Source organism: Shewanella sp. ISTPL2 (genome assembly GCF_013283205.1).
Classification (GTDB): domain Bacteria; phylum Pseudomonadota; class Gammaproteobacteria; order Enterobacterales; family Shewanellaceae; genus Shewanella; species Shewanella oncorhynchi.
The window spans coordinates 749,731-980,416 of record NZ_JAAPAV010000001.1; the positions used below are offsets into that span (position 1 = coordinate 749,731).

Here is a 230,686-nt window from a genome sequence, read left to right on the forward strand (position 1 = left end):
ACTTCGGGTTCTGCTGGTTTATCGAAATCGGCTAACAGGGCATCAATGTCGTCGGTATCTTCTACGCCCAGTTCATTAAGCTCAGCGTCTAGCTCTGCGGCAATTTCAGCGCCGAGATCAGGTTCAACTTCAGGTTCTGCAGGTTTATCGAAATCGGCTAACAGGGCATCGATGTCATCGGTGTCTTCTACGCCCAGTTCATTAAGCTCCGCATCTAGTTCAGCAGCAATTTCAGCGCCAAGATCAGGTTCGACTTCAGGTTCAGCGGCTGGCGTTGGTTTATCGAAATCAGCCAATAAGGCATCGATATCATCAACGTCTTCTCCGCTAAGTTCATCATCTAGCTCATCACCGAGGTCTGCGGCTATGGCAGCACTGAGATCTTCATCATCAGACGCAACAACTTCTGGCGCTTGTGCAGTCTCAATATCTTCAGCAGGAACGCTAAACTCGGCAAGTAATGCATCAAGATCATCGTCATCCGCGATGGCTTCATCGGCAGGTTTAGTGTCTGCGACTTCAACATCATTCAGCTTAGAAGTAATATCATTACTGTCATCTTCTTGAGCTAAATCGCTCGCAAAGTTACGCTCTAATTCACTTAAATCCTCTTCGGCTTCGGTGCTGTCTTCAGAAGTGCTGTCGTCAGAACCTAGGCCAGCTAATAGTGCATCAAGATCGGCTTCCTCAAGAATATTGCCAGATTTGGGTTTCTCCTCAACAATATCCTCTTCCTGATCGCCCATAGCTTCTGCCCACAGGTCATCAAGAGATTGCCCTTCGTCTTCAACCTCAGGTTCGGCAGAGATCCCCGGATCGACAAACATTTCAGAAGCCATATCCATCTGATCGTGGGAGTCAGTCAAATCTTGCTCAGGTTGTAAATCGACACTGCCCATATCAAGAAGACTATCGATGGAGTCCGCATGGTCAGAATCTAAATGTACCGCCATATCGTCTAAATCGTCATCATCCATATCCATGATGGCGGTACCCGCAATCCCAGCGGCACCGGCGGCCATAACCGCTTCTTGTGTCTGCATTTCACGACGTTCTTTATTGCGTTTACGGCGCAGGAACCAGAACACAGCAAGCAGTAAGAACAAGGCAGGGATCACAGCCGCGGCAATCAATAACACAGGACTGTTAAGGATATTGCGCCACAAGTCATCGGGCTCAATAGGTGCCTCTGCCTCTACTTCAGCTTCAACAGCTGTCGTCTCTGGCACTTGCGCAGCTTCAACTTCGGCTTTCAAGGCTTGGTTTTGTAGTTTGCTGGCTTGAAGTGTTTCTTCCAGCACCGCAATCCGTTGATTTAATTCTTCAACTTTAACTTTTAGCGCTTCAACATCTGAAGTGCGCACTGAGAGTTGATCTTGCGTGCGGGCTAATTCATCGGTTAATGACAGATTTTTGCTTTCTGCCGCTTCTAACCGCGCCGTCACATCTGAACTCAGCATCTTGGGCTTTTCTGGAACAGGTGTTTCAGCAACCGCTTTAGGTGGTGTCACTTTCGTTTCAACAATCACCGCAGGAGCCGTGACTGGCGCTTTAGCTGTCGTCACCTTAGCTGGCGGTTTAGATGTTGCTTTCGCCGGAGCCCTAGATTGTCTATCACTTTGCTCTGCTCTGGCTATCGCCATACGATTGGGGATCGACAGCATGACTTCTTTAGACGGAATGAGCAGGATCATACCGCGTTCTAAACTGTTATAACTGGCAGAGTTAAACGCATGAGGGTTAGCATCGTATAAGGCGGCCATCACCTGATAGACGCTAACACTGGCATCAGGACGGACTTTTTGCGCTATGCTCCAAAAAGTGTCTTTCGATGTCGTTGGACCATATTGATGGTTAACTTGACGGATCTGTCCGTCTGGCCCCATGATTTTTAAGGGTTTTAATCTTGGTGTATCTGCAGCAACGGCGGGATCAATAAAATAAGCGGTAGAAGAAACAGCTAAAACAGTGGCCATTAGACCCACAAGATACGAAGTGCGAAATTTCATCAATCCTTCCCTTTGAAGCGCTATAAAGTTATCTCACTGATAACAGGCTTTAGGCAATTGTATTTATTGAGATTACTATAAACCAGAAATCCCCGCCCTGCTACTGTTCACAATTGTAAAACAAAAAAAGCCTGCTGACAGCAGGCTTTTCAATGGGCATCAAATGCAATCTAATGCTTAGTAATAATCTCTCACTAAGATCTCGGCAATTTGCACACTGTTCAAGGCTGCGCCTTTACGAATATTGTCTGACACAACCCACAAGTTAATCCCGTGAGAATGAGAAATATCCTTACGAATGCGACCCACATAAACCGGATCGGTTCCTGCGGCATCGGTCACTGCTGTTGGATAATCCTCATCGGATTCAAACAATACCACTCCTTCGGCATTACGCAGTAAAGCTTTAACGTCTTCGGCATCAACAGGCTGACGAGTTTCGATATTAATGGCTTCTGAGTGACCATAAAATACAGGGACACGTACGGCAGTCGCATTCACTAAAATCTCATCGTCACCGAAAATCTTCTGGGTTTCCCAGACCATTTTCATTTCTTCTTTGGTATAGCCGTTATCCATAAATTTATCGATTTGTGGCAATACGTTAAAAGCAATTTGTTTTGGATAGACTTCAGCATCAGCAGGTAAACCTTGCAGTAATTTAGTGCACTGATGCGCTAATTCTTCAATGGCTTTTTTACCTGTGCCCGATACTGACTGGTACGTTGCCACATTAATGCGGCTGATACCATAGGCATCATAAATAGGCTTAAGTGCCACCAGCATTTGAATCGTTGAGCAATTTGGGTTAGCAATGATATTGCGATTGCGGAAATCAGCGATAGCATGCGGATTCACTTCAGGTACAACCAAAGGAATATCGATGTCGTATCTAAAGTGAGAGGTGTTATCAATCACAACACAGCCTGCTTCAGCGGCAATCGGTGCCCATTTGGCGGAAACATCACCACCTGCAGAGAAGAAACCAATTTGAGCTTGGGTCCAATCGAAGGTTTCTACGTCGAGAATGGTAATTTGTTTGCCATGAAAGCTGACCGTTTCACCGGCGCTGCGGCTACTGGCTAAAGGGTACAAATTGGCAACCGGGAAATTACGCTCTTCGAGGATCTCTATCATAGTTTGACCCACTGCGCCCGATGCACCTAAAACGACAACATTAAATTCCTGTGACATAGCTACTGACCGACTCCTGAAAAACCTAAATTGGACAACCAATCTACCTCAGATTGACCGTCATAAGCCAGCGCCAATGCACTAAATTCGCGTCTATGTTGGTGATTTTTTCTCATAGTGTCGAAGCCATTCTCATTTAAGAATGTATTTCTGAACATCTTGTCATCATCGCGCAAATCATAGACAAAACGCGCGAGCTGTAATAACGCTTTTTCATTCGGCGCAGTCGCAAGTTCGACCGCCTTAATGTTAAAGCTTGGCAAGAGATCCAGCAGACTTTTATCGGCAGTAATATTAAGTAACTGACACAGCTTTTGATAGAGCATAAAAGTGCCGCGCGCCTTACCTTCTAAGCTGTAACCTGCAATATGCGGGGTGGCAAATTCAGCCAGTGGCACCAGTTCAGGCATCGGTGTTGGCTCGCCTTCCCACACATCGAGCACTAATTTAAGATCATCACGCTGGCGTTTAACTCTGACAAGTGCTTTATTATCTATCACATCACCACGACAGCAATTCACTAACCAAGTATTGGGTTTGAGCGCCTTTAAGCGCGCCTCATCGAATAAATGTTTGGTTTTATGCTCGCCCGTTCGCGTGATGGGCACATGTAAACTGATGATATCGGCCTGCGCCATGATGGTCTCTAAACTCACAAAACTGCGTGGATCGCCCTCTGCAGCTTTAATGGGATCGTTAAGCAACACGTTAATACCGTAGGCTTGCAAGCATTTAGCTGTTGCAGTACCGGTATTGCCCGCGCCCACTATGCCGACGACCTTACCCTTAAGCGGCGAATCAAACCGCTGTGCTAACTCCAGCATAGCGATAAAAGCAAACTCCCCAACCGCAGTCGCATTGCAACCTGGTGCATTAGAGAAGGGGATATTACGCTCGGCAAGGTAGGCTAAATCCACATGATCTGTGCCTATAGTGGCACTGCCGACAAACTTCAGTTGATGATTGCCCGAGAGCAACTCGGCATTCACTTTGGTGACTGAGCGCACTAATAACACATCGGCACCGCGCACTTGCGCTGCGGTTAACGTGCGGCCATTAACAGGAATAATTTCCCCGAGATCGCCAAATAACGGTTCAACAAAGGGCATATTTTCATCGACTAAAATCTTCATGGGCACCTGATCTAAAAAAGTGGGAATGGAAGGCATCAAGATGCTCGGTATTCTAACAAGACTAATGGGATAAATCCTTGTCGATGCAACAGGTTTACAAAAAACGCCCATAAAAAAGGGAAGCCTAAGCTTCCCTTCTATCGTGTTTGATAAACAAACTTATTTGAATTTGCGCATCACTAGCGTGGCGTTTGTACCGCCAAAACCAAAGCTGTTACTCATGACTGTAGTCAGCTCAGCATCACGATACTCACGCACGATAGGCATATCTTTCGCCGCTTCGTCCAGATTTTCGATATTGATGCTTGGGGCAATAAAGCTGTTTTCCATCATGATTAAGCTGTAAATCGCTTCATGTACGCCTGCGGCGCCTAATGCATGACCTGTCATAGACTTAGTCGATGCAATCGGTGGGCACTTGTCTTTGAAAACTTCACGTAGCGCTTCTAATTCACGCACGTCGCCTACTGGCGTTGAAGTGCCGTGAGTATTGATGTAATCGATTGGGGTATCGACATCCATCATCGCCATTTGCATACAACGCACAGCGCCTTCACCCGATGGCGCCACCATGTCATAACCGTCTGAAGACGCGCCATAACCAATCACTTCAGCGTAAATTTTTGCGCCGCGAGCCAGAGCATGCTCTAACTCTTCAACCACTAAAATACCGCCGCCGCCAGAGATAACAAAACCATCACGGTCTGCATCATAGGTACGAGAGGCTTTTTCGGGTGTGGCATTGTACTTGGTTGACAGTGCGCCCATAGCGTCGAAGCCCATGGTCAGTGTCCAATCCACTTCTTCAGCACCACCGGCAAACACCATGTCTTGCTTACCCATTTGGATAAGTTCAACGGCATGACCAATACAATGGGCGCTGGTAGCACAGGCTGAACTGATAGAATAATTCATGCCTTTAATTTTAAATGGCGTGGCTAAACAAGCGCTGGCCGTGCTCGACATGATGCGAGGCACAATATACGGACCTACGCGTTTAACGCCTTTTTCTCGCAGTGTATCGGCAGATTGTACTTGGTTAGACGATGATGCGCCGCCTGTACCCACAATCAAACCTACGCGCGGATCTGAATACTGCTCTTCAGTTAAATTGGCATCGGCAACCGCTTCTTGCATAGCAATGTAGGCATAAGCTGCCGCATCACCCATAAAACGCAATGCCTTACGATCGATATGCTCAGCAGGGTTTAACTTGATGTCACCCCATACATGGCTACGTAATTGCATCTCTTCAAACTGAGCTGAATGCGTAATACCACTGCGGCCCGCTTTCAGTGACTCGGTCACTTCTTGCTTGTTATTACCGATACTTGAAACAACACCCATTCCGGTGATCACGACTCTTTTCATTTTATTGCTATCCATTGTGTACATGTCAGTACCTACTTTTCGCTGAGCCAATAGTATCTGTTTTGACTCAATTAAGTGGTCAGCTTTCCATAAAGGCGAGTAAAATAATGCCAATTATGAGACCGAGAGTAAATTTCTTTGACTGCAGAGCCCAATAAACCTTGCCAAATTAAGCGCGATTACCCGCAATTAATCAACCTTTATCCCGCAACAGCTCACACTGATGCACACTATCTCAGCAAGTTGAGCATTTATCAGCAGCGGGTATTTGAGGCTCATTCACAGCAAAAACTCTTAGTATTAGGGCAAATTGGTTTAGGCAACGGGCTTGAACTCTTATCTTGGTGGCGCACTCAGACGAATCCTAACCAACGATTACTCCTTAACGTATTCGAACCCAATCCGATTAATGCGTACGAACTTAAATTACTTTGGGATCAATCCGCCAGTTTAACCAAAGTGCCTGAACTTGAGCCACTTGCCCAACGCTTACTTCATACAGAGCCGACGGCTATTATAGGTTGTCAGAGATTAATTTTTGATGACGGTCGTACCACAATCGACCTGCACTTTGGTGATATTCAATCCCAGCTCTGTTCACTCATCCATTCTCCGCTTCACCCCGTTCAGCACTGGCTGGTATTGCCCCATCTACAAAATGGGTTAAATCAGCAGATCCATTGGCAGATGGCAAAACTCAGTGACGATGGCGCCACTGTGACAACTATTGGATTAAACGAATCAAGCGGATTAAGCGAAACACCTGTGAGCCGTTTCCAAGCCTGTGGCTTTGAGGTGAGGGATTTTACCTGCGCTGCAATACAGACAAACCATCAGCCTGATGCCATTTTGTTACACGAGCGCCACGTCTTACGCCAGCAAGATGCTAAAGCCTATGCCTTTAATCCTATGGCTGCAATCTTACCCTCGAATGCGCCCAGCTCGATTGCCATCATAGGCGGCGGGTTAGCCTCGGCGCATTTGGCACTGTCTTTGGCGGAACGCGGCCAAAGTACGCAGCTCTTTTGTAAAGATGCCAAGCTCGGCCAAGGCGCCTCGGGCAATCGCCAAGGGGCGATTTATCCGCTGCTGACACCGGAAAATGATGAATTAAGCCGCTTCTTCCAGCAGGCATTTTTATTTAGTCGACGTAGAGTACAGGCGCTGACTTCTGTCCCTGCCCCAAATCAAACGCCGATTTCCCATGATTTTTGCGGGGTATTGCAAACTGCCCACGATAAACGCAGCCAATTACGACTCGATAAAATTATTCAAAGCCAGAACTGGCCAAGTGAAATTGCCTATCGAGTCGATGCGCAGCAGGCCAATTCTCTTGCGAACATTAATATTGACAAATCAGGCTTTTTCTATCCGCTGGCTGGCTGGGTTTGTCCGTACGAATATGCCGAAGCCGCACTACAAAAAGCGCAACAGCTTACTGAGGTCAAACTCCATTTGGAGACTGAGATCCTTGAAATTGAGCATCAAAGTGAAGGTTGGTATTTAACCACCGCTAAGCATAGCTTTGGCCCCTTTGCACAACTAGTGCTCGCCAATGGCGCAGAACTAACGCAATTTGATGCCAGCAACAAATTACAAATTAGCCCTTTTCGCGGCCAAGTCAGCCATGTGCCCGCTCTATTTCAATTAAGTCAGCTCGCGACTGTGCTGTGCGCCAACGGTTATTTAACCCCGAGTCACGAAGGACTCCACTGCCTTGGCGCGAGTTACGTTAAAGAACCTAAGCATTTAGATTTTTGCCCGCAGGAGCAACAAGAAAACCTCGCCAAAATGCACGAGAGTTATCCCAATCAGCCTTGGCTTGAAGATATCGACATGAGTGGCAACAATGCCCGTGTTGGCGTGCGTATGGTCACGCGGGATCATTTCCCTATGATGGGCTGCGCGCCCGATGTGCCAAAAATTATTAAAGATTATGCGCAACATCAACTAACTAAAGAAAGTCGCCACTACTGGCAAACCACGCCAGCGCCGGTGCATCAAGGGCTGTATATTCTCGGCGGGTTAGGCTCACGAGGGTTAAGTTCTGGACCACTTGCCGCCGAATGTCTCGCGGCGCAGCTTTGCGGCGAGCCAATACCACTCGATAAAGCAACTCTGTGTAAACTCAACCCTAATCGTATGTGGCTGCGAAAATTGCTCAAGGGCAAAGCGCTCTAGGCAATCAATCGCTAGAAAAATAACGTTTTTGAGCGCTATAAAAAAGGGATTAAGCCTTGGCTTAATCCCTTTTTTAAAATGTTATTTTTAAACCACTTAAGCGGCTGTGATGACTATTGCGTTGTCAATGCTGCTAGGTTCAAGGCTGCTAGACCCGACACTACTGGATTCAACATGTCGAGGTTTTCGCGGCGCTCTGGGCACTTTCACCCGAGTACGATTGTTGTTATCACGACTCTGACGGATGAGCGCATCGCCGCTTAAGTTCGAAGGTAGACCAGATACTAGGCTCGATGTCAGGCTTGCAGCCTCACGGTGGGATTTAGCCAATCTGTCGTATAGCAACACATTGACCGAAGCCGCAAGATTCATACACCCGACCGTAGGCACATACACTACGGCATCGGCTTTATCGATAATCTCTTGGCCAATGGTGCCATCTTCAGGACCAAACACATAAAAGGCTTTCGCGGGATGAACAAAATCCGGCAGCGGCGTCGCGCCCACCACCAAATCGACACAGATAAGCTGAGTGTCCGCCGGAACCGCGGCTAACAATGAAGTGACGCCAGTGAGCGGAATGCGCTCGCCAGCATCTTTAGTATCGACATGGTATTGCACTGCACCCGAACGCGCGGCTAACTCGTAGCGCCTGCCAGTGTAAAATACGCCATCGACGCCATAACAACCCGATGCGCGCATAATGCCACCGACGTTAACGGGCGTTTTAGGATTCACTAAACCGATAAATACCGCGCTAGCATCGAGCGTTTGCTCACAGGCTAATTCAGCACTCGGCATTTCTACACTCGTTACTTCGGTATTAGTCACGTGCTCGTTGTCAGTCATCGGCTGGGAGCTAGGCAACATCCAATTCGCCTATAATCTTTGCCTGCAGCTGTGCCCATGCCTGTTCAACCAAGGCATAATCGGCATCGTTTAATTCTTGGCGCGCGAGTGCTAGACAGTCGGTCATTTTTAGCATTAAAGCATCAAGATCCGTTTCACCCTGCGCTTCCAATTGGGACAACACTACGGCCACATGGCCCTGTAAGTAGCCACAAGCAAACAAAGCATCGTCATCACCATGACTAACAACGCTGGCGATCCACTGTTCTAATGCGTCTTCGTAATGCTCTAACATGGGTCTAACTCTCCATTAATACTGGATTGGCCGACACATCTGCTGCGACCAATAAATCTGGATTGGCCACCTGATACATGACGTAATCATGGTAGCCCGTCGTCACTTTATAATAGCCGCCAAGCTCGCTATCTAATTTAGGGTCGCCACTATCCACAATTAGTGGTCGTCCATCAAGTGCTTTTAGCTTAGTTTTTGTGGCAAGGATAATAATATTGTCTTTTCCGATGCGCCGAATGAGCTCGGGCGACAATTGTTGATTACCGCGCCCTAAGATATGGCCTTGACCGCCAATCAGAGTGATCACCAACTTAGTCGGCTTATCTTGGGTCAGTTCGAGTAATTTGTTCGCGGTTAAGTCACTGCCGACTAAACTTTTATTTTGAATGAGATCAACACCGAGCAGGGTATTATCGAGGCCTAACTCTTCCATCACAAAGGCAACCGTACTGCCAGAGCCCATGATGTACAGTTCATCTTCCATTTGATTGATCACATCGGCGGCGATATCGGCCAGCACGAGTTCATCGACTTCCTTGCCGCCCATCTTCACCGCTTGCACATAGCGCGGCTCGGCGGGCACTAAGAGCTCACCAAATCGTTTAGCGCGCACTGTACCTTGGCGAAAAGCCACTTCGTCAATATCCATCACATCGGCGGACATCAAACTGACAAGTTCGCCATCGAGTAACATCTTGACCACCATGCCAGACGCATGGGGCGTAATACCGTAAACGCCGGAATGAATTTTAACCCCAGCAGGCACGCCGAGTACGGGGAGTTTATCGTCGATAGTGCCTCGTTCAAATACGGAGTAAACATCGCGGGCCGTGCCATCACCACCAGCAAAAAGGAGTAAATCCAGTGGTTCATCCAGCAGCGCACGCACAACGGCCTGCGTATCCAGCGCCTGAGTTTTATCCGGAGTTTGATATACCACTCGCATGGTAAAACCGAGTGTTTTAGCGGCGTCTTCACCCATGATGCCTGAAGCAGTAATGACTTCAATGTCATCACGATAATCACGAATGACCTCGAGGGCCTGCATCATACGCAAGGCGGCTTTGGGTTCTGCGCCTAAAGCGATCGCCTCTTCGGCAACGCCATCGCTGCCCTTAAGACCAACACTGCCACCTAAGCCAGCTAATGGATTGATAACTAACCCTAAACGAAACCGAATCACCCTTTACCTCACTTAACGCAATATTTTAATTTTTTATATTTTTATCTTAATGGATATGACTAGGCCCCATGGGCTGCAACACTCGGTTTATCCTTAGGGATAAAGAATACCGCCAGCATAGCGGCAAAGGCGCATACTGCGGCAAATACCCAAGACCAAACCGCCCCGCTACCATCGCCCCAAATATAGCCGCAAATCCAAGTACCGAGCGCGCCGCCAACCCCAAAACTTAAACTGGCGTATAGGGCTTGACCTTGGCTTCTGTGACTCGCATCGAAATGTTTATGCACAAATTGAATCGATGCGGCGTGGGTTAAACCAAAGGTAAAGGCATGTAATAATTGGCTAAACCCAAGCCACAACACGCTATCTACCCCAAAAGCAACCAATAACCAACGTAGACAAGTCATGCCGATGCTGACAATCAATAAGGTATTCACGCCATAGCGGCCGAGTAAACGCGGCGCGAACATAAACATCACGATTTCGGCCATAGCGCCAAGGGCGACAAATATGCCCGCCGAGGATTCGGAGTAACCCGCTTGCTTTAAATATAAAACGAAGAAGCCATAGAAAGGTCCCGCGCTCATTTGCAGCAACATCGCCGAGACTAAGAACCAAATAATCGCCCGATTCCATTGCAATGGCGGCCGCACTTGGCTGGTGTCGCGCACTAAACGATTTGCCGGCAATGGCAACGCACTGGCTAACATGCCGATAAATAATGACAAACCGATATAAGGCAGCACTTCTGTGCCCCACTGACCAATGGCAAAGCCCGCACCGACAACAAGACAGATATAACCGACACTGCCCCAACTGCGAATTTGACCGTAGCGGCTGGCATTCTCGCCTAAGGTTTCTAAGGTGATCACTTCAAGCTGGGCGAGGATCGCATTCCAAAAGAAAGTATAGAGGGCCAAACTCAGCGCCATATACACAAAACCACCATGATAGAAGAAACTCAAATACGCCAGCGCGGCGGCTCCCGCGCCCATTTTGATCAGCTCGGCGCGCATCCCAGTACGGTCAGCCACTTTAGCCCACACATTCGGCGCAACAATGCGCGTCGCCATCAGGATGGCGAGTAAAAAGCCAATTTCTTGAGGATTAAAACCGCGATTTTCGAAGAAGACCCCAAGATAAGGGACCATAGTGCCGAGAATAGAAAAGAAGAAAAAATAGCAGGCACAAAGCCAGCGCAATTGCCAGCTTGTGCTAGAAGAAGTTGACATTAACGCATTCCATTTATCTCATGCCACTCATTGTATCGTTATCGCATACCAGCTATTTCATGCCACTTATCGCATACCAAGCACTGGCGTATGACTACGCACATCCTGATTTTGCGCTCTGTGTCTTAATAAGTGATCCATCAACACAATGGCAAGCATAGCTTCGGCAATCGGTACCGCGCGGATCCCAACACAAGGATCGTGACGACCTTTAGTGACCACTTCGGCCATTTCACCCTGCGCCGTCATACTTTGACCTGGCACACTGATGCTTGATGTGGGTTTTAACGCAATATGGGCAATAATCGGCTGACCCGACGAAATCCCACCGAGTACACCGCCCGCATGGTTGGATTCAAAGCCTTGCGGCGACATTAAGTCACGCCCTTCGGAGCCCTTTTGCGTCACGACACCAAAACCATCACCAATCTCAACACCTTTGACGGCATTAATACCCATCAGCGCGTGGGCGATATCGGCATCGAGTCTATCAAATACTGGCTCACCTAAACCCACTGGCACACCTGTCGCGATAACGGAGATTTTCGCGCCAATCGAGTCACCGGATTTTTTCAGCTCTCGCATGTATTCATCGAGCGCTTCCAGCTTGCTAGCATCGGGGAAGAAAAAGGCATTTTGCTCGATTTGGTCAAGATCAATGGTCTGCGCACAAATAGGACCCAGCTGCGACATATAGCCGTAGATCTCGATACCGTGAACTTGCTTTAAATACTTTTTAGCCACAGCACCCGCCGCAACCCGCATCGCAGTTTCACGGGCTGAAGAGCGGCCACCACCGCGGTAGTCACGCATACCGTACTTTTGCTGGTAGGTATAATCGGCGTGCCCAGGGCGAAATAAATCTTTGATATTAGAGTAATCTTGACTGCGTTGATCGGTATTTTCAATCAAGAGTCCAATCGAGGTGCCCGTGGTTTTACCTTCGAAGACGCCGGATAAAATCCGCACTTCATCGGGCTCACGGCGTGCCGTGGTATATCGGGATGTCCCAGGACGACGGCGGTCAAGATCGTGCTGCATATCGGCTTCGGTTAATTCAAGCCCAGGAGGGCAACCATCAATAATGCAACCCAGTGCAACACCGTGACTCTCACCAAACGTCGTCACTACAAAATTTTGACCAATACTGTTTCCAGACATCCGCTTTGTACACCTTAGGTTATTTGTTCATCGCTCCGTGTCCAGCGAGTACTGGACAATTTATTTTCCCGCTGCAAGCCTAACTGGCAGCGGGAAAAGTCTCAACCTAATTTGCTATCTTAGGCTATTGTGCGTCGCGATAAATGCCGAACACTGACTGATTTTCGACCAGTTGATCGCGGGTCAATACAAATACGCCATCGCCGCCATTTTCAAAGTTAATCCAAGTGAATGGCACTTCTGGGAACTGCTCAATCAAATGCACCATAGAATTACCGACTTCGACTACGAGTAAACCCGTTGGCGTGAGGTATTGCGCGGCATTGGCGAGTATACGCTTGGTTAAATCTAACCCGTCGCGACCTGAAGCTAAACCAATGGCTGGCTCATGGTGATATTCATCAGGCATGTCGCCAATGTCTTCAGCATCCACATAAGGTGGGTTTGAAACAATCAAATCATACTGAGGCCCTTCTGGGATGGCCGAAAACAGATCCGATTGCATCGGGAAAACTCTGTCCATCACACCTAAGGTTTCGATATTGATTTGCGCCACATCTAAGGCATCTTCGCTGATATCCAGCGCATCGACTTCGGCGTCTTCAAATTCATAGGCACAGGCAATCGCGATACAAGCGCTGCCAGTACATAAATCTAAAACACGTGTGACTGGCTTGTTATATAACCAAGGGCTAAAACGGTTAGCGATCATTTCCGCAATCGGTGAGCGTGGCACTAACACGCGCTCATCAACGTAAAACTCAAGCCCAGCAAAACGCGCTTTATTGGTCAAGTAAGGCACAGGTAAGCGTTCTCTCACCCGACGAATGATCAACTCGACAATTTTATGCTTTTCACTGCTGGTCAAGTTACTTAAAATCACTTGCTGACCGATTTCTTCGGGTAAGTGTAAAGCATGGAAAACTAAGGCGATGGCTTCATCCCACGCGTTGTCAGTACCATGACCATAATACACATTGGCATCGTTAAAACGGCTTACAGCCCAACGTAACATATCGCCAATAGTGCGTAATTCTGTCACAGCTTCATCTACAAAGATCTTATCCAAAACGTGCTCCCGCTAGTTTGTTCGCCAAACATTGTAACTGAACTCTATTCAGAAACCATAGGATTCAATAGAATACCCGCCATGAATAAAGACGATGACAAAGAAGGCTTAGCGATGTTTTCCGCGCTTATCGATGGGATAAAGCCCATCACTCAAGATAAGCGGCACTTTCGCACGCCGTTAAAAACCAAACAGGAAATAGAGCTCAAAGAGCAGCAACTGCATGCTAACAGTTATTTCTCAGATACTTATCAGCCACTACTGCCTGTACAAGGGCCGATGCGTTGGTTAGAAGAAGGTGTTGACAGTTTAGAACTCAAACGCCTCAGACGTGGGGATTACCAGCCAGATTTACTGCTGGATTTACACGGCTATCGCCAATCAGAAGCCAAACTTGAGTTAGCGGCACTGATCCAAGCCTGCGTTAAACAGCAAAGCCTGTGCTGCTGCATTATGCATGGTTACGGCAGTGGCATATTGAAACAACAAGTTCCCATGTGGTTAGTGCAGCATCCTATGGTGAAAGCTTTCCATCAGGCCCCTAAAGAATGGGGCGGCGATGCGGCGTTATTAGTGCTGATTGATATTGGTGAGCAGCCGCATAGACGTTAGCTCGCTATCGGCTTAGGCTTTAACATTTACTATTTAGCGGAAAACAAACGGCCCATTTAATGTGGGCCGTTTGTTTTGTAAAAGAGATATAAACCTAGATTAGCTAATACTATGGGGGGCGTGCTGCCACACAATCGACGCTTGCTCGGCATGTTTATCAATGAGCGTAATGCCTGACGTCGCGAATAATGGCGGCTCAACGCCAGCCACTAACTCACTGACTAAGTAGCCCAGTAACGGCATGTGAGCAATCACGAGTACTTTATCCGCCTTGTATAACTCAGCATAAGCCACAACCAAGGCGGCTACATTGGCGGGATCGCCAGAAGGCACAAGATCATCGGCGACTAACCACTTACGCGGCTCAGGAAAATGCTGACTCAGTTCCTGCCACGTTTGCTGTGCTCGTAAGTAAGGACTAACTAAAACAAGATCGAAATCAGCCACACTGCGAGCTAGCCAGTTGCTCATCAACACAGTATGGTTCCTTCCAACATCGGTCAGTGTTCTGTCTCTATCAGACTGAGCATTAAATCCGGCGTCACCATGTCTCATCAAAAATAGCTGCATACTTCTCTCGCGACTCAAACTTGTTTTTGTTTTATCCCAATTGTAGCCCTAAAATCCGTTTCAACAAACCTCACAAGACTTAATCTTTAGTCGATAAACACAAGAGATATTTGCTAAAAACCATTAAGACTATCAATATATAACAAGCTATCGTTACCGGAGTGTCTCTTTGCAAGCCTCTCAGTCCATATATAAAAGTCCAAATGATCACCGCCAGTATCGTTATCTTGTATTAGATAATGCGCTCAGGGTGTTATTGGTTGAAGATCAAGATGCCAGCCAAGCTGCCGCATCTATGGCTGTAGGCGTGGGTCATTTTGATGATCCCGCAGATAGACCCGGCATGGCGCACTTTTTAGAGCATATGCTCTTTCTAGGTACTGAGAAATTCCCAGACTCAGGCGAGTATCACGCCTTTATTAATCAGCATGGCGGCAGCAATAACGCTTGGACGGGCACAGAGCACACTAACTTCTTTTTCACCATCAATGAAGAAGTGTTTGCCGACTCCTTAGACAGATTCAGCCAATTTTTTATCGCCCCAAAATTTGATTTAGATTTAGTCGATAGAGAACGCCAAGCTATTGAATCTGAATTTAGTTTAAAACTAAAAGATGATATCCGTCGAACCTATCAAGTACTCAAAGAGACAGTCAACCCACTGCATCCATTTTCGAAATTTTCCGTGGGTAACTTAGTCACCTTAGGCGGAGAACAAGCACAGGTCCGTAGTGAATTACTCGATTTCTATCAAAGCCATTACAGCGCCAACTTAATGACCTTGTGTTTAGTCGCTCCGCTTTCCCTTGATGAATTACAAGATTTAGCCTGTCACTATTTTAGTGGGATCCGAAACTTGAACTTAGTGAAAAACTATCCTCAAGTACCACTATTTTCAGAAAAAGAACTGTTGAGGCAAATCGATATTGTGCCGCTTAAGGAGCAAAAACGCTTAAGCATCAGTTTTAATTTCCCAGGAATTGATCACTACTACAAACGTAAGCCTTTGACTTATATCAGCCATATTTTAGGCAATGAGAGTCATGGCAGTCTGTTGTCGTATCTGAAAGAACAAGGATTAGTGAACAACTTGTCTGCGGGCGGCGGTGTAAATGGTTATAACTTCAAGGATTACAGTATCGGTTTACAGTTAACCGATAAAGGGCTAGGCAATCTCGATGAAATTATCAGCTGCTGTTTTGAGTATATTGAACTTATCAAAACCCAAGGCTTAGATGAATGGCGTTATTTGGAGCGTGCAAACCTGCTCAAAATGGCGTTTCGTTATCAAGAGCAAGTTAAATCACTCGATTTAGCCAGCCATCTCAGCATCAATATGCATCACTATGAGGTCGAAGACTTGGTCTTTGGCGATTATCGGATGGATGGGCTAGATATCCCTGAAACCATTGAGCTACTTGAGCTCATGGTGCCACAGAATATGCGCCTGCAGCTTATCGCCCAATCGGTTAAAACCGATCGTAAAGCTAACTGGTATCACACACCGTACAAAGTCCACCCAATTGCGCCACAGTCCCTCGCTCGTTGGCAAGTGAACAATATTCGCCCTGAATTACAGCTACCGGCTGCAAATCCTTTTATTGTCGCCGACTCGATTGCCCGTCCGGATAAGAGCGATGTTGACGTGCCAGTGATAGTTGCAGAATCAACTGGATACCGCATTTGGCATAAGAAAGATGATGAGTTTAATGTGCCAAAAGGTCACATGTATTTATCGCTAGATTCAGAGCAAGCAAGTAAAACGCCAAGGCATGCCGCCCTCACCCGCTTATATGTTGAAATGCTACTCGATTATCTCACCGAGCCAACCTATCAGGCTGAAGTTGCAGGCTTAAGCTATAACATTTATCCGCATCAAGGCGGAATTACACTGCATTTATCGGGCTTTACCGGCAATCAAGAAACGTTATTAGCGCTATTAATCCATAAAGCCAGAGAGCGCAATTTTACCGAAGAGCGCTTTGCCCTCATAAAATCTCAGCTACTGCGCAGTTGGCAGAATCAAACACAAGCTAAACCGATTTCACAATTATTTACGAGCCTGACTGTTACACTGCAAAAAAGCAGTTATGAACCAGCACGCATGGCTCAAATGTTGGAAGATATTAGCCTAGAAGATTTACATAACCATGTACGCGCCTTCTACGAAAAGATCTATCTTGAAGGGTTAGTCTACGGGGATTGGCTAGTCTCTGAAGCACAAGCTCTCGGCAAACGTTTAGAGCACATTTTATCCTTAGTTTCGACGCCGAGTGCAGAGTCCACCAGAGAATTAGTGAATTTAACAGGCCAAGGCACGTTACTGAGAGAACTCGCGATAGATCATCAAGATAGCGCAATTATTGTGTATTACCAATCTGCCGTGGCAACACCTGAAAAAATGGCGCTATTTAGCTTACTGAATCACACTATGTCGTCCACCTTCTTCCATGAACTGCGTACTGAAAAACAGTTGGGCTATATGGTAGGCACAGGTTACCTGCCGCTCAATCGTCATCCTGGACTTATTTTCTATATTCAGTCACCCACAACTGGGCCACTGCATTTATTAGAGGCCATCGACGAGTTTATTGCCGACTTTAATTATGCAGTGATGCAAATCACCAACGAAGAATGGGAAAGCACAAAGGTAGGTCTGATTAATCAAATCATGGAGCACGACGCGAACCTCAAAACTCGCAGTCAACGTTATTGGGTCAGTGTCGGCAATAGAGATTATCAATTTAATCAAAGAGAACTCGTCGTAGACGAAATCACTAAGCTCACCCGCACTGATTTACTCAAATTCATGATGCGTAAAATGCGTACTAAGCACAGCGATCGCTTAGTGTTATTTAGCACAGGTGAACAACACAGAACCCAAGCCGCGCTGATGTCAGACAAAATGATCACGGATCTTAAAGTTTTTAAGCAAACGGCAGAAAAGTTTAATTTCTAAACAAAAAACACTTTTGCTCACACATTTGTGAGCAAAATTAGGTAAACAAACAGAACCGCTACAAATCAGTCCAACTATAGTCGTATCTTTCAGTGTTGGACGTAATCCTGATGTAAAACATGGCTAGCCCATGTTCTACCACTTCAGCACCGAACAATTTTACTGCATCTACATGCTGTTAAAAGGATTTTCTGCAGACTCCACTTTGACAAACCGCTCACTTTCTGGAAAAGTGATGTAACACAATTGTTTCATGGCATCCTCGGATAATAAGAACAAACACTATGCCTAAAGCACTCTTGAGAATTTTCTTTCTTCTAGCTATTTCCCTATCGACCGCAGAAGCGCAACAATTACCAATAGCTTTAAAAACTGAGTCTTATGGCGTCCCAGAAGGCCTATCCCAGAGTACAGTCACATCGGTCATTGAAGATAATGATGGTTACATCTGGATTGGTACTTTGAACGGATTAAATCGATTCGACGGTGAAGAATTTAAGCATTTTTTTGCACATGATCACTCTGGTCTATCTAGTTCATTTATTCAAAGCCTATTATTTGACAATAAAACAATGTTAGTTGGAACTGACAATGGTTTAAATATTTACGACTCAGAACTTGAATCCTTCAAAAAACAGGAACAAATAAATGAAGCCATATGGTCTATAAATGACAATGGTGAAATTTATACTATAGGTACTAAAAACAAGATCATTGATATTAGAAAAGATAATTTAGAAATAATAAAAACATATCAAGATGAAAGCTTTAGCTTCATAAAGAAAGCAATTAAGACTAATAACGGCTACATTGTAAGAAATCATGATGGTAAAATTATTCATTATCACGAAGATTCAACAACTACTATTTTATCCCTACAATCTGTAGACATAGTAAAAGGCAAAAGTGGAGTTTATATTTTAACATCAGATGGTATTTATAAAAAAATATCAGAAGACATACCGAAATTTCTTGCTGGTGAGTATACAGGTCTAGCCGTGATTGATGGTCAAGTAATACAAACAAACCTTGAATCATCAGAGGTAACATCAAAAGGTTATGTATTAGAAAAGAAAGAAATCACTAATCAAATTCAAGCCTACAGGACGAATAACTATACAATAATTCCTTCATTAAATATGGGATTCATTCTAATCAGAGACAGCAGCAATGTTGTAAAGTCCCTAATAAACCCTATCGGAAATATCTGGTCAATAAGCTTATTAGACAATGAACGAATTGTGACATCTGATGATAGTAGTGAAGTAGAAATATATAATTCAAACTTTATCTTCGAGGATAAAATAGACACAGAAATATCAGGACCTAAATATATTATAAGAAACAGAGACTCTTTTATCATCGGAGGTAACAATGGCCTTTATGAGTTTAATGGGAATTTAAAAACAACAATATTAAGCGATAGCATTGTCACTCTATTTAAAAACCAAAAAAGAACCGAGTTAATTGTAGGAACAAGTAAGTCTGACATATACATAATTGATCTACTAAATAGAAAAAACATTCGTAAACTATCACTAAAGAATAAGCACCCAATATTCCAAATTCAACAGACTCTGGATGGCACACTTCTACTTGCTACTCAAGGTGGACTGGTAAGTATAGATACTAACGGCAACGAAAAAACAATTTTTGATGATGATTTTGTTTATTGCATAACTGAGACACCAAATGAATATCTTTTTGGAACTAGAACTTCAATCTATTCGACTAATAAAGAAACGTTAGAAATCAATAAAATTTATAACTCAAACAAACCAATTTACTCAATCGCAATTGATAATAGTAATGACTTTATGGCATCTTCCATAAATGAATTGATTTTAAGCAGAAATGGGAAATTACTAACACTAACGACTGACTATGGTAGTCAAGAAGAATACAATAATCAGAGTGGGATATTCTGGAATGGCAGTTTCTTTTTTGGTGGAATAACTGGCATTAGTGCCATAAATAAAGCTAATGCAATATCTTACATTGAAAACAATGTTATAAACACCAATATCAGTGAGCTTTTAGTATTTAACAAAACGGTTAATATAGGCGATAACCCACTAGAAAAAAGTATATCAAAATCAAAAATGATTGAATTAAAATATTCAGACTATCCATTTACATTGAAGTTCAACTCTCCGAAGTCAAGTCATAAACATATTGAGTACTTTTACAACCTAAATGGCCTATCTGATACATGGATTACTGCAAAAGGTACAAACTCTGCAACCTACACAAACCTCTCACCTGGTCATTATATTTTTAATGTATTTGGTGAAAACCCTGTCACCGGAGCAAAAGGTCCAGTAAATTCCCTTAACATTTATATATCGCCTCCATGGTGGCTATCTTATTGGGCAAAATTAATTTACTTCATAACTACATTGCTAATAACTTTTTTTATTATTAAAGCTGTATTACGAAAAAGAGAAGTGCAACGCCAAATAGCGCTCAGCGAAGAAAGATTAAAACTTTCCCTTTGGGGAAGTGGTGATGAAATGTGGGACTGGGATATAGAAACCGGCAACATTTTCCGCTCCAATATCTGGGGAGCACTTGAGTTTCCCCGCGATGGACATCGCTCTGGTAAATCAGATGAAGAGAGTAATATACATCCAATGGATCAAGAGCGTGTTCGAGAAGCGCTCAATAAACATTTTTATGGTGAAACAGATCATTTTGAAGCCGCATATAGGGTAAAAGGCAAAGACGATAATTGGGTATGGATCTTAGACCGTGCCAAAATTGTAGAGCGGGATGACAAAGATAATGCCCTGCGAATGACTGGAACAATTAAAAATATTAGTCAGTTTAAACAAAAGGAAGAACAACTAAAACTCTTTGAAAAAGCAATTGAAAACATTTCGGAAGGTATGTTTATCCTCGACAACGAATACCGTTTTGTCGAAGTCAACGAAGCTTGCTGTAAAATTTCATTACGTAACCGAACTGATTTTATTGGCAACTTACTCACATTTGATTTATATCCAGAAACCTTCTCCACCCAAATCAGAACTATGTTAAAACAGCAAGGTCGCTGGGCAAATGAAGTCGAAGCCGCCAGAGGAGATAACAGTCACTTCCATATGGAGCTCACTATCGATGCTATCTATGATGAGTTAGGCGAATTGTCACACTATGTTGGTGTTTTTTCTGATATATCAAGACGTAAGCAGCAAGAAGAAGAGCTTAGAAAATTAACTAATAACGATCTCTTAACCGGACTACCTAATCGCTCCAACTTACAAGTGACCTTAAATAACCTAGTGAATCGAGAAATAGCTCATGCGCTTATGGTGCTTGATCTTGATAATTTTAAACGTATTAATGATTCCCTAGGCCATCAAATTGGGGATACATTATTAAAGCTCGTTGCTGCTCGCATTAAGTCCTTACTTCCTAAAAATACCAGTATTTATCGTCTAGGCGGAGATGAATTCGCCATTGTATTAGACAAGGGTTCAGATATAAGCGCCAGTGCAGCAATAGCTAACCGTATTATTGAAGGGCTAAAACCTGCATTTGACGTTAGCAATGAACAGCTAGTCCTAGGATTAAGTATTGGTATAGTGCTGTTCCCAGAAGATGAACAAAGCGAGCAAGCATTACTGAGAAAGGCTGACATTGCTATGTACCATGCTAAGTCTGCGGGAGGTAATTGCTACCAGTTTTATTCTGAGTCCTTGAACCAACATGCAATTAGGCAATTAGAAATAGAAAATCTTATCCGTGAAGGCTTAAAAGATGATCTATTTGAAGTTTATTATCAACCTAAGATTGATCTTAAAAGCGGTAAAATTGCAGGTATGGAGGCTTTAGTCAGATTAAATCATCCAATACATGGTTTAATTCCCCCCAATGACTTTATTCCACTTGCTGAAGAAAACGGTTTGATTGTTGAAATTGGTGAAATTGTCTTACGCAAGGCTTGTTTCGCAGCGCAAAAATGGCGTGAACAAGGCATATTCAGCGGCAGAGTCGCCGTCAATTTATCGTCACGTCAATTTGCTCTGCCCGATATTCAACAACGAATAGAGTCAATATTAAGACTCACTAAACTCCCCGCATGTCATCTTGAATTAGAAATAACTGAGGGAACCGTCATTAAACAGCCAGAAACGGCGATTATCGTCATGCAGCAATTGGCTAAAATGGGCGTCAGTTTAGCACTCGATGATTTCGGCACTGGGTACTCGTCCCTTTCATACTTAAAACGCTTTCCTATTCATACTTTAAAAATTGACAAAGCCTTTGTTGACGATATAGATAAATCTGATCGCGATCTCAAAATGGTCGATTCTATTATCACCATCGCCCATAACATGGGGCTTTCTGTTGTGGGTGAAGGCGTAGAACAAGCAGCACAATTGAACATTTTACGGGCACTTAACTGTGAAGAAATTCAAGGCTATATTTTTAGCAAGGCCATAAAAGAGACCGAATTTACTCAGCTACTTCAAGAAGACATGGTAAAGCCAAACACTAATAGCAACATTACTTAATCATTTAACTCTCAATTTGATTTTGATTTACAACATTGGCACAACAAGTGCAACAGCGCTATTAGTGTCAATAATAAATCAATATTAACTACCCTGAGAGATAATTAGAATGATTAAAGGAATATTAACTGTTGTAGCATTAACATCATCGCTTGCTGCTGTAAGCAATCTTACTTCCTTAGATAGCATAGATACCTTCTCAGCAGTACCAAATGTTCGCTTCAAACAAACTGAAGTTGCTGCCGTTCCAAACGTTCGCTTCAAACAAACTGAAGTTGCTGCCGTACCAAACGTTCGCTTCAAACAAACTGAAGTTGCTGCTGTACCAAATGTTCGCTTCAAACAAACTGAAGTTGCTGCTGTACCAAATGTCCGCTTCAAACAAACTGAAGTTGCTGCGGTACCAAACGTTCGCTTCAAACAAACTGAAGTTGCTGCAGTACCAAATGTTCGCTTCAAACAAACTGAAGTTGCTGCAGTACCAAATGTTCGCTTCAAATCAATTGATGTTGCTGCGGTACCAAATGTTCGTTTTTCCGAAACAACTTTTGCTTAATAAAAATTTTTATTAAGGAGCTAAAATGCTGAATTCAATCAAAAAAGTACTCGGCTTATCCAAGCCAGCGCGTAAAAAAGTTAAGTTGCCTGAAGGCTTGAATCACCTTGAAGTGATTTCTGCAAAAGGTTGGTGGAACTAATTTAAGTTCTGTAGCCATGAGTCTAACTCATGTACAGTGATAGTGAATTAAGTTAGCGCAGCTTAGAAACAATAAAGGGAGCATTGACTCCCTTTAGTTTTAAGTGAATATAAAAGTACTAATCGTCATAAAGTTATGAAGTTATGAAGTTATGAAGTTATGAAGTTATGAAGTTATGTTACATAACAGATTGATAAATTAGCTATTTAATATCCCTTCCTCACTACAACGGACTTTCCTCAAGGCTAAATGACTATGTGTCGTAAAGAGTGGATAAGCCAGAGGCCCGAGCACAAAACCCAGCAGCACCCAATGCTTAACAGTAAGACCTGCGGTAAATGCAGCCAAGCCAAAGTACCAAGCCGAGATTAATGCGATAAAGATAACCAGCAAAACCACAAACCACCTCTTTGAAAACAACTAAATAAATCATAAAGGTAGAGAAATTAATTCCTCATTAAAATGCGGATGCTACTCGCGTAGTCTTGGTGATTGATGCACATGTTAAATACGTCGTTTTAACAGCAGGATAAAAAATTCTCCGCACTATGCATAAACGAGCAACACTCATTCATCGCTACGCTCTCAGTACAGAACAGGTAACACTGAACTCTCGATAAAGGGCTCAGATTATACAAGATCCACACCCCCAACATGAACATTTTTTAGGCAAAAAAATGCCTTATGGCAATAAAAAAAGCGGCAATAATCTGCCGCTTTTTTGTTCAATTCCAATTTACTAAGACCTAGATTAACTATGACTTAAATTCACTGAAACTTAGAAAAAGTGCGCGTTTTCTTGAGCCATGGTTTTTAAACGCTCACAAGGCTCGAATCTGTTACCGAATTGACTTTGATAACCTTCAAGGATCTTCACTAAGTTCGCGGCGCCTAAAGTGTCAATATAATGGAATGGGCCACCGAGGAATGGCGGGAAGCCAATACCGAAAATAGCGCCAATATCACCATCTCTTGGCGATGCGATAATACCATCTTCTAAACAACGGACCGCTTCGTTGAGCATTTGTACGACACAACGCTCGGCAACTGCTTTTGCGTCTTTATTGGTGCCAGGCTTAATACCTAACACGCCATAAACACTCTCATCGACAGCTTTGGCTTTCTTGCTCGATGCGCCGTATTGATAGAAACCTTTACCATTTTTACGGCCTTTACGATCGTCACCTAAAAGCTTGTCGAATGCGGCTGGCGCTTTAAAACGTTCACCCAATTCTTTCTCAAGGATCGGTGAAATTTTTGCGCCCACGTCGATACCCACTTCGTCGAGCAAAGTAATCGGTCCCACAGGGAAGCCAAATTTCACTAAAGCTTTATCCAAATGCTCAACACTTTGGCCTTCGAGTAGTAATTGCGCCGCCTCGTTCATATACAGAGCCAGAATACGGTTCACGTAGAAACCCGCGCCATCCTGTACCACTATCGGTGTTTTACCTTGCTTACGGGCAAATGCGACGGTTGTCGCAATGGTTTCTGGCGACGTTTTAGCGTGGGCAATCACTTCCACCAGCGGCATTTTTTCCACTGGCGAGAAATAATGTAGACCAATTACATTCTCAGGACGCGTCGACGCCTCGGCGATTTGGCTAATAGGTAAAGATGAGGTGTTTGACGCAAAAATCGTGTGCTCACCACACTCACGCTCAATGTCTTTCACCATTTGATGCTTAAGCGCTAAGTCTTCAAATACCGCTTCCACAACGATGTCGGCATCTTTAACGCCTTTATACTCAGTGGTTGTCGTCATCAGTGCCATTAAGTTGTCACGGGCAGCTGGCGTCATATGGCGGCGCTTTACCCCTTTCTCCAACAACTTATAAGCGTAGGCTAATGCATTGCTTAAACCTTTTTCGCTGATGTCTTTGACGCGAACGGGGATTTTAGCCTTAGTGGTCGTCACAGAGGCAATGCCTCCGCCCATTAAACCACCACCTAAGATCACCGCTTTCTTCACTTTACGCGGCGTTGCACCCTCAGCGCCGGTTTCTTTCTTCATTTCAGTGGTGGCGAAAAAAATACTGCGCAGCGCTTCAGATTCTTTTGATACCACTAATTCGGCAAAGTGACTCGCTTCGACTTCTAACCCTTTTTGCATCCCCTTCGCAATCCCTTGACGCACGCAGTCAATAATCTTGGCGGGTGCTGGATAATTACCTTGGGTTTTCTTTTCGACTTGTTTAGTCGCTTGATCGAAAATAATGTTACGGCCAAAGCTCGTACCTTCAAGCACTTGATTAACGAGTGACTTTTTAATAGGTTTCGGTGCACGTTTACCCGCAAGCGCCATCTCAACGGCGGTTTGCAGCAAAATGGTCTGCGGTACAACATCATTCACTAAGCCCATTTTCAAGGCTTGTTTAGGACGGATTTGTTTACCGGTGAGCATCATATCTAGGGCGGTGGTAATGCCGACTAAACGAGGCAAACGTTGCGTCCCACCGCCACCAGGCAATAGGCCAAGTTGAACTTCCGGTACGCCGAGCATGGTTTTACCATCGTCGCTACATACCCTTTGATGACAGGCTAAGGCTAACTCTAAGCCACCACCTAAACAGGCACCATGGATTGCCGCAACCACAGGAATTTTTAACGCTTCTAACTCATTAAAAACCACATGCCCTTGCTGGGATAAGGCTTTGGCATCGCCCGCTGTTTTACAGGCATCGAGCATGGAAATATCCGCCCCCGCGACGAAAGAGTCTTTTTTGCCAGAGATCAGCACAAGTCCACGAATATGAGGATCGCTTTTAATCTCAGCCAGAATCTCACTGATTTCAGGACCAAACTGTGCTTTTAGGGTGTTCATGGTTTCGCCAGGAACATCCATAGTCAAAATGGCGATGCCGTCGTCGCGGCGGGTTAAATTAAAGGTCTTTTCCATGCCGATTACTCCACTTCCACTATCATAGCCACACCCAAACCACCGGCCGCACAGGCCGTCGTTAAGCCAGTTCCACCACCACGGCGCTTAAGCTCACGACACACTTGGGTGATTAAACGGGTTCCCGTTGCCGCAAAAGGATGACCATAAGCGAGCGAGCCACCGAGCACGTTAAACTTGCTCATGTCGATTTCGCCAATCGCGCGGTTGCGGCCGAGTTTTTCTTCGGCAAATTTTTTCGAAGCAAACATCTGCATATTCGCTAATGTCTGCGCCGCAAAGGCTTCGTGCATTTCAATCAGAGTAAGATCTTCTAATTCCATTCCAGCACGTTTTAACGCCAGTGGCGTCGCGTAGGATGGCCCCATCAGCATATCTTGCCAGACATCAATGGCGCTAAAGGCGTAACTCTTAATGTAACCAATAGGTTGATAACCTAAGGCTTTGGCTCGACCTTCACTCATCAGGATAATCGCTGAGGCACCGTCAGTCAGTGGCGTACTATTGGCCGCCGTCACAGTACCATGTTGTTTGTCGAATGCAGGACGCAACTTAGCATATGACTCCAATACTGAGTTTTCGCGGATATTGTTATCACGATCGATAAACTGCTTATACGGCGGTATATGCGCGACCATAACTTCGTCACGCAAATGGCCGGAAGCCCAAGTTTCACTCGCTAAGGTATGTGAGCGATGTGCTAAGGCATCTTGATCGGCACGGCTAATATTGTAGGTTTTTGCCATCTGCTCGGCGGTTTGTCCCATAGACAAGCCCGTTGAGTACTCGGCAACCGCAGGCGGCACAGGTAATAAATCCTTTAAACCTAAACGACGGAAAATTTGTAATTTTTGCCCAAAACTACGGGCTTTATTCAGATCGACTAACGCATGGGCTAATTTTTTCGACACACCGATAGGCAATACAGAGGAAGAGTCGGCGCCGCCCGCAATACCGATTTCGATATTGCCTGTCATGATAGATTCGGCCACGTTTACGGCAGATTGAAAGCTAGTTGCACAGGCGCGAGTGACACTATAAGCATCGGTCGACACATTCATGCCAGTACCGAGTACGATTTCACGGGCAATGTTAGGTGCAGCCGGCATTTGCACGACTTGTCCATACACTAATTGCTCAATCAGCTTAGGATCGAGTTCTGAGCGCGCCAATAATTCATTGACCACCATTTTGCCCATATCGAGCGCCGATACGCCGTGGAATGCCGTGGCTTGCTTTGCAAAGGGCGTTCTTAAACCCGCTACAATGGCGATACGTTCACCCTTGGCGTTCGTAACCTGTTGTCTATCACTCATTTGTCACCCTCTTTATGTGCGCAATCGCTGAGAGATTTCAGGCGGCGCTAGCTATTTCCGTGTTTGACCCATTGTGTTACGGCGAAAAACGCCCAATAACAGGTCTGACCATTAAAGTGTGATCTGATTCTAACTTCTTGTCAGCAAGTTTTAAACACCTGTTTGTTTTTTTAACACTAGCCAAACCCTAAGGGAATTCTTTACCATAGCTGTTGTCTATAGCCCACACACGTATTTTCAACATAATAAAACGAGTAGCATCATGCCTTTGAGTCGCTTCCACGCATTACGCACTTACCTAAATAAGGTTGTTTTAGGGCAGCCAGTATTGACCGAAAATCTGCTCATTGCCTTAATTGCCAATGGCCACTTATTAGTTGAAGGACCTCCGGGACTGGCAAAGACTCGTGCAGTGAAAGCCTTATGTGACGGGGTTGAGGGCGATTTTCACCGCATTCAATTTACCCCAGATCTACTGCCCGCCGACTTAACTGGCACAGATATCTATCGCTCGCAAACTGGCACCTTCGAATTTGAAGCCGGACCGATTTTCCACAATTTAATCTTGGCGGACGAAATTAACCGCGCCCCCGCCAAAGTTCAGTCAGCCTTATTAGAAGCCATGGCCGAAGGTCAAGTCACAGTTGGTAAGCACAGCTATAAGCTACCGCCGCTGTTTTTAGTGATGGCCACCCAAAATCCATTAGAAAACGAAGGCACTTACCCGCTGCCCGAAGCACAGCTTGACCGTTTTCTGATGCACTTAAACCTTGATTACCCGAGCGGCGAGACTGAAATCGAAATTCTGCGTCAATCCCGCAAAGAAGCGCTGACCCACGAATTGCCAACCACTGAGCCGATTGCACAAGCAGATGTGTTTGCCGCCCGTGACGAAGCCATGGAAATCTATCTCGCCGAACCGCTCGAAAAATACATAGTCGAAATCGTGATGGCGACCCGTGAGCCTTTACGTTACAGCGAAGACTTAGCTAAGTGGCTTGAGTACGGCGTAAGCCCGCGCGCAACTATTTCATTAGAACGCTGCGCCCGCGCCCGTGCTTGGCTGCACGAGCGAGACTTTGTTTCACCAGAAGACATTCAAGCCGTCGCACCGAACGTGTTAAGACACAGATTGCTACTTAGCTACCAAGCACAGGCCGAAGGTGTCAGCCGCGATCACGTGATCAACCACATCTTAAGTCAAGTTGCAGTACCTTAACGGTGAAGATAAAGGTGAAATAAGATGAGTGACACAGCGCGACTCTCAGCCTCGGTCGATGGCTTGCCGCTTTTTGCCGATGGCTTGCATTTAACCGAGCAAGAGCTGCTGGCGTGCCAAAATATCGCCCGAGCTATGCCTGAGCGTTATAGCCGTGCCCGCGCTAATTTAGCGGGCCATCGCAGCAGCTTAATCAAAGGCCGCGGTATGGAGTTTGCCGAGGTGCGCCACTACCAACAGGGCGACGATGTGCGCACCATTGATTGGCGCGTTACCGCTCGTACGGGCACAACTCACACTAAGTTATTTGTCGAAGAACGTGAGCGCCCTATTTTATTGTTAATCGACTTGAGCCAGAGCCTCTATTTTGGTTCGAGTTTATTGCTGCAATCGGTGCAAGCAGGACACCTTGCGACCACCTTAGGTTGGAATGCGATTAACCATGGCGATCGACTCGGCGCCTTGATCGCCAGCGAGTCTGAGCATTTAGAGCTCAAACCCCGCAGCCGTCGTCAGGGCATATTGCAATTGATCTCAGGCCTGCGCCGTGTACACGAAAATCAGCTCAATCATGTTGGCAGTGGCCAGCGCGATCCTGACCATATCCTGCGTGCCTGTCAGCGATTACAACGTATCGCCAAACCCGGCTCCTTAGTTTGGATAGTGACAGATGGCAGCCATTTTAGTCCCCAATGTATCGCGCCTCTCACCGAGCTTAAGCGTCATTGCGATGTGGGTGCCTATCTTATTACCGATCCCCTGCGTCAAGGTACACTGCCGTTACCGCACAACTTTAATTTGCCGGTACGGGATGGGAATGAGGACTTAGTGCTTACCCGCCTCAGTTATCAGGCTTGGCTCGACATTCAGTTGCGTCAGCAAAAGGACTTTATCGCCATGATGCAGCAACTGCGCGTTCGCACCCAGCTCATAGATGCGGGTGCTCCCCTAGCCCATCAATTGGAATTATTGCGTTAACTATGGATCCAGCAACAGTGAATTCAGAAATAGCAAATCCACAGGCAACAGTACCTATGCCTTCTACGGCGCCAAACCCTGCCCTTGCACAACTGCAGGATATTATTCATCCCGAACCGATCGGCGCTTGGCCTTGGGCAATCGGTTATTGGCTGGTTTTAGCTCTTGTGATTGCCCTCATCACACTCTTAGTTATCTGGCTAAGAAAACGCGCTCGTGACTTAGCGCCGAAAAAAGCCGCGAAGCAGTTACTCAATCAGCTCGATAAACAAGCGACGTCCTATGCCTCTGACGTCAACAGCCTATTAAAGCGCACCGCCATGAGTTACCTCAACAGAGAAGCAATAGCCTCCTTAGATGGCGAAGCTTGGGCGGCTTGGTTAGACAGCTATTTACCCGAGCATAAACGTCAACGTATCGGCCCCTTATTAGCCAAACGCCATCAGGCAACGCCATTGACCTTAGCTGAAGCCAATGAATTACATCAACTCGCACAGGCTTGGTTGGCATCGAAAGCAAAACTGAGTGCGCCTGAGTCGACTCTTGATCAAGCTAAGAGCAAAGTGCTAATCCAACCCGCTGACACTCAACAAGCGGAGGCACAATGTTAACAATTGCATGGCCTTGGCTATTGATATTATTGCCTTTACCTTTGATTTTTTGGCGCCAACACACAGTGCAAGTGGATGGTGGCCGGCTGCAATTACCCGGAATAAGTCAAACGGGCAAACAAAGCTTAGCGGCCAACACGCGCCAGAGCCGCAAACGCTACTGGCTGATGTGGTGCCTGTTAGTACTCGCTATTGCTCGTCCTCAATGGCTTGGTGAACCTATCGAACTGCCAAGCCAAGGCCGTGATTTGATGATGGCGGTGGATTTATCCGGCAGTATGCAGATTGAAGACATGGTGGTGAATGGCAAAACCGTCGACCGTTTCACTTTAATCCAGCACGTCGTCAGTGACTTTATCGAGCGCCGCAAGGGTGACCGTATCGGCTTGATCCTCTTTGCCGATCACGCCTATTTACAGGCGCCGCTCACCCAAGATAGACGTTCAGTGGCGCAATTTTTAAAAGAAGCACAAATTGGCTTAGTCGGTAAGCAAACCGCCATAGGTGAAGCTATCGCTCTAGCGGTAAAACGCTTCGATAAAATGGATGAGAGTAATAGAGTGTTGATTTTATTGACCGACGGCTCTAACAACGCGGGCAATATCGAACCAGAGCAAGCAGCGCAAATTGCCGCTAATCGTAAAGTTACTATTTATACGGTTGGTGTGGGCGCAGATGTAATGGAGCGCCGTACACTCTTTGGCCGCGAGCGGGTTAATCCTTCGATGGATCTGGATGAAAACCAACTTAAGCATATCGCCGACGTCACCCACGGCCGTTATTTTCGCGCCCGTAACAGCCAAGAGTTAGACCAGATTTACCAAGAAATCGATAAACTCGAACCTGTGAGTCGCGATCAATTAAGCTATCGTCCGCAGGCAGATCTGTTCTACTGGCCGCTGGCACTGGCATTACTGACGAGTCTGTGGATTGCCTTAGGTCAATTGCCACTCTTTGCAGCGCGCCGCGTTAAACCCTCTGTCGCAACCACTTCACAGGGGAACATCAAATAATGAGCCTACATTTTATTCGTCCCGAATGGCTACTCGCACTAGTACCGCTAGCCTTAGCCTTGTTGAGTTTATGGCGGCAACACGAGAGCCACAGCGCGTGGAATCGTTATATTGCGCCGCACTTAGCCAAGATATTGGTCACCCAAGGCAATAAGAAATCCCGCCGTCCGTTGCATTTATTAGCCTTAACTTGGTTGATTGCGACCTTAGCACTCGCCGGACCTGCCGTTAATAAACAATCCTTACCTGTGTTTGCCGCCGAGCAAGGCCGCGTACTGGTGATGGACATGTCCGTATCTATGTTCGCCACCGATCTTGCGCCGAATCGGTTAACCCAAGCCAAATTTAGGGCAACGGATCTCCTGCGTAATCTTAAAGAAGGTGAAACAGGTTTAGTCGCCTTTGCCGGCGATGCCTTTACTATCAGCCCATTAACCCGTGATACCGGCACATTACTCAATTTACTGCCGACCTTAAGTCCTGAGATCATGCCCGTTCGTGGCTCAAACTTAGCGGCAGGCTTGACCCAAGCCAAAACGCTACTGGCTCAGGGTGGCCATATTCGCGGTGATATTATCCTGATGACAGATGGCATCACAACAGCCCAGTTTGATGAGGCTAACTCGGCATTAAATGGCACGCAATATCGCCTCGCCGTCGTCACTTTTGGCACCAGCCAAGGCGCGCCAATCCGTCTACCCGATGGACAATTACAACGCGACAGCAGCAACGAAGTCGTTGTGGCCAGCACTGATTTCGCTCTGCTGCAAAAACTGGCCGCGAATAACAAAGGCGTTCTGATCCAGAATCGCACCGACGGTAATGATCTCGCCCAATTACAGCAATGGTTAAGCGATGCTGGCGATGCGAAAGCCACAGATCTTGATGGTGAAACTTGGCAGGATCTCGGTCCTTACCTCGCCTTATTATTACTGCTACCCGCCCTTTTCAGCTTTAGACAAGGAATCGTGGCCAGTGTTGGATTTGTCACTCTTGCTGGCAGCTTACTGCTCGCGGCTGTGCCTCAGCCAGCCCATGCCAGTGTGTGGGACAATGCCTGGGATAATGTGTGGAAAACCACAGATCAACAAGCGATGCAGGCCTATCAATCCCAAGATTACGCAAACGCCGCTAAGCAGTTTGAGTCGCCCCAATGGCGAGGCAGCGCCCAATACAAAGCCGGTGATTACCAGCAAGCACTAAAAACCTTCGAGCAAGATAGCTCAGCCCAAGGCCTCTACAATCAAGGCAATGCATTGATGCAACTCGGTAAACCCGATAAGGCCAAGGAGCGCTATCAAGCCGCACTTAGAAAACAAGCCGATTTCCCTGCGGCGAAGGCCAACCTTGAACTGGCTGAAAAGTTATTGCAAGAACAGCAACAACAGCAAGGTAAAAACGAGCAACAGGATAAGAACCAAGATCAACAAGGCGATCAGCAGTCTGGCGACCAACAATCCGGTGACCAAAAATCGCAGGATAAACAGCAATCTGACCAAGATAGCGCTCAGAAAGATAAGCAAGATCAAGCGGGACAAAAGTCTCAGGATCAACAGGACGATGCCGACGCGGATCAAAGCCCTGAACAGCAAAAAACGGATGATCAACAGTCTGAGCAAGATAAGCAAAATGGCAATGCTCAGGACAAGCAGAATGAAGCTCAGCAGGAAAATGAGCCTGTAGACAATTCACCTGCAGACAATGAAGCTAAGATGCAAGCGCAGGCTAAAGCCGATGCTGAAGAGCAAAAGTCAGCTGAGCAAGAAAAGCAAAGCGTTGCCGCCAAAGAAGCTCCTGAGCAAAATGCGCAAGATAAACAAGAGGCTGCTATGAGTGAATCGGTAGAGGCACCGCCAACCAATAGCGAGCCACTGCCCGCAGAAATGCAGCGAGCACTGAGGGGCGTGAGTGAAGACCCGCAAGTGTTACTGCGCAACAAGATGCAGTTGGAATATCAAAAACGCCGTCAAAATGGCCAAATATCAAAGGATAACGAACAGTGGTGACGAGACAATTTTTTATCCTGCTACTCCTTGCCATCGGAGTGGCCCATCCCGCCTTTGCACTTAGCAAAATTGAGGCCTCGGTCGATCGCAACCCTGTGATGGAGGGCGAATACTTTGTGCTCAACATCAGTGTCGATGACGAGGTCGATACCGGTAAGCTTGACACATCCGCACTACTGAAAGATTTTATTGTCGGCCGTACTAGCGTGAGTCGCAGCACGCAAATCATGAACTTCGATGCGGTCAAAGAAACCCGCTGGCAAGTACTGCTCGCGCCAAAACAACAAGGCCAGTTAACCATTCCAGCCTTTAGTATTGACGGCGTCAGCTCATCGCCTATTCCACTCAAAGTGGTCGAAACTGGTAGCCAGCCCGCGCAAATGAACAATCTGTTCATTGACGCCAAAGTCTCGACCGACGAAGCCTATGTTGGGCAGCTCATTACCTACAAGGTGAAGCTCTATCTGGCGGTGGAATTACAAAGGGGCGTATTGAGTGCACCAGTGATCGAAGGCGCACAGATCAAACAAATCGGTGAAGATAGGGATGGTTCAGAGATAGTCGATGGCCGACGTTACCGCGTGATTGAACGCACCTATGGCATCATTCCCGATTTGCCCGGCCAAGTGAATATTAAAGGTGCAACCTTTGCTGGCGATGTGCTGGTAGAATCCCAACGCCGCGGCGGCATGTTTGGCTTTAATGAAAGCCGCCCAATGCAAGCAGGCGCGCCCTCACTGACAGTTCAAGTGAATCCCGCACCAACAAGCTTCCAAGGCCAATGGCTGGTTGCCGATTTAGTAGCGCTAAAAGAAAACTTCCCTGAGGATATTAAAAAGTTTACCGTCGGTAGCCCTATCACCCGCACTATTACACTGTTGGCTTCCAATGCCGATGAAAATAGTCTGCCTGATATAGTGCAAACTCTGCCCGATGAACTCAAGTCATACCCAGAAAAACCCCAGCGGCAGACCTTTGTGCGCGATGCACAAATTGTTTCGCAGTACAGTATTACTTCGGCAATCGTTCCCAGCAAAGCGGGCACCTTTACCTTGCCCGAAATCAAAGTGCCTTGGTGGAATCCGCGCCTTAAACGTCAAGAAACTGCAACGCTGCCCGCACGTACCATAATCGTTGAAGGTGGTGCTGTCAGTGATACGCCAGCTCAACCAACATGGGAAACCAACTCCGCGGCCGATAAGGGCTGGTCTTGGCTAACCACTGTTTTTGCTGCGCTATGGCTGGTCACTCTAGTCGCTTGGATTATCACCTTAGTCGCTTGGCGCCGCGCCTTAAAAAATCAAACGGCCGCCCCAATTGCAGTAAACTCTTCAATCAGTTCAGCACAATCAGTGACTGCCTCCGGCTTGAAAGGATTAGAGCAAGCCTGCGCCAGTGGCGATGTAAGCCGAATTATGTTGCAATTGCAGCGATCTTTCAGTGAGTTACAGCAAACGCCTATGACATTAGATAAGATTGCTGAGCAGTCACCACAACTGGCAGCAGCGATACAGCAACTGCAAATCAAAGCCTACAGTGCGAAGGCCGATAAGAGCCACCATACTGACAGTGCTAATACGAGCAGTGCGAATTCTAACAATACAAATAGCCACTTAAGCGCCGAATGTACCGCCTTACTTAACGCGGTTAAGGCCTGTGAGCATAAACATTCAAACCCAAAATCAGCGCCATTAAGCCCACTGAATCCTAAATAAATGATGGGGTTAATGACAAAGAAGCGAGTGCTACTATGCTAAATATTCCGCCAAAAAGCCCAAAGATAAAAAATGTTTGCTAACTGGCGCAAGAAATCCGTCGAGCCCGCGGTCTCTTCTGACATGCTAAGCAAACAACGACGATACAACAGCCTAGTCAAGGCGCTACATGCAGACATTTTCCGCTACGCCTATTGGTTATGCGGCGATAAGCACGTGGCTGAAGACATTACCCAAGAAACCTTCTTGCGGGCGTGGCGCTCTTTGGATTCCCTCAAGGATGATAAAGCGGCGAAAGCTTGGCTGATCACGATTCTTAGGCGTGAAAATGCGCGGCGTTTCGAGCGTAAACAGTTCGATTATTCCGACGTTGAGCAAGATACCTTAGAGGACAATATCTCCAATAGCAGTGAAGAGCAGACCGAGCAATATCTGATCCGTCGACAAATTGGCAAGCTGGATATCGAATACCGTGAACCACTCTTACTCCAGCTCATTGGTGGCTTTAGCGGCGATGAAATCGCCGAGCTGATGGAGCTCAATCGCAACACCGTAATGACGCGTTTATTTCGGGCGAGGAGCCAATTGAAAGAATTACTTGAGAAGAATGATGTGAGAGGTCAATCCAATGGATGAGCTTAAATTTAGACGTCAAGCTTATGAAGATCCTCATAATCAAGATGCTGACTTTCTGGCGCAGATCAATGCCAAGCCAGAAAACCAAGCCCTAATCAATGAGCTTAAAAACCTTGATGCCAAACTGAGCAACGCATTGAAAGTAGATGTGGCTGAGGATCTCGCCGACAAACTCATTTTGCGTCAGCAGTTACAACAGCACCATAAACAGCGCCGGCAAACGTTTTTTTTAGTGGCCATGGCAGCCTCGGTTGCGTTTGTGGTAGGGATCAGCTTCAGCCTATTACGCTTAGGGCCTATTGATTTGGCTGAACATGCACTGGCCCATGTCTACCATGAAGATATTGCCTTGCATGTCGATCAAAATGTCAATTTTAGTCAAGTCAATGCCCAGCTTGCGTCGATAAAAGACTTTGGCAATGCCAAATTTACCCAACAACCGGGCAAAGTGTATTACACCTCTTATTGCGATTTTCAAGGGGTAAAAAGCCTGCACTTAGTACTTCAGGGCGAACAAAGTAAGGTGACACTCTTTATCGTGCCACTCGAGAAACGTATGGTGTTGGATAAAACCTTCGCTGACGGTAAATATCAAGGAATGGGCTTTGAAACGCCCGATGCATTTATTTTGCTCATAGGTGAGGATCAAGCTGACCTTAGCTATATAAAAGACGAAATCAAGAATATATTTATTTAACTCATTGTTATAAATTGCATTTAAAAATCAATCTCCGATATTTTCATGTTATCGGAGGTTAGATTTCAATCACACTTACATCTGCTAATGGGCGCACGTTCAAACATCTGGTAGCATGCTTGCCACTTTTAATAATAAAAAGATGGGAAAAGGCAAGATGACGATTGAAACCCCGATTTTAATCACATTTGTTGGTTACTTAGTATTGATGATGGGCATAGGTTTTTGGGCTTACCGTGCTACCGATACTGTTGATGATTATATTTTAGGTGGCCGCAAAATGGGCCCCGCAGTGACCGCACTCAGCGTGGGTGCATCTGACATGTCAGGTTGGCTGTTACTGGGGTTACCCGGCGCAGTTTACTTAAGCGGCTTAGGTGCAGCCTGGATTGGCGTAGGATTAATTATTGGTGCTTGGCTAAACTGGTTATTTGTTGCCAAGCGACTGCGCATTTATACCCAACTCGCCGATAACGCCCTCACTTTACCGGATTTTTTCGAGAAACGTTTCCACGATACCCAAGGCTATCTCAAGCTCGTTTCCGCAATCACTATTCTGGTGTTTTTTACTTTCTATGCTTCCTCAGGCATGGTCGGTGGCGCGATTTTGTTTGAAAAAGTCTTTGGGCTTGATTACACAGCAGCCCTCGTGATTGGCTCGGCCATCATAGTCGGTTACACCTTTATTGGCGGTTTCTTTGCCGTGTGTTGGACTGACTTTTTCCAAGGCAGTTTAATGCTCATCGCCCTATTGATTGTCCCTTTCGCCGTTTTCGCTCACCCCGAAAGCCATGCGGGTATTGAAACGATCGATCCCGCGATGTTGGCATTAGTCAATGACAAAACCACTGCCATCGGCATGTTATCTTTGCTCGCATGGGGCCTAGGTTATTTTGGTCAGCCACATATTTTGTCGCGTTTTATGGCGATAGGCAGTGCCGATGCCCTGCCCTTGTCACGCCGTATTGCCATGAGCTGGATGGTGTTATCTCTCATTGGCGCGTTAGCCACAGGTATTGCAGGCTCGCTCTATTTCGCCAAAGAGCCATTAGCCAATTCTGAAACTGTGTTTATCCATTTAGCTCAAGCGGCGTTTAACCCATGGATTGGTGGGCTATTAATCGCCGCTATTTTATCGGCAATCATGAGTACTATCGACTCACAACTCTTAGTCTGCTCAAGTGTCATCACCGAAGATTTCTACCGTAAATGGTTACGCCCAAAGGCCGATGATCGCGAGCTAATGATGGTAGGTCGTTTAGGCGTACTCGCTATCGCTGTGATTGCAGGTGTGATAGCACTCAATCCTGAAAGTAGCGTACTCAGCCTAGTGAGTTATGCTTGGGCAGGCTTTGGTGCGGCCTTTGGTCCCGTAGTCTTGTTATCCTTGTTTTGGAAGCAATACAGCCGTAATGGCGCTATCGCCACTATTATTGTCGGTGCATTAACCGTGGTGATTTGGAAGCAACTCACTGGTGGCATTTTTGAAGTATACGAAATCCTTCCTGGGTTTATATTCGCGACTATTGCGGGTATTTTAGTCAGTAAATTCTCTGCTCCAAGTGAAAAAGTAACGACAGAGTTCGAACAATTTAAGTCTGCACTCTAATCTAGATATGCTTCCATATGTTTAAAAGCGCACAAGTGTGCGCTTTTTACATTTTGTATCCTTTTAAATACCCTACACACCATTACAAACCGTTAACTTCAATTGAAACCCATAGCAGCACCCAAAGCCCTTCATATCAAGCATCTGGCCAGACCATTCAAGCATACTAAAGTATCACTCTTGTTTTAAAGACTTTTAATTAACTGAAAATTAACATATTTCACTTCTGGTCGGACTTGTTGAGGGTACATTGAATCCATAAGATGCCGGAGACTAATAAATGGATTTAAATACTTTCGGCGGACTAGGACCGAATAAAAATCCAATACTTATAAAAAATAGAGAGAATAATAATGAAAACATTCAACAAGACACTCATTGCCGTTTCTGTCGCATTAGCAAGCACACAAACCTTAGCTTCAGGTTTTCAACTAAACAGCCAATCAGCAACGGGTATGGGCCGTGCATTTGCGGGTGATGCGGTTATTGCCGATAACGCTTCTGTGTTATCACGTAACCCTGCTGCTATGGCATTATTCGATAAAGATGCGATCTCCTTCGGCTTAACTTATGCCGATATTACTGTTGATGTTAAAGACGTTAACTTTGCCGGTGGTGCCGTTGACTTAGGCAGCATCGATGACGCGGGTAGCTCTAAAATTATCCCTAATATTTTCTACATCCACCCCATCGACGATAAGTTCGCCGTAGGTTTTGCCGCTTTCTCTAACTTTGGTACCGGTACCGATGCCAGCTCACTTTCAAAGAGTTTACCAGCAGGCTCACCAGCACCTTATGATCTGCTTGGCGAAACAGAAGTAACAACGGTTAACTTTAACACCAGCCTTTCATACCGTATTAATGACATGTTCAGTATCGGTGCTGGTATTGATGCCATTTACGGTGAAGGCCGTTTAACCCGTAACATGGGCGCGACACCTCTAGTTGACGTCGACGCTGACGGTTGGGCATTTGGTGGTATTGTGGGTGCCACAATTGAGTTAGATAAAGACAATCGTTTCGGTATCAGTTACCGCTTCAGCCCAACAGTGAATGTTAAAGGTGATGTTAATACCATTACATCAACCAATATACCAAATGTTGGACAAGTGGCTGTTGCCACCAGTTTTGATAGTTTAGATGTACCGCTAGCGGATATCTTCCAAGTTGCAGGTTTTCATCAAATCACCCCTAAGTTTGCTCTGCACTATACAGCGCAGCACACCCAATGGGGTAATTTTGAACAAATCACAGCTAAAGATGGTGTTGCAACCATTCCAGCTGTTGGAGTGACTCAAGCCGTAGGTGATGTTGCGCTGAAAGAATACCAATGGAAAGATTCATGGTTATTCAGCCTAGGTGGTACTTACACAATCAACGAACAATTCACTGTACGTGCAGGTTATATGCATGACCAAGGCGTTGTGGACGAAATCAGCTCTATTTCATTCCCAGACTCTGACCGTAACTGGTATACAGCGGGTATGAGCTACCACATCAACCCACAAAACACGGTTGACTTTGGTATCGCTTATATTAAAGGTGAAGAAGTTCACCTGATCGAAAACAGCGCAATCGCAGGCCCTGTTAATGCGATTACTGAATCAAGTGGTATGTACTACTCAGTTCAATACAGCTACCAGTTCTAAGATAAATTCCTAACACCAAAGCCGCATTTTTTGCGGCTTTTTTGTATCTTAAGCATTTATTGCCTAAAGTTAATTCATACTCCTGTAAATGCAGCTACGGCTATGGCTAAAGTCATTGGACTCGGTGGAATTTTCTTTAAAAGTGTCGATCCCGTTGCCTTGGCAACTTGGTACAAAACCCATCTTCAAGTCCCTATTGAAAACTGGGGAGGCGCCGCGTTTTATCACACAGATAAATCAACTCTTGGCTACCATGTTTGGACTCCTTTCGCCCATAGCACGGACTATTTCGCCCCCTCAGATAAAGGGTTTATGTTCAACTTTGTCGTTGACGATTTAGAGCAAGCACTCCTACAAGTAGAGCAAGGTGGCGGTCAACCGATTGGTGGTATTGAAGATTCAGAATTTGGCCGCTTTGGCTGGTTTATTGACCCTGATGGCAATAAAGTCGAATTATGGCAGCCAAGCGCGATTCCTCCTGAAAAATAAATGCTTTAAACAGATATTTCAAAACTCATCTCTCAACATAATCTCCTCTGCCTTAAGCGGCATCTATTCCGAATAAACCCAGTGCATGACTGAGGTTTATTCGGTATCGTAGACTGAGTTCATCTAATCAAGAGATTCTTTTTATGGAAAAAAGTAACATCCTTCCTGCCCTGCTGTTAGGTGGTTTCCTTTGCGCTGGACTTGTTTATGTAGGCCAGACAGCAAGCTCAGCACTATTGCAAATGAAAGCCATGGAACGCACTGTCACGGTAAAGGGCTTAGCGGAAAAAGAAGTCAAAGCCAATGTGGCAATTTGGCCAATCAATTTCACTGAGGTCGATAACAATCTGCCTAAACTCTATGAGACGGTTCAGCAAAAAACCGATCGTGTTGTGGCGTTTTTAAAGGAACAAGGCTTTAGCGACAGCGAAATTACTGTCTCTTTGCCTTCAATTGAAGATCGCCAAGCCCAAGGTTATGTCGATCCCAACGTCAGATACCGTTACTCGGCAAAAGTGAACCTATCAGTTTATACCCCACAGATTGATCTCATGCTGAACACCCGTAAGCAAATGATTAACTTAGTAAAAGAAGGTATAGCGATCGCTAGCCAAGATTATGATAATCGCACTGAGTTTCTGTTTACCGATCTCAACTCAGTCAAACCTATCATGGTGCAAGAAGCGACTCAAAATGCCCGCGAAGTGGCTGAAAAATTTGCTAAGGATTCGGATTCTCGCCTCGGAAAAATTAAAAGTGCGAGTCAAGGCCAGTTCACCATTTCAGACCGCGACAGCAGCACGCCTTACATTAAACAAATTCGCATCGTTTCCACACTAACCTATTATTTAAATGACTAAATTTTAGGCTTAATTTGAAGCTCTGAAGCATGAGGAATAAGGCGCTATAGGCCTTATTCCTTATTCCTAAATTAGGTAAAAACACTACATTAAATTTTTCTAATAAATATTGATTGCCTATTGAAAACAACTCCATTAGAATTTTCTCATAAATTACATCTGGGGTGATATAAGTTATGACATCAATTTCTCGTGCTTTTTTCTTACTGCTGGCACTTTCCAGTACTCAAGCTCAGGCTGCCTCAGTCGAAACCATCGAAGTCTTAAATAAACCCTATCCGAATTGGGTCACCTTAGACGCCACCATTGAAGCAGTAAAAGCGGCGACGGTATCGGCGCAAACCTCTGGTCGTATTGTCAAACTCAACTACGATGTTAACGATATCGTCCCCGAAGGAGCCGCCCTACTGGAAATTACCAGTAAAGAGCAAGGCGCTGAACTGGCAAGCTTTGAGGCTGATCTAGCCAAAGCGAAGGCTTTAAATGTCGAAGCTCAGGCACAATACAAACGTTATAAAGAGCTATTTCCCCAGGGCGCGATTTCTAAGGGCGCGATGGATGAAGCCACCGCCAATGCTAAAGCAACAGAACAAGCCGTCAGTGCAGCACAAGCCCGTGTCATCAAAGCCAACGAATCCTTAAAATACACTGTCGTTTCAGCGCCTTTTAGTGGCATAGTCACTGAGCGTTTTGTCGAACTTGGCGAAACCGTAAGCCCAGGACAAGCACTACTTTCAGGGTTTTCCGCGAGTCAAATGCGCGCCATTACCCAAGTGCCACAGCGTTACATTAACCAACTTAAAAATTCCCCCGAATTTCTCGTCCGTTTAAGTGATGGGCGCGAGTTCACCTCAACCGACCTCACGATTTTCAGTTTCGCCGATCCTGTCAGCCACAGTTATCAAGTGCGAATTAATCTGCCAGAAAATGAAGCCAATCTTCAACCCGGTACTTGGGCAAAAGCTTCCTTTAAAAATGGCGATCGGGAAAAAATCCAACTGCCCGCCTCTGCACTGCTCACAATGAACGAACTGAGCAGTGTTTACCTTAAACAAGGCGAAGCCTTTGTGCTGACCCAAGTCCGTGTCACTGAGCCCTTAGATGGCGAGGTAGAAGTGCTTGCGGGCCTTAAGTCGGGTGACAAGGTGGCCGTTGATGCCTACCAAGTGTTGCTCAGCAAGAAGCAATAAATTCCCTAGCGACTTAAGCTTTGTCGAGGTTGTTTTATGAAACATGCTCCAGTACCACAAACCACACTTGGGATTTCCGGACGAATTGCCGCTGCCTTTCAAAATAGCGCCATCACGCCGCTATTAGCACTTCTCGGGCTCTTACTTGGCTTATTCGCCATTTTGGTGACACCAAAAGAAGAAGAGCCACAAATTGATGTCACCTTTGCCGATGTGTTTATCCCTTTTCCCGGCGCGACACCCACGGAAGTTGAAAACTTAGTCACCCTGCCAGCGGAACAAGTGATCTCCGAAATCAAAGGCATAGATACTCTGTACTCGTTCTCCCAACCCGATGGCGCGCTGATCATCGTCATCTTTAAGGTCGGTGTTGCGCGCAATGATGCCATCGTCAGCCTATACAACCAGATTTATTCCAACATGGATAAATTACCAAGGGGCGCTGGCGTGGGTGAACCGCTAATTAAACCCCGCGGCATCGATGATGTGCCCATTGTCAGTTTGACCTTATGGTCAAAGGACAGGCAAGTGTCTGCTGAGCAGCTAACCCATGTCGCCCTTGGATTAGAAACCGAAATTAAGCGTATTCCCGGCACTCGCGAAATCGATACCGTTGGCCAGCACGATATGGTGGCCAACATACGTATCGATCCCGCCAAGATGAACAGCTTTAATCTGACCTACGACAAGTTAAGACAAAGCCTGAATGACAATAATATGGTCTCTATGCCTGCATCCTTAGTGCAAGGCAATCAAGAGATAAAGGTCCAAGCTGGGCAGTTTTTACAATCCATCGACGATCTCAAGCAATTAGTCGTCAGTGTCTATCAAGATAAACAAGGCAAAAATATTCCGATTTATTTGGCGGATATTGCTGAAATCAGCTTAAAAAGTGATATCCCGAAACAGAGCGTTTGGCACGCAGATAAAACCGACATTTATCCCGCTGTCACAATCGCAATTGGTAAACAAGCAGGCCAAAATGCCGTCGACATCGCCGACAGTGTGATTGAGCGGATAGCTAAGGTCGACAATGTGTTGATCCCAGCAAATGTCGAAGTCACAGTGTCACGTAACTATGGCGAAACCGCGGCGGATAAATCTAACACCCTTATTTTAAAACTGATTTTTGCCACCAGCGCCGTAGTCGTACTGGTCTTTTTAACCATGGGCGCACGCGAATCCTTAGTCGTGGGTGTAGCCATTATTATCACGCTAGCGATCACCCTTTTCGCCTCTTGGGCGTGGGGATTTACCTTAAACCGCGTGTCCTTGTTCGCCTTGATTTTCTCCATCGGCATCTTGGTCGACGATGCCATAGTCGTAGTAGAAAACATCCACCGGCATATGGCGCTCGGCAAAAAGTCCTTCAGCGAGCTTATCCCAGTGGCGGTCGATGAAGTCGGTGGCCCGACGATTCTGGCGACATTTACAGTTATCGCAGCCTTGCTGCCGATGGCTTTTGTATCGGGCTTAATGGGGCCTTATATGAGCCCGATCCCCATCAACGCCAGTATGGGCATGTTAATTTCCCTCGTTGTGGCATTTGTGGTCACTCCTTGGCTCAGTCGTAAACTGCTGAAACATAATGACCAACACGATACTGCCCAAGCCTCGCACGAGGATGAAGCTGAAACTAAGATGGTGCGCCTCTTTACTCACTTAATTGGTCCTTTCCTGCTGGGTAAAAATGCCCGTAAGGCAAGAATAGGACTGGCTGTCGGCGTATTTGTGTTAATCGGCATCGCCGTCGCGCTCCCTGTCGGTCAGCTCGTGGTGCTTAAAATGCTGCCCTTCGATAATAAGTCCGAGTTTCAAGTGATGGTGGACATGCCAGAAGGCACTCCCGTAGAGCAAACACAAAGAGTATTGCAGGATTTGAGTCGCTACCTAACAACCGTCCCTGAGGTCGAGCATCTGCAATTGTATGCGGGCACTAACGCGCCAATGAACTTTAACGGCTTAGTGCGCCACTATTTCCTGCGTCACAGCCAAGAGCTTGGCGACATCCAAGTGAACCTAGTGGATAAGAAACACCGCAAGCGCGACAGCCACAGCATAGCGGTATCGGTGCGAGACGAACTGCAGCAAATTGGCGAGCAATATCAAGCCAATATCAAAGTGGTTGAAGTGCCACCTGGACCACCAGTGTGGTCGCCGCTGGTTGCAGAAGTGTATGGCCCAAGTCCCGCTATTCGCGAGCAAGCCGCATATGAGATGCAGGCGCTGTTCCATGAAACCAAAGATGTGGTCGATATCGATATTTTCTTGCCCGCCGCCCAGCAAAAATGGCAAGTGATGATCGACCGCAGTAAAGCCAGCCTGATGGCCGTGCCCTACAGCAATATTGTCGACTTGATTGCCACCTCAGTTGGCGGCAAAGATGTGAGCTATTTACATCAAGCCCAGCAAAAACAACCGATACCGATCCGCCTGCAATTAAACGAAGGCGCGAAAGTCGATTTAGAGCAAGTGCTGAATATGAAGTTACTGAGCCAAACGGGGCAATCTGTGCCTGTCTCTGAGCTGGTGACCATCAAACGCGGCAAAATCGATGCACCAATTATCCATAAGAATATGATCCCTATGATCATGGTCGTCGCCGATATGTCGGGGCCATTGGACAGCCCACTCTACGGTATGTTCGATATGGCGGGCAAAATTGATGGCACCGATGGCTTAGGATTTGATCAGCATTATATTCACCAACCCACAGGGTTAGACTCAGTCGCCGTGCTCTGGGATGGCGAATGGAAGATCACCTACGAAACCTTTAGAGACATGGGTATCGCCTATGCCGTTGGCATGATTGCGATTTATTTATTGGTGGTCGCGCAGTTTAGATCTTATCTGGTGCCGCTTATCATCATGGCGCCAATTCCACTGACTGTGATTGGCGTAATGCCTGGACATGCCCTGCTCGGAGCGCAATTCACGGCGACGTCCATGATAGGCATGATAGCGCTGGCGGGGATTATTGTGCGTAACTCGATATTATTGGTCGATTTTATTAATCAAGAAACCGCATCCGGTGTGCCCTTTGAGCGGGCAGTGATCCACTCTGGCGCCGTGCGAGCTAAACCTATCATGCTGACTGCATTTGCAGCCATGATAGGGGCATTGTTTATTCTTGATGATCCGATTTTCAATGGCTTAGCGATCAGTCTGATCTTTGGTATTTTTATCTCGACCATACTGACCTTAGTTGTCATCCCTGTGCTGTACTACACGGCCATGAAAAACCGTATGAATACTGTTCAGATACAAACACAAACACAAACACAAAACTAACCACAACAAAGGCCATCACCAAGATGGCTTCAAGGAGTAAGGTATGTCATTAGAACGCAGTATTATGGCTTTTGCTGGATTGATGGTGTTACTGTCACTGGTGTTAACCGCCTATGTGCACCACAACTTTCTGTGGTTAACCGCATTTGTTGGCGCTAACCTATTCCAAAGTGCTTTTACCGGTTTTTGTCCTGCCGCCATGGTTTTACGCAAATTAGGGGTAAAATCAGAGGCTGAAATTGCTAAGCAAAGCTAAGCCACATAAAGTCACTTCTTAAGAGTTAAGATAAGAGTTAAGAGTTAGGTGAGCAAGTACACGCTTGGCTAATACAAGCGTGCCCAAAAGCCGTCAAGGAGAGATAAAGTGACCCACAACCTCGTAACCCGTGGCCAAAGTCTAATGCGCTTAGCCCTATTAAGCTTGCAGTCACTGGTACTCATGCCACTGCTGCTAATGCCCATGATAGCCAGCGCCGCCGACCAAGATCCTGCAATCGCATGGGATAAAATTGCCGCAGGCGCTATGGTGCTCGATGTTAGAACGCCTGAAGAATTTGCCGAAGGTCATTTAGCGAATGCGGTCAATATTCCCTTTGAGCAAGTGACAGAGGAGTTTGCTAAGCGTGGCATCGCCAAAGATGCTCCCGTCGTCTTGTATTGCCGCAGCGGTCGTCGTAGCAGTATTGCGACCGAAGCCTTAGTCGCTGCCGGATACACCCAAACCTATAATGGTGGCGGCTATTCCACCTTAGTTGAAGCGCAAAAAACGTCCGCTAAATAATTAACAACCATCAAATTGGCTCTAGTGTGGGGAAGTAAGAATAAATCACTTTAGTACTCTCACCTCGCTCTAGCCATTCAAGGCTTAACGGCTAAAAGCGCCCTAGGGCGCTTTTTTATTGTCTAAATAAAATATCGAAATTAAGCAGGGGGTGGATTAATAAGTTTTTACCAGATTCATTGTGGACGAAAGAACACAGGATTTTTTAGTAGTTCTATAAAATAAGTAACACCCGTATTCCCAAAAGCCTAAGTAAAGTCAATCAATTGGCAACTGCCACCCTATTGACAGCCTTTTGCAACAATTTCGCATAATCAATCACTTGAGAAAATATTATCATTATGATGAAAACTTAAAGTTTGTTTTTGTTATTTTTAATTACAAAAAAATATATATATAAATTTCAATACATTGATAACGGTAAAATCAATCAAAAGCCCTCATATGAAGTCGTAAATTCGTATTCACTTATTCACGTTTATCACATAAAAAAACAAATATTTTAATAAAATTTGGTTACAAATCGTTACAACTTGAATTTATATGCACTATAAATGCCTATTAAATCTAAACACTTACCAACCGCCATACTGTTAACAATTGATTTACAAATGACGTGGTCGCAGATAAATTCACTAACCGAGTAGCATCTGAGTCGTAGTTATTCTTATGAAACATAAAATAATAATGATTAACACTAAATTGACCATGGAAGAAGAACATGACAATCAACAGAACCACTAAAATAGCGTTAAGCCTTTCAAGCTTAGCTATTGCGATCTCAGCTGGTGTACAAGCAGCACCACAAGCCCCAGGTTTTGCCGCAGCATTACAAGCACAAACCTCCCCACTGCCAAAGCGTTACATTGTGAAGTTTAAAAACACTGATGCCGCGGCCATCATGTCAGCCAATAGTGTGCAATCAACGAGTGATCTGCAGTCACTCAATGACGCGACAACAGATACGCTACCAACCACAATGAATTATCAGCCACAAATGGCTGAAATCAGTGCCCAACATACCGCATTAAATAAAGTACAAGCGAAGGAAATGAAGCGTATCGGCCGCAGTAACAGTTACTCGGTGAAACTCGATGCCAAAGGGATCAATGCCTTAAAAACCCGTGCTGATGTGGAATATGTCGAAGAAGATATGCCACGCCGCTTTCTAAGTGAAAGTACGCCTTGGGGCCAAACTTTTGTGGGAGCAACCCAGCTAAGCGACAGCCAAACGGGCAACCGCACTATTTGTATTATCGACTCAGGCTACGACCGTAGTCACAGCGACTTAGGTGGCAACAATGTCACAGGGACCAATAACTCAGGCACGGGTAACTGGTTTGAGCCGGGCAATAATAACGCCCACGGTACCCACGTTGCGGGGACGATTGCGGCGATTGCCAACAATGATGGCGTGATCGGCGTTATGCCAAATCAAAATGCCAATATTCATGTGATCAAAGTGTTTAATGAATCTGGCTGGGGCTACTCTTCATCCTTAGTCGCTGCCGTAGACACTTGTGTCACCAACGGCGCCAATGTTGTCACTATGAGTTTAGGTGGTTCAGGTTCTAGCACCACTGAGCGTAACGCTCTGGCCGCCCACTATAATAATGGTGTTCTCCTGATTGCTGCTGCGGGTAACGATGGGAATAGCACTCACAGCTACCCAGCATCCTACGATGGCGTCATGTCTGTCGCCTCTGTGGATAGCCATAAAGACCACTCAGCATTCTCCCAATACACCAACCAAGTGGAAATATCTGGCCCTGGTGAAGCAGTTCTATCGACTGTTACCCGTGGCGAAGGCCGTTTAGCCGATATCACTATCGGCAATCAGTCTTACTTTGACTCAGGTGTCGTACCGCACAATCGCCTGATACCTTCTGGTAGCAGCTATGTCCCCGCACCATTTAACGGTACCAGCACTGCAACTTTGGCAGAATGTACCGTTAGCGGCACAAGCTTCAACTGCGGCAACATGACCAATAAGATTTGTTTAGTGGAACGTGTTGGTAATCAAGGCACTAGCTACCCTGAAATTAACGCAGCTAAAGCCTGTAAGAATGCAGGTGCCAGTGCGACGATTGTTTACAGTAACGCGGCATTACCCGGCTTACAAAACCCCTTCCTTGTCGATGCTAACAACGAAATCAATATGGTTTCTGTATCTGTTGATCGTGCAACAGGCTTAGCACTGCGCAATCAACTGGGCGCCACAGTCACTGTCAGCAACCAAGGCAATAAAGATTACGAGTACTACAATGGTACATCTATGGCGACACCGCATGTGTCAGGTGTTGCGACCTTAGTGTGGAGCTACCACCCAGAATGTAGTGCGGCGCAAGTCCGTAACGCATTGAAAATGACCGCCGAAGATCTCGGAACTGCAGGTCGTGACAACTACTATGGTTACGGTTTAGTTAATGCAGTTGCAGCAAAAGCCTTCCTAGACGCATCTTGTACTGGTCCAACGGGTCCTGTCGATCCAACTGAACCGGGCGATAGTGTTCTGGTGAACGGTGTGGCGAAAACAGGTTTAGCAGGCGCAACAGGTGAAGAATTACATTTTTCATTTGAAGTTCCAGCAGGTGCAACGAACCTAGGCTTTGTGATGAACGGTGGCACAGGTGATGCGGACTTGTATGTGCAATATGGCGCGGCGCCAACCACCACTAATTACGATTGCCGTCCGTATAAAAGTGGCAATAGTGAGTCTTGTCCAATCACCAACGTACAATCAGGCACTTACTATGCCATGGTGAAAGGCGATTCGGCTTTCACTGGTGTGTCGTTAACGGCGAACTACACAGCGTCTAATGGCGGCGGTACGCCAACGAGCTATAGCAATACTGATAACTATAATATTCCTGATAACAAAGCGGCGGGGATCACTAGCCCAATCACGGTTACTCGCACAGGTGATTCAAGTACTGTGACTGCAGTCGTGAACATAGTCCACCCTTACATTGGTGACTTAAAAGTGCAGCTGATCAGCCCTTCAGGAAAAACGGTTACCCTGCATAACAACACAGGTCTTGGTGCAGACAATATCAATAAGAGCTATACCGCAGATATGACAGGTGCTAATTCGAACGGCGTATGGAAGTTAAAAGCCGTAGACAGTGGCCGTGGTGATGTTGGTTATATCGATAGCTGGGAACTGAGCTTCAAATAAATCAAAATCGATACTCTTACTGATATTTAAAAGTGATAAACGGAAAGAGCCTGCAATTGCAGGCTCTTTTTTTACAAAACATGTTATTCAATATCTTTGAGGATTTCAGGCTCAATCAACACGCTGGTTTCATTATCCGATAACCAAATTTGGCCTTCACTAATCGAAACTTGCAATGCCATATTACGCCCAACAAAGGCCTCCATCGCCGTGACGGACTCTTCGGCAATATTCCACACTTTTAAATTCTGATAACGCTCTAACGCTTGCTGATTCTGTTTCCACCAAATCGGTACACTGCGACCACCATAGGTAAAGAGCTGCACGACTTTGGCACGGCCGCTGGCCTTTCGCAGCCATTTTTCATCGGCCTGACCAAACTCAACCCACAACTCAATTTCACCGGATAGGGTTTTGTCCCATAGCTCTGGCTCGTCATCGACGCACAGACCTTTACTAAAACTTAAGGTTTCGCTGGCATTCACAATAAACGCGAGTAAACGCACCATCATGCGGCCATCGGTTTCGGAAGGATGCTGTGCAAGCGTCAATTGATGGTCTTGGTAATAATTCCGATCCATATCGGCTATCTGTAAATTGACTTTAAACACGGTCGCCTTGAGGGCCATAGTCATCCTAAATGCAGAGTGAAATCCTGAAACAGCGAAATCCTAAAATAAGGCTGCCGAGTCTACCTGAGACTCGGCATTAGCTCAAACGAACAATAGAATACGCCCATGAAATCGAACATAAAGTGCAATTGAACAGAAGGTTAAATCGAACCCAAGGCTGAATCGGTAAGAAATTAAATCGCTCCGGGTCGCAGATGTTTAGCCATGGGAAAATGGGCTTTCAACAAGCTGATTTTTTGCGTATCCGCTACCAGTAGCATGCGCGTACCCAGCTCATACTGTTGACTCAATTCACTGAAAGCGGGTAAAAAACCGCGATCTGCGTCGCGGCGAACAAGTTCAGCGAGTTCGACACTCAAATCGCCTTGGCTGTATATCCAATCGAGGCGCTGCAATAGCGGCATGGCGGCGAGCGGCAATAAGTCCACAGACGTTGCATCATCCAACAAAAGGATTTCGCCGCGGCTGACTAAGTTATTAAACGCATTATGGTAATGCTCAGTGGTACGACTATCGAAACGGTCACCATTGGTATCAAAAAAACGCTCCCAAAATAAGCGGCGTTTCGAGGTTGAATCGAGTTTATCTTGTACTTCGACGCGTCTATCGGCGACAAAATCGAATAACGGTTTGAGTGACTGCGGTAGACTAGATTCTAAACGCGAGCGAATCGTGCGTGCAAATACTGGTGCTGCGCCCGCAGTGCTGATCGCGACCACTAAACGACCTCGATCCACAATAGAAGGAGTGATAAAGCGGCAAAAGGCGGGATTATCAACAGCATTAACCCAGATACCACGCGCAGTAGCTAAGGTCGCTAACTCGGCATTAAGACTGTCGTTTGCCGTAGCTAAATACACCAAATCATAATTTTGAATGTCGGCATGGACGACTTCACGCTGGGATAACAAAATACGGCCAGCATCTGCATAACGTTGCACTTCTGGGTTCACCTCTGGCGCTACCACGTGGATATTGGCTTCGGTACGTGTCAGCAGTGCTAACTTACGGCTAGCCACATCGCCCGCGCCCACCAGTAGAACATTCAAATTAACCGTATCGACAAACAAGGGAAAATATTGCATTAGATGAGATCCTGAACGCTTAGTCCTGCACCACTGGCAGTTGACGCTGTACCCAGCCCTTATAGCCACCAATCATAGAGGCAACGTGGGTGTAACCCATAAGTTGCAGATTATGGGCAGCCAAGGCGGAACGCGCACCACCCGCGCAGTAGAGTAATATGGGTGTATTTTTATCGGGGAAACGCGCTTCGATATCACGCTCTAAAATACCCCGGCTTAAATGTTTCGCTTGGGGTAAATGATCTTGCAGCCACTCACGATCCTCACGCACATCAACAAGGTGCCAGCGGTCATCGGCCTGATAAGCTTCGATTGTCACTTCAGTGATATTAGGCAGAATAGCGTCAACAAGGGCGGAAAATGCATTGGGATGCTGCATCACTAACTCCTAGATAAGATATTGAATGACATAATGAATGTCAGCTTATCAGCAAAGTGTAATCTTCTCATCCTGCAGACGCAATCTTTCAGCCTCACCGCAAAGCTGAGAAGGTTGCCAGTGAAAGGCTAGTTGTGGCTTTCGCTGCGCTCTGAGCTACATTGCCAGCAAAGCTCAAAACTGCCTTCATTAGTCTCATGGCATTGCACACACTGCCATTGCGGACTTTCAACATCCAACGCATTCAATTGAACTTGTGCCGACGCGTATTGGGACTCACCTACCCATAACTCGACGTTTTGCATCCCAGTAGGGAGTTCACCAATGCCGCCTAATAACGCTTCACCTCTGAGTTCAACATGAATGCCACAGGCCTCCAATAAACCTTTCCATGTGTGGGCCTGCAATAAATTACCACCAGCAACTAACACTTTACGTTCTTCCATGCGACATCCTACGGCTACAACTCTCTAGAATATGGGTTGCCGACATCCTACTGCTAAATAGCCGAGGCTGTCGAGCGCTGATTTTTACATCAGTTGTTAAATAAATTAACATTCACTTTTTACAGCATAACTGACTATAACTTTGTGAGTTTGCTAGCAGAATGTCAGATACGCCTCAAAATTGATGCAAAAAAAAGCCACCTCATAGGTGGCTTTTTAACTCCAAATTAACCTTTAAGGCATCATAGGAGGTTGGTCTGCGCCTTCTTTCTCAATCTCAACTGGCATCATGTGTTCACGATTGATACCCAGTTTAACGGCCAAGAAGCTCGCCACATAGATAGAGGAATAAGTACCCACAAAAATCCCCAACAGCAATGCAGTCGCAAAGCCATGGATCATAGTGCCGCCCTTAAGGAACAAGGCCACAACAGTCACCAAAGTCGTGCCCGTTGTAATAATGGTACGGCTCATAGTTTGAGTGATTGAAATGTTAACTATTTCTTCAGGATCGCTCTTACGCAGCTTAAGGAAGTTCTCACGGATACGGTCAAATACCACAATAGTATCGTTAAGTGAGTAACCCACCACCGTCAACAAGCCCGCCAATACGGTCAAGTCAAATTCCAATTGGAATAACGAAAACACACCTAAGGTCACGATGACATCGTGCGCCAGTGCCGCTACAGAACCAAACGCTAAGCGCCATTCGAAACGAAACGACACATAGATCATGATACAAATCAGCGCAACTAATACCGCCAATGCACCTTGCTCTGCCAGTTCTTTGCCCACTTGTGGGCCAACAAACTCAACACGCTTCTGCTGCACTTGTGGGTCAACTTTCTGTGCGGCTTCCATGACAGACTTAACCTGCACATCGCTCTTAACGCCTTCTTTCACCTGTAAACGTACAAGTACGTCACGGCTAGAACCGAAGTTTTGCACGATCGCACCTTCGGAATCTGGCGTCGTCAGTTGCACACGCAGCGCATTCAAATCAACCGGCTGAGTAAACTCCATTTCAACAACAGTACCGCCAGTGAAATCAAGACCCCAGTTAACGCCATTAGTTGCGAGCGATATCAGCGAGCCCAGCACTAACACTGCCGACATAATGCTAATAGGCAGTGCATGGCGGAGGAAGTTTACTGTATGTTTTAAGGATAAAACTTCAATCATTGTCACTTCCCCTTAGATAGACAGAGTCTTCACGCGCTTACCACCCCAAATCGCGTTAACGATTGAGCGAGTACCCACGATGGCGGTAAACATAGAAGTCGCAATACCTATCATTAAGGTCACAGCGAAGCCTTTAATCGCACCAGTACCTACGGCAAACAAAATGAGCGCAGTGATGAAGGTGGTGATGTTCGCATCGGCGATAGTTGAGAAAGCATTACCATAACCTTCATGGATAGCCTGCTGCACGCTACGTCCGGCACGAAGCTCTTCACGAATACGCTCATAAATCAGCACGTTGCCGTCAACCGCCATACCGACCGTCAACACCATACCGGCAATGCCGGGTAGGGTTAACACAGCGCCAGGGATCATAGACATAACGCCCACAACCATGACTAAGTTTGCGGTTAAAGCCAGGTTAGCAATAAGCCCAAAGCTACGGTAGTAAACCAACATAAAGAGTAAGACAACTGCCATACCCCATACCATAGCTTGCACACCGCTTTGAATGTTTTCAGCACCTAAGCTTGGACCAATGGTACGTTCTTCAACAATTGATACAGGAGCAATCAAGGCTCCCGCACGCAGTAATAGCGCAAGGTTTTGTGCTTCACCATGACTTAAGCCAGTGATCACAAAGTTACGGCCTAAACGGGCTTGAATGGTCGCGACAGAAATCACTTCTTGGATTTTCTGCATCTTAACGCTGCCATCGGCATTGCGATCACCACTGTCTTTATATTCGATGAACAAAGTCGCCATAGGCTTGCCTATGTTGTCTTTAGTCACGTCAGAGAAAATGGTACCGCCTTTAGCGTCGAGGTTGATACTGACCTGAGGACGACTGTACTGGTCAAAGCTAGGTTGCGCGCCAGTGATATGATCACCCGTCAACATCACTTCTTTCTTCAATATCACAGTGCCACCTTCGCGGCGCTGATACACTTCAGAACCTGCAGGTACACGACCTGATTGCGCAGCATTCGGATCGGCTTTGTCATCCACCATGTGGAATTCAATTGATGCGGTTGCACCTAAGATTTCCTTAGCGCGAGCCGTATCTTGCACACCTGGCAGCTCAACGATAATGCGCTCGGCGCCTTGACGTTGTACTACAGGCTCAGCCACACCTAACTCGTTAACACGGTTACGAATGGTAGTAATGTTTTGTTGCAGTGCTTCTTCTTTAATCTGCTTTAGATAAGCTTCACTCATCACAGCTTGCAGCGCGAAATCTTCGCCACGGCTAGCGTCGGTGAACACCATATCTTTATTGCGAGTCTTAAGAAAACGCTCGGCAGTCGCTAAGTTTTCAGCATCACGGAACTTGATTTCAATTCCAGTGGCATTAACACGAATACCAGCATAACGAATGGTTTCTTCACGTAATTGTGAACGGAAATCAGCGACTTTAGCTTCTTCCATCTTACGAATCGCTTCGCCCATGTCCACTTCCATGAGGAAATGCACACCACCGCGAAGGTCAAGACCGAGTTTCATTGGGCTACCACCCATGGACTCGAGCCACTTAGGCGTCGCAGGCGCTAAGTTAAGTGCCACAGTAAACTTGTCACCTAAGCTGTCAGCAATCAGTTCTTTCGCCAGTAGCTGTTGATCCGCATTTTGCAAACGGACCAACAACTGACCTTTTTCAAGCTCAGAGCGCTTTACCGCAATGCTCTTACTGGCTAACAGCTCGTTCACACTGGCTTGGGTAGATGCTGTTACTTCAGCACCTCGAGTCGCCACCACTTGCACCGCATGATCTTCACCAAAAAGGTTAGGTACGGCATAGAAACAACCTATGGCGATGACGAGCATCACCATAATGTTTTTCCACATTGGGTATTTATTTAACACGCCTGAGCCCTCTTGGCTTACAACGACTGGATAGAGCCCTTAGGCAATACAGCTGCAATATAGTCTTTTTTGATCGTGATTTGTGTTGTGTCGTTCAAGCTCAGTAACACGTAATCGCTTTCGTCGCTGATTTTTGCAATCTTGCCTAAAATCCCACCACTGGTTAACACTTCATCGCCTTTGCCTAATGAAGACATCAGATTTTTGTGCTCTTTAACGCGTTTTGATTGCGGACGGAAAATCATGAAATAGAAAATCAGGCCGAAAATCGCCAGCATGAAAATCAGTTCCATCGTGCCGCCACCTTGTGGTGCGCCGGCAGCGCTTGCATATGCATTTGAAATAAACATAGTTTTTCTCTTCTTATTAGCAAAAAAATCAATCGACTAACTCTGGTACTTCGCGACCTTGACTGGTATAGAAGTCCGCCACAAAGGCGTCTAATGTACCCGTCTCAATCGCACCGCGCAAACCTTCCATTAACATTTGATAGTATCTCAAGTTGTGAATGGTGTTTAAACGCGCACCCAGAATCTCATTACAACGATCTAAGTGGTAAAGATACGCCCGTGAATAATTTTTACAGGTATAACAATCACACTTAGTATCAAGTGGTGACGTGTCATCTCTATGACGCGCATTGCGTATTTTGATCACACCTTCACTCGTAAACAGATGACCGTTGCGGGCATTACGGGTTGGCATCACACAGTCAAACATGTCAACACCACGACGTACACCTTCAACTAAATCTTCTGGTTTACCGACCCCCATCAGATAGCGAGGTTTGTCTGCAGGAATTTGCGGGCAAATATGCTCAAGAATGCGATGCATATCTGCTTTAGGCTCTCCTACGGCCAAACCACCGACGGCATAACCGTCGAAACCAATATCGACTAAGCCTTTTAAGCTTTCGTCGCGTAAATCTTCATACACACCGCCCTGAATAATACCGAAGAGTGAGTTAGGGTTCTCTAAACGGTCAAATTCATCACGCGAACGTCTTGCCCAACGCAAAGACATCTGCATTGACTTGCGCGCTTCATCTTCAGTGGCAGGATACGGGGTACATTCGTCAAAAATCATCACCACATCACTGCCCAATGCATCTTGAATTTGCATTGATTTTTCAGGATCTAAGAAGATTTTTTCACCATTAATGGGCGAACGGAAATGCACACCTTCTTCGGTGATCTTACGGATATCGCCAAGACTAAACACTTGGAAACCGCCCGAGTCAGTTAAAATAGGACGCTGCCAGTTCATAAAGTCATGCAAGTCACCGTGCTTACGCATGATCTCTTCGCCTGGGCGCAACCATAAATGGAAAGTGTTACCGAGCAAAATATCCGCGCCAGTGGCACGTACTTCTTCCGGTGTCATGCCTTTCACTGTGCCGTAGGTTCCTACCGGCATAAAAGCGGGGGTTTCTACTGTGCCACGATCAAAAATTAACCGACCACGGCGCGCACGCCCGTCGGTAGTGTCTAATTCAAATTTCATAATTCACCTCGCCAGATAAACAGTCTGACTACATTTTTAATGGCTAATGCCATTTTGATTAACAATAGAGATGGGGACAGCGTTAAAAGGTTCAATCTTTTAACGAAAAAAATTGCCGCACCATCTCACTTTGGGCGGCTATTTTAAAACAAAATCTTGGTCTAGTGGGCTTTTTTCGTCACAAACATCGCATCGCCATAGCTAAAGAAGCGATATTTTTGCGTGATAGCATGTTGATACGCCGCCATAACATGATCAAAACCAGCAAAAGCACTCACTAGCATGATCAAAGTTGATTCAGGTAGATGAAAATTTGTCACCATAGCATCGACCACTTGGAATTCATAACCTGGGTAAATAAAGATATCGGTATCGCCGCTAAAAGCTTTGAGCTCGCCAAGGCTTGCGCGTGCCGCACTTTCTAAAGAGCGCACTGACGTCGTCCCTACGGCCACCACACGTTTACCCGCAGCTTTGGTTTGCGCGATTAAATCAACCACGTCCTGCGGTACATTAGCCCACTCGGAATGCATCTTGTGTTCAAGAATAGTATCGACACGCACTGGCTGAAATGTTCCCGCGCCCACATGCAAGGTCACAAACGCGACATTCACGCCCTTGGCTTTTAATGCATCGAGCATGGCATCGTCAAAATGCAAACCCGCCGTTGGCGCCGCAACTGCACCAGGGTTTTGGTTATACACAGTTTGATAGCGCTCTTTGTCGGCATCTTCATCGGGTCTATCGATATAAGGAGGCAAAGGCATGTGCCCTACTGCTTCAAGCACTTCTAAGATGGTTAACTCGGATAACAACTCAAGTTCAAACAAGGTATCGTGACGGGCAACCATCTTCATCTGATAGCCACCGTCGAGCAGAATGAACGAATCGACTTTCGGGGATTTAGAGCTGCGAACGTGGGCGAGGATACGCTTATCATCGAGCATACGCTCGACTAAAATTTCTAACTTACCGCCACTGGCCTTTTGACCAAACATGCGCGCGGGGATCACTCGGGTATTGTTGAACACCATTAAATCGCCGGAATTAATCATCCCCAGCAAATCGGTAAACTGTTTGTCGCCTAACGCGCCAGAGTTGCCGTCTAAGGTTAACAGACGGGATGCGTTACGCTGCGCCATAGGATAACGAGCGATCAGCTCATCGGGAAGATCGAAAGAAAAGTCTGCAACGCGCATATTGGCCTCTAGATAGCTTAGAACGGCGGCTAGTCTATGGTTAGAGGCCAATAAGATCAAGATTACTTATTGCCAGTGTCCACTTCTTGCTCGGGTTCCACTGGATTGATGCCATCTTGGGGCAGATTGCCATCGGCATCGAATTTTAGCCGCGAGCGACTAAAGTCATCCATGCTGAAACGGTGTTGTTCAAAGGGGATTTCTATTAGCACTTTTTTGCGCTTCTGCTGCTCGTCTTTACCAAGCATTTTGGTGAACCAGTTCCACATCATCCATGATCCTAAAAAAGGTTATTGATTTTATTTCACTTTCCCTTATCGAATACTATGTCAACGTTTAAGTCAGCCATAATTATTCACGGCGGATCAAATGTTATTATCAATAAAAAGTGAAAAAATACTGCATTTTTAGCTTCGGCGCTTTCCTAAGCGCGCTTGTGCATGATACCGTGAACCGACGTGGTTAACCAAGCACAAATAATGAACTTTCTTACACACTTACATCTCGCCGACATCAGTAAAACCCACCTTGCTACCAACGTAGCAGGTAACTATATTCAAGCGCCAATTGCACAAGCTCCAATTGAGTTACGCCAAGCTTTATGGCTAAACCAAGAGATTAATACCCTTTGCGCCAGCCATGAATTGACCATTGAATTAATGGAAGCTTTCCCTGCGCCCTTAAGAAGCATAGCAGCAGAACTCATGGCGGTGAGTTTCGATCACTATTTAGCTTACTATTGGGAAGAATATCACCACCAACCCTTGGATGAATTCAGCAGCAAGGCCTATGACGCGCTAGATGCTTTCGCCACGCAAGGTGTTGATCCATACCATCCAGAGGCATTATTTACACTCTTGCCCACAATGCGCAGCGCCGATTGGCTAGGCAGCTACACCACCGAAAAAGGATTACAACAAGCCTTAGCACAAGTGGCCAAACAGCATCCGCAAGCCGCACTGTTTAAAGATGCCCATAAAGTCGTCAATAAAATGCAGATAGAAATCGAAACCGCGTTCCGCACTTTTTATCCGCAACTAATGGCTTATACCCGTATTTGGAGCCGTAAGACGCCTGCAGAATATTTGCCCTCCCCCCTCTAAGAATAAGCAAGCATGAGATTATGCTGTGTGCCTGCGTAAATTTTGCTAGTATGGCCGCGCAAAAATGAGGACAAGATGCAGATATTTGATTACCAACCCCCAGCTGTTCCTTGGCTAGACATACGCTATAAAGATAGAGATCTGATTATCATCAATAAACCTTCGGGATTATTATCTAATCCGGGTCGAGCGGCTCACACCTTCGATTGCGCGTTAACCCGCTTACAAGCCCTTTATCCAGAAACGATTTTAGTGCATAGGCTCGACTGCGCGACCTCGGGCATTATGGTGTTCGCCCGTAATAAAAAAGCGGAGTCGCATTTAAAAACACAGTTTCAAGATAGACAGAGTAAGAAAGTCTATATTGCCGAAGTGATGGGACATGTGCTGCAAGATCAGGGGATTATTGACCTCGCGATAGTGCCAGACACTGAACATCCGCCCTATCAAAAAACGCTACAGGCGGGAGAGACTGGCGGCAAAAGCGCCCTCACTCACTACCGTGTATTAGAGCGCCGAGAAAACAGCACCTTAGTCGAGCTTTCGCCAGAAACAGGCCGCACCCATCAATTGCGTGTGCATATGCTTGCCCTAGGCCATGCGATTTTGGGTGATGAGTTTTATGGTGATGCCGAGGTTATCAAGGCCAAACCGCGTTTATGTTTACATGCACAAAGCTTAAGTTTGACCCATCCCTATTCGGGTAAACCGCTGTTTTTTAGCAGTAAACATCCATTTACTGAATAACTTAAGCCACTCGCTACAATTCCATAAAAGCAAAAGGTCGCGACTTAGCTCTTAGCTATCGTGCGACCTTAGTTATTTACAGATTCGACTGTCGTCGTTTAAGCGACGCGTATACCTTGACCAAAATCGACATCAGCCGCTAATTTTTCTGCTTGGAAATAACAGCCCTGCTCATTACAAAATTGTAATTGCTGCGACGATGTCACGATAAAAAATTCACCAAAGAAATTGCCGCCAACATCTTCCAGCTTATGGCCCTCAGGAGTTTGCGTCATATAGACTTCATCTAAACTATGGCAGCCATCGCTAAACCAAGTTTCTAAAAAATATTTATCGTCTTCTTTATAGAGGGTAATTTTGTCACCCAATAAAGGACGCCCATCTAACCAACGACCTATAATTTCACGATTTTGCATATCTGTCTCCCGCCAATGAAGGCGACGGCGTTTTTCAATCCCAGACATCCTGATATCCTTATGCAATACCCAATCACCTAAAGTGAATGTCAGTTGTGGTAGTACATTAAGCATAGAACCCATTTAACTCTTTACTCCCCACAGCAGCAAATTACTTCAAATCGCCCGTCAAATGTAATTTTTTGGTTAATTTAAATTTGCTAAATATTTAAAATATAAAAGATAAATACCTTTGACTAATTAATCGGCAGTGTAGCTCAATCTAAAAATAAAAACGCGATCTTTATCACTATTTACTTATCGCTAAAGTAAAGGCAGCTAAAAGACTTATCCTCCTAGATGAATGAGGTTTGTTACATCTTTTATTGCCAATTTTAATAGGGTTTCTGATATAACCCATAAGTGAATTACCGCACAAATAAGACCAAGTGATATTTCAATATCCCTACAAAACAAAAATAAAGCAGGAAGCGCTATGCATAACATTCATCGTCGTCATTTTCTTAAGGCAGCGGGTGCCGCTACCGCCGGACTCGTCACAGCCAATATTGCCCTCAACGCCTACGCCAGTAGTGTTGCCCCTAAACCGCAAGCGGGTAAATCCGTTATCGGACTCATAGCACCCAAGATGGACGTGGTTCGAGTTGGCTTTATCGGTGTTGGCGAGCGTGGCTTTAGCCATGTCGAGCAATTCTGTCATTTAGAAGGCGTTGAACTTAAAGCTATTTGTGATACTCACCTAGCGGTGCTGGACAGAGCCGTGGATCATATCGTTAAACAGAATCGGCCAAAACCGGCTGTCTATACAGGTAATGACCTGAGCTATCGCGATCTCTTAAGCCGCGATGATATTGATATTGTGATCATTTCTACTCCATGGGAATGGCACGCGCCTATGGCGATAGAGACGATGGAAAGCGGTAAACATGCCTTTGTCGAAGTACCGTTAGCACTCACAGTAGAGGAATGCTGGCAAATTGTGGATACCGCTGAACGCACTCAGAAAAACTGCATGATGATGGAGAACGTCAACTACGGCCGTGAAGAACTTATGGTTCTCAACATGGTACGCCAAGGTGTGTTTGGTGAGTTGCTCCACGGTGAAGCCGCTTATATCCACGAGCTACGTTGGCAGATGAAGGAAATAGACCATAAGACGGGCTCATGGCGGACTTATTGGCATACCAAGCGCAACGGTAACTTGTACCCGACCCACGGTTTAGGACCAGTTTCCCAGTATATGAACATCAACCGCGGTGATAGATTTGATTATCTAACCTCGATGAGTTCGCCCGCTCTTGGCCGTGCGCTCTATGCTAAACGTGAATTCCCCGCCGATCATGAGCGTAATCAGCTCAAGTACATCAATGGGGATATCAATACCAGTCTGATTAAGACCGTTAAGGGCCGGACCATCATGGTGCAGCATGACACGACGAGCCCAAGACCTTACAGTCGCCACAATTTAATCCAAGGGACAAATGGCGTGTTTGCGGGTTTCCCGAATCGTATCGCCGTCGAAAATGGTGGCTTTGGTCAAAGTTACCACGAGTGGGATATGGACATGCAAAAGTGGTATGACAAATATGATCACCCTCTGTGGCAACGCATAGGCAAAGAAGCTGAGATTAACGGCGGCCACGGCGGCATGGATTTTGTGATGTTATGGCGCATGATTTATTGCCTGCGCAATGGCGAGGCCTTAGATCAGGATGTGTACGATGGTGCGTCTTGGTCGGTGGTGAATATCTTAAGTGAACATTCAGTCAATAACCGCAGTAATTCAGTCACCTTCCCAGATTTTACCCGCGGCGCGTGGCAAACGGCCAACCCCTTAGGGATTGTAGGCGCTTAAGCAGCGGCTTTCGCCAAACTCATTATGATGGGTTCACCATAAGGATAAGTGCCTCGGCCTTATCCTTTTTCTTAAATGAAGCCTAGTGATGCCCGCACCATCAATAGCAAGCAATAAGGGACAAGCAATTAGGGGCAAAAAACTCATGATAAGAAACCACCTATAAACGCTAATAGTAGCCAATTTCTTTGATTTTCAAAGAAAAATCACCACTCTGCTGGGCACCAATCACTAACCCTAGACTACAAACTTGGCTTAAATCCATTGCCACTCGGGAAATCGGTTTACCCCGACATTGGGGCAAGAAGTCACTGAAGGGAATTTCTATCCGCTGCCAATTCATGACTCTAGCGCCACTCACACCAAACGTTTGATGACTTGGCGCTGGCATAGGCGCTTGATAAACCGTACTTTGTGGTGTGTCGATATCCTTTAAATTCACTTTATAATCTTTAGGTCGGTCGCCATCGAGTTCGACATAGATCCCAGTAAACCCACTGACATCAATAGGGTTAAACTCACAACGCACTGAAGCAAACCCGCCGCCATTGGCCAGCGATACATGGCCACTAAACTCACCATAGCCTAAAGGTGACACCGTCATCTTACTGCGAGACAAACCGCCCATCACAGTGTCATTTATCCCATACCAGGGCTTTGCAGCATCTAGCACTCTAAAATCAAAAAAGATCATAACGACTCCCATAAAAAAAGCAGCCACCTAAGTGACTGCTTCCATAATACTTTTCAATACGAATAACAGCACTCGTTAACTCAGTTTAGCTTTATTCTCAGCGGCTTCACAAGCGGCAGCGGTAAAGATAACGTCTGTAGAGCTGTTCAATGCGGTTTCGGCTGCATCTTGAACCACACCAATAATAAAGCCGACAGCGACCACTTGCATGGCGACATCATTAGAAATACCAAACAAGCTACAAGCCAGTGGGATCAACAGTAATGAACCACCCGCTACACCCGAGGCGCCGCAAGCCGAAATAGCGGCGACAACGCTCAATAACAATGCGGTGAGTAAATCGACTTGAATGCCCAAGGTATGCGCTGCAGCTAAGGTCAATACCGTAATAGTGATCGCCGCGCCGCCCATATTGATGGTGGCACCTAACGGAATAGAGACTGAGTAAGTGTCTTCATGCAGATTTAATTTTTCACACAGCGCCATATTCACCGGAATATTCGCCGCACTCGAGCGGGTAAAAAATGCCGTCACGCCACTTTCACGCAAACAACGAAATACCAACGGATAGGGATTACGTTTAATCTTCACGTAAACAATTAAAGGATTAACGATTAAGGCAATAATGGCCATCGCACCTAATAACACAGCCAATAACTGCGCATAACCCGCAATTGCGGCAAAACCGGTTTCAGCAAACGTCGCAGCAACTAAACCAAAAATACCAATAGGTGCTAAACGAATAATGAAATGCACCATTTGCGAAATGCCGTGGCTCATGTCGGCAAATACTTGCTTAGTCGAATCGCTAGCATGATGTAAGGCTAAACCTAAACCCACACCCCAAGCAAGAATACCAATATAGTTGCCCGTCATTAACGCATTCACTGGATTATCGACCAGTTTAAATAATAAGGTATGGATCACTTCACCAATACCTTGTGGAGGACTTGTACCTTCCACACCAGCAACCAAAACTAAAGTCGTGGGGAAGATAGAGCTTAAAATCACAGCAGTTAACGCCGCGGCAAAGGTCCCCAATAAATACAGGATCACAATTGGGCGCATATTGGTTTGCGTATTTTTCTTTTGATTTGCAATCGACGATGCTACTAAGATAAATACCAGTATTGGAGCAATCGCTTTTAATGCTCCAACAAATAAACTGCCTAAGAAGGCGATATCTTTTGCACTATCGGGTGAAAAACTCGCTAACACCACACCAGCGATAATCCCTAATAAGATTTGTAATACGAGACTGCCATTAGCCAACTTAGCTAATAATGATGATTCTTGTTTCATGGTTTAACCTATCGTTATTATATTTCGGTTGAGATCCCCAACGCGCACCTTCGGAAATGAGGCCAATAAGGTTTTTATAGGATGTGACTAGACTTGTCTAGTTTTGCGGGGAAATAAGCTAACTAAATTACCCTTGTCCCGCAAAAAGCATACAAAAAACTAACAAGCGCCTTATTGGCGCTGCTTCATGGCTAAATCGGCACCACGCAACATGGCATCAATCAACTCGTGAGCATCGAACTTAGTCAGCGCTTCATTTGCCCCCACTTGGTGGGCCTGACTCACGCTTATTTCGCTGGATAAAGACGTGTGTAAAATGATGTAGGCCTTGGCGGTCAGTGGATTATCACGCACCTCAAACGCCAGTTCGTAACCATCTAGTCCCGGCATCTCAATATCACTCACCAGAATATCTATGGGATGATGCTCTAGTGCCGCTTGTTCCATCATGACTAAGGCTTCTTTACCGTCGGCGGTCACTCGATAAGGGATGTTGATCATATCAAGGGCATCGGATAACTGCTTACGTGCCACCTTAGAATCATCCACTAACAGGATATTCATGGGTTTGAGTTTCTCACGCTGCACATCGGTCAAGATTGCCCGATTTGCCTGTGGGTTATTCGGGAAAATTTTCGACAGCAATAACTCAACATCGAGCAATTGTACTAACTGGTCCTCAAAACGAGTCACGCCAGTCAAGTAAGCATTCTTGCCCAAATTGGCAGAAGGTGCCTCAATATCGCGCCAATTACATTCGATAATCTTATCGATACCACGCACTAAAAAGCCAATGATCATCCGCTGACAGTCAGTGATGATGATGTAGCATTTTTCGCGCTCTTCAGGGGCTATCGGCCGATAGCCAATCGCAGCCGCCATATCTATGATAGGAATCGTATGGCCACGAATCGTTGAAGCGCCAAGAATCGTCGGATGAGATTGGGGAATTTTGCTTAGCTGTGTGTACGGCACCAGCTCACGCACTTTCAACGTGCCTAAGGCAAACACTTGAGTCTGTGATAACCGAAACAGTAGTAATCCCTGTGACTGACTTGCCTTACTTTTCATAATTAGATAAATAACTCACTAAAAACAACCTTCGGATAGCTTAACCTTAACACAGTAAAATTTTGATGACTAAGGTCAAACGAATGAAACTATTATTACCTATTTATTAATAGGTTCGACGCCAATCGCCGACAAGTGCTTAGTCTTGTAATGCATACAAGACATCAAAGGCAAATTGATCCCAACCTTCGGCAGTAAAAGCGATATCGCGAATATTACGAACTTGGCTCACCGCATGTAATGGCGCAGCACCATTGACCATCAAGTAATAGGCCATGATAAGACTGGTGCGATCCTTGCCAGAGCGACAATGGATCACTACAGGCAGCTCATCGGCTTCACATTGCTGAATAAAAGCGAGTGCCTTGGGCAACTGAGCGACACAAATCGCCACATCCCCATCTTGGGGCGGCACATTGCGCGAAAAGGGAATACATTCGTAACGTAAATCAAGCTGCTTAAACGCACTCGGCTCGCAGCCCTCGCCCCCATTGACCGACAGAATGGCACCAATACCGGCCTCTTTGAGCGCTTGTAAATCCCAAGGATCTTTATTAGGGCCACTGCGCCCTGCGACTTTACCTTCAACTAACCAGAATAAGTGTTGCATAAACCTTACCTACGACAAGTGAGATGACAAGGAACGCCAGAGATAAGCTAAGAATAGCTTGTTTCCAACGACTTAAGATTTTTTACCCCAAAATTCAGCATTGGCAGGCGGTAACTGTTTACGTTTTTTTTTACCCATACCTTCAGGCTTGGCGACAGGTTTAGCTTGTTCTAACAGTTCGGCTGGCATTTCATCATCGGCTTCAAAACCGACAATTTGCTCACGCACTAACTTAAGTTTGTTCTTTTTCTCTATCACGCCAAAGTGGTGATAATCCTCATGGGAAATCAAGGTCACGGCCAAGCCTGCTTCACCGGCGCGGCCACTACGGCCAATACGATGCATATAATCTGCAGGGCTTCGTGGTAAATCAAAGTTGATCACCACAGGCAGTTTATCGATATCGATACCACGGGCGGCAATATCGGTCGCAATTAACACACTGATCTCACCATTTTTAAAGCCATCGAGCACCCGCGTACGCGCACCTTGGGCTTTATCGCCATGGAACACTTCGGCTGTGATCCCACGTTTAGACAGCTTTTGCGCTAAGTGATTACAAGTATTTTTAGCACTCACGAAGATCAACGCCTGTAACCACTGATGTTCTTTAATCAGATGCGCCAATAATGCGGTTTTCATCGGACGATTAACCGTAATCACCCGTTGATGAATCGTGCTTTCTTGCTCACTTTGCAATTGATATTCAAGTGGATTATTAAGCAGTTTTGCCGTTAACTCACGGACTTCTTCAGGGAATGTCGCAGAGAATAATAAGGTTTGTTTCTTGACGGGCAAAGCGTCGAGCACTTGAGCTAATTCTTCAGTAAAACCAAGGCTTAACATGCGGTCAGCTTCATCTAGCACTAAGGCGCTGACACGATTGAGTTTGATGGCATTACTGGACAACAGATCTAACAAACGACCCGGCGTTGCTACGAGTACGTCGGCACCAGAGCGTAGACTCTGCATTTGCGCATTCACCGACACACCGCCAAACGCAGCCACAATTTTTAGCTTGCCATTGAGATGTGAGGCATAGGATAAAAAGCTGTCAGCGACTTGTTGTGCTAATTCACGGGTTGGGACTAAGACCAAACAACGAACACAAGCGCCTGTCTTATCCTCTGTTTTTGCGTCAACAAGTTGTTGCAACAGCGGCACGGCAAAGGCTGCCGTTTTACCCGAGCCCGTATTAGCACCGGCTAACACATCGCGCCCCGCAAGCACAGCGGGGATCGTCGCCGCCTGTACTGGTGTAGGCGAAACATACGCTAATTCGGTTAATCGATTTAGCAAAGGTGCAATAATGCCGAGTTGGGCAAAGCTTGCCGCAGAGGAAGAAGCCTGAGTCATAGAAAGTTTAACTGCTCACCAATATCTTAATAGGCGGCTATTCTAGCTTAAATATCGAGGCAATGCTTGGCAGTTTCCAGCGTTAATAACTGCTGTTTCATCGCAAGCCCATAGGCGTAACCCGTTAACTTGCCATTTTTGCCTATCACTCTATGGCAAGGCACGATAATCGCAATCGGATTCGCACCATTGGCCGCGCCCACGGCGCGCACCGCCTTAGGCCGACCAATTTGCTCGGCAATCTGCCCATAGCTGCAGCTCTGACCATAATCTACATTGAGCAAAGCTTGCCAAACTTCACGCTGAAATTCAGTGCCTTTAGGTGCGAGCTTTACATTAAATTCAATCAGTTCACCTGCAAAATAACGCGCGAGCTGCACTTGAGTTTCACTAATATGCGCCTTAGCTTGATTGAGGACATCCTCACTCACCTTAGCAAGCGCAATCTCAGTGCGATCCGAGCCGACAACCGTTAAATGACTCAGCCCATAGGCATTGGCATTTAACTGCAATATTCCGGCAGGACTCATAAAAGTATCTACGGCACAGGGCTGATACGCAGCAATACTCGGCGCTTGGCTCAATTGACGAATCGCATGCTTCATAATTTATCTCTCTATTTATGTCTTACATTTATCTCTATCAATTTAGATCGTTTTACGTCGTTATTGATGCCAAAGTTGAAAGGTTAAATAACTGCCCCAAGGCGCGATCTCTTGACTCAGTTGCTGGCACAGCTGCAGGTAGTTAACCGCACCCGCAGCGGCTTCATCCAGCCTATGGGTCTTGCCATACAAGACCAGCAAATGCTTTTTAACAATCAAATCGGTATGCAAAAACACATTGGGATCGCCCAAACCGCGAAGCTTGGCATAGGCTATCGTCCATGGACCTATGCCCTTAACGCTGAGCCAATCATCGACACTCGCCTCAGGATGATCGCAGATAAACGCCGCGAGCGCATTGAGAGCTAATTTACGAGCGCCGGGCATTTTTAGCTCTGTTAGACTCGCCTCACGAATGGCCTCGGGTGTAGGAAATAAACGATACTCGCACCCATTGAGATTAAAGCGCTCGCCATAGGCTTCAACCAATTGATTAAGTAGCTTAGTCGCCTGCACTACCGTCACTTGCTGACCTAAAATCGCGCGGCAGGCCGCCTCAAATAAGGAGCCTGCACCGGGAATGCGTAATCCCGAAAACGGTGTTAATCCTAAACTTGGTAGCGCACTTAAGCCTTGTTCAATCTGCAGCATATCCGCATCGAGATCTAAAATGCGTCGCACTTCAGTGACCAGCAATTGCAGCTCATCGACAGGGGAATCTTCGGTCAACATTATCGCGAGTTTGAAGCGATTTAGCTTAGGCTCATGGATAATGTGCACTGTGCCGCGCATCTTACCTAGGGCAAAACAGCGACCATATTCGAGCCCATTATCGCCAGCTTTGGCCTCATCTACCACGGACGCCTCATCGCCAACGACATCGCTCGCTTGTGGATGACTCATCTGCGGTGTGAACCATTCCATCCCTGTTACTGCACGTAATCGATAAAACGCCAGCTGTGATGTCCAATCCAATGGCGGCCGATAATACTGATACAAGGTTAATCCATAGTGAGGCACAAATTCACCCATAGTATCAATCTCACCTAATCCTGTTGATGGCTCAATCATGGACTCCTTTGCCGCTTTGGTTAATGCACTCTTTCTTAACTGGGTCGGCGTCAATTGCAAGGTTTGCTTAAACGCCTCATTGAAACTGCGAATACTGTTGAAACCCGCCGCCATCGCGACTTGAGTGATAGGTAATTGGGTTTGGTGCAATAATTGTTTAGCAAACAGTAACTGCCGATATAAGGCATATTGTTTTGGCGAAGTGCCAAAACCTTCGGTAAAGAGCTTATTGAGATAACGACTGCTGATCCCTAATCGGTCAGCCAATTGTGTTACTGTCGAGGCTGGCTCTCCCGATGACTTTCCCGCTAAGGCACCCGCTTCGATTAAGCTAATGGCCCTCGATAACGTTGTGCCAGTCCCCTTCCAAGGATTCGATCCCGGCGCACTGTCGGGCCGACAACGTAAACATGGGCGTAATCCCGCCTGCGCGGCTTTAATGGCCGAATCAAAATAACGCACATTTTGCTCTTTTGGTGCCACAGCAGGACACACAGTTCGGCAATAAATGCCCGTTGTTAAGACGCCCACAAAAAACTTACCATCAAACCGCGGATCACGGCTCATCCTCGCTTCACGGCAAATGGACGCAGAAAGTTGCCCCGAACTGGACTCCAGCGAATGCACCGAATCTATTTCATCACGCTTATTTGCACTCTCAGACGCTCTATCTGTACTCATTTTTCATCACGCCCGACAATATTCGCTCACAATTAATTTCTTGTTCATTACTTTACGTAAAACTAGCATATAGCACTAGCGGAAAACGGAACTCAATCATTTCAATGCTTTTAGGGCATGAAATCCTATATGCTAGAGCCGACTATTTTTTATCTCACCATAGAGTTAATTCATGTTTAAACGATTTGAATCCTGGGTTGAAGCCCTACCCGATGATGAACCCACTAAACCACCCACAGGGGTTTATGCTTTTTGTCGCCACTACACTAAGGGCTACGAACTGCCGCTGATCTTAATGTCAGTGCTGACCGCCATGCTGGCCATGCTTGAAGTGTCACTGTTCGGGTTCATGGGCCAATTAGTTGATTGGCTTGTGAAAAAAAATCCCGAAACGTTATTCCAAGACGAAGGCACGACCTTAATGCTGATGGGAGGTATGGTGATAATTGTGATGCCAATATTGGTATTACTGCATGCGCTTATCATGCATCAAACCTTGCTCGGCAATTATCCTATGTCGATCCGCTGGCTTGCACACCGTTATTTGCTAAAACAAAGTGTATCGTTTTATCAAGATGATTTTGCTGGTAGAATCGCCACGAAAGTGATGCAAACATCCTTAGCCGTGCGCGAAACTGTGATGAAATTGCTCGATGTGTTGGTATACATTTTAGTGTATTTCACCTCAATGCTGGTGATGATTGCCAGCGCTGATCTGCGCTTAGTCATACCTATGCTCGTCTGGCTTGCACTGTATGTTGGTCTGCAATGGTACTTTGTGCCTAGACTAAAAAGTGTCTCTACCGAGCAAGCCGATGCGCGCTCAACCATGACAGGCCGTATCGTCGACAGCTATACCAACATCACCACAGTGAAGCTATTCGCCCACACGCAAAAAGAAGCCGAATACGCCAAATCCAGTATGCGGATATTTTTAGACACGGTTTATCGCCAAATGCGCTTAGTGACGGGCATCAGCGTCAGTGTGCAAATCATCAACTATCTGTTGGCCTTTAGTATTGCAGCAGTATCGATAGCCCTATGGACCGATAGCGCAATCACGGTCGGCGCCATCGCCATTGCGGTCAGTTTAGCACTGCGCTTAAACGGCATGTCACAGTGGATAATGTGGGAAATCAGTTCGTTATTCGAAAATATCGGCACGGTTACCGATGGAATGAACACCTTATCGAAAACAACGATCATCCAAGATGAGCCAAACGCCAAGGCGCTGGTCGTCAATCATGGCAAGATTGATTTCAACCAAGTGTGTTTCCATTACGGTGAGCAGACTGGCGTGATTGAAGATCTGAATCTGAATATTAAAGCAGGTGAAAAAGTTGGCTTAGTAGGGCGTTCTGGCGCGGGTAAATCGACCCTAGTGAATCTACTAATGCGATTCTACGATGTTGAAAAAGGTCAGATTAATATTGACGACCAAGACATCAAGATGGTTATGCAAGATTCACTGCGTTCGCAAATTGGCATGGTGACCCAAGATACCTCCCTCTTGCACCGCACCATTCGCGAGAATATTCTTTACGGCAATCCCTGTGCCAGTGAAGAGCAACTTGATCGCGCGATTAAACAAGCTCAAGCCTATGACTTTATTCAGGAACTCAGTGATCCTAACGGTAATCATGGCTTAGATGCCCAAGTGGGTGAACGTGGCGTAAAACTCTCTGGCGGCCAAAGGCAACGTATCGCCATCGCGCGGGTTTTATTAAAAAATGCGCCTATTTTACTGCTTGATGAAGCCACATCTGCGCTAGATTCTGAAGTCGAAGCCGCCATTCAAGAAAGTTTATATGAATTAATGCAAGGCAAGACAGTGATCGCGATTGCCCATCGACTTTCTACTATTGCCGCGATGGACAGGTTAATTGTATTAGATCAAGGCCGAGTCGTTGAGCAAGGCACGCACCATGAACTCATCGCCGCAGGCGGGATTTATGCTCAATTATGGGCCCACCAAACCGGTGGATTCTTAGGTGTAGACTAAACCAAAGGTTAAATAACGAAAAGCGACACTCAGCAGTGAGTGCCGCTTTTTTTATCTCAAATAAGTTTCCGCCTAATTCTGCCCTCTTCCCGCAAAGCTTCACTCTTCTCGCGCTCATATTCACCGCAGTAATACACGATTCATCTATTACAATGGCTACCGTGTGAACGGCTCACTTCAAACTTCACTCGTTGAACGATTGGAAATAAGAGATAAATCGCGATTAACGATTCAACTTATCAGTATTGAAAGTGGCAGCATTCAAAGTGCCAACACACTGAACAATCCGAAAGGTGAGTTTTAGCTCTGGATTAGCGCAAGGTTAAGCAGGAAAACACTTAAATAATTCTTATCACACGATTGAACAGAATGACTTCACCACACTAAGTAAGCCTTTCGAAGCATTATTTATTTTTATTTAGGTGGTTTGAATTGGTGGGTAAATTCGGCAAATAACTCGGAGCGTATGACTCGCAAATGAATCGGGGAGATCTCGATTTAATATTCAAAATTCAGACACAAAAAAACCACCTTGAGGTGGTTTATTGTCTTTAATCAAAGTTTCGATAAACCTTGATTAAAATTGGTATCCCCTAGGGGATTCGAACCCCTGTTACCGCCGTGAAAGGGCGGTGTCCTAGGCCTCTAGACGAAGGGGACCCGGACTTATGATTTAACTCGTAACCGAGCTTTGTAACACATTCACTTCAGTAGGCTAGGAAGCAAATGCCTTGTTCTTACCAAACAACTCGTTAGTTATTTGCTAGGAACCACTCTCTATAAAATATAGATGGTATCCCCTAGGGGATTCGAACCCCTGTTACCGCCGTGAAAGGGCGGTGTCCTAGGCCTCTAGACGAAGGGGACCCGGACNAAACAGAATTTGCTTGGTGACAATAGCCTTGTGGAACCACCTGATCCCATCCCGAACTCAGAAGTGAAACGCAAACGCGCCGATGGTAGTGTGGGGTCTCCCCATGTGAGAGTAGGTCATCGCCAAGCGCCTAATTTAAATAATCTTAATTGATTAGTATAGAATTGCTGATATGGCTCAGTCGGTAGAGCGCATCCTTGGTAAGGATGAGGTCCCCAGTTCGATTCTGGGTATCAGCACCATTACAATCTAGTGTTTAATCCTAGAATAAAGAATTTGCTTGGTGACAATAGCCTTGTGGAACCACCTGATCCCATCCCGAACTCAGAAGTGAAACGCAAACGCGCCAATGGTAGTGTGGGGTCTCCCCATGTGAGAGTAGGTCATCGCCAAGCGCCTAATTATCTCATTGAGATGTAACCAAGCCAGCTGAATAAGCTGGCTTTTTTGCTTTTGTAATCTGTAACATTATTTGCACTAATAGCAATGCTGCCTACTGTAAGTATTGCTATTAGCTTTGTTGGCTAGTCTTTTCTTCCCCTCAATACACAAGCTTTGCTTCCAGATTTTTCACTATTAATCGATAAAAAAAGCAGCCAGAAGGCTGCTTTGAGGTGGTACTTTCGCATTAGGTTGCTTAAGCTTCTTTAAGCCACTGGGCAGCACGTTTAGCAAAGTAAGTTAAAATACCGTCTGCGCCTGCGCGTTTAAAGCAGAGTAGGGACTCCATGACGATGGCCTTTTCGGCTAACCATCCATTCTGGATTGCTGCCATATGCATGGCGTATTCACCACTGACTTGATAGGCGAATGTTGGCACTGCAAGTTCAGTTTTAACGCGATGCACTATATCTAAATACGGCATACCTGGCTTAACCATCACCATATCGGCTCCTTCTTGGATATCGAGTGCGACTTCATGCAAAGCTTCGTCACTGTTCGCTGGATCCATTTGATAGCTATGCTTATTGCCACCTTTGAGGTTACCCGCTGAGCCTACGGCATCACGGAATGGACCGTAGTAGTTTGAAGAGTATTTTGCCGAGTAAGCCATGATTTGGGTGTTGACGTGCCCTGCCGCTTCTAATGCTTGGCGAATCGCGCCAATACGGCCATCCATCATGTCCGATGGTGCAATGATGTCAGCTCCAGCATCGGCGTGTGACAGTGCTTGCTTCACTAAAATCTCGGTGGTGATATCGTTAAGGATATAACCCGTTTCGTCTATGATGCCGTCTTGACCGTGAGTGGTGAAAGGATCTAGTGCCACGTCAGTCATGATGCCTAGCTGTGGAAAGGCTTTTTTGAGCTCGCGCACTGCACGTTGCACTAGGGCATCTGCGTTATAGGCTTCTTCTGCCATTAATGTTTTTTTCTCTGCAGGTGTCACAGGGAAAAGTGCGATTAATGGGATACCTAACTCAACCAGTTCTTCAGCTTCTTTCAGTAGCAAGTCTATCGAGTAGCGTTCAACACCGGGCATAGAGGCTATTTTTTCACTGCGATTAGTGCCTTCTAGAATAAACATTGGGTAAATCAAGTCATTGACCGTTAGATGATTTTCGGCCATGAGGCGACGGCTAAAATCATGTTTACGCATGCGGCGCATTCTACGCTGAGGGAAGGCACTGGTAATGATATTCACATTTGACTCCTAATTAGGTACTGGTCTTGCTTGATCCGACAAATACAAGCTGACTTGATTACGCCCACCGTTTTTTGCTTGGTAGAGGGCTTTATCTGCTTGTTCTAGTAATTTAGTACTGTGTTGATCGTGGGTCACTATATCGGCACTGACTCCGATACTGATAGTCAAAGGTATCGCTTCACCTTCCCATTCAAAATGAATAGAGGCAACAGCGTCTCTTATTGTTTCAGCAACTTGGAGTGCACCTTCTGCAGTTGTATTAGGAAGGATGATAGCAAATTCCTCCCCCCCAAAACGTGACACTAGATCCGTTGGCCGTTTTAAATGCTGCTGTAATGTTTGAGCTATTGTACGTAATGCTTGATCGCCTGCAAGATGACCGAATCTGTCGTTGATCAGCTTGAAGCGATCTATATCAAGCATTAACAGTGCTATGGGAGTTTCTTGCCTGCGACTGATCCGGCTTTCAGCGATTAAACGTTTATCAAAGGCACTGCGGTTTTTGACCCCAGTTAAACTGTCGATAGTGCTTTGTTCAGTGAGTTTTTGGTTTACTTCATGCAATTCTCTGAGCGTGATTTCAAGCTCTAAGGTACGTTCTTGTACCATTTGTTCGAGTTTCTCATTGCTCTCGGCTTCCGCTTTTAGGGCTTCTTCCCGCGCACTACGAATTTTCTGTGCTTGTTTCAAGGCTTCTTGCTGGATACGTAGTTTAGCTTTGCGCTCATCGTTATAGCGGATGGCGAGCACCAGAGACATGAAGATAATTTCAAAAGTCAGCCCAAGCATCACAGGCGTTTGCGGTTTTAAATTGAGGTCAATCACGCTGAGATAAAGCAAGCTACTGATGCAGGCGCCTGTCAGCATACTCACCCAGCCAATAGTGTACATACGTGCCAGTTTATGGCCATTGATAGCCTGAGTAATGGCAAAGACCATCAGGACTAGGCTGAGTACTGCAACGGAAATGATCTCGATATAGAGCGCCGTTCCATATTGGATAAATGGTGTGGCGAGTCCAACACAGAGGATATACACAGCACTATAGCGACAAGTGAGTAACATACGGCGGTTTAAATATTTGAGCTGTAATATTTTTTCAGTAAACATTAACGCAAATGCCATAACGATTGGCAGTAAAAACGGCACCATAACTTGCTGCAATAGCGGCCAGTCTGGCCAGAGGAATCGGAAGGCAAAACCGTTAATCGTGGCAACGAGTAAGGTCATGCTAAGGACATAGCCAGAGTAATAGCTGTAGCTGAATGAGCCCGATGCTATGGCGATAAAAAGGCTAAAAATGCCAATTGCGGCAAGTACACCAAGTTGGAATCCATGCTCAACGGCGGTAGATTCGGCAATTTGAGCTAAGTCATTAGAAGACCATAGGTTTAATGGTACTGCAGCACTACCTTCAGTTTGAATATGCAGATAGAAAGTATGGGAGTCATCTGTGTTGATCTTGAAAGGATATAGGAAAATATTGCTCAAGAATGGTCGATCCTCATAGGGGAATATATCACCCATCAGCACAGTATTCATGAGTTTATTATTGACTAAATGGTAGATAGTTACCTTGTCTAACAAAGGGTTATCTAGCGCTAAAATGCGCGAAAGTGTTTCGTCAGGGCTGGTTAAGCTGAAACTGAGCCAAAAATCATGGCCGCTGAGTTTTTGAATGTCTTTATTGGTAAAGTTATGCCAATCAGTTTTTGGCAAAGCTTGTATTTCGGCCAGTTCTTTTGCTGGTGTAGGGTGGCTGACCATTAACCAAGGCGTAAGGTTTAAAGGTGTCGTGGTTGACTCGTCAATGCTCAATAGGGTTGCCAAGGCCTGTGTTGGGTATATCCATAGCCACAGCAAGAGTATGAGTGGCATGTTTTTGTTAAGCATGGATTCGATCCAAATTAAAAAACGCTAAGCTATTTTGGTAGCAACGTTTTGCAAACTCATCCGCATCTTCTCCGCGTAGGTTTGCAATATAATTTGCGATATAAGGAAGGTATTCGGGCTTGTTTTTGCTCGATTTAGGCTTGGGCCGCATACTACGGGGGAGTAGGTAAGGGCTATCTGTCTCGATTAAAATGCGATTCTGCGGAATAAAGGGAACGAGTTGCGCTAGTTCTTGGCCGCGTCTTTCATCGCAGACCCAACCTGTTATGCCTAAGTGTAAATCTAGGTCAATATAGGCTTCCATCTGTGTGTGAGTGCCAGTGAAACAATGCAAAAGCGCGCCACTAAGCTGTGGGCGATATTCCCGCAGGATAGCAATAAAGTCTTCGTGGGCATCGCGTTCGTGCATTAGCACCGGCATTTGCAGTTCAACGGCTAAGGCCAGTTGGGCAATAAAAGCTTGGCGCTGGATAGGTCTCGGGGAGAAATCACGATTGTAGTCTAAACCACATTCGCCAACGGCAACCACTTGCGGTGCGTGACAGAGTTCAGCTTGTCGAGCGTTTGAGCCATCATGCCAACCACTGGCATGGTGGGGATGCACACCAGCAGTGCAGTAAAGTTGGTTAGGATATTGCTCGCATACAGCAATGGCTGCCGCACTTTCAGTTAAATCGCTGCCAATAACAATTAACGGCGAAACCCCTTGGTCCGCCGCCGCTTGTATTATCGATACAGTATCTTGTTCGAGTGCGCTGCCAAGTAAATTGACAGCGATATCTATGTATGAGGGCATTATTTTAGACGTTTTACCCGAACCTTGGCATTGCGATCATCGGTTCCCATTAAAAAAGAACCTAAAGCGGCTTTTTCAATATAGACAGTTTCACCTTGCTTAACATTGTACTTACGGCCATCAGTTTGTTTCCATACCTGACCGTTAGTGAAAGTCACTTTAATGTCTCCGTAGGCATCTTCAGCTATAGATTGAATCTCTAAATAAATCTTATCGACAGTATTTTCTTGAACACGCTTGGCTTCCATCCCAAAGTCATCGGCAATTTTTGCCGCTGGTGCTTGGGGGGCGGTTGCCACTATCGCTGCTGCAGTCGTAGGGACTGCAACTGTTGCTACTGTAGCCGGTATCGCTTGAGTGCTAATGGTGTTAGGTGTCATGCCTTTTAGGCTTTCTGCTAGCTTGTCATAGCAAATCAAGCGGTCGAGTTTATCGGCGGTTGCTGCACATTGGGTTAACTGTTGTTCAATGCTGGCATTTGCTTGGACAGATACAAGCATGATCGCTGCCGTGATAAGGGTTAAGCGCATGAGAATGTTCCTTATTATATTATTCCCCTAACGCCTTCGAGGACGTTAGTCGTTTGTTTGTTCAGTATCTTCGTCTGACTCGTCATCTGGTTTGCTGTAGAAACGAGCCGCTAATAAACCGCCTTCGAACAATAACAGCATTGGTACAGCAAGCATAGTCTGGGAAATCACATCTGGTGGGGTTAATAGCATGCCGACGACAAAGGCGCCCACTATGATATAAGGACGTTTTTGCTTGAGATCTTCAGGTGTAGTGACACCTGACCAGCAGAGTAAAACAACGGCAATGGGGATTTCAAAGGATAGACCAAAGGCAAAGAACAGCTTCAGAATAAAGTTAAGGTAACTGGTAATATCTGTCGCAACTTGAACTCCCTCTGGCGCATTGTTAGCAAAAAAACCAAAAACAACAGGGAATACAAGATAATAAGCAAATGCAATGCCGAGATAAAACAATAAGGTACTGCTGAATAGCAGTGGCATCACTAAGCGTTTTTCATGTTTATATAAACCCGGTGCCACGAAGGACCAAATTTGAAATAACACGTAGGGCACTGCCACAAAAAATGATAAAACGAGGGTTAGTTTGAAAGGTGCAAAAAATGGTGCAGCGACATCCGTCGCAATCATGCTGCCACCAAGAGGTAAAGACTGCATTAAAGGTATTGCCATGTAGTGGTAGATATCATTTGCCCAGTACACACTACAAATGAACACTAATAACACACTGGCAATGGATTTTAGCAGCTTGGACCTAAGTTCAAGCAAATGGCTGATAAGTGGCTGCTGTTGCGACATGAATTATCCGTTGGCTTTCGGGTTAGAACTGGTATCCACGCCCTGAGATGCCTCACTTGAAGCAGCGGGAGAGGCCGATGTTGGACTCGCCTCTGCAGTGGCTGTTGGATTAGTTTGGCTAGCTTGAACTGGATTCACTTGAGCAGGTGTGTGAATTTGATTCTCAGGCGCAGGGGTGTCTTTTGATGGATCCTGAACCTGATAAGGGCGGTTCACTGACTGTGCCGCTTGCTTTAGTTGCTCAATAGACTCTTTGAGTTCAGGTGAGAGGTTAGATAAACCTTTGCTCTCTGCTTTTTTAAGATCGGCATGCAACTGCTCGATCTTCAGCTCCTGCTCAAGTTCTTCTTTTACCGAGTTCGCCATGCGTTTCATCGCACGGATCCAACTCGTTACCGAACGCACCGCAACCGGTAGACGTTCGGGGCCAAGAACCACTAGCCCCAAAACACCGATCAGCAGCAGCTCCATAAAGCCGATACCGTCAAACATAAAGAGTTACGCCTGTTCTTTGTTAGACTCAGGTTTCTTTTCAGTCGCCTGTTGAGTTGTTTGCGCTGTTTTAGCCGCTTCGGTGTCTTCTAATGCCTTCTTGTCTTCTTCTGAAGACATGGCGTTTTTGAAGCCTTTAACCGCACCACCTAAATCACCACCCAAAGAGCGTAATTTCTTAGTTCCAAACAACAAGACAACGATTAACGCAACGATAAGCAGTTGCCAAATACTAATACCACCCATGAAGGTATCCTCTTAATTGATATCGGTTCTATTATGAACCTCTGATTAATTAGTGCTAGCTAAAATTTGCGATTCTTTGGCCTAGATCGCCATCCTACAAACCACAATATCATGCCTGAAATTAGACAAACATAAGGGGTCCATAGTGTAGCGTCTCTATTAATCAATAACGTGCCACAGATCAATAAAACGGCAGAAGTGATAAGCAAGTAGTTACTCTTGTGTGCCTGCTGCTGATATTTCAAATACTTATCTAGCATTTGTTGCTGAGAACTCAGCAATTTCCTGCCTAACTTAAGATTATCGTAAATTAGTTCAGGGAATTCAGGTAGTTTATCAGCCCAATATGGCAGTTTTGTGGATACCTTTTTAAACATAGCTTTAGGACCGACTTGGTCGGCCATCCACTGCTCTAAAAAGGGTTTGGCGGTTTGCCATAAATCCAACTGCGGATACAGCTGACGGCCTAAGCCTTCGATGTAGAGTAAGGTTTTTTCCAACAATACCAATTGCGGTTGCACCACGATATCGAAGTGGCGCGCAGTGCGGAATAATTCCAGTAACACATGACCAAAGGAGATCTCGTCGAGCGGCTTGTTGAACATAGGTTCACACACCACTTTGATGGCCTGTTCGAAAGCTTGTAGATCGGTTTTTTCCGATACCCAGCCAGACTCAATATAGAGCTGGGCGATTCTGTGATAATCGCGATTAAAGAAGGCGAGGAAATTCTCGGCGAGATAGCGCTTATCGACTTCGCTGAGTGTGCCCATGATGCCGCAGTCGAGCCCAATGTAGTATGGGTTCTCAGGATGATCGCGGGAAATAAAGATATTGCCCGGATGCATGTCGGCATGGAAAAAGTTATCGCGGAATACTTGGGTAAAAAATAGTTCAACACCGCGCTCGGCCAATAACTTAAAGTTGGTACCTTGCGCTTTAAGTGCGGCAATATCCGAGACAGAAATACCGTAAATACGTTCCATCACCATCAGGCGTGGATAGCAAAACTCTTCATACACATAAGGCACATAGAGCGCATCTGAGTTGAGGAAGTTGTTGCGTAGTTTGACTGCGTTTAAGGCTTCGAGCTTAAGGTTTAACTCGCCTAAAATGGTCACGCGGTAATCTTCGATCACTTCAGCAGGGCGCAGTCGGTTACCTTCACCGAGGAGGTATTCAATCAGTTTGGCAGTTTGCGACATCAACTGCAGATCGGCCTGGATTTTAGCTTCTACATTAGGGCGCAGCACCTTAAGTACGACGTCTTTACCGTTAGATTTGAGGGTCGCGGTATGCACCTGAGAAATAGAGGCTGAGGCCAGTGGTATTTCATTAAAGTCATCAAATAGGGATTCAATCGGCGCTTTTAGCTCAGCTTCAATCGCTTGGCGGGCAAGTGCACCATCAAAGGGCGGCACTTTGTCCTGTAGCATGGCCAATTCACTGGCCCATTCATCGCTGAGTAAATCGCGGCGGGTTGAGAGCATTTGTCCAAGCTTGATATAAACGGGGCCGAGTTCCTGCATCGCCAATTTTAAGCGTTCGCCACCGGGCTTATTTTTATGCTTATTGCGGATCCAGAATAGGCTGTTACGGGCGAGTTTAAAGTACCAAGGTGTCATCTTTGGCGGCAATACGTCATCTAACCCGTACTGAAGTAAGGTCTTGATGACGTGGTAACCGCGGCGGATACTGGCAAAGGTCATGGCTTAATTTGGTCTCTTAATTGGGCAATCCGTTGTTCAATCGCGCGAGTGTCGGCAACTAAATCATCCATTTGATCGCGAAAGTGCACTAACTCAATTGGGTGCGGTGCGAGGCGATACTCTTCAACTGCGAGTTGTCCTAAGTGGGAGCGGGTTTTACGCAATACTTCGAGTGCAAAGTCTTTTACCTGATGGCTAGAACAGATGAGTTTGTGAGTGGGACCATCACCTAAATAACGGGATATTGGCTCGGCAAAGTCAAACTCGATGCTGCGTAGATATTGGCTAAAGCTTTGTAATAAATTGAGATCGCCTTCAAGCTTGAGTTTATCTTGCTTGATTAGTTCAGTCAGGTTGGCGCCTTCGGACACGCGGTAAAGCGTTGTCGCATCGGCATGTAGACTGACATCGACATCGCCTTCATAGCGGCTCAGTACTTGGATCTCTTTGGCAAACACTAAATAGAATGGCCAGCTGAGCTGTGATAATTGGATACGAAACACTTTGCCATGCAACTGGCGCTGGCGCGAATAATCGTCGCCCGCTTGGGCCTGAAGTTTTTTCAGACCCGTTTCAATTGCGGCGCAGGCAAGCAGCACAACTTCTTGCGGCATCATTAGAATTTATAACCACGGTGCAATGCGACAATGCCGTCGGTCATGTTGGTGTAGTCGACTTGTTCAAAGCCTGCATCAACCATCATTTGTTTTAATGTGTCTTGATCTGGGTGCATGCGGATCGATTCAGCCAGATACTCGTAGCTGTCGGCATCTTTAGTGATGAGCTCACCCATCTTAGGTAAGACTTTGAAGCTATATAAATCATATACTTTACGCATGATTTCATGCTGAGGCTTAGAGAACTCTAGCACTAATAACTTGCCACCGGGCTTAAGCACGCGGTTCATTGAACGCAGTGCCGCATCTTTATCGGTCACGTTACGCAGACCAAAGGCGATGGTAATGATGTCGAAGTGGTTATCGGGAAACGGCAGTGCTTCGGCGTTGGCTTGCACATAACTGACATTGTTGACTATGCCCTTGTCGCGCAACTTAGTGCGCCCGACTTTTAACATGGAATCGTTAATGTCAGCTAAAACCACTTCACCTTTATCGCCCACTAAGTGAGAGAATTTTGCAGTTAAGTCGCCTGTGCCGCCGGCCAAATCGAGCACTTTCATGCCAGGGCGGGCGCCAGAGACTTCAATGGTGTAACGTTTCCAAAAACGGTGAATGCCGAAGGACATCACATCGTTCATTATGTCGTACTTAGCGGCAACAGAATGAAACACGCCGGCAACGAGTTCAGCCTTTTTATCGGCCTCTACGGTTTTGTAACCAAAGTGGGTACTTTTAGATTCGCCCTCAGACATCAATGTGTTCCTATTGTTTTGCAATGTATTAGTTGCGAGTGTAAGCCATCGCCTGCATTTGCTGAATCTTTGATCTATCACTCTGTGATCGAGCTAGTAAACTAACTGCAATGCCTTAGCTTGAGGCACTCCTGAACAGTCGTAGGATTAAGTGCTTAGCGACCACGTAAAATGGACTGGCATTAGACCACAATATCAGGATTTGGTGAATAGCTTAGCGCCCAGTTGGGTGCAACTGGTGATATTCATTGTGCCAAAAATTGCATGCGAGCCTGCACATAAGCGTAGATAAGCTCGCTTAGGCTTTGGCCAACATCCATGAATCCGGCTTCAATCCCAGCTTCGTGGCAACTTGGCGCAGCCTCGGCTAAATGCAAATAAGCGCATGGGCAGTGGCGGGCGATATAGCTGACATAATGCGCCGCATCGAGCAATGGCACACCTGCAGCGGTTGAAGCGCTACTGGGCATTTTAGCGATAGCATCGACGTCAAGTTCTAATCCTACGAGTAAACCTGTGTCATTAAGTTTGGCGGCGATTTCAAGTAAAGCTTGGCTAAGGCTGATTTCACGGCGAACCCAAATTTGTTGCAAGCTATGCCAAGTGCCACCAAATTCGCTGAGTTGGCTTAGGTTGGCTTCGCTGTTTTTTAACTCGTGTAAACCCAGTACATGGTAGCAACCTAAGGCGCCGCGATCGGCTGCATAGCTAAAACCATTGCCGCTGTGACGGCCTTCGAGCAGGCGAAAATCCGAATGAGGATCGAGATTCACCGCGGCGACTTGGCGTTGGTAGTGGCCGTAGGTTGCCATCAACAAACCATAGGCATTGTTGTGGCCGCCGCCGATGAGTATGGGTTCTAAACCCGCTTTTAAAATAGCACTGACGATACAGATCACGCGCTCATCGAGTAGTTCCACTGCATCACGTAATTCATCTAAGGTGACGTCACTGTTAGCTGTTGTATTGCTCGTAGTTTGTTGCTGCAGATCGGCGGTGTTCACTTGGCCTAACACTAGGCATTCGGCGCCAGAAAGAAAACGATTCGATTGTAAATTGAGCCATTGGCGCATACTGGTTGTGAACGCATCGGTTGCACCGCCGCGGCCTAAATTGGCACGTGGGCCTATATCTTCGCCAACGCCGATAATGGCAAAGCTTGCACCGTGGGCTTTTGCAGTGGCGAGTATGGTCTCTAACGTGTGTTCGTGATTGGCCAGATGGACGCATTGGCCTAGCTTAGTTTCGCCCGTTCTTGTGCTGACGAGTGAGGCGATATCGGTATGGGTAAAAGGAATAAATTCAGGCATAGATTGATATTCTTATTCGGCCAGAGTCGAGCTATTGTGGCCAGAGTAGGGCGAGGATTCAATGGGGAAACGCTGAAAATAGTGAATAAAAAAGCCAGCTTAGCTGGCTTTCTTGACTGAAGAGTGAGATTACTCAATGTCGAGTGGTTCAGGTGATAAAATCACACCTGTGTTATCAGCATAAATGTGATCACCGGGTAAGAAAGTCACACCGCCAAAATTGACTGGAATTTCCACTTCGCCCACTGAATTGCCATCAGCACCCACTGGAATAGAGGCAAGGGCTTGAATACCAATGTCTAATTCTTCCAATGCATCCACATCGCGTACAGAACCGTAAACGATAATGCCTTCCCAGTTGTTGCTGACCGCAAGTTCTGCGATAGCGCCATCGATCAGCGCACGGCGTAATGAGCCACCGCCATCAATGAGTAAGACTTTACCTTGGCCATCCTCTTGTAGGACTTCGGTAATTAGGCCGTTGTCTTCAAAGCACTTGATGGTGCTAATAGAACCGCCAAAAGAGCTACAACCACCGTAGTTACTGAACATGGGCTCGACTACATCTACGACATCTAAGTACATGTCACATAGTTCTGAGGTGTTGTATTCCATATTTACACTCCTATTGATCCGCGTTGCGTACAGTTTAGCGAGTTTACGCCAGTATAAAAGGGATTATTGAAAAGAAAAGTGTTATCAATCACGGTATTGTTGCCACTTGGCTGTTAACACATCTGTAGTAAATTTTCGTCACACTATAGAATTTATTCGGTAAAACTTGATATTGGTCATTAAATAACGGTTTTTTATTACAACTCTGTTGCGCGTTTTGGTATTATATCCCAAGTTTAAATTAACTTACTTAACTTAATTTGCTTTAGGGGCATGGACCCCCCGTTACGCTTATGGACGGTAGAGGGCCTTCGAGAGGTGCCTATGGAAGCTGTAAATACGATTGAAATTATTGGTTATTTTGCCTCTATAATGGTGGCGATCTCTCTAATGATGAAGAATATCATTTGGTTGCGATGGTTGAATTTTGTAGGATGCACTCTGTTTGTGGTTTATGGGGTGTTTATTTCTGCTTGGCCTGTGGCCGGCATGAATGCGTTTGTTGCTTGTATTAATATTTACCATTTGACAAAAATTTACCGTGCTAAGGCAAATACTCCCGCCGCAGCCTAAGTTTTATTGGATTGTGTTGCTCTTGAGATTAACGTTTAGAGCAACACAATATCCTGTCTCAGTCCTATCGCTATTTCTAAATAAATCCCTTAGCCCCTGCATAACGTCCCTAGAATCCTTCTAGATCAAAACCTCAGCCATGCTTCTTGTCATAAAACCTTCGAGCAGATGTCACTTAGCCGTCACAGGTCTTTCTTAATCTCAAGCTATCTAATAGTGCTTTAGCTAATGTGGTTTAGGTTTAACTATTAGCAAACAGTAAATTAGCCGTGAGCAGTCAATAACGAATTCAATCGTGAATAGAGCCTTGGTGAGTCGGTTGGTTTCAGACTAAGCACTCTAAGCGTCGTCGAGAGAATGCACAGATTAACATCGCAGTAAAACTCGCTGGTATGCCAGCAAGGAGCCTGTTTTATGTTGAGTTACGTTGCAGACTTAGACAAGCGAATGTTTTGCCATATCGTGAGCTTCACCCAGCACTATGGTTTATATGCCCGTGCAAAGCGGGTATCAGCGAGTGGCGATGGGCATGTGTATTTATATTTGTCCGTGGGTTTGATGCTGACGCACGCTCAAGGACAGGCTCTATTTAATTTGATGTTAGCGAGTTTTTTGGTTGAGTTACCTCTGTATTTACTATTGAAAAATAGTATTCGTCGCACACGGCCATGCCATGCATTAGTGGGATTTGAGAGTGGTTTTGAACCATCGGATCGCTTCAGCTTACCGTCTGGTCATACAGCTGCGGCCTTTGTGATGGCAACGAGCGTGGCGCAAATCTATCCAGCGGCGGCTCCTGTGGCGTATTTATGGGCTTTTAGCATAGGGGGCTCACGTATTGCACTTGGCGTGCATTATCCCTTAGATATTCTGGCGGGAGCCTCATTGGGGATTGGGTCGGTATTGCTGGTTCATCCAGTGATTTAATTCAAATATGCGCCTGTTAATCATTTCATTAGTGGGAATTCTCCTTCACTCATCAGTTTAAGGATACGTAATGCGAATACTCTACGGAGTTCAAGGCACAGGGAATGGCCACTTAAGTCGTGCACGCGTCATGGCTAAAGCATTGATGAAACAAGATATTGAAGTGGACTTTCTATTTTCGGGGCGCAAGCCTGATCAGTTTTTCGATATGGAGTGCTTTGGCGATTATCGCGTTCAAGCGGGAATGACGTTTGCGACGTGCTCTGGGCGCGTTAATGTGCCACAAACAGTCCGGCAAAATTTGTCCTTGTCGTTATTTAAAGATATTAAAGCATTAGATCTCAGTTGCTACGATTTAGTACTCAACGACTTTGAACCTGTCTCTGCTTGGGCTGCGCGGCGCCAAGGCGTGCCATCTATTGGGATTAGCCATCAGGCGGCGTTAACTCATCCGGTGCCAAAACTCGGTAGCACTTGGTTTAATGAGATGCTGCTCAATTATTTTGCTCCAGTGGATGTGGCGCTGGGGTGTCATTGGCATCATTTTGGCTTCCCTATTTTGCCGCCTTTTGTCGAAGTGGATGCCAGCCCATTCGAACACACGCATCAGATTTTAGTTTATTTGCCTTTTGAAGATGCGGATATGATTGCTCACTTTCTGTCTCACTTTAGTGATTATCAGTTTTTGGTATATCACAGCCAACAACCTAAAGGCCAAGTTGCTGAACATATTAAATGGCACGGTTTTAATCGTGAGGGGTTTAAGCAACATCTTGCCAGCTGCGGCGGTGTGATAGGCAATGCGGGCTTTGAACTTGCCAGCGAAGCATTAACCTTAGGTAAAAAACTCTTAGTCAAACCACTGATTGGCCAGTTTGAGCAGTTATCGAACGTGGCGGCGTTACAACTTTTAGCGGCCGCAGATAGCATGATGAGTCTTGATGTGAACATAGTTAAGCGCTGGCTTAAAACGGCATCACCTAACCCAATTGCATATCCAAAGGTGGGGGATACCCTCGTTAAATGGATTAACGGTGGCGACTGGCACAATAGTCAGCCGCTGTGCCAAGAGTTATGGAGCCAAGTCACGCTTCCCGATACTTGGCGTTAAACAGCGTTGCAGTTCAGATGAAAAGCAACTTAGGCACTAGCTGGGTTAATGGCGTTAGCGTATAATTTCGTCAATTTTGCTGTTAGTCCCTTTCAGCACGTCTATTTTGGCCTAGCTTGGCCGTTAATTATGTTGTTATAAATGAGCCTGAAAAAGTTTACTCAGTACAAGTTACTGTTTTTAATGTTGTTATTACTTTGCATCCTACTTCCTTTTATTCCAGATCAGGCTTACCACATCCCCGGCCCTGATATCGCTAAGCAAAATTTTCATGTGATTGAGTTTAATGATAAAGGTCAGCCCCACGACGAAAGGCAATGGCAAGGTTTAGAGACGCGAATCTTACATCCAGAGCCTGCACAGATCCCTGAATTATTGATTTTTGTCCATGGCTGGCATCATAGTGCTGAGCCTAAGGATGAAAACTTTATTGCCTTTGAGCAGTTTTATCAGCAAATGGCCGCGTCCGATACCCAGCGCAACTTGTTGGGGTTGTATATTGGCTGGCGGGGCGATAAATATGATCCTTTTTGGATCGATGGCTCAGATGATGCAAAAAGTTGGATTGAACCCTTAGATTTTCCCACTATTTTACAGCGTAAACGGGTTGCTAAACGTATCGGGCAGTTAGGTCTATCACAGCTGCTGGATAAGCTTGATAGCTTAGTAACACAGCATAAACTGCTGCGTTACACTGTGATTGGCCATAGTCTTGGCGGTGCTGTTGTTTTGCATGCGAGTAAAGATCGCATCAAAGCCGCCATTGATAATCAGCAGGATAATCCTAATTTATTCTTACTGTTAAATCCCGCCGTACCTGCTAAAGAGTATCAGCCATTAGATACGTTGGTGAGCTTAGATAGACAAAAACCGAGTATGGTGGTGTTGCAATCGAAGGGGGATTTTGCAGTGAAAGAAGCCTTCAATTACATCAAGGACGGCGAGCGCGCTGTAGGGAACTCTTGGGCTATTACTCACGATATTGACAAATGCTCTGGTGGCAATTGCACTACACCAATGAAGATGCCTTCGGCCTTGATGGCGCACGATCAAATCCCTGGCTGTATGATGACGCTGCCTCAATCGGGCTGGAAAATTCGTGCTCGCCTGCAGGCTCGTCGTACCGTGCAAACCTGCCCTGATGCCAATATGCAAGCCGTATGGGTACTGGCCGTGTCTGACGAAATCGTCTCTGGGCACAATGGCATTCTCACTCCAGAGCATGGTAAAGCCTTGTCTGAGGTGATGCGTATGATTGATTTATATCGAAATCAATTACCTAAACATGCGGTGGAAAGCCCTGCGAACCAAGATCTCGGCACCTTAGCGCCAGAGTCAGAAGCTGCAACATCTACCGAAGGTGAAACGCCTGTGCCACAAGAGCCAGTGATTATTGTCGAGCCTTTACCTGAAGAGCAGAGTTCACCGACACCTAAGGTTAATGCACCATTGCAGGAGCCAAACGTATCACAGGAACAAGATAAGCCTGCTGCGACTGAGGCGTCACCCGCGCCAATTAAAGCGCCGGAATCAAAGCCTGAGGCTAAGCCAAATGACGGTGCAGAACCTCAACCTAAGGTTGAAACTGAAGGCATAAAGTGATCGGTAGCTGTATGGAGTAAGCAATAGACGATACATCTAGTGTTGTATGTCATTGAAAATATTTAATAAGCTGGTGAATAAACGTTATGAGTCAATATGAGAGCTGAGTTAAGAGCAAAAATCATCGCAGTTTGTCATAAAAAAATTGAGACTAAAGGTGATAATGTCGGCCTCTCATTTTACGCCTTCTTTGCGAACAAAAATGATGATCCAGAGTTGCTTATGGAAGCGGCGACTTGGTGGATTCAAACTCATCGCTTAGACCATTTTGTTAAGGCTCATAAGGTGATAGAGATAATCCAAAAGGAATCGGAAGAATAGATCCTAAATCGCTTACTGCGGATTTTTGGTTTGCCACCTGCGCCAAGTAAAAGTGATTAGCGCAGCGAGTATTAGGCTGACCATAGCCCATGTGGGGTATTTATGCTGGTGGTAAAACGCCAGCATGGGAGCGATTTCATCGCGGATTAACACTGGGCCTAATCCAAAGAGTGCCACCCAAATGCTGGTGGCGAGAGCATTGCCAATCACAAATTGTTTTAATGGCATTTTAGCGAGACCGCAGCCGATAAACATAAACTGTTTTAATCCCTCAACAAAACGACTCAACACTAAAGCGGCAATGCCATATTGACCAATAACGCCATGGATTTTGTCTTCCAATTGCGGCTTTATCCACCCTTTTTTGAGTAATACGTCGCCAAAGCGCCAACCGATGAAATATCCCAAACTGTTACCGCATAGTGCACCGCAAGCAGCGACGATTAACACTAGTGGCAGTGACATTTGCCCTGTAGCGGCTAATAAACTGGCGACAATTAATAAGGATTGTCCTGGCGCCGGAATGCCAAAACCCTCGACAGCAATCGCGACAAATAGCAGAACATAACCATATTGCTGCAGCCAAGGCGTGAGTTCGGTGATGATATGTTGTAGCGCTTCTGGCATAGATGAAAGTGATCAAATCAATGGGACGATTGGGTCATCATACTCGCCAACTTCTCTGGTTGGATAGATTTATGAGCAAAGTTTCATGCCCGTTTTCGTTTGCAGTGATTAGCAAGGCTAAGGCACAGGGTGTATCAGTTTTGCCTTAAAATATAAAAAGGCCGAACTGAGTCCGGCCTTAATACGCTATTACTGTTGCGATTCGGCGACGATATAATGTCTAGGCGAATGCTGCTTGTAGTTGTGGTACTACTTGTTTCTTACGGCTTAATACGCCGTCTAACCAGACTTTGCCATCGACGGTATCTTTACCGTAGGCACGTTGGGTCAGCTGCGCATCGTCAGACACAATCAACAACTCTGAACCTTCTTTCATGATGTCAGTCAGCAGCAATAAAACGCTGTGGCGGTTACCTTCCACTTTGAGCGCTTTGATATCGGCTTCTAGCTCGGCCTTGATATCGTCAAATACTGACAGGTCGATCACTTCTAACTGGCCGATACCGACTAAGTTACCGTTCATGTTGAAGTCTTTGAAGTCGCGCATTACTAAGTCACGTGCTGGTGTGCCTTGCACGGCGGATTTCACTTTGAACATTTCCATGCCCAGTTCTTTGAAATCTTCAACTCCGGCGATTTCAGCTAATGCTTCAACGCAGCGAATGTCTGCAGTGGTGCAAGTCGGTGATTTGAAAATCACGGTATCGCTCAAAATGGCGCACATCATGATGCCAGCGATATTTTTAGGGATAGCGACTTGGTAAAAGTCGAACATCATCTTGATCACTGTGTTGCTGCAACCCACTGGGCGGATCCAGCATTCTAGCGGGGTATCTGTGGTCAGATCGCCAAGTTTGTGGTGATCGACAATCCCGACGATGGTCGCTTGGGCGATATCATCCGGTGCTTGAGTCAGTTCTGAATGGTCAACAATATACACTTGCTCGCCAGCGTAGCTGGTTTTGTATTCCGGTGCTTCGAAGCCGAAACGTTCCAGAATAAAAGCGGTTTCGGGTGACAATTCACCTAAACGTGCGGCAATGGCTTCTTCACCGATTTGGTTTTTTAAATAGGCTAACGCGATAGCACCGCAGATTGAATCTGAATCGGGGATCTTGTGACCGACAACGTAAATGGGCATTTCAGGGACTCTCCTTTAAATTTGTGACAATTTTAGCAATATTTGGCTTTAATCGGAAATAGCCAAAGCGCATATCACTGCGCTCTTCAGTTGCTATTTCTCTAAAAATCGAACGCTCAGGTTCGGCAAAAATGGCTTAAGGTTTAGATCTTCACTTTTATCACGACTTTACGCACCGCCGTGGCGATATCGCCTGTGCCGGGCATATGCATGTCACCGGGGAAAAATAACGCAAACATGCCTGCTTTGAGTTTGATATAAGAGGCATTGGCTTGGTTTGCCTCGTAATCAAATTCGGCGTAATCGTGTTTTTCAAAATAGGGTTTCGAGGGTGTTTGCTCCGCTAGTGGCAAGTAACCAAACTCTTCTTCACCGCTGAAAACATATTGCACATCGATATATTTTTGATGAACTTCAAAGGGTTCTGTCGACTTATGCTTGGTTTGATAGTCATTCACTATCACAAAAATATTGTCGCCATCGAGGGGATAATTGCCTACGGGTAGCTGACTAAAGTCGGTCGTCGCTAGATGTTCTAATGCAGTCGCAAGCCGAGGGCTTAAGGATTGATAAATATGGCGGTTTTTTAAGGTATCGACGATCATCGGTTACTCGACATGGCGGAAGTGAAATGGGCGAATGGTAAAGATTATAATCTGATCATCACAGTTAGGACATAAGCTTTGTCGATTGGAAGCAGGTCTAAACATGTCGGCATAAAAAACAGGCCATTGAATGACCTGTTTCTACATCAAGTATTATTAAACTTAGCTAAAACGAGTTTAGTAAGTGTATTTGGCTTCTAAAAAGTAGTAGCCACCATTAAAGCCAAAGGGGGTATTGGTTAATGGGTATACGAAGATACCATTGAAGTTATTGTTATCTGGTCGTTTTTCTGGATACACATCAAACAAGTTTTGCACCCCAGCGGTAAAGCTTAGCGCATTGGTGGCGGCGTATCTTACCGACAGATCCATCACCCATTGATCGCTATAGTTTACATCGCCCGTTGAATAACCTTCACTATAGTCACCAAAGTAGTTTAAGCGGATATTGGTTTTAAAATCCCCGAGTTCATGGGTCAGCCCAATACTGCCCGTGTTATGCGGCGTAGCAGACGTCATGCGGGTTCTTTCTATACTATCAAAGAGTTTCTTGTCTAATCCGCCTAAAATAGACGGTAGATTGATGTCTTGGATCTCGGTTTTATTATAGGCATAGGCTAAGTTCGCCCGTAAATCGCCCCAAGTGCCAATATCAAAGTCTTGGCTAACAACAAGATCGACCCCGCGAGTTCGGCTATCGACGGCATTGACGAAGAAGCGTGCTGAATCAGCATTGGTACCTGCTAGTGCGGTCGCAACCGCGGGGCTATCAGCGGGTCTTAGAGCGCCAGATAAAATGATGCGGTCATCAATCTCTATTTGGTAAGTGTCGAGCGTTACCGCGAGGCCAGCGTTATTGGTATAAACAAGACCGAGACTGAATGATTGAGATATTTCAGGTTCTAGCTCGTTAATCCCAAGCGCCTTTGTCACTGGTGATAAGGTGTTGAAAGTACCTGATTCAATAGGAACCAGTTGCCCCGTCACTGGATCGGGATTAAATAACGTCGAGATATTGCTGAAGTACAGTTGTTGTACGCTCGGCGCTCTAAAGCCTGTATTGATAGTGCCACGCAGGGCTAAGTTGTCGGTAAAATCGTAACGACCCGCGAGTTTCCAGCTCGTGTTGCCGCCAAAGTCAGAGTAGTTTTCGTAGCGTAGCGCTGCCGCCCAGTAAAACTCGTTGGTTAATTGGTTTTCAAGTTCGGCATAAATGCCTGTGTTATTGCGCGTTTCATCAACCTCAGACTCAGGGGTAAAACCGGTGAAACCTTGGCTACCCGCTGCTTTGCCATTATAGCCACCATTGATATACGAATCTTCTTCTCCGGCTTCAATTTCATAGCCGTTTTGGCGCCATGAAACACCGGTCGCAAACAGAATTTCAGAATCGTTTATAAAGGCAAAATAACGGGAAATATCCAAATTGATATTGGCTTCACGGGTCGATAACGTTCCTGCGTCGAACTCGGTAGGAGTTTCAGGGCCTAAGGAAGCATTTAAGGTATTGACGATATTATAGTTAAATGAATTTTTACCATATCCTACTGAGGCATCAATGTTCCAGTCACTTAGGTTGAATTCATAGCCTAGGGTAAGAGATGAATCGATAATTTTGGGGTTAATTTGCGGTAAAAAACCGTCGGGATACACTTCGGGTAAGTTACGGGCATCGAGAGCTAAACGGTAAAAAGCCCCCGATTTAGTTTCACGTTGACTAATACCACCAAAGGCATACAGTTTTCCGTCATTAGATATAGGCTGAGCCGCATTGATAAACAAACCGACATTATCATATTCGGCATCACCAACATGGTGGCTCTTACGGTTAAATGTGGCTTCGCGGGGATCGGCTGAGCCATCGGGTAATTTTTCATACTGTTGACGAGGGTCCAATCCTGCGCGGTTTGTGCTGTCTTTGTGATGCGCTTCTAGGGCGACATTCACAAAGCCATCATTGCTTAAACTGATCCCATGGTTAACGCCTACACGCCATTGCTCACCGTCACCTTGGTAGGTTTGTCCGGCTTGCGCCGAGACGCTTCCCCCTTGATCGCTGTCCTTGAGTACCACGTTAATCACGCCAGCAATCGCATCTGAACCGTATTGTGCCGAGGCTCCATCTCGGAGAATTTCAATGCGTTTTATCGCTGTCATTGGAATCGCATTTAAATCGACGTTAGAGGAGCCTTTTCCCATGGTGCCGCTTAAATGTACTAGGGCAGAACCATGGCGACGCTTGCCATTTACGAGTACTAAGGTGTGGTCTGGCGACAGGCCGCGTAAGCTCGCGGGGCGCACCGCATCTGAACCGTCAGTCACCGAGGAGAATGGGAAGCTATAGCTTGGCGCCGCAAATTGCAGCGCTTTAGCGGTTTCGGTCATACCTGTTGATTCGAGTTGTTCGGCAGTAATGATATCGACCGGCGCAACACTGTCAGTTGCCGTGCGTAGTGCTATGCGTGAGCCTATGATCTCGATTTTTTCGAAGCCGGTTTGTTGCTCTGCGGCTTGGACTGCTGGAATAACCAATGTGGATGGCACTGCCAATGCGATAACGGCTAGACGCATAAAAACCTCTCAATGATGTTTTAGGTGTGCAAATTAAAGATAAAATAACAATCTGATGCCGAGAAGGTTATCACTGTAACAATTGTTACATTAAGACGTAAATGTGCTAACTCAGAGCCTAGTGTTCTAAATAATATTTAAAATGCAGTTGAATATATTGATGAAAACCTCACTATCGGTCTGCGTGCTTTTGAGGCTTCATACGGCACAAGACAAGTTGCCGCATGCACAATACGACTGAGTTAACTCGATGATATGAATTGTTTATTGACGTATACCTTCGTGGTTTACTATTTTATTTTGCTCTAATGGCATTGGTTTTAAGGTACATAGAATTGTCAGCGTTACGATTTCTTGCAGGACCAACTGCATTTAACACCTTGGTAGAACAAGGCCTTAAAGCTGAGTATTTTACCCAGTTGCTTGCCGCCTCTGGTGGACCTAAGTGGCTTGGTATCGCAGGGCTAGATAAGTATTTGTTTGCTGAATTTTTCAAAGACAGGCAAACGCCTTTATATACATTAGGCGCTTCCTCTGGGGCTTGGCGTTTAGCGTGTTTGGCGCAGCAAGATCCCCTCATAGCCTATGGCCGCTTAGAGGATTTTTATATTGGTCAGCGTTACGACAATATGCCGACACCGCAGGAAGTCAGTGCGCAAGTTAAAGGCGTAGTGCAGGGCATTTTAGGGGCAAACGGTGGCAGGGAAATCGTTAATAACGCTCATATTCACAGTCATTTCGTCGTGTGCCGAGCTAAACATTTAAATCGTTTAACGGCAAAGCTTCCGCTTGCGGCGGGGCTGGCGATGACGGCGGCGACCAACTTAGTGAGCCGTCGGAGTTTAGGTTGGCATTTTGAGCGTGTGGTCTTTAGCCAACAAGCTGCAGCATCTCCATTTTTGCAACTCAACGATTTACCCAGTCAGCAGGTCGAATTAACTGAGGCTAATGTCGATGCTGTGATGTTAGCAACGGGGTCGATTCCTTTGTTGCTGGCCCCTGTGTCCCAAATTGAAGGCGTTGCCGATGCGCAGTATTACGATGGCGGCATTACCGACTATCATTTTGATTTGCCTTTATCCCGTGCTAAGGGGCTGACGTTGTATCCGCATTTTTATCCGACCATCAGCCCAGGATGGTTCGATAAATCCTTGAAGTGGCGCCAAGGTCGCGCTAATTATCACAATGCGCTAGTGTTGGCGCCATCGGCCGAATTTGTCGCTTCATTGCCCTTTGGCAAAATCCCCGACCGTGAAGATTTTAAGCAACTGGACACGGCGCAGCGGATGCAATATTGGCGTACGTCTGTGGCTTTGAGTGAACGTCTTGCAGAGGAGTTTGCCTCGGTTGTTGCGAGGGGAAATGTGCTGGATCGGCTAGAGCACTTCTAGGTTGAAGTGATTTGGTCTCGAAAACTGGGTTTGACATGACGTGGTCGAAATGCCCTGATTCAAAATAGCGGGGTCGCAAATTTCTTTGTGCGCTCAGCGGCTTTAGGAAGGAAATTCTTTCACCTGCTACACTCTACAATAATAGGAAATACGAATGCATTGAGTTCGTTTCCTTTTATTTGGGGCAGGAGGTTGCTATGCAAACACGAGAAATGGCGTTACTCATGCGCGATGCCTTGTTACTGCCACAGGGACGGGTGGAGGTTCGCGTGGTTGACCCCGGTCATCTGCGCATGGTGGCCGATGTATTCAAGGGAAAGTATGTGCTCGCCTTTGCCACCATTAGACCCAGTGGTAGTCCGCCCTGTTATCCCACAGCCACCCAATGTGACATTATCGATTTTAATCAGCTAGAAGATGATTCACTCAGCATAGTGCTCGAAGGGCGTCAACGTGTCAGCATCCTCTCAGCGGCGCAGGCCAAAGATAAGCTGTGGATGGCGCGTACTTTACCTTGCCGTAACTGGCAAGAAGAGCCGATTAAAGGTGAATTTGAGTTGATAAGCGCCGCATTAGAGCAATTTTATGAAGTGAATCCCGATCTGTTTGAGCTCTATTCTCAAGTGCATTTGGAAGACGCCGCTTGGGTGAGCCAACGCTGGCTCGAGGTTTTGCCTATGTATAACAAAGATAAATTAGTATTAGTGAATCAGCCAGATTGCCACAAAACCTTGGACTTCGTGCTGCAACTCATCAAGTCCCATGTGGACTGAAAAACCACAAAAAGGCTAGAATAGCGGCTTTCTATAGCCGCTTTTTTTGTGATATGACTGCATCTGCCCGCGCCGCCCAACCTTCTTACATAGTGCTTCCTGTGAATGTCACAGATAAACCCACAGTGTTTGCCTTTCTTGCACAACATTTTGCCCGTATAGGTGAAGATGTATGGCGTCAGCGGATCCTCGATGGAAAAGTGCATTGGCGGGATGGCAGTTTGATCGCCTTGGACACTGAATATCGTCCAGCGGCGCGGGTGTATTACTACCGTGAAGTGCCGGTTGAAGCGAAAATCCCCTTCGAAGAACAGATCCTATTCCAAGATGACAACGTTATTTTGGCCTACAAGCCGCACTTTTTACCTGTGACCCCAAGCGGCAACTATGTGAACGAATGTTTGGTGCATAGACTAAGATTGCGTACTGGCATTGATACTATCGCGCCCGCTCATAGGCTTGATCGTGAAACCGCTGGAGTGATCCTGATGACGGTCGCGCCTGAAACCCGCGCGCTCTATCATCAACTCTTTATCGACGATGCGATTCGTAAAGACTATCAAGCGATTGCCAAGTTGACTCCTGAGATTATTGAACAATATCAACAGGGCTGCTTAACTTTGCCATTGCACTGGACGGTAACAAACCGTATGCAGCCGAGCGACCCGAGTTTTACCATGAAAATCGTGGAAGGCGAGGCAAATACCCATTCCGAAATCAGTTTAGTGGCCATAAAAGGCGATGTCGGTTTATTTCATTTGAGCCCGATTACCGGTAAAACTCACCAACTTCGTGTGCATATGCAAAGCTTAGGTATGCCATTGTTAAACGACAGATTTTATCCAAGCTTATTACCTAAAGGGCCGGATAACTTTGCGACGCCTCTTAAGTTGATGGCACAGCGGTTACGTTTTATTGACCCAGTGAGCGGGATGCACCACGACATGCAATGTCAAGGTTTTGAGTTTTAGTCAGCGGAAAGCATTATTTCCAGTCTGTTTAAAGGAAATAATCGGGTGCAATTGTGTGCTTGGCCCTGTGATGGTATGAATACAATCTGCAGTATCTGAGTCTCTGCCATAGGGAGCCATATTACGATTGTTTAAAGGAAGTCCATTATGACCAAATCTGCGATCTTCTCTATCTTGCTTTGCGCTGCAGTATTAGTGGGAGCCATGTATTTTGGTGACTGGACTAAGCAGCCTTATCTGAATGACATTGCCGCCGAGATCCGTAAGGCGAGTGCGGTGATTGAACCGAAGAAACCAAGTTCGTCTGGCGCATCGACAGCAGAAGCCGATGCCGAGCGAGATCAAAGCCCTAAGATCATTTGGGATCAAATGGCGCATGAAAAACCGTCGAATAAGTCGCAGCCAGAAGCACTGATTTTCAATCAGGCTCAGCCAAAACCTGCCAAAACCGATGAGGCGTTATCCAAAAATACGCCTTTGATGGATTCTGGCTCTGGTGCCACTCAGCCTGAAACGGTTAAACATAATAAACCCGTTTAATCTGTTATTCCTGTTTGGGTGGTTCGAACAGGGTTTCGCTCATATCGCCATGTAAAACCGCAATTTTTGTTGGTGCACCATCATCAGCTAATTCCAACATACCTATTCCGCTTTTATTCACTAGACGTTTACTCGGCTCACCATTTGGTCGCCTGCCACGGAGTAACATACGTTTACGTTTTGTCAGCAAGTTAAGTGGTGAAAAGTGGCCATAAAACCAGCCATTGAGTTTATCGAAAATCGGTAACAGTTTCTCAGGGAAGTGATTTTTAATACCGCTGCAGGTGATTTGGTAGATGTTAGGGCTACTGCGTCTAAAACGAATACTGATGTCGTAACTAAAGGAGTAATGCACATCGCCGGAGAGGATCACAAACTCCTCTGGGGTTTTACGGTGCATAAAAATACTCAGCAGTGCATTGGCGGCGCCCGGGTGGGCCATCCAGTTTTCGGCGTCGACTAACAGGGAACCGCCGATCAGAGTGGCTGTACGCTGCACAGCTTCAATCAACTTGACCCCAAACATGGGCGCAGGTGAGACGATAATGACCTTCGACTGGCCGAGTAACTCTTGCTGCAAATCCATTAACGCCTCCCAATCCATCAAGCCGGAAGGTTTTGCGAGATTAGATTCACTGCGCCAGCGGCGGGTACGCGTGTCGAGCACGACCAGTTTGGGCGAGGACTCTAAGGTGTAATGCCACTGCTCAAATTTAAGTAATTCATCGATGAGCAGATCCTGACTTTCGCTTTCTTGTCGCGCAAAAAACGCATCGAGCAGCGGGCGGATATCGGCGGCAAATTTATCAGGCGCGTTGCCAAGTCCTTGGAATAAGGTGTAGCCGATTAAGGCATTACCAATGATGCGTTTCGAAAATGCGTGTTCGTAGGCCGCTTGTTCCCATTTAGCCGTCAGGTTCCAATCATCGGTGACGTCGTGGTCATCAAACATCATATAAACGGGAATGTGCGCCATAAAGCGCCTGACTTGCCCCAGCCCAGTTTTAAAGCCAAGCAAGTGTTGCCACTCATTTTGCCAGCGGGCGGTATTGGCGGGTGATAAGCCGTCGACATCCTTCGAGATATTCACTAATTCCCACAGTTCAGGTGACCAAGTGAGTAAATACAGGGCGATGATTTCATTTAGGCTGACCAAATGATTTACGGCGATGGAGGAGGTAAAAATGGGGTGATTGCGATACCAACGCCACAGCGCGGTTTTGGCCGGATATTGGGTATGAGGCAACAGGTTTTTATGCCGTTGATACAAATATGCGGGTTGATAATGAATGTCTTCACTAGTGGTGATGCTCGCGCCTTCAAATTGCTCATGTTTAAGACCAAGCAAATCGATGACTTGCCCTATGGCGCTTAACATAGGTCCCGCAACATCATCAATGTAGACCTGATCACCACTCATTATGATAAGTGCAGGGCGATCATCCTCCGCACCCCTGTTGATTATCTTGGCTAAATGGGTATCGGCGGCGACCAGAGCATCGTCACTGTAGTGATGCGGATTGCGGCAGGAACCGTGGAAGACTTGGGTTAATTCAGGAGTAAAACGTACACTTGGCGTCGACGCATCGTCGTAGTTTAGCTGGCTTATCGTGGCAAAAATATCACCATGTTGAGCGGCAGACACTTGGTAAGGTGTGACAATATTGGGCGCGAGCAACTCTGAGCGCGACAGTATTATTAGATATTGATGGGCATGTTGCCCGAGTGGCACATAGTGTAAATCGGCATCCTGCAACAGGTACTCTTGCTCACCAAGACGCAGCTTAAGTTCAGTTAATGGCTCACGACTTACAAACCACAGGGTAAAGTGTGAGGCATCGCAGTGGCGCAGCATGGGGCCAGCTAATATCAGAGGAAGTGTCGTACTCAAATTCTGCCTATGGGTATTTGGGTTAATCTTGCATGAGTTAACCCTAAGTAAGTTTGGTTTAGAAGAGTAAACAAGTGCGTTGAATATGAAAAGCTTTTAGAATTGTTAGCCATAAATATGCGTTGAAACTGAATGGGGCGATATGGCTAAGATTGTGGTAACAGGCGCGACAGGGCTACTCGGCCGAGCAGTTGTAAAACAGCTTGAATTAACAGGACATGAGGTTGTGGCCACAGGTTTTAGCCGCGCAAGTGAACGAGTGCATAAACTCGATCTTACCGCCCCTTTGGATGTCGAGGCATTTATCGCCCGCGAGCAACCGCAAGTGATAGTGCACTGCGCCGCCGAGCGTCGCCCCGATGTTTCCGAGCAAAATCCGCAGGCGGCATTGGCGCTTAACTTAACCGCCAGCCAAGCCTTAGCTATGGCAGCTAAGGCCAATAATGCTTGGCTTATTTATATTTCCACTGACTATGTGTTCGATGGCACTCAACCTAAGTACGCTGAAGATGCAGTCACTCATCCGGTTAATTTTTATGGTGAATCTAAGCTAAAGGGCGAAGAAATCGTGCTAGACACTAGCGCTGATTTTGCTGTGCTACGCTTGCCAGTCCTTTACGGTCAAGTAGAAAAGCTGAGTGAATCTGCTGTGCTAGTGCTGGTTAACCAATTGATTGAGCGTCGCGTTCAGGGTGTTGATCATTGGGCGATACGCAGTCCAACCTCGACCGCCGATATTGCCCAAGCCATAGACAAGATGATTGCACAACATATTGTAGCGCCAATAGTGCAGGGGATTTATCACTTTAGCGCCGCAGAGACTATGACTAAGTATCAGATGTTGTTGACCTTAGGAGAGATTTTACAACTCAGTACAGCGCACTTAACGCCTGAGTCTACGCCGACAGATAACGCCAAGCGGCCAAGGGACTGCACCTTAAGTTGTGCACGTTTAGCTGCGCTGGGGATTAGTTCTGAAATCAATTTTGCCACTGGCGTGCGCCAAGCATTAACACAATCGAGTGGTGCACTTGCTACGCTCGGATTCACTCTGTAGGAATCGCCATGGCTAAGATCTTAGGGACCAGTCTACAGGCTGCCGACCAAGTCGCATTACTGCGAACCTTAGGTTTGCTGCTGCAAATAGGCTTAACCACGTTTGCCGCCGATACTTTTGGTCTTAGCCTGCAAATGGAGCCGTTAGTGCATGTGTTAGTGCTGGAGGTGTTATACCTTTCGCTCACATTGGCGCTACGTAAACCCTTATTTGCTAAGGAGCGCGGCCTCTTTATTGCGCTCAGTTTAGACACATTATTTTGGATATCTTGGTTGCACTTTTCCGGCGGCGCGACCAATGCGTTTATCTCGTTATTACTGTTGCCGATTGCACTTGCGGCTGTGACTTTGCCAATCTGGGCGCCTTGGGCACTGACGGCAATTTCAACCTTTGCCTACAGCCTGATGATCTTTACTGTGCCCGAATCCCCCATGCAGCATCACGGTATGAACATGAGTTCCCACTATTTAGGCATGTGGTTCAACTTTGTGATTTCAGCATTGGTGATGACAACCAGCGTAGCGTTAATCACTAAGCGTATGCGCCGCCAAGATGCGCAGTTAGCCTATATGCGCGAAGGGCAATTGCGTCAGGAACAACTCTTAGCCCTAGGCACAGTATCGGCGCAGATGGCACATCAACTGGCCACACCGCTCTCGAGTCTGAGGTTATTACTCGATGAAGTAAAAGAAGACATGAGTGATACCTCGATAACGATTGTCGAGATGGAAACTGCGTTAGGTCGCTGTGAACATACGCTTGCCGAGCTGAGATTAGCGACGGAGTCGATCCGCGATCGCCGCCAGCGCCCACTAAAGATCATTGAGTTGGTGGACAGTTTAAAGCAAAAAACCTTGCTGTTTATGCCGCAAACTGAACTGAATTGGTTGATCACTTGTATGCCTGAACAACTGGCAGAGCAAAGTATTCTGACTGATATGAGTTTAACGCCAGCCATCATGGCCTTGATTGAAAATGCTGCCCGCGCTAGCGCCGAAACCATAGGTGCGCCGCAGGTGGATATCAGTTTAGATATAGCGCCAAACGAAGAGCAGATCTACTTGCAGATCCGCGATTATGGCACTGGTATCGCGCCCGATTTATTGCCACAGTTGGGCACCTTACTCATAGAAAGTCCCAAGGGTTTAGGGGTTGCTTTGCTACTCAGTCATGCCAGTTTAGAGCGTTTGGGTGCAGAGTTGATTTTGGCTAATCATCCCCAAGGTGGCACTGTGGCACAAATTCGTTTCACTATTTTAAGGGAGCTGACGCCGTCTGTATCGCACAAGACTAAGGCTAGTGACGAGGTAAGTTCATGAAACGTTTGTTGATTGTAGAGGATGACCTTTCCCTTGCGAGTATTTTAGGCCGCCGATTAACACGCCATGGCTTTGAATGCCGATTAACCCATGATGCCAGTGATGCGCTGCTGGTGGCGCGGGAGTTTCGTCCTAGCCATATTCTTTTAGATATGAAGCTTGCCGAAGCCAATGGCCTAGGGTTAATTGTGCCGCTGCGTCATCTGCTGCCCAAGGTGACTATGGTGTTACTCACAGGTTATGCCAGTATCGCCACTGCGGTGGAAGCGATTCGTCTCGGCGCCGATAATTATTTAGCTAAACCTGTGGATACCCAAACCTTGCTCGTCGCACTGGAAATGGATGGGCATTCCCATACTCTTCAAGAAGATGAAGTCGACGATTCGCCACTGAATCCTAAGCGTTTGGAGTGGGAGCATATTCAGCAAGTGCTCAATGCTAACCAAGGCAATGTGTCCGCCACGGCTCGCCAATTGGGAATGCATCGCCGGACGTTGCAACGTAAATTGCTGAAGAAACCTGTGGGTGAAAGTGGACATGTGAAGTAACGATTCATCCACGTGTGGGCAAGGGGCAACAGCTTAAGGCAAACCTTATGAGGTGCTGAGGCTGAGCCGTTTGACCATAAAAAATGCCACTCAAAAGGGTCGAGTGGCATTAACAAGAAAACGAGAAGTGAATCGATGAATTAGCGCTAGGATTTTACGCTAGCGCCATTGCACGATTAGGTTATGCGATTAAAAATTAACGGTTTCTTCGTTTGAGCAAGGGCCGTTAGTTTCACATACTTTATAGGTGAAGCTTGCGCCAGCTAGGTCGGTGAAACGGTCAATAAACGATGAGCTGCTTGAAGTACCCACCGCAACACCGTTACGGAAGATAGTGTACTCATCAGCGTTGTGACCATCCCATTCGAGTGCAACACGTATGCTACCGCGACGAGATTTATTCGCATTTTTTACTACCATTTCTAATGCGACTTCAGGGACTTCAACCGCAAACTCTGCCGAAGTGCTTGCTGTTGCGCCATCGTTGTCAGTTACTGTCAGTGTGACTGTGTAGCTGCCTGACTCGGCATACTGATGATTGACACTCGCACCTGCGGCATTTGTACCATCACCAAAATCCCAGTTCCATGACGTCAGGTCGCCATCGCTGTCAGTACTGGTGCTTGTGAAGCTGCCGTTACCGTTAGCAAAGCTTGCAGTAAAGCCTGCGGTTGGAGCTTGGTTTGGAGTGTCATCGCCGTCATAAGCACCCACTAGGCTCACACCTGTGTAGCTGCTATAGCCGCTGACCATCACCCAATAAGTTCCCGTTTGAGCAGGATCAATAGCACAGCTTTCGGCATTACCTGACTTGTATGGACGGCAATCATAGCTGCTAGACGTCGGTGCTTGACCAAATTTAACATACATGTCCGCATCACCTGTGCCGCCTGACATATTGAAGCTCAGGTTAGTTGCACCGCTAGCGACATCGAGTTTGTAGTATTTTTTGCTACCTGACGCACCGGCTAAACCTGCCACAGCGACACCGTTTGCGAGCTCAGTGGCTTCTGGTGGTGGCGGTGGTGGTGGGGTTTCACAAGGTGTGATACCCACAGCGGCAAACGCAGTAACCACATCGTCAGCACTTAAGCCTAAGTCAGTTGCGGCCGATTTAACACCACAGGCGCCTTGCCAGAATAAGCTGTCCGCCGTCCAATATAATTGGTTAGCGACTACAAATGTTTGGAATGCTTTGCGCGTATCCCAACCCGGTAAGTTAGCTAAAGTGTAGAAAGCTTTATTGAATACACCTGAACTGTGGTGCACGTCGATGCCATCATAGTAATCGTCGATATGACCGATAGAGATACCGTCTAAGGTTGGATCTGCCATGTAGCGCAGTGCACCACTGCCTTTAAAGATATCGGCGCCGACTAACCAGTCGTTTGTGCCGTGCATGTAAAATTCAGCGGCTTCACCCGCCATATCTGAGAAGGCTTCGTTCATGCCGCCAGATTGATCTGCGTAAACCAGCCCTGAGTTTTGCTCAGTGAAACCGTGGCTCACTTCGTGTGCCGAGACATCTAAGCTCACTAATGGGTGGAAGGTAGTTGCGCCATCACCGAAGGTCATAGCGCTGCCGTCCCAGAAAGCGTTTTCGTAGTTGTTGCTGTAGTGAACTCGCATCGTTAACTGAAAGGTTAACGGTGCAGTGTTGTACCACTCGCTATACATCTTGTAGATCACGTTGCCGAAGTAGTGCGCATCGTTTAATGGCGAGTAAGCGCCGTTGATCTCTTTGACTGTATTGCGTGGGCAAGTATAAGAGAAGGGGGTGGCGCCTGAAGTGGCACCGTTTAGGTTAACGGTTTTCACGTTAGGTGAGTTCATGGTGCAAGTGTCACCGCTCACTTCAACGTCTAAGCTAGAAAAATCAGTACCGTATTCGTATTGGCCAGTCTTAATGTTACCGCCTGGACCTGTGCCCGTTGCAGCGTGATTAATCCCTTCCCAACGCTTGAGCACTTCACCAGAGTGCGCGTCAACCATAGTGAATGGACGGCTTGGCTCATCGCCATATACTACAAATGAGGTCACATAAACGAGGCGAGTTTTAGCGGCATCATCGAGGTAAAGCCATAATTTTGCTTGTTTGTTTTCAGCTTTTAGACCTGCAACGGCTTTGTCAGACTTGCCACGGATCGCAATATCTAACGCTTTATTAGCCGTTAAAGTGGGTTTGACAAAATCAGCCGATTTTTCAATATTTTTTAATACACGGCCAGACATGTCGCTGTAAAAGCCCATGCTCGATTGTGACGTCGCAACAGAGAAACCATAAACCGGTACGTCATGGAAATATTGTTGTAAACGTTGTTTTTGCTTGCCTTGACCTAGGTTGAGTTTTTTCTCGACTTTGAGTTGGCTACCTGCGTCTAAGCTGAACTGAGACACTAAGTTATTGCTTGAAGACGCGCTTCTAAGAGTGCCGACATCGACAACATCGGCAGCAAATGCGGATGTGCCTAAAGTGGCCGACACAGCAATGAAGAGTAGCGACAGTTTTTTGTTTAGCATCATGCTTGAAATCCTTTTTCCGTTTTGTAAATAACGTTGGAATGCCATACAGCTTAACTGGCTCGGGCGAGCGTTTTTTTATTGTGATTTCTACAGGGTCTTTGGCATCCCTCTGCCATGGCCGCATAGAATGAGCTGTTGCTCAGGCGGGAATTCTCAGATTTTTATTCTGTGCAAAGCGTGAATAACCGCATGACTCTAGATGTTATTTAAATGTAAAAGTGTTAACAATCGTACAAAGGAACTATCTTCAACGTTCATTTAGACGCTTTTAAATCTGAATTAGGACTTTTGGGTAATAGCGATTTAGCCAAGCGGAATGGTGATGCACTTGAGTGTTTTAAAATAATTTAATGATTTATTTCAATTGTTTATTTTTCAGTGTTCTTGAAAAGGCTTGATTAAGGATTGGGTGTGCGTTGGGGGCATCATCCTATCAAGGGGTTAAAACCCTCGGCTTTGATTTATTAATTTAGAAAGACTCCATCGGAGTTGCCGCTGCTTGACTTGCTCTTCAGCTTATTTCACCAAGGTAACTCTGTGCTATCGTAGGCAAAAAAACGCCCTGTTTGTGCGGGTGTAGCATTGGCAATGATGGGCAGTAAGCAGTTTGCGACATACTCAGGTGTAAACAATTTGCCTTTGGGGACACTCTGTTGAAATGGCTGAGATAATGGCGTGTCTGTCGTGCCCGGATGCAGAGACAACACCACGCCGTGTTTCATGGTGCGTTGCCACTCAATCGACAGTGTTTTGAGAAACATATTCAGCGCAGCTTTTGAGGCGCGATAGCTGTACCAGCCACCCAATCTATTATCGGTAATGCTGCCGACTCTCGCCGATATCACGGCAAATCTTGCCGAGCTACTTTGTTTTAAGGCATGGCAGAAGTGTTTAGCCAGCATGACACTGGGCAGTGTATTCAGCATTAAATTGTGCTGGAAAAAGTCGATATCGATTGACTGTAGGCTTTTTTCTGGTCCTTTATCTTGGGTGTGTAAGATGCCGACACAGTTAATAATCCAATCTAATTCAGTGAGTTGTTCACTTAGCTGTTTAATCTCAGCTTCATTGGTCACATTTAATGCATGCCATTGGATTTTATCCTGCCTGTCTTGGGGAAGATGATGCCTGTAGGTGGCGTGCACAGTGGCGTTGGGATAGCTTTCTTGAATTCGCTTAACTATGGCTTTGCCAATACCCCCACTCCCGCCGACGATAAGTACTTTCATCACAAACTCTCCCTATCCAAATATCTATATCAAGCTATTTATATCAATGAGTTACTATATCAATGAGTTACGCTTAGCATTACTTCGCTACAAACGGTTTAGGTGAACGAGGTTGTGCTCGGCTGTGGCTAATATGGCGCTTCTTACGGACTCGTCCATTTTGTCCCAAGTCTGGTATAGCATGCCTATCCTAGGATTTTGCGACAATCGCGCGCGGTGTTTGTCCATAAAGCGCCAATAAAAGCTATTGAACGGGCAGGCGAGTGTGCCGCTGCGCTCTTTTATCTTGTAATGACACCCGCTGCAATAGTCACTCATTTTATTAATGTAAGAGCCGCTGGCGGCGTAGGGTTTAGTGCCGACAATGCCGCCGTCGGCAAATAATGCCATGCCGCGGGTGTTGGGCATTTCAACCCATTCGATGGCGTCAACATACACGCCTAAATACCACTCATCGACTTGATTTGGCTCGATTTCGGTTAATAAGCAGAAATTGCCGATCACCATTAAGCGCTGAATATGATGGGCGTAGGCAAAATCTAATGATTGGGATAAGGCTTGTCGCATGCAGCTCATCTTAGTGTCGCCATGCCAAAAATAATCGGGCAGCGTCCCATGGGCATCGAGCGCGTTAGTGCTGGCGTACTGCGGCATATTGGCCCAGTAAATGCCGCGAACATATTCTCGCCAACCTAATATCTGTCGTACAAACCCTTCAACTTGGGCTATATCAATCTCAGCATTCGTTTGATAACTGTCGATGGCCGCATTGATGACTTCTAACGGGCTGATTAATTTACTGTTAAGGCTGAATGATAGTCGACTATGGTACAAGCTCCACTTGGCGGGATGTTGCGCTGTCATGGCATCTTGAAAACGGCCAAAGGAAGGCAAGCAAACCTGACAAAAATACGTTAATAGTGTGAGGCTTTGCGCACGGTTTATCGGCCACAGCAATGGCGCATCAATACGACCCATGGTCGGAATTTGATGACGCTCAAGCCGAGCGAGGATCTCAGTCACATCGAAGCTAAACATTAATGGCTCAGGCAAGACTTTTATATCCTGAGTTTTAAGTTTTTGACGGTTGCTGGCATCAAAGTTCCACTGCCCGCCGAGTGGTTTCCCGTCATGCATCAAGATGTTGTAACGCTTACGCATGCGGCGATAAAAGTGCTCCATCATAATGTGTTTGCCGACGGGGAACTGCGCATCAATTTCGTCAAAGGGTAAGATAAAGTGCTCTGTATCGACACAGTTCACCACGGCAGTGTTGAGCTTAAGTTGGCTCAATTGTTTGAGTAAGCGGTATTCATCAGGCCTTTGGTATTCAAACTTGATCGCGCCAACCTGCGTCACTTGATGTTGAATGAGCGTCAGTAGATCGCTAAAGCTTTGGGGACCATCATGAGTGTCATCCAGATTCAAATAGAGCACATGATGCCCTTGCGCACGCAGCTCTTGGGCAAATTGCGCCATTGCCGCAAAGAAGGCACATATTTTTTGTACATGATGCGTTACATAAGTGTTTTCTTGGTGCAATTCTGCAATCAAATACAGCACTTGCTCATCAACACGGTTAAACCAAGAATGCTGGGCATTGAGTTGATCGCCTAAAATTAGCCTGACTGTATGGAATTGCTGTAATTGCATTAAGTGGACTCGTTGAATGACTTTCACGGTTAAGCATTTCGCGATGGGATATTGTTGGACATTACGAATTGGGTTGCAGTGAGGATCACAAAGCAGGGTATTTGTCGTGATTTCGACAAGGAGGTTTATCTAAACTTGGTTTGATAGCTTTTAAAGCAAAGTCAAAGTCGGCGGCTTCACCCCTTGATTTTCAATCAAGAGTCCTTGCCGAACAACGTCGATGTCTGACTGCCAGTTCGCCATCCTTGGCTTTCGTTCGTACCGCTGTTTTCGCAGCACTCACCCTAGCGAAGTTACATGTATTAACTCTTTATTTATAAGCAGGGCTTCGTGTTTATTCAAAATTGCTAACGCTTACGGTGGTAAATCCCTATTAATTAAATAAAGAATCCGAAAGCTAACTCGGCATCCATGCCTCGCTCACGCGATTTTTTTCAACGCCCTTTAGCTACTTCGCAGGGGAAGGTGAACTTCTGAAGTTTTAGTGTTGTTTGTTAGTATTTAAAAAGAGTACTAACACTCCATTTTTAAAATTTAACAATGGGAGTCTAAATAACACGAGCTAATTCATATAATAAGGCTGGTGGAGCACGTTTTATATTACAAAAATGAGATTGGCATCCTTAGATATAAAAACATCGGCCTAGACCGATGTTTTTGGGGTGTCTGATGCAATAAAATTCACATAAACAGTGAGATAGCTAACCACTAATCCCAATATACTGTATAGACATGATAGCCAGCATACGGCTTAGGGGATAGTTGATGTTCGCCATAGGGCCAGCCTGTCCCCATTCCATCTGCCGCGATTCCTTCAATCCATTCTTCCACTTCCGCCAGAGGCGCACAGGTAAGAATATGAATGTTCTCAGCTGCAGGCCATAGCTCATCATCCTCAAGTGCTTCGGACCATTCATCGTGCATCCCAACATAAACACCTTGCACATCTGACCTATGTTCGATTTCTTTCAAGCAACGATAGATTTCTTTGATGGATGGTCGACCATAATCCCAATTATTGGGTGCGATAGACTCTTCATCTTCGTTTTCTAAAAAGTACTCATTTAATGTCACTACCGGACAGTGCTCTGGATCGGCGGTCGATAAGGCGCTTAATTTATTGAGTAATTCCGTTCTCGTTGTCACTGACAATACTCCATTTCTAAGATTTGTTTCCAGCGAAGGTTTAACTGTTTTATCACATATGCAGGGCAAATAATAAATCTGGCCATCCATTTTAGAGCAACAATATAATGCACTTTCAGGTTGCCTACAAAGAAGCTGTTTTCAAGACACCCAGCTTAAATGGCGTGGTAGTTAACCTCCGACTATAAGCATTAAATAAGAAGGTTTATATGCCGCGTCCTCTCAGAACTCAGATAAGCCTTGAAGACACTCCCTATTACCATTGCTATAGCTGCGTTGTGCGGCGTGCTTTTTTATGTGGCGATGATGCCTATTCTGGGAGAAATTATGACCATCGCTGTAGTTGGGTTGAGTCACTACTGTTTGAACTTGAAGCCGTTTTTGCTATCGATGTTGCAGCCTTTGCGGTGATGTCAAATCATCTACATGTGGTGCTGCCAGTCGATATCGACAGTACCAATCGTTGGACTGACCGCGAAGTGCTGGAGCAGTGGCATAAGTTGTTTAAAGGCGATGAATTAACGCAAAAATCCGTTTAAGGAGAGCTAGTTGAGGCGCATGAGGTCAACCGATTAAAGCATTCAATTGCAATTTACCGCAGCCGATTATGCGATATTTCATGCCTAAGTTTTCAAAAGAGTGCGATGTTTGAATGAGCTAATAGCAAGACAAGCAAATCAAGAAAATCAAGAAAATCAAGAAAATAACTGTACAGGCCGCTTTTAGGAGGGACGGTTTAAATCACAGGCCTTACTTGATGAAGTTGCTGATTTAAAATGGTAGGCCTGATAATTTTCATTCCATTATCCTTGACCATGTGATCGCAGTGTTCGCGCTTCCTTATGCTGCAAATGGCGCCATCAAGCGCTTAGGGATAACTCATTTTTAAATCAAAGTTGGCGAGTCACTGGCGTAATAGTCTTAATCGTTGGGTGCATTGATCAAAAAGTTATTATTTTATAGTATGTTACTCAATTTTAATGCGTCACTTAACGCAGCAGGAGCTTAGTTCGTATGCGGGAATATGATGGGATTGAAAAGCGTTATCAAAGACCTGATGCCGATTTAGCTAAAAGTTTGATGATTATCGAAAATTTATTGGGTTTTATGCCGCTAGAGGATAGGTTGGAATTTGATTTGTCTTTTTGGGCTGGCGGTTCAGGTGTATTTGATAAGTTGGCGGTTTCATGTTCTGTGACTCCCGAGCAAATGAAACTCGCTCAAGATAAGTTGAGACTCTATTCCCCAGAGGCGGCGATAGCATTGGATGAATGGCGTGATGATTTTATTTGGTTAGTGGAAGATGAAGACGTTTGTACCGATGTGCTGGTTAGGTCGGCGCATTTTATTAATGAGAATAAAGCGCCATTTCAAGATGTTTGTCTTAAAACGCAGTCTATTTATTTCGCTTACATGAGTGATGTGAATGGCTGGACTGCGGTATGGGGTCAGCAAGATAGGCTCAATTATGCTTATTTCTGCCAAGGATAGCCTTTATCTTTAAGTGATTACCGACAATCGCCAGTTAAATGTTATTTACCAGTCCGTAATCAAGGGCGTAGCTTTTAAGCTTGGCATCGAGATCATCTAGATCTTTATAAAACTCGTCATCGAGCTTATCGAGTACGCTGTACAGGTCTTGGTTATCGGTGGTGGCTAAACGACGATCTCTGTCGATTGGTACGGGCTTTTCGCCAAACACGGCCTGTTTTGCTTGGTGCAATAAGTTTAACGAGTGGCTTGCTCCCATTTGGATAAGTCCACGCTCAGCGAAGGCGTAATGCTCACCTGAAGAGTTGTCGAAATATTGAATAAATCCACCATTATAGACCTCGCCAGATAAGCAGTTCACCGCATAGTAGTTTTGTTCCTCTGGTCTAAGCGTATAAAAACCTTGATCTTTGTTATGTACCTTTACAACAAGATCTCGCCAAAAGGCTCGAAAGGGACAGGTTTTATCGAGTTCACGCTCTTGTTGGTAGTATTCCTTCGCACGCTCGAGGTTTGCACGTATGCCATTTTTGCAGGGCATGCATAAACCCTCATTTTTCTCGGCGGTACTCGGAAGGATTAAGGTGTTACATTCTTGGCAGGGGATTTTTTCCGACATGGTCTTTCCTTTGATACTCAAGTCAGTAAGAGAAGTTACAGCTTCACAAGCTACCCATTGTTAAATTCTCTGTTTTTAGAGTTTACATCCCACAATTAAGCGTCTATTTACCTAACGTACTAATTGTACTTTATATTCATCGCAATCAGCGGTTCGCGTGAGGCTTTTTCTGCGCGTAGGCGGGCGAGGTATTTTTCCCATAGATCCACTTGGTGGGTGGCGAGATCGTAGAGCACTTTCCACGAGAATAGACCTGTGTCGTGGCCGTCATCGAAGACGATTTTCACTGCGTAATTACCGACGGGTTCAATGGCGCTGATGTTGACGTTTTTCTTGTGGGTGACCAGCTTTGGATTACCGTGACCATGCACTTCGGCCGAGGGCGAGTAGACTCTGAGCATCTCGCAACTGAGCTGATATTGCTCACCATTGTCGAAACTGATTTCTAGAATGCGTGATTTACGTTTCAGTTTAAGATCGGTGACATTCGGCGTTGCTGTGGTCATAGGTTGGCTACCAAGAAAATGCTAAGGATAGGATAACGACTCATTAAAATAACACCTGACTAATGTAACCACTCGCGGCCAAGGATACAAAGGGTAAGCGAGAGCCTTGGTCAGGCTTTTTCGTTTAAGTCACACTTTTGCATTTGAGTCGTTCACCGCCAAGTCGTTTGGGCTTGGCGGTGAACGGGTTTTGCACTAGAGGATAAAGCGGCTGAGATCTTCGTCTTGGACTAAGTTATCTAAGTGGGCGCTGACATAGTCTGCGTCGATAACAAAGGCGGAACCCGATTTTTCCGATGCCTCGTAGGAGATATCTTCCATCAGCCTTTCCATCACAGTGTGTAAACGACGGGCGCCGATGTTTTCGGTGCGCTCGTTCACTTGCCATGCGGCTTTCGCAATGCTGTCGATACCCGATTCGCTGAATTCAACTTTCACGCCTTCTGTGCCCATCAGCGCGATATATTGCTCGGTGAGCGAGGCGTGTGGCTCAGTCAGAATGCGTTTAAAATCATTGGCTGATAGCGCATCTAGCTCGACACGGATCGGTAACCGACCCTGTAATTCAGGAATTAAATCCGACGGTTTAGACATCTGGAATGCGCCAGAGGCGATAAACAGTATGTGGTCGGTTTTTACCATGCCGTGTTTTGTGGTGACTGTGCAGCCTTCGATCAGCGGCAGTAAGTCACGTTGCACGCCTTCACGGGAAACGTCTGGGCCTGAGGTTTCGCCGCGCTTACAGATTTTGTCGATTTCGTCGAGGAACACTATGCCGTGTTGCTCAACCATTTCAATGGCTTGTTCTTTTAAATCTTCTTGATTGACCAGTTTGGCGGCTTCTTCTTCGATCAATAGCTTAAAGGCTTCTTTGATCTTCATCTTGCGACGTTTTGCTGGTGCTTGGCCCATGTTTTTAAACAGACTTTGCAGCTGGTTGGTCATTTCTTCCATGCCTGGAGGCGACATGATTTCGACACCAATTTGTGGTTGGGCCACATCGATATCGATTTCTTTATCGTCTAATTGGCCTTCGCGTAGTTTTTTGCGGAAGACTTGACGGGTATTTGAGTTGGAATCGGTTTCAGTGCTTTCCCAGTCGTTTTTCGGCTTAGGCAACAGGGCATCGAGAATGCGCTCTTCGGCATTTTCTTCAGCGCGTTGGCGACACTTGCCCATTTGCTGCTCGCGGGTCAGCTTGATGGCGATATCGGTCAAGTCGCGGATGATTTGCTCGACTTCCTTACCGACATAACCCACTTCTGTGTATTTAGTCGCTTCGACCTTGATAAAAGGCGCGTTCGCCAGCTTGGCTAAACGGCGGGCAATTTCAGTTTTACCAACGCCTGTTGGGCCAATCATCAGAATATTTTTTGGGGTGACTTCTTGACGGAAATCCGCGTCAAGTTGCATCCGGCGCCAGCGGTTGCGCAGGGCGACAGCAACAGAACGTTTGGCCTTTTGTTGGCCAATAATGTGTGCATCCAGCTCGTGGACAATCTCACGGGGGGTCATTTCAGACATAATATTCCTCACGGGCTGTTTAGTAATTGAGTTCTTCAATCGTTTTGAATTGATTGGTGAATACGCAGATATCCGCAGCAATAGTCAGGGATTTTTCGGCGATTTCTAAGGCTGACAGCTCAGTATTTTGCAATAGTGCAAGGGCCGCCGCTTGGGCATAGTTGCCGCCTGAACCAATGGCAACTAAGTCGTGTTCTGGCTGAACGACATCACCATTACCTGTGATGATCAGCGAGGTTTCCGCATCGGCCACGACTAACAGGGCTTCGAGTTTACGCAGCATACGGTCGGTACGCCAATCTTTGGCGAGCTCAACGGCCGAGCGCAATAAATGGCCTTGGTGCATTTCGAGTTTTGCTTCGAAACGCTCGAATAGGGTGAAAGCATCGGCGGTGCCGCCTGCAAAACCTGCCAGTACCTTGTTGTGATATAAGCGACGCACTTTTTTGGCGTTACCTTTCATGACGGTATTGCCTAGGGAGACTTGGCCATCGCCGGCGATGACAACTTGATTATTACGGCGTACTGATACGATAGTGGTCACAATGAATCCTCTTCTGGCCCGCAGCAAAAGTTGCGGTGGATGATGGGATATATATGGGGATGGATGACAATAATTCAAGTAATCGCGGCAAATGCCAAAGGAGTTTGCGATCTTTCGCGCTCCTTTAGCAATAAAAATAAGCGCTTATTGGGAAAGGGTGGATCGACCTACAATAGTGCGGCCATCGAAGGGATAGTATTTAAGATCCCAGTTTTCACTGCCGAAGCTGCGATCGTCCGAGACATAATTGAAAATGCAGTAAGCATTGGGATCTTTTATGTCGACGGCACCATACCAGTAAACAATGTCGACATTGGGAACTGTGCGCCAAGAGTATTGATCGGCAATGACAAATTCATTATTAGCCAAAAGACCTTGCCATAACTGACCACAATAATCGCCCTGCAATTTAGCACCGGCATCAGCGGTTGCAGTCTCTATTCCCAGTGGAAATCCTGTGGTGGTCGAGTCGAGTTTTCCGTCACCATAACAGGCGAGATCTTGGGTATAATCAGAGTGACCGCCCGCAAGCCAGCAACTGTGATAAAGCTTAACACCAGAGGTAAAGGCCGCAAATGTGGTTTTGGCTCTGGCATCGTGGGCATCTTGGCCTAGGTTTAAAAACCGTGGTGCTGCGACGACGGCCAAGATCCCAAGGATGATAATGACCACAACCAGCTCAATTAATGTAAAGCCCTTCGATGACTGCAAACGACTCATATTGCTCACCTATCTGTTAGAGGACAATATTCTAACGGAACTTTGATTTGCAATCAGTAAGTCATTGATAATATTTAGTTGTTTAACATTGTTGTTACATGGCTCTACAGTAAGATGGCAAGCCGCAAAATGGCAAGCCATCACTTCATCTTTCAATGCCATCTGCCGAATGTAAACGGCTTATAAAGCCGTTTTGTCTATAACACGATAGCGGGTTTGTACGTAGCCATTGTCGTACTGCTGCGTGTGAATTGGCATTAATTGAATCGCTTGAGCTAAGTCGCCAAAGAGGGGAATACCTTTACCCAGTAAAGTGGGGATGCGAGTGAGCGTGAGTTCCTGAATTAGCCCTGCCGCTAAAAAGCCTTGGATTGTTTGGCCGCCATCGATATAGAGATGCTTAAAGCCACGGGTTTTGAGTTGCTCGCTAATGCTTGCTGCATCGCCATTTAGCACTTGCACGTGCTCACTTAACGCCGACGGTACTGTTACACCGCTGCGACTTAATACAAACACTGGGATATTTACATAGGGCCAATCACAATCGAAGGAGAGGACTTTTTCAAAGCTTTTTCGTCCCATTACAATCGCATCGATAGTGTCGATAAAGGTATGATAACCAAAGTCTTCATCGGGATTAGTACTGGGGTGCTGATTTAAAAAGTCGATATCCCCATCGGGCGTTGCGATATAACCGTCGAGGGTCGCGGCAATAAAAACGGAGGCTTTCATTCATCTTCCTTAATGCTATTTTCGAGCGTGTTTCTCTAATGATTCTTTCAGTGCTTGTTGTTGAGCTAGGCAGTCTTGTTTTGCTTTGCCCGACATATCGTTACACGTTTGACCTTTATCTGGGCCTTCCAATATGGCGGCTGCAACATAAACTGCGGCATCGGCTGCATTGCATTCTTGTTTGCTGTAGGGGGAATTTGTATCACATTTTGAATTAAGTGGCCCAACGCAGCCACTCATACAGGTCAAGACTAAGGTGCTAAAGCTGAGTAATATTAAAGGTTTGAACATTCGCTCTTCCATGATTTATATTCTTTAGGGCGGTTGGAAAGTATATAACTGCTTTGCAGACGGAACTTGAACTGGATCGTTCTATTTCTACTTTAGTTGTTATTTTGGAGGAAGGCATTCGCGGATGGAAGCAAAAAAATCCCCGAGGGTATAGTTACCCTCGGGTGGAGGTTCAAAAAGCAGTGGATTTCTTGAGCGCCTGCGGGGCACAAAGGAAGGAACCTATGGTGTGATTGTGCGGGCTGATACGATATTTCACAAAGCCAAATGCGCAAACTGCGACAGCTTGTCGCAGATAGGATGAAAACTGTGTAGTTACGGTATCTTGAATGGGCGGGGTAAAAAGGGTTTAACGGTTAAATCCTTATGCGTGGCGAGAAGGCTTAACGATTGTTTAGTGACCACGGGTGATTGACTTATAAGACAGAATTCAGATTGCCTAAGTGTTGCACTAGCTCCGCCATATTGTTCACTTCGAGTTTCTTCATGATTTTGGCGCGGTGTACTTCAATCGTGCGCAGGGATAAAAACATCGCCTCCGATATTTGCTTGTTAGTCATGCCTTGGATCACATGGGCTAACACTTGCTGTTCGCGCTCAGTCAGTTGGTCAAACTTATGCTGCAGACTTTGCTGCTCGAAGGCCGCTTGGCTTTCACGCTGCGCCTTTTCAATCGCTTGTACTAATGCCTTTCCGGACACTGGTTTTTGAAAAAAATCGCAGGCCCCCTTACGAAAGGCGCTTAACGCCATAGGTAAATCACCGTGGCCAGTGAGAAATATCACGCCTAGCGGGCTGTGGGTTTCCAGTAATTTTTGCTGCACTTCTTGGCCGGTGATTTCTGGCATTCGACTATCTAAAATCACGCAGCCCGCCTGTGATAATGCACAGTGCTCAAGGAAATCGCGGCCGCTGTTGAAGGTTTGCACTTGATAGCCAAATTGTCCGAGCATAAAGCCCAGTGAATCCAGAATCGCTTCATCGTCATCGACTAGATAGAGTGGCAATTTTATCGACATTGTGTTCCTTGAAGGGCGGTAAGCATGCTATCAGCTTAAGCTGGGTACAGAGTGGGCTCAATTTTAAGCCTAGGTCTTGGGAGATACATCACTAAATTAGCCGATTCCCTCTGGGCATAAACCAGAGTTTGGCGGCATTTCACAGCTTGATTTTTATCTGCGAGCTAAAGTCGTTCCATGACAATGGCATATAAGAGTGGGTAATAGAGGCGATGACGATTGACTCTTGGTGTAAAGCGATATTGATGGGATTCTTGCTGAGTATCATTGGGCTTAATCCGTCCTATGCCAACGAAGCGACAGAGGTGAACCATTTTAGAGTCGGAGTGCTGGCAAACCATGGCGTATTACAGGCCAAGCAGCGTTGGCAACCTATGATGGATTACCTCAGTGAGCAAGTGCCTAATAGTCATTTTGAAGTCGTGCCAGTGGATTTTAATGGCATGCGTAGTCAGTTACTTGAACATGATTTGCAGTTTATCGTCACTAACCCAGGGCAATATCTGCATTTAAGTAACAACTTCCCGCTGTCTTGGCTTGCGACAATGAAGAGTCGTAAGCATCAAGGCAGTACTTTTACCATAGGTGCGACCATTATTGTCCGCGCCGACAGCCCTATCCGTACCTTGCAGGATTTACGCGGGCGCAATGTGGTCGCCAGTGATCCGCAGGCCTTGGGGGGGTATCAAGCGGCCATGGGGTTACTGCATAAAATGGGGTTTTTACCCGAACAGTTTTTTGGGCAAGTGCGCTTCCTCGGTTTCCCGTTAGAACCGCTTATCTATCAAGTCAGAGACGGCAGTGCCGACGCCGCAATAGCGCCTTTTTGTACCTTAGAGGAAATGATCGCAACGGGTCTTGTTAATCAGGGTGATTATCGGGTTATCCATCCTGCAACGCCTGCAGGATATGATTGCGAGGTGAGCACTCAGTTATACCCAAACTGGTCATTCGCTGCGGCGGATACGGTTTCTCCTAAGCTGACGATGGCGATTACCCGCGCCTTATTCGATTTACCCGCCGATCATATTGCAGCAATTACCGCCGATACTTTGGGCTGGACTGCGCCCGTGAGTCAGTTAAAAGTGATTGAGTTATTTAAAGAATTACAACTACAGGGAGCATCACCACCACTTTATCAAACCGTATACAAATGGATGGCAAAAAATAAAGAATGGGGTGGCGCACTGTTGTTAATTTTCATTATTTCCACCATTTATCACCTGTGGCTTGAATATAAGTTTCGCCAGAAAAGTGAGTTTTTAGTCAGCACTGAGCGCCAATTAAAGGACAAGGCACTGCAGCTTGAGCGACTGCAAAGTGCGGCGATTCTTGGGGAAATAGGTGCCGGACTTGCCCATGAACTCAATCAACCCATAGCCGCCATTACCCAATACAGCGAAGGTGCCATGCTGCAACTGGAAAGGCTTGGGCAAGATAATCCGGAACTCTATGATGTACTCGGTAAAATTAATGCGCAGTCGATTCGCGCCGGAGCGGTTGTGCATCGTATTCGCGGTTTACTCAAGCGGCGTCAGGCCAAGACCGAACCTTTAGATATAGTGCCAGTGGTGAAAGAAGCTTTAGCTCTGCTGCGGCGCGAGCTAGACCGAGCGAATGTGCAAGTGAATGTGCGAGTGCAGGGTGAGCCCTTTGAACTGATGGGCGATAGCGTTGGTTTAAGTCAAATGTGGGTCAATTTAGTAAAAAATAGCTTAGATGCGTTAGAAACCTGCGGCGATAATCGTGTGCGTCAATTATGGATCGATATCTATTATCATCCAAATGAAATCAAAGTGTTAGTTATTGATAATGGCGAAGGGCTACAGGGGCAGGCGAGTGAGTTGATGGCATCTTTTGCCTCAACCAAAGATGCGGGATTAGGGCTTGGCTTAGCCATCTGTAAGGATGTGGTTACCCGCCATCACGGCAGCATTCAAATCGAAAACTGTCAGCAATCCACGCAAGCTTTACTGCCTTGGCAACAGGGCTGTGTGGTGACAGTCGTTCTTCCCAAGGGATAGGGTTATACACTTATGAGTAACCCTTAATGTGCGCATTAGCGGAGCATCCGACAGCTTTTATTGGTTAGCGGTTAATATTAATAAAAGCATCATTTTCATAATAATATTTTGCTGCACTAATTAATTCATTTAGCCCAGCTTCAGAATTTTGTTGCAGCAAATTACTCTTAATACTTTGCAAATCTGACACACTTAAGAAGCTTTTATAACCAATAGATGTTGGGTAAATTGGTTCATCATCACTACCACGATCTTCTTCTGTGTCATCGTCAAGTACAAGACATAATATCGAGTCATTAATTTCTTTATTAAAAGGTATATATACATCCCACTTCCAATCTAAAGATTCAATTTTATCCAACATGTTCTTGAGAGTTAATTCTAAACGCATTACGCACCTTTTGTGATACAGCTAGTCATTCCCGCGCCTTATTTGCGGTTAGTTTTTGGGGGGAAAGCCATCGCTTGATCTCTGATCCACTTCATTCATAACTGTAGATATTTACCAAAATATTCATCGACAGTTTTATGGCAGTATTTATCTTCACCTCGCCAATACTCAGCGAACACCCAGTCATTTTTGCCTTTAGAAGGGCGATTGTAGCTCCTTGGTCGTAACACTCCAATACTGGCTAAAATCTCTATTAATACCTGCCTTTCTGCTTTACTGGACTTTACGACCTTAGCCAATCTTTTTTCAAGGGCACTGGGATAATCAGTAGGTTCCGAACTTTCGATAGTGCTTAATATTTCTTTGAAACAATTTAAGTCTTCATCAGTTGGGTCAGGGATATCCGTATTTATAAATTGGTTTAAGTCAAAATATGTATATAAAATATCGCCATGACGGACACCACCCCATTTGATACGCTCGAAATTCAATACGTTTATATCTGTGTTGTTATAGTTGTGACTGCCCCTTATCCCGTATTTGCTGTCTCGGCATACACCGCAGGTGTAGGAGTGTGAAGTTGGTTTTCCGTCGGAATATGAAGTGCCGGATATAACGGGTGTATATTTATGCTCTGGGATATTTTTGGCAATTGAATAGGATGATAAAGAAGATCTTAAGTCTAAGCGGCGAGTTGTCAGGCTACTTAAAAAACCTTTAGCAATTTGTGCTCTGGATATTGTTTTTACTATTTTTGCAATGGTATCTATGCAGTCATCATGAGAAATCGAAATCGGATCAAACATCAATCCTTGTGACTTTGCGTACTCAAAATCTCCATCAGATAAGAGTCTATCTTTTGAGTCTATCCATCCATTTTTCCAGTAGGTGGAGAATAATATTTTCTTCGCTTTCTTATCCATATTCGAATTAATGCTTTCACTTAACGTCTGAGTATTAATGTGTAGCGTTGTTTGCGAGACATAAATCACTTGTTCGACTTGGCTACTACGACGATGTTAATTGGTGTGAATGATGCTATAGGAATTTGTTTTGACAGGGTAGTGGTTTTTATACAACTTGGGTGGTAATTGCTTGATATTGTTTTAGCTTTATCATTACGTTTGCATTATTAGTGACGTTGATTTCGAGTATTCTGGCCTTACATTTTGGTTGACACAGGTACTACATCATCTCAACGACATTAAACCTATAAAGCATATTTACTTTTAGTTTTCTATCATCTAGCAACGACTTGATGGTGGTTATTTTCTTCACATGACCACTTGTTTATCGTGGTTTTCTATTAGGATACTTTGGACGTTTGCAATTTAGGGCAGTGGATAGTTTTGGGCGAACTGACCAAGCTTTTCTACTAAAAACTCTATGGTGCGACGGACCTTATGGCTGGGATAATCGGTTTGTAGGTATACCAATTGCAGTGGGATCGGTGGGGCTATTTTATCGGCTAGCACTAAGTGAAGTCTGCCTTCGGTCACATCTTGCGCCACATCGAGCCAACTCTTATAGGCAATTCCACGACCTGAGAGTGCCCAGTCGCGGATCACTGCGCCATCGTTACAGAAACGTCGGCCCCTGACTTCGATTTCAACAGGCGCGCCGTTATGACTTAACTTCCATTTCTGCCATGGCTCACCGCCGCGATTTAAGATCAGTACTGCGTGTTGGCTAAGTTCATTTAGCGTGCTTGGTGTGCCGTGTTGTGCCAGATAAGCGGGTGAGGCGACCAGTACCCTTGGGGTCATGGCGAGCTGACGCCTTTTAAGGTTTGAGTCGTCAAGCTGACCATAGCGCAAAGCCAAATGGATATTTTGGTCGATTAAGTCTGTCATATGATCGCCAAAATACAGCTGCACTGTCAGTTCTGGGGCGCTGTCCATCAATTCATCGAGCCAAGCACGGATCTGGCTGCGACCAATATCCGAAGGTAACGCGAGGCGTACTTCGCCCTTAAGCTCACCCCTGTGTTCTGCTAAATTGGCGCTGGCAGTTTCGAGAATCGCCAGTGCGGGTTTCGCCGAATCGAGAAAAATCCGCCCTTCTTCTGTGAGCTGTAAGCGCCGCGTCGAGCGAGCAAATAGCTGACATCCCAGCTTTTTCTCTAATCTTTGCAGCGCGGCACTTGCCGCTGCCGGCGTCATGCCTATTTCTTTACTGGCTGCCGAGAGACTCTCTAAGGCTGCGATACGCAGCGCTAATTGCAGATCGTTTAAATGATACATATCAAATTATTTTTGAAAATGATTTTAATAATAGCCTGATTATCAATATAGATTAACTAATGCACAATTGCACCACTGATGTTTCATCTTAATTTCTGGTTCGGAGTGTGTATGAGTCTATTCATGTCTTACAAATTAGCGTCACTGGCATTAAACAATCGCATCGTGATGGCCCCTATGACTCGGGCGCGTACTACGCAGCCAGGTAATATTCCTAATGATCTGATGGCGCAATATTATGCCCAGCGCGCCTCGGCGGGGTTAATCATCACAGAAGCGACACAAATCTCCGATGACAGCCAAGGTTATTCATTTACGCCGGGCGTGTATACCGCTGAGCAAATTGAGGGCTGGGAAAAAGTCACAGCGGCAGTGCATCAGGCTGGCGGTAAAATCTTTAATCAAATTTGGCATGTTGGCCGTGTATCGCACCCGATTTTTCAGCAAGGTAATGCCCCTATTGCGCCATCAGCTATTGCGCCTGTTGGCACTAAAGTATGGATTGTGGATGAAGCGCATCCTGAAGGGCAAATGGTGGATTGCCCAGAACCTAGGGCTATGGTGCAAGCGGATATCGACCGTGTTGTGGCCGATTTTGCACAGGCGGGTGTGAATGCGGTTGCGGCGGGTTTTGATGGCATCGAAATTCACGGCGGCAATGGTTATCTGATTGACCAGTTTTTACGCACCAATTCAAACCACAGAACTGATGCCTACGGCGGTTCTCAGGAAAATCGCATTCGTTTTTTACTCGAAATTGTCCAAGCCGTGAGTGCGAAAATTGGTGCCAATAAAGTCGGGGTTCGCCTCGCCCCTTACGTGACGTTTAAAGATATGGCGTGTCCTGAAATTGTAGACACTATTCTGTTAGCGGCTAAGCATTTATCGGCATTGGGCGTGGCATATTTACATCTTTCAGAGGCGGATTGGGATGATGCACCGCAGGTGCCAGAGTCTTTTAGAGTCGAGCTGCGTAAAGTCTTTAAGGGCAGCATTATTGTTGCGGGTCGCTATGATGTGGCGCGTGCCAATGAAGTGATTGATAACGGTTATGCTGACTTAGTTGCCTTCGGTCGACCTTTTATTGCGAATCCTGATTTGCCTTACCGTTTAATGCATCAATTGCCTTTATCTGCATTCGACAAAGGGCCCTTGTTTGGCGGTTGTGGGGCGGGTTATACCGATTATCCTACACACAACGAAGCATTGAGAGCCGTCATCCGATCCGCTGACGATGAGGTGGCATAATGGATCGGGTTAACACTTTGTATGTTCAGCGCTTACCCGCTTGGCTCAGCTTAAGTCTATGGTTTTCAGGCTTTATGGGTATTGCAATTGTGGGTTTTAGCTTAGCAAGTCTGAGCATGGATGCGTTAGCCGCTCAAGGGGCAACAACACAGGATAGTGCTAAAGTGCGAGCGGCATTAGTGCCAAAAGTGGCGGCAATGGAAACGATTTCTGATCAATCACCGCAGGCACAAGCTATCGCCCGCGCCGCTTTGTTATATGCCAGTTTTTGGCACACGGGCGATGCAAGTTTTGCCCACGGCGCATTGGCGACTGGTTTTATCGACCGTACTCTGCCCGCTGGCCGCGCACAGGGAATCACGGGTCCACTCGAAGCCTCAAAGGCATTTAGGGCAGCGGTCCCCGATCTCTCTGTTTCAGTTGAGCATTTGCTAGTAGTTGGCGATCGTGCAGTGGTACGTCTGCGTTTTAATGGCCGCTTTACTGGTGTCTTTGGTGAGCAAAAAGGCCAAGGGCAGAAAATCGATTTTCGTGCTGTTGACATGTATCGAGTACGGGATGGTTTCATCACAGATAACTGGCACCTCGAAGATTATCAAACGCTATTTTCTCAACTAGCTGCAGGGACTCAATCATGAATCAACGTCGACGATTTTTAATGGCAGGTGGCGCCATCGCTGCTGGGTTCGGCCTAAGCCAAACGGCGCTTGCTATTGGTTTACCATCATTAGATACCTTAGAAAATGACTCCAAAAGTTCAGGTGGCAGTGGGATGAACAAAACATTTTGGCCAAGTGGTGAGCAGTTAGTGATTTCAATCTCAATGCAGTTTGAAGCAGGTGCTCAAGATAAAAATGCCGAAGGGCCGTTTCCGCCGATGGAAAGGGGCTATCCAGATACCATCACCCCGACTTGGTACGACTACGGTATGAACGAAGGCATTCCAAGGCTGCTGCGTTTGTGGCGTAAGCACAATATCAAGGTGACTTCTCACATGGTTGGGCGCGCTGCTGAGCTACATCCTCAACTTGCCAAACAAGTTGCAGATGAGGGGCATGAGATTTCGGGCCACGGACAAACGTGGACGCCACAATACAGCATGTCGCCAGCAGAGGAACGCGCCTCCTATGTGGCGAGTATTGAGACGCTGCAAAGGATCACTGGTCAGCGCCCCTTAGGTTTTAATGCCTTTTGGATGCGCCATAGTACTCAAACCCTCAATATTTTGCAGGACTTAGGTTTTATTTATCACATCGATGACCTATCGCGGGACGAACCTTCAATTATCCCAGTAGGAAATAAGCCTTTTGCGGTTGTGCCTTACACTTTACGTAACAATGATATCGGACGTTTTGGTGGCAACACTGCTATGACGGCCACGGCCTTTTTGCAGGAACTAAAGGATGAGTTCGATATGCTCTATCAAGAAGGTTCGACGCAGCGACGGATGATGTCGATCAGTGTGCACGACCGTATTGGTGGCGCTCCTGGACTTGTGACCGCTTTAGATAAGTTTATTCAGTATGCTAAAGGTCACACTAACGTAGGCTTTATGCGTAAAGATGCCATTGCTAAGTGGGCGCTGGCGCAAAAGGACACACCGACCAATCCTGCAAGAACCTTTTAGCCTGCTGTAGCTTTGTTGGAAGAGGTTTGAATGGTTAACAAAAAGCGCGTTGTTTAACGCGCTTTTTGTTTTTGGGAACCCTTATTACTGCGAGTCGGAAGCGATTAACGCATGGCCAACATGACCCAAGTGCGGCGACCTTGCTCCAGAATTATCCCCACGGCAAGTCCCGCAGCGGCGTTGATGGCGAGGCAAGTCACAGCGGTTGATAAAATCACAAAGATACAGAAGGGCTTACCATCGATTAAGCGTTTCGACCATGCCAGTTGCAGCCCCGCAGTGGTCAGTAAACTGCCGAGGATTGCCATAGGAATAAGGCTTAATAGCCAAGCGATATGACTACCCCAGCATAGGGCTATCATTAAGCACGTACTGCCAAAAATTAACGGCGCCAGATAAGTGCGGGCGCCAAAATGGTATTGCACCGCGAGTCCGCCCGCACCGTGGCACATGGCCGAGGCTCCAAAGGGCGCGAGCAATAAGTTGGCAAGACCAGAGCTAATTGCGAAGTTTTTGGGCGTGAGTTTGGCGGCATCTTCAGGGAATTTCTCCTGTGCCATTACAGACGTGGCAATGACCGCATTGGTTAAGGTTAATGCCAGTTGTGGCAAAACCAACAAAACGGCGGCAGAGGTCCATTCAATAGATGTCGGCCACGCTAATTGAAATGGCGCTGTCATTGCTTGAATATCAAAGTTAGTGGCTAAACTAGTTTGTGTACTTGCTTGCCAAATCATCCCCGCTGCTATGACTAAGGGCATGGCAAGGTAACGCAGCGGCAAAAATTTACTGATAAATAACAGTACAAATGCCCCCACGCCAACCAGCCAAAATTCACTCATCATCTTAGTGCCCATCCACATCAGTTGCAGACCTATGGCGAGTTGAATGCCAACACTCACAGCTTGGGATAACTGTTTAGCTAACCAAGTGATGGCGCCGCTAAAGGCGAGAATTAACAGGATAATGCCCATTAACATGGCGCTTGCCTGCAACATGCCTGGGGTTAAGCCCTGAGCGATCACCAGTGCAGCGATGACTTTCATCGGTTGTACCGGAATCGGGCGACGGTAAAACAGCGCGCTGAGAATAGCGAATAGACCAAACCCCAAAAATATCCCTTGGGGTGAAAATTGATTGAGGGCAATTAGCCCTAGCACTAAAGGTAAAAAAGTGCCTAAGTCGGCAAAAGCGCCACTGGTTTCACCGAGTAAACGGTTGAATGAAGGATTGGATACTGTTTGGGAAATTTTGCCCGAGGTCATACTGATTGCCGTAATTGAACACGCTATGACTACGCAAAATAAATGCCATAAAAATCAGATGATTTGGGGGGTAAACAGAGTCAAACTACCGTATTGAGTCACTCAATGAGACAAACTGGGGCAAGGCCGAAGAATGGCTGAGTCTAATTGTCTGCACCTGTGTTTATTGCGGCGGCATTGGGTTAATTGCTCAAGCTCATTTGTGAGTCATGATTCAACCACAACATTGGCGGTCAGTGCCGTGGTTGATATTCTTTATTGTGTAATGTTGCGTGTTAAGGTTGCTGGCGCGTTGGTGCTAGAACGATTTCGCGTACGCACACATTTTGCGGTTGTTGCCATGCAAACAGCGCAGCAGCGGCGACATTTTCAGGGGCGATAACGCCGCCCATTTCTTCTTTCCAGTCATGGTAACCCGCTTTAATGTCATCGCTGGTGGTATGGCTCAACAACTCGGTTTCTACTGCGCCTGGGGCGATAGTGATAAGGCGTACGTCATCCATGGCGACCTCTTCACGAATGTTTTCTGTTAAGGCGTGCACGGCAAATTTAGTAGCGCAGTAAGCGGCGTGGTTTGGAAAGGTTTTACGCCCCGCCACTGAGCTGACATTAATTATAGTGCCAGTTTTGCGAGCTTTCATGTCGGCTAATACCGCATGAATACCATTAAGCACGCCCATCACATTGATATTGAGCATGCGGCTCCATTCATTGGGATCTTGCACATCGATTTGGCCTAGTAGCATGATTCCCGCGTTATTGATAAGACAGCCGACTGGGCCAAATTGCGCTTCTGCTTGGGTTATGGCTGTTTTAATAGCTGCGCCGTCGGTGACATCGACGCTGATAGAAAGGCTGTTTGGTAATTCAAGCGCTTGCATTGCTTCAACTCGGCGTGCCAGTAATAGCAGCGGATGGCCTGCAGCGCTAAAGCTTTTAGCCATAGCGGCGCCAATACCCGATGAGGCGCCTGTGATGACAACCAGTGATTTAGTAACTTGATTCATTAGTATTTCCTATTAATTGGAGCCAATGTAAGCCGTAAACAAACTGTTGTTCGGCGTCTTGAACTTGTTAACCAGTATAGACTGGGGATTTTCAGTCGAAAAATACTTATTCCAGCTGGATATGATAGGCTCAGCCTATGGCACTATTGTTGAAACTTTGTGCTGAACTCGTCGGTTGTCGGAGAAGATTAAATGGTCGATTTGCGTTTGCTGCGTTTCTTTATCGCAATTTTTGAAGAGAACAATATTACCTCGGCGGCTAACCGTTGCTTTGTGAGCCAGCCTTCACTGTCTGCTGGGTTAAAGCAACTCGAAGAAGAGCTTGGTGGTCAGTTATTTGAGCGCAGCAAAAAAGGTGTTAAACCTTTGGACAGCGCGCACTATCTATACCCTTTGGCGGTTAAATTAGTCGAGGAGGCGAGTAAGTTACCAGGCTTATTTATGGCGAAGGCGAGCCGGCAAAAGCTACGTTTGGCTGTGATGCCAGACTTAAGCCAGCGGCGTTTGGCAGGATTTTTACAACAGGTGAATCAAGCCATTGATAAGTTAGATCTTGAACTGGTGGACTATCAAAGCCCTGCAGATTGCCGTTTAAGCATCGACAGCTTGCGCCATGAAGATGAAGTATTTTTTCCGCTGTGGGAGGAGGATTATGTGCTCTGCGTCCCCAAGGATCATACCCTCGCCCAAGTAGATAGCCTACGCCCCGAGCAGCTCAATGGCTTTGACTTTATTGAGTGCCCACCCTGTGAAGCCCATCAGCAAACGATAGGTTTATTGGCGTGCAGCAATATGTCGCTTAATTTGGTCGCTAAGGCTGAGTCAAAATCTCTAGTGATGTCGCTAGTGTTAGCCGGATTTGGCGTGAGTTTTTTACCCGATGGTTTGATTGAAGATGAGCCTAGGCTCAAGCAAGTGAAATTTGATGGTCCGAGAATGTTCCGTCGTATTGGTTTGTGTTATCCCTCCCATCAGGCAGTTGCGCCAACATTGGCGACCTTGTTACGGCATTTAGCCGCTAGACCGAATTAATTCCAAGTTAGTTTTGGGTTATCAGCATTCAGATTAGTGAGTCGCTAAGGGCGATTCAGTGAGATTAAGTGGAGGCTCGACGCCGTAGGATTTAAATAGTTGAGTAATTTCACCTGAGGTGCGCATGTCGTCGACTATTTGGTGAACTTGCTTGGCATATTGATGCTGCGGCGACATGAGCGGAATACTGAAATAGCGGCCATTTTTGCTGATATCTACGTACGTCATCTGTTTGAGTTGGGGATCTTTGGCAAAAAATTGCATTTCATGCTGTTCGGAGGTGATGGCTAAATCGATACGCTCAGCCTTCAACATATTGATTAACTGACCGTTATCATTAACAAAAGACACTTTTAGTTGGTTTTGATTGTCATTGAACTGCGGACAGTAAAAAGCGCCTCTAAGTGCGCCAATGATATGAGGTTTTAGTTCATCGAAATGTTTGACTTCAAGTTGTCTATTCGCAAGGGCAAAGTAATAGACGTAGCGCTTGTCGTATCCCAGTAGCATAGGGTCTAGAAAATCGTTGCGCTCTGGCGTCATCGAATGGACGGGGATTAGGTCGACTTGTCCCATTTCTGCCACTTTAATTGTGCGTGCCCAAGGCACATTACTCCAATTTATCTTGTGACCTAGGCGGGCGATGACTTCATTGATGACAGCTGCACCTGGGCCTTTGCACTCACCATTTTCGACATAAATAACAGGATGCCTATCGCGGCAGTGTGCTTGCCAGACAACGGCAGAGGTTTCTGCCCTTGCTTGGGGCAGAAATAAGCATGAAATGACAATGATCAGTATCAGCCTCATACATCTTGCCTATTAAAATGGTCAGTTTTAATTTAGGGCTGGGCAGTTAACCTGACTATGTTTTATTTTTGAGTCGTTTAGCTGCGCAGGTTTGGTCAATAATTGATTGTAGTGCTTATACATCCACTGTGCTTTTTAAGTAATTATAAATTCACTCTATTTTGTAACCAAACGGTTTGGCCTGTTAAATCTGACCAAACCTTTTCTGGGGCTCATTCGCTGCTAGGAAACTTACCTATCCGACTCAAGATAGGGCGTTAATTGGGTTTCAATAGCCTCAATTTGAGTTTCGGCGTAGGCAAGTTCGGATTCGGTTAAACATGATTTTGCGGTGTTTTGATGGAGTCGTTGAGCGCTATTCATCCCGTATTTACCAAAATGACGTAGCAATAAACTAGACCAAATAAACATTTGTATAGGCTTATTTAATTGTTCTGCGCCGTAAATATTGACCAGTTCCCGCATAGCAATTTCATGACCTAGCTCTGCCGATTTGACGTACCAAGCTTCTGCCGCTTGTAGAGCCTCTTGAGTGGGTTTTTCACCACTTAAAAATGATTCAGCCTTATAGAAATAAAAATATTGTTGTTGCTCAGCGGGGATTGGATGCTGATGCAAGAAACTGTCACGTAGACGCTCAGCCTCTCTTATCTCTAAGGTACCTAGTTGCTGACTGAATCTGGCTAATTCTTTTAGATGATCGGCTCTATTGCTCATGGCCGCGAGCTGGTAATACATTAACGCTTTAATCGGTTGGCGACTCACGCCTAAACCTTGCTCATAAATCTTGCCTAAGCCTAGCAGTGCGTCTTCATTCCACTTAAGTGCGAATTCTTCAAAGTCAATTTTAGCCTGTTGGTAATCACTCTCATTTTGTGGCGCTTTCAGTAAAAGATGAGCAAATTCAATCTTAGCGAAGTCATTACCTCTAGCGACAGATTGGCTTAACCAATGGCGCGCCTTGTCATAGTCGACAGCCAAATCTTCACCGTAGAGGAAACGTTTACCAAGATAATACTGGCGGAAATCATCGTCTGCGGCGCGCTCGCTAAGTAATGCCTCTGCACGCGCTAAATCTTTAGGTCCACCTTGGCCAGCAGCAAGCATATGTCCTAGATCATCTTTTGCTAATTCATCACCAGCGGCGGCGGATTTCTCAAAGTATTCCCGTGCTTTGGAATAGTCCGAAGTAACGCGTTCATCATGCCAGTAGAGTGTGGCTAAATGGTAATAGGCTCTTTGGTCTTCTTGTGCGGCGGCTTTTTCGAACCAGTAAATTGCTTGGCTAGCATCGGGATCGAGAAAGGGCTGGCTTAGATACAAGTAAGCAAGCTCATATTGAAACTCGGCTTGTCCCGCTTCGGCATTAGGTTTGAGTTGCTCTACCTGTGCGATTAACTCATCGGGTGTTTGCGACTCAGAAGAGAGCAAATTAGGTAGGGTGAGCATGGGTAAATATTGAGGCTCTATTTCGGCGGCTTTTTTATACCAATCGTTAGATGCCTTGGGATCGGCGGGGACTTGTGGGAATCGACCCGAATAAAGTTCGGCCATAGCAATGGCGGCAACGGCTAAGCCTTTATCGACTGCCTGCTGAATATAATCTAGGCCAGAGTTGACTTCACCTTGGTTAATCAGTGTTAAGCCATGATTGAGTAGCGCAGTAGGATCACCTGCGGCAAGTGCTTTAGCTTGTACTTGTTTTTTTTGATATTTAGCGAAAAAAATAAACAGTACAATAAAAGCAATAATTATGAGTATCAACAACATAGTAGTCCATCACTATCGATATTTGGGAGTATAGTAAACGTAAATTTTTACAAGAATGCAAGTTTACAATTTGGGCTAGGCTGATCGACTAAGCCTACCAATCCCATGGGCATTAGCGTTATTTATCTTGCAGATGGATCTCCCTAATGGGGCAGGCCATCTCGATTCCTGCCTGCTTAAGGGCGTTATAAAGAGCGAGGTTCACCTTATATTTATGCTGAAAATAGCTTTGTGTGGGGACCCAGTAACGAACCCCCATTTCAATTCCATTAGCATTAAAACCATTGATGCCGATATTAGGTGTGGTCTCTTGATAAACATAGGGATTATTGCTTAATAACTCAGTAATCACACTAATGGCTCGTTCGGGATCTGTGTTGTAACTGAGATTGAACTGGGTTTCGACCAGTTTATTGCTGAAGGAGTTGTGCAGGATTTCGCCGACGATATGCTTATTAGGAATGCTGATTTGCTCGCCTTCCTCATTGGTGAGTATGGTCATGCCTAAGTGGATACGTTTAACAACGCCGCTTTCCCCTTTAATTTCAATAGTATTGCCTACTACAAAAGGGCGGGTGACGATAATAGTCACGCCTGCGGCATAGTTCGCTAGCATACCTTGTAAGGCTAAACCTGCACCGAGGGAGGCGGCACCAATTGCCGCAACCATAGGGGTAATACTGATGCCGATCTTGCCGAGGGCGATAATCCCGACCATGACTATGATCAAAATGCGGATAAGATTGCTGACAAAATTGCTTAGGGTGATATCGATATTGTGTTTGTCGAATTGCTTAGCGACTAAGCGTGATACTTTACTGGCTACCCATAAACCTAACAAAAAGATCAGCAAAGCACCTACGAGTTGAAAGCTGTAGGTGACTAAAAATTCGGTGATGAGTTGATAAACGCCTTGTAGTTGCTGCAATTCCTGATCGAGTCCAGGTGTTATCATTATGATATCCTTGTAATAAAATTAACTGTGCGATTATAGCGTAGAAATTCCACCAAATACTTTTCGCCCTTCATGTGTGAAGCGTATCATGTAATCGTGGTTGGTTTAATGAGTCGATAGGGGGAGTCAGGTATGCTGTTCGCCTATCCAATAATGGAGTCGAGTGTTTATGAAAACGCTGTTGTTATGTTTGTCTTGTCTGTTAACCCCAGTCTGGGCGCATGCTGCGAGTTATGTTGCCGGAGATGCGATTAATCCCATTTCACTTCTCGACCAAAATGATAAAACCATTAATGTGACTGATGAGACTCAAGTGCTGCTCTTTAGTCGCAGCATGAAAGGCGGTGATGTGATAAAGGATGCACTTACTCCCTTGAGCGCGACTCAAATGCCAACGGGTTTAGTTTATGTTGCTGATATTAGTGGTATGCCTTCTTTGATCGCTAAATTTGTGGCTGTGCCACAGATGCAAGATTTACCTTTTGCGATTGGGTTAGATAGGGATGGTGAGATCAGTCGTTTATTACCTGATAACAAAGATATGGCCACTATGATATTGCTCAAGCAGCGTAACATTTTGGACATTGCCTATTTTGATTCCAGTGAAGCCTTGAACCAAGCCCTCGCAAAACTCAATCAGCCGCAGTAACGACTCGATTTAACGGACGTATTTTAAGGCATCCATTAGTCTTCTTTTCGCTGTGTGATTGTTACTTCAAGATAACTGTTTTTAGATGGATATTTTGGCTCCAGCCAGTCTATCCATCTCCCTTCCGATAACGTCGTAAAAAATTCACTTTTTATTCTGATAATGAACACAAATTTACCTTAGGGTTTGTGTGCATAATTATTTGTTTTATAGCGCCTTTTTTTGATGGTTCAGCTCCTTAAAGAATTGTGGAATAAAAAGTTATTAATTCAGCATAAAAATTCGTTGCGTAAAGCGAAAAAATATCGTTTACTGCGCACGTTTTTAATACATCACACTTACTGTTATCTATCTGACCCAAAGGAGACTCTGGCCCAATGAGCCAATTTCAATCTATTGATGTTGCTGACTATTATGATATGGACACATTCAAGCGTATTGAAGCGTTTGCCAAAGACAAAGCAACCCCGTTCGTCGTGATCGATACCAGTATCATAGCGAAACAATACGATGACATGGTTAATAGTTTTCCTTACGCCAACGTTTATTATGCAGTTAAGGCAAACCCCGCGGCCGAGATCTTATCTTTACTAAAAGATAAAGGGTCAAACTTTGATATTGCCTCGATTTATGAGCTAGATATGGTCATGAATGTCGGTGTGACAACCGATCGAGTCAGCTATGGTAATACCATTAAAAAGCGCCAAGATGTGCGTGCATTTTATGAGCGTGGCGTGCGTATGTATGCATCTGACTCAGAAGCTGATTTGCGAATGATCGCTGAAGAAGCACCGGGTTCACGTATTTATGTGCGCATTCTGACCGAAGGTACAGATACCGCTGATTGGCCGTTATCCCGTAAATTCGGCTGCCAAAACGAAATGGCCTATGAGCTATTAGTATTGGCACAGGAATTAGGCTTAGAGCCTTTTGGTATTTCTTTCCATGTGGGTTCTCAGCAACGTGACATAGGTGCTTGGGATTCCGCTATTGGTAAAGTGAAAAGCATTTTTGACCGTCTACGTGATGAGCACAATATCACCTTGAAGATGATCAATATGGGTGGCGGTTTCCCTGCTAACTATATTGATAAAACCAATCAATTGGGTGTGTATGCCGAGCAAATCACTCACTTCCTGAAGGAAGATTTTGGTGATGATTTACCACAAATTATTTTGGAACCAGGTCGTTCGTTGATTTCTAACGCGGGGATTTTAGTGTCTGAAGTGGTACTGATCAGCAAAAAATCTTACACAGCGTTAGAACGTTGGGTGTTTACCGATGTGGGTAAATTCTCTGGCTTGATTGAAACGATGGACGAGGCGATTAAGTTCCCGATTTATACTGAGCGTCAAGGCGAGCTGGATAAATGCGTGATTGCCGGCCCAACCTGTGACAGTGCAGATATCATGTATGAGCACTATAGCTATGGCTTACCAAATGACTTAGCCATTGGCGATCGTATGTATTGGTTAACCGCAGGGGCTTATACGACGACGTATTCAGCAGTATGCTTTAATGGTTTCCCACCGCTGAAGGATTACTATCTGTAAGCGATTGTGATGACATTAATAAGGGCGCTTAGGCGCCCTTATTTGTCTTTAGAGTAATAGTAGAATTACTCGTGGGATTTGAGGATCTGATAAATTTCCTCTTTTAAGTGTAACTTTCTGCTTTTGAGTTCTTTCACAGTGGGGTTGAAATCACTGGCGACACGTTTTTCCAGTTGTTTGATTTCCTCGTCTAACTGATTATGCTCATTAAACTTACGTTGAAAATGAGCATCTTGGGTTTTCAGGGTGGAAATTAATTCTCTGTACTCTGGAAACATCGGCATTCTCCTTGTCGTCATTTACTACACTTCAGGTTACGCCTTAACCCTAACCTTATACCAAGTCGTTAAACGTGACTTAGATCACTTTTAGTGGTCACTTAGATTAATACTAATGGATGATTTATTTTAATCTATTTTAAATCAGTATCTTAGGTATTTGTTGCCACAGCCTCTGGCATGAGTTCTGGATCTGGTTCACACTTTGTTTGGTATAAATCAGACTGACATTCGAAATATGGGCAAATTTGCTATCTTGTGAGCAGATGCTGGTGTAGTTGGTAATTTCATTACGACTAAACAATTACTTCTTGCCGATAATTCTGTGATCAAGTTAACCTTCACCGCTTCGATACTAGGTTAAAGTCGATTTTATAAGAATTTAATTATCAAAAATGAAAGGGGTTTTCACAATGGCTGATGTATTTCATTTAGGTTTGACCAAAGCGATGCTCGATGGTGCAACCTTAGCAATCGTTCCTGGTGATCCAGAGCGTGTAAAACGTATTGCCGAACTAATGGACAATGCGACGTTTCTTGCTAGCCACCGCGAGTATACAAGCTATTTAGCGTATGCCGATGGCAAGCCAGTAGTAGTGTGTTCAACTGGTATCGGTGGTCCATCTACTTCTATCGCAGTAGAAGAACTTGCACAATTAGGTGTGAATACCTTCCTGCGTGTAGGGACTACAGGCGCAATCCAACCTCATGTTAATGTGGGTGATGTGATTGTGACTCAAGCTTCAGTACGTTTAGATGGCGCGAGCTTACATTTTGCACCTATGGAATATCCAGCGGTTGCAAACTTTGAATGTACCACTGCTATGGTTGCGGCGTGTCGTGATGCTGGTGTTGAACCACACATTGGCGTAACAGCTTCTTCTGATACTTTCTACCCAGGCCAAGAGCGTTATGACACTGTCACAGGCCGTGTAACGCGTCGTTTCGCGGGTTCAATGAAAGAATGGCAAGATATGGGCGTACTGAACTATGAGATGGAGTCTTCCACTTTGTTCACTATGTGTGCCACTCAAGGTTGGCGTGCAGCCTGCGTTGCTGGTGTGATTGTAAACCGCACCCAACAAGAAATTCCTAATGAAGCCACAATGAAGAAAACTGAAGTGAGTGCGGTTTCTATCGTGGTTGCAGCAGCGAAAAAATTGTTAGCTTAATTTTTAGTAAGCTAAGCAACACTTCCCTGCAAAGTGAGTGCTCAGAATAGAAAAGGTGCCAATGGCACCTTTTTTGTTGCTTTAAAACTATGCCGATACCGATTAGAAATGGTATTGAGCAATCACAGAGTAAGTGTCTTGATCGACGCCTTTCACCCCGTATTTATTGGTCCACAGATCATATTCGATACCCACCAATAATTTATTGGCTTGATGATCACCGAACAGGCTCTTACCGAGATCGTATTTTAGCTGTGGGTTGAAATGGAAGTTTTCCTCGTAGCCGTTATCGTCGGTGGCAAATACCCAGTCGATAAAGCCATCGAGTACTATGTTGGCAGATCCAACAGGGATATCGATACGAAATACAGGAGTGAACTGCCAGCCGTCACTATTGTTACCAGTGCTCATACCATCGCGGCGATAGGTATTAAAGTTAAGATAAGTAAAGTATGGTACTGCTACGTCAACCCCTAAACCGTAAAGTAGGCTGTGGACTGGGCCTTCACCTTCTTCATAGGTTAACGCTAGAGACAAGTCTGTTACTGGGCCAAAGGCTATTTTTTCGCCAAGAATTTTACTGGCACTAAAACGTGGCGAAATTTCACCATAGGTAGTGCTTTCCATGCCTGTATCGTTACCTTTGAAATAGATAAAATCTTGGAAGGCAAACCAATCACCGTATTTCCAGCCGCCAGCCGTTTCTAAGGTAATAGTGGCTTGTTTATCCGATGGCGCTAAATCGTAGTCTTCGCCATAGAGGGCTGTTGCACTGAAATCCCACCACTGTACTAAGTCACCCGCAAATGCTTGAGGAGAAAGCATTAGTGCTAGGTATAGGCATGTTTTTTTCATTGTTATTTCCTGTTGTATAGGTCGAAGTTAATTCGTGTCTTACTCAATCCGCTCTCTGACCTATGGCATGGTTTGATGGGTAAGTTCAAACCTAGCGCGAGTGTACGTCAAAGGACTTGCTCAAAAGTGGGGGCAATATATGCAAAAATTTACATTTATTCAAAGTTTTTATCGAATGTTGTTGTCAAAATCACATAATCATTAGTGAGGAATTTTATTTTTAGATAATTGATTTTTAATGTTTTTATTGTTATTGCGCCGCTTGTGGATTGGGGGTTTGCTATCTTTTTGAATTGATTATGCTTAATTTTAAAACAACCTGACGGCTTTCGTGGGCGAATATGGGAGAATGAGGATTAAGTCATCGGTGATTGAGTGTGCATTTTGATAGGGTAAATTTTGACATATTATGTCGATTATCCGAAACTCTGCTGTTATAGTGCAGTAAAGGACACTCTCATTTCAGGGGGAAATATGGAGTTTTCAAATCCGATTTTAGTGTGGGCAGTGATTGGTTTAGTGTTAATGCTCGCCGAAATAGTGGTTCCAGGTGGCATAATAGTGTTGCTGGGTGCGGCTTGTTTAGTCGTGGCAGGTGCGTTAGGCATAGGACTGGTCGAAGGTGTCGTGCAGAGCATGACTCTGTGGTTTATCTCTGCCATTGTGTTGTTATTGGCTTTCAGACAAGTCACTCAGAGGCTCGTTGGTGGTGATTCCCATGTGGATAACACGGATGAAGCAATCGAACTATACAATCAAATTGTTCGCGTAAAGCAGACCATAGGTCCTGGGCAAACACCTGGGCGGGTGGAGTTTCAAGGTAGTGAATGGCCAGCGCTTGGCGATGGCAGCATTATTGAGGCGGGTACCGAAGTCAGAATTATTTGTCGTGAAAATATCGCTCTAGTCGTTGAGCCTATTTCAATAGAAGCTTCCAAAAACTAAAGGATGGAATCTATGTTTGTATTTACCTTAGTCATTTTATTTATCTTTTTTATTCTTTATAAGTTGATGTTAATTGTGCCGATGCGTGAAGTGCATGTCATTGAGCGTCTTGGCAAATTCCGCGCAGTATTAAGCCCTGGATTTCATTTTTTGATCCCTTTTTTCGATCGCGTCTCCTACCGTCACGATACCCGTGAACAAGTATTAGATGTGCCGCCACAGAGTTGTATCTCCAAAGATAACACTCAACTTGAAGTGGACGGCTTGGTCTACCTAAAAGTGATGGATGGAAAATTGGCGAGTTATGGTATTGAAAACTACCGTAAAGCAGCGGTGAATTTAGCTCAGACCACTATGCGATCTGAAATCGGTAAGCTGAGTTTGAGTGAGACTTTCTCTGAACGTGATAGCTTAAATGAATCAATAGTGCGGGAAATAGATAAGGCTTCCGAGCCATGGGGAATCAAAGTATTGCGCTATGAAATTCGTAATATCACGCCTTCACGCCATGTGATCCACACTCTTGAGAAGCAGATGGAAGCTGAGCGTCGTAAACGTGCCGAAATTACCTTAGCGAATGCCGAAAAAGCGGCGATGATCAATATGTCTGAAGGTGAGCGCCAAGAGGCGATTAACCTATCAGAAGGTCAAAAGCAGAAACGGATTAATGAAGCTAAAGGTACAGGTCAGGAGATTGCTATCATAGCGAAAGCCAAATCCGAAGGTATGGCAATGATCTCGCAAGCATTAGCCGTCAATGGCGGTACAGATGCGATGAATATGCTATTAAAAGAACAGTTTATTGCTCAAGTTGGTAAGATCCTCAATGATGCACAAGTCTCTGTTGTTCCCGCTGAAATGGCAAAACTTGAAGGTTTCTTCGAAGGCATGGAGCAAGTCACTCAGACTATGAGTGGCCAGAATAATCTTGGCAAAGGAGCGCGATAATGAATATTCCAGTAGATACAGATTTGATTGTGATGGCGATTTGGGGCCTGATATTTGCCATTTTTGTGATTAAACTATTTCAATCGATCCGCCTAGTACCCACTAAATCGGCTTTTATTGTTGAGCGTTTAGGTAAGTATCACAGTACGTTAGATGCGGGGTTTCATACTTTGATCCCCTTTGTGGATAAAGTGGCTTTTATTCATGATTTGAAAGAAGAAACCATTGACGTACCACCGCAGGAATGTTTCTCGAGCGACGAAGTAAACGTTGAAGTAGATGGGGTGATTTATATCTCTGTGACTGACCCAGTGAAGGCCAGCTATGGTATTACTGATTATCGTTATGCAGCAATTCAGTTGGCGCAAACGACGACGCGCTCTGTCATAGGGACACTTGATCTTGATCGTACGTTTGAAGAGCGTGATGTGATTTCAGCTAAGGTAGTGCAAGTCTTAGATCAAGCGGGTGCCCTGTGGGGAATACGTGTGCATCGTTATGAAATAAAAAATATCACACCACCTGAAACCGTTAAAAATGCCATGGAAATGCAAGTAAATGCCGAGCGTGAGCGCCGTGCATTATTGGCTAAGAGTGAAGGCGACAAACAGAGTAAAATTAACCGTTCTGAAGGGGTTAAAGCTGAAACGGTAAACCGTTCTGAAGGTGAGATGCAGCGCCGGATTAACGAAGCCGAAGGTAAGGCTGAGGAAATTTTAACCATTTCCCGCGCAACGGCAGAATCGATTGAGCGTCTCGCCTCTGTTATTGCCGCGCCGGGTGGTCACAATGCCCTGCGGATGCAACTCGGTGAGCAATACTTTAAACAGCTCGATGGCTTAAGCCAGAAGAATAGTCGAGTGGTGTTACCGGGTAATATGGTGGATTTCGATTATTGGATGAATAGCATAGGCTTAACGGAAGAAAAACCGAGCTAAGGCTCTGGTTAAAATCTGAAACTAGCTAGTTCATTAAGGTCAAATACCCAAGTATTTGGCCTTATTTTTTGGCTCTAATTGGATGATATAACAGTTTGTGTTGCGAATTGCGGGGAGATCATACAGCTTCTGTTGAATGAACCGCCAGAAGCTGCAGTTGGCATAGATAAATTTTTCATTGAATGGAAGGCTAATAAGCTAGGCGTTCATGAATTTGGGAATGGGCGTGGGTTTCAATGAGCTTGGCAATTTGGTTTTGTTCTAATTGCTGAAGCGCAGAAATTTCGTCATAAATCTTGTCTTGAACATCCAGCGGCATGCGCACATGTTCCATAAACATCCTAATTCCCAGCATGTCGCCACTCTTGAACAGTTGGCTGAATTCGGTGGCCTCTATCTCGATTAATGCATTCATAATACTTCACCCTGAGGTTGGATTTGACACAGATACAGCGGTCTTGCTGTTAATTAAGAGATACGCCTAAGTTTGATCTAGGTCAATTAAACTGCATATTAATCTTTCTTAATAAAGGATTTTTTTGTTTACAAATAATGGGTTATAAATTTAGTAGATCAGCAAATTTGAAATGAGTTGTTGTTTAAAACTGACTTTTTATGGGCGGGCAGAGTCAATGAGTGAGTCATGTTATACGGACAAAAAAATAGCGACGAGCGATAAAACGCTGGCCGCTATTTATTCTTAATAGTCTATCAGGAGTAGGCTAAAGCCTTATTTAGGAATCGCCAGAATCTGGCAACCATTAATTCCCGCTTTTTGCAGTGTATGACGTTTACGCTCTGCATCACGTTTACGCTCGAAGGGGCCTAAAGCAACCTTGTACCATACGCCGGTTGTACCTTCGACTTGTCTCACTTGCGCCTCTAAACCTTGGAAAGCGATGACGGCTTTCATCTCGTTCGCCTGTGATTCTTGGCGGAAAGAAGCACACTGCAACTGATATTGCATCGGTGTTCTGCTCGCAACAATATCGGGAATATCGACCTCAACATGCTTATTTTCAAGCTCGTTGAGATAGGTCCATTCTTCCTTTGGTTGTGGTGGCAGAGCATTAGGATCCTTCTTTGGCGGAACAATAAGCTCAGCAGTTTCAGTTGTCTCTACTGGGATAACGACCGCTTGGCGTTCAGGTTCTTTGACCTTAGGAGTGAGCACTGCTGTCTCTTGAGGCTTAACTTGTACTTCCGTTTTCTTGGCTGGAGCGGGTATCGGCTTCACTTCTTGCTTAGCATTATCTTTAATGCTTGACAGGAAATAGACGAAACAACCCACAGCGAGTATGACAAAGCCTATCAAGGTCAGCGGCAGCTTCTTACGCGGCGCCGATTTAGATTGTGAAGGCTTTGCTCGAGTTGGGCGAGTCGCGCGGATTGGGCGCGGTTTAGCGCCCGACTGCGGCCTTCTATTGGCATAATCGCGATTACTCATGGCTTACATCCGCTCTAAGGTTTCAATACCGAGTAGATTTAGGCCTTTTTGTAACGTACGAGCCGTCAGTTGCGCGAGTAATAAACGGCTGTTCTTTTGTGCGTCATTATCGGCGGCAAGCACTGGACAAGCTTCGTAAAAGCTAGAGAAAGCACCCGCTAATTCATATAAATAAGCACACAGTACGTGCGGCTGACCTTTATCGACAACACGATTGAGGATCTCACCGAACTGCGCCAACTTATTACCGAGATCTTTCTCTTTTTCATGCTCAAGCACGATTTTCGCTTGGCTGAGATCCAGATCGGTTACTCGCTTGAATATGCCCGCAACACGGGTGTAAGCGTACAGCAGGTAAGGTGCGGTATTGCCTTCGAAGCTGAGCATTTGTTCAAAGCTGAAAATGTAATCGCTGGTGCGGTTTTTTGACAAGTCAGCATATTTAACGGCGCTGATCCCAACGACACGGGCGATTTCAGTCAGCGTGGCCTCATCCATATCAGGATTTTTGCTACGAACGAGTTCTAGCGCGCGCACATTGGCTTCTTCTAACAGGTCAACTAATTTAACGACACCGCCGCTACGGGTTTTGAATGGACGGCCATCTTCGCCGTTCATAGTGCCAAAACCTAAGTGTTCTAACGACATATCTTCACGGACAAACTTAGCCAGTTTCGCTAGGCTAAAGACTTGTTGGAAATGCAGTGCCTGACGTAGGTCAACAAAATACAGGACGCGATCGGCCTTTAACACGTTCGAGCGGTAGCGCATTGCCGCAAGATCTGAGGTGGCATACAAATAGCCGCCATCGGCCTTTTGGATGATAACAGGCAATGGCTCACCTTCTTTGTTGCGGAAGGCTTCTTGGAATACGACTTTAGCGCCGTTACTTTGGGTTAATAAACCTTGGGCATCTAAATCTTTAACCACTTGCTCGAGATCGGCGTTATAAGCACTTTCACCGTGTACATCGGCGCGGGTCAGGCTCACACCTAAACGGGCGTAGACTTCATGGCAGTGGCTTAACGAAATGTCGTTAAATTCGCGCCACAGTTTGTTGCAATACTCGTCGCCAGATTGCAGTTCAACCACTAACTGACGAGCGCGGGTTGCGAATTCTGCTGATTCGTCGAAACGCAGTTTAGCGGCACGATAAAAGTTTTCTAAATCAGACAGTTCAAGTTGAGCTTCTTCACCATTTTTGGCGCGCAGCTCTTCCATATAGGCCAGCAACATACCAAATTGTGTGCCCCAGTCGCCCACATGGTTTTGACGAATAACCTTGTGGCCTAAAAATTCTAACGCACGCACAACACTGTCACCAATGATGGTTGAACGCAGATGGCCTACATGCATTTCTTTGGCGAGGTTGGGTGAAGAGTAATCGACAACAACGGTTTGTGGTGTCGGTAACTTAATGCCTAAATGCTCATCGTTGACGGCATTTTGCAGTTGATCTGCTAAGGCGCTGTCGTTGATGAAAAAGTTGATAAAGCCTGGTCCTGCAATTTCAACCTTAGCCACAAAAGCCGAAGCCGGTAAGGTATCTATGATCAGTTGGGCTAATTCGCGTGGATTCTTGCCTGCGACCTTGGTTAGCATCATGGCTAAGTTGGTTGCCAAGTCGCCATGACTCTTATCCTTGGTTCGATCTACCTGAATGCGTGCTTCAAAGTCAGCAGGCACAATACCTTGTTGTTTAAAGGATTCTAGAGTTTGTTCAAGTAATGATTGGATATGTGATTTCATGGGTTCTAATCGGCACTAACTTTAAGAGTGAATACAGGGAATAACCGCATATTTTAGCCGTTTGTGGTTAACAATTGCTATCTTCCCGATGATTTTTTATCAAATGGCGCTTAAATACTTATCAAATACTCGACTCAGAGGAGATCCTGTGGATCTCTGTCTAAGCTCCATCGGCAGCGTTTAGCTTCGATAAGTTGTTCTACAAGCGGATGAATACGTTCAAACTCTTGTTGCAAGCGATTGCGGTTTTTAGCTTGGAATAAGAGTTGGCGGCGGAACTTGCCGGCTTTTTTATCTAAGGGCGCTGGCATAGGACCAATCACCTCAAATTCTTTATCTTGGGGCAAGAGCGCGGCGAAGGCGTTGAGAAAGTTATCGGCATCACTGGCTAAATGCGCTTCGGCGCGCACCAGCACCATGTGCCATGCTGGCGGCAGCAGTGCCTGTTGACGTTCTTTGAGCTGGCTGCGAGCAAACTCGCCATAACCGCGGTGCAGCAAATCCCGCAAAATGGGATTGTCGCTCTGGTGAGTTTGCAATAATACCGTGCCGGGTTTACTGGCGCGCCCTGCGCGACCTGCAACTTGGGTATAGAGTTGTCCAAAACGTTCGGGCGCGCGGAAGTCGGCGCTAAATAAAGCACCATCGACATCAAGTAGCCCAACAAGCGTGACATCAGGGAAGTGGTGGCCCTTAGCCAGCATTTGCGTACCGACGAGGATTTTATATTCCCCCTTATGAATCGCATTTAAGTGGGTTTCTAATGAACCTTTAAGGCGGGTCGTATCACGGTCGATGCGCACTACTGGATGTTTAGGAAACTCCTGTTGCAGCGCTTCGGCGAGCTGTTCTGTGCCTATGCCTTGGCCCATCAACATAGTGCTGCCACATTTGTGACACTGCTTGGGGATAGCGTATTGATTGCCACAATGGTGACAGCAAATTTCGCCAAGGGATTGATGTACTGTGAAAAACGCGTCGCAGCGGTCGCATTCGTGTAAGTGCCCACACTCGTGGCAAAGCAGGGCTGGTGCGAAGCCGCGGCGATTGAGAAACAACAAGACTTGGTTGCCTGCGTCTAAATGCAGGCGGATTTCGTTCAGTAACGGCACTGACATACCGGCTTTCAGCGGCATATTTTTAATATCGATAATGCCTTGGCGCACTTTTTTAGCCGCACCTGCGCGTTCACCCAGTTGTAAATGATGGTAACGGCCGCTTAAGGCATTTTGTAGACTTTCGAGTGAGGGTGTCGCTGTGCCCAAAATCACCGGAATCGCTTCTAAATGGCCGCGCATGACTGCCAAGTCGCGGGCATGATAACCAACGCCTTCCTGTTGTTTGAAGCTACTGTCGTGTTCTTCATCGAGTATGATGATGCCGGGATACGCCATAGGTGTGAACAAGGCTGAACGCGTGCCGATAATGATTGCAGCCTGACCACAGCGGGCTTGGCGCCATGCTTCGAGTCTCTGATTGTCGGTTAACCCTGAATGCAAAATGGCAACATTGACTTTGAAACGGCGCTTAAAGCGATTGATTGTCTGGGGTGTTAAGCCGATTTCAGGCACTAAAATTAACGCTTGTTTGCCTTGCTTGAGGATTTCTTCGAGTACAGCAAGATAGACTTCCGTTTTACCCGAACCGGTAATGCCTTCTAATAAAGTACAGTGATATCCTTGTTGCAGATTTAAAGTGGCAACGGCGACGGCTTGTTCTTTATTGAGTTTATGTGGCGTTTCGTCCATTTCGAGTGTGGTGCGCCAGTCGAGGTTAAGCTCGGCAATTTTTTCATGGCGTGCCACCCAGCCTTTATCTTCTAGGGCTTTAAGCGCCGCTTTACTGATGTCTAAGCTGATAACCTCTTCTTGGGTTAAGCTGGCGGTTTTGAGTAACTCGAGTAGTTTTTTCTGTGCGGGTGCGCGTTTAACCGCTTCGGGCGCAATATTTTGGCCTATTTCAGTTAATTGCCAGAATTGGATTTTTTGTGGCGCGGCATCGAGCCCTTTACGCAGGGCCACAGGTAAGGCTTGGGTTAGCATCTGCCCTTGGCTGCAAAAATAGTATCTCGCAGCCCAAAGAGTTAATTTATAAAGTGATTCAGGCAGTAAAGGTTTATCGTCGATAAACTCGAGCACAGACTTAATTTGCTTTGGGGCTAAGCTGCAAGACTCAGTGATACCTGTGACTAACCCGATCAATTGTTGACGACCGAAGGGAACTTTAACGCGCACACCTATTTGCGGTGTACTAGGATAGGATTCGGGTACGCGGTAGCTAAAGGTTTGCCGCATAGGCACAGGTAACGCAACTTCGACAAACAATGACATATGCAGGCAAGTCTTAGACAAGAATGTGGTTTAGTGTACTCAGCGCGGCTGGCTAGGGCTAGCCCTAATGATGGTTTACCAAGGATAGTTGAGAGTAAATAAATGGCTAATATAGTGAAATCATTAGGTCTACTTGCTTTGGTGTGCAGTGCACCTAGCATGGCACAAGTCTCCCATGTGAGTATTAATAGCCGGATGTTTGAATTAGGCGCTTACCCTAAACTCAGGGTGAATGTGATCGCAGACAATCAAGATATGTCGCGCTTAGAGTTTGTCGTGCAGCAAGCTAGCGGCGAAGAAAGGTTAATGGTTGAGGAGATTAATCGCTTTTTAGTTTTACTCACTGGCGTTGAAGATGTGAAGGATAGCAGCGCTAAACTCTTAGTGAGAGAGTATCGCCTTGACCGATGGTATGACGTCAAAAGTATCAATTTATTCGGCGCGGCTAAACCTGCTTCTGCCGCGTTAACGACAAAAGCGGTTTCGGATTCGAAAAATACCACCACAGCAGGCGCCCCCCAAAGTGCGGATAAAGTGGGCATTAAGCCTGTAACAGTGGTGACAGAATCAAAGCCACTTGAAGAGGTAACGCCCGCAGCGACTGTTGCTACTGCTGCAAATACCCAATCCAAAGTACCAACGGTAGAAGTGGTGACTGGCTTTAAATTTCCTGAAGCCGCGAATAAACAAAATACGTCTGCTACTGAGATAAACGCCTTCGCTAAAACCTCTGAGACGATTGCTGTTGAAAAAGGGGCTGTTGAAAACGCTGCAACTGAAACTGTGGTTCCAGAAATAGTGAAAACGGCAAATAATGAGCAAAAACAGAATATTGCTGAAACAGCCTCACAGACGCCCGAACATTGCCAGTTAACGTATCTTGCTGGCGAGACGTTGTGGCGTATCGCCAATCGATATGCCAAGGATTGGGATGTGAGTGTATATGGCGCTATGTTGGCGATTTACGAGGCAAATCCTGTGGCTTTCTCGAAGAATAGAATCAATGCACTCAAGAGCAATGCGGTGCTATCTTGTCCTTCGAAAATGATTTTGGATCAGCATTCTGATGCTAAAGAGGCGCGGGCGGTATTTGAGGCTAAAGAAGCGGGAAAATAAGCCGCTTAACTAAAGTCAAAGTAGACACAGATTAACCGGCAAACGCTCAGATAATCTACTTGTATCCCTTGTAGGTATGCTGTACCATTCTGCGCCCTAAACATATTGTTATTAACATGCATGTGGTGTCCGACTACGGGTTGGAAGAGCGACATGGCCTTACACTTTTGAGGTAACCCCAATGAAACCAGGTATCCACCCAACATACGCTATCATCACTGCAAACTGTACTTGTGGTAACGTTATCAAAGTAAACTCTACTGCTGGTAAAGATCTGCATTTAGACGTATGTGGTGCTTGTCACCCATTCTACACTGGTACACAAAAAGTTGTTGATACCGGCGGTCGTATCGACAAATTCAACAAGCGCTTTGCAGTGCTTGCAAAGAAATAATTGCAATTGCATTGTTTCTAGAAAAGGCGCCTATGGCGCCTTTTTGCTTTTTGTTATTCGTCGATTTTCTTTATTCCGCTTATTCTACATATCTAGCTGGTACGACTTCACTCAATAAATAGTCAACTTATTCAGTATTGAGAGTTCAAGTGTATAATTCGACTTATTTATAGCAATTAACTATAAGATAAATATGCTAGTCGCCATATATTGTAATTTAACCAACATTTTTGAGATTAGGTCGCTACAACTAGCGCAGTAACTACAAAATATATGTTTGTTTCCTACAAAACATATTAAGAAATGCAGCTTTATTATAGGAGATAAGTTTATAAAACTAAGCTTAGAGGGTCTATTTGGCGGCTAAAGTGAAATTTATGAATCTCTTATTTATAAATTCCCCTTATTGGCGTATCTTACCCCGACCAGCCAGACTATTAACATCACCCTTTGGTGAGACTAGATGTGTGTTGGTAGGTCTTACTCTCATAAATTATAAATGTCGCATTTCAGGATTTTAAAATGTCAGATATTCGTCAACAAGCACTCGATTATCATGAATTTCCCATACCAGGCAAAACCGCAGTTTGCCTTACCAAACCCGCCGAAACGAGTCACGATCTCGCCCTAGCTTATAGCCCCGGTGTGGCTGAGCCAGTACGCGAAATCGCTGCAGATCCTGACAATGCGTATCGTTATACCAATAAAGGTAATACGGTTGCCGTGATTACCAATGGTACGGCTATCTTAGGTTTAGGGAATTTGGGCCCTTTGGCTTCTAAACCTGTAATGGAAGGTAAAGCATTATTGTTCAAGCATTTTGCGAATATCGATTCGACAGATATTGAGATTACGCATAATACGCCTGAGGAATTTATTAATACTGTTGCTGCGATTGCTGACACCTTTGGTGGTATCAATCTTGAAGATATTAAAGCGCCCGAATGCTTTGTTATCGAACGTGAATTGATTGCTCGTTGTAAAGTACCTGTATTCCATGATGATCAACACGGCACCGCAATCGTGACTGCGGCGGGTATGATCAATGCGCTGGAAATTCAAGGCAAGTTGATCAGCGACGCGACTTTTGTGTGTATGGGCGCGGGTGCAGCTGCCATCGCTTGTATGACTATGCTGGTAAAATGCGGTGCGAATCGCGCCAACATTTACATGCTAGATACTAAAGGTGTTATTCATTCTGGCCGTACAGATCTTAATGAATATAAAGCACTATTTGCGAATGATACCGAGAAACGCACGCTTCTTGATGTTATTAAAGGCGCAGACGTATTTTTAGGTCTATCAGGTCCTGACGTCATTGGTGCAGAAGAAGTCGCGCTGATGGCCGATAAGCCAGTGATTTTTGCGTGTTCTAACCCAGATCCTGAAATCAAACCTGCACTTGCTCATGCAACGCGTAGTGATTTGATCATGGGTACGGGTCGTAGCGACTATCCAAACCAAGTGAATAACGTATTGTGTTTCCCGTTTATTTTCCGTGGTGCATTGGATGTGCGTGCGTCTTGCATTAATGATGAGATGAAAATTGCGGCAGTTCATGCAATTGCATCACTGGCGAAAGAGCCTGTGCCTGCGAGTGTATTGAAGGCTTATCCTAATGTGACGTCGCTGAGTTTTGGCCCTGAATATGTGCTGCCAAAACCTATGGACCCACGTTTATTGCCAAATGTTGCCCGTGCGGTTGCACAAGCGGCTATCGACTCTGGTGTGGCTGCGATCACCACTTTACCTAAATACGCCGACTAGGCTAAAAGTGGTAAAAACATTAAAAAGAGGCTAATTAGCCTCTTTTTTGTTTTTAAGTGGACATTAAAGTCACAGCGTCTTAGTTGCCTTTTAGGTTATGCTACTGAATAATCAACGGACAACTTTGTTGTACTCCTGTTAAAATCGCACAAATAATTATAATAATCCTGCAGGATAGCGGATAGATGAAATTCACCCGAATGTTAACTACAAAATTAACCAGCTTTTGGTTAATGTCATTAGCCGCTATCGCCTTCGTATTTTTGCTGAGCGCTATGATGAGTTTCGTGCAGCTGACCTATAAATTTCAGCAGCAAAAAGTAGCTGAACTCGAAACTATGTTAGTCGATCAGTTCCAACACCAACCTGATTGGGAGCTAGAGGCTTGGCTACCGCCCATGCTGCTTGCTTACAATGCCGTTAATTTTCGGTTGACCTTGAAAGATGAAGTGTTATTTGCCTATGAAGGCAACCTTTCTACGCAAAATGCGATGGTGTATGACCATGTGCTAGAGCCGACATCAGGCTTGCATATGCAGTTAACCTTGACTCAGCCCTTTGAACATTACACTTTCAGTTGGTATGAAATTCTGATTTTGTTGGTCGGTATCTTAGCCGTGGCTGCCTTAGTGCGTTTTGGTTATTTATGGTTTTCACAGCAGCTCGATGGCATTGAAGAATTAGCCTTACGCAGTCGATTGATTCTGCAAGGTAAGCATGAGCAAGCACTCGCTACCCCTGGAAATGGTAAACCAAGGCTGATTAACCGTGCTTTGACTAAGTTGTTAGAAGAGTTACAGGACGCACAAAAGGAGCGTGGGCGTTTCGACAAGTTCATCCGTTCTAATACCTTTCTTGATGCGGAAACGCGCATTGGTAACCGACTCTTTTTGAATAATCGTCTCGACGCCCTTAGTCATAATCAGGCTATGCTTGCCCATGGGGTAATCTATTTATTAGAAATGGATGATCTGGATTTATTGCAGCAATCCCAAGGTGAAGCAGTGACGAAAGAGCTATTAAACTCGACTGTTAATGCAATAAGTCAATTGCTGCAAACTCAAGCTAATAGTATTTTTGCCCGTCGTTCCCATAATCAATTTGCCATAGTCGTGCCGCAAATCTCCTTAATTGAAGCGGATCAATTTGCCAGCAAATTACTCAAGATATGTCTAAGCCAGCCTTTGCCTGATGTTGAGAATAGCGATAACTTTTTCCACCTCGGATGCGCTTATTTTACCGCAGGCGATAATGCGGCTCAGTTAATTGAAGAAGCCGATATGGCTTTGAGGGCGGCACAATTACAGGGTAATAGTAATTGGTTTATGTACGACAAAGGCGCGATTGATGAAGAATTTGCCAAAGGCTCAGTGCGTTGGCGTAGTTTTTTAGAAAATGCGTTAGTGCAAAGGCGATTCTTCCCCTTTAGCCAGCCGATAATTGATTCAGATGGTAATGAGCACCATAAAGAGATATTTACGCGGGCTCGGGATAATCAGGGGGCGTTAATCCGTGCCACACTGTTTATTCCAATGGCGAATAAATGTGGCTTAATGCCACAGGTTGAACGGCAAATTATTGAGCGGGTATTGTTATTATTGTCGAATGAATTAGCAGACGGCGTATCGAATGCTCAAACAGTTAAGAAATCAGCGCCGCAGATATACAGTATTAATCTGAGTTTGGATTCGCTAATGAGCCGAGCCTTCACTCAATGGCTAAAAACGACGCTATTAGAATATCGCCATCTAACTACGCGACTGATTTTCGAAGTGTCTGAAGATATCGTTATTCAACATCAAGAAAAGTTGCAGCCTAAATTAGATATGATCCGTAAAATGGGCGCGAGATTATGTGTCGATCATGTGGGTCAGCAGGTTGTTGGTACTTATTACATTCGCGAATGCCATTTTGATTTAATTAAGTTACACAGATCCATTGTGCGTCATATTCATTTACGACCAGAAAACCAATTATTTATTCGCAGTTTGATTGGCGGTTTATATCGAACGGAAGTACAAGTCTGCGCCGAAGGGGTAGAAGTCTTTGAAGAGTGGCAGACACTGCAAATCCTCGGTGTTGGCGCAGCGCAGGGAATGTATTTCAGTGAACCCATAGAGGCTAAGTAAGGGAAGTTCAGTGTTTGGGTGATTAATGTCGTCTTAGAGACAAATAGATCCTATTATTCACGTATTTATCTATAAAATACGAGCATTTGCGGCTAAACTAGCCAGTGCCAAAAATATGACGTTTGCGTTTTTTATTCTGTATCGAGCAGGTCATAGGTCAAGGAGCACTGGAGAGTGGAGTGACAGGAAGTTTGTGCAAAAGAGACTACTCAAGCTTTTAAATTCAGTTGGTTATAGGCATCTTTATGGAAAAAAGTCTTATAGGTCGATTAGCCTTTTGGCAGAAGAGAACAGAACCGACTAGCCTTGGTGTCTATGTCTGCGCCGATAAATTATGGGTTTACGCACCTGCCCAAAAAGAAAATGCTGAGCAGTGGTTACCCTTTGAGCTGAAAGATGAGCACTGGTCATTGGCGTTTGCTGCTGTGGCTAAATCCTTTCCCAATGCACAGTTACAGCTGATTTTGGCTTCAGGCCTTTATCAATTACTGCTGACCGATAAACCGAATGTCGATACTGTCGAATTATCCCAAGCCTTGCTATGGTCAATTAAAGACATGGTCACGCTACCTGTACCGCAAATCCATTTGGATTACTTTGAGTCACCCATTCCGAGTAATAAAATCAACGTTGTGGTGGTGGATAAAGCTAAGTTAGTGAGCATGGTGCAGGCCATTCATGAACAAGATTTACAACTTTTCGGTATTAGTATCGAAGAGTTAGCCGTAACTAACCTATTTAATGATGACAACCAAGCGCGTCTGGTGGTGAGCCATAATCCCGGTCAAGAATTGCTACTGACTGTGGTTAAGCAAGGTCAGCTGTATATGCAGCGTCGCGTGCGCGGATTTACTCAATTGGATAAGACTCAAGCGGATGAGTTAAGTTATGGCATGGCAGACAATTTAAGCTTAGAAATTCAGCGTTCTATGGATTATTTTGAAAGTCAATTGAGACAGGCTCCGGTATCTTCTATCGAACTCCTCGCCGATGGTGCCGTGGATACTTTAGCTAAGTTAGTCTCGGCAAACTTCAATCAAGCTGTGAATGTCATTGATAAAAGCTGTGTTGGCGCGCGAATGGCGGGATTAGCCTTTGCTGAATTTTATCGAGGTACTGAGTGATTAAATACCGAGTCAATCTTTACACTCCTTCATTATTGCCCCCGAAGCAAAGATTAACCTTTGCGCGTTTAAGTGCTTACGCCTTGGTTTTTGCGATCTTATTTGCGGTTTTAGGTGGTTATAGCTACTGGCAAGTCAGTGAGTTACAACAGGCCCAGCAGTTGGCTGCCCAACAAAAGCAGCAATTCGATACCCAAAAACAGGCATTAGAAGCACAAATTGCTGCGCGTAAACCCGATGCCGATCTTGTTGCGCGAGTCGATTTAGCGGAACAACAGTTAGAGCTTAAGCAATTACTCATGGGAGAATTGAGTCTTAGGACTTCCTTAACCAGCCGTGGTTTTGCGCCAGTTCTTAAAGATTTAGCCGTCGTGTCGGATGCGAGTGTTTGGCTTAGTCATATCGTCATTAATGAGCAAGATTTTATGTTCGAAGGTTTTGCCGACCATCCTCAAAGCATTCCGCAGTGGATTGGCAAACTTAAAACTACGCAGACTTTAAAGGGGCAAGCTTTCTCGTCGATGAGCATGGATCGCGGTGAAGATAAACCTTTGGCCTTTACCTTGAAAAGCGATAACAAGGAGGAAGCCGCGCAATGAAGCAAAAGTTAGCCCAATTAGGACAACAGTTTGATGCGCTAAGTCGCCGTGAGCGAGTGTTGATCTCAGTCGCCATTCTGGCCGTGGTCGGAATGCTGAGTTATTTACCCTTAGAGTCCCTGTGGAAAACCCATGTGGCTGTTTCACAACAGCTAAAAGCTTTAGAGCAGGAAAACGCGATTTCGGCTCAGCAGGTTGACTTGTATCAGCAACGTTTAGCGTTAGATCCCAATCAAGATTACCAACAGCGTTTAGTGCTGTTGCAGCAACAGAATCAAGCCCTAGATGCCCAGCTCGATGAGCAGATGGTGGATATGGTGCCGGCAGACTATATGCCGCAGTTGCTGGGTAATTTACTAGGACAAGTGCAAGGGATTAAATTAATTAAGTTTATGTCGATAGCGCCCATCCCTTTGTTACCCGTGGGTGAAGATAAAAAACTCAATCTATATAGCCATGGTATTCGCTTGAGTCTAGAGGGTGATTATTTTTCTGTGTTGCGCTTTGTGGAAGCCGTTGAGGCCATGCCAGATAAACTTTATTGGAAGCGTCTCGACTATAAAGTCGCGGAATATCCAAAAGCGACCGTAGAGATTGAACTTTATACCTTGAGTATTAATAAGGACTTTATCAGTGTTTCTAAATAAGTCTTATATTATCAGTGTGTTGTTATTGGTTAGTAGCCCTATGGTGTCTGCTGAATCGCTGCGCGACCCGACTTTGCCCGGTAAAGGCTTTGCTGTGCAGGGTCATACGAGTCAAATGCAGGAGCAGGCGCTTGTACTTAACAGCATAGTGAGTTCAGGAAACACGGCTTATGCTGTGATAAATAACAAGATATTGTCTGTTGGCGACAGCGTTCAGGGGCTGAGTATCGTTAAAATTACCCCCACTTATGTATCGCTGTCCGATGGACGGAAATTGACATTGTTTCAAGCAATAACAGAGAGATAGGGAATATACCTCAGATGAAAGCGATTAAATACTTTACACCTCTGCTCTCACTTTGCCTTGTGGCGTGTCAGACCACAAATAGGCCACAGCCGGAGGCGAGTAAGGCGGAATTAGCGGCCTCAATGGCGACGGCAACGGCATCAACTACGCCACCGCCTGCGACTATGCCGGATGCGGTTCAGCGGGAATTGAATTCAGGCGCATTGCTATCAGGTTTGACCCCCACGTTGGAAACTGAGCGTCGTTTCGATGTATCAGCCCACGATGTTGATGCTAAAGTATTTTTTCCAAGCTTAGTCCAAGGTACACCGCTGAGTGTTGCCGTACATCCTGACGTGCAAGGTACGATTTCATTATCCCTTAAAGGTGTGACATTAACTGAAGCAATTCAAGTGGTTGAAGATATCTACGGCTACGAAGTGAGTCGCGAAGGTCGCATCCTAAGAGTGTTTCCTGCTGGGATGCGTACCGAGACGTTTCCGCTGAATTATCTCTACATGGAACGCGATGGCTTATCTGTGACGTCAGTGAGTTCAGGACGGATTTCGGATAGCAATAATTCCAATAGTAATTCGAACAATAACAATTCAAACAATAGCGGCTCGAATAATAACAATAACTCGAACAGCAGTAATGGCAATAACTCGAGCAGTAATGGCGGTAGCGATAGTAGCAACGGTACTTTTATCCGTTCGCGTACTAAGACAGATTTTTGGGGAGAGTTGAAAGAGACATTATCCTCGATAATCGGCGAAACGGGAGGCGGTCGTCAGGTTGTTGTTACGCCGCAGGCGGGTTTAGTCACTATTCGTGCTTTTCCTAGTGAATTACGCCAAGTGCGTACTTTCTTAAATTCCGCAGAAAGTCATTTGCAACGCCAAGTAATTTTAGAAGCGAAGATCCTTGAAGTCACATTATCCGATGGTTATCAGCAAGGTATCCAATGGGATAATGTGCTGGGACATGTTGGCAATACTAATGTGAATTTTGGTACATCAGCGGGCCCAGGTTTAAGTGATAAAATCACCTCGGCTATGGGTGGCGTTACTTCGTTGAGCATTAAAGGTTCTGACTTTACGACCATGATCAACCTATTAGATACCCAAGGTGATGTGGATGTACTGTCTAGCCCAAGGGTCACTGCATCGAATAACCAAAAAGCCGTAATTAAAGTGGGTTCCGATGAGTACTTTGTCACCGACGTTTCTTCGACCACAGTTGCGGGAACAACACCTGTGACGACTCCGCAAGTCGAGCTTACGCCGTTTTTCTCGGGCATAGCCTTAGACGTTACGCCGCAAATTGATAGTGACGGCAATGTGTTACTGCATGTGCATCCATCTGTTATCGATGTAAAAGAGCAGAGAAAAAATATCAAAGTGAGTAATGAATTGCTTGAATTACCCTTAGCTCAGAGTGAAATTCGTGAGTCTGATACTGTCATCCGCGCGGCTTCCGGTGATGTGGTGGTGATTGGTGGTTTGATGAAGAGTGAAAACATCGAAGTGGTATCGCAAGTGCCTTTGTTGGGTGATATTCCCTTCCTAGGTGAATTGTTTAAAAACCGTAGTAAGCAGAAGAAGAAAACCGAGCTTATTATTCTGTTAAAACCTACGATAGTCGGTGTCGATACTTGGAAAACGGAGCTGCAACGTTCTAAGACCTTATTAGATCGTTGGTATCCGGAGACAAAGTAAGCTTCTATGTATCAGAAGCATTTTGGCCTAAGCCAGCCTCCATTTTCACTGACACCCAATACCGGATTTTTTTTCGGCCTGTCGCCACACGTGGAAGCCTTGCAAGTCTTGCAAACCGCGCTGCAAACGGGTGAAGGCTTTATCAAGGTGACAGGGGAAGTGGGGACTGGTAAAACGTTGATTTGCCGCAAGCTCATCAACGAATTGCCGAGTCAGTTTCATTGCGCATATTTGCCTAATCCTTATCTCACGCCAGCTGAATTACGCTGGGCGGTAGCGAGTGAGTTGGGCCTTAAATACACCAGCAATATCGATCAGCAGCAACTCACAGGACTTATTCAACAGCAGCTTTTAGCCTTGAGCGCCCACGGGCACGCCATCGTATTGGTACTCGATGAAGCGCAGGCATTGCCGGACGACAGTCTTGAGGCGCTGCGGTTATTCACTAATCTGGAAACCGAGACACGCAAATTATTACAGGTAGTGTTATTTGGGCAACCCGAGCTCGATGACAGGCTTAAACGCCAAGAATTTAGGCAATTAAGACAGCGTATTACTTTTAGCTACGACCTTCGCCCACTGACATGGGATGAAACCGACGCTTATCTTCGCCACCGATTAGCCATAGCAGGGCGTGCGGGCGAACCACTCTTTACATCACGGGAAACACGTCAGATAGCCTATGCGTCCCGAGGGATCCCCAGATTGATCAATATTCTTGCCCATAAAGCCTTGTTATTGAGTTTCGGCGAAGGCGCTACTCGTGTGCAAACCTCCCACGTTAAAGCCGCAATTCAAGACACCGAAGATGCAAGTGTTCGCCGATTATTATCGTGGAAATGGTTGCCTTTTTTCACTTTGATGACAGTGGCTTTTGGTTTGGGATTACAACACTTTTTCAGGGGTGTTGTATGAGCGTGATCAACAAGATGCTGCAGGATCTCGATAAGCGTCAGCAGGGGCATGAGCTCAGCAACGTGGCTCAGCCACAGGTGCAATATTTAGCTCGCAGGCGGACTCCGTTTAACGGGCTGCTGCTCTGTGGTGTGTCATTGCTATTCGGTGGCGCTCTGGTTTATGGCTGGCAACTTTTCATGGCAAAGCCTGCTGAAGCGACTATTTCGGCTCAAACAAATGGGCAAAATGAATCTACTCAGACTCAAATCGAGCCTGTGCAGGTAGACAAGATTACTTCGATGCAGCATTCAGCAAGCGTCGTTGTCGTCGAAGAACCGCTTAAAGTTGCGACGACGCAGGAGTTTACGACTAAGAATGAAGAGCTTGAACCCAGTGTCGACGACGTTGTACTTAATCAGCCGCAAGAATTTGAATCAGAAAATGATGTTGAACAAGAGTCACAACGGCAACAAGATGAGAGCTCAGTACTCGCAGATGGCCTAGTCAATACGTCAAGCGAGCCAAGCCATTCACAGTCAAATCGTGTGACATCGAGTGTGCGAAGCGCCGAGGTCACTGCTGCCGCACCCTCTGCATTAATGATGTCAGAACGTGCCAGTGTTGCCGCCGATAATGAACTTAACGCGAGCAATGAGCTTAAAGTACAAGAAGTTAAAGCAGATGCTGGCACTAATCGACTCACGCCCCAACAGCAAGGGCAAATGGCGATTACTGAGGTGAAGTTGACCCCAAAGCAGCTGGCGCAGAAGCGGTTCACCTTAGCGAATGAGGCTGAAAGGGATGGCAAACTCAAAGATGCCATTAGTTATTATGAGCAAACATTAGGCTTTGATCCCAGTATGCATGAAGCGCGCAAGCAGTTAGCTGCGCTGCATTATGGGCAAGGTCAATTAGCCAAAGCCAGTGAAGTGTTACAGCAAGGCATGCTGTTATTCCAACAGCAGTTAGACTTTGCCTTATTGCTTGCTCGGGTTCAGCAAGCCTCTGGTCAGGCTGATCTCGCATTAGCGACGTTAGCCAACATACCTGACACGCATCCGCTGGCGAGACAAAAGTGGATGGCACAATCGGATTTAGCGCAAAAGTTAGGACAGTTTTCGTTGTCAGAACAAGCCTATAGACAATTATTGCAACAAGAACCTCAACAGGCTAAATGGTGGATGGGGCTGGCCTATGCGCTCGATTCGCAGCAGCAATTTCCCCAAGCACGCCAAGCCTATCGGACGGCTTTAGGCCATAGAGGCTTATCGGCGCAGGCGAGTGCCTTTATTGAACAACGTTTGACTCAGCTAGGAGATAGCCAATGAAACCCAGATTAAAAATGCGTTTGGGCGATCTGTTAGTTCAAGAAGCCATTATTACTGAAGCGCAGTTGCAACAGGCGTTGGCCGAGCAGCGCAATACGGGCAAAAAACTGGGTCGTACTCTGATTGATTTGCAATCGATTACCGAACATCAGTTACTGCAGTTCTTGTCGCAACAATTGAATGTGCCTTTGCTGGATATCAGTAAAATGCCTATCCCTGCGGAAGTGGTGCATCTTATTCCTGAGGTGCAAGCACGACGTTTCCGCGCTTTAGCGGTTGAAGACCGGGGCGATAGCGTATTGGTTGCAATGAGCGACCCCGCGGATTTGCAGGCGCTCGATCACCTCGAAATGCTTATCGCACCTAAGCGTTTGAAGTTAGCGGTAGCGCCCGAGCAGCAACTGCTGCAAGCGTTTGATAACTTATATCGTCGTACAGACCAAATTGCCCAGATTGCCGGTAAGCTCGAAGAAGAATACGCCGCCGATGAGATGTTCGATTTAGCCAGCCTCACGTCGGGCGACAGTGACAATGAAACCACAGTGGTTAAGTTGCTGCAGTCGATTTTTGAAGATGCGGTGCAAATGCGCGCCTCGGATATCCATATCGAACCCGGTGATAAAGCCTTACGTATTCGCCAGCGTATCGATGGTCAGCTACATGAAACGATTCTGAATGAAGTTAATATTGCCGCGGCTTTAGTATTACGACTTAAGTTGATGGCGGGTCTCGATATTTCCGAGAAACGTTTGCCGCAGGATGGTCGTTTCCATATGGAAATCAAAGGTCATCATATCGATGTGCGTATGTCGACTATGCCGATTTACCACGGCGAATCTGTGGTGATGCGTTTGCTCGATCAATCGGCGGGTTTATTGACCTTACACGAAACCGGTATGCCGCCTGCTATTTTGGCGCGTATTCGTAAACAGATTAAACGTCCCCACGGCATGCTACTGGTCACAGGTCCAACGGGTAGCGGTAAAACGACCACCTTGTACGGTATTTTGAGCGAGCTCAATACCGCCGACCGTAAGATCATCACGGTGGAAGATCCGGTCGAGTATCAATTGCCACGGATAAACCAAGTACAAGTTAACCATAAGATTGGCTTGAACTTTTCCAACGTATTGCGCACCACCTTACGTCAAGACCCCGATATCATCATGGTCGGTGAAATGCGTGACCAAGAAACCGTGGAGATTGGCCTTAGGGGCGCATTAACGGGTCACTTTGTGCTATCTACCTTGCATACCAACGATGCGGTCACCAGTGCGCTACGTTTACTCGATATGGGTGCTGCGAGTTATTTAGTTGCTAGTGCCTTAAGGGTGATTATTGCCCAGCGTTTAGTGCGCCGTGTCTGCCATAACTGTGGGGTAGAGTATCAACCAACACCGCAGGAAAAAGCCTGGCTGAGTAGTGTGAGCCGCAAAGATTTTACCCATGCAAACTTTAGAATCGGTACAGGTTGCCAGAGTTGTAATGGCAGTGGTTATCGCGGTCGGATCGGTATTTTTGAAATTCTCGAGCTAGATGAAAAGATGATCGATGCTATGCGTACTGGTAATCCGCAGGATTTTGCCAGAGCCGCGTTGCAGAGCCCTAACTTCACCCCACTCGCTGAGTCAGCTTTGCAATATTTGAGCGAAGGCATGACGACGATTGAAGAGGTCGCTAAGTTGGTGGAAGACGTGAGTGAATCTCAGATACCTTTGTCGAAGGATATTATCAGCCAACAAGGCGTTGAGGCGTAATTATGCCAATTTATCAATACCGTGGACGCAGTGGTCAAGGTCAATCCGTTACGGGACAATTGGATGCCGCGTCGGAAAGTGCCGCTGCTGACATGCTATTGGCGCGTGGCATTATCCCCCTTGAAGTCAAAGTCGCCAAAGTGGCTAAGTCGTTCTCACTGACTAAGTTATTTGGTGGCAAAGTCGCGTTAGAAGAATTACAGATTTTTACTCGACAAATGTACTCCTTGACCCGTTCTGGCATTCCTATTTTGCGGGCGATTGCAGGCTTATCTGAAACGGCGCATTCCCAGCGAATGAAAGATGCGCTTAATGATATTTCTGAGCAGCTCACCGCAGGGCGACCCTTGTCATCATCCATGAATCAACATCCCGATGTGTTTGATTCTTTGTTTGTTTCTATGGTGCACGTGGGGGAGAACACGGGTAAGTTAGAAGATGCCTTCATTCAACTTTCAGGTTATATCGAGCGTGAGCAAGAGACGCGGCGACGAATTAAATCGGCCATGCGTTATCCCATGTTTGTATTGATTGCGATTGCGCTCGCTATGGTGATCCTCAATATCATGGTGATCCCTAAGTTTGCCGAGATGTTTTCTCGCTTTGGCGCCGACTTGCCGTGGGCGACAAAAGTGTTGATTGGTACATCAAATCTATTCGTGAATTATTGGGCGCTGATGTTGGTGGCGCTGATTGGCACTATTATTGGCATTCGTTACTGGCACCATACGGAAAAAGGCGAGAAGCAGTGGGATAAGTGGAAGTTACACATTCCCGCCGTAGGGTCGATTATTGAGCGTTCGACGTTAGCCCGTTATTGTCGCAGTTTCTCTATGATGCTCAGTGCGGGCGTACCGATGACGCAGGCCTTAAGTTTAGTGGCCGACGCGGTAGATAATGCCTACATGCACGACAAGATAGTCGGTATGCGCCGTGGCATAGAGTCTGGCGACTCTATGCTGAGGGTATCGAATCAGAGCAAGTTATTTACGCCACTAGTGCTGCAAATGGTGGCTGTGGGGGAAGAAACGGGGCAAATCGATCAATTACTCAATGATGCGGCAGATTTCTATGAGGGTGAAGTAGACTATGATTTAAAGAACCTCACCGCGAAATTGGAGCCAATTTTGATCGGTTTTGTGGCCGTGATTGTCTTAGTGTTGGCCTTGGGGATATACCTACCAATGTGGGATATGCTCAATGTGGTCAAAGGTGGTAAGTAAGCGATATGGATAATATTTATTTCCTATCTTATACGTGGGACTGAGGTTAAATGCAGACTCAGCAAAAGGCTGAAAGCGATCTATTACGTATCTATGGACGTATGATCGCCATTGGAATTGTATTGGTTATCATGGCGGTGATCGGAGCTAAGTATTTTTTTACGCTACCGCAAATAGCGGCTCGTGGATTGGAAGTGGAACACGCCCGTTTTTTAAATGTGCTGGTGATGGTGCGTTCCCAGTGGTTGTCTTTGGGTAAGCCGGCGCAATTGCAGTTGAACTGGGAGGTATTTGATAATCCCTCCCTAGAAACTGAGTCGAGTGTTGTCGATATCAATGATTTAGGATGGCCACAACCTAAGCACCTAAATGATCAAGGCTGCCAAGATTTGTGGCAACAGTTAATGGGCGCTGAAACTGATAATTTAGGTCTAGAGGCGGATTATTTGGCTAAGGATAATAGCTGCCACTATCGGTCTAAAAATGGCGATAGTTTAGGCTATCAACTGAACTCTGGCAGGGTCATTTTTTTGACTGCTCCGTAAAATATTGTTAACTCAATGGCTTTTTAAAATTGATTTAACTGTTAGAATAAAATTTCTGAGGTCTGGGGACATATATATGAAAACTAAGCAAACAGGGTTCTCATTAATCGAACTTGTGATTGTGATTGTGATTTTGGGTTTACTCGCCGCAACTGCGATCCCACGATTCTTAAATGTCACCGATGATGCTGAAGATGCCAGTGTTGACGGTGTTGCGGGTGGTTTATCGACTGCAGTCAGCTTTGTGCGTTCTCAGTGGGAAGTCGATGGGCGTCAAAATAGCAGTGTTATCCTCGACGGTAACACAGTAAATGTCGATACACGTTTTGGCTATCCAACGGGAACTTCAGTAACCAGTGCGACAGCTATGACAAATGCCAGTTGCCAAGAAGTGTTTAACACTGTGTTGCAGAGTGCTCCACGTAACGTATTATTTAACCAAGATGCACGTAATCAACGTTATACCGCTCGTGTTATTAACGCCGCAGGCGGCAGTGCTAACTCAATTACTGGTGCAGTCGTCGCAGGTTTAGATTTATGTGTTTATCACCAAGTGGCTTCACTGGTGCTAAATCAAACGAATGGTGTACCCACTCCTGCCCCTGATTTAACAACGGTAGGTGCTAAGGGAATAGTGTATAACCCAGGCACAGGCAGAGTATTAAGCTTCACCCAAACGCCATTTGTACCATAGAAACTAAAGCGTCATGCTTAAGTTAATCAACTTTTTTGTAAAGTTATTGAATAGGTAATTAAGAATGAAAAGACAACAAGGTTTTACCTTAATAGAATTAGTAGTAGTGATCATCATCTTAGGTATTCTTGCTGTCACAGCGGCACCTAAGTTTATCAATCTTCAATCTGATGCACGTAAATCGACAGTTGAGGGTGTTAAAGCCGCCTTACAAGGTGCGAATACTCTGATTTATTCAAAGGCTGCTCTAGCTGGTAAAGAAAAAGCCACAGGTCAGACTGTAACTATTGCAACAGGTGTTGATGTCACGACTGATTATGGTTATCTCAATAGTGCTACGAGTTCTGCTGCTGTGAAAACTAACCTTGAAAATGCCTTGGATATGAAATTTGATGCATTGGCGACAGATACTGTAGGTACAGTGAATGATTTTGGTGTCGTGTATAAGAGTGCAACATCTTTCATTATTGTTCCTAAGGGAAAGAAAGACACTGACGCTTGCCGTTTAGAATATACACCTGCAACTAGCACTACATTACCTGTGTATTCAGTTGTAGCTACCGCGTGTTAATGGAGTCTTACAGAATGAAAAAGCAAAGTGGTTTTACATTAATTGAATTAGTAGTTGTTATTATTATTTTAGGGATTTTGGCTGTTACCGCCGCGCCTAAGTTTATTAATTTGCAAGGTGATGCCCGTCTTTCTGCTCTAAATGGTTTGAAAGCCTCCTTGCAAGGAGGTAACACTTTGTTGTATTCAAAAGCAGCTCTTCAAGGAGAGGAGGGTAATAATGGTGGAACTACTAAGAATATTGACTTAAACGGTGATGGTACTGATGATGTTATTGGAGTTTTTGGTTACGTTAAAGCAACTCAAGCTGACATCCAAGCAATATTAGATATCACTTTTGATGTAGGTACAACTCCGACTGTTACTGGAACAAACGAGTGGATTATAGATACTACTGCAACTACGCCTGCTGGGGGGGTCACTTTCTATCAGCGTGGGGCACCAGCTACTTGTAAATTCAGTTATGTTGCTCCGACAGTAAAAGGCACTCAACCAATATATACAGCATTACCTACTGCCGATAAATGTTAGTTTTACTTAATTAGAAGGCCTGCCTAGCAGGCCTTTTTTTTAGATAAAATACGGTTCTTGCATGATGTTAAATAAATGAGCCAGCCAAGGGTTTTCCGACATTTATTTGCGTTAATCATATCGTTGGCAGAAACTGAACCTAGTACATGAAATCAGCAATTAACGCGAGTGATGCTTAAATTCTCTATGTCAAAACAGGCCGGATTTACTTTAGTAGAATTAGTAACGACCATCATCTTGATTTCAATTCTTGCTGTGGTTGTACTGCCACGCCTGTTTACTCAGTCTTCCTACAGTGCTTATAGCTTGCGCAATGAGTTCATTAGCGAGCTGCGTCAAGTACAGCAAAAAGCGCTCAATAATACCGACAGGTGTTTTCGTGTAACCGTCTCTGGCACTGGTTATCAAGTGAGTCAATTCTCTGCCCGAAATGGGGCGGTTTGTTCTGGTACCGCATTATCGCCAAACCCGCTTTATACCCAAGCTTTTCAAGGTGGTGCTCAATTAGTGCTAGTGAGCACTAACAGCAGCAACTTTACCCTTGATTTCGATATCAATGGCCGACTTTTTCCAAGCTGTAATGGTGATTGTATTCGCGTGACCGCAAATGACACTGTGATGATTAATATATCCTCCGAGGGCTATATTTATGCGAATTAATCCTCGGTTGCTATTGGGCAAAGTATCAGTAAAAGCATCCAAAAAAGCCAAACCACAGAAGGGTTTTACCCTTATCGAATTAGTGATTGGCATGCTGGTGATTGGCATTGCAATAGTGATGCTAACCAGCATGTTATTCCCCCAAGCTGATCGTGCGGCCAGTACCTTACATAGAGTACGCAGTGCTGAGCTTGCACATTCGGTGATGAATGAAATCTGGGGTAAACGTTACGATCAAAACACCAATGCCAATGGTGGCACGCCAGCCTGTGGTAGTCCGCTAGGGAGTAATTGTTCAACGTCATTAGGCCCTGAGTTCGGTGAGAGTCGAAACAACTTTAACGATGTGGATGATTACAACGGCTTAAATGAAACCGCGACTATGCTCAATTCGACCCAAACCTATGCAAATGCTTATCCTAACTATCGCTTAAGCGTCACAGTTGCCTATGGCGCAGTGTCCAATACTAAGCTAGTGACGATTAATGTGACTACGCCCGACAACGAAGTGATTACTTACAATATGGTGAGGAGTAATTACTGATGGCCTCACCTTTATCTACGGTTAATAAAAAATCCACACTAGGTTTTACCTTGGTCGAGATGGTCACTGTTATCTTGATTCTGGGGATTCTCGTGGTCGGGGTAAGTAGTTTTATTATTTTTGGTACGCGGATTTTTGTTGAGTCGAGTTCAGTCGATCAAGTGCTAAGTCAGAGCCGTTTTGCTGTTGAGCGAGTGACCCGTGAGTTGCGTAGTGCCTTGCCTAATAGCCTGCGAGTTAATACCGATTCGCTAACCTATCAATGTATTGAATTTGTGCCTATCGAAGCCAGCACGACTTATCTAACCATGCCAATTGTGCCTGCTGCTGCCGCGAGCACTGGGATAGTTATTCTAGATAATACGGTGAGTGCGATTCGTGTGAATCAATTCGCTTGGATCTATCCCTTGATTGATGCCGATGTGTATAGCAGCGCGAGACAAAAGCGAGCGCAGGTTAAAACGATTGCTACTGCGCCTTCCCCTTTGGAGCATCAAGTGACGCTGACTTTTACTGCGCCAACACGTTTTGCAGAAGCATCACCACGGCAAAGGATCTATTTTGGTTCGAGTCCAGTGAGCTATTGCTTTGAAAAGGGGCCAAGCGGCAATGAATTACAATTATTGCGTTATGCTGGTTATAACTTTAATGCCGTTCAGCCAAATCCTGCCGCTATGCCTGCCACTATGGGCACGGGCGTGCTAATGGCGCAAAGTGTGGCAAATGTTTTAAATAATGGTGCTGATTTACCGCTGATTTTAACGCCATCTAGCCTAGTGAATAATGCTATGGTGCATTTACAACTGCGGTTTAATGTAAATGGTGAGACGTTCCAATATCGACATCAAGTGCAGGTGATCAATGTCCCTTAATTCACATTGTCGCTCGGTAGGGCGTAACTCAGCATCCAGATCATCACTATCAAGATCGTCCTCTCACGCTCTGCCTGCGCGTCAACACGGCAGTGCATTGATTATTGGCGTATTTGTGATCACTGTGATGTTTCTACTGGCGTCAGCTCTGATCAATATAGTGGAAGACGGGGATACTGGATTAACCCAAGAAGTGTGGGGCACGCGAGCCTTCGCCGCTGCGAACAGTGGCGCCGATGCCGCATTGGCAACATTATTCCCATTAAATGGTTCAGTTGGCATTTGCCCTGCAACGAGCACTTGGAATCCTCCTAATGTAACAGGTTTCCATGCCTGCACTGTGACCTTGACGTGCAAAGCCTATGCGGTAGGTACCACCACCCAATATCGAATCAACAGTAAAGCGGTATGTGAAAGCGGCGAGACCCGTGTTAGCCGACAAGTTGAGGTAGAAGCCCGTGGGAACTAAGTTATCAAAAATGGTATTTAACAAAATAATGGCCAAATTCCCATTAATCCTTTTACTCCTAATCACGGCATTTACATCCCATTTGGCAAAAGCAGATTGGACTAAAACCTTTATAGAAGGTGTAAACAATTACGATAGAAACGGTTCAATTACCTTCAACAGTTCTTATTTATACAATGCCCCTAATAATGCAGGTCGTTGGTATAGTGACTTGCCAACTTATAACTATTTTCAAGGAGGAAACAGCTTTGACAATTTGTGTGTAACATCTAACAACTCTTATCGTTGGTGTCGTTCTGGAGACTATATTGCAACTTTACCTTCTAATCGTGTTGATTTTTCTCAGTGCACTTCTTCAAGCCCTGACAATGTTGGGCCCCCCACGTGGGATAATACGCGAATTAATGTAACTGAAGGTGAGTATAATAATATTGTTCTTGATGGAGGTTCAGATAAAACAATTCGGTTCGTTAGCAATAATGGCGTGTATAAGATGAAGTCGCTTACTGCTACTTCGGGCCGTATTGAGCTGGCTGCTGGACAATATTGGATTGAGAATTTATCTATTAATGACGGTGTAACTCTGGTATTCCCATCAACTGGTACCGTGTCATTTTTTATTAAAAATAACTATAGGCATTACAACTTAAACACAGTTGGGCAACCAGAAAAATTTCTCATTTATAGCTACTCAAATTTCACTCTCAATGGAGGGGCATATCTTAAATCCTATGTTGTTGCTGAAGGGAATGCGGTGCTAGAGGGGAGTTCCTCTTTGGAAGGAGCTATTACTGCTAGAAATATTAGTTTAGGTGGCAATAGTAGTATTAAATTTGACGATAATGCAGCAAAGATTGATGTTGTTCCAAATTGTAATCCTGCACCTGTTTTACAATGCTTTAACGATAATTTCTCCCAAAGCACTTTGAGTAATGACTGGGTTGTTTCTAAAAGTAGTGGAGGATTTACCCCTTCTATCCAAGGCGGTCGATTACGCTTAACCGAAGCTAAATCTGACCAATCTACGGCATCTACCTATCAAAGACTCTTTCCTGGAAAAGCTAACTTAGTGGAGATCCAGTTTGATCACTATGCCTATGGTGGCAATGGTGCCGACGGCATTGCGGTAGTGTTATCGGATGCTTCTATAACGCCGCAGCCTGGCGCCTTTGGCGGTCCATTGGGTTACGGTTATAAACCTGGTATTAATGGGTTCGCGGGTGGTTGGCTTGGGTTTGGTATTGATGAGTTCGGTAACTTCTCCGGTGAAGGCGGTAGTTCTAATGTCGGCCAGCGACGCCAGTCCGTTGCGGTTCGCGGTTCGGGTGTCGGCACGTCAGGATATAATTATTTACGCGGCGCTTGTAGTAATGGCACTACTAATACGAACGGTAGTTGCTTATCGCCTGCGGTAGACGGCAATAATGTGTCGCCTGCGCACAGGTATAAAATCACAATTGATTCGCAAGCCGCGAATCAATCTATTGTGAAAATTGAGCGTAATACAGGTTCGGGTTTTGTGACTTTAGTTCCCGCATTTAACGCCGCAGCACAAAATGGTCAGGCGGCCATTCCAAGTGATTTTTTATTGTCTTTAACGGGCTCAACGGGGGGCTCAAATAACAACCACGAAATCGATAACGTGCAAATTTGTGCTTTAAAATCAAATCCTATTGGTGCTCAGATCGATCATTTTGAGTTTGATCATACGGGTCAAGGTCTGACCTGTAATGCTGAGACGGTAACGATTAGAGCCTGTGCCAATGCCAATTGTAGTCAACTCTTTACTGCACCTCTTAGCGCAACCTTATTACCTGATTCTGCGGCAGATGGCGTATGGGTTGGCGGTAATCAAGTGAGCTTTAGCGGTGGCACGGCGCAACTGCAACTGAGGCGAAATACTCCTGGTGTAGTGACTTTAGGCGTGAAGGGCTCTAATCCCACCACTAAACCATTAAGCAAAACCCTTTGCCGTATTGGTAATGGTGGTTTGAGTGAAAACAATTGTTCACTCACCTTTGCCGACAGTGGTTTTGTATTCGATGTACCCGATAAGCGTGCGAATCGCCCCGAGCAAGTGTTAGTCAAAGCGGTGAAAAAATCCGATGTGACGAAGCAGTGTGTCCCAAGCTTCCAAAGCCAGACCAAAACGCTGAATTTCTGGAGCAGTTACCAAACGCCAAGCGCGCCTATCTCGCCTAAAGCCGTCACCATCAACAATATGGTAATTGGCACCTCGAGTGCCTCGCCTACGGCGGTGAACCTGCTGTTTGATACCAACGGACAAGCAAGCATTTCAGTCAATTACCCTGATGCAGGTAAATTACAACTAGATGCAAAATATACAGGGACAGGTGATGAACAGGGCTTAGTCATGGCAGGTTCAGACCAATTTGTCAGCGTACCAGCGGGATTGTGTGTTAAGTCTGTAGATGCCAATGCTAGCTGCTCAAACGCGAATATGACGTGTAATGTTTATCGTAAAGCGGGTCAAACCTTTGGCATGACAGTACAAGCGATGGCATGGGAAAAAGATGGCGATCCGGACTTTTGTTCGGGCAACTTACCCACGCCTAACTTTAGTGATGCGCAGATGAAGCTTGCCAGTAAAGTCGTTGCGCCAAGCATTGCCAACGGCGGACTTGATGGGGCGTTAGGCGTGGCATCCTACAGCCACTCGGCGCAGGCCAATAATCTCAATACCATCAGCAATCAGACCATCAGCGAAGTTGGAGTATTCCAAATTGCAGCGCAGGCTAGCCCAAATTATTTAGGGACGGCAAGCAGCTTAAATATTCCAATTGGATATTCAGCTAATATTGGCCGTTTTGTGCCCGATAGATTTTTAATCAGTAACGTATCGGTCATACCTGCCTGTGGCGGCTTTAGCTATATGGATCAGCTGTTCCCTATGTCGATGGAGCTCAGTGCTTTAAATATCGCGGGGGATATAACGAAAAACTATTTCCCGCCATTTTCCCTTGCCACGGCAAAACTGGTGGGAGAAAACAACAATAATGGTGTTGATTTACAGAGTCGCTTAAGTGCCTTACCTATAAAGGCTGATAGTTGGAATCAAGGTGTGGCGACGGTCGATGCTTCTTACCAAGCTAACTTTAGTCGGGTGACCCCAAATGTGGCGACGAATCTGTATCAGGATGGCCCCTTTGAGCTGCTCGATATTGGCGTGCAATTGATGGATAACGATCCTCGGCCGAATGGGCTTTACAGCTATGTGGCCTCACCAGACATGGATGCGGCATCAACAGGTACTTGCACTAACTGTAATGCTAAGAAAATCAGCACTCAAACCCTTCGTCATGGCCGTGTAGTGATGGATAACACCTATGGTCCTGAGACGGAAATACTGCGTATGCCGACACGGGCCGAATTTTGGAATGGCAGCAGCTGGGCCTTAAATACTGCCGATAACTGCACAACGGCAGTGTATGCTTTGGGTTCGCAGGTTGATCATTCCGCTCTTGGTTACAATTTTGATCCCGACTTAGTGGCGGGACAAAGTGTTGTGCGTTCTGGCGGGACTGCAACATTCCAAGCTGGCCAATTTGAGTTACTCTGGCAAGCCGTTACAACAAGTGGGTTGCCATACCGCGGCCAAGTGACGGCGCCCTTGGATGTGCCGACATGGCTAGAATGGTACTGGAATTGGAATGGCGTATCGCCAACAGCGGTCACTGAACCGCGGGCAAGTGCGTATTTTGGTCGTTATCGAGGGCATGACAAAATAATCTATTGGCGTGAGGTAAACTAATCTGAGTTATTTCTCTCATTAAATTGAACTCAGGCTTTCCCTTGAAATGGGCTGCCATTTCACTTATTGGAAGTCGACGAAAACGCTTGTAACAGATTCTAAATGCAATGCCTTAGTTTTATATTTGTTGCTGAATTGTATGTTCACTCGTTTTTTGTTGCTGATATTTTCGTCAATAAACAGTATTTTCCGCTTAAATACTGTTTTTTACGTGGCGATTTGAAAAAAAATCACTTCATTAGCGATTGTTAACCTCCTCGGTCTTGTGGAATCAGGGTGGCATTGATAAAGTTAGCTGATTTTTCTTTTCTTCTGACTCCACAGAATACAGGCTAGTTACATGTTTAAGAAGCTACGCGGCATTTTTTCTAATGATCTATCGATCGATTTGGGTACAGCTAACACATTAATTTATGTTCGTGGCGAAGGCATAGTCCTCAATGAGCCTTCTGTTGTTGCTATACGTGGTGAGCGTAGTGGCTCCGGTCAGAAATCTGTTGCCGCGGTCGGCACAGAAGCTAAACAAATGCTAGGCAGAACGCCTGGCAATATCCAAGCTATCCGCCCAATGAAGGACGGTGTTATTGCAGATTTTTATGTGACGGAGAAAATGTTGCAGCACTTTATTAAACAAGTGCACAACAATAGCTTTTTTCGTCCAAGTCCACGCGTGCTTGTGTGTGTGCCCGTTGGTGCCACTCAAGTAGAACGCCGTGCTATTCGTGAATCAGCCATGGGCGCTGGTGCTCGCGAAGTGTATTTAATTGAAGAACCAATGGCAGCTGCGATTGGTGCGGGTTTACCCGTATCTGAAGCGACCGGCTCTATGGTGGTGGATATCGGTGGTGGTACCACTGAAGTCGCGATTATTTCACTTAATGGTGTAGTGTATTCGTCTTCGGTACGTATCGGCGGTGATAAGTTTGATGATGCGATTATCAACTATGTCCGCCGTAATTACGGGAGCTTGATTGGTGAAGCCACGGCTGAGCGTATCAAGCACACTATCGGCACTGCTTATCCTGGCGATGAAGTGCTAGAGATCGAAGTCCGCGGCCGTAATTTGGCAGAAGGTGTACCTCGTAGCTTTACACTGAACAGCAATGAAATTTTAGAAGCCTTACAAGAGCCATTATCTGGCATCGTAAGTGCTGTGATGGTGGCGTTAGAACAATCTCCACCAGAATTAGCTTCAGATATTTCTGAGCGCGGTATGGTGTTAACTGGCGGCGGCGCTTTATTGCGTGATTTAGACCGTTTATTAATGCAAGAAACCGGAATTCCTGTAATGGTGGCGGACGATCCATTGACCTGCGTAGCACGTGGCGGTGGTAAAGCCCTCGAAATGATTGATATGCACGGCGGCGATCTGTTCTCCGAAGAAACCTAATTTAACTTCGGTATGGGGCGGTTAATCACCGCCTTAGCTTTCCTATGAAGCCAATTTTTGTTCGTGGTATTTCAAACCAATTCCGTCTGACACTGGCAATTATTTTGTCGGTGGCTTTGCTCGTGGCTAATCATCGCCTCGATCCTGTACGGCAATCGTTATCCTCTTTTTTTAGTCCATTGCAGTACTTAGCGAGCGTGCCCGGTGTTGCGCTTGACTGGTCGTCTGAAAGTTTTGCCACCCGCAATATGTTAGCGTTGCAGAATAAAGAGCTGCTCAGGCAGCAATTGCTGATGAGTGAACGCTTACAGCGTTTCGAACACTTACGCCAAGAAAATGAACGTTTACGCGCACTGTTGGGCTCACCAGCCTACCTTGATTCGCGCAAAATGGTGGCTGAAGTATTGGAGGTTGCTAGCGATCCTTTCCATCACTATGCGGTGTTAAACCATGGTTCACGCAGTGGTGTATTTGTTGGGCAGCCTGTGGTCGACGCCCAAGGGGTTGTTGGCCAAGTGGTACAAGTCAGTGAAATGACCAGTAGGGTGCTATTGCTCTCCGATGTATCACACGGATTACCTGTGCGTATCACCCGTAATGATGTGCGCCTTGTTGCCAATGGTACGGGTGAGTTAGATGAAATAGAGCTGCGCCATGTGGCCAAGAGTACCGACATTCGTGTCGGCGATTTGCTGGTCACCTCAGGTTTAGGGAATCGTTTCCCGGAAGGTTATCCGGTCGCGCGGGTAATGGAAGTGTTGACTGAAGATGGTCAAAGTTACGCTCGAGTTACCGCCCAGCCTTTAGCGGCTTTAGATCGTATTCGTTATTTATTGTTGATTTGGCCATCCCCCGATTCTGGTGTGACTTTACCGAGTCAGCCTACCGTGCCTGCTGCGGATCATTCATCGAGCGATAATGTACCAAAAGCAGATAGCGCTGTTCCTGCTGGCGGAAGTGTCACGCCAGCAGAGGCTTCTAAACCTGTGACCGCGCCTGCGACCAAACCGTCAACGGAAACCACTCCTCCTGTGGCTGAGGTGCATTAATGAGTTTTCAGGCCGCCAATGGGCGCTTTATTGTTTGGGTGACATTATTTATTGGCGTGATCAGCCAGATCATGCCTTTGCCAAGTGCTATTGATGCTTGGCGTCCAGACTGGCTATTAATGATTGTTCTCTATTGGTCTATCGCATTACCCCACAGATACAACATCTTAACCGCATGGGTTTTAGGCCTAGTATTAGATATTTTATTGGGAGCCACCTTAGGTGTGCGCTCTTTAGCCATGTCTTTGGTTATTTATATCGCTATCTTGCATTGCCAGCGTTTGCGAAACTTCCCTCAATGGCAGCAGTCGTTAGTGATCATGCTACTGATTTGTATTTATCACTTAGTGATTTACTGGGTTGAATTTGTGATGCAAGAGGCTGTTTTCAAAACGGATCTATTTTTACCTGCGATTTCAGGATTAGTGATCTGGCCTTGGATATTTTGGATTTTACGTCGGGTTCGACGTCATTATAAGGTTCGTTAACTGTGGATTTAGTTTTAGCTTCAACTTCGCCACGTCGCAAAGAATTATTGGCACAGATTGGATTCGGTCGTCCTGAGTTTAGTTTCACGCAAGTGGCACCGGATATTGATGAAACTGTGCAACAGGGCGAAGCGCCAAGGGATTATGTACGACGTTTAGCTGCTGAAAAAGCCCAAGCTGGACTGGCATTATGCGCAGATATGTCACAGCCTGCTGTATTAGGTTCTGATACTATCGTAGTGCTTGAAAATCAAATATTAGGTAAACCGCTGGATGTGGCCGATGCTAAGCAAACGCTCAGTAAACTGTCTGGCCGAACGCATACTGTGATGACGGCTGTGGCACTGACCTACAAAGCAGGCGAGTCTGACTCAACCTTAAAAACTTCAGTGCGCTTAGTCGAAACACAAGTGCGTTTTTGCGCTTTATCGGCAGCTGACATTGAGGCTTATGTGGCTTCAAAAGAGCCCATGGATAAGGCGGGCAGTTATGGCATTCAAGGGCTCGGCGGGTGTTTTGTGGCTGCAATTGAAGGCAGTTATTCTGGCGTTGTAGGTTTACCTCTGGTTGAAACGCGTGAGTTGTTAGCCGAAGTTGGCTTTATTTAACTGCTGCTGGTTGCTTATATTGCGATTTTGGCTTGAGGTTAGAATGAACCTTATTGGCGTTTAGGGCTCTGAATCGAGTACTCCAATGACGTTGACCTTGTTCCTTTATTCGGTTTTCATGCTTAGAGAGTTTGTAACTTCGATTAATTAATCTAGTTTCCCGAATGGGGTGAGTCGTGAATACCAGTCGCTTAAATCCAAATAAAATACAGCGCAAGATGGGTTCAGAATTACTGATCAACGTAACTCCATCTGAGGCGCGCGTTGCTTTAGTTGAGCATGGTGTGCTGCAAGAAGTCCATATTGAACGCCGGATGAAACGGGGTTTAGTGGGGAATATTTACAAAGGTAAAATCAGCCGTGTGTTACCCGGTATGCAAGCCGCCTTTGTCGATATTGGCTTAGATAAAGCGGCTTTTTTACATGCGTCCGACATAGTACCGCACACTGAGTGTGTCGCCGATGTTGAGAAAGGCCATTTCGTTGTTCGTGATATCGCCGAGTTAGTCCGTCAAGGGCAAGACATTATGGTGCAAGTGGTTAAAGATCCGCTGGGCACCAAGGGCGCACGCCTAACGACCGATATCACGCTGCCTTCCCGTTATTTAGTCTTTATGCCAGGTTCTAGCCATGTTGGTGTTTCCCAGCGTATTGAACTAGAAGAAGAACGCAGTCGCCTCAAACAAATTACTTTGCCCTATGTTGATGATGACGGTGGTTTTATTATCCGCACCGCCGCCGAAGGCGTAGGGGAAGATGAGTTATCCCAAGATGCGGCATTTTTACGCCGAGTTTGGTCAAAGGTGAGTGAGCGACGTAAACGCAGTGGTGTGTCGCTCCTGTATCAAGATTTAGCCTTACCTGTGCGCATTGTGCGTGATTTTGTCGGTACTGAGCTGGACCGTATTCAAGTGGATTCTCGCCGCACTTTTGCCGAGTTGCAGTCTTTTGCGCAGGAGTTTATGCCAGAGATTGCCGATAAGATTGAGCATTATTCAGGACCTGCGCCTATTTTTGATCTCTACGATGTGGAGAACGAAATTCAACGTGCACTCGGCCGTAAAGTCGAGCTCAAGTCTGGTGGCTATTTGATCATAGATCAAACCGAAGCCATGACGACTGTGGATATCAATACCGGCGCCTTTGTGGGGCACAGGAATCTTGAAGAAACCATTTTTAATACCAACCTCGAAGCGACCCAAGCGATAGCGAGGCAGTTACGTCTGCGTAATCTCGGCGGCATCATTATTATCGATTTTATCGACATGATGACGGCGGATCATAAGGCTCGTGTTCTTAGTAGCTTAACCAGCGCTTTGTCTAAGGATAGGGTGAAAACCAATGTGAGTGGTTTTTCGGGGTTAGGTCTAGTCGAAATGACCCGTAAGCGTACCCGAGAAAGTTTAGAGCATGTCGTCTGCGGCGAATGTCCGGCCTGCCATGGCACGGGGAGCATGAAGACAGTCGAGACGGTTTCCTATGAGGTCTTTCGCGAAATAATCCGTTTAAACCGTGCCTACGATGCTGATGAGTTCCTGTTGTATTGTTCGCCTGCCGTGTATCAAAGTCTGCATACCGATGATAATCATCTTATTGCTGAACTTGAGGTTTACATAGGTAAGCGCATCCGTTTGCAAAATGAGCCTATGTACTCACAGCACAAATACGATGTGGTGATGATGTAGTGGCTACGCTTTTTACTGCAAAAAAATTTAGCCGTTTTTGTTGGCAATTTCTGGCGCTTATTTTGGTCTTGTTTGCGCTTGCCGTCAGTTTGATCCGTGGCTTATTACCGCAGGTTGATGAAGTTCGCCAGCAACTGGTTAATTACGTAAAAAGCGAATATAAAGTCGATGTGCAAGTGGGGGAGTTATCCGCCCATTGGCAGGCATTTGGCCCTGCAATTAACATCGATGACTTAGTGATCCCGCCACAGGAACAACTGCCTGTGACCTTGATGATCAAGAACGTACAAGTGAAGTTAGATTTTTGGCAATCGCTGCTCACACTCACCCCGCGAATCGAAGATGTCAATTTTGAGGGTGTCCATGTCGCTTTAGACATGGATAAGCTTACTGAAAACGATCCCGCCACAATTAATAAAGCCCCGCAACTCGATTGGCTTTATGCCCTGTTACTCAAACAACTCGATAGATTCTCCTTAACCAATGCCACTGTGCAATTGCTGAGCATGCACCAAGAGTTTCGCCCGATCCATATCCGTCATTTGAACTGGCGCAATCATGGTGAACGTCACCGCGGTGCGGGAGAGTTGTATCTTGATAGTCATGCCTCTGAGCATGAATCTCTCGGATTACAGTTAGATATCAAGGGCGATGGTGCAAATCCCGACAGTTTGACTGGGCAGATTTATTTGGCGGCTAACTCTTTGGATTTAGGTGAATGGGCTTCACGTCAGCCTAATCCCTATGATTCTACTCAAAAGTTACCCTTAGAAGGGGTTGTCAATCTTAAGGCTTGGCTTACGTTTGCCGACCGCAGCATCAGTTCTGCTATGGTTCATTTTGAGCCGAGCTGGCTGCAATGGACATTAAAGCAAGAGCCGCAGAGATTTGAAATTCAAGCGGGCGATATTGTTTGGCAGCCAAAGGCGACAGGTTGGGAAGTGCAAAGTTCAGGACTGGATTTTGTCACCAATGGTGAGCATTGGCCGGCGTTAACGCTGGCCGCGAAGCGTCAAAACGATGAATTATTTGCCTATGTGAATCAAGTTAATACTCAGAGTCTATTGCCGCTGCTGCCGCTATTTCCTGGAGTCGATAGAGCCGTATTACGTCAATGGCATGCGTTAGCTCCCGAGGCTAGTATTGGACCAATCCGCCTGTATCAAAAAGCCGACCAGCCTTTGCTCGCCAGTACCGAAGTGAAGCAGTTGCATTGGCAGAAGGTCGAGGGTATTCCCAATACTCATCCAATAGATGCAAGCCTGCGCTGGCAAGATAAGACGCTGTATTTCTCTCTACCTGAACAAGTGTACACCCTCGATTTTGGTGATGAATTTTCGGCGCCATTAGTGTTCAATGGGGCGCCAATTAATGGTCAATTCGATACTGAACATCTGAGTTTAAATGTGCCTCAGTTGCAGTTTGAAAACGAAGATATCGGCGTTGATGCGGCATTGAATTTGGACTTTAGCGGTGCTGCACACATGGCGCTGGCGGCCAATGTTCGTATCAACAATGTGGCCAATGCCGACAAGTATTTCCCCAATAAGGCGATGGGTGAATCACTGGCCGAGTATTTGGATACTGGGCTTAAAGCGGGTCAGACCCAAGATGCGCAAGTTGTTTGGCGTGGTCCGTTAAGTGGTTTTCCCTTCGATGATAATAGCGGCGTATTTCAGGCAGCATTTACCTTAACAGATGCTAAATTTCAGTTTCAACCCGACTGGCCTGCAGTCACAGATCTGTCCCTTAACGCTTTGTTTGAAAATACCCGCATGGATCTTTGGTTAAACCAAGGCAAGCTGATGAATGTGGATGCCACAGGTGCCCATGTATTTATTCCCGCCATTGGTGAACAGACGCTGCTAAGGATTGAAGCCGAACTGGCTACTCAAGGCAGTGCGGCGACTAAGGTGTTACAAGCCTCACCTTTGGCGAGCTCAGTAGGCAAAACCTTAGATGTCGTGCAAGTGCAAGGTGCTGTTACTGGCACTTTAGACATTAGCATTCCACTGTATGAAGGTGAAGCTGAAGATATTCGTGGTCAAATCCGTTTTGATAATACACCGGTATATATTGCTCAGCCACGGCTTCAACTTCATGGCGTGACTGGTGTAGTCGACTTTGCGAATGAAGTTGTGACAGGAAAAGGCATCAAAGCGCGCTTGTTCGAACAACCGCTCAGTTTAACTTTCGACACTCAGCCTAAAGGTAAAGATTTTGGCCTTAATCTTTCGCTGAAAAGTCGTTGGGATCTCAGCCGTCTCCCCGATGAATTACACAATCCCTTGAGCGATTTTTATCAGGGAAAAATCAGTTGGGACGGTGCTATGACTATGCTATTTACTGAGCAAGGTTATCAAATCCAAGCCAAAGTGACTTCGGATATGCTGGGGACGCAACTGTTGCTCCCAGGATACTTTGCTAAACCCGAAAATGAACCACGACCTTTAGTCGCCGAGTTTGTTGGCGATCAAGATAATGCGACGCTCGATGTCAAACTTGCCAGTCATGCCGAGTTTATCGGTGGTTTCGATGCCGATAAAGGTGCAAATTTTAGTTATTTTGACTTGTTATTGGGGCGTTTATTCGATGAGGATGAAGCCAGAAATACGGAACAAGGTCATATTCAAATCGATCTCGGTAAGGCCAAATTAGCCGAATGGTTACCTGTGATTAATGCCTTTGTTGGTCAAGAGAAAATACCGAAAACGGGCATTTTAGTTGATGATATTCCCCATAAAAGTTTATTTCCCGCGGTGGCGAGTATCGATTCTCATATCGGTCGGCTCGATCTTTTAGGGCAACAACTGACGGAGCTTAGGCTTAATGCTAAGCCTAACGAGACGGGATGGCGTTTTAATACCGTTGCCAACGAATTTGACGGTTGGGTCGATTTCTATCCAAATTGGAAAACTCAAGGTCTCAAAGTTGTGGCGAATAAATTCTATTTTTCACCTGAGGTAAAGCCGAACACGGATGCCGATTTTGCTAGTGATCAAGTGCTCACTAACTTGCCGCCAGTTGCAGTGAATGTGGAAGATTTTCGTTTCTTCGATAAATCCTTTGGAAAGCTCGTTTTGCAGGCGAGCCCACAAGCGGCAGGATATAAGATTCAAACATTGTCTTTGACTACGCCCAATGTCAATTTGCAGGGCAGTGGCATTTGGCAGCAACAGGCTGGACAGAATAAAACTGATCTCAGTGTTGAGTTAAATGCCACTCAGTTTAGTTATCTATCTGCTCAATTGGGTATAGAGCCTGGCGTTAATGAAGCCCCCTTGAAGGTTAATGCGGACTTATCTTGGCAAGGTGCTCCCTATGCCTTCTCCCTCGAAACCTTAAATGGCAAGGTGAAATTCAACTTAGGCAAAGGCCACTTATCTCAGGTGAGTGACAAGGGCGCGCGGATTTTCTCCCTGTTCAGTTTAGATTCTTTGGTGCGTAAACTGTCGCTGGATTTCACCGATGTCTTCGGTCAGGGCATGTATTTCAATTCTTTCAATGGCAATTTGCAGATTGATAATGGCGTGGTGAAAACCACTGACACTGAAATGGATGCCATCGCGGGTAATATGAAGGTGCGTGGCTATACGGATCTCACCACTGAAAGTTTGAATTACGATATCCGCTTTGTGCCACAATTGGCCTCAAGTGTGCCGACTGTCGTATTGCTAAGTACCAGCGCTTGGACACTGGGTCTGGGGGCCTTTGCCCTGACAAAAGTGCTTGAGCCTGTGATTGAAGTGATTTCAGAAATTCGTTTTCGGGTGACTGGGACTATGGCAGAGCCTGTGGTCGAAGAGTTAGAGCGTAAGAGTAAAGAGATTGAAATTCCAGAATCTATTTTACCTGTGGTTGGAGTTGAGCGCCCAGCGGTGTCGACCGAAGCCGCGAGTCATAACGCCGATATCACTCAGCCGGTAGAGACTAAATCGACCGAGGCTCAATTAACAGAAGCTAAGCCAACTGAAACTAAATTAACTGAAGCTCAGTCAACTGAAGTCAAACCAAGCAACACTAAATCTGAGCCACAGTTTCAAGCAACACAACCAGAAGCGCTCGAGCCACAAGACGTTAAGCCTGAAGAGGCCAGATCTGAAGAATCAAAGTCAGAAGAGCTAAAGCCAGCAACAGATCAAATTAAAGCGCTCGATTTAAAGCGGGAGCAACCTCAAGCGACGCCTTCGCCTGAAGTGCCGAACACGCCTGCCACACCAGAGAATCAGCCAGCAGTAGAATCGATTAAGCAAATTCAGGGAGATCAGAATGCACATCAGCCTGTTGCAATGTCAGAGCAGTCGCGACGTCAGCGCCAATCTACAGTTTATCGAATCGCAGCTTAACGAACTCAAACGGGATGTCGATGCGCCCCATTTAGTCGTGTTACCCGAATGCAGTTTACTGTTTGGTGGCCATGAAAGTCAGCAACTTGCCTATGCGGGCGATGTTCATCAGAGTCCGCTCAAATCGGCGTTAAGTGCACTGGCCGCCAAGTATCGGGTGTTTATGGTCGCGGGGACTATTCCGGCGTTGGCTGAGGATGATCGTGTCTATAGTCGCAGTTATCTGTTTGATGATAAAGGTGATACTTTAGGGCATTACGATAAACTGCACCTTTTTGATGTGGATGTTGCCGATGGTACAAAACAATATCGCGAGAGCGAAACCTTCTGCCCCGGTGATCACATTAGTGTTATCGATACACCTTTTGGCAAAATTGGCTTAACCATCTGTTATGATTTACGCTTTCCTGACTTGTTTAGGGCGATGCGCCTTGCGGGTGCCGAGATTATTGCTGTTCCTTCTGCCTTCACCAAGGTGACGGGGAAAGCCCATTGGCAGGTATTGTTACAGGCAAGAGCGATTGAAACCCAATGCGTTATTCTTGCTGCAGCTCAGTGGGGACAGCATAACGAAGGCAGCCGTGAAACTTGGGGGCAGAGCATGATAGTCGGTCCTTGGGGGAATATTTTGGCTGAACTTAAAACCGGTACGGGTTGGGTACAGGCTGAGGTCGACTTAACCGAACTGCACAGTATTCGCAGTAAAATGCCCGTCATGCAGCATAATCGTTTCCTTGAACCAAGCTTGAAATAATGCGCCAATAGCCAGCAGATGAGTTGAAATGCTGAATTTGCGTTTGAGTCGATATGCAGCATTAACACATAGAATTAGTACACCGAATTTACACTCAGAATATCAAGATCCCTTTGGGTCAAAGAGAGCATAGATGCCATTTTTAGCACAAGTAGAGCAAAGTTTATTGAAGAATGGGTTAGCGTTAGAGGGCCTGCAAACCTATCTAAACACCATACATCAGCACAAAATCGATTATTCCGATCTCTATTTTCAAGGTAGTCGCCACGAATCTTGGGTGCTGGAAGACGGCATCATCAAAGACGGTAGTTTCCATATTGAACGCGGTGTAGGCGTGCGGGCCATCAGCGGTGAGAAAACGGGTTTTGCCTATGCCGACGACATCACTCCTGCCGCCTTAAGCGCTGCAGTACAGGCTGCCCGTGGCATTGCTAGTGCGGGTGAGCAGACTCAGGTACAAGCCTTTAAACGTCAAAAAGCATTGGCGTTATACGACAGCTTAGATCCGATTGCGGCGATGGAAGAAGTCAAAAAAATCAACCTGCTGAAAGAAGCCGATGCTTTTATTCGCAGTCTAGATAGCCGGATTATTCAAGTGGTGGTTAGCCTTGCTGGTGTGCACGAAGAAATCCTCGTTGCTGCGAGTGATGGCACTCTGGCGGCCGATATCCGTCCTCTGGTGCGTTTTAACTGTAGCGTGATTTTGGAAGAAAACGGTAAACGTGAACGTGGCGGCGCCGGTGGTGGTGGTCGTCATGACTACGGTGTTTTAATGGCAAGCGATGACACAGGTTTACCTATGTGTTTCGCCTTTGCCCGCGAAGCCGTGCGTCAAGCGCAGGTCAATCTAAATGCCATCGATGCGCCAGCGGGTGAAATGCCTGTGGTGTTAGGTAATGGCTGGCCCGGTGTATTGCTCCACGAAGCGGTTGGACATGGTTTGGAAGGCGACTTTAACCGTAAAGGCAGCAGTGCCTTTAGCGGCAAAGTCGGCCAGCAGGTTGCGTCTAAGTTAGTGACTGTGGTCGACGATGGCACCTTGCCTAATCGTCGTGGTTCACTGAGTATCGACGATGAAGGTGTACAAACCCAAAGAACCGTATTGATTGAAGACGGTATTTTAAAGGGTTACATCCAAGACAAACTCAATGCTCGCTTAATGGGTGTTGCGCCAACGGGTAACGGTCGCCGCGAATCCTACGCACATTTGCCTATGCCACGTATGACCAATACTTATATGACGGCCGGTGAGTCAGATCCCAGTGAGATTATTAAGTCAGTGAAGAAGGGAATTTACGCCCCTAACTTTGGCGGTGGTCAAGTCGATATCACTTCGGGTAAGTTTGTGTTCTCAGCATCCGAAGCCTATTTGATCGAAAATGGTGAAGTGACTCAAGCCATTAAAGGCGCTACTTTAATCGGTAATGGCCCTGAGGCTATGAGCCAGATTTCTATGGTCGGTAACGATATGGCTTTAGATCAAGGAGTGGGCGTTTGTGGTAAAGATGGTCAAAGTGTGCCTGTGGGTGTGGGTCAACCGACCCTAAAACTCGATAAGCTCACCGTGGGCGGAACAGCATAAAACCTAGAACCTTACGCTTATGGGTTCTAGTCGCTACCCACCATGAATGTTATCATTCGCAAAGGAAATTAGAGTAACTACTCTAGAGGTGTTAATGAAACTATCACGTGTAGTATGGCTGTGCCTATTATCATTGCCTTCGGCTGGCTATGCTCAGCCGATTAGCTTTACTGATGCTTGGCAGCAAGTGCTGAAGGTGAGCGACAAGTTGCAAGCACAATCGCAGGAAGTTAACCGCGCTAAGGGGGAACAAGAGGCGGGCGAGAGCTTAAATTTGCCCTCATTAGACATTCGCGGTAACTATATTCATTTGGATAAACCGATTGAGTTTGATCTGAAAGAATTAAATTCTGTGATTTCTATCCCGCCATCGCTTGGCGGCATTATTGCGGGTATTCCGCCGCTGCCCTTAAGTGAACAAGATATTTTTAGCGCCAGCTTACAGGCAATGTGGCCGATTTATACGGGCGGACAGATCACTGCGGCTCAAGGTATACACGCGGCTATGGTGGCCGAGAAGCAACAAGAATTACAATTGGCTACTCGTGATTTATTTACCCTGCTGGTGGATAGATATTACGCTGTCGATGTGACGTTGGCATTGGTGAATACTCAGACTGATCTGGTTGGCTCGTTAACTAAGCATGTTGATCATGCTTTAGCACTAGAGCGCGAAGGGCAAATTGCTAAGGTTGAGCGCCTCAATGCTCAGGTCGCCCTAGACAATGCTAAAGTCAATTTAGGCAGTGCTCGTCGGCAACACGAAATGGCAGTGATCGCGCTGGCACGTATGCTACAGCAAAGTCAGGTGAGCACAAATTCTCCCTTATTTGTACTGCCACAGGCTCCTTCATTCGCTCAACTCAGCCAAATTACCCTGAGCCAACATCCGGCGCTCAAATTGCTCGAAGCGAAAGAAACGCAAGCGAACGGTTTAATAGCGTTGGAAAAAGGTAAATACCATCCAACGGTTTTCCTCTTCGGTAACTACACCTTGTATGAAGAGGACACACTCTTGACGAGCATCACACCTGACTGGATGGTTGGGGTTGGGGTCAATGTACCACTGATCAGCCGCGATGGCCGTAGCGGTAAGGTCGAAGCGGCGAAAAGTGCACTCTTACAAGCTCGTTATACCAAGGCACAAACTAAACAAGACTTGAGCCTGCTGGTGGATCAAAGCTATCGCCAATTATTACAGGCCGAGGAAGAAGTGACGGCGCTCGATACTTCGCTCGAACTTGCTATTGAAAACCTGCGTCTTAGGGAAATCGCCTTTAATCAAGGGCTTTCAACCTCTATCGACAGAGTCGATGCGGAGCTGAAACTGAGCGCAGTGAAAACTCAGCAATTGGCTGCCCGTTATCGTTATGTGCAAGCCTATGCCAGATTAATGGCCATCAGTGGTCAATTAGATGAATTTATCGGTCGTACCACAGCCCCTACCCAAGTGCAGGAGACAAACAATGCGCGCTAACAGAATACTTGCCCTTGTGGCGTTGGTCGCATTAGGCCTTATCTTAGCCTATGGACTCAAGCTCGCTTATAGCCCGCAGCCGAGTTTGTTGCAGGGCCAGATTGAAGCCCGTGAGTACAATGTTTCGTCCAAGGTGCCAGGCAGAGTCGAGCAAGTGCTCGTGCGCCGCGGTGATAGTGTGGCCCAAGGGGATTTATTATTTGCGATCCGCAGTCCTGAGCTAGATGCAAAGTTAATGCAGGCCGAAGGTGGCCGTGATGCCGCTAAGGCGATGCAGCTAGAAGCCAACAACGGTGCTCGCAGTCAAGAAGTGATGGCAGCCAAGGAGCAATGGCTCAAGGCGCAGGCGGCGGCAACGCTCGCTAAAACCACTTATACCCGAGTCGAAAATTTATTTAACGAAGGTGTGGCGGCAAGACAAAAACGCGATGAAGCCTTTACCCAATGGCAAGCTGCAAAATACACAGAACAAGCGGCCTTAGCCATGTACCAAATGGCCGAGGAAGGTGCGCGGGCGGAAACCAAAGTGGCTGCGGCAGGTAATGCCCGTAAGGCTGAAGGTGCAGTGAAAGAAGTTAGCGCCATTATGGAAGATAGCCAAATGCGCGCACCTAAATCGGGTGAGATCAGCGACGTGCTGTTACAGGCGGGTGAATTGGCTCCCAGTGGTTTTCCGATTGTTAGTTTGATTGATATGCAGGATGCTTGGGCCGTGTTCCAAGTGCGAGAAGACCAACTTAAACGTTTCAAAAAAGGTCAAACAATTCAATTAACGATTCCGGCACTCGGGCAGGATGTGGATTTTACTGTGTCCCATATCAGTGTGATGGGTGAGTTTGCCACTTGGCGTTCGACCGAAAGTGGCCATGATTTTGATATGCGAACCTTTGAAGTGGAATTGCGTCCAAACCAGCCGATTACCGATCTGCGTGTCGGCATGTCTGTGCTGCTGCGTAGTGAGTAAAAGTCGTGACTGAACGTACGCCTCACGCCAACGCGGCGGACAAGATTAAGGGCGAATCACAGCCATCGAGCATAAGCTTTATGGCGTTGCTCACAGCGTTAGTTCGCCGTGAGCTGCGTGCCCTATGGCATGACCCTTGGCAGTTAGCGCTGATAAGTTATATTCCACTACTGGGGATTTTATGCTTATGGTGGTTGTTCAGTGCAGGTCTGCCAAGGCAACTGCCCGTGGCGATTGTCGACCAAGATCATAGTCAATTGAGCCGCATGTTGACTCGTCAGCTTAAGGCAAATCCAGTTACCGATCCGCAAAGTTTTACCGACTTATCCTCGGCGATAAGCGCGATGCAACAGGCGAAAGTCTACGCTATTGTGGTTTTTCCCTATGATATGAAAAAGGATTTACTTACAGGCCATAAACCTACAATTGATGTGCGCTACAACAGTCAATTTTTGCTGGTGGGTAAGTTACTTTCAAGCCAAATTCAGCTGAGTTTAGGCGACGGATTACAGCAAGTGGCGGGTTTAAAGCAGCTCGCAAATGGTACACCGAAATCCCAAGTCACAGTGAATTTAAGCCCAGTCAAAAGCCAAACAACAGCCCTGTTTAACCGAAATAACAATTACATAGGTTTCTTAGTACCGCCAGTGCTGATTGCGCTGTGGCAGTTGTTATCTATGTTAGTGATGGCAAACAGCTTAAATCGAGAGCTGCATTTAGCGCCTACCACTCAGGCCGATGGCATGTCGAATCTCTTAACTGAACATTTTTGGCCTAAGGTGTGGGCGAAAATGGTGCTGTTTACGCCGATATTGATGCTGCAGGGCGGCTTTATTTTAGCTTGGCTGTATTTGTATCTTGCTCTGCCGATGGCGGGGAGTTTAGCCCTATTATTGCTCGCGCAATTAGTCATGTTATTGGCAGTCTGGAGCTTAGTGTTATTAATATTTGTAGTGATGCGTGACAGTGCGCGGGTTATCAGCTTTTGTACCGCTTTATTTGCGCCAGCGTTTGCCTTTATGGGCATTACTTTTCCGACTCACGAAATGCCGCAATTAGCCCAGTGGTGGCGACTTATCATGCCATCGAGCCATTATATTGAGTCCCATGTTAGTATCGTGAGTTATGGCGCCACTTGGCCAAGTGTAGCGAGCCAAATCACCAGCTATTGGGGCTTTATCTGTCTGATACCTTTGATATATTTCCTGTCGCGTAAATTACTGCCTATCACAGTTAACACCAATGCTTCAGTGACGGTTTATGACTCGGACGCAGCTATATCTGCGAAGGGGCAATAGGATGAATTTATCCAATAGCGAACACGCAAACACACCACGTCAGCTCAGTCTGTGGCGACTGATCCTCACTGAATTTAAGGCCATTATTAGCGATAAAGCGATTGCTGTGACTTTATTTGGCGGTGTACTGTTTTATTCGGTTTTGTATCCTTTGCCCTATCTGAATCAAGTGCCGACCGAGCAACAACTGATCGTGGTGGACTTAGACCATTCTTCCCTAAGCCGTCAATTGATCCGTCATGCCGATGCCAGCGCAAAAATTCAAGTCATAGGTCAAGTCGGTTCGATTACCGAGGCGAAGCGTTTTATTGAGACGCGTAAGGCCCACGGCTTACTCGTGATCCCAGAAGGATTCCGCCGCGATTTATTGCTTGGTAAAGGTGTGACGCTAAGCTATGGCGGTGATGCTAGTTACTTTTTGATTTATTCCGCGGTTGTTGAAGGCTTAGTTAGCGCTGGAATGGATGCGGGAAAACAAGTGCAATTGATTGGCATGCTTGCTCAAGGACAAAATCCTAAGCAGGCCCAAGAGAGTTTAAACTCGCTTCATCTTAACAGTGTACCTGCCTTTAACCAGAGCCTAGGTTATACGCCCTATGTGGTACCTGGACTGTTCTTGCTGATTTTGCACCAAACCTTACTCATAGGTACTGGCATTTTAGGGGCTGGGCAATGGCGGCATAAAGGGTATTGGCAGCAGGTGTCACCGGTGCAATTAGTCTGTGGTCGTATTCTTGCTTTCATGTTGATTTATATCTTCTTTACCAGCTTTTATGTGGGCTATTGTTATCACTGGTATAACGTGAGTATTCAAGCGAGCCTTGGTTTAGTTGCGCTGTGGTTATTGCCGTTTTTACTGGCTACCGCCGCCGCAGGTATTGCCATGAGCACCTTGTTCACCCGCCGCGATTTACCCACCCAAGTGCTACTGCTGATCTCTATGCCTATTTTATTTGTGTCAGGTTTTGTGTGGCCGATAGCGTTGATCCCAGAACCTTTAGTACTCGGCTCACAGTTTATTCCCGCGGTACCCGCGATTATGGGCATGCTAGAACTCAATCAAATGGGCGCAAGTTGGGCGAGTGTGATGCCAAAATGGCTGCAACTCTGGGGCTTATTTGCGGTCTTTTTCGGCCTAGCGATGTTGGGGATTAAGCGTCGAGCGAGATTGTTGCTGATTGGTACCCATTAGTTTTTAGCGATACCTTAGATTTATATTTATTGGCGAGTGTTAATCGTTTACTGAGGACGTAATGACGTTTTACCCACCCCCTCATAAAAGTTGCTGTTCATATTATCCAAATCTTGCTCAATCCACTGCATTTAACCCTGTTGTTATTTAACCCACCGTAAAAACTGGGCATCTGAAAGCGCACTCGCTACAATCGCCGCAATTGTGATTATAGGAGTCGACATGAGTACATCTTTACTTAACGCACCAACGGGTTTGCAGGCACGAGTGATTAGCTTGGTTGAGCAAAACTGGTTTGGTCATTTTATTTTGACATTGATTTTAATCAACGCGGTGCAGTTAGGTATGGAGACCTCAGCCAGCCTGATGGCGCAATACGGTACTTTGTTGATGAGTCTTGATAAGGTGCTGCTGAGTGTATTTGTCGTGGAGTTATTGCTGCGGATTTATGCCTATAGGGGAAAATTTTTTAAAGACCCTTGGAGTGTGTTTGATTTTACTGTGATAGTGATTGCACTGATCCCTGCATCTGGGCCTCTGGCTGTACTGCGTTCGCTACGGGTGTTGCGGGTGCTGAGAGTGTTAACAATTGTGCCATCAATGAAACGGGTCGTGTCAGCTCTGTTGGGATCACTTCCAGGACTGGCATCGATCGCCACGGTATTACTGTTGATTTATTATGTGTTTGCGGTGATCGCCACCAAAATCTTTGGTGGTACGTTTCCGGAATGGTTTGGCACCATTGCTGATTCGTTTTATACCCTATTTCAAATAATGACGCTTGAAAGTTGGTCTATGGGAATTTCGCGGCCAGTGATGGAAGTTTACCCTTATGCTTGGGTATTTTTCGTGCCATTTATTCTGGTGGCTACTTTCACTATGCTAAATTTGTTTATTGCGATTATCGTCAATACCATGCAAACCTTCAGTGACGAAGAGCATGCATTAGAGCGTGAGCAGGACAAACAAGTCTTGGAGCAGGAACAAAGACAAATGCACGAGGAGTTGAAAGCCATCAGACTCGAGCTACAACAATTACAAACCTTGCTGCGCAGTGCTGCTGGTGATTCTTCTAATGTATCGACAAAGGGAGATATTGGTTCTGATTAAAGCAGATTGAGGATCGTGAGCTGATATCAAGTCTTGTACTTGGATTCTGTCGTTTTTCGCTAAGCCATCACAGATTGCGGATCACTTAATATTTTTATTGGGTTGTCTTCTTGTTGGTTTTGGGGGAGAATGCGCGCCGAAAAAATAACCGAGATACTCAGTATCTCGGTTATTTTTTATTTATGGCGTATGTGTTTTAAAACAATTGAGGCCGGTAAACATCCGGAAATGATATGAGGTTCAGTTGAACCTATTTTACTGAGGAAAGACCAATGGGGCTGTTGTGTACCGGATTGTCGGTAGTTGTTGTAAATCAAGTTGTTGCGTTAGCCATTAAACCTAGAGTGCAGACGGTTAGCCGCAAGCAAAAACTAATTGCAGATGCGTGCTTAGGTGTTCAACCCTGTACAATGGGGGTGTGCTGATGAGCCAACAAAATCCGGGTTTGAAGCAGACCCTCAACTTATGGCAAGTGGTGGTGATGGGGCTTGCCTATCTCACGCCTATGGCCGTTTTTGACACCTTTGGTATTGTTTCCGAGATCACCTCTGGCCATGTGGCTACGTCTTATCTATTCGCATTGGCGGGGATTTTATTTACCGCGTTTAGTTACGGTCATTTGGTACGTAAATATCCCTATGCGGGTTCAGCCTACACTTATGCTCAAAAAACCTTTAGCCCGAATGTTGGTTTTATGGTGGGTTGGTCATCGCTGCTGGACTATATGTTTATGCCAATGATCAATATGTTGCTCGCAAAAATCTATTTAACCGCCATGTTTCCCAGCGTCGAACCTTGGATCTTTATTTTCGCTCTTGTGACCATAATGACCTTGCTTAATCTCAAGGGGATTGATCTCGTCGCGAACTTTAATGGGGTGATAGTGTTTGCACAGATCGCCATTATTGTGGTGTTCATTGGTCTAATGGCCTATAGCATTTCCCTCGGTGAAGGCGAAGGTGTCATCGCGAGTGTGCGACCATTTTATGCCGATAATATGGCGATGGCGCCATTATTCACAGGGGCGACGATTCTGTGTTTCTCCTTCCTCGGCTTTGACGGGTTAAGTTCACTGACTGAAGAAACTAAAGATGCTCAACGTGTTATTCCTCGCGCGATTGTGTTGACGGCTTTGCTCGGTGGCGTGATTTTTGTTGGCGTGTCTTATTTTTTGCAGCTCTATTTCCCCGATATCTCCCGCTTTCAACAGCTTGATGCGGTATTGCCTGAAATTGCACTCTATGTGGGTGGTAATCTATTCCAGTCCATCGTATTAGTCGCGACCACCGTTGCTGTATTGGCATCCGGTATGGCTGCCCATGCTGGGGTTGCGCGGATTTTATATGTGATGGGGCGGGATAATATGTTGCCACGTAAAGGGTTTGCTTATATCCATCCTAGATGGCGAACCCCTGCATTTAATGTCTTGTTGGTGGGCGCACTTGCGCTATCTGCCGTCTCATTTGATTTGGAAATGGCCTTAGCCTTAGTTAACTTTGGCGCCTTAGTGGCGTTCACCTTCGTGAACTTAGCCGTGATTGTGCAGTTTTACCTAAGGGATCGACGTAATAAATCTTTTAGAGACCACTTACAATACTTAGTCTTGCCATTGTGTGGCGCCGGTACTATTGGCGTGCTTTGGGTGAACTTAGAGCCACAATCATTAGAGTTGGGGCTTATATGGGCGGCTGTGGGAGCATTGTATTTGGCTTTACGTAGTTTCCGGTTACGCCGCGCAGTAGAGCTACAAAATTAAGAGCTATAAAATTAGTGAGAGTCATGGCTCATAGATGCACAGCTATAACTAAAGATGTGTAGTAGATCTAAGGGCCGTGGGTTGTCATCCTCTAATAAAATCCTCCAATAAAAAGACCCGCATTCGCGGGTCTTTTTAGTTTGCTTAATCACGTTTTAAAGCGATGGCACTGTGAAACCTAAGTTATCAGTGACCACATTTTTAGGGGTCGTGACTTTCACCGATACGCTGGTGTTGGCCGATGCCGTAAATTTCAGTGGTGAACCTAGACTGCCTTTCGCATACACAGTATTGGGAACCTCGAAGGTTTTAGGCGTTCCAGCACAATCCACGCAAAGTTCGATACTTGTCTGAGCTGGCATGATTTGATTCGCACTGTCGTGGACAAATACTACAAACTCAGAACTAGCACCAACGGCCACAGGCTTGATGTCATTCACACTCGGCAATAACACACCGTCTTGCATCACACTGATATAAGCCTGTGAGCCTGACATGCTCATTACTAAGGCTTTGCGGATATAGGTTTTATTGGCTTGGCCTTTGCCGCAGAGTGCGCTTTCGCATTGTGGACCGTTAAATTTACCATCGGCAAAACTATATTCTTTTGCTTGAGTATTCCAAAATGGTTCGGCTGAATTCCTAATGCCATCTTCATTGTCATCCCTAAACGCATCACCTAGATCACTAAAACCACTAGGAAGATAGGCTTCGATGTCCATACCATTGCCTGTGCATTTTTTCACAACGCCTGAATTCGTTAAACAAGCCAAGTCAGGCACAGGCGTGCCATTGATGTCTTTACTAACATCAGCATCATCAAAGATGTTATTGCCATTGGTATCGAAGAAGGTTTCGTGACCTAAGGCATAAGCGAGAATCGTGATGCGGTGATCGGGTACTCGTGCAGTTTGTGAAGTCCAAACAACGCTACATGTCCCATTTTTAGTTAAACATGATGTTGGGATCTGGCCACCTTCTGTCGTGAAGTTGACAGCAGTATCATCGGGCGCTGGATTACCAAAACTATCGGAGGCTCGTATGGTGATCGTTGCAGTTTCACCATTAAAGTCACCTGCTTCTGGATTGAATATTGTCGTTGATAGACTAAATCCAAGCTGTTGCGGCAAGCCAGTATTGACGGTCAGTTGCTCTGATTGGCTAGTGATGACTTCTTTAGTATCAGTATCAACTGCAGTAGCGACTACGCGCACAGGCGTGGGTACTGTACCGGATAATACGCGCACACTGGCGATACCTTGGGAGTTAGTCAGGCTTTGCGCATTCGCAGTGCCATTGGCAAAACTTAAACCGCCAACCACAGTGTCTAAGGTAAAGCTGACTTTCTGTTGCGCTGCGGGTTGGCCATTGGCGCTGGTGACTTTGAAGCTGACTAAAGAGGATTCGCTTGAACCTGTGCCGCCCGCACCTTTAATGCGAATTTGTGCCGGCTCTGCCGACTCAAAACTTAAACTGGCAAGCGTTTGACGTTGCAGAGTAAATGGGAAATTCGCCGTTAACGTCTGATTGCCAGCTACGGTTGTGGCGATGATTTGGTCGCTACGTTCACTGTTGCCACTGCAACTTGTGTCTTGGAAGGTCGAGCTCGCATTACCCGATAAAGTCGTAACTGGGGTATCGAGTGTGGCGCTATTGTTTGTGGTGCAATCTGAGCTAAAGCTGATGGAAGAGGGTGTTTGTACTCGTGTAACCGTGCCGTCATTGGCCTCTAATACTAAACTTGCACTTACACCAAAACTACCGCCTGCGCTGATTTTATATTTGCCATCGGCATTGGCCGTTAAGGTGCTCGCCAGTTTACCTTCGGTAAAGACTGCGCCATTGAATGAGCCGAGTTTCAGCGTGCCTTCTTGATTGACGGCATCTTTACTCAGCACTTCATACAAACTGCTGGTTTGCAGCGATTGACCTTGATAGTCCACAGTGACCGTTAAGGCATTTGCCCCTAATTCAGTTGCACTTGGCGTATAGGGTACCTGCGCAATACCTTGAGTGTTGGTCAGCGCACTGGCAGGATTGAGCGCCGCTGAACCAGCAGTAAAGGTGACTTTAGCGCCTTCGATACCTTTGCTTTCGCTATCGAGCAATATGGCTTGTAATTGCACCGACTCATCGACTTTAAAGCGAGTGACTAAGGCTGAGCTGTTTAAAATACTGGCGCTGAGTTTAGGTGCAGCAGGAGAAGTACCATCGCTAGCACTTAAAAACTCAAAATTGCGGGTAGCTGTTAGCGCCGTTGTGGAATCATTTGGGGTTGTCGTTGCAGTAATTATCCCTGCATTGACAAGTAAATCAGGATTACTAACGATAATAATGGCTTCACCGTTATTGTCTGTTAGTTTGCTATTAGGTGTTAATACACCAAGGTCTGTCGTAAAGTCTACTTTCTGATTGCTCACTGTAGCTGAGCCTTTCTTTAACTTCGCGACTGCGCAAAAGCCTGTGTTTTTAGGGAAACTTTGGAGTGAAGTAACACTGCCGCATTCAGAACCCGATAAGGTTTTAAAGTCGATAGACAGTTTATAGATACCGTCAGTTGCATCTGTGCCACCGTTATCTTCGTCCGCAGGGCCGTTACAGGCCCCGAGTCCAAATAGTCCAATAAAAAGCAAAGCTAGGCTACATAACGTTTTGCTAAGTCGCATAAGCAACATCCTTGTGGGGCTGAAGTTAATTAGTCTTGGATTTCGCTGCGTAGATATTTAAACAGCTCTTTAGATGATTTTGATTCTGGGCCTTTGGCCAGTTCTTTGGTGGCTTGACGCACCAAAGTACGCAGTTTTTGTCTGTCTAATTGCGGATAATGCTCGACGACAGTTTGAATCTCATCATCACCTTGGGTGAGTAAGCGTTCACGCATTTTTTCGAACATTTGTAACTTAGCGGTCTCGTTGTTGTTTTTATTCAACACGATAGCGAGTGAAGCCTTGATTGGCTCAATATCAAAATTACGCATCAATTTGCCGATATACTGCATGTGGCGACGATACGCCTCAGTATTGACCTTGATTTTACGTGTTTGCAGGATAGCGTCGTACAAAAACTCATCCAGCTCGATTTTATCTAGCTGAGTCTTGCTCAGTGAAACAAGCTCCATACCGACTTTTTGCACGGCTTCGCTATCACGCTTGTCCGTTGTTTTGCTGCTGACATAATCTTCATCTATGTCGTAGGGCTGTTTAAAATGTTCTGAATCACCAACAATCTTCATATAGATAAAACCTCAAGTAATTTACTGGCTAATAATAACATCTCTAGCCAAAAATCGCCTAGGTGAATGTGTTTATACCCAAGCTACCTGAAGATACGAGTTTCAGAGCGCATAGGGTGCTTCAATTCAAGGCGCAGCAATGACAGAATGTCGGCTACCTTTTGAATTGATGCAACACGGAAGTGAAGTGCCCTAGGCGCTCCGTCCCGGCGGGTTTTAACGCACTTTATGCTGCGTTGGTTATTTTTAACTTAGACCACTAGGTCCGCAAATAACCGCCTTGCCTAAAGTGCGTTAAACTCCCGCTGAATCCTGCATCTTCAGGTTGTTTGGGTATAGGATACGCTCTCAAGCCTAAGTCAGCCGCGAATAATTAATGTGAATGGGTTTTGTGTTTGTTATGCTACGGCAATTGCCGACAACGAAAGAGTAGCTTTGTGTCTTTGAACAGAATCGATAGTGAATTAGGCGCGCTGAAAGATGCGGTGGCCGTGGCGCTGGAATATGCCAACAAATTAGGAACGAACGCTGCCGAAGTGGCGATCAGTAAACAACAAGGTTTGTCGGTTTCTACCCGTTTAAAAGAAGTTGAAACCGTTGAATTTAATAAAGATGGTGCCTTAGGGATTACGGTTTACCGCGATGGTTGCAAGGGCAGTTCATCGACGTCGGATTTAAGTCCAGAGGCCATTGCCCTCGCGGTGAAAGCGGCCGACGATATCGCCCGTTATACTTCTCCCGATCCATTCAGTGGCCTTGCCGATAAAGCCTTGATGGCAAATCAGATCCGCGATCTTCAACTGTATTATCCACAAGATATTTCCCCCGATGAGTTAGCGCAACTGGCAATCCGCGCCGAAACTGCGGCGCTCGATGCCGATCCACGTATCAATAATTCCGACGGCGCCAGTGCCAATGCTCACACCGCGGTTAAAGTGTATGGCAACAGCCACGGTTTCTTAAACGGTTATTGCAGCTCGCGTTATAGCTTGAGTTGCAGCGTGATTGGTGAAGATAGCGAAGGCAATATGCAACGGGATTACGATTACACTATCGCCCGTAAATTCAGCGAGATGCTTGCACCTGAAACGGTAGGTTTAAAGACCGCCGAGAAGACAGTAAGCCGCCTCGGTGCGCGCAAGATCGCGACGACGCGTTTACCCATTTTATTAGCGCCAGATATCGCCACAGGGTTAATCGGCCACTTTATCGGAGCGATCAGCGGTGGCAGTTTATACCGTAAATCCAGTTTCTTATTGGATTCGATCAACACCCAAATCTTCCCCGATTGGTTCAATATCGAAGAGCAGCCGCATTTACTGGGCGCACTGGCGAGCGCGAACTATGACAGTGAAGGCGTGGCGACCCAAGACAGACGCATTATTGACCGCGGCATGTTAGAAACCTATTTGCTGACCAGCTACTCGGCGCGCAAGTTAGGCTTAACCAACACGGGCCATGCGGGCGGTATTTATAACTGGACGCTTGGCCACACAGGCCAAACCTTCGACGAATTGGTGAAAGACATGGGCACAGGTTTGATTGTGACCGAAGTCATGGGCCAAGGCGTGAACATGGTAACGGGCGATTATTCCCGTGGTGCGGCGGGTTTCTACGTTGAAAACGGTGAGATCCAATATCCAGTGGAAGAGATCACTATCGCGGGTAACTTAAAAGAGATGTTCCGTGGCGTGCAAGCCGTGAGTAAGGATTTTGATTTGCGCTCATCGATTCGTACCGGCGGTATCTTGTTATCTGAAATGAAGATTGCGGGTAACTAATCCATAGTCTCACTCGTTTCGCCGTGCTGCATAGTGCGCTTAAGTCGTCTCAGTGCTTTAGTGCTAGTATTTTAGTCTTGGTAGCATGAATGTGGTTTGAGCATAAAAAGGGCAAGCGATTAATCACTTAATCTGCTTGCCCTTTTTGTTTAACGCGTCGATTAGAGCTGTTCGGCCTAAAAATCCGCGCCGTTAAAAACCATGTGGTTAAAAACTATGTTGTTAAAAACAGTGCCTTTAAAATCAGTCGTTAAAATGCATAGCTTGCGCTGAGTTCGAACGAGCGACCTGCACCGGCAATTTGGTTAAAGCCATTGGTATTATCGGCCTTAAATTCAGCCACACTCACGCCGCCCAGTGGCAGCTCATAGTAGCTGTCGAACAGATTATTCACGGCGAAGGTAACAGTCAGATCCTGCCACTTCATACTGCTGTTCAAATTGAGCAAGGAGTAGCTGTCTGTTTCATTTTCAAGGCGGCGGTCATCTACGCGATCTTTGGTCGCAACCCATTGCCATGAAAGACTGTTTTCCCACTGACCTAACTGATGTTGCAGTGCTAGCTCTGTTTGCAACGGCTTGATTTGATATAAAGGTTCATCACCTTCATCTCGCTCGCCACGGGTTACATTCACTTTGCCTAACACTTGCCATTTACCTGTGCTGGTTTCGGCAAACTGATAGAGCGCATTAAAACGTGCGCCATAGAGATTGGCATCTAAGTTAGTGAATTGGAGAATATTGCGTTTGCCATCAGGCGAACTGGTGCGATTGAAGCTACCAATGACTTCGGCATCGACATAGTCCGTTACAGCTGTGTACCAAGCCGTGGTCGAGACTTGCCAGCTATCATCGTTATATTTGTAGGCTGCGCTCAGGGTATGGGCGGTTTCTGGTTTAAGATCCGGATTACCCACATAACCATTACCATCACCATACCAACCTATCATAGTGGTCGCCATAGTGCCGCGGCCCCAGCTGTAACGTTCGTACAGATTCGGTGCACGATTCTTGCGGGCTAAACCAAACTCAAGTTGTTGATTAGTCGATAATTGATAGCGCGCCAGTAAGGTGGCATCGATCAGATTATCATCACGTTTTCTGTCCATCGCATTAAAGGCTTTTGCCGCTTCGGCGTCGACATTGGGCATGCCCATCATAGGCATGTTGCTATAAGCTTGGACTTCACCTGTATTGGTGGTGACATACTCAAAGCGAACACCCGCCGATAACCACCAGCTTTGACTTAAATCTTGCTGCCATTCGCCATAAACGGCGGCACGTTTTCGCTGGCCATCGTTGATGTTGATGTAGTCATTGGGCGCCATCATAGTGCCAGGCACCGCAGGCCAAACATCGTCGAGCCGGTAGCTATAGTATTCTTGGCCGACCAGTAAGGTGCTGTCATCACCCATTGGCAAGCGCCAGTGTAGTTGATAGCTGTAGTCATCACCTTCAGTGTTCATTGGCATCTTGCCGGTTTTTTCTGGGGTGAAAAAGCCCATCTCGTGTTTCACGCCGTGCCAGTTTACTTGGGCACTGAATTCACCGTCATCGTCGAGTTTGAGTTGATAACGGGCGAGGGCACCGTAACTCTTGTTATCCGTCATATCCATGTATTGGTTAGCAAAACCTTGGAATGGAATATTTTGGTGGGTCAATTTGATGGCAACTTCTTGAGTCTCATCGCGCCATGCGGCGGTCAGTGCATGGTTTTGTGCGCGGTACAGGGTATCGATGACTTTATCGCCATTACCATCTTTATAGCTGTTGGCATCTTCATAGGCGCCTTGATAGCTAAGACTGACATTTTTGCTGGCGACTGTGGCGTTGGTGCCGAGTAATAAGGTGTCACTCACACTGCGAAATCCAGTTGAAATATCGCCACTATTCCACTTGATAGCCTCGCTTTCACCAAATTTAGGGTTAAGGCTGCTAACCTTAATCACGCCCGCAATATTGTCACCACCCGCGCTGACTGGCGATACACCCGCAATAACTTCGGCTGTAGTGATTTGATTGGCGGAGATATAGGACAGCGGTGGATTCATTTGGTTTGCACAGGACGCGGTAATGTCTGCGCCATCAACCAGCACTTTGATGCGATCGCCCATCATGCCATTGAGGATAGGTAGGGCCGATACGCCGCCCGCTTCGGAGAAATCGACTCCTTGCCCTTTCAGTAGATTTTCAGCCGAGCCTAAGGTGTTACGGTTTTCGGTCTGTTGGCCATGGACCTCTAAGCGTTCAATATTGGCTAATTCGCTGTCGTCAGCCATAGCCTGTGGCGCTAGCGATAAGCCCATGGCGATTGCGAGGGATGAGGAAATTACTGAAGTTTTAAACGGGTGAGATAAATACGCAGAATTTGCAGCCATCTTATTGTCTTCCATTCACTTGGATTAATTGCGCTGCATTATAAAGAGCATCTCAGTGTGGCAGGTGCGGCATATTGTCGCAGAGGGTAACAAAGCGAGTTAAAACATCAGAATATGGCTTGAGCAGAAGACAAGTTTTCCACTTTTTAATCAGTTAGGCATGATTCTCTTAGCTCTTTATTGGTACCTCAATTGATAAAAGGTCCAATAGAACTCTGCGTTAGCGGTACTTTTTGTGATTTAAGCTAGCCAAAATACTTGCTATACAAGCGCTGAGTTTCACCTTGGGAATCCATAGCGGCGAGTGCTTTGGCAAATTCAAAGACTTTAGAATCTGGTGTTAACACTGTGGGACTGTTATCTGGGCTGATGGGGATATCAGCGCGATAGTTGGGGTTGTGTCTACCGCGGTAGTGGCGGCTTTTTTTCGAGAAACCGAGGTACATTTCCTGAGGTAATTCGCTGTAGTGATAGTGGAGTTTAAACTGGCTTTGGTCACGATTTTTAAGGTAATAATGCAAAGTGGTTTGATCATAAATAAAAAAGTCCCCTTGGTTTGAAAGCAAATAATCCAAGGCTTTAGGGACGGTTAACTCAGGCGGTTTGCGTACCTTGATTTTGTCGGGTAAGCCGCCAAAGTCATAACTGCCGGGGGCGATTAAGAGGGTCATCTCATTATGGGTTAACTGTTCAATGGAGCGAATATCTGCGGCGCCAGCACGGCTAATGCCAATCGCACGTTGTGAAAGTCCATTGGGGATAAAATGCGCGTATTGAGCCCGCTCTTCGGTGAAATTAAGGCCGGGATAAAAATCGATATTGCCGAGTTTGAGATCCCGCAGAATACGTAATTTAGGTGCGCGCACCACATTGAGTTTGCAGCCAATTTTGTCCGCCGCCGCTTGGTAGAGTTCGTGATAAAATCCTGTGTTATTGGACTCGTCGCCAATAAAGGGTAAGCGTTCGCTGGTGCGATACCCCATAGTCATCACACAGGAATCTGAACTGGAAAAAGCGTTGGCAAGCGGGGCTTGAAGCGTTATCAGTAAAAGCAGTGCACCGAGCCAAGATTGAGCGACTAACACGGATGTCAAATTGATCTCCTTATCTGTCGATTACAAAGTGTAACTTGAGTGCCAATAAAGGTTATGGCAAAATCCACTCACTAAACCTATTAATAAAATCTTATTGATTATTAAGCTAATATATTATTTTTGTTTGAATAATCTATCATACTTTCCTACTAGTCAAAGCCATTTTTTATGTTGGAGTGCACAAACTCTGTACATCTGATTTGATTGCGTTATAGTTTGCGCTGTTAGGCTATGGGCTTAACTTTCATTAAGCAGTGAGGCATAAAATGACGAAGCAAAAACCGCAAAATATGCCCTTAGAACACGAAAGTGGTCGAGGCACCATTACCGACAACGCACTCAAAGCGTTAGTGACGAGTCCCTTGTTTAGGACCCGCACCGAGAAAGCGAAAAAGGGCAAAGGGTCATACGACCGCAAAGCACAAAACCGAAAGGGGCATCAGCACAAGGGCGATGCCCCTTTCGACTTTCTAGGTCTGTGCTTTTGTTAATCTGCTTTTTACTGCTTTAGTTCGCTGTTTTAGTCTGCTGTGTTAGTGCCTCGTTAATCCTGCTAGTTAATGCTCCTCCACCTGCCTTTACGCCAATCTTTACGCTTAAATCAGCCTTATTATTGATACTCCTTGTTGGAGGTTAATTGTACTTTCGCCCTGAGCGAGTATGGTGAACGCTTAGAGCGTTTTAGCGAAGGAGATGCACATGGCACAGCAATATCGAGTTGAACACGACACTATGGGTGAGGTGAAAGTCCCCGTCGATTGTTATTGGGGCGCACAAACCGAGCGTTCGCGGCAGCACTTTCGTATTGGTGCTGAGTCATCTATGCCTGTCGAAGTGATCCACGCTTTTGGCTATTTAAAGAAAGCCGCAGCCATTACCAATCAACAGCTTGGCGTCTTGCTCCAAGATAAAGCTCAACTGATTGCCCAAGTGTGCGATGAGCTGATTGCAGGCGAACTCGATGCGCAATTTCCTTTAGTGATTTGGCAAACGGGCTCGGGCACGCAAACCAATATGAACGTCAATGAGGTGATTGCCTATCGCGGCCATGTGCTCTCGGGTGGGCAACTTATTGATGCGGTTAAATGCTTGCACCCCAATGATGATGTTAACCGCTCGCAATCTTCCAACGATACTTTTCCCACCGCCATGCACATTGCCGCCTATCGCCAAGCGGTTGAGCTCGTTTTGCCCTGCATGAGGTTATTGCAGCAGAGCTTGCAGGATAAGGCCGAGGAGTTTGCGCACCTAGTTAAAATCGGTCGCACGCATTTTATGGATGCAACACCGTTAACCTTAGGCCAAGAGTTTTCGGGTTATGCCGCGCAGTTAAGTCATGCCATCGAAGGCATTGAGCACAGTCTCAAGCGGGTGGCCGAGTTAGCTTTAGGTGCGACCGCTGTCGGCACTGGGCTGAATACACACAAGGATTACGCAGTTAAGGTGGCGGATAATATCGCAAAACTCACGGGTTTGCCCTTTGTGACGGCGCCGAATAAGTTTGCTGCCCTTGCTGCCCACGATGAATTAGTCTCCCTGTCGGCGGCCTATAAAGTGGCGGCGGTCAGTTTAATGAAGATCGCAAATGATATTAGGATGTTAGGTTCTGGCCCGCGTTGTGGTATTGGTGAGTTATTACTGCCTGAAAATGAACCGGGTTCGTCGATCATGCCGGGAAAAGTGAACCCGACTCAGGTCGAGGCTATGACTATGGTGTGTGCGCAAATTATGGGTAACGATGTCGCCGTTGGGATTGGCGGCAGCAATGGTCAGTTTGAGCTCAATGTGTTTAAGCCGATGATTATCGCCAATGTGCTGCAATCGGGGCGCTTATTGGGGGATGCTTGCCAGTCGTTTAATGACCATTGCGTGGTCGGCATAGTGGCGAACGAGCCACAAATCGCGCAGCATGTGGAAAATTCACTCATGTTAGTGACGGCGCTGAATCAACATATCGGTTATGAAAAGGCCGCTAAGATAGCCAAAAAAGCCCATAGTGAGCATAAGACACTGCGCCAAGCGGCATTAGAACTTGAGTTTGTCACGGCAGAAGAATTCGAGCTTTGGGTCGATGTCAATAAGATGTTGGGACCCGATGCTTAATGCTTAATTCATAACGTCACAGCCTAGCCGTTGATAAATAAGTGAAATAGATAGTGAGGCCAAACAGTGGAGTAAGAATGGTGAAGCATTCGCAGTGTTAATGTTTACGGTGCATCGAATGATAAAAAACAAAAAGCGAACCAGAGGTTCGCTTTTTGAGTCGTAGCCTGTCCTATATCAGAACAGCTTAGTCTTGGGTGTCAGCGTCGACTACTTCGGCCCACAGATCGTGTTCATCTGAATGGGTGATGCGGGCACGAACCAACATACCAGGTTCCAGCTCAGTTTCACCATTGATAAACACCATGCCGTCGATTTCAGGTGCATCGGCGAAGCTGCGGCCAATGGCGCCTTCTTCGTCTACATCATCAATCAGAATATCTAAAGTACGGCCAACGAAACGGGCTAAACGCTCGGCGCTGATCTCGGCTTGGAGTTCCATAAATCTGTGGTATCTGTCTTCTTTAACCTCTTCGCTGATAAGCTCAGCGATAGTGTTGGCGACAGCGCCATCGACTTCAGAATATTTAAAGCAACCTACGCGGTCGAGATGAGCTTCTTTCAAGAAATCGAGCAGGATTTGGAAATCCTCTTCGGTTTCACCTGGGAAGCCAACGATGAAGGTTGAGCGGATCACTAGATCTGGGCAGATTTCACGCCAGCGTTGAATCGCTTCTAACTGACGGTCAACACGGCCTGGACGCTTCATCATCTTGAGAATGCGCGGGCTTGCATGCTGCATTGGAATATCCAAATACGGCAGGATTAAACCTTCTGCCATTAGCGGGATCAAATCGTCAACCCATGGGTATGGATAGATGTAATGCAGACGCACCCAAGCGCCCATTTTACCCAGTTGGCGCGCTAGGCTAGTAATGTCTTGCTTGACTGGCATACCGTTCCAAAAATCGGTACGACCGCCTTTGTCTTTGCCGTAGGCCGAGGTGTCTTGGCTCACAACTAGAATTTCTTGTACGCCTGATTCCACTAAACGCTTAGCTTCATCTAAGATGCTGCCCGCTGGGCGGCTGTCGAGATCGCCACGTAGCGAAGGAATAATGCAGAAAGTACAACGGTTGTCGCAACCTTCTGAAATCTTTAAATAAGCGTAATGCTTAGGCGTTAACTTAACCCCAGTTTGTGGGATTAACGAGGTGAAAGGGTTGTGCTCTGGCTTAGGCACATATTTATGAACGTGCTTCAACACGGCTTCGTAGCTGTGTGGGCCAGTGATTTCTAACACATCTGGGTGCACTTCGCGGATTTGGTTTTCTTTGGCGCCAAGGCAGCCAGTGACGATCACTTTGCCGTTTTCTTCTAAGGCTTCACGCACAGCATCCAGAGACTCTTCCACCGCAGCATCGATAAAGCCGCAGGTATTGACGATAACTAAGTCAGCATTGTCGTAGCTGTTAGTGACTTCGTAGCCGTCGATGCGTAACTGAGTCAGAATACGCTCTGAATCCACGAGGTTTTTTGGGCAGCCCAAAGACACGAAACCGATGCGATTCCCAGTGGCAACAGCATTAGTGCTTGCTGCTTCTAATGTTTTTACTGGGATATCAAGCGTGGTCGTTTGCTTGGGTTTAAAAGTTTCAACTGTCATGGTTTCTCGCTGAGGTATAAGCCGCCTTAAAAAAGTTGGCGGATTATACCTGAAGTGATTAAAAGGTACAGTAGCTTTGGCTGAAAAGTGTACAACTGGGGCGCTGAATATGCCAGTTAACCCTAAGGCCTATTTTGGGTGTGGATATAGGAAGACAAGCCAAAGATCCAAGGTCGAACTCATCTGGATAAAAAGCGCTAAAAAATTTTCAGAAAAATTAACCCTTTTTAAAATTGGCCGCGTTTATAGGGGCAAGAGACAATTTCTTGATGCTGTTACATATTGGCACAAGTATTGGCACTTTTTACTGATAGCCTAAGCGCTAAATAAGCGACACAGTCGTTTTAGCCGTCTCGTTTTGAATATGCGTTCTATTTGAAGTGGTTTAGGTATAAACACATTATTTTGGAGTAAGTTATGAAAAATTCTCTTTTAGCGGTATTGGTGGCGGGTGGTCTTTTTTCTAGCGCGTTTATGGCGCCAGCGGTACTCGCCGCTGAGGTCGATTTCCCGCATATTGAAACCATGGGTGTGAGCCAAATCCAAGTCGAGCCCGATATGGCGGATGTGAATGTGGAAGTGGCCGTGACCGAAAAAACCGCTAAAGCCGCCAAAGATAATTCCGATGCCGCCGTGGCTAAGTTTATCGCCCGTCTCACCGCAGCGGGTGTGACTAAAGATCAGATCCAGAGCGCGAATTTAAATCTTCAACCGCAATACGTCTATGTGCAGGATAAGGCGCCAGAGCTGACGGGTTATACTGCCAGTCGCCAAATTACCGTGACGGTAACAGACTTAAGCCGCTTGAATGCAATCTTAGATTCTGCCTTAGAAGAGGGTATGAATCGGGTGAATAACATCGCCCTTAAGTCGAGTAAAGAAGCTGAATACGTCGCCAAAGCACGTCAAGCTGCGATTGTGGATGCCAAACAAAAAGCCGAATCTTTGGCTAAAGGCTTTGGTGAAAACCTCGGTAAGATCTGGCAGATCCGTTATTACGATCAACGCCCTGTGCAACCTGTCATGTTGCGTATGAGTGCTAAAGCCGATGCCATGGGCGCCGCCGAGAGTTATCAATATGGTCAAGTGAGCATAGAAGATAGAGTTGAAGTGATTTATAAACTGAAGTAAATCAGTCTGAGGCATATGGTGATGGATGAAGCTCCTATTGGGATTCATCCATTTTTTTATGCCGTTTACAATCGTTTTATATTTTTGGAAATAGCATTCTTCACTCTAATATGTGATGGATTTTATTAGGATGATGAACAGTAAAAACTGGCAAATTTAAGTATTTATCCTCACACTAGTAAGGTTAATTTTTAGGAGGCCGTTTATGGATTTCCCCGCTCGAATAAAGCAACAAACTTGCATGGATTGCTTAAGTGGTAAGTCATTAGGATTTGAAATTCGAATGGCATTTCAACCTATTATCCATTGGCCTAGTCGTGAGATTAGCGGTTATGAAGCCTTGGTCAGAGGCCCTGATGGTGAAGGGGCTGCGTGGGTGTTTGAGCGGATTAATGAAAATAATAAATACTATTTTGATCAGGCTTGCCGTGTTAAAGCGATAGAAACCGCTTCAAAGCTGGGACTCGATAAGATGCTCAGTATCAACTTTTTACCTAATGCCGTATATAACCCTGAGACATGTATCCGCGCGACGATTGAAGCCGCCGACATGTATGGGTTTGATATTCACAAAATCATGTTCGAAGTGACTGAGGGCGAGCAAATTGTTGATCGGGCAAAATTAGTCCGTATCTTCGAGAGCTATGCTAAGCGTGGTTTTATCACGGCAATCGATGATTTTGGCAGTGGTTTTGCTGATTTAAGCTGGCTCGAAGCCCTGCGCCCTCAAGTATTAAAACTTGATATGACCTTGATCCGTGATATCGCTCTCGATAGAGAAAAGCAGTTAGCAGTGGATGAAATACTGCGTATTTGTTTAGAGCTTAATACAAGAGTTTTGGCCGAAGGCATTGAGACTGAAGCCGAACTTAATTATCTCGCTGGAATAGGGATTGAGTATTTTCAGGGTTATTATTTTGCCAAACCACAACTTGAATATTTGAGTTCCTATGAAGAGCTGAGCTTTCACGCCTCAAAGTAAATGGTTAGGTGGATTGATATCGTTGCACGATTAGAGTGATAACACGTGCAGAGACTCGATGGATAATTCTTTGTTTCTGATATCGGCTAACTGATATATCATGCGCCACCTAAAATTGCCCTTGTTACCTATTCGCTACTATGTCTTCCAACGCGCTCTATACCGATTTATCCGGTTATTACGATTTAATGTGTTCCGATATCAACTACCAGCAACAGAGCGCGAGTATCCATCGTCTGCATCAGTTCCTCGGCAATAATGGTAAGCAACATCTTGATTTAGCCTGTGGCACTGGTCCACATGTGCGGCATTTTATCGACCTTGGTTATCAGTGCAGTGGCCTTGATATTAATCAGCCTATGCTAGACATGGCCATGCGTCGTTGCCCTGAAGCTCAGTTTAACCTCCAAGATATGACGGCTTTTTATTTAGAAGAGCGCGTCGATTTGATTACCTGTTTTTTATATTCCATCCATTACAGTGCTTGCATCGAACGCCTTAAAAGCTGTATCGCCAGTGTGCATAGCGCACTTAATGACGGTGGGCTGTTTTGTTTTAATACTGTCGATAAGCACAGAATCGATAACACAAGTTCGGTTAAGCATTTTGCCGAGTTTGATGGTAGTCATTTCGCCTTCGAATCCGGCTGGCATTACAGTGGGCAAGGTGAGAAACAGTCATTAAAGTTGAGTATTGCCAAAAGCAGTCAGCCGTTTGCTGATGTCTCGCCTTTACCTGTCTCTGATATGAAAGGCTTAGGCTCGCTGGAAGCTGGGTTACACGCCGCAGGTTTGCAAGAAGTGGGCTTACAAGAAGTCCACAGTATTGAGCAATGGCAAGACCAACATGCTATGGTCGCTACCAGCTTCACTGAGCTGCAGGAATTGTTAGCGCCCTATTTTGAAGTGCATGTTTTCGAACACGATTATGAAAGAATTGTCCCGTGGGATTTAGCATCAGGTAATGCGCTGTTTGTTTGTGTGAAGATTTGACCTTCTGTTGAAGGTTGGTAGCAGAAGGTCTGCTCATAATGTCACTGTGACTCGTTAAATCTCGCTTCTCTTTCAGTCTGTTTTTATTTAAAGCCAAATTAAAGTAGTGGGCTTCACTCTTAATTTTTCATCAAGAGTCGACCAAAAGGGGAAGGTACCAGTTCCCCTTTTGGATATTCCTTGCCAAATAACGTCCATGCTTAATAATCAGTTCATCATCCATAACTCTTGTTCATAACGCTGCCGCACAGTATTCCCGTTAAAGCTGCTTTGATAAACTTGCTTTAATAAAGAAGCCGCACAATAGAAATGATAATAGAATTAATTGAATGTAATAAAATTGTATGTTTATTTTATTGCCTATGAAATAGTTACAATTTCACAGGAAATAAATACATTAAGACAGAATTAGCACGGCTTTAGTGTAAGTATGAAAAAAGTTTCATGTGTTTTATAAAAATAGTTAACTTGAATTTAAAATATTAAAATAAATATATCGCATTGATAAGTAAGGTTATTGTTTTCATTATGTATTGAACTGAGTGTGGTTTTGCGAGGTTGGCATTATTTTTGTAATGTCCTTAGTGTATTTAAATAATTAACTAGGAGTACTTTATGAAAAATCCCATTCTTACTTTAGCTGCCATTATTTCTTTAGCCTCTTTTAGTGCATATTCTCATGCTGATAACATGAGCAACAGTGATGCCGCAGAAAACGGAATCTATGTCGGCGCTAACTACGGTTATTTAAAAGTCGATGGCGATGATGATTTTGATGATAATAGTGATGTAATGCAGGGCCTTGTTGGTTATAAGTTTAATAAATACCTTGCTCTTGAAGGTAGTTACATTAACTTTGGTGATTATGGTAATGGTTTAGCCAATGCCGAAACCGATGGTTACACGGCAGCCCTTAAAGTCATGCTTCCCATTGCAGACCGAGTAGAGCTATATGCTAAAGGTGGTCAGTTATGGTATTCGACAGATTATGACGTCGTCGGTTTTTCTGGCAATGACGATGGCGAAGGTGTATTCGCCGGCGCCGGTGTGGCATTTAAAGTCACAGATCGATTTTTAATTAATGCTGAGTACACTTGGTATGATGCAGATATTAATGTCGATAGCGTCGCCAATGGCGGAAAAACAGATACAGACTTTAATCAAGCCAGTATTGGTGTTGAATATCGCTTCTAATTATTCGTTGTTGATATTTATAATTTAAATATTAATTATTTAGGTGTAACACGCTAAGTGTCACACCTTTTTTATATTACTAATAAGCCCCTCTGAGTTTTTATTCTTTAAATCAAAGTTAAAATCAAGGTCGTGGGGCTTCACCCCACACCCGACCAAAAGGGAAAAATCGCCTATTCCCCTTTTGGAAATCCCCCGGCGTCCCTAGCGAAGTTACATGCATTGATTAGTGGCTTTGTGCTTATTCGAAAATAGCTAACGCTTCCGATGGGGCGTCCCTTCCCCCCGAAAGCTACGCAGACGTCCTGTCTGCGTCACGCTATTTTCTTCAACGCCCTTCAGCAACTTCGCAGGGAAGGTGAACTTCGGCGGCTTAAGTGTTGGCTGTTATTCTAAAAGAGTTATGCCTATCCGATCTTTTAAAGTTAAATGAAAACTTTTTATTTGATAAAACTTAGTCTTTATCTAACTCTTCGTGGAAACGTCGCCAAAGAGGTTTTAATTGACGGCGAATCGTTTTGCTATTACCCATTTTATTTGCAGCTCTTAAACCATATGTAACAAAATTTTTCGCGCCTAAATGCGTATATCGACTATATAACTTTTTCTTGAATAGCTCTTTTTCTGTAGCACCTTTCTCTGCTCGAATATCATTGTATTTCCGCATGGTCTGTTTAGCTAGACTGATCCCACGTTTCATTTTTTCAGAGTAACGTGCTAAGGAGGATGAACGTATATAAATATTCTCGCCATCAAACATAAAACCAAGATATTGCAGCATTTGATCTGAAACCAAAGTGTCACCTATTTTTCTAAAGGTTCTAATTTCAGTTTTTTTTGTGTTAATATTTACTTTTAATGCTTTGACATGCTTATCTGCAAATTCAGCAACATTATCACGCAGCTTAGTAGGAACAATAAACAACATATCATCACAATATCTATAGTAATGCCCACCATGAATATCAACATAACGCTTCATTTCTTTATCAAACTCTAGCATGTAAATATTAGAAAGAAGAGCGCTGATAGGCGAACCTTGAGGTATACCATAACTATTATTGTTAGTTTCTATGAAGCCTTTATCCCTAACCCTACTCCTAAATTCAGATGCGTCACACACTCTTAATCTACAGTTTTTGGGATTACTTTTGGAGATGGAAAGAGCCTCATAGAGTTTATCTTTGTCTACTTTTGAAAATTTTGTCAGCGACTTATAGACATTGAAATGATCGCTAGGAAGCTTTTTCACTCCGAGTAAATGAGCCCATGATATCTTCAATAAGTCATGATCTAACGTGTCAAAAAATTTAGAAAAATCAAGTGCAACAGCACTGCATTGTCCAAAATTTTTTATTTTGCAAAAAGCTTCATAGGCAAAATCAATATTACTTTTCCCAAGCTCCCTAAAAGCTAGAATAGAGTCTTGTAAATTATTTTTAGTTAACTCTTCCTCATACTTTACTGAGAGCATTTCGGCGTAGTAAGCATAAATATGGCTATCTTTATGAGCAGAATAAGCAATAGGCCTATCCTTTTTAACTACATTTAACATTCCAGTCGAAGGATTTTTACTAATCTTCTTAGATAAAACGACGTAGCTAATTAGTGGGAAAAATGGATGTTTTGCTACTTGAAAAGGTGACGTTACTAATTTAGTAGCTTTTGCTTGATTAATAGGCTGATCAAAATGAAGGTAACCTCGATTTCGATACCATTTTGGAGTTTCTTTTAACATTTATATCCGTTAGCAAAACCGGAGCAGACTTAGAACTGCGGCAATTCCACACGTCCTACTCCGGCTTAACCAAGTTGTTTGAACAACCGTTTTGTCCTAAGACGTTGCCGCGTAATGTTAGATATGAATTATAATGTAACTATAACCTTGGAGACATCTATGAAACTTAGGATAAGCTTCGTCGAGATGTTGTTATGGTTTCTATCGTTAAGCTTATTAGGCGTTCCGATAGTACTTGACAACATGTTATTTACCTTCTGACCTAATTGGTTCAAACAAATCTCCTCATTCAGAAGCAACCTAAAAGTAACAAAAGTTTAAAATAAAATCAATTCTAATTGTTACTGATAAGATCAAGTATTAGGACCTTACAATGGAGTCATTCTTAAGTTGTATAATCTAATTTTCTTTATTTCTCATACACTCAAAATATCTATAGGGGATTTAACGAGCCACCTATTGTTAAATTTGCAAAGTGTATGTTTGTAGGAAGGCATTCAGATTACTGGATGGGTTGGCGGGATTAAGCATTGGCATGTAAGTGACCGTTGACGGCATGGATGCCGTCGTCGAGCCCTCATGGATGAGTTTATGGCGTGTCACTGGAATGACAGTGCTTAATCATCAGCGATGTATTGGTTAATTTTGTGAATGACTTAAATAATAAAATTTAACGAGCCACTCATTGTTAAATTTGCAAAGTGTATGTTTGTAAGAAGGCATTCAGATTACTGGATGGGTTGGCGGGATTAAGCATTGGCATGTAGGTGACCGTTGACGGCATGGTCACTCATTCACATCCATGTGATCGCAACATTCGCACTTCCGTATGCATCAGATGCCGTCGTCGAGCCCTCATGGATGCTGCTTTTTTAAGATATAGGCGGCGTGTCACTGGAATGGCAGTGCTTAATTATCAGCGGTGTATTGGTTAAGTTTGTGAATGACTTAAACAAAAAGGCGCCTAAGCGCCTTTTCTACTATTCAGCTATGGGTAAACCACCCAAAACCTCAGATTTGATTACAACTCTCTATTACACAATCAGATCATACTCATCTTTGAGTATCTTAATAATATCTGCCTTAGGATTCGCTGGCAGCGGAATCGCCGCGCCAGTCACCTTCTCGGCAACGCCGGTGTAAGTGCGTGACACTTGCATCATGGCCTCAAGTGGCAGGTCATTGTCGCGGGCTAGGGCTTCACGCTCTGGCATTCTGTCTTTGTTGAGCAGCACATCAGGATCAGGGAAATGATTTAGCAGGAATTGGCGGAAACCTTCTTTGGAGTTTTCCAGAATCTTGCCATCGCGGTAGGCGGCGCCGTCCCAAATACGTGATGAGTCTGGAGTGCCGACTTCATCCATGTAAATCAGTTTTGAATTGCCATCTTTATCGGTCACATAACCGAACTCAAATTTAGTGTCGACAAACACTTGATCAATGTCGGCCAGTGCTTTTGAAATCACTTTAAAGCCATCTTTTAACAGCTTCTCGTACAGGTCGATATCTTCTAACTTTTCAAAGCCAAAGGCTTGGTAGTTGGCTTGGATATCGCTGCGGCTGATGTTCACGTCATCTTGGGCTGGCACGCCTGGGATGCCGGTTAAAATGCCCTTAGTCGATGGGGTGATTAACAGCTCAGGGAGCTTTTGATCTTTCTCTAAGCCTTCAGGCAGTGTGATGCCACAGAATACTCGCTCGCCCTTAGAGTAAGCGCGCCACATTGAGCCTGTGATGTACTGGCGGCAAATGGCTTCGACTTTAATGGGGCGGGCTTTCTGGACTATCCATACGAACGGGTGCGGGATATCCAAAATATGGCTGTCGGCTAGGCCGTTTTCGGCGAACAGTTTAAACCAGTGGTTAGAAATCGCGTTTAATGCCGCGCCTTTACCGGGAATGCCTTTTAAACCGCCTTCACCGTGGAAGATGCAGTCGAAGGCTGAGATACGGTCGCTGATCACCATGATGGCGAGTGGGGTATCTTCGGGGACGTTATAACCCTTGGTTTTGATTAAACGGCGGCTGTCGGCATCGGTTAGCCAGTAAACGCTGCGAACCTTGCCGCTGTGGACTGGGCTGTCGGTGCGGATTGGCAAATCGTTATTCACGGCTAATACGGAATCAGCAAGACTCATGACGAGTATTCCTTAGGATAGAGAGTGTAGGGATAAGGTTTTTATAAGTGTCGGTTTGCAGATGGACTATAGCGTTAGCAACAGCCAGATTCATTGCAACCGCTTTATTATTCGCGCTTGGCTTAGGGTGTAAATCGCTCAGCCAGTTTGCGGGATTTGATGTTAAATCTTGAACAGCAAAAATTGTATTTTCGGGCGGTGTTTGAATTGTGTTGGGTGGAGATAATGCAAGGGATGGAACAAACGCAGGGCAAGGTTGGCACCACAGTGAAAGTGGTCTGCGAAAGCGGGCTGGGCCCGTGCCATTTTGCTCGAAAATGCTAACCATTAATCCGAGAGAACCTTGTTCTAGACTGCCGCGAAAAAGTGGCGACATTCTACCTTTTTTGACAAAATTTGCCACGGCTATTTGCATCGTTCTTTGCACAGATCTTTACACAGCCCTTTACACTGCTCTTTACATAGTTCTGTGGCTTGAATCTAGCGGGCATAAGGATTTGCAAGGGAATCACGCGCTAACACTCAGTGCTGAGCATCATGGAGGGCTGGTGTTCTGCGGACGAGCTAATGTTGAAGGGCTGTATTTTAGCGCGCTGATGTGCGAGCTTATGACGTAGCTGCAGCCGACAAGACCATCAAGCCAAATATCCAATGGAGGGAATATGAGCACAAGTCAGCATGTACATAATGATAATCAACGAGAGCTAGTATTAGAGCGGATTATCGATGCGCCGCCAGAAAAGCTGTTCCGCGCGTGGACCGAGCCAGAACTCCTCAAAATTTGGTTTACGCCAAGGCCGTGGACTGTGGCTAGCGCGAGCTTAGATGTGCGTGCTGGTGGTTCAAATGTGATCGTGATGCGTAGCCCTGAGGGACAGGATTTCCCGAATCGTGGCGTGTATCTCGAGGTGGTTGAGAATGAGCGCATCGTATTTACCGATGCCTTTACTGTGGCTTGGGTGCCGTCCGATAAAGCCTTTATGACGGCAACTATTACTTTTGAACCTGTGGACGGCAAGACCAAGTACACTGCGCGGGTGCTGCATTGGAATAGCGAAGATAGGCAGAATCATGAGGATATGGGGTTTCATCAGGGTTGGTCTAAGGCGACCGATCAGCTTGAGGAACTCGTCGCGAGCATTTAGCCGGTGAGTCTCAAGCCTCGTATCAGAGAGTCAATAATAAGCAGTATCTAGCCCAATTGCCCTGCATATTTTATTGCTGGGCATTGGGCAGGATTAGAGGTGTTATGTCGTCACAGAAAGAAGTGCCTGTACTTAAACAATCAGTGCTTGCGCCATCCCAACTCGCGCAAAGCGCGGTTTTGCAGGGCAATAGTTTTTTATCAAAACAGTTCAATGGCTTGTCGGAATTAGCCCAAGATCTACAGGGTATCGAGTTTGAGGATTGCTGCTTTCAAGATTGCCATTTTAGTGAGAGCACTTTCCGTAAGTGCAAGTTTATCGATTGCCGCTTTGTGCGTTGCAACTTAAGTTTAGTGAAAGTGCCCCAGTGTCAGTTCAGCGGGGTGGAGTTTGAAGAATGTAAGTTAGTCGGTATCGATTGGACCCGAGCCGCGTGGTCGCGTTTATCCTTTGCCGCGCCATTTTCCTTTAAGCAATCCATCTTAAATGATTGCTCATTTTTAGGTTTGTCCCTCGATGAAATTATCATCGAAGAGTGCAAGGCCCACGATGTCGATTTTCGCGAGGGCAGTTTTAATCAAGCCAATTTCACCTACACGGATTTTAGTCATAGTCTGTTTGGCCGAACTCAATTATTGGAGGCGGATTTCAGCGAGGCATCCAATTACGATATCGACATTTTTAACAATAAAATCAAAGGCGCTAAGTTTAGCCGCGACGAAGCGATTCGGCTGCTCAACTGCCTCGATATAGAATTAATGGATTAAGGATTGTGGTAGGTTTTTACTCAGCTTTTCACTCAGCATAGTGATGCTCATCCCACGAGTGTTATCGCAATTTACTGAGATATCTGTTTTTTTTAAGCCGCCATTTACCCCATCTGGCGGCTTTTTTCTGCTCGTGTTTTAGGACCTATTGATCTTATTCACGTATTTCAAGGTCAGTCCTAGGTTTTAGTTGCGGTAGATCACACCGAGCTTCCCCATGTGGTTTACCACAATACCCACCTACCTCTTTCGGGATAACAATCTCTGTGGATGAGCAGTGTATTCAGCGTATGCCGTGTATTTTGAAGATATGGTGGCGCTGTTTTAACGCTTTATAACTAAAAAAGTAATCAAATCAGTGAGCAAACCTCTGCTCGATGGCGTCCAATGTGGCGACTGACGGGTGGGATGAGCGTGATGGAGGTAACCATGATTGAGCTTAATAGGCGAACCTTTTTAAAGGGAGCAGGAGCGAGCAGCGCCACGTGTGCGTTGGCCAGCCTGCTGCCGGGCAGCTTAGCGGCATTAGAGAATAAGCAGCTAAAGGGCATGGGCAAAGACATTGCCAGTATTTGTGAAATGTGTTCGACTCGCTGCCCGATTTCGGCGCGGGTGATTGAGGGCAAAAACGTCTTCATTAGTGGCAACAAGGCCGCTAAATCCTTTGGCGGTAAAGTGTGTGCCCGTGGCGGCGCAGGCCATAGTTTATTGTACGATCCACAGCGTATCGTTAAACCGTTAAAGCGGGTCGGTGAGCGCGGCGAAGGTAAATGGGCTGAGATCAGTTGGGATGAAGCTTATAAATTAATTGCTGAAAACCTCAATAAAATCAAAAAAGAACATGGCCCAGAAGCCGTGGCATTCTCGTCAAAATCTGGCTCACAAGAAAAGCATTTGTTTCACCTTGCGACCGCCTTTGGTAGTCCAAATACCTTTACCCACGCGTCGACTTGCCCAGGTGGTTATGAAATTGCCGCTAAGGCTATTTTTGGCACTAAGGTCAAACGTGATTTAAGTAATTCTAAATACATCATTAACTTCGGCCATAACCTGTACGAAGGCATCAATATGTCCGAAACCCGCGGCATGATGGCGGCGCAAATGGACAAAGGTGCCAAGCTGGTGGTGTTCGAGCCAAGATTCTCCGTCGTGGCCGATAAAGCCGATGAATGGTATGCCATTCGTCCCGGAACCGACGTTGCCGTCGCCTTGGCGTTATGTCATGTATTGATTGAAGATAATCTTTACGACAAGGCATTTGTCGCGCGTTATGTGGAAGGCTTCGAAGCCTTTGCCGCCGAAGTGAAAGCCTATACCCCTGAATGGGCAGAAACCATCTCCGATGTGCCTGCCAAAGACATCCGTCGTATCGCCCACGAATATGCCGCTAAAGCGCCCCATGCTGTGGTCGATTTTGGTCACAGAGCTACCTTTACCACCGAAGAGTTTGAGATGCGCCGCGCCCTTTATGCCGCTAACGTCTTGATTGGTAATATTGAGCGTAAGGGCGGGATTTATATCGGCCAGAAACCCGGTGATTACAACAAGCTTGCCGGTGAAGCGGTTGCGCCTGTATTGGCAAAACCTGGCGTGAAAGACATGCCAAAACCAGCAGCGAAACGTATCGATCAGGTGGAAGAACAGTACGCCATGATGTGGACATCGGGCGGCGTTTACCAAACCATTCTCGATGCCACCTTAAGCGCAGTGCCCTACCAGTTACACGGCTGGGTGATGTCACGCACTAACCCAATGCAAACCATGACAGACAGAGCACGCGTTGTTGAAGCGATGAAAAAGCTCGACTTTATCGCCGTGTGTGATGTGTATATCAGCGAAACCGCCGCCTATGCTGACGTGATTTTACCTGAGTCGACTTATCTTGAACGTGATGAAGAAATTGCTGATAAGTCAGGTAAAAATCCGGCCTATTATGTGCGCCAACGGGTCGTTGAAACCTTAGGTGATACTAAGCCTTCTTGGCAGATCTTTAAGGATGTGGGTGTGGCTATGGGCCTTGGCGAGTTCTATCCATGGGAAAACATGGAAACCCTGCAAATGCTGCAGGTGAACCGCGACACTGACCTGCTGCGCCGGATCAAAGACGAAGGTTTTGTGAGCTTCGGTAAGCCAATTATGTTGTGCGAGCCTAAGATGGTTGCCGAGTTTATTAAGGCATACCCCAATGCGCGACCTGCCGATGAAGACGGCACTTACGCCAGCGCACTGACCTTTAAAACCCCGAGTGGCAAAATTGAACTCACTTCCGCGAAAGTGGAAGCCATGGCACCAGGCCGTGGGGTGATCAAGTTCCGCGAAGTGAATCTTAAAAAAGCAGATGAGCTGTACTTTATCCAAGGAAAAGTGGCGGTGCACACCAATGGTGCAACCCACAATGTACCTATACTCGCTAACCTGATGTCGGATAACGCTGTGTGGGTTCACCCCGTCACTGCGGGCAAATTAGGGATCAGCAATGGCGACCCAATCCGCCTCACCAGCAGTGTAGGCACAGAAGAAGGCCATGCCTTAGTCACGCCGGGTATTCGCCAAGATACTGTGTTTGCTTACATGGGCTTTGGTTCTAAAAACAAAGAGTTGGTCAGAGCAACGGGCAAAGGTATCCACTGCGGTAACTTACTACCGCACGTTACTGCTCCTGTGTGTGGCATGACAGTGCACACCACGGGCGTCACGCTGGCAAAGCGCTAATCGGAGGCTTAAATGAATAAACGATATGTAATGGTGCACGACGAGAATAAGTGCATCGGCTGCCAAGCTTGTAACGTGGCGTGTCGCAGTGAAAATTGCGTACCCGAAGGCGTAACTCGTCTGCAAGTGCGTGTGGAAGGCCCCTTTGGTGAGATGCCCAATCTGCATTTCAAATATCACAGGGTATCTTGCCAGCAATGTGAAGATGCACCCTGCGTTAAGGTGTGCCCAACAGGCGCGGCCTATGTGGGTGAAGACGGCATTATCTCTATCCATACCGAGAAGTGTGTCGGCTGTATGTACTGTGTGGCAGCGTGCCCTTATAAAGTGCGCTTTATGAACCCAGAAACCAAGGCGGCGGATAAGTGTAACTTCTGTAAAGACAGTCGTTTAGCTCGGGGTGAAGAGCCAGCGTGCGTGACTGTGTGTCCAACCGATGCCTTAGTGTTTGGTGATGCTAATGATCCAAGCAGTGAAGTGGCCATCATGCTCAACACTAAAATCACTTACCAAGATAAAACCCATTTGGGTACAAAACCTAGGGTATATCGCGTTCCTACCAAAAGAGGGGGGATTTGATTATGAACAATACTTGGGGCGACATGGCGCAATATGATCCTGTCACTTGGCACTGGGTCATCGCCGTTTACCTGTTTATGGCGGGTTTATCCGCGGGCAGTTTACTGATTGGCATTGGTTTGCGCTGGGCGAATAAGGAACTCAGCGCGGGAGCTGAAAGCAGCATTCTTAAGGCGGCAGCCATTATTGGGCCTGTAGCAATTAGCTTAGGTCTAGCTTGTTTAGTGTTTGACTTAACCAAACCATTCCACTTTTGGTTGATCTTAATTCACTATAACTTCCAGTCTGTGATGGCAATCGGGGTGCTGGCGCTGCTGGCGTATTCTCCCTTGGCCTTTGCATACGCCATTATTGTGCTGCGGGATGACTTACCAAAATGGGGTTTGGGTTTCCTAACACCTATCGCTAAGTTACTTATGCCATTTCGAAAGCTGATTGAAGTATTGTTGTTTGTCCTCGCTATTGGCGTAGGGGCTTACACTGGCTTCTTAATTTCGGCGATGAATGCCTATCCTATGCTCAACACTGCGGTACTGCCTGCGCTGTTTTTAGTGTCAGGTCTATCGGCGGGCGCTGCGGCAAATGCGGTACTGGCGTTGCTGATGTTTAAGACTGACAGCCACGACAAAACTTTAGTGAAGATGCACGGTTTAGAATTGCCTGTGATGGCGATTGAAATTCTGTTCCTGTTCATGTTGTTCTGCGCCTTGTACTTCAAGGGCGGCGCGGCGGCTGCGGCCTTAGCATCGTTAACGTCTGGGTTATGGGCAAGCGTGTTCTGGATAGGCGTTGTCGGTATAGGTTTTGGTATTCCATTGCTGTTTATGCTGCTACCCGCCGCGACTCGCCACACTAAGGGCGCGATGATCATGGTGGCTTGTGCGAGCTTAACGGGCGTACTCGCCTTAAGACACTTTATTGTGTACGCAGGGCAAAGCTATTTAAGCTGAGTGTAAGCTGACTTTACATATTGATAGATAAAGAAAAAGCACTGGCAATGTCAGTGCTTTTTTATTGTTTGAATTTTGAGAAGGTTTGCCAGTACAAGCGGGACGCTTATTGGGGTAAGAGTTCGATAACTGACTTCACCGTTAGCACTAAGGCGCTGATACTGCACAGGACTAACGTCGCCATCTTTGTCTTCTCTTTATCGACACGGCCCACTAATCGCCCTGCGACTAAGTAACCTAAAATCACTGAGGGGAGCAGCATCAACGACAGCCACAGATGTTTTAATTCTAATAAGCCAGTGATCGCTAAAATGATCAATGCAATCATGGAGCTAAAAATGAAGAAGGCCGACAGGGCAGCGCGAAACTGCGAGGCATCTTTGCCTGCCAACAAAATCGCCATCGGCGGGCCACCAATCGCGGCGATATTGCCGAAGATCCCTGAAACCACGCCCGCACCGAAGAGGGTTTTCTTATTCACTGGCAGGCTGAATTTATACAGGCTGAGGATCACTGCGACAGTCACAATGGCGGCGATGGATAAACCGAGTATGGGTTGAGGCGCAAACAGTAATAAACTCGCGCCGATAAAACCGCCGGGCACGCGACCTAGGAGCGCATATTGCAAGCCATTGAATTCTAAGTGGCCGCGCTCACGCACTAAGGTCAGCAGGGCGATGGAGAAACCCATAGCAATAACAGGCGCAGGTACAAGTTGTGGATCGACGATATACAGCAAAGGACTGGCGACAACCGCAAGCCCAAACCCAATCAGACTTTGGGTTAATGCGCCCAGAAACACGACCAGCGAGGCTAAGGCGAGTGTCTGTGGATCTATCATAGAAAACATAGGATTTCCTATATCCCAAACCACCTCAAGATAGTGAAATTTAAAGTTTGAAGTCGCTTGGGTATAAACAAAAAGGGATCGTTAACGATCCCTATTGATGAGCACTGTGATATGACTTTGAAAGCGACGAGTCGCTATTCCATGTCTTCCCACTCGATTCCCATTTGATCCATCAACAACTTGGCTTCTGCGGGAATGCTGTCTGGGTTATCTTTTGACAGATCTTCATCGTTGGGCAATGGCTGGCCAGTGTAGGCGTGCAAAAATGCCTCACACAACAGCTCGCTGTTGGTGGCGTGACGCAAATTATTGACCTGACGACGAGTACGTTCGTCCGTGAGGACCTTAAGCACTTTGAGCGGAATAGACACAGTAATTTTTTTTACTTGTTCATTCTTCTTGCCATGTTCAGCATAGGGGCTGATGTATTCCCCATTCCATTCAGTCATTGACTCACCTGTTATAACGCTAAATTCGGGGCAGATTTTAAACCCTTACAAAGAACAGTCAAATTATTGCTACTATTTCTTTGTGATTGCAAACAGATTTCTTTATGTTCAGACGTCTAAACGTCTTAACGCCTATTGACGATGGCGTTGGGCTTAGGTACATTTAGACGTCCAGACATCTCTATCAGTCTATCGAATTTAGGAGTCCACCCATGGCAGAGCGTCAATTAGCCACACTGGCAGTGCGTCAGGGTATCGAAAGCGATACTCAATATGGCGCAGTTGTGCCACCGATTTATTTGTCGACTAATTACGCCTTCGATGGTCATAAAAATCCCCGCGAATTCGATTACAGTCGTTCAGGCAACCCAACGCGCTGCATTTTAGGTGAAGCATTAGCGCAATTAGAAAAGGGTGCCACTGGCATAGTGACCTGCACTGGCATGGCGGCCATCACCTTAGTGACCACTTTGCTCGGCCCCGATGACTTATTAGTTGTGCCCCATGATTGCTATGGTGGTTCCTACCGTTTATTTACCAACTTGGCGAAGAAAGGCCAGTTTAAGCTGATTGTGGTCGACCAAACCGACAGCCAAGCGTTAGCCGCCGCCATTGCGCAGAATCCTAAGATGGTGTGGCTCGAAACCCCATCGAACCCGTTATTGCGTGTGGTGGATATCGAAGCCATTGCTAAGGCGAGCCATGAGGTCGGCGCGCTAGTGGTGGTCGATAACACCTTTTTATCGCCGATATTGCAACAACCCCTATTGTTAGGCGCGGATATCGTTATCCACTCCACCACTAAATATATCAATGGTCACAGCGATGTGGTCGGCGGCGCTGTGGTCGCCAAAGACGCGCAAATCGGCGAAAGCTTACATTGGTGGTCGAACACTCTAGGCTTAACGGGGTCGGCCTTCGACAGTTATCTGACCCTGCGAGGCCTGCGTACCTTAGCTGTGCGTATTCGCGAGCATCAAACCAATGCCCAGCGTATTATTGAGGTATTAACGCAAAGCCCTGTGGTGAGCAAAGTTTATTACCCCGGTCTTGCGGATCACCCAGGTCACGCCATTGCGGCCAAGCAACAACAGGGCTTTGGCGCTATGCTGAGCTTTGAGCTCAAAGGCGGCGAGGCCGAAGTGGTGGCCTTTTTAGGTGCACTCAGCTTATTTAGCGTGGCGGAAAGTTTAGGTGGTGTCGAAAGTTTAGTGGCAGTGCCTGCCACTATGACCCACAGAGCCATGGAGCCGCAAGCGCGCTTCGAGGCTGGTATTAAGGACACCCTATTGCGTCTATCGGTGGGTATTGAAGATGCCGCCGATTTAGTTGCAGATATTCAAGCAGGATTAGCCGCCGTTGCGGCTTGTCAGTAGAGGAATAATAGATGGCACGTTGTCACTTACATAAATTTGGTGGCTCCAGTTTAGCGGATGCCGATTGTTATCGCCGAGTCGCCCATATCCTGTTAACCCACGGTCATAGTGATGATCTCGTGGTGGTCTCTGCGGCGGGTAAAAGCACGAATTTCCTGTATAAATTATTAGCGCTGCGTGATGCGGGTCAGCTATGGCAAGAAGAATTACAAGTGCTGATCAGTTACCAACAGGGGTTGATTGAGCAGTTGTTGTCGAATGAACAAGCCCGCGATCTGCGTGAGCGTTTGGCCACTGATAAAGCGCAACTCATCAGCCTGTTGTCCTTAGACGAGCGCAATGAATACCAAATCAACCATGTGGTGAGCTTTGGCGAACGTTGGTCGGCACGTTTAATGGCGGCGCTACTGCGCGAATCTGGCGTGGCGGCAAGCCATGTGGATGCCTGTTCAATTTTAGTGGCCGATGAAGCCGCTGTGCCGCAAATTCGGGTACAAGAATCCCGCGCTAAAGTACAAGCCCTATTAGCCGCGCATCCCAATGAACGCTTAGTGATCACAGGTTTTATCTGTGCTAACGAGCGTGGCGATACCTTGTTACTTGGTCGTAATGGTTCAGATTTTAGCGCCAGCCTGATTGCTAGTCTCGCCGATATCGAGCGCGTGACCATTTGGACCGATGTGGAAGGGGTGTTCAACGCCGATCCTAATAAAATCAACGATGCCAAGTTACTGAAAAGTATGTCACTTGCCGAAGCCGATCGCCTAGCGCGTTTAGGCTCGCCAGTATTGCATTCGCGCACTTTGCAGCCGTTATTCAATACCGAAGTGAGCTTAGCGGTGCGTTCAAGTTATGCGTCCCACACCGACTTTACCTTAATCGCGCCCCACAGTTCGTCGGCGAGCGCGCCTGTGGTGACTAACCTCAATGCTGTCGTCCTGTTCGGCTTTAAACTCACAGGGGAGTTAACTCGTTTATTAGATTTATTGATTGCCGCGGGTTTAACGCCATTGGCCCATTGGACCTCTGCCCATCAAAGGGTTGAACTTGCCTATACCGCTGAGAATCAAAAACAAGTTCAAAGATTACTCGATGCCGAGGCAGAAGCATTAGGGATCAGCGATCAGCAGATCAACACAGATTTTGGTTTAGTCGCATTAGTGAGTGCCGACGCCGAACATTATCGTCGTAGCTTTGCCCGTTTACTGAGCCGTGATGCTAAACCTTTGTTCAGTGGCGATTTAAGTTTAGTGACGTTAGTGCCCCAGTCACAGGTGAATCTGTTAACCCAAAAAGTCCACCGCCGCTGCGCTGGCCCGCGTAAACGCATTGGTGTCCTGCTGCTCGGTGTGGGTAATATCGGTGAGGCTTGGATCGATCTGTTTAAGTCGGTTTCACCATCATTGGACCATGAACTCGAAGCCAGTGTTGAGTTAGTCGGTTTAGTCAGTTCGAGTAAAGCCTTGATTAAATCAACTGGGATTAATCTTGCCGCGTGGCAAACAGAGTTTAATACTGAAGCAACGCCTTGGCAGTATGAACATTTATTCGAGCAATTAGAGCAAGTTAATTGCGATGAGCTGGTGGCCTTAGATATCAGTGCCAGCGCCAGTTTGACGCTGCAATATCCAGAACTGTTCGAGCGTGGCATCCATGTGGTGAGCGCGAATAAACTTGCGGGCTCGGGTCCACTGCCTTTCTATCGAGAGTTAAAGCAGCAACTGGGTAATCGTCGTTTGTTTTGGCGCTATAACGCCAGCTGTGGCGCTGGTTTACCTATCCAACATGCGCTAAATGATCTGCGTAACAGCGGTGATAGCGTTGAAGCGGTGGGCGGGATTTTCTCCGGCACCCTGTGTTGGTTGTTTGAGAAATACGATACTAGTAAGCCATTTTCAGAATTAGTGATTGAAGCCAGAGGCTTAGGTATTACTGAACCCGATCCCCGCGACGATCTCTCCGGCCGTGATATGCAGCGTAAACTGCTTATCTTAGCCCGTGAGATTGGCCTTGAAATCGAGCTTGAAGATATTGAGCTGCGCTCACTCGTACCAGCCGCTTTGGCGGATATTCCCTTAGATCAATTTCTCACCCGCATTGCCGAGTTAGATGCCGATCTGCTGCAACAGTATGGTGCGGCGGCGGAGCAAAATAAGGTGCTCAGATATGTGGCATCCTTAGACAACAGCGGCCCAGAGCTCAAGGCCGAGGTGGGTTTGCAGTGGATTGATACCCATCACCCTTACGCCAACTTAACCCCTGGTGATAATGTGTTTGTGATCCGCAGTGTCTTCTACCAAGGTAATCCGCTGATCATCCGTGGACCGGGTGCAGGACGCGAAGTGACCGCGGCGGCGGTGCAGTCGGATCTGACCCAGATCTGTCGCGATCTGCTGCAGGAATAACGCGGTATCAAGCTTCTTAAAGGACTCATTCGAGTCCTTTTTTATTGGCTAGAATAAATCTATTGAATTAACCGAGATTAAATGCGGTTTATGGGTATTTTTGGGCTTGACTTACATCTCAGTTTCTCTAGTATATGGACATATAGACGTCCAAACGTCCATTTGAACGAATTCATACTAGCAAAGAGTAGCGCCAAGGGCGGTTGAGGAAATACACATGGCTTTTCATCACGCACAACATTCACAATCGCTGAACCAGAGCTTGTCTGAGCTTAATGGCGATATTAATGTTTCTTTTGAGTTTTTCCCGCCATCGACCCCCGAAATGGAACAGATACTGTGGAACTCTATCCGTCGTTTAGAGCCGCTGAATCCTAAGTTTGTGTCTGTGACTTACGGTGCTAACTCAGGTGTGCGCGATCGCACTCACGGCGTGATTGAACGTATCCAACAGGAAACCGACCTCGTTGCCGCGCCGCACTTAACCTTAGTGGATGCCAGCGATGAAGAGCTGTTAGAACTGGCTAAGCATTACTGGAAGTCGGGCATTCGTGACATAGTGGCACTGCGGGGTGATTTACCTGCGGGCAGCCCCAAGCCCACTCGTTTTGCGGTCGATTTAGTGCGTTTACTGCGCTCAGTGGCTGACTTTGATATTTCCGTTGCGGCCTATCCAGAAGTGCATCCCGATGCGAGTAATGCACAGGCGGATTTGATCAACCTCAAGCGCAAGATTGATGCGGGCGCCAGCCGTGCTATTACCCAATTTTTCTTCGATGTGGAATCTTACCTGCGTTTTCGTGATCGCTGCGTTGCCGCCGGTATCGACGTTGAAATCGTGCCGGGCATTTTACCTGTGACTAACTTTACCCAGCTAAAACGTTTCGCGGGCATGACCAATGTGTCGTTACCGAATTGGTTACATAAGCAATTCGACGGCCTAGAAAACGATGCGGGTACACGCCAATTGGTGGGGGCAAACGTGGCCATCGACATGGTGAAAGTGCTGTCCCGCGAAGGCGTGAAGGATTTCCATTTTTACACCTTAAATCGCGCCGAATTGACCTACGCGATTTGCCACACTTTAGGCGTGCGTCCTAAATAAAACCTTATAAAATAAGCTAATAAAAACGCCGCAGAGAATGCGGCGTTTTGTTTTGTTTAAATTCTAAATTGAGCTAATAAAGTTGTTAAACGGGCTGCGAGTTGGGCAAGTTCATCGCCAGCGCGTGCAGTTTGTACCGCACTATCTGTCGCATTGGTCGCAATATCATTGATGTTATTAACATTTTTATTAATTTCTGCCGAAACCGCACATTGCTCATTTGCAGCGCTGGCGATCTGGATATTCATCTGGCTAATGGTGGAAACCGCATGGGTAATGGCTTCGAGTGCTTCACCCGCTTGGTGAACTTGGGATACACAGCTTTGGGTGGTGCGGGTGCTGGTTTCCATCGCATTGACTGTAGACTTAGCTTTATGCTGAAGCGCTTCGATCATCTGCTGAATTTCCGTCGTAGATGCTTGAGTGCGGCTCGCCAGAGTGCGTACTTCATCGGCAACGACCGCAAATCCTCGACCTTGTTCTCCCGCCCTTGCGGCTTCAATTGCCGCATTGAGTGCGAGTAAATTAGTTTGGTCGGCAATATTACGGATAACCACAAGCACAGAATCAATTTCAGCGGTATTACGCTCTAATTCATTGATTGCACTCGCTGCTGTGGCTATTTCCTCGGCCAATATGGCGATAGTAGTTACCACTTTTTGTACAACCAATTTGCCTTGTTCGGTTGAGTCATTGGCATGATTGGCGGCATCGGCGGCATCGGTCGCGTTATGGGCAACTTCTTGTACCGTTGCGGCCATTTCATTCATTGCGGTGGCAACTTGCTCGGTTTCGAGGTGCTGACGACTCGCCATCTTCTGGGTTTCCCGCGTAATGCTCGACATTTCTTCAGCAGAGGTGGCGAGCAGGCTTGTTGAGTCGGCGACGTGGGAAACTGTGTTGTGGATTTTTTCTACAAAGCGGTTGAATGCCATCGATAATTCAGCAATTTCATCCTTACCTTTTACCGCGATTCTGCGGGTTAAATCGCCTTCACCTTCAGCGATATCATTCATGGCTTGGGTGGTTTCAGCGATAGGGCGAGTAATGCCTTTGGCAATAAACCAAGCAATGGCAGTTCCAATGACCAGAGCCACTAAACCGATAAGGATCAACTTAAGGCGAATATCTGCTATCGCTTGTTCTGAATGGGTTCTATCCATCGCAATATCGAGTACGCCAAACACGTTTCCTGAGTAATCTTTTATGGCGTTGCGATACAGAGCATAGGTTTTGTTATTTAAGGAAATAGTGCGTATGACTTCATGGCCTTGGATGACGTTATTGAGTTCATCTGTCGCTTGGGTATCAGGCGTGAATGTAGCGCCAAATAACTTATATCCAGAATCATCTGGCAAGATGAGGGCAATTTCTGCTTGATAGGCTTGTTTAAAATTATCAAAAAAGGGTTGACCGAAGGACATGCCAAACTCAACTGAGCCTGTGTGTTGCCCGTTGTAACTCATTGGAACTAAACCACGAATACCTAATCCTTCCACTCCATATTCCAAGCCATAAAGAGGGCGCTTTTGGCTATTTGTTTCAACTATGGTCTTGCGTATGCTGGTGAGATCATCGCCAAATTTTTCAGGACGATGCAAGCGTAAAAAAGAAGTGGCTGGTGGCCTATGAAATTGGAATTGCTGAACCGCAAAATCGCGCTTAAGTTGGGTGAATATAGGTAAGGTACGGGCGGTGAGTTCATCACGTTCACCTGTTGCAAAGGTGCTTTGAACTTCTGGCGTGAGTGAGATGATGGTTGCCATTGCTTCGGCTAATTTGCCCGATGAGGCTATCTCGGCAACAGCGGTTTCATAGATCTTATGGAGTTCTCTTTGCTCGGATTCTGCAACTTGGCGACTGAATTCAGAGAGAACGAGCGGCATGATAAAGCTCATTACTGTTAACAGTAATAGACAGATCCCAATAACGATCCTCGTACTAATTTTTAGATTTATCAAAACAGCCTCCAATTCATGTGCAAATCAACTCAATTTATCCGTTTGATATTATAGAGATACAACTTGATAAGATTTGAGAGGGCGCGAACCTTTTTAAGTTATTTATTCCCTCTTACGCTCGTTTCGTGCCCTTGGACACAGATCTATTTGGGGCCTAAATATTTACTTAGCCTGCTAACTAAGTATAATACTTAGCACGCTAACTAAGTGGGTGGGCAAGATGCAAAAAGAATTAGAGCGACTAAAAGAGTTATCACTGGCGGAGCATTTAGGCCGTCTGCATCGACTGTGGCGTACCGTGGCCGATGTTGAGCTAGCACCTTTAGGATTAACTCATCCTCGTTGGACGGCCCTATGGAAACTGCTGCGTTTAGGCGACAGCGTGAGCCAGAAAGTATTGGCCGATGCCTTAGAAATTGAATTGGCTTCGCTAATGCGCACCTTAGGGCAATTAGAAGAGCAAGGTTTAGTCGAGCGTCATTGTTGTGACAAAGATAAGCGGGCAAGGATTGTGAGCCTGACGCCAGCGGGATTAGATGTTTTAAAGCAAATGGAAGCGCGGATTATTCAAGTGCGCCGTGAGTTATTAGGCGGGATCAGTGCCGAAGAGTTGAGCGAATTTGAACGCATTATTAGCCTGATCAGCGACAACGCCAGCGCCAAATTAACCAAGGTTACAGACACCCTTTTGTGAGAAAGAAGATGACACCGGATCAACAGTTTGCCCGTTTAGTAAAATTTGCCATGTTTGGCTTTGTGATGGTTTTTGGCTATTTCATGCTGGCCGACACTATGATGCCATTGACGCCTCAAGCCATGGCGACCCGTGTAGTGACTAAAGTGACACCGCAGATCAGCGGTAAAATCCAGACCATAGCCGTGACCAATAACCAAACGGTTGCCAAGGGCGATTTGTTGTTTCAAGTCGATCCCGCGCCTTATGAGTTAGCGGTATCGCAAGCTAAATTGGCCTTAGAGCAAGCCCGTCAAGATAATGCTGAGTTAGATGCCTCGCTACTGGCTGCTAAGGCCGAGGTCAATGCCAATAAAACCACCTCACAACAAAAACGCAGCGAGGCTAAACGTCTCGATGCCCTGTATGCCACCCATGGCGTATCGCAGCAGCAAAAGGAGCTAGCCGATAGCGATGCCGCAGCTGCTGAAGCAAATTTGCTTGCCGCCAATGCGCGTTTAGAAAAACTCAAAGTGAGTCGTGGCAGTTATGGCGAAGAGAATCTTAAAGTGCGTCAGGCGCAAAACCATTTAGCCCAAGCTGAGCTTAATCTGTCTTACACCCAAATACGTGCAGATCAGGATGGGATAGTGACTAACCTGCAGTTAGAAGTCGGGAGTTTTGCGACCGTGGGGCAACCTCTGTTGGCTGTGGTATCGGATAAAGTGGATATTATTGCCGATTTTCGCGAGAAGAGCCTGCGTGGAGTTAATGCGACTTCGACCGCTTTGATTGCGTTCGATGGCGAACCTGGGCGTTTATATCGGGCGACGGTGAGCAGTGTCGATGCGGGCGTGAGTGCTGGGCAATTCGATGCCAATGGCCGTTTAGCCGCGCCGCAGGAATCGGACCGTTGGGTACGTGATGCCCAAAGATTGAGACTGCATTTGGAGTTAGATGGTATGGCGATGAACAGCTTGCCAGCGGGTGCGCGCGCGACTGTGCAATTGCTGCCTGAGAATAGCCTGTTCAGCTTGCTCGCTAAGGTGCAGATTAAAGCAATCAGCTTGCTGCACTATATTTACTAGCCTATTTACTAGAATGTTTACTAGCGTATTTACCAGCATCTTTACCGGCATATCCATTAGTACTTATCTGTGTTGACGAGCACGAGTGACTCGCGGTTGGTTTGTATTTGCCGCGAGTCGCTAGAGTGAACGCTTCAAAGCAACATAAGTGTGAACGCAGCATAAGCCAGCTAAACATCCTCATTTAATGTATCGATAGAACAAGGCGACGAGCATGTTACTACGCCATAGCCCATTGACGGCCAACGATTTACGCCAGTGTTTACGGATTGCGACTGGCGCGACCTTAGGTTTTACCCTGTGTAAAATTTTTGGTTGGAGCAATGGAGTCTTCTTCACTGTGACACCTATGCTACTACTCGGATTAGTGCCAGTGATGAATGGCCATGCTATGCGCCAATTATTAGCTTCATCTGCCATGGCTGGGTTAGAGGTTGGGTTACTCGGCGGTTTCTTTGGCAGCCATCCCGGCATGATGACCCCCATCGTTTTCCTATTATTTTTATACCGCTTTGCAGCCATGTCCCGCGGCAGTTTGTTTCTCTTTGGTGCTAACGGTGTGCTGAGTCTCAGTATCATGCTGCACTTTGCTAGTTATCCCGGCGTTGATTTAAACGATTTAATTTTCAGTAACTTTTGGGCAACAGCCCTTTCAGTTGTTATCGCCTACGCTATGACGGCACTCTGGCCCGATGTTGAACCAAGAGCGGCTTATAAACCAGGGCCTAAGGCACCGCATCGAATGCGCCACGAAGCCTTGCTCGGCGCGACCATAGCGACGGCATCGTTTCTGGTGTTCCAAATATTTGATCTGCGGGATTCGATGTCGGCTCAAGCGACCACTCTTTTGCTATTGTTTCCCATGCATTGGAATGGTGCACTCGACTATGCCCGTAAGCGCGCCATAGGCACCCTGTTGGGTGTGTCGTTTGGGATACTCGTGCAGTTGCTGCTCTATGATTGGTCTGGGTTATTGATGTTAGTTGTCCCCTTGTTGTGGATTGGACTGATGATTTTTAGCCAAGCCCATGTGCGCGAGGCGAATGGCTCAGGTGTCGGTTTTGGTGCTATGACCACGTTAGGGATTTTGTTTGGCCAGTATTTGACGCCTGGTAACGACTTAATCTTCAGTGCCTTATACCGAGTGAGCAGTATTTTAATCGCTATCGTTGGCACGTTACTTTTATGCTATTTGATACATAAGTTATTGAATCGTTTTGAATCGACGCGATTTGGTTATTGAGCAGGCCATTAAGTCTTGAAGGCTTGCAGCTTAACCTTGTACAGAGTAAGGTAAATTTATCCCGTTTGAATTGAACAATAAGTGACTCTTAATGAATGTTAAGGCTCATTTATTGGCTGTTTTAAAAATGAGCGGCTGATTTTAAAATGGGTTTAGTGTGTGAGCACAAACATAAATAACAATAACCCCTATGCTTTAGAGCTTAATTCTCTTCAAGGATAGAACATGAAGATTAAAACATTAGTCATAGGTTTAACGCTATGTAGCGGCTATGCCGCTGCCGCCGAGCCTTCTGACAAACAATCGATGAACGTTATGCCACAAGCTGCACAGTTATGTGTGTCTTGCCATGGGGCAGCGGGTGAGGGTATTGAACCACTCGGCCCTCGATTAGCGGGATTATCTAAAGAATATATCTCGACACAATTGCAGCATTTCCAAGCGGGCGTTCGCCAAAATGCGACCATGATGCCGATGGCAATGACGCTCCAAGGTGACGGTATTGAGCAAGTGTCGAGCTATTTTTCAGCTAAGCCTGCCAATGACGTCAAGCCTGTTATCCGCGGTGAACAAGTTGTTTTTAATGACGATACTGCTCGTTTAGCCTATCAAGGTGATTGGTCCCGTGGTTTACCAGCCTGCGTGACCTGCCATGGTCCTTCTGCATTAGGTGGCGGCTTATTTCCTCGCTTAGCAGGTCAACAGGCGAGTTATATCAAAACGCAATTATTGGCATGGCAGTCGGGAACACGTAAAGGTGATGTCGATGGCATGATGGGGAGCGTCGCGAATAAGCTCACCGTCGCCGAGATTGATGCGTTAGCCAACTACTTTGCTAATTTAAAATAAGGAGCCGGCCATGAAATATTCCGCAATGTTATTACTGGCCGCGATGGGGTCGTTAACCGTTCAGGCGCAAGCTGAAACTGAGCCAGTACAAGAACGCCCAGATAAGCAAGCTCCGCTGCCTTCTTTCCCTAAGGTAGCAGATCAAACCTATCTTACCCCTAGACCTTTGAGTGCGATTCCCGAAGGCGCCTTTGGTGACAAAGTGCGTTTAGGTTATCAACTGTTTGTGAATACCCAACAGCTGCGTGATAAGTATGTGGGTAATGAGCTTAACTGTACCAATTGCCATATGGATGCAGGCCGTAAAGCCAATGCATCACCCCTCTGGGGCGCGTATTTTGCTTATCCGGCGTATCGTAAAAAAGACAATAAAGTCAGTAGCTTTGAAGAACGCATCCAAGGTTGTTTTAACTATTCGATGAATGGTAAAGCCCCCGCATCAAGTAGCCCTGAGTTAGTGGCGCTTTCTGCCTACGCCTATTGGTTAGGCATGGGCGGCTTGATGGATGAGGCTAATATCAGTGGCCCTGTTCCTGAGATCAGTGATGCTGAGTTAGTCAAAGGTGCTAAGCGGGATGACTTCCCACTACCAGAGGCATTAGCTAAGGCTATGACAGTTGAGCAACGTGCTAACTTGCCGGGGCGAGCTTATCCTGAGATCCCAAAACCCGAACAAGCCTATTCACCTGAACGAGGTAAAGCCGTGTATGTCGCCCATTGCCAAACTTGTCATGGTGTTGATGGGCAAGGTCAAGCCATTGCGGGTGTGTATGCACTGCCGCCGCTGTGGGGATCTCAAAGTTATAACTGGGGAGCGGGAATGCACAGGGTCAATACTGCCGCATTTTTCATTTATGAAAACATGCCCTTTGGTAAGAGCATGCAGCTGACGAACCAACAGGCTTGGGATGTTGCCGCTTACATCAACTCCCACGAGCGTCCGCAGGACCCACGTAACAAGGGTGATGTGAAGCAAGCGCAGGAGAAATACCATAATGACAGCGATTACTATGGTCTCACTGTTGATGGCAAAGTGTTAGGCACTGAGTCCTATCCGATTTTTCCTAAGAAGTCATAGTTGAGCCGCTGAGATTAAGTGCTCGTGTGATGTTATAAAGCGAGTAAATAAGTTAGACAGAAAAGCCAGTAAGCATTTAGCTTTGCTGGCTTTTTTATTGGTCAAATATGTGTTGGTCAATTCTACTGAGCGCTCTGTGATTTCAGGGTATTAATACTTAGTGGTTTAGCCCGCTAGTATCGGCTTGTCATGGTATTCGCTCACCGACACGCAGCCAGTCCATCCGTGGATGCTCGACCGCCCCGTCCATGGGGCGGACGGTCGTCTCGCAAATCACCATGACTCGCCTTTTGAGCATTAGCATCATTAAAGTACACAGAGAATTTAGCCATGGGTGGCTCATTAAACTATCTTGAGTGGGCAAAATATATCGGGGGAGTCTAACCCTCTCTAAGTTTTCTAAGAAGCTGATTTACTATGGTTTTTGGTTGAATAACATAAAAAAAATAGAGTATTGTTACACCTTACTGTATTTCTTTATTTAGTGGAAAGATTAAATGATACTCACCTTCTTAGCACTGATTATCCATATGTTGATTTATCCGTAACACGCAGATGCTTAGCCCTTTAGAGGGCAGGTTTTATTAGAAGTGCGGGTAACACACTATTAACTGTTTCTTGAGTTTGGAGTTTAAATGACACGAAGCGAATTGGTAGAAGAAGTTCTATTTATGGCTGAAAATATAACTCAGAACTTCGAACCAGTTGATGGTAGCTGTTTATATATGAGTGCAATGTTAGCTGCAATGATGAATGATCACTTGCCTGTCGAGATTAGATTTGTGACGGGAAGTTTGTCAGTGGCTGATTCCAAGATATTTGATCATCACCCAATTAAACCAACACTAAATCAAAAGACTGGTGTAATCGGACAATGGGACGGTCACGCTTGGGTGGAGGTTGATGATTTAATCATTGATTTATCGCTATTTCGAACAGTTTTTTCAAAAGCCGCTTCACCCCGTATTCAAAGCCTTTTTGAGGCTAGGTTTGATCGTGGTACTGCCTACTTAATTGGGCAAAAACATAAATTAATCGAAATGGGCGTTGAATACACTCCATTTGAGCGATTGTCTGACGATGATGCGACTATTTTTATACAAAACGCTGTTAGACTGGGTCTAATAAACAGTTAACTGTTCAAGAGCGATTCGCAACACATGGCATTTTTACTATGTGTTGTGTTTAGTGTTTAAGGTGGTATACAGGAGCTTTGGTATTGCGTGGCTCACATCTTAACAGGGCGTTAGGTTACTAGGAAATGTCGAGCATGGATGTTATTAAGTTTAAGTTATCTAAGAAATTTATATTAGTTGCTCTATTTTCATTGGTATCTTTTGGGATCTATTCTTCCTTAGACTTAGGATCACGGCTTGGAAATTTTAATTCCATTATGGAGCAAAGCCTTTCTGCGAGTAAATTAGATCAATATCAAACTGAAAATGTAGCAATTCTCAACGCCCGCATTCAACTTTTAGAAACACAATTAGAGGCTCAGACCAGATATAAAACTATGATTGAAAAAATAGAGGATCGTGTTTGGGTGATTTGTGGTTTATTTCAATTTATATTTTTGCTACTTGTTTATAAGTGTTTTATTTACAAAGAAAAAACGTAAACTAACAAGAAAATAAACGCTCTGACTAAGAGAAAGATCTGACAGGCATAGATGTTTGGGGATTAATAACTGGTACTGTGGCGACAGAAGTTCACCTTCCCCCTGCGAAGTAGCTGAAGGGTGTTGAAGACTCTTTATTAAAAGGAGAGCGCGTGACGCAGAGAGGACGTCTGCGTAGCTTTCGGGGGAAGGGACGCCCCATCGGAAGCGTTAGCGATTTTCGAATAAGTACGAAGCCACTCACTAATGCATGTCACTGCGCTAGGATGAGTGCTGCATAGCAGCGTTACGAACGAGAGCCGCGGATGGCGAACTGGCAGTTAGACATGGACGTTGTTCGGCAAAGGAGCATCCAAGGGCGAAGGGCAGCGCGCGATAAGGGATATCGAGCTGGCTATTTAACATGGATAATGGAATGGACCCATCCACTTTTAATCGGCCTCGCAATGGGCCACGATGTAGTCGCTAAAACTCATCAGAAAGAGGACGGGTCCACCTATGAAGATTACTACAATCGGTTTAGATATCGCAAAGTCTGTTTTTCATGCTGTTGGTGTCGATAAAGCAGGCAAGTTAATCAAAAAGAAAATGCTTAGACGCAAAGACTTGCTGCCCTTTGTCGCGAAAATTGAGCCTTGCCTTATCGTTATGGAGGCGTGTGGCGGCGCGAGTTATTGGGCCAGAGAATTTGAGCAATTTGGGCACGTAGTTAAGTTAATTGCCCCGCAGTATGTGGTTCCTTTTAGGCAAGGTAATAAAAATGACTACAACGATGCGCTAGCCATTGCGGAGGCTGCGCAGCGGCCCAACATGCGGTTTGTAAAACCCAAAAGCGTCGAGCAGCAAGATGTGCAACTGCTCCACCGTATGCGCGAACGATTAACTAAACAATCAACAGCCTTAATCAACCAAGTGCGAGGCATGTTAGCAGAATACGGTATTGTCATTACCAAAAGTAAATCGGCTTTTAAAGCCCAGTTACCAGATATTTTGGTCGATGAAGCCAATATGCTGACCATCAAGGGTAAAGCCATCTTTTATCAGTTATATGATGAGGTTATCGACATTGAAAAACGGCTTAAGAGTTGTGACACCCAAGTACTAAACGAAACTCATAACAATGTGATTTGTCAGCGATTACAAACTATTCCTGGTGTTGGGCCTGTCACCGCTACGGCGATTTATGCTGCAGTGGGTGACGGTAAAGACTTTAGCAATGGCCGACATTTTTCAGCTTGGTGTGGCTTAGTACCTAAGCAGCACAGCAGTGGCGGGAAAGATAACCTCCTCGGGATAAGTAAGCGGGGAAACGCCTATTTACGTACGCTATTCATCCACGGTGCCAGAGCGGTGTTGCGACACAGTGGGAGTAAGTCGGATAAGTTGAGTTGTTGGGCTATCCAGCTAGCGGAGCGCCGAGGTTTCAATCGTGCGTGTGTGGCCGTCGCGAATAAGCTCGCCAGAATGTCATGGGTTATCGCGGCACGTGAAGAAGAGTTTCGGCTCGCTATGTAACAACATCAAATGTACTTATTATGTTAACGATTAACCAACCAGCAAGTTGCTAAGACACTTGATTTGATGATGAGACAGTCAGACTGATCTACTAAAAACCTTACGAAAACATAGGCTCTGATGAAGCCGCAGGGATGATAAGGACAGTAGAAGCAAATATCCATCAGGGCCAGAGGAATCCCTCAATAAGAGGCCGAATATATGGGTGCAATGAACTCTTCTCAAAATTGATATCGAATGTCTTGCAAACCGGATGGGTCCATATATGTTTTAGTAGAGCCCTCAAGGATGAGTTTACGGCGAGTCACTGGGGAAGTAATGATAATTAACGCTGCAAAACCCAGTCGTCTTGTTTTGAGCACTCGCTTTTTAGCTGAGCCTATAGGGATACTTCTTAATTAGCTAAAAGGATCGCGAGTTAATCAGGGAAGTAATGACAATAAATGCCACTCAACTGTCGAGAGTCTTATCGCAAACAACAGTGAACCAGTATAACGTCAGCAGCAGTTCTGCTCGCCGCGTGCTAGCAGAACTGCTGCTGATATTGCCCCAATTCGCTTATCCCGTGCAGGCGGGGAGATATTCTGATAACTCAAGCAGGTTATAATCTGGGTCGCGGATATAGACAGAGTTTATCCGGCCTGTGGCACCGGTTCGTAGCACTGGGCCTTCAATGATTTCAATCTGAAGTGCGTTTAAGTGGGCGATCACTTCTTCTATGTTGTGGCTGACCACAAAACACAGATCGGCACTGCCGGGCGTGGCTGCTGCGGCTTTAGGTTCAAATTCTGCGCCCGCTTGGTGCAGGTTAATCTTTTGGTCGCCAAAACTTAACGCAATACGCTGATTGCCAAATACCACTTTCTTCATCCCGAGCACGGCTTGATAAAATTCGACACTGGCGGCGATGTCTTTTACGGTTAAGACCAAATGATCTAAGCGGGTTACGCGCATTTTACTTTCCTTAGAATGGCTCAGAGTGGGCCCTGAATTTGAACGCTGTCTCTATGCTTGAGACTATTACTGCCAGATACCTTACATCATGTGCTGGTGCAAAAGTGACTCTGTGGTAGCATTTGTGGCGTTTTTTGCGTAAATATTTTATGCCTTCTGTATCCCTATGACTGAATGAGAGTGTGATGAAAAAAACCTTAGCCCGCGGCTTAATGAATCTATTACCTATGGCCTTGAGTTTGTGGCTGTTTTGGTCGTTGTTTGTATCGTTAGATGGTTTAGGAATTGTAATTTTAGAGTTGGTAGGGATAAACCAACACTTTGTCGGCGCGGGATTTATGCTGGTGGTGGCATTAGTTTTTGCCGTGGGCCTGCTGTTTTCAGTCAGCCCGATTGTGTGGCTTTATGGTTGGCTTGAGCGCCAGTTGATGCGTTTCCCATTGTTTAAATCGGTTTATGGCAGTATCCGTGATATCGCCTCTTTGATGAATCGTGATGGTAAGCCAACAAGCCAAAAGACAGTGTTAGTGAAACAGGCGAATGGCAGTTTTGTGGTGGGTTTTATTATGACGGATACGCCGCCACAGCCCTTGTTAGATGCGCTACCAGAGGGCGATTGGGTGCCTGTGTTGTTCCAATTGAGCTATCAAATGGCGGGCGTGACGAGCTTAGTTAAGCGGGATGATTTAATTATGGTTGATTGGTCGTTTGAGGAGGCGATGCGCTTCAATTTAACTGCTGGTATCTCGCAGTCACCGACTAAGTAATCAGATGAAGGTTTGTGCGTTTTAGCGTTTAAAATTAAATTTTATGATTTTTGTGGTATAATTTTTTGGCGACCAATATGGTCGCCATTTTTTATGCTGAATATTCTAGTAATATATTTGTTTTATGCTAAAGGTGGGTGTTAGCTGCCTTAGTGGTGTTAATTCTGTTTATCCATCAATCATTGGCTTAAAAAAGTCGAGTGTTGTTAATCCCGTTGTTCAGATCCTGTCGCGTTTAGCCATAGCGAGTCGTTGCCATGATCTTTGGGATTTCCCCCATACTGGTCATAGATGAGCCACGCAGTATTAACCAAATTTTAAGTATAAGTTTTGTCCTATCTCGCCGTTGGTATGTTGAGATATTTGGAGTGTGAACCCGCTAGAAATAGGGAGAGTCAATGTCAATCAAGTCTAGTATTAATCCGCCGGTATTT

General features: G+C 45.9%; 199 protein-coding genes, 3 tRNA genes, 2 rRNA genes and 1 pseudogene (2 of these 205 running past the window's edge). 115 read left to right on the top strand and 90 right to left on the bottom strand.

Going from position 1 to position 230,686, the window contains the following annotated elements; all coding sequences use genetic code 11:
- The 4 genes from HUB64_RS03410 to fabB form a co-directional block, all read right to left on the bottom strand.
- On the bottom strand, positions 1-2,009 hold the 5' portion of the coding sequence (locus tag HUB64_RS03410) for a FimV/HubP family polar landmark protein (RefSeq protein WP_173496390.1). The gene continues 1,423 nt to the left of window position 1, outside the view; the window shows 2,009 of its 3,432 coding nt (coding positions 1-2,009); its start codon is at positions 2,007-2,009; its stop codon lies beyond the left edge, outside the window.
- Positions 2,010-2,186: 177 nt separating this feature from the next.
- Positions 2,187-3,203 (bottom strand): aspartate-semialdehyde dehydrogenase, encoded by a 1,017-nt coding sequence (locus HUB64_RS03415; RefSeq protein WP_028761035.1) that lies wholly within the window; start codon positions 3,201-3,203, stop codon positions 2,187-2,189.
- Positions 3,204-3,205: 2 nt separating this feature from the next.
- Positions 3,206-4,336: a 4-phosphoerythronate dehydrogenase gene (locus HUB64_RS03420; protein WP_173496391.1), complete on the bottom strand. Its 1,131-nt coding sequence runs from the start codon at positions 4,334-4,336 to the stop codon at positions 3,206-3,208.
- 159 nt (positions 4,337-4,495) lie between these two features.
- A complete protein-coding gene (fabB, locus tag HUB64_RS03425) occupies positions 4,496-5,707 on the bottom strand; it encodes a beta-ketoacyl-ACP synthase I (RefSeq protein WP_168824238.1) in 1,212 nt (403 codons plus the stop codon).
- 138 nt (positions 5,708-5,845) lie between these two features.
- Here fabB and mnmC point away from each other — a divergent pair, with 138 nt between their 5' ends.
- Positions 5,846-7,888 carry an FAD-dependent 5-carboxymethylaminomethyl-2-thiouridine(34) oxidoreductase MnmC gene (gene mnmC / locus HUB64_RS03430; RefSeq protein ID WP_173244047.1) on the top strand — a complete coding sequence of 681 codons (2,043 nt, stop codon included), beginning with the start codon at positions 5,846-5,848 and terminating at the stop codon, positions 7,886-7,888.
- A 96-nt stretch (positions 7,889-7,984) separates the two neighbouring features.
- On the opposite strand, the gene HUB64_RS03435 is transcribed toward mnmC, so the two are convergent.
- The 6 genes from HUB64_RS03435 to prmB all read right to left on the bottom strand — a co-directional run bounded on the left by HUB64_RS03435 (position 7,985) and on the right by prmB (position 13,680).
- Positions 7,985-8,758 carry an RNA methyltransferase gene (locus HUB64_RS03435; protein WP_173496392.1) on the bottom strand — a complete coding sequence of 258 codons (774 nt, stop codon included), beginning with the start codon at positions 8,756-8,758 and terminating at the stop codon, positions 7,985-7,987.
- Positions 8,748-9,032: a YfcL family protein gene (locus tag HUB64_RS03440; RefSeq protein WP_011788898.1), complete on the bottom strand. Its 285-nt coding sequence runs from the start codon at positions 9,030-9,032 to the stop codon at positions 8,748-8,750. Before HUB64_RS03440 ends, HUB64_RS03435 begins: the two co-directional genes overlap by 11 nt.
- 4 nt (positions 9,033-9,036) lie before the next feature.
- Positions 9,037-10,215 (bottom strand): ATP-NAD kinase family protein, encoded by a 1,179-nt coding sequence (locus HUB64_RS03445; RefSeq protein WP_173496393.1) that lies wholly within the window; start codon positions 10,213-10,215, stop codon positions 9,037-9,039.
- Positions 10,216-10,274: 59 nt separating this feature from the next.
- Complete coding sequence (locus tag HUB64_RS03450; RefSeq protein ID WP_173496394.1) at positions 10,275-11,450, bottom strand: MFS transporter; 1,176 nt, start codon at positions 11,448-11,450, stop codon at positions 10,275-10,277.
- Between the two features lie 66 nt (positions 11,451-11,516).
- The gene (aroC, locus tag HUB64_RS03455) at positions 11,517-12,611 is read right to left on the bottom strand and encodes a chorismate synthase (protein WP_028761043.1); all 1,095 of its coding nucleotides are present in this window, start codon (positions 12,609-12,611) and stop codon (positions 11,517-11,519) included.
- Between the two features lie 124 nt (positions 12,612-12,735).
- Positions 12,736-13,680, bottom strand: a complete 945-nt coding sequence (prmB, locus tag HUB64_RS03460; protein ID WP_173496395.1) for a 50S ribosomal protein L3 N(5)-glutamine methyltransferase — start codon at positions 13,678-13,680, stop codon at positions 12,736-12,738.
- An 81-nt stretch (positions 13,681-13,761) separates the two neighbouring features.
- Between prmB and smrB the strand changes: the two genes are divergently transcribed.
- Entirely contained in the window at positions 13,762-14,292 is a 531-nt protein-coding gene (smrB, locus tag HUB64_RS03465) for an endonuclease SmrB (protein WP_173496396.1), read from the top strand.
- Between the two features lie 99 nt (positions 14,293-14,391).
- Here smrB and sixA read toward each other — a convergent pair whose 3' ends face one another.
- Positions 14,392-14,862 (bottom strand): phosphohistidine phosphatase SixA, encoded by a 471-nt coding sequence (sixA, locus tag HUB64_RS03470; protein WP_173496397.1) that lies wholly within the window; start codon positions 14,860-14,862, stop codon positions 14,392-14,394.
- Positions 14,863-15,031: 169 nt separating this feature from the next.
- Between sixA and HUB64_RS03475 the strand changes: the two genes are divergently transcribed.
- From HUB64_RS03475 to HUB64_RS03485, 3 genes are all read left to right on the top strand, one after another.
- Positions 15,032-17,821: an insulinase family protein gene (locus tag HUB64_RS03475; RefSeq protein ID WP_173496398.1), complete on the top strand. Its 2,790-nt coding sequence runs from the start codon at positions 15,032-15,034 to the stop codon at positions 17,819-17,821.
- Between the two features lie 284 nt (positions 17,822-18,105).
- Positions 18,106-22,338, top strand: a complete 4,233-nt coding sequence (locus tag HUB64_RS03480) for an EAL domain-containing protein (protein ID WP_173496399.1) — start codon at positions 18,106-18,108, stop codon at positions 22,336-22,338.
- Between the two features lie 109 nt (positions 22,339-22,447).
- Positions 22,448-22,894: a hypothetical protein gene (locus tag HUB64_RS03485; protein ID WP_173496400.1), complete on the top strand. Its 447-nt coding sequence runs from the start codon at positions 22,448-22,450 to the stop codon at positions 22,892-22,894.
- A gap of 340 nt (positions 22,895-23,234) precedes the next feature.
- On the opposite strand, the gene HUB64_RS03490 is transcribed toward HUB64_RS03485, so the two are convergent.
- The 3 genes from HUB64_RS03490 to fadI form a co-directional block, all read right to left on the bottom strand.
- Positions 23,235-23,435, bottom strand: a complete 201-nt coding sequence (locus tag HUB64_RS03490; protein ID WP_131525278.1) for a hypothetical protein — start codon at positions 23,433-23,435, stop codon at positions 23,235-23,237.
- 379 nt (positions 23,436-23,814) lie between these two features.
- Complete coding sequence (gene fadJ / locus HUB64_RS03495; protein ID WP_173496401.1) at positions 23,815-25,935, bottom strand: fatty acid oxidation complex subunit alpha FadJ; 2,121 nt, start codon at positions 25,933-25,935, stop codon at positions 23,815-23,817.
- Positions 25,936-25,940: 5 nt separating this feature from the next.
- Positions 25,941-27,251 carry an acetyl-CoA C-acyltransferase FadI gene (gene fadI, locus HUB64_RS03500; RefSeq protein WP_014610833.1) on the bottom strand — a complete coding sequence of 437 codons (1,311 nt, stop codon included), beginning with the start codon at positions 27,249-27,251 and terminating at the stop codon, positions 25,941-25,943.
- Between the two features lie 262 nt (positions 27,252-27,513).
- On the opposite strand from fadI, the gene HUB64_RS03505 reads away from it, so the two are divergent.
- The 17 genes from HUB64_RS03505 to HUB64_RS03585 all read left to right on the top strand — a co-directional run bounded on the left by HUB64_RS03505 (position 27,514) and on the right by HUB64_RS03585 (position 49,173).
- Positions 27,514-28,470, top strand: coding sequence for a MoxR family ATPase (locus tag HUB64_RS03505; protein WP_028761051.1), 957 nt, complete (start codon positions 27,514-27,516; stop codon positions 28,468-28,470).
- Between the two features lie 24 nt (positions 28,471-28,494).
- The gene (locus HUB64_RS03510; protein ID WP_131525281.1) at positions 28,495-29,448 is read left to right on the top strand and encodes a DUF58 domain-containing protein; all 954 of its coding nucleotides are present in this window, start codon (positions 28,495-28,497) and stop codon (positions 29,446-29,448) included.
- Between the two features lie 2 nt (positions 29,449-29,450).
- Positions 29,451-30,059 carry a DUF4381 domain-containing protein gene (locus HUB64_RS03515; RefSeq protein WP_131525282.1) on the top strand — a complete coding sequence of 203 codons (609 nt, stop codon included), beginning with the start codon at positions 29,451-29,453 and terminating at the stop codon, positions 30,057-30,059.
- Positions 30,053-31,072, top strand: a complete 1,020-nt coding sequence (locus tag HUB64_RS03520; RefSeq protein WP_131525283.1) for a VWA domain-containing protein — start codon at positions 30,053-30,055, stop codon at positions 31,070-31,072. The genes HUB64_RS03515 and HUB64_RS03520 overlap by 7 nt, the downstream gene beginning before the upstream one ends.
- Complete coding sequence (locus tag HUB64_RS03525) at positions 31,072-33,078, top strand: VWA domain-containing protein (protein ID WP_173496402.1); 2,007 nt, start codon at positions 31,072-31,074, stop codon at positions 33,076-33,078. Before HUB64_RS03520 ends, HUB64_RS03525 begins: the two co-directional genes overlap by 1 nt.
- Positions 33,072-34,793 (top strand): BatD family protein, encoded by a 1,722-nt coding sequence (locus HUB64_RS03530; protein ID WP_173496403.1) that lies wholly within the window; start codon positions 33,072-33,074, stop codon positions 34,791-34,793. Before HUB64_RS03525 ends, HUB64_RS03530 begins: the two co-directional genes overlap by 7 nt.
- A 72-nt stretch (positions 34,794-34,865) precedes the next feature.
- Positions 34,866-35,429 carry a sigma-70 family RNA polymerase sigma factor gene (locus HUB64_RS03535; RefSeq protein ID WP_006085483.1) on the top strand — a complete coding sequence of 188 codons (564 nt, stop codon included), beginning with the start codon at positions 34,866-34,868 and terminating at the stop codon, positions 35,427-35,429.
- Positions 35,422-36,126, top strand: coding sequence for a DUF3379 domain-containing protein (locus tag HUB64_RS03540; RefSeq protein ID WP_131525286.1), 705 nt, complete (start codon positions 35,422-35,424; stop codon positions 36,124-36,126). The genes HUB64_RS03535 and HUB64_RS03540 overlap by 8 nt, the downstream gene beginning before the upstream one ends.
- 157 nt (positions 36,127-36,283) lie before the next feature.
- Positions 36,284-37,735 (top strand): sodium/proline symporter PutP, encoded by a 1,452-nt coding sequence (putP, locus tag HUB64_RS03545; protein WP_105253092.1) that lies wholly within the window; start codon positions 36,284-36,286, stop codon positions 37,733-37,735.
- 353 nt (positions 37,736-38,088) lie between these two features.
- Complete coding sequence (locus HUB64_RS03550) at positions 38,089-39,384, top strand: OmpP1/FadL family transporter (RefSeq protein WP_173244015.1); 1,296 nt, start codon at positions 38,089-38,091, stop codon at positions 39,382-39,384.
- A 102-nt stretch (positions 39,385-39,486) separates the two neighbouring features.
- Entirely contained in the window at positions 39,487-39,873 is a 387-nt protein-coding gene (locus tag HUB64_RS03555) for a VOC family protein (RefSeq protein ID WP_173244012.1), read from the top strand.
- 143 nt (positions 39,874-40,016) lie between these two features.
- A complete protein-coding gene (locus HUB64_RS03560; RefSeq protein ID WP_028761062.1) occupies positions 40,017-40,733 on the top strand; it encodes an SIMPL domain-containing protein in 717 nt (238 codons plus the stop codon).
- A 176-nt stretch (positions 40,734-40,909) separates the two neighbouring features.
- Complete coding sequence (locus tag HUB64_RS03565) at positions 40,910-41,923, top strand: efflux RND transporter periplasmic adaptor subunit (protein ID WP_173244009.1); 1,014 nt, start codon at positions 40,910-40,912, stop codon at positions 41,921-41,923.
- 36 nt (positions 41,924-41,959) lie between these two features.
- Entirely contained in the window at positions 41,960-45,214 is a 3,255-nt protein-coding gene (locus tag HUB64_RS03570) for an efflux RND transporter permease subunit (protein WP_173496404.1), read from the top strand.
- A gap of 43 nt (positions 45,215-45,257) precedes the next feature.
- The gene (locus HUB64_RS03575; protein WP_105252075.1) at positions 45,258-45,470 is read left to right on the top strand and encodes a DUF2892 domain-containing protein; all 213 of its coding nucleotides are present in this window, start codon (positions 45,258-45,260) and stop codon (positions 45,468-45,470) included.
- Between the two features lie 108 nt (positions 45,471-45,578).
- Positions 45,579-45,995, top strand: a complete 417-nt coding sequence (locus tag HUB64_RS03580; RefSeq protein WP_173244003.1) for a rhodanese-like domain-containing protein — start codon at positions 45,579-45,581, stop codon at positions 45,993-45,995.
- Positions 45,996-46,716: 721 nt separating this feature from the next.
- Positions 46,717-49,173: a S8 family serine peptidase gene (locus HUB64_RS03585; protein WP_173244000.1), complete on the top strand. Its 2,457-nt coding sequence runs from the start codon at positions 46,717-46,719 to the stop codon at positions 49,171-49,173.
- Between the two features lie 83 nt (positions 49,174-49,256).
- On the opposite strand, the gene HUB64_RS03590 is transcribed toward HUB64_RS03585, so the two are convergent.
- The 10 genes from HUB64_RS03590 to HUB64_RS03635 all read right to left on the bottom strand — a co-directional run bounded on the left by HUB64_RS03590 (position 49,257) and on the right by HUB64_RS03635 (position 57,734).
- Positions 49,257-49,802 carry a YaeQ family protein gene (locus HUB64_RS03590; RefSeq protein ID WP_028761068.1) on the bottom strand — a complete coding sequence of 182 codons (546 nt, stop codon included), beginning with the start codon at positions 49,800-49,802 and terminating at the stop codon, positions 49,257-49,259.
- Between the two features lie 176 nt (positions 49,803-49,978).
- On the bottom strand, positions 49,979-50,890 hold the full coding sequence (locus HUB64_RS03595; RefSeq protein WP_168824282.1) for a bifunctional precorrin-2 dehydrogenase/sirohydrochlorin ferrochelatase: 912 nt from the start codon (positions 50,888-50,890) through the stop codon (positions 49,979-49,981).
- 19 nt (positions 50,891-50,909) lie between these two features.
- Positions 50,910-51,269: a rhodanese-like domain-containing protein gene (locus HUB64_RS03600; RefSeq protein ID WP_131523169.1), complete on the bottom strand. Its 360-nt coding sequence runs from the start codon at positions 51,267-51,269 to the stop codon at positions 50,910-50,912.
- 128 nt (positions 51,270-51,397) lie between these two features.
- Positions 51,398-51,715 carry a DUF2007 domain-containing protein gene (locus HUB64_RS03605; RefSeq protein ID WP_028761071.1) on the bottom strand — a complete coding sequence of 106 codons (318 nt, stop codon included), beginning with the start codon at positions 51,713-51,715 and terminating at the stop codon, positions 51,398-51,400.
- 234 nt (positions 51,716-51,949) lie between these two features.
- A complete protein-coding gene (gene secF / locus HUB64_RS03610; protein WP_173243997.1) occupies positions 51,950-52,897 on the bottom strand; it encodes a protein translocase subunit SecF in 948 nt (315 codons plus the stop codon).
- 12 nt (positions 52,898-52,909) lie between these two features.
- Positions 52,910-54,760: a protein translocase subunit SecD gene (secD, locus tag HUB64_RS03615; protein ID WP_173496405.1), complete on the bottom strand. Its 1,851-nt coding sequence runs from the start codon at positions 54,758-54,760 to the stop codon at positions 52,910-52,912.
- Between the two features lie 17 nt (positions 54,761-54,777).
- Positions 54,778-55,110, bottom strand: a complete 333-nt coding sequence (yajC, locus tag HUB64_RS03620) for a preprotein translocase subunit YajC (protein WP_007649452.1) — start codon at positions 55,108-55,110, stop codon at positions 54,778-54,780.
- Positions 55,111-55,138: 28 nt separating this feature from the next.
- Positions 55,139-56,263: a tRNA guanosine(34) transglycosylase Tgt gene (gene tgt / locus HUB64_RS03625; protein ID WP_006082277.1), complete on the bottom strand. Its 1,125-nt coding sequence runs from the start codon at positions 56,261-56,263 to the stop codon at positions 55,139-55,141.
- 161 nt (positions 56,264-56,424) lie between these two features.
- On the bottom strand, positions 56,425-57,462 hold the full coding sequence (gene queA / locus HUB64_RS03630; RefSeq protein ID WP_173496406.1) for a tRNA preQ1(34) S-adenosylmethionine ribosyltransferase-isomerase QueA: 1,038 nt from the start codon (positions 57,460-57,462) through the stop codon (positions 56,425-56,427).
- Positions 57,463-57,524: 62 nt separating this feature from the next.
- Positions 57,525-57,734, bottom strand: coding sequence for a hypothetical protein (locus tag HUB64_RS03635; RefSeq protein ID WP_131523167.1), 210 nt, complete (start codon positions 57,732-57,734; stop codon positions 57,525-57,527).
- 207 nt (positions 57,735-57,941) lie between these two features.
- Here HUB64_RS03635 and HUB64_RS03640 point away from each other — a divergent pair, with 207 nt between their 5' ends.
- Entirely contained in the window at positions 57,942-58,565 is a 624-nt protein-coding gene (locus HUB64_RS03640; protein WP_173496407.1) for an ACP phosphodiesterase, read from the top strand.
- A 75-nt stretch (positions 58,566-58,640) separates the two neighbouring features.
- The gene (locus tag HUB64_RS03645; protein WP_028761077.1) at positions 58,641-59,312 is read left to right on the top strand and encodes an RluA family pseudouridine synthase; all 672 of its coding nucleotides are present in this window, start codon (positions 58,641-58,643) and stop codon (positions 59,310-59,312) included.
- A 98-nt stretch (positions 59,313-59,410) separates the two neighbouring features.
- Here the strand turns inward: HUB64_RS03645 and HUB64_RS03650 are convergent, their stop codons facing one another.
- The gene (locus HUB64_RS03650; protein WP_131523165.1) at positions 59,411-59,851 is read right to left on the bottom strand and encodes a hypothetical protein; all 441 of its coding nucleotides are present in this window, start codon (positions 59,849-59,851) and stop codon (positions 59,411-59,413) included.
- A gap of 352 nt (positions 59,852-60,203) precedes the next feature.
- Here HUB64_RS03650 and HUB64_RS03655 point away from each other — a divergent pair, with 352 nt between their 5' ends.
- Complete coding sequence (locus HUB64_RS03655; protein WP_168824295.1) at positions 60,204-61,583, top strand: Gfo/Idh/MocA family oxidoreductase; 1,380 nt, start codon at positions 60,204-60,206, stop codon at positions 61,581-61,583.
- A 169-nt stretch (positions 61,584-61,752) separates the two neighbouring features.
- Here HUB64_RS03655 and HUB64_RS03660 read toward each other — a convergent pair whose 3' ends face one another.
- The 7 genes from HUB64_RS03660 to HUB64_RS03690 form a co-directional block, all read right to left on the bottom strand.
- Entirely contained in the window at positions 61,753-62,277 is a 525-nt protein-coding gene (locus tag HUB64_RS03660) for a CIA30 family protein (RefSeq protein ID WP_173243988.1), read from the bottom strand.
- Positions 62,278-62,352: 75 nt separating this feature from the next.
- On the bottom strand, positions 62,353-63,579 hold the full coding sequence (sstT, locus tag HUB64_RS03665; RefSeq protein ID WP_113941009.1) for a serine/threonine transporter SstT: 1,227 nt from the start codon (positions 63,577-63,579) through the stop codon (positions 62,353-62,355).
- Positions 63,580-63,750: 171 nt separating this feature from the next.
- Positions 63,751-64,650, bottom strand: coding sequence for a chemotaxis protein CheV (locus HUB64_RS03670; RefSeq protein WP_028761082.1), 900 nt, complete (start codon positions 64,648-64,650; stop codon positions 63,751-63,753).
- Between the two features lie 139 nt (positions 64,651-64,789).
- On the bottom strand, positions 64,790-65,260 hold the full coding sequence (locus tag HUB64_RS03675; protein WP_028761083.1) for a dual specificity protein phosphatase family protein: 471 nt from the start codon (positions 65,258-65,260) through the stop codon (positions 64,790-64,792).
- Between the two features lie 72 nt (positions 65,261-65,332).
- Positions 65,333-66,616 carry a DEAD/DEAH box helicase gene (locus HUB64_RS03680; RefSeq protein WP_173496408.1) on the bottom strand — a complete coding sequence of 428 codons (1,284 nt, stop codon included), beginning with the start codon at positions 66,614-66,616 and terminating at the stop codon, positions 65,333-65,335.
- Positions 66,617-66,663: 47 nt separating this feature from the next.
- Positions 66,664-67,221 carry a methylated-DNA--[protein]-cysteine S-methyltransferase gene (locus HUB64_RS03685; protein ID WP_014610850.1) on the bottom strand — a complete coding sequence of 186 codons (558 nt, stop codon included), beginning with the start codon at positions 67,219-67,221 and terminating at the stop codon, positions 66,664-66,666.
- Positions 67,222-67,281: 60 nt separating this feature from the next.
- Positions 67,282-68,973: a DNA-3-methyladenine glycosylase 2 family protein gene (locus HUB64_RS03690; protein WP_113941007.1), complete on the bottom strand. Its 1,692-nt coding sequence runs from the start codon at positions 68,971-68,973 to the stop codon at positions 67,282-67,284.
- Between the two features lie 172 nt (positions 68,974-69,145).
- Here HUB64_RS03690 and HUB64_RS03695 point away from each other — a divergent pair, with 172 nt between their 5' ends.
- Entirely contained in the window at positions 69,146-70,975 is a 1,830-nt protein-coding gene (locus tag HUB64_RS03695; protein WP_173496409.1) for an ABC transporter ATP-binding protein, read from the top strand.
- 584 nt (positions 70,976-71,559) lie between these two features.
- On the opposite strand, the gene HUB64_RS03700 is transcribed toward HUB64_RS03695, so the two are convergent.
- Both HUB64_RS03700 and HUB64_RS03705 read right to left on the bottom strand, forming a co-directional pair.
- Positions 71,560-71,635 (bottom strand) — tRNA-Glu (locus HUB64_RS03700).
- Positions 71,636-71,766: 131 nt separating this feature from the next.
- A tRNA-Glu gene (locus HUB64_RS03705) sits at positions 71,767-71,842 on the bottom strand.
- A 19-nt stretch (positions 71,843-71,861) separates the two neighbouring features.
- Between HUB64_RS03705 and rrf (HUB64_RS03710) the strand changes: the two genes are divergently transcribed.
- From rrf (HUB64_RS03710) to rrf (HUB64_RS03720), 3 genes are all read left to right on the top strand, one after another.
- Positions 71,862-71,977: ribosomal RNA gene (gene rrf, locus HUB64_RS03710) — 5S ribosomal RNA — on the top strand.
- Positions 71,978-72,015: 38 nt separating this feature from the next.
- Positions 72,016-72,091 (top strand) — tRNA-Thr (locus tag HUB64_RS03715).
- A gap of 37 nt (positions 72,092-72,128) precedes the next feature.
- Positions 72,129-72,244, top strand: a 5S ribosomal RNA gene (gene rrf, locus HUB64_RS03720).
- 242 nt (positions 72,245-72,486) lie between these two features.
- On the opposite strand, the gene hemB is transcribed toward rrf (HUB64_RS03720), so the two are convergent.
- From hemB to rraA, 12 genes are all read right to left on the bottom strand, one after another.
- Positions 72,487-73,494: a porphobilinogen synthase gene (hemB, locus tag HUB64_RS03725; RefSeq protein WP_105251204.1), complete on the bottom strand. Its 1,008-nt coding sequence runs from the start codon at positions 73,492-73,494 to the stop codon at positions 72,487-72,489.
- A 9-nt stretch (positions 73,495-73,503) separates the two neighbouring features.
- The gene (locus HUB64_RS03730) at positions 73,504-75,390 is read right to left on the bottom strand and encodes a diguanylate cyclase (RefSeq protein ID WP_173496410.1); all 1,887 of its coding nucleotides are present in this window, start codon (positions 75,388-75,390) and stop codon (positions 73,504-73,506) included.
- Positions 75,383-76,186 carry a TatD family hydrolase gene (locus HUB64_RS03735; protein ID WP_173496411.1) on the bottom strand — a complete coding sequence of 268 codons (804 nt, stop codon included), beginning with the start codon at positions 76,184-76,186 and terminating at the stop codon, positions 75,383-75,385. The genes HUB64_RS03730 and HUB64_RS03735 overlap by 8 nt, the downstream gene beginning before the upstream one ends.
- The gene (locus tag HUB64_RS03740) at positions 76,186-76,716 is read right to left on the bottom strand and encodes a hypothetical protein (protein WP_173496412.1); all 531 of its coding nucleotides are present in this window, start codon (positions 76,714-76,716) and stop codon (positions 76,186-76,188) included. The genes HUB64_RS03735 and HUB64_RS03740 overlap by 1 nt, the downstream gene beginning before the upstream one ends.
- A gap of 45 nt (positions 76,717-76,761) precedes the next feature.
- A complete protein-coding gene (gene tatC, locus HUB64_RS03745) occupies positions 76,762-77,514 on the bottom strand; it encodes a twin-arginine translocase subunit TatC (protein ID WP_113940134.1) in 753 nt (250 codons plus the stop codon).
- Positions 77,515-77,517: 3 nt separating this feature from the next.
- Positions 77,518-78,006 carry a Sec-independent protein translocase protein TatB gene (gene tatB, locus HUB64_RS03750; protein ID WP_173496413.1) on the bottom strand — a complete coding sequence of 163 codons (489 nt, stop codon included), beginning with the start codon at positions 78,004-78,006 and terminating at the stop codon, positions 77,518-77,520.
- A 6-nt stretch (positions 78,007-78,012) separates the two neighbouring features.
- A complete protein-coding gene (gene tatA, locus HUB64_RS03755; RefSeq protein WP_006083329.1) occupies positions 78,013-78,252 on the bottom strand; it encodes a Sec-independent protein translocase subunit TatA in 240 nt (79 codons plus the stop codon).
- 59 nt (positions 78,253-78,311) lie between these two features.
- On the bottom strand, positions 78,312-79,961 hold the full coding sequence (ubiB, locus tag HUB64_RS03760) for a ubiquinone biosynthesis regulatory protein kinase UbiB (RefSeq protein WP_105251211.1): 1,650 nt from the start codon (positions 79,959-79,961) through the stop codon (positions 78,312-78,314).
- A complete protein-coding gene (locus HUB64_RS03765; RefSeq protein WP_173496414.1) occupies positions 79,958-80,578 on the bottom strand; it encodes an SCP2 domain-containing protein in 621 nt (206 codons plus the stop codon). Before HUB64_RS03765 ends, ubiB begins: the two co-directional genes overlap by 4 nt.
- A complete protein-coding gene (gene ubiE, locus HUB64_RS03770; protein WP_006083326.1) occupies positions 80,578-81,333 on the bottom strand; it encodes a bifunctional demethylmenaquinone methyltransferase/2-methoxy-6-polyprenyl-1,4-benzoquinol methylase UbiE in 756 nt (251 codons plus the stop codon). Before ubiE ends, HUB64_RS03765 begins: the two co-directional genes overlap by 1 nt.
- Before the next feature lie 245 nt (positions 81,334-81,578).
- A complete protein-coding gene (locus HUB64_RS03775; RefSeq protein ID WP_173496415.1) occupies positions 81,579-82,643 on the bottom strand; it encodes a formimidoylglutamase in 1,065 nt (354 codons plus the stop codon).
- A 129-nt stretch (positions 82,644-82,772) separates the two neighbouring features.
- Entirely contained in the window at positions 82,773-83,258 is a 486-nt protein-coding gene (rraA, locus tag HUB64_RS03780; protein WP_105251214.1) for a ribonuclease E activity regulator RraA, read from the bottom strand.
- A gap of 324 nt (positions 83,259-83,582) precedes the next feature.
- Here rraA and HUB64_RS03785 point away from each other — a divergent pair, with 324 nt between their 5' ends.
- The 5 genes from HUB64_RS03785 (at position 83,583) to HUB64_RS03805 (ending at position 87,792) form a co-directional block, all read left to right on the top strand.
- Entirely contained in the window at positions 83,583-83,831 is a 249-nt protein-coding gene (locus HUB64_RS03785) for a YgjV family protein (protein WP_113940145.1), read from the top strand.
- Positions 83,832-84,245: 414 nt separating this feature from the next.
- Positions 84,246-84,758, top strand: coding sequence for a phosphatase PAP2 family protein (locus HUB64_RS03790; protein WP_173496416.1), 513 nt, complete (start codon positions 84,246-84,248; stop codon positions 84,756-84,758).
- A 70-nt stretch (positions 84,759-84,828) separates the two neighbouring features.
- Complete coding sequence (locus HUB64_RS03795; protein WP_173496417.1) at positions 84,829-85,869, top strand: MJ1255/VC2487 family glycosyltransferase; 1,041 nt, start codon at positions 84,829-84,831, stop codon at positions 85,867-85,869.
- Positions 85,870-86,010: 141 nt separating this feature from the next.
- Positions 86,011-87,471, top strand: a complete 1,461-nt coding sequence (locus tag HUB64_RS03800) for a thioesterase (protein ID WP_173496418.1) — start codon at positions 86,011-86,013, stop codon at positions 87,469-87,471.
- A 96-nt stretch (positions 87,472-87,567) separates the two neighbouring features.
- The gene (locus HUB64_RS03805) at positions 87,568-87,792 is read left to right on the top strand and encodes a DUF6500 family protein (RefSeq protein ID WP_173496419.1); all 225 of its coding nucleotides are present in this window, start codon (positions 87,568-87,570) and stop codon (positions 87,790-87,792) included.
- A 12-nt stretch (positions 87,793-87,804) separates the two neighbouring features.
- Here the strand turns inward: HUB64_RS03805 and HUB64_RS03810 are convergent, their stop codons facing one another.
- From HUB64_RS03810 to HUB64_RS03825, 4 genes are all read right to left on the bottom strand, one after another.
- Positions 87,805-88,419: a DedA family protein gene (locus HUB64_RS03810; RefSeq protein WP_173496420.1), complete on the bottom strand. Its 615-nt coding sequence runs from the start codon at positions 88,417-88,419 to the stop codon at positions 87,805-87,807.
- A gap of 220 nt (positions 88,420-88,639) precedes the next feature.
- Complete coding sequence (locus tag HUB64_RS03815; RefSeq protein WP_173496421.1) at positions 88,640-89,560, bottom strand: manganese-dependent inorganic pyrophosphatase; 921 nt, start codon at positions 89,558-89,560, stop codon at positions 88,640-88,642.
- Positions 89,561-89,703: 143 nt separating this feature from the next.
- Entirely contained in the window at positions 89,704-90,165 is a 462-nt protein-coding gene (locus tag HUB64_RS03820; protein WP_105251222.1) for a YhcH/YjgK/YiaL family protein, read from the bottom strand.
- A 177-nt stretch (positions 90,166-90,342) separates the two neighbouring features.
- Positions 90,343-92,736 carry a TonB-dependent siderophore receptor gene (locus HUB64_RS03825; RefSeq protein WP_173496422.1) on the bottom strand — a complete coding sequence of 798 codons (2,394 nt, stop codon included), beginning with the start codon at positions 92,734-92,736 and terminating at the stop codon, positions 90,343-90,345.
- A 335-nt stretch (positions 92,737-93,071) separates the two neighbouring features.
- Here HUB64_RS03825 and HUB64_RS03830 point away from each other — a divergent pair, with 335 nt between their 5' ends.
- The 4 genes from HUB64_RS03830 (at position 93,072) to HUB64_RS03845 (ending at position 96,411) form a co-directional block, all read left to right on the top strand.
- Complete coding sequence (locus HUB64_RS03830) at positions 93,072-94,127, top strand: alpha/beta hydrolase (protein ID WP_173496423.1); 1,056 nt, start codon at positions 93,072-93,074, stop codon at positions 94,125-94,127.
- 197 nt (positions 94,128-94,324) lie between these two features.
- Positions 94,325-94,900 carry an LON peptidase substrate-binding domain-containing protein gene (locus HUB64_RS03835; RefSeq protein WP_105251225.1) on the top strand — a complete coding sequence of 192 codons (576 nt, stop codon included), beginning with the start codon at positions 94,325-94,327 and terminating at the stop codon, positions 94,898-94,900.
- Positions 94,901-94,953: 53 nt separating this feature from the next.
- Positions 94,954-95,871: a pseudouridine synthase gene (locus HUB64_RS03840; protein ID WP_173496424.1), complete on the top strand. Its 918-nt coding sequence runs from the start codon at positions 94,954-94,956 to the stop codon at positions 95,869-95,871.
- A 147-nt stretch (positions 95,872-96,018) separates the two neighbouring features.
- Positions 96,019-96,411, top strand: a complete 393-nt coding sequence (locus HUB64_RS03845; RefSeq protein WP_173247280.1) for a hypothetical protein — start codon at positions 96,019-96,021, stop codon at positions 96,409-96,411.
- A 4-nt stretch (positions 96,412-96,415) separates the two neighbouring features.
- Here the strand turns inward: HUB64_RS03845 and HUB64_RS03850 are convergent, their stop codons facing one another.
- Positions 96,416-98,266: an alkaline phosphatase D family protein gene (locus HUB64_RS03850; RefSeq protein WP_173497880.1), complete on the bottom strand. Its 1,851-nt coding sequence runs from the start codon at positions 98,264-98,266 to the stop codon at positions 96,416-96,418.
- Positions 98,267-98,444: 178 nt separating this feature from the next.
- Here HUB64_RS03850 and HUB64_RS03855 point away from each other — a divergent pair, with 178 nt between their 5' ends.
- Genes HUB64_RS03855 through HUB64_RS03865 form a run of 3 tightly spaced genes read left to right on the top strand, consistent with a single transcriptional unit; the run spans position 98,445 to position 101,226 of the window.
- Entirely contained in the window at positions 98,445-99,359 is a 915-nt protein-coding gene (locus HUB64_RS03855) for an SDR family oxidoreductase (RefSeq protein ID WP_173496425.1), read from the top strand.
- Positions 99,360-99,367: 8 nt separating this feature from the next.
- Positions 99,368-100,678 carry a sensor histidine kinase KdpD gene (locus HUB64_RS03860; protein WP_173496426.1) on the top strand — a complete coding sequence of 437 codons (1,311 nt, stop codon included), beginning with the start codon at positions 99,368-99,370 and terminating at the stop codon, positions 100,676-100,678.
- Entirely contained in the window at positions 100,675-101,226 is a 552-nt protein-coding gene (locus tag HUB64_RS03865; protein ID WP_131523481.1) for a response regulator transcription factor, read from the top strand. Before HUB64_RS03860 ends, HUB64_RS03865 begins: the two co-directional genes overlap by 4 nt.
- Positions 101,227-101,415: 189 nt before the next feature.
- Here the strand turns inward: HUB64_RS03865 and HUB64_RS03870 are convergent, their stop codons facing one another.
- The 4 genes from HUB64_RS03870 to HUB64_RS03885 form a co-directional block, all read right to left on the bottom strand.
- The gene (locus HUB64_RS03870; protein ID WP_173496427.1) at positions 101,416-103,749 is read right to left on the bottom strand and encodes a M4 family metallopeptidase; all 2,334 of its coding nucleotides are present in this window, start codon (positions 103,747-103,749) and stop codon (positions 101,416-101,418) included.
- 521 nt (positions 103,750-104,270) lie between these two features.
- The gene (locus HUB64_RS03875; protein WP_173497881.1) at positions 104,271-104,978 is read right to left on the bottom strand and encodes an SDR family oxidoreductase; all 708 of its coding nucleotides are present in this window, start codon (positions 104,976-104,978) and stop codon (positions 104,271-104,273) included.
- Positions 104,979-105,065: 87 nt separating this feature from the next.
- Positions 105,066-106,631, bottom strand: coding sequence for a cryptochrome/photolyase family protein (locus HUB64_RS03880; RefSeq protein ID WP_173496428.1), 1,566 nt, complete (start codon positions 106,629-106,631; stop codon positions 105,066-105,068).
- A 708-nt stretch (positions 106,632-107,339) separates the two neighbouring features.
- Positions 107,340-107,777, bottom strand: coding sequence for a hypothetical protein (locus HUB64_RS03885; RefSeq protein ID WP_173496429.1), 438 nt, complete (start codon positions 107,775-107,777; stop codon positions 107,340-107,342).
- Between the two features lie 209 nt (positions 107,778-107,986).
- Here HUB64_RS03885 and HUB64_RS03890 point away from each other — a divergent pair.
- Together HUB64_RS03890 and HUB64_RS03895 are read left to right on the top strand one after the other, a co-directional pair.
- Positions 107,987-108,500: pseudogene (locus HUB64_RS03890) on the top strand (transposase); the annotation flags it as partial.
- A 291-nt stretch (positions 108,501-108,791) separates the two neighbouring features.
- Positions 108,792-109,268, top strand: coding sequence for a hypothetical protein (locus HUB64_RS03895; RefSeq protein ID WP_173496430.1), 477 nt, complete (start codon positions 108,792-108,794; stop codon positions 109,266-109,268).
- A gap of 34 nt (positions 109,269-109,302) precedes the next feature.
- On the opposite strand, the gene HUB64_RS03900 is transcribed toward HUB64_RS03895, so the two are convergent.
- From HUB64_RS03900 to HUB64_RS03935, 8 genes are all read right to left on the bottom strand, one after another.
- On the bottom strand, positions 109,303-109,887 hold the full coding sequence (locus HUB64_RS03900) for a DUF4375 domain-containing protein (protein WP_173496431.1): 585 nt from the start codon (positions 109,885-109,887) through the stop codon (positions 109,303-109,305).
- Positions 109,888-110,006: 119 nt separating this feature from the next.
- Positions 110,007-110,393, bottom strand: a complete 387-nt coding sequence (locus tag HUB64_RS03905) for a gamma-butyrobetaine hydroxylase-like domain-containing protein (RefSeq protein WP_063883307.1) — start codon at positions 110,391-110,393, stop codon at positions 110,007-110,009.
- A gap of 195 nt (positions 110,394-110,588) precedes the next feature.
- Entirely contained in the window at positions 110,589-111,917 is a 1,329-nt protein-coding gene (gene hslU, locus HUB64_RS03910; protein WP_105251238.1) for an HslU--HslV peptidase ATPase subunit, read from the bottom strand.
- Positions 111,918-111,936: 19 nt separating this feature from the next.
- Entirely contained in the window at positions 111,937-112,461 is a 525-nt protein-coding gene (gene hslV, locus HUB64_RS03915) for an ATP-dependent protease subunit HslV (RefSeq protein WP_006083300.1), read from the bottom strand.
- Between the two features lie 144 nt (positions 112,462-112,605).
- Entirely contained in the window at positions 112,606-113,181 is a 576-nt protein-coding gene (locus HUB64_RS03920) for a type II secretion system protein (protein WP_173496432.1), read from the bottom strand.
- A gap of 180 nt (positions 113,182-113,361) precedes the next feature.
- On the bottom strand, positions 113,362-113,913 hold the full coding sequence (locus HUB64_RS03925) for a dihydrofolate reductase family protein (RefSeq protein ID WP_173496433.1): 552 nt from the start codon (positions 113,911-113,913) through the stop codon (positions 113,362-113,364).
- Positions 113,914-113,928: 15 nt separating this feature from the next.
- Entirely contained in the window at positions 113,929-114,204 is a 276-nt protein-coding gene (locus HUB64_RS03930; RefSeq protein WP_173247249.1) for a hypothetical protein, read from the bottom strand.
- Positions 114,205-114,620: 416 nt separating this feature from the next.
- Positions 114,621-115,223 carry a response regulator transcription factor gene (locus tag HUB64_RS03935; protein ID WP_105251242.1) on the bottom strand — a complete coding sequence of 201 codons (603 nt, stop codon included), beginning with the start codon at positions 115,221-115,223 and terminating at the stop codon, positions 114,621-114,623.
- Between the two features lie 212 nt (positions 115,224-115,435).
- Between HUB64_RS03935 and HUB64_RS03940 the strand changes: the two genes are divergently transcribed.
- Complete coding sequence (locus HUB64_RS03940) at positions 115,436-117,247, top strand: PhnD/SsuA/transferrin family substrate-binding protein (protein WP_173496434.1); 1,812 nt, start codon at positions 115,436-115,438, stop codon at positions 117,245-117,247.
- Between the two features lie 64 nt (positions 117,248-117,311).
- On the opposite strand, the gene HUB64_RS03945 is transcribed toward HUB64_RS03940, so the two are convergent.
- The 3 genes from HUB64_RS03945 to HUB64_RS03955 form a co-directional block, all read right to left on the bottom strand.
- The gene (locus HUB64_RS03945; protein WP_006087079.1) at positions 117,312-117,638 is read right to left on the bottom strand and encodes a hypothetical protein; all 327 of its coding nucleotides are present in this window, start codon (positions 117,636-117,638) and stop codon (positions 117,312-117,314) included.
- 95 nt (positions 117,639-117,733) lie between these two features.
- Positions 117,734-118,561, bottom strand: coding sequence for a hypothetical protein (locus HUB64_RS03950; RefSeq protein ID WP_173496435.1), 828 nt, complete (start codon positions 118,559-118,561; stop codon positions 117,734-117,736).
- Between the two features lie 408 nt (positions 118,562-118,969).
- On the bottom strand, positions 118,970-119,881 hold the full coding sequence (locus HUB64_RS03955) for a LysR family transcriptional regulator (protein WP_173496436.1): 912 nt from the start codon (positions 119,879-119,881) through the stop codon (positions 118,970-118,972).
- Positions 119,882-119,992: 111 nt separating this feature from the next.
- Here HUB64_RS03955 and HUB64_RS03960 point away from each other — a divergent pair, with 111 nt between their 5' ends.
- Genes HUB64_RS03960 through HUB64_RS03970 form a run of 3 tightly spaced genes read left to right on the top strand, consistent with a single transcriptional unit; the run spans position 119,993 to position 122,756 of the window.
- Entirely contained in the window at positions 119,993-121,129 is a 1,137-nt protein-coding gene (locus HUB64_RS03960; RefSeq protein WP_173496437.1) for an alkene reductase, read from the top strand.
- Positions 121,129-121,767, top strand: a complete 639-nt coding sequence (locus HUB64_RS03965; protein WP_173247231.1) for an ester cyclase — start codon at positions 121,129-121,131, stop codon at positions 121,765-121,767. Before HUB64_RS03960 ends, HUB64_RS03965 begins: the two co-directional genes overlap by 1 nt.
- Positions 121,764-122,756, top strand: coding sequence for a polysaccharide deacetylase family protein (locus HUB64_RS03970; RefSeq protein ID WP_173496438.1), 993 nt, complete (start codon positions 121,764-121,766; stop codon positions 122,754-122,756). Before HUB64_RS03965 ends, HUB64_RS03970 begins: the two co-directional genes overlap by 4 nt.
- A 104-nt stretch (positions 122,757-122,860) precedes the next feature.
- Here HUB64_RS03970 and HUB64_RS03975 read toward each other — a convergent pair whose 3' ends face one another.
- Both HUB64_RS03975 and HUB64_RS03980 read right to left on the bottom strand, forming a co-directional pair.
- Positions 122,861-124,021: a putative sulfate/molybdate transporter gene (locus tag HUB64_RS03975; protein ID WP_173496439.1), complete on the bottom strand. Its 1,161-nt coding sequence runs from the start codon at positions 124,019-124,021 to the stop codon at positions 122,861-122,863.
- A gap of 275 nt (positions 124,022-124,296) precedes the next feature.
- Entirely contained in the window at positions 124,297-125,028 is a 732-nt protein-coding gene (locus HUB64_RS03980; protein ID WP_105251250.1) for an SDR family oxidoreductase, read from the bottom strand.
- Positions 125,029-125,220: 192 nt separating this feature from the next.
- Between HUB64_RS03980 and HUB64_RS03985 the strand changes: the two genes are divergently transcribed.
- Positions 125,221-126,060: a LysR family transcriptional regulator gene (locus tag HUB64_RS03985; RefSeq protein WP_173496440.1), complete on the top strand. Its 840-nt coding sequence runs from the start codon at positions 125,221-125,223 to the stop codon at positions 126,058-126,060.
- A gap of 33 nt (positions 126,061-126,093) precedes the next feature.
- Here the strand turns inward: HUB64_RS03985 and HUB64_RS03990 are convergent, their stop codons facing one another.
- The 3 genes from HUB64_RS03990 to HUB64_RS04000 all read right to left on the bottom strand — a co-directional run bounded on the left by HUB64_RS03990 (position 126,094) and on the right by HUB64_RS04000 (position 129,595).
- Entirely contained in the window at positions 126,094-126,870 is a 777-nt protein-coding gene (locus HUB64_RS03990) for an ABC transporter substrate-binding protein (protein ID WP_173496441.1), read from the bottom strand.
- Between the two features lie 231 nt (positions 126,871-127,101).
- Positions 127,102-128,640, bottom strand: a complete 1,539-nt coding sequence (locus HUB64_RS03995) for a tetratricopeptide repeat protein (RefSeq protein ID WP_173496442.1) — start codon at positions 128,638-128,640, stop codon at positions 127,102-127,104.
- 118 nt (positions 128,641-128,758) lie between these two features.
- A complete protein-coding gene (locus HUB64_RS04000) occupies positions 128,759-129,595 on the bottom strand; it encodes a mechanosensitive ion channel family protein (protein ID WP_173496443.1) in 837 nt (278 codons plus the stop codon).
- A gap of 169 nt (positions 129,596-129,764) precedes the next feature.
- Between HUB64_RS04000 and HUB64_RS04005 the strand changes: the two genes are divergently transcribed.
- Both HUB64_RS04005 and HUB64_RS04010 read left to right on the top strand, forming a co-directional pair.
- On the top strand, positions 129,765-130,244 hold the full coding sequence (locus HUB64_RS04005) for a hypothetical protein (RefSeq protein WP_173496444.1): 480 nt from the start codon (positions 129,765-129,767) through the stop codon (positions 130,242-130,244).
- Positions 130,245-130,621: 377 nt separating this feature from the next.
- Positions 130,622-131,797 (top strand): type III PLP-dependent enzyme, encoded by a 1,176-nt coding sequence (locus HUB64_RS04010; protein ID WP_105251256.1) that lies wholly within the window; start codon positions 130,622-130,624, stop codon positions 131,795-131,797.
- A 65-nt stretch (positions 131,798-131,862) separates the two neighbouring features.
- On the opposite strand, the gene HUB64_RS04015 is transcribed toward HUB64_RS04010, so the two are convergent.
- Positions 131,863-132,075, bottom strand: coding sequence for a YdcH family protein (locus HUB64_RS04015; protein WP_006083288.1), 213 nt, complete (start codon positions 132,073-132,075; stop codon positions 131,863-131,865).
- Positions 132,076-132,488: 413 nt separating this feature from the next.
- Here HUB64_RS04015 and udp point away from each other — a divergent pair, with 413 nt between their 5' ends.
- Positions 132,489-133,247 carry a uridine phosphorylase gene (gene udp, locus HUB64_RS04020; protein ID WP_105251257.1) on the top strand — a complete coding sequence of 253 codons (759 nt, stop codon included), beginning with the start codon at positions 132,489-132,491 and terminating at the stop codon, positions 133,245-133,247.
- A gap of 102 nt (positions 133,248-133,349) precedes the next feature.
- Here udp and HUB64_RS04025 read toward each other — a convergent pair whose 3' ends face one another.
- Positions 133,350-134,102: an outer membrane protein OmpK gene (locus HUB64_RS04025; protein WP_173496445.1), complete on the bottom strand. Its 753-nt coding sequence runs from the start codon at positions 134,100-134,102 to the stop codon at positions 133,350-133,352.
- A 474-nt stretch (positions 134,103-134,576) separates the two neighbouring features.
- Here HUB64_RS04025 and HUB64_RS04030 point away from each other — a divergent pair, with 474 nt between their 5' ends.
- The 3 genes from HUB64_RS04030 to HUB64_RS04040 are packed head-to-tail and all read left to right on the top strand — an operon-like array spanning position 134,577 to position 136,933.
- On the top strand, positions 134,577-135,047 hold the full coding sequence (locus HUB64_RS04030) for an NfeD family protein (protein WP_113940097.1): 471 nt from the start codon (positions 134,577-134,579) through the stop codon (positions 135,045-135,047).
- Between the two features lie 12 nt (positions 135,048-135,059).
- Positions 135,060-135,995, top strand: a complete 936-nt coding sequence (locus tag HUB64_RS04035) for a slipin family protein (RefSeq protein WP_105251260.1) — start codon at positions 135,060-135,062, stop codon at positions 135,993-135,995.
- Positions 135,995-136,933 carry an SPFH domain-containing protein gene (locus HUB64_RS04040; protein ID WP_168825701.1) on the top strand — a complete coding sequence of 313 codons (939 nt, stop codon included), beginning with the start codon at positions 135,995-135,997 and terminating at the stop codon, positions 136,931-136,933. The genes HUB64_RS04035 and HUB64_RS04040 overlap by 1 nt, the downstream gene beginning before the upstream one ends.
- 190 nt (positions 136,934-137,123) lie before the next feature.
- On the opposite strand, the gene HUB64_RS04045 is transcribed toward HUB64_RS04040, so the two are convergent.
- The 4 genes from HUB64_RS04045 to priA form a co-directional block, all read right to left on the bottom strand.
- Positions 137,124-137,348, bottom strand: a complete 225-nt coding sequence (locus HUB64_RS04045) for a hypothetical protein (protein ID WP_006083282.1) — start codon at positions 137,346-137,348, stop codon at positions 137,124-137,126.
- A gap of 315 nt (positions 137,349-137,663) precedes the next feature.
- Entirely contained in the window at positions 137,664-138,380 is a 717-nt protein-coding gene (locus HUB64_RS04050) for an SPOR domain-containing protein (RefSeq protein ID WP_168825699.1), read from the bottom strand.
- Positions 138,381-138,383: 3 nt separating this feature from the next.
- A complete protein-coding gene (gene argS / locus HUB64_RS04055; protein ID WP_173496446.1) occupies positions 138,384-140,129 on the bottom strand; it encodes an arginine--tRNA ligase in 1,746 nt (581 codons plus the stop codon).
- A 134-nt stretch (positions 140,130-140,263) separates the two neighbouring features.
- The gene (priA, locus tag HUB64_RS04060; protein ID WP_113940093.1) at positions 140,264-142,459 is read right to left on the bottom strand and encodes a primosomal protein N'; all 2,196 of its coding nucleotides are present in this window, start codon (positions 142,457-142,459) and stop codon (positions 140,264-140,266) included.
- Between the two features lie 102 nt (positions 142,460-142,561).
- On the opposite strand from priA, the gene HUB64_RS04065 reads away from it, so the two are divergent.
- The 36 genes from HUB64_RS04065 (at position 142,562) to HUB64_RS04240 (ending at position 185,800) form a co-directional block, all read left to right on the top strand.
- Positions 142,562-143,575: a FimV/HubP family polar landmark protein gene (locus HUB64_RS04065; RefSeq protein ID WP_173247196.1), complete on the top strand. Its 1,014-nt coding sequence runs from the start codon at positions 142,562-142,564 to the stop codon at positions 143,573-143,575.
- A gap of 181 nt (positions 143,576-143,756) precedes the next feature.
- Positions 143,757-143,969, top strand: a complete 213-nt coding sequence (gene rpmE, locus HUB64_RS04070; protein WP_063883331.1) for a 50S ribosomal protein L31 — start codon at positions 143,757-143,759, stop codon at positions 143,967-143,969.
- A 522-nt stretch (positions 143,970-144,491) separates the two neighbouring features.
- Complete coding sequence (locus HUB64_RS04075) at positions 144,492-145,736, top strand: malic enzyme-like NAD(P)-binding protein (protein ID WP_105251266.1); 1,245 nt, start codon at positions 144,492-144,494, stop codon at positions 145,734-145,736.
- 185 nt (positions 145,737-145,921) lie between these two features.
- On the top strand, positions 145,922-147,865 hold the full coding sequence (csrD, locus tag HUB64_RS04080) for an RNase E specificity factor CsrD (RefSeq protein WP_173496447.1): 1,944 nt from the start codon (positions 145,922-145,924) through the stop codon (positions 147,863-147,865).
- 245 nt (positions 147,866-148,110) lie between these two features.
- Positions 148,111-148,989, top strand: coding sequence for an MSHA biogenesis protein MshI (locus HUB64_RS04085; RefSeq protein WP_105251268.1), 879 nt, complete (start codon positions 148,111-148,113; stop codon positions 148,987-148,989).
- Complete coding sequence (locus tag HUB64_RS04090; protein WP_113940089.1) at positions 148,986-149,588, top strand: fimbrial assembly protein; 603 nt, start codon at positions 148,986-148,988, stop codon at positions 149,586-149,588. The genes HUB64_RS04085 and HUB64_RS04090 overlap by 4 nt, the downstream gene beginning before the upstream one ends.
- On the top strand, positions 149,585-150,235 hold the full coding sequence (locus tag HUB64_RS04095) for an MSHA biogenesis protein MshJ (protein WP_173247191.1): 651 nt from the start codon (positions 149,585-149,587) through the stop codon (positions 150,233-150,235). The genes HUB64_RS04090 and HUB64_RS04095 overlap by 4 nt, the downstream gene beginning before the upstream one ends.
- Complete coding sequence (locus tag HUB64_RS04100; protein ID WP_173496448.1) at positions 150,222-150,542, top strand: MSHA biogenesis protein MshK; 321 nt, start codon at positions 150,222-150,224, stop codon at positions 150,540-150,542. Before HUB64_RS04095 ends, HUB64_RS04100 begins: the two co-directional genes overlap by 14 nt.
- A gap of 14 nt (positions 150,543-150,556) precedes the next feature.
- Positions 150,557-152,239 (top strand): pilus (MSHA type) biogenesis protein MshL, encoded by a 1,683-nt coding sequence (gene mshL, locus HUB64_RS04105; RefSeq protein WP_105251272.1) that lies wholly within the window; start codon positions 150,557-150,559, stop codon positions 152,237-152,239.
- A gap of 6 nt (positions 152,240-152,245) precedes the next feature.
- Positions 152,246-153,154 carry an ExeA family protein gene (locus HUB64_RS04110; protein ID WP_173496449.1) on the top strand — a complete coding sequence of 303 codons (909 nt, stop codon included), beginning with the start codon at positions 152,246-152,248 and terminating at the stop codon, positions 153,152-153,154.
- Complete coding sequence (locus tag HUB64_RS04115) at positions 153,151-154,464, top strand: lipopolysaccharide assembly protein LapB (protein ID WP_173496450.1); 1,314 nt, start codon at positions 153,151-153,153, stop codon at positions 154,462-154,464. Before HUB64_RS04110 ends, HUB64_RS04115 begins: the two co-directional genes overlap by 4 nt.
- On the top strand, positions 154,461-156,221 hold the full coding sequence (locus HUB64_RS04120; RefSeq protein ID WP_173496451.1) for a GspE/PulE family protein: 1,761 nt from the start codon (positions 154,461-154,463) through the stop codon (positions 156,219-156,221). Before HUB64_RS04115 ends, HUB64_RS04120 begins: the two co-directional genes overlap by 4 nt.
- 2 nt (positions 156,222-156,223) lie before the next feature.
- Positions 156,224-157,444, top strand: a complete 1,221-nt coding sequence (locus HUB64_RS04125) for a type II secretion system F family protein (RefSeq protein ID WP_126491075.1) — start codon at positions 156,224-156,226, stop codon at positions 157,442-157,444.
- Positions 157,445-157,494: 50 nt separating this feature from the next.
- On the top strand, positions 157,495-157,989 hold the full coding sequence (locus HUB64_RS04130) for an MSHA biogenesis protein MshF (RefSeq protein ID WP_173247175.1): 495 nt from the start codon (positions 157,495-157,497) through the stop codon (positions 157,987-157,989).
- 76 nt (positions 157,990-158,065) lie between these two features.
- On the top strand, positions 158,066-158,683 hold the full coding sequence (locus tag HUB64_RS04135; RefSeq protein WP_105251278.1) for a prepilin-type N-terminal cleavage/methylation domain-containing protein: 618 nt from the start codon (positions 158,066-158,068) through the stop codon (positions 158,681-158,683).
- A 64-nt stretch (positions 158,684-158,747) separates the two neighbouring features.
- Entirely contained in the window at positions 158,748-159,254 is a 507-nt protein-coding gene (locus HUB64_RS04140) for a type II secretion system protein (protein ID WP_113940083.1), read from the top strand.
- 14 nt (positions 159,255-159,268) lie between these two features.
- Positions 159,269-159,784 (top strand): Tfp pilus assembly protein FimT/FimU, encoded by a 516-nt coding sequence (locus tag HUB64_RS04145; protein ID WP_173496452.1) that lies wholly within the window; start codon positions 159,269-159,271, stop codon positions 159,782-159,784.
- A gap of 171 nt (positions 159,785-159,955) precedes the next feature.
- Complete coding sequence (locus tag HUB64_RS04150) at positions 159,956-160,444, top strand: type II secretion system protein (RefSeq protein WP_173248708.1); 489 nt, start codon at positions 159,956-159,958, stop codon at positions 160,442-160,444.
- Positions 160,434-160,988, top strand: a complete 555-nt coding sequence (locus HUB64_RS04155) for a type II secretion system protein (protein ID WP_173247172.1) — start codon at positions 160,434-160,436, stop codon at positions 160,986-160,988. Before HUB64_RS04150 ends, HUB64_RS04155 begins: the two co-directional genes overlap by 11 nt.
- Complete coding sequence (locus tag HUB64_RS04160; protein WP_173247169.1) at positions 160,988-161,860, top strand: PilW family protein; 873 nt, start codon at positions 160,988-160,990, stop codon at positions 161,858-161,860. The genes HUB64_RS04155 and HUB64_RS04160 overlap by 1 nt, the downstream gene beginning before the upstream one ends.
- Complete coding sequence (locus tag HUB64_RS04165; protein ID WP_173247166.1) at positions 161,850-162,329, top strand: MSHA biogenesis protein MshP; 480 nt, start codon at positions 161,850-161,852, stop codon at positions 162,327-162,329. The genes HUB64_RS04160 and HUB64_RS04165 overlap by 11 nt, the downstream gene beginning before the upstream one ends.
- A gap of 28 nt (positions 162,330-162,357) precedes the next feature.
- Positions 162,358-166,101: a DUF6701 domain-containing protein gene (locus tag HUB64_RS04170; protein WP_173248706.1), complete on the top strand. Its 3,744-nt coding sequence runs from the start codon at positions 162,358-162,360 to the stop codon at positions 166,099-166,101.
- Between the two features lie 340 nt (positions 166,102-166,441).
- Positions 166,442-167,491: a rod shape-determining protein gene (locus tag HUB64_RS04175; RefSeq protein ID WP_105251284.1), complete on the top strand. Its 1,050-nt coding sequence runs from the start codon at positions 166,442-166,444 to the stop codon at positions 167,489-167,491.
- 44 nt (positions 167,492-167,535) lie between these two features.
- Complete coding sequence (gene mreC / locus HUB64_RS04180; protein ID WP_173247163.1) at positions 167,536-168,540, top strand: rod shape-determining protein MreC; 1,005 nt, start codon at positions 167,536-167,538, stop codon at positions 168,538-168,540.
- Positions 168,540-169,028 carry a rod shape-determining protein MreD gene (mreD, locus tag HUB64_RS04185; protein WP_173247160.1) on the top strand — a complete coding sequence of 163 codons (489 nt, stop codon included), beginning with the start codon at positions 168,540-168,542 and terminating at the stop codon, positions 169,026-169,028. The genes mreC and mreD overlap by 1 nt, the downstream gene beginning before the upstream one ends.
- Before the next feature lie 2 nt (positions 169,029-169,030).
- Complete coding sequence (locus HUB64_RS04190; protein WP_173247158.1) at positions 169,031-169,636, top strand: nucleoside triphosphate pyrophosphatase; 606 nt, start codon at positions 169,031-169,033, stop codon at positions 169,634-169,636.
- A 218-nt stretch (positions 169,637-169,854) separates the two neighbouring features.
- Positions 169,855-171,321 carry a ribonuclease G gene (rng, locus tag HUB64_RS04195; protein WP_168825804.1) on the top strand — a complete coding sequence of 489 codons (1,467 nt, stop codon included), beginning with the start codon at positions 169,855-169,857 and terminating at the stop codon, positions 171,319-171,321.
- Positions 171,321-175,667: a YhdP family protein gene (locus tag HUB64_RS04200; protein ID WP_173496453.1), complete on the top strand. Its 4,347-nt coding sequence runs from the start codon at positions 171,321-171,323 to the stop codon at positions 175,665-175,667. The genes rng and HUB64_RS04200 overlap by 1 nt, the downstream gene beginning before the upstream one ends.
- Positions 175,591-176,421 carry a carbon-nitrogen hydrolase family protein gene (locus HUB64_RS04205; protein ID WP_173496454.1) on the top strand — a complete coding sequence of 277 codons (831 nt, stop codon included), beginning with the start codon at positions 175,591-175,593 and terminating at the stop codon, positions 176,419-176,421. Before HUB64_RS04200 ends, HUB64_RS04205 begins: the two co-directional genes overlap by 77 nt.
- 133 nt (positions 176,422-176,554) lie before the next feature.
- Positions 176,555-178,003 carry a metalloprotease TldD gene (gene tldD / locus HUB64_RS04210; protein WP_105251291.1) on the top strand — a complete coding sequence of 483 codons (1,449 nt, stop codon included), beginning with the start codon at positions 176,555-176,557 and terminating at the stop codon, positions 178,001-178,003.
- A gap of 94 nt (positions 178,004-178,097) precedes the next feature.
- On the top strand, positions 178,098-179,480 hold the full coding sequence (locus tag HUB64_RS04215) for a TolC family protein (RefSeq protein ID WP_173247152.1): 1,383 nt from the start codon (positions 178,098-178,100) through the stop codon (positions 179,478-179,480).
- Complete coding sequence (locus HUB64_RS04220) at positions 179,470-180,444, top strand: HlyD family secretion protein (RefSeq protein ID WP_173247150.1); 975 nt, start codon at positions 179,470-179,472, stop codon at positions 180,442-180,444. Before HUB64_RS04215 ends, HUB64_RS04220 begins: the two co-directional genes overlap by 11 nt.
- Before the next feature lie 80 nt (positions 180,445-180,524).
- On the top strand, positions 180,525-181,742 hold the full coding sequence (locus HUB64_RS04225) for an ABC transporter permease (protein WP_173248704.1): 1,218 nt from the start codon (positions 180,525-180,527) through the stop codon (positions 181,740-181,742).
- 1 nt (position 181,743) lies between these two features.
- Positions 181,744-182,934, top strand: a complete 1,191-nt coding sequence (locus tag HUB64_RS04230; RefSeq protein ID WP_173247148.1) for an ABC transporter permease — start codon at positions 181,744-181,746, stop codon at positions 182,932-182,934.
- Between the two features lie 222 nt (positions 182,935-183,156).
- Complete coding sequence (locus HUB64_RS04235; protein WP_173247146.1) at positions 183,157-184,044, top strand: ion transporter; 888 nt, start codon at positions 183,157-183,159, stop codon at positions 184,042-184,044.
- A gap of 424 nt (positions 184,045-184,468) precedes the next feature.
- Entirely contained in the window at positions 184,469-185,800 is a 1,332-nt protein-coding gene (locus HUB64_RS04240; RefSeq protein ID WP_173247144.1) for an APC family permease, read from the top strand.
- A 155-nt stretch (positions 185,801-185,955) separates the two neighbouring features.
- On the opposite strand, the gene HUB64_RS04245 is transcribed toward HUB64_RS04240, so the two are convergent.
- Both HUB64_RS04245 and yjgA read right to left on the bottom strand, forming a co-directional pair.
- On the bottom strand, positions 185,956-188,466 hold the full coding sequence (locus tag HUB64_RS04245) for an Ig-like domain-containing protein (protein ID WP_173496455.1): 2,511 nt from the start codon (positions 188,464-188,466) through the stop codon (positions 185,956-185,958).
- A gap of 29 nt (positions 188,467-188,495) precedes the next feature.
- On the bottom strand, positions 188,496-189,032 hold the full coding sequence (yjgA, locus tag HUB64_RS04250; RefSeq protein WP_105251298.1) for a ribosome biogenesis factor YjgA: 537 nt from the start codon (positions 189,030-189,032) through the stop codon (positions 188,496-188,498).
- 437 nt (positions 189,033-189,469) lie between these two features.
- On the opposite strand from yjgA, the gene pmbA reads away from it, so the two are divergent.
- Complete coding sequence (gene pmbA, locus HUB64_RS04255; RefSeq protein ID WP_105251299.1) at positions 189,470-190,813, top strand: metalloprotease PmbA; 1,344 nt, start codon at positions 189,470-189,472, stop codon at positions 190,811-190,813.
- A 250-nt stretch (positions 190,814-191,063) separates the two neighbouring features.
- On the opposite strand, the gene HUB64_RS04260 is transcribed toward pmbA, so the two are convergent.
- Positions 191,064-193,190 carry a TonB-dependent receptor gene (locus HUB64_RS04260; protein WP_173496456.1) on the bottom strand — a complete coding sequence of 709 codons (2,127 nt, stop codon included), beginning with the start codon at positions 193,188-193,190 and terminating at the stop codon, positions 191,064-191,066.
- Between the two features lie 245 nt (positions 193,191-193,435).
- On the bottom strand, positions 193,436-194,284 hold the full coding sequence (locus HUB64_RS04265; protein WP_173496457.1) for an ABC transporter substrate-binding protein: 849 nt from the start codon (positions 194,282-194,284) through the stop codon (positions 193,436-193,438).
- Between the two features lie 266 nt (positions 194,285-194,550).
- Between HUB64_RS04265 and HUB64_RS04270 the strand changes: the two genes are divergently transcribed.
- A complete protein-coding gene (locus tag HUB64_RS04270; RefSeq protein ID WP_173496458.1) occupies positions 194,551-194,775 on the top strand; it encodes a ribosome alternative rescue factor ArfA in 225 nt (74 codons plus the stop codon).
- Positions 194,776-194,983: 208 nt separating this feature from the next.
- On the top strand, positions 194,984-196,387 hold the full coding sequence (gene fumC, locus HUB64_RS04275) for a class II fumarate hydratase (RefSeq protein WP_173496459.1): 1,404 nt from the start codon (positions 194,984-194,986) through the stop codon (positions 196,385-196,387).
- A 187-nt stretch (positions 196,388-196,574) separates the two neighbouring features.
- On the opposite strand, the gene rimO is transcribed toward fumC, so the two are convergent.
- A complete protein-coding gene (gene rimO / locus HUB64_RS04280) occupies positions 196,575-197,993 on the bottom strand; it encodes a 30S ribosomal protein S12 methylthiotransferase RimO (RefSeq protein ID WP_173496460.1) in 1,419 nt (472 codons plus the stop codon).
- A 417-nt stretch (positions 197,994-198,410) separates the two neighbouring features.
- Between rimO and HUB64_RS04285 the strand changes: the two genes are divergently transcribed.
- The 4 genes from HUB64_RS04285 (at position 198,411) to HUB64_RS04300 (ending at position 202,292) form a co-directional block, all read left to right on the top strand.
- Complete coding sequence (locus HUB64_RS04285) at positions 198,411-199,124, top strand: oxidative stress defense protein (RefSeq protein ID WP_006083233.1); 714 nt, start codon at positions 198,411-198,413, stop codon at positions 199,122-199,124.
- A 205-nt stretch (positions 199,125-199,329) separates the two neighbouring features.
- On the top strand, positions 199,330-200,106 hold the full coding sequence (locus tag HUB64_RS04290) for an EAL domain-containing protein (protein ID WP_173496461.1): 777 nt from the start codon (positions 199,330-199,332) through the stop codon (positions 200,104-200,106).
- 140 nt (positions 200,107-200,246) lie between these two features.
- Positions 200,247-201,098 (top strand): class I SAM-dependent methyltransferase, encoded by an 852-nt coding sequence (locus HUB64_RS04295; protein WP_173496462.1) that lies wholly within the window; start codon positions 200,247-200,249, stop codon positions 201,096-201,098.
- A 615-nt stretch (positions 201,099-201,713) separates the two neighbouring features.
- Positions 201,714-202,292, top strand: a complete 579-nt coding sequence (locus HUB64_RS04300; RefSeq protein WP_105251308.1) for a porin family protein — start codon at positions 201,714-201,716, stop codon at positions 202,290-202,292.
- 454 nt (positions 202,293-202,746) lie between these two features.
- On the opposite strand, the gene drt2 is transcribed toward HUB64_RS04300, so the two are convergent.
- The 3 genes from drt2 to HUB64_RS04315 all read right to left on the bottom strand — a co-directional run bounded on the left by drt2 (position 202,747) and on the right by HUB64_RS04315 (position 206,583).
- Complete coding sequence (drt2, locus tag HUB64_RS04305; protein WP_173496463.1) at positions 202,747-204,030, bottom strand: antiviral reverse transcriptase Drt2; 1,284 nt, start codon at positions 204,028-204,030, stop codon at positions 202,747-202,749.
- 1,034 nt (positions 204,031-205,064) lie between these two features.
- Positions 205,065-206,168: a phosphoribosylaminoimidazolesuccinocarboxamide synthase gene (locus tag HUB64_RS04310; protein WP_173496464.1), complete on the bottom strand. Its 1,104-nt coding sequence runs from the start codon at positions 206,166-206,168 to the stop codon at positions 205,065-205,067.
- Positions 206,155-206,583 carry a hypothetical protein gene (locus HUB64_RS04315; protein WP_173496465.1) on the bottom strand — a complete coding sequence of 143 codons (429 nt, stop codon included), beginning with the start codon at positions 206,581-206,583 and terminating at the stop codon, positions 206,155-206,157. Before HUB64_RS04315 ends, HUB64_RS04310 begins: the two co-directional genes overlap by 14 nt.
- 247 nt (positions 206,584-206,830) lie before the next feature.
- Between HUB64_RS04315 and HUB64_RS04320 the strand changes: the two genes are divergently transcribed.
- The 5 genes from HUB64_RS04320 (at position 206,831) to nrfD (ending at position 212,321) form a co-directional block, all read left to right on the top strand.
- Entirely contained in the window at positions 206,831-207,313 is a 483-nt protein-coding gene (locus HUB64_RS04320) for an SRPBCC family protein (protein WP_173496466.1), read from the top strand.
- A 104-nt stretch (positions 207,314-207,417) separates the two neighbouring features.
- Positions 207,418-208,080, top strand: a complete 663-nt coding sequence (locus HUB64_RS04325; protein ID WP_173496467.1) for a pentapeptide repeat-containing protein — start codon at positions 207,418-207,420, stop codon at positions 208,078-208,080.
- Between the two features lie 429 nt (positions 208,081-208,509).
- Entirely contained in the window at positions 208,510-210,792 is a 2,283-nt protein-coding gene (gene phsA / locus HUB64_RS04330) for a thiosulfate reductase PhsA (protein WP_173496468.1), read from the top strand.
- A gap of 12 nt (positions 210,793-210,804) precedes the next feature.
- Positions 210,805-211,371 carry a 4Fe-4S dicluster domain-containing protein gene (locus HUB64_RS04335; protein ID WP_173496469.1) on the top strand — a complete coding sequence of 189 codons (567 nt, stop codon included), beginning with the start codon at positions 210,805-210,807 and terminating at the stop codon, positions 211,369-211,371.
- Between the two features lie 2 nt (positions 211,372-211,373).
- The gene (gene nrfD, locus HUB64_RS04340) at positions 211,374-212,321 is read left to right on the top strand and encodes an NrfD/PsrC family molybdoenzyme membrane anchor subunit (RefSeq protein WP_105251317.1); all 948 of its coding nucleotides are present in this window, start codon (positions 211,374-211,376) and stop codon (positions 212,319-212,321) included.
- A 106-nt stretch (positions 212,322-212,427) separates the two neighbouring features.
- Here nrfD and HUB64_RS04345 read toward each other — a convergent pair whose 3' ends face one another.
- Together HUB64_RS04345 and metJ are read right to left on the bottom strand one after the other, a co-directional pair.
- A complete protein-coding gene (locus HUB64_RS04345; protein WP_113940051.1) occupies positions 212,428-213,171 on the bottom strand; it encodes a sulfite exporter TauE/SafE family protein in 744 nt (247 codons plus the stop codon).
- A 134-nt stretch (positions 213,172-213,305) separates the two neighbouring features.
- Positions 213,306-213,620 carry a met regulon transcriptional regulator MetJ gene (gene metJ / locus HUB64_RS04350; RefSeq protein ID WP_105251319.1) on the bottom strand — a complete coding sequence of 105 codons (315 nt, stop codon included), beginning with the start codon at positions 213,618-213,620 and terminating at the stop codon, positions 213,306-213,308.
- A gap of 212 nt (positions 213,621-213,832) precedes the next feature.
- Here metJ and metB point away from each other — a divergent pair, with 212 nt between their 5' ends.
- From metB to metF, 3 genes are all read left to right on the top strand, one after another.
- On the top strand, positions 213,833-214,996 hold the full coding sequence (gene metB / locus HUB64_RS04355; RefSeq protein WP_131524362.1) for a cystathionine gamma-synthase: 1,164 nt from the start codon (positions 213,833-213,835) through the stop codon (positions 214,994-214,996).
- An 11-nt stretch (positions 214,997-215,007) separates the two neighbouring features.
- Positions 215,008-217,401 (top strand): bifunctional aspartate kinase/homoserine dehydrogenase II, encoded by a 2,394-nt coding sequence (locus tag HUB64_RS04360; RefSeq protein WP_113940049.1) that lies wholly within the window; start codon positions 215,008-215,010, stop codon positions 217,399-217,401.
- A gap of 217 nt (positions 217,402-217,618) precedes the next feature.
- Entirely contained in the window at positions 217,619-218,506 is an 888-nt protein-coding gene (metF, locus tag HUB64_RS04365) for a methylenetetrahydrofolate reductase (protein WP_012088154.1), read from the top strand.
- A 56-nt stretch (positions 218,507-218,562) separates the two neighbouring features.
- Here metF and HUB64_RS04370 read toward each other — a convergent pair whose 3' ends face one another.
- The gene (locus tag HUB64_RS04370) at positions 218,563-220,464 is read right to left on the bottom strand and encodes a methyl-accepting chemotaxis protein (RefSeq protein WP_173497882.1); all 1,902 of its coding nucleotides are present in this window, start codon (positions 220,462-220,464) and stop codon (positions 218,563-218,565) included.
- A gap of 223 nt (positions 220,465-220,687) precedes the next feature.
- Here HUB64_RS04370 and slyA point away from each other — a divergent pair, with 223 nt between their 5' ends.
- From slyA to HUB64_RS04395, 5 genes are all read left to right on the top strand, one after another.
- Positions 220,688-221,161 carry a transcriptional regulator SlyA gene (gene slyA, locus HUB64_RS04375; protein ID WP_105251323.1) on the top strand — a complete coding sequence of 158 codons (474 nt, stop codon included), beginning with the start codon at positions 220,688-220,690 and terminating at the stop codon, positions 221,159-221,161.
- An 8-nt stretch (positions 221,162-221,169) separates the two neighbouring features.
- On the top strand, positions 221,170-222,228 hold the full coding sequence (locus HUB64_RS04380) for an HlyD family secretion protein (RefSeq protein ID WP_173496470.1): 1,059 nt from the start codon (positions 221,170-221,172) through the stop codon (positions 222,226-222,228).
- Between the two features lie 214 nt (positions 222,229-222,442).
- Positions 222,443-223,471: a DUF2955 domain-containing protein gene (locus HUB64_RS04385; RefSeq protein ID WP_173496471.1), complete on the top strand. Its 1,029-nt coding sequence runs from the start codon at positions 222,443-222,445 to the stop codon at positions 223,469-223,471.
- Between the two features lie 225 nt (positions 223,472-223,696).
- Positions 223,697-224,320 carry a c-type cytochrome gene (locus HUB64_RS04390; RefSeq protein ID WP_105251326.1) on the top strand — a complete coding sequence of 208 codons (624 nt, stop codon included), beginning with the start codon at positions 223,697-223,699 and terminating at the stop codon, positions 224,318-224,320.
- 10 nt (positions 224,321-224,330) lie between these two features.
- Positions 224,331-225,398, top strand: coding sequence for a c-type cytochrome (locus HUB64_RS04395; protein ID WP_173496472.1), 1,068 nt, complete (start codon positions 224,331-224,333; stop codon positions 225,396-225,398).
- A gap of 200 nt (positions 225,399-225,598) precedes the next feature.
- Here the strand turns inward: HUB64_RS04395 and HUB64_RS23300 are convergent, their stop codons facing one another.
- On the bottom strand, positions 225,599-225,730 hold the full coding sequence (locus HUB64_RS23300; RefSeq protein WP_263256641.1) for a hypothetical protein: 132 nt from the start codon (positions 225,728-225,730) through the stop codon (positions 225,599-225,601).
- Between the two features lie 303 nt (positions 225,731-226,033).
- Here HUB64_RS23300 and HUB64_RS04400 point away from each other — a divergent pair, with 303 nt between their 5' ends.
- From HUB64_RS04400 to HUB64_RS04415, 3 genes are all read left to right on the top strand, one after another.
- Positions 226,034-226,534, top strand: coding sequence for a hypothetical protein (locus tag HUB64_RS04400; RefSeq protein ID WP_173496473.1), 501 nt, complete (start codon positions 226,034-226,036; stop codon positions 226,532-226,534).
- 134 nt (positions 226,535-226,668) lie between these two features.
- Entirely contained in the window at positions 226,669-227,016 is a 348-nt protein-coding gene (locus HUB64_RS04410) for a hypothetical protein (RefSeq protein WP_173496474.1), read from the top strand.
- A 498-nt stretch (positions 227,017-227,514) separates the two neighbouring features.
- Positions 227,515-228,531, top strand: a complete 1,017-nt coding sequence (locus tag HUB64_RS04415) for an IS110 family transposase (RefSeq protein WP_173496475.1) — start codon at positions 227,515-227,517, stop codon at positions 228,529-228,531.
- A gap of 558 nt (positions 228,532-229,089) precedes the next feature.
- Here HUB64_RS04415 and HUB64_RS04420 read toward each other — a convergent pair.
- Positions 229,090-229,485: a VOC family protein gene (locus tag HUB64_RS04420; RefSeq protein ID WP_173496476.1), complete on the bottom strand. Its 396-nt coding sequence runs from the start codon at positions 229,483-229,485 to the stop codon at positions 229,090-229,092.
- Between the two features lie 185 nt (positions 229,486-229,670).
- Here HUB64_RS04420 and HUB64_RS04425 point away from each other — a divergent pair, with 185 nt between their 5' ends.
- Positions 229,671-230,252, top strand: a complete 582-nt coding sequence (locus HUB64_RS04425) for a DUF502 domain-containing protein (RefSeq protein ID WP_028760527.1) — start codon at positions 229,671-229,673, stop codon at positions 230,250-230,252.
- A 398-nt stretch (positions 230,253-230,650) separates the two neighbouring features.
- On the top strand, positions 230,651-230,686 hold the 5' portion of the coding sequence (locus tag HUB64_RS04430) for a BCCT family transporter (protein ID WP_168823597.1). It continues 1,941 nt past the right edge of the window; the window shows 36 of its 1,977 coding nt (coding positions 1-36); its start codon is at positions 230,651-230,653; its stop codon lies beyond the right edge, outside the window.

Coding starts and splice junctions, on each gene's coding strand:
- HUB64_RS03415 (WP_028761035.1), bottom strand. CDS start 3,203: ATGTCACAGGAATTTAATGTTGTCGTTTTAGGTGCATCGGGCGCAGTG.
- HUB64_RS03420 (WP_173496391.1), bottom strand. CDS start 4,336: ATGAAGATTTTAGTCGATGAAAATATGCCCTTTGTTGAACCGTTATTT.
- fabB (WP_168824238.1), bottom strand. CDS start 5,707: ATGAAAAGAGTCGTGATCACCGGAATGGGTGTTGTTTCAAGTATCGGT.
- HUB64_RS03435 (WP_173496392.1), bottom strand. CDS start 8,758: ATGTTGCCTAGCTCCCAGCCGATGACTGACAACGAGCACGTGACTAAT.
- HUB64_RS03440 (WP_011788898.1), bottom strand. CDS start 9,032: ATGTTAGAGCATTACGAAGACGCATTAGAACAGTGGATCGCCAGCGTT.
- HUB64_RS03450 (WP_173496394.1), bottom strand. CDS start 11,450: ATGTCAACTTCTTCTAGCACAAGCTGGCAATTGCGCTGGCTTTGTGCC.
- aroC (WP_028761043.1), bottom strand. CDS start 12,611: ATGTCTGGAAACAGTATTGGTCAAAATTTTGTAGTGACGACGTTTGGT.
- smrB (WP_173496396.1), top strand. CDS start 13,762: ATGAATAAAGACGATGACAAAGAAGGCTTAGCGATGTTTTCCGCGCTT.
- sixA (WP_173496397.1), bottom strand. CDS start 14,862: ATGCAGCTATTTTTGATGAGACATGGTGACGCCGGATTTAATGCTCAG.
- HUB64_RS03480 (WP_173496399.1), top strand. CDS start 18,106: ATGCCTAAAGCACTCTTGAGAATTTTCTTTCTTCTAGCTATTTCCCTA.
- HUB64_RS03485 (WP_173496400.1), top strand. CDS start 22,448: ATGATTAAAGGAATATTAACTGTTGTAGCATTAACATCATCGCTTGCT.
- fadJ (WP_173496401.1), bottom strand. CDS start 25,935: ATGGAAAAGACCTTTAATTTAACCCGCCGCGACGACGGCATCGCCATT.
- fadI (WP_014610833.1), bottom strand. CDS start 27,251: ATGAGTGATAGACAACAGGTTACGAACGCCAAGGGTGAACGTATCGCC.
- HUB64_RS03505 (WP_028761051.1), top strand. CDS start 27,514: ATGCCTTTGAGTCGCTTCCACGCATTACGCACTTACCTAAATAAGGTT.
- HUB64_RS03510 (WP_131525281.1), top strand. CDS start 28,495: ATGAGTGACACAGCGCGACTCTCAGCCTCGGTCGATGGCTTGCCGCTT.
- HUB64_RS03515 (WP_131525282.1), top strand. CDS start 29,451: ATGGATCCAGCAACAGTGAATTCAGAAATAGCAAATCCACAGGCAACA.
- HUB64_RS03520 (WP_131525283.1), top strand. CDS start 30,053: ATGTTAACAATTGCATGGCCTTGGCTATTGATATTATTGCCTTTACCT.
- HUB64_RS03525 (WP_173496402.1), top strand. CDS start 31,072: ATGAGCCTACATTTTATTCGTCCCGAATGGCTACTCGCACTAGTACCG.
- HUB64_RS03535 (WP_006085483.1), top strand. CDS start 34,866: ATGTTTGCTAACTGGCGCAAGAAATCCGTCGAGCCCGCGGTCTCTTCT.
- HUB64_RS03540 (WP_131525286.1), top strand. CDS start 35,422: ATGGATGAGCTTAAATTTAGACGTCAAGCTTATGAAGATCCTCATAAT.
- putP (WP_105253092.1), top strand. CDS start 36,284: ATGACGATTGAAACCCCGATTTTAATCACATTTGTTGGTTACTTAGTA.
- HUB64_RS03550 (WP_173244015.1), top strand. CDS start 38,089: ATGAAAACATTCAACAAGACACTCATTGCCGTTTCTGTCGCATTAGCA.
- HUB64_RS03555 (WP_173244012.1), top strand. CDS start 39,487: ATGGCTAAAGTCATTGGACTCGGTGGAATTTTCTTTAAAAGTGTCGAT.
- HUB64_RS03560 (WP_028761062.1), top strand. CDS start 40,017: ATGGAAAAAAGTAACATCCTTCCTGCCCTGCTGTTAGGTGGTTTCCTT.
- HUB64_RS03565 (WP_173244009.1), top strand. CDS start 40,910: ATGACATCAATTTCTCGTGCTTTTTTCTTACTGCTGGCACTTTCCAGT.
- HUB64_RS03570 (WP_173496404.1), top strand. CDS start 41,960: ATGAAACATGCTCCAGTACCACAAACCACACTTGGGATTTCCGGACGA.
- HUB64_RS03575 (WP_105252075.1), top strand. CDS start 45,258: ATGTCATTAGAACGCAGTATTATGGCTTTTGCTGGATTGATGGTGTTA.
- HUB64_RS03585 (WP_173244000.1), top strand. CDS start 46,717: ATGACAATCAACAGAACCACTAAAATAGCGTTAAGCCTTTCAAGCTTA.
- HUB64_RS03590 (WP_028761068.1), bottom strand. CDS start 49,802: ATGGCCCTCAAGGCGACCGTGTTTAAAGTCAATTTACAGATAGCCGAT.
- HUB64_RS03595 (WP_168824282.1), bottom strand. CDS start 50,890: ATGCAATATTTTCCCTTGTTTGTCGATACGGTTAATTTGAATGTTCTA.
- HUB64_RS03600 (WP_131523169.1), bottom strand. CDS start 51,269: ATGCAGCATCCCAATGCATTTTCCGCCCTTGTTGACGCTATTCTGCCT.
- HUB64_RS03605 (WP_028761071.1), bottom strand. CDS start 51,715: ATGGAAGAACGTAAAGTGTTAGTTGCTGGTGGTAATTTATTGCAGGCC.
- secF (WP_173243997.1), bottom strand. CDS start 52,897: ATGATTGAAGTTTTATCCTTAAAACATACAGTAAACTTCCTCCGCCAT.
- yajC (WP_007649452.1), bottom strand. CDS start 55,110: ATGTTTATTTCAAATGCATATGCAAGCGCTGCCGGCGCACCACAAGGT.
- tgt (WP_006082277.1), bottom strand. CDS start 56,263: ATGAAATTTGAATTAGACACTACCGACGGGCGTGCGCGCCGTGGTCGG.
- queA (WP_173496406.1), bottom strand. CDS start 57,462: ATGCGCGTTGCAGACTTTTCTTTCGATCTTCCCGATGAGCTGATCGCT.
- HUB64_RS03635 (WP_131523167.1), bottom strand. CDS start 57,734: ATGATGTGGAACTGGTTCACCAAAATGCTTGGTAAAGACGAGCAGCAG.
- HUB64_RS03640 (WP_173496407.1), top strand. CDS start 57,942: ATGAACTTTCTTACACACTTACATCTCGCCGACATCAGTAAAACCCAC.
- HUB64_RS03645 (WP_028761077.1), top strand. CDS start 58,641: ATGCAGATATTTGATTACCAACCCCCAGCTGTTCCTTGGCTAGACATA.
- HUB64_RS03650 (WP_131523165.1), bottom strand. CDS start 59,851: ATGGGTTCTATGCTTAATGTACTACCACAACTGACATTCACTTTAGGT.
- HUB64_RS03655 (WP_168824295.1), top strand. CDS start 60,204: ATGCATAACATTCATCGTCGTCATTTTCTTAAGGCAGCGGGTGCCGCT.
- HUB64_RS03660 (WP_173243988.1), bottom strand. CDS start 62,277: ATGATCTTTTTTGATTTTAGAGTGCTAGATGCTGCAAAGCCCTGGTAT.
- sstT (WP_113941009.1), bottom strand. CDS start 63,579: ATGAAACAAGAATCATCATTATTAGCTAAGTTGGCTAATGGCAGTCTC.
- HUB64_RS03670 (WP_028761082.1), bottom strand. CDS start 64,650: ATGAAAAGTAAGGCAAGTCAGTCACAGGGATTACTACTGTTTCGGTTA.
- HUB64_RS03675 (WP_028761083.1), bottom strand. CDS start 65,260: ATGCAACACTTATTCTGGTTAGTTGAAGGTAAAGTCGCAGGGCGCAGT.
- HUB64_RS03680 (WP_173496408.1), bottom strand. CDS start 66,616: ATGACTCAGGCTTCTTCCTCTGCGGCAAGCTTTGCCCAACTCGGCATT.
- HUB64_RS03685 (WP_014610850.1), bottom strand. CDS start 67,221: ATGAAGCATGCGATTCGTCAATTGAGCCAAGCGCCGAGTATTGCTGCG.
- HUB64_RS03690 (WP_113941007.1), bottom strand. CDS start 68,973: ATGAGTACAGATAGAGCGTCTGAGAGTGCAAATAAGCGTGATGAAATA.
- HUB64_RS03695 (WP_173496409.1), top strand. CDS start 69,146: ATGTTTAAACGATTTGAATCCTGGGTTGAAGCCCTACCCGATGATGAA.
- HUB64_RS03730 (WP_173496410.1), bottom strand. CDS start 75,390: ATGCTTAACAAAAACATGCCACTCATACTCTTGCTGTGGCTATGGATA.
- HUB64_RS03735 (WP_173496411.1), bottom strand. CDS start 76,186: ATGCCCTCATACATAGATATCGCTGTCAATTTACTTGGCAGCGCACTC.
- HUB64_RS03740 (WP_173496412.1), bottom strand. CDS start 76,716: ATGCGCTTAACCCTTATCACGGCAGCGATCATGCTTGTATCTGTCCAA.
- tatC (WP_113940134.1), bottom strand. CDS start 77,514: ATGTCGCAACAGCAGCCACTTATCAGCCATTTGCTTGAACTTAGGTCC.
- tatB (WP_173496413.1), bottom strand. CDS start 78,006: ATGTTTGACGGTATCGGCTTTATGGAGCTGCTGCTGATCGGTGTTTTG.
- tatA (WP_006083329.1), bottom strand. CDS start 78,252: ATGGGTGGTATTAGTATTTGGCAACTGCTTATCGTTGCGTTAATCGTT.
- ubiB (WP_105251211.1), bottom strand. CDS start 79,961: ATGACCTTTGCCAGTATCCGCCGCGGTTACCACGTCATCAAGACCTTA.
- HUB64_RS03765 (WP_173496414.1), bottom strand. CDS start 80,578: ATGATGCCGCAAGAAGTTGTGCTGCTTGCCTGCGCCGCAATTGAAACG.
- ubiE (WP_006083326.1), bottom strand. CDS start 81,333: ATGTCTGAGGGCGAATCTAAAAGTACCCACTTTGGTTACAAAACCGTA.
- HUB64_RS03775 (WP_173496415.1), bottom strand. CDS start 82,643: ATGCCTGAATTTATTCCTTTTACCCATACCGATATCGCCTCACTCGTC.
- rraA (WP_105251214.1), bottom strand. CDS start 83,258: ATGGAATACAACACCTCAGAACTATGTGACATGTACTTAGATGTCGTA.
- HUB64_RS03785 (WP_113940145.1), top strand. CDS start 83,583: ATGGAAGCTGTAAATACGATTGAAATTATTGGTTATTTTGCCTCTATA.
- HUB64_RS03790 (WP_173496416.1), top strand. CDS start 84,246: ATGTTGAGTTACGTTGCAGACTTAGACAAGCGAATGTTTTGCCATATC.
- HUB64_RS03795 (WP_173496417.1), top strand. CDS start 84,829: ATGCGAATACTCTACGGAGTTCAAGGCACAGGGAATGGCCACTTAAGT.
- HUB64_RS03800 (WP_173496418.1), top strand. CDS start 86,011: ATGAGCCTGAAAAAGTTTACTCAGTACAAGTTACTGTTTTTAATGTTG.
- HUB64_RS03805 (WP_173496419.1), top strand. CDS start 87,568: ATGAGAGCTGAGTTAAGAGCAAAAATCATCGCAGTTTGTCATAAAAAA.
- HUB64_RS03810 (WP_173496420.1), bottom strand. CDS start 88,419: ATGCCAGAAGCGCTACAACATATCATCACCGAACTCACGCCTTGGCTG.
- HUB64_RS03815 (WP_173496421.1), bottom strand. CDS start 89,560: ATGCCCATTTACGTTGTCGGTCACAAGATCCCCGATTCAGATTCAATC.
- HUB64_RS03820 (WP_105251222.1), bottom strand. CDS start 90,165: ATGATCGTCGATACCTTAAAAAACCGCCATATTTATCAATCCTTAAGC.
- HUB64_RS03825 (WP_173496422.1), bottom strand. CDS start 92,736: ATGCGTCTAGCCGTTATCGCATTGGCAGTGCCATCCACATTGGTTATT.
- HUB64_RS03835 (WP_105251225.1), top strand. CDS start 94,325: ATGCAAACACGAGAAATGGCGTTACTCATGCGCGATGCCTTGTTACTG.
- HUB64_RS03840 (WP_173496424.1), top strand. CDS start 94,954: ATGACTGCATCTGCCCGCGCCGCCCAACCTTCTTACATAGTGCTTCCT.
- HUB64_RS03845 (WP_173247280.1), top strand. CDS start 96,019: ATGACCAAATCTGCGATCTTCTCTATCTTGCTTTGCGCTGCAGTATTA.
- HUB64_RS03850 (WP_173497880.1), bottom strand. CDS start 98,266: ATGCTGCGCCACTGCGATGCCTCACACTTTACCCTGTGGTTTGTAAGT.
- HUB64_RS03855 (WP_173496425.1), top strand. CDS start 98,445: ATGGCTAAGATTGTGGTAACAGGCGCGACAGGGCTACTCGGCCGAGCA.
- HUB64_RS03860 (WP_173496426.1), top strand. CDS start 99,368: ATGGCTAAGATCTTAGGGACCAGTCTACAGGCTGCCGACCAAGTCGCA.
- HUB64_RS03865 (WP_131523481.1), top strand. CDS start 100,675: ATGAAACGTTTGTTGATTGTAGAGGATGACCTTTCCCTTGCGAGTATT.
- HUB64_RS03870 (WP_173496427.1), bottom strand. CDS start 103,749: ATGATGCTAAACAAAAAACTGTCGCTACTCTTCATTGCTGTGTCGGCC.
- HUB64_RS03875 (WP_173497881.1), bottom strand. CDS start 104,978: ATGAAAGTACTTATCGTCGGCGGGAGTGGGGGTATTGGCAAAGCCATA.
- HUB64_RS03880 (WP_173496428.1), bottom strand. CDS start 106,631: ATGCAATTACAGCAATTCCATACAGTCAGGCTAATTTTAGGCGATCAA.
- HUB64_RS03895 (WP_173496430.1), top strand. CDS start 108,792: ATGCGGGAATATGATGGGATTGAAAAGCGTTATCAAAGACCTGATGCC.
- HUB64_RS03900 (WP_173496431.1), bottom strand. CDS start 109,887: ATGTCGGAAAAAATCCCCTGCCAAGAATGTAACACCTTAATCCTTCCG.
- HUB64_RS03905 (WP_063883307.1), bottom strand. CDS start 110,393: ATGACCACAGCAACGCCGAATGTCACCGATCTTAAACTGAAACGTAAA.
- hslU (WP_105251238.1), bottom strand. CDS start 111,917: ATGTCTGAAATGACCCCCCGTGAGATTGTCCACGAGCTGGATGCACAC.
- HUB64_RS03920 (WP_173496432.1), bottom strand. CDS start 113,181: ATGAGTCGTTTGCAGTCATCGAAGGGCTTTACATTAATTGAGCTGGTT.
- HUB64_RS03925 (WP_173496433.1), bottom strand. CDS start 113,913: ATGAAAGCCTCCGTTTTTATTGCCGCGACCCTCGACGGTTATATCGCA.
- HUB64_RS03930 (WP_173247249.1), bottom strand. CDS start 114,204: ATGTTCAAACCTTTAATATTACTCAGCTTTAGCACCTTAGTCTTGACC.
- HUB64_RS03935 (WP_105251242.1), bottom strand. CDS start 115,223: ATGTCGATAAAATTGCCACTCTATCTAGTCGATGACGATGAAGCGATT.
- HUB64_RS03940 (WP_173496434.1), top strand. CDS start 115,436: ATGACGATTGACTCTTGGTGTAAAGCGATATTGATGGGATTCTTGCTG.
- HUB64_RS03945 (WP_006087079.1), bottom strand. CDS start 117,638: ATGCGTTTAGAATTAACTCTCAAGAACATGTTGGATAAAATTGAATCT.
- HUB64_RS03950 (WP_173496435.1), bottom strand. CDS start 118,561: ATGGATAAGAAAGCGAAGAAAATATTATTCTCCACCTACTGGAAAAAT.
- HUB64_RS03955 (WP_173496436.1), bottom strand. CDS start 119,881: ATGTATCATTTAAACGATCTGCAATTAGCGCTGCGTATCGCAGCCTTA.
- HUB64_RS03960 (WP_173496437.1), top strand. CDS start 119,993: ATGAGTCTATTCATGTCTTACAAATTAGCGTCACTGGCATTAAACAAT.
- HUB64_RS03965 (WP_173247231.1), top strand. CDS start 121,129: ATGGATCGGGTTAACACTTTGTATGTTCAGCGCTTACCCGCTTGGCTC.
- HUB64_RS03970 (WP_173496438.1), top strand. CDS start 121,764: ATGAATCAACGTCGACGATTTTTAATGGCAGGTGGCGCCATCGCTGCT.
- HUB64_RS03975 (WP_173496439.1), bottom strand. CDS start 124,021: ATGACCTCGGGCAAAATTTCCCAAACAGTATCCAATCCTTCATTCAAC.
- HUB64_RS03980 (WP_105251250.1), bottom strand. CDS start 125,028: ATGAATCAAGTTACTAAATCACTGGTTGTCATCACAGGCGCCTCATCG.
- HUB64_RS03985 (WP_173496440.1), top strand. CDS start 125,221: ATGGTCGATTTGCGTTTGCTGCGTTTCTTTATCGCAATTTTTGAAGAG.
- HUB64_RS03990 (WP_173496441.1), bottom strand. CDS start 126,870: ATGAGGCTGATACTGATCATTGTCATTTCATGCTTATTTCTGCCCCAA.
- HUB64_RS03995 (WP_173496442.1), bottom strand. CDS start 128,640: ATGTTGTTGATACTCATAATTATTGCTTTTATTGTACTGTTTATTTTT.
- HUB64_RS04000 (WP_173496443.1), bottom strand. CDS start 129,595: ATGATAACACCTGGACTCGATCAGGAATTGCAGCAACTACAAGGCGTT.
- HUB64_RS04005 (WP_173496444.1), top strand. CDS start 129,765: ATGAAAACGCTGTTGTTATGTTTGTCTTGTCTGTTAACCCCAGTCTGG.
- HUB64_RS04010 (WP_105251256.1), top strand. CDS start 130,622: ATGAGCCAATTTCAATCTATTGATGTTGCTGACTATTATGATATGGAC.
- HUB64_RS04015 (WP_006083288.1), bottom strand. CDS start 132,075: ATGTTTCCAGAGTACAGAGAATTAATTTCCACCCTGAAAACCCAAGAT.
- udp (WP_105251257.1), top strand. CDS start 132,489: ATGGCTGATGTATTTCATTTAGGTTTGACCAAAGCGATGCTCGATGGT.
- HUB64_RS04025 (WP_173496445.1), bottom strand. CDS start 134,102: ATGAAAAAAACATGCCTATACCTAGCACTAATGCTTTCTCCTCAAGCA.
- HUB64_RS04030 (WP_113940097.1), top strand. CDS start 134,577: ATGGAGTTTTCAAATCCGATTTTAGTGTGGGCAGTGATTGGTTTAGTG.
- HUB64_RS04035 (WP_105251260.1), top strand. CDS start 135,060: ATGTTTGTATTTACCTTAGTCATTTTATTTATCTTTTTTATTCTTTAT.
- HUB64_RS04040 (WP_168825701.1), top strand. CDS start 135,995: ATGAATATTCCAGTAGATACAGATTTGATTGTGATGGCGATTTGGGGC.
- HUB64_RS04045 (WP_006083282.1), bottom strand. CDS start 137,348: ATGAATGCATTAATCGAGATAGAGGCCACCGAATTCAGCCAACTGTTC.
- HUB64_RS04050 (WP_168825699.1), bottom strand. CDS start 138,380: ATGAGTAATCGCGATTATGCCAATAGAAGGCCGCAGTCGGGCGCTAAA.
- argS (WP_173496446.1), bottom strand. CDS start 140,129: ATGAAATCACATATCCAATCATTACTTGAACAAACTCTAGAATCCTTT.
- priA (WP_113940093.1), bottom strand. CDS start 142,459: ATGTCATTGTTTGTCGAAGTTGCGTTACCTGTGCCTATGCGGCAAACC.
- HUB64_RS04065 (WP_173247196.1), top strand. CDS start 142,562: ATGGCTAATATAGTGAAATCATTAGGTCTACTTGCTTTGGTGTGCAGT.
- rpmE (WP_063883331.1), top strand. CDS start 143,757: ATGAAACCAGGTATCCACCCAACATACGCTATCATCACTGCAAACTGT.
- HUB64_RS04075 (WP_105251266.1), top strand. CDS start 144,492: ATGTCAGATATTCGTCAACAAGCACTCGATTATCATGAATTTCCCATA.
- csrD (WP_173496447.1), top strand. CDS start 145,922: ATGAAATTCACCCGAATGTTAACTACAAAATTAACCAGCTTTTGGTTA.
- HUB64_RS04085 (WP_105251268.1), top strand. CDS start 148,111: ATGGAAAAAAGTCTTATAGGTCGATTAGCCTTTTGGCAGAAGAGAACA.
- HUB64_RS04095 (WP_173247191.1), top strand. CDS start 149,585: ATGAAGCAAAAGTTAGCCCAATTAGGACAACAGTTTGATGCGCTAAGT.
- mshL (WP_105251272.1), top strand. CDS start 150,557: ATGAAAGCGATTAAATACTTTACACCTCTGCTCTCACTTTGCCTTGTG.
- HUB64_RS04110 (WP_173496449.1), top strand. CDS start 152,246: ATGTATCAGAAGCATTTTGGCCTAAGCCAGCCTCCATTTTCACTGACA.
- HUB64_RS04115 (WP_173496450.1), top strand. CDS start 153,151: ATGAGCGTGATCAACAAGATGCTGCAGGATCTCGATAAGCGTCAGCAG.
- HUB64_RS04120 (WP_173496451.1), top strand. CDS start 154,461: ATGAAACCCAGATTAAAAATGCGTTTGGGCGATCTGTTAGTTCAAGAA.
- HUB64_RS04125 (WP_126491075.1), top strand. CDS start 156,224: ATGCCAATTTATCAATACCGTGGACGCAGTGGTCAAGGTCAATCCGTT.
- HUB64_RS04130 (WP_173247175.1), top strand. CDS start 157,495: ATGCAGACTCAGCAAAAGGCTGAAAGCGATCTATTACGTATCTATGGA.
- HUB64_RS04135 (WP_105251278.1), top strand. CDS start 158,066: ATGAAAACTAAGCAAACAGGGTTCTCATTAATCGAACTTGTGATTGTG.
- HUB64_RS04140 (WP_113940083.1), top strand. CDS start 158,748: ATGAAAAGACAACAAGGTTTTACCTTAATAGAATTAGTAGTAGTGATC.
- HUB64_RS04145 (WP_173496452.1), top strand. CDS start 159,269: ATGAAAAAGCAAAGTGGTTTTACATTAATTGAATTAGTAGTTGTTATT.
- HUB64_RS04150 (WP_173248708.1), top strand. CDS start 159,956: ATGCTTAAATTCTCTATGTCAAAACAGGCCGGATTTACTTTAGTAGAA.
- HUB64_RS04155 (WP_173247172.1), top strand. CDS start 160,434: ATGCGAATTAATCCTCGGTTGCTATTGGGCAAAGTATCAGTAAAAGCA.
- HUB64_RS04160 (WP_173247169.1), top strand. CDS start 160,988: ATGGCCTCACCTTTATCTACGGTTAATAAAAAATCCACACTAGGTTTT.
- HUB64_RS04165 (WP_173247166.1), top strand. CDS start 161,850: ATGTCCCTTAATTCACATTGTCGCTCGGTAGGGCGTAACTCAGCATCC.
- HUB64_RS04170 (WP_173248706.1), top strand. CDS start 162,358: ATGGCCAAATTCCCATTAATCCTTTTACTCCTAATCACGGCATTTACA.
- HUB64_RS04175 (WP_105251284.1), top strand. CDS start 166,442: ATGTTTAAGAAGCTACGCGGCATTTTTTCTAATGATCTATCGATCGAT.
- mreC (WP_173247163.1), top strand. CDS start 167,536: ATGAAGCCAATTTTTGTTCGTGGTATTTCAAACCAATTCCGTCTGACA.
- mreD (WP_173247160.1), top strand. CDS start 168,540: ATGAGTTTTCAGGCCGCCAATGGGCGCTTTATTGTTTGGGTGACATTA.
- rng (WP_168825804.1), top strand. CDS start 169,855: ATGGGTTCAGAATTACTGATCAACGTAACTCCATCTGAGGCGCGCGTT.
- HUB64_RS04205 (WP_173496454.1), top strand. CDS start 175,591: ATGCACATCAGCCTGTTGCAATGTCAGAGCAGTCGCGACGTCAGCGCC.
- tldD (WP_105251291.1), top strand. CDS start 176,555: ATGCCATTTTTAGCACAAGTAGAGCAAAGTTTATTGAAGAATGGGTTA.
- HUB64_RS04215 (WP_173247152.1), top strand. CDS start 178,098: ATGAAACTATCACGTGTAGTATGGCTGTGCCTATTATCATTGCCTTCG.
- HUB64_RS04220 (WP_173247150.1), top strand. CDS start 179,470: ATGCGCGCTAACAGAATACTTGCCCTTGTGGCGTTGGTCGCATTAGGC.
- HUB64_RS04225 (WP_173248704.1), top strand. CDS start 180,525: ATGGCGTTGCTCACAGCGTTAGTTCGCCGTGAGCTGCGTGCCCTATGG.
- HUB64_RS04230 (WP_173247148.1), top strand. CDS start 181,744: ATGAATTTATCCAATAGCGAACACGCAAACACACCACGTCAGCTCAGT.
- HUB64_RS04235 (WP_173247146.1), top strand. CDS start 183,157: ATGAGTACATCTTTACTTAACGCACCAACGGGTTTGCAGGCACGAGTG.
- HUB64_RS04240 (WP_173247144.1), top strand. CDS start 184,469: ATGAGCCAACAAAATCCGGGTTTGAAGCAGACCCTCAACTTATGGCAA.
- HUB64_RS04245 (WP_173496455.1), bottom strand. CDS start 188,466: ATGCGACTTAGCAAAACGTTATGTAGCCTAGCTTTGCTTTTTATTGGA.
- yjgA (WP_105251298.1), bottom strand. CDS start 189,032: ATGAAGATTGTTGGTGATTCAGAACATTTTAAACAGCCCTACGACATA.
- HUB64_RS04260 (WP_173496456.1), bottom strand. CDS start 193,190: ATGGCTGCAAATTCTGCGTATTTATCTCACCCGTTTAAAACTTCAGTA.
- HUB64_RS04270 (WP_173496458.1), top strand. CDS start 194,551: ATGACGAAGCAAAAACCGCAAAATATGCCCTTAGAACACGAAAGTGGT.
- fumC (WP_173496459.1), top strand. CDS start 194,984: ATGGCACAGCAATATCGAGTTGAACACGACACTATGGGTGAGGTGAAA.
- rimO (WP_173496460.1), bottom strand. CDS start 197,993: ATGACAGTTGAAACTTTTAAACCCAAGCAAACGACCACGCTTGATATC.
- HUB64_RS04285 (WP_006083233.1), top strand. CDS start 198,411: ATGAAAAATTCTCTTTTAGCGGTATTGGTGGCGGGTGGTCTTTTTTCT.
- HUB64_RS04290 (WP_173496461.1), top strand. CDS start 199,330: ATGGATTTCCCCGCTCGAATAAAGCAACAAACTTGCATGGATTGCTTA.
- HUB64_RS04295 (WP_173496462.1), top strand. CDS start 200,247: ATGTCTTCCAACGCGCTCTATACCGATTTATCCGGTTATTACGATTTA.
- HUB64_RS04300 (WP_105251308.1), top strand. CDS start 201,714: ATGAAAAATCCCATTCTTACTTTAGCTGCCATTATTTCTTTAGCCTCT.
- drt2 (WP_173496463.1), bottom strand. CDS start 204,030: ATGTTAAAAGAAACTCCAAAATGGTATCGAAATCGAGGTTACCTTCAT.
- HUB64_RS04310 (WP_173496464.1), bottom strand. CDS start 206,168: ATGAGTCTTGCTGATTCCGTATTAGCCGTGAATAACGATTTGCCAATC.
- HUB64_RS04315 (WP_173496465.1), bottom strand. CDS start 206,583: ATGCAAATAGCCGTGGCAAATTTTGTCAAAAAAGGTAGAATGTCGCCA.
- HUB64_RS04320 (WP_173496466.1), top strand. CDS start 206,831: ATGAGCACAAGTCAGCATGTACATAATGATAATCAACGAGAGCTAGTA.
- HUB64_RS04325 (WP_173496467.1), top strand. CDS start 207,418: ATGTCGTCACAGAAAGAAGTGCCTGTACTTAAACAATCAGTGCTTGCG.
- phsA (WP_173496468.1), top strand. CDS start 208,510: ATGATTGAGCTTAATAGGCGAACCTTTTTAAAGGGAGCAGGAGCGAGC.
- HUB64_RS04335 (WP_173496469.1), top strand. CDS start 210,805: ATGAATAAACGATATGTAATGGTGCACGACGAGAATAAGTGCATCGGC.
- nrfD (WP_105251317.1), top strand. CDS start 211,374: ATGAACAATACTTGGGGCGACATGGCGCAATATGATCCTGTCACTTGG.
- HUB64_RS04345 (WP_113940051.1), bottom strand. CDS start 213,171: ATGTTTTCTATGATAGATCCACAGACACTCGCCTTAGCCTCGCTGGTC.
- metJ (WP_105251319.1), bottom strand. CDS start 213,620: ATGACTGAATGGAATGGGGAATACATCAGCCCCTATGCTGAACATGGC.
- metB (WP_131524362.1), top strand. CDS start 213,833: ATGGCAGAGCGTCAATTAGCCACACTGGCAGTGCGTCAGGGTATCGAA.
- HUB64_RS04360 (WP_113940049.1), top strand. CDS start 215,008: ATGGCACGTTGTCACTTACATAAATTTGGTGGCTCCAGTTTAGCGGAT.
- metF (WP_012088154.1), top strand. CDS start 217,619: ATGGCTTTTCATCACGCACAACATTCACAATCGCTGAACCAGAGCTTG.
- slyA (WP_105251323.1), top strand. CDS start 220,688: ATGCAAAAAGAATTAGAGCGACTAAAAGAGTTATCACTGGCGGAGCAT.
- HUB64_RS04380 (WP_173496470.1), top strand. CDS start 221,170: ATGACACCGGATCAACAGTTTGCCCGTTTAGTAAAATTTGCCATGTTT.
- HUB64_RS04385 (WP_173496471.1), top strand. CDS start 222,443: ATGTTACTACGCCATAGCCCATTGACGGCCAACGATTTACGCCAGTGT.
- HUB64_RS04390 (WP_105251326.1), top strand. CDS start 223,697: ATGAAGATTAAAACATTAGTCATAGGTTTAACGCTATGTAGCGGCTAT.
- HUB64_RS04395 (WP_173496472.1), top strand. CDS start 224,331: ATGAAATATTCCGCAATGTTATTACTGGCCGCGATGGGGTCGTTAACC.
- HUB64_RS23300 (WP_263256641.1), bottom strand. CDS start 225,730: ATGGCTAAATTCTCTGTGTACTTTAATGATGCTAATGCTCAAAAGGCG.
- HUB64_RS04400 (WP_173496473.1), top strand. CDS start 226,034: ATGACACGAAGCGAATTGGTAGAAGAAGTTCTATTTATGGCTGAAAAT.
- HUB64_RS04410 (WP_173496474.1), top strand. CDS start 226,669: ATGGATGTTATTAAGTTTAAGTTATCTAAGAAATTTATATTAGTTGCT.
- HUB64_RS04415 (WP_173496475.1), top strand. CDS start 227,515: ATGAAGATTACTACAATCGGTTTAGATATCGCAAAGTCTGTTTTTCAT.
- HUB64_RS04420 (WP_173496476.1), bottom strand. CDS start 229,485: ATGCGCGTAACCCGCTTAGATCATTTGGTCTTAACCGTAAAAGACATC.
- HUB64_RS04425 (WP_028760527.1), top strand. CDS start 229,671: ATGAAAAAAACCTTAGCCCGCGGCTTAATGAATCTATTACCTATGGCC.